This window comes from Psychrosphaera sp. B3R10, assembly GCF_018861025.1.
GTDB classification, from domain to species: Bacteria; Pseudomonadota; Gammaproteobacteria; order Enterobacterales; family Alteromonadaceae; genus Psychrosphaera; species Psychrosphaera algicola.
The window spans coordinates 1-172,469 of sequence record NZ_JAHKQH010000008.1 but is presented as its reverse complement, the minus strand read 5'-3'; the positions used below and the strand labels follow the sequence as shown (position 1 = coordinate 172,469).

Below are 172,469 nucleotides of genomic sequence, written 5' to 3'. Positions count from 1 at the left end.
CGCATAGTACAAACGAAAAGGTGGCTAAATAACAAACAAGTTTAGCAATCAATACTGACCGAACTTTTGATCATAAAGGGACTTATTCTACAGCCTCAACGCCTCATTAAGAGGCTAAAAATAGTTGGTTAAAATAAGCGACGAAGGAGCAAAAACCAACTGTTTTTTGTCCTGCTTTAATGACTTGTTAGGTATATTTTATATTTTTAGTAGTCGTTTAGTTTTTCTAGATATAACATCAAATTTTCGAGTTAAAACTAAATTATTGACTGAATTCAATATAAAAACATTAGATTCATCGACATATTTAATTGAATCTTCTCGCACTACTTTGTCATGTAAATCAAGCTCTTTGTAGAATATTATTTTTGATACTGGATCATAATTCGTTTCTATACGTCTACCAATTGCTGGGGGGCCAGCCAACATCGCACCAGTGCCGCTCTCCGTCAAATAAATAGCCACTCCTTTTACCAAAAACTGTCCCCTGAATTCCACATCTTCACTAGCCCAAATACCAACTAGGTAATTTGGCATGTTCTTTTGCGATATTGATGAGCAAGATGTTATAAATAAGATAAGGATAAAAAACACTGATTTCATAGATATACCTAACGCTCCGTTAAGGGGCGGATAATGCGTGGTTATAATCGTGAGGAACGAACGTCAACCACGCGTTAGACGTCCATGCCTTAAACGGCTTGTTAGGCATACCTAGCACTAGCACTCATCAAGTTCAATGTTTAAGCCCTTCATTAAGCCTTGGCCTTTTGAAACAGACTTAATACACCCTTGCTTAGGTACTTTATTAATAAATGTAACATTAGTACCTATCCAATCATCTTCATCAAGAAAATAATAAAACTCCAAGACTTCACCATTTTTCAATTGCTCATAGGTAATGTGACAGGCAACAGTATCGAATAAATCAGAGTCATGGCTCATGAAACAAGTAAAGTTTGTAATTTCTCCGTACGATTTTATTGAACTCTCAAGAACACTTGCACTGATTTTTTTATGCACGATTTTGTGAGCTAAAGCGACAGGCTTACTAGAGTTCAGGATGCTTTCCGTAAGTTTTATTGGAGTAGACGACATTGCTGTATACGAAACAAAGATCAAGACTGGTATAATGAAGCCAAATTTCATGAGTATGCCTAACGCTCCGTTAAGGGGCGGATAATGCATGGCTATAATCGTGAGGGACGAACGTCAGCCATGCGTTAGACGTCCACACCTTCAACGGCTTGTTATGTGCTGAAGTTCATGGTTTCACAGAACTTATGCTTGCCCATGACGGCCAACCAACCTGAGTAAACAAGTTCATAATTAACTGCTGATACATGCCAGCCATTTCTATAGCTCGTTCGATGGTAGGACAAACACAACTAAACTCATAATCACACTTTACGATAACCCTGAACCAATCCTCGTTTTGGAACTTCTCAGTGCCAATATTGAATTCGGTTATTGTTGAAATTCGCCACTCTTCGAACTCTTGCCAGTTCCCAGACTCAGCGATTGCTTGGAGTATCTCGCTCTTCGGTGTATTGAGATAACCTTTCTGGACTAAGTCCGCTAAAAATCTATCTTTGCTTCCGAACACTCAAATTCCTCTTGGCACATAACGCCTCAATCAGAGGCAAAAAATAGTTGGTTAAAATTAGCGACGCAGGAGCAAAACCAACTGTTTTTTGTCCTGCTGAATTGACTTGTTAGGAATACGACTCCACTAACCCTAAAAATTCATCTTCTAGTTTTTTAACTTTTAGCTCGCTACAAACTGTGCAAATCTGCCTTTTATTCTTAGCCATTGGTAGCACCATTTCTCCTTTCATGCACTTTACGCAAATTTCATTTGTTTTGCGGAAAGCGTAAATATCGTGATCACAATTGGGTAAAGCAGCATAAATCCTAGCGAACTCAGATAAAGGATAATAAATTGGAAGATCCAAGTATTTTAGATTTTTTAATTTAGAAATCGCAGAGACATCCTCACTTTCAACTTTGAGTCTATGTAGATCAAGGAACTCAAGATTTGTTAAATGAGAAATAGCTTCAATGCTTTTTAAAGATTGTTTACCAAACATTCCACCAGTGAATGTTAAGCCTAATAGATCATTGAGGTTTTTGATTGCTGAGATATCATTGATTTTTTTAAGTTCATGCAACTCTAACCACTTTAAGTTTTTTAGTTTCTTCAAGCTTTCTAGGGTTTCTAACTGTGTACAACTACCAATATATAGTCGTTCGAGTGATTTTAGATCTCCAACTTTCACCAAGTCAGTAATGCCGTTTCCACTCCACTTAATAAATAGCGACCTTAATTTAGGTAACCTAGAAACCGAATCAAGTAGCCTTTGAGGTACTCGACTATAAAACCAGATATGCTCAACATGAGTTAGTGTTGGTATTAATGCAGCCCATTCGTCTACTAATTTCTTTTGCTTAGATGCAGATAAGTTTAATTGAGTGCAGGCAATCCGCAGGTCAGATTGACCTTCGTATTCCGAAGGAAAATTAATAGTTTTAGGGCATTCTTTACGATGATCCCATGACAGAAATTGTTCAATGCTTAAATCTACGTATGAATTCAAATAGTATTCCTAACGCCTCACTAAGAAGCAAAACAGTTTGTTGGGCCGGTTGTTGCGTCGTTTGCAAGAACCGGTACAACTCTGTTTTGTCTTTCTTTAGTGACTTGTTAGCTGGCAACCTTCAGAGTGTGCAATTTACTGCTGCCACTGTAAGTTACCGACTAATCCAAGCCAAAACAGAATTCCGCTGTGAGACAATTTTTAATTAATAATTCATGGTTCAACTTTCTCAGATAAACCACACTTTTTCAAAACATAAAATGTGAGTAGCCAAACTACCACACTACTTAAATACTTTACGAAACGTTATCGGGATTTGGTGCAAACTAGGAAGTGATGAAATATTGCTTTGATTTGAGCAGAACACATTCCTTGTTTAAATAAAAACCCTAACCCTTCCTTTGACTTGCTAACGCCTCATTCAGAGGCTAAAAATTGTTGGCCAAAATGGCGAGGCACGAGCAACGGCCAACTGTTTTTAGTCCTTTGCAATGACTTGTTAGGTAAATTAGACACCTGTACATTCTGAATAACGCTTTAACATTTTATTTGCAGTATCATATCCGTCAACAATGATATCCATATCAGGAAAAATTCTTTCTGCACATATATCCTTAAATGAATTGAGCCTGTCATTGCATGCTTGCGTATTTGAACCTTTAATTTTTAACCATTCGTTATCATTACAACCATCAACAGCAAATTTATAAGCTGAGCTTAAAAGAACTGAAGTCTTAACATTATTAGTTTTTAAATGTTTAATTAGTTCAGTGTATTCCAAGTCATTAGTTGAAGGTTGAATTGATGCTTTGTTTGAATAAAAATAGTAAGCCCCTGCACAAATAACAACAATTAATAGATACTTCATAAAAATCCTTTTTAATATTTATTGGAGAGTAACTCTCCATATTTACCTAACGCCTCGATAAGAGGCAATAAAATTATTGGTTATACTTTAGCGAGGCACGAGCGCCAAGCCAATGATTTTATGTCCCTTTCTTTATCGACTTGTTATAAACCTTTAAACACTACAATCTTCTTTTTCATAGTCATCCTCAGAAATCGTATTATCCGGAATAGTGAACCCTAAATTTTCTGCTGTATTTTCATCCGCTATAGAAATAGAGAATACATGGAGGTTTCCTGTTTCACCACCGCAAACCTCGGCATAATTAATTTCAGTTAAATGACCACAACTCTCAGATTTAACTTCTATATTAGCGTCCAATAAATAACCTTTAGTTTCAGAGATAGATAAACCATTTTCTTGGCATTGGAGTTCACCAGTACTTATATAAACGTCGATATTATAATTGCTATCTGAATCATCGCAGCCTGTAAGAATTACTAGGGTAGATATTATTAGGTAATTAATTTTCATCATGTACTCCATTACTTGATTAAGGTTTATAACGCTTCAATAAGAGGCGAAGTTAAGCTTGGCTAAAATCCGTGAGGAACGAACGCGAGCCAAGCTTGACGCGTCCGACTTTATTGATTTGTTAACGTAGGCCTAGCACCACGCTCCGCAATTCAAATTACCCCGATTGTCCAAACAACACTGAACCCCATTTACGATATTTCAAATTTTTACCACTATTTCATTAATGGGTAATCAATCAGAATTGCAGTTTTAAACAGAACAAAACTTTTAAAACCACGGTAGCCTACAACCCACTAAAACGTCAATTAACACTAAACTTAGCTATCCGTTGGTTTGTTGTAAACGCTGCAACGAAAGTAAAATGTTGCTATGTGGAACCGGCAACACCCACATAAGTAAACCGAAATCGGCTAGGTTTAACCCAAAACAAAACACTAAAGGTTCAAATTTATAACCTTGATATTTTGGGCCTAGTTAACGCTTCAATAAGAGGCTGAGTTAAGCTTGGCTAAAATCCGTGAGGGACGAACGCGAGCCAAGCTTGACGCGTCCGACTTTATTGCTTTGTTAGCTATACTAGAACTCGGTTATAAGATAACGCCTTAAATCACGTTCTTGCCTTAATACATGTAATATATAAACGTTATCTTGTTCATATTTGTAAAATATACGACATGGGTTAATTACAATTTCACGATAATTTAGGTTTTGGATTTCTTGCGGCTTTTTGCCCGATTCCGGATAAAGTTCCAAGCGCTCTACTTTTTCAAAAATAAGTTGGACTAACTTTTTTGCTGCAATCAAATTTGAAATCGCTATATATTCTGCAATTTCATCTAAATCATATAATGCGGCGTCTGTCCAAATTATTTCAGCCATTTCGCCATCTTCACTTTAGCATCTGCATTAGTCGTGGTATTCCCATTCGCGATTGATTGCTCCCCTCTCGCTATACCTTCCAATATTGCCATCCGTTTTTGCATCAGTTCATAATCTTCTACATCGACTAGATAAGCAGACGGTTGACCATGCTCTGTTATTAAAACAGGTTCTTTAGAAACATGAAGATCTGCCAATATTTTCGTAGCTTGGCGCTTTAAAGTTGTAACCAATTCAACTCTCATAAAAAGTTACCTTAGTACTGATAAGTACCACTATAGTATCACTTGCCACTGAAAATTCAATTGTATAGCTAACGCCCGCATAAGCAGCGGACCAATTTGGGACGCATTTATGCGCCGTTTCTTTTTGCATTAATGAGGCCTAATTTGAGGCCGTCTGACTTAATGCGCTTGTTATTTAGCCGTTCTCTAATTCACAACTGAAATAACAAACAACACTACCAGAGTAATAAAGATGACGAAAAAAGTTCTTCCGGTTTTATTATTTTTATCTTGCTGTTCAGAGTGTGGAATATGCAATTTTTCAATTATTTCTCCGTTACTCATTCCTTTACAATGAGGACAAGTTGTAACTTCTAGTAGGTATTCAAGACCACAACGATTACAACGTATTGTCTCTCGTGGCTGTACATGTGTCCTACCACCGATGTTAAATATTCGCATGTGAACTCTAAGGCTATATAACAGTTTAATCAGGGGAAAGTTTCCTCATATCCTGAAAAAATATTTTCCCTGTGTTTATTTTATTTATTAGTAGCAAATTCTTTGGGGTGCTTGCAACGTTTATGTTTGGGAGATTGTGGTTTTTTGGTGGATTTGTGGAAATGCGGAAAGTTTCCTCATTTCTTGACTAGTGAGGAAAATGCGCAATACTGTATATAAAAACAGCATTCATAAGGATATAAAATGCAAACTCGGTCGCCATTTTTGAATAGTATTGCCGATTTTATGTATAGTCGACAATATGCAAAAAAATCAATTGAAACATACTTGTTTTGGATCGCAGAGTTCATTCATTTTCATGATAAACGGCATCCAGTGACGATGGGTAATACGGAAGTTGAAGCATTCTTGGATTATTTGGTGCTAACTAAAAATGTGGCGGCGAGGACGCAAATGACGGCACTAAATGCACTTTCCTTTTTATATAAACATGTTTTAAAAAATGAATTGTCGCTAAATTTGTGTTTTGTAAAAAGTAGTCGCCAGCAAAAGCTTCCAGTTGTTTTAACTCAGGAAGAAGTAAAAAAGTTAATGACCAAGTTGCATAAGCGTCATCTCCTGGTGGCAAGTTTGCTGTATGGCAGTGGTTTGCGTTTAATGGAGGCTATGAAACTTAGGGTTCAGGATATTGATTTTGACTACAAGTGTATTCGAATTTGGAATGGTAAAGGCAATAAACATCGTGTTGTTACACTTGCTCAGGAGTTAGTTCCAGCTTTGAGGAATCAAATTATTCAGGTCGATGAATATTTAAAACTCGATTTAGATAATGAACAATATGCTGGAGTTTGGTTACCACACAGGTTAAGTAAAAAATATCCTGGAGCGAATAAAACGTTGCATTGGCATTTTTTATTTCCATCCCATAAATTAAGTGCTGACCCGGAAACCGGTGAGATTAGGCGTCATCACATTGACCATTCGGGTATCCGTAAAGCCGTAAAAGCAGCGTCAATAAATGCGGGTATCACCAAGCCCGTGACACCCCATACTTTGCGTCACTCCTTTGCCACCCATTTATTACAATCCGGTGCAGATATTAGAACGGTGCAAAGTCAATTAGGTCATACTGATGTCCGAACGACACAAATCTATACACACGTTTTGCAACAAGGTGCGAATGGCGTTGTCAGTCCGTTAAGTAAGCTGTACTAATTTACCTTTCGTTGATGTAAAAGGTATTATTTTTTTGAGTTAAATTTGCAATACCAACTCTGAAATTTTTACTAACATTGGTTCTAAATTGATATCTTTTTACCGCTGTAAATAAATTTTGGAATAATTTAAACTTTTTGTTGTTCTCACTCGACTATGCACTTAATCGTGTCACGAGAGTTGTTCAACGTAATTCACATCTTTTTTGTGAAAACTGGATTATTATCATGGCGAATTTAACGGAATAACAATTTTCGGAGAACGAATGAAGTTTCTCGCTTTATTATTATCAACCAGCTTTATATTTTCAGGCTTGGTCGAATCTGCGCCAATAGGCCAAAAAAAATCATCAAAAAAGTCACATATTAGTATTCCTAAGTCTGACAAGATTGCACTTATCGACGGTGTACTCGATAGTTCAGAGTGGCAAGACGCACGTCTAATTGCAGTTAATAACGAAACTTACCCTCGCGAGAATATGTCTGCTCCAGTAAAAACCGAAGCGTTTGTTTACGAAAACGGGGATACCTTATTTATTGCGTTTAAAGCTTATGATCCAGATCCTTCTAAGATCATCGCAAACTTAACGGACCGAGATTCAAATTGGAATGATGACCGTGTTGCGGTAAAAATAGACAGTTACCACGACCATTCCCTAGCCTATCAATTTTTCATAAATCCATTAGGCACTCAAGCTGATGCGATAGAAAATGAACTAACTAAAAACGAAAGTCCGGCATGGGATGGTATTTGGGAAGCTGCGGGACAAATTACGGATTTTGGTTATCAAGTTGAAATCGCGATACCGCTTCGTATCTTAAATTTTGACGACAGTTTAGACATTCAACATTGGGGCATGGAGTTTGTTCGTTTCTATCCTCGAGACACCCAAATGCGAATCTCTAATGCACAGATGAGCCAAGACAATAACTGTTGGATATGTCAGATGCCAATTGAACGTGGCTTTTCAGGTGCTAAGCAAGGCAATAACCTTACTGCTATACCAACCTTTGTTACAGGTAAAACGAAAAGTCGAGATTTAAGTGAAACAAACGATTGGAGCGAAGAAAGCAATAGTGACGTTGGGTTAGACGTCAAGTGGGGGATCACGCCAGACATTACCCTTAATGCCACCTTAAACCCCGATTTTTCTCAAGTAGAAGCTGACTCTGGGCAGCTCAACGTTAATAATACTTTTGCGTTATATTTACAGGAAAAACGAAGTTTCTTTCTTGAAAACCAAGACTATTTCGACACCCCAGTTAACCTGATCTATACACGTAATATAAATGCGCCTGATTATGGCGCAAAGATCACGGGTAAATCCGGTGACCATTCATTTGCTGCCTTTATAGCAAACGACAAAACCGCAAACATTATTACTCCTGGCAACTTACGTTCTTCTGGCTATAGCATTGAACAAGATACCTTAAATAGTGCGTTTCGCTATCGTTATGCTGTCAATAAAGAACTTGCAGTTGGCGTAGTTTCTACCATTCGAGACAACGACGACTATCATAACGAAGTGCTCAGTTTTGATACCAAATACCAACCTAGCCCTCAGGATACGGTTAATTTTCAGATAATAAGAACCAATACTGAATTCTCTGAAGTGGGATTAAGCGATGTATTTGACTATTTTTCAGATACGAGCACAGACGAACACACCAATATAACCACCTTTAACTTTGGCGAACAATACCTGCGAGCTTTTAGTGTCAATAGCTCAGACCTTGCCTATCGTATTCAATATACTCACGAAAACAGAGATTGGTACTTTAATGTTCGCCACGAAGATATAGGTGAAAATTTTAGGGCCGACTTAGCATTTATCGATACAGTCGACCGCACAATGAGTGTCATTGGTGGCGGTTATGTTTGGCGTGGTGACGACGATGACTGGTGGTCGCGATTTCGAATAAATGGAGATATCGACATCACACATAACCAAGATGGCGAGTTGTTAGAGCAAGAAAACGAATTTAATATTAATTTTAATGGTCCAAAACAAAGCTATCTTCGCGTTGGGTTTTTAGGGCGTGATAGAGTTGGTGCCCGCACTAACAACGAACTTGTCTACAGCCACGACAATCCAGTAATAATTGATGCTCAAAGCGCTCAGGACTATTTGGCTATTGATGCGAATACCGACATGTTTTATGAAAAGAACATCAACATGTGGGGCGAATTTAAACCAACATCTAACCTTTGGTTGGGCAATTACTTTAAAAAAGGTAAAGCGATTGACTATGCAAATAATAGGATTTCTGATCAACTTGTTTTAGAACCTAATATTTCTTGGAATATAAATACTCACCTCAAATCGCAAATACGATTTGAATACACGCGATTAGATCATGAAGGCGACAATGTTTTTACTGCGAAATTACTCGACTTGAGAAATACCTATCAGTTTTCCATTAAGAGCTTTTTACGACTGTCGTTGGTTTATACAGAGATAGATAGAAATTTGTCAAAATATGTAGATCCAGGCGATCGTAATGAAAATTTCCGTAGACTTTCTGCACAGCTTTTATATAGCTATAAAATTAACCCTCAAACGCTATTTTTTGTTGGTTATTCAGAAGCAGGTAAAGACAACGACTCACTAACAAATATTAAGTCCGATAATCGCAGTGTATTTATGAAACTGAGTTACGCTTGGTTATTGTAAATTAATTACCTATATGAATTTTTTGTTAAACAAGGGGGCTTCGGCTCCCTTTTTTAATGTAAATATGATTAATAGTAACCGAATTACGACATAAACTTATTGTTTCTATCCTGTTTTATTGCGGACTAAAATCCCATGGTTAGTTGCATTACATATGCGGTCAACCAGTTTAAACAGTAAGAAAAACGCATAACAATATAAGTAATTCGAAATTTTTTAGTGATACAATCGAATGCATAGAGTAAAAACACTAAAAATATATTTCCATTTTTTCAAAATTGGCTATATTTACAGCATTAAATTTAATTTAACTAGGGAAGTACATTATGAGCCTGAATAAAAAATACTTAAAAAGTAAACCAATTTGTAAAGTGACATTCAAAATCAAAAAAGAAGAATGTGATGCGGCTGAAAAAGTTGCAATTGCTGGTGATTTTAATGGTTGGAAAGAAGCTCCAATGAAAAAATTAAAATCAGGTGATTTCTCTCTTACTTTAGATTTAGAAACAGAAAATAAATATCAATTTAAATATTTATTAGACGATTCAAAATGGGAAAATGATTGGAACGCAGATGCCTACTGCCCTTCGCCAGTCAGTTTTGACGATAACTCTGTCGTTGTTGTTTAACCCTTTATAGTCGATTGCAGTTTAAATAAATAAGTGCGTTGTTTATTGCAGTAATTAACGACAGTTACTAAATAATAACTGTCGTTAATTTGTGTTTTGACGCCCTAAACCTTAATCTTTTGGTGCTGTTTCTAATACACCAGGTTGGGTACTGTTGTCTTTGATAAAACGTTGAATGTTCGGATAACCAGTAAAATCAAATAAACTTCTAAAGTTTGCCCATTCTACCGTTGCCAATAACGCAATACTTGGGTAGCGCCAATTTGAAAACTCCCCCTGAGCAATTTGGTCCTCTAAATATTCAAAGCTTGATAGTTGGCGCTCTCGCTGAATATTAAAATACAATTTGTCTTTATTTACTTCCACGCCGCTGCGAGTCAATATCATCATATTTACTAACGAATCACAGCAGGCGTCGATGACTGACAAGTCATTTTGTTCTTTTACCGACAAAGGCTGAATTTCAAACTTTTGATACAAATAACGAAAGACATTTCCCGAATCGAATATTTGTTGTGTACGTCCATCAATTACGTCTTCAAAAATAGGCACTTTTAACGTTGGATTGGTCTTTTTGATTGTGTCGCGATCATTGCCAAAAATATTAAAAGGGACAAATTGATAATCACTTTGTACCAGTAACAGGCGAAGACGTCTAACGAAAGGAGAAGTAGTCGAACCATATAATTTCACGGGCAGTCCTAATTAGCTTTAAATATAAAATGTTTGTATCGTGCAATCGATGCAAACGGTTCTTTGGTGGAATAGGTTAATTCCATTTCAACAATCTTATTAATGTCTTTAGTCCACTGTTCACGATTTCTCATGTAATCGTGAAAACACCGAACGCCAGTGTCTAAACACAGCGATAATCCGGCCTGTTTAGCCCAATCTTTAACCGTATCCGGCATTAATGCATTTTGTGGATTTAACCTTACCGCTTTTTTAACGTTAAATCCCGCTTCAATATAATCAAAGTTACCGTAAACCAAATTACTCATTATCTGGCCATTGGCATTATAAAACATCAATGATAACTGCCCCTTGTCTGTTAAATAATCGGCAAGAATTTTGAATGCCGCTTGAGGGTCCGCAAGCCATTCAAAAACAGCGTGGCATAACACCACATCAAACTTAGTTTGCAATTTACTTGGCAACTCCTGCAAAGGACAGTGAATAAATGCCACTTTATCGCTTATATTCAACTCAATCGCTTTATTTTTGGCCACATCCAACATTTCTTCAGAAATGTCGCAAATTGTCACGTTATGCCCTTGTTGAGCTAATTTTAGCGCGATCTGTCCCTGCCCACCTCCCACATCAATAATATTGAGCTTTTGTTTACTGTGTATTATCGATTCTAAATCTCGTAATAAAACGGCCTCTCGAACTTGGCCTTTACTTGAGCCATAGATATTATTTTTAAATGTGTCGACGCTTTTACTAAAACTGGTATCTTGTTTTTTCATGTTAAGCAGGATTATTTATATCGATAAATTGAACATCAACATTAAATTCACGTTGAATATGTTCGCCCAACGCTTTGACGCCATACCGTTCCGTTGCATGATGCCCCGCCGCAAAAAAATGAATTTGATTCTCTCGGGCGTTATGTATCGTTTGCTCAGATACTTCACCTGATACAAACGCGTCAATACCCAACTCCACAACCGCGTCTAAGTATCCCTGACCGCCTCCGGTGCACCAGGCGACATGTGTTATTAGTTGCTCAGAAGTTTGCTCTACGAGCGGTGTACGAGCCAAAACACTGTTAATATGCGTAGCAAAGTCGTTCGCCGTCATTGGTGTCGGCAAAACACCTCGGTAAACAACGCCACTTGGGCTTATATGTGTAATTGGCTCGATTTGCGTTAACCCTAACAGTTCACCAAGTTGTTTGTTATTGCCTAAGCTACTGTGCACATCGAGTGGTAAATGATATCCCACTAAGTTTATGTCGTTTACCAACAAAGATTTAATTCTGTTTCGTTTGAGGCCAACAATCGGCTGTGCCTCACCTTTCCAAAAATAGCCATGGTGGACCAACAATAAATCGGCATCGACAGCAATGGCCGCATCTATTAATGCCTGACTTGCCGTTACGCCAGTCACAATTTTTTTAATTTCTTGAGTTCCTTCAACTTGTAATCCATTTGGACAGTAGTCATTGATGTTTTGGATATTTAAAAAGTCGTTGAGGTACTTCATTAATTCATTTCGCTGAATTGTCATGGTATTTCTCTATATTGTGTATTTTTAACGTAACTTATGGTTAATTTTCGCTTATTTCTATCTAAATTATCGCTTATTTGGTCTGTAAGTTGAATTCATAATAAAAACTTTGTATAAATAACGCTCGCGAAAAAAATAAATGAAATACAGGTAATTAAAATGAGTAAATTAGACAAAGATCAAGTCTTGTCTGCATTTACCGAAGCTTATACAAAAGCTAACGGTAAAGAACCACAAATTGAAGTTAAAAGTGGCTGGTATAGCATAGACGGCGGTAAAAACGTTCGTTTGGTGACTATTGAAGAAATGACCGCAGCATTAACTGGCGGTGAAATTGCGCCAGCTGAACCTGTAGCAGAAACTAAACCTGCAAAAGCGCCTAAAGCTAAAAAAGCAAGCGCCAAAGCAGCGACTACTGAAGTTAAATCTAAAGGTTACTCAGTAGTTAAAGTTGGCGAAGGATTCAACCCTGCTAACTTTTGGTTAGACTACTTGTCTAAACTTGGTTCTGACTGTCGCACACCGCACGGTTTTTACTAAGTTTTATCGATAATCGATAGATAACAAAAAACCAGCTAAATGCTGGTTTTTTTTATATTGTTCGCGCCTAATTATTGTAAACAACAATTAGGCTTTGTACTAACCAAAAACGCTTGAACTCGTTTTACTTCTCAACGAGATTAGCGGTTCCAACTTCGACCCGTGCTTTCAACTTTTGCCCAGGGCGAAAAGTGACGACACGTCGTGCTGAAATTGGAATGTCTTCACCCGTTTTAGGGTTTCGGCCAGGTCGAGACTTCTTCTCTCGAAGTTCAAAATTACCAAATCCACTTAACTTTACTTGTTCACCGTTTTCAAGAGTCGTTCTGACTTTCTCAAAAAACGCTTCAACGAGATCTTTAGAGTCTGCTTTATTCAAGCCAACTTTCTCAAATAAATGTTCCGCGATATCTGCTTTGGTTAGTGCCATAGGTCAATCCCTCAGAGTTGCGCCAAATTGCTCTGTTAACATGCTAATTACGTGATCAATCTTAGTATTAATCTCAAGTTCGTCCAATGTTTTTTCAACATCTTGTAAAATAAGAGATAAAGCTAAGCTTTTATAACCATCGTCTATACCGTCACCACGGTACACGTCAAATAAGTTTAGGTCAACTAACTGATTTTCGCCAATATTTTCTATAGATTTTAAAACATCACCGGCATTAACTTCTTCTTTTACCACAATAGCTAAATCACGGCGATTTGAAGGGAATTTAGAAACGGCTTTAGCTTGTGGTAATTTCCTATTTATCAAAGCGTTAAGCTCTAATTCAAATACAAATGTTTTACCGTTTAAGCCAAGTGACTTTTCAATACCTGGGTGCACTGCACCGATATGCCCGATCAATTTATCGTTACGATAAATTTCTGCAGACTGGCCAGGATGCAATGCATTAGCTAATTTACTGTCCGATGGAAGCGGTTTAAATGCAAATTCTTGGGCTGATACACATTTAGCTAATAACGCTTCTACATCCGCTTTTACGTCATAAAAATCAACTGGACGAGATTTTTCAGACCAACTTTCACCCATCACGCTACCAGTAACGACACCAGATAACATAGGTTCTTGCTTGATATTCATTTCTGACGCTTGATCAGGCACAAAACGCAGGCCAGTTTCAAATAGGCGAACACGCGACTGTTGACGATTTTGATTATGAACCACAGTCGGTAATAGACCAGACCATAGACTCAAACGCATTACCGACATATCTGCTGATATAGGATGAGGAAGAACGAGTGTTTCCGCATTTGGGAACAATTTTTCCTGAACTTTAGGGTCAACAAAGCTATAAGTTATCGCCTCTTGGTAACCTAAGTTAACAAGGGACTTAGCAAACGTTGTGCGATCGAGTTTAGATTCGTCACGCTTTGGCATACTTAATGTCGCAACTGGCGATATATTAGGAATGTTGTTGTAACCATATACTCGGGCAACTTCTTCAATCAAATCTTCTTCAATATTGATATCAAAGCGGAAACTTGGAGAAATCGCTTTCCAGCTATCGCCAGTAAACTCTACGCGTAAACCAAGACGAGATAAAATCGTTGTCACTTCTTCGTCAGAAACAACATGACCTAATACTCGGTCTAAGCGATTACGACGCAATACAATAGCCGTTTGCTCTGGTAAATTAGCTTCAGACACAGCTTCAACAATTGGTCCCACTTCGCCGCCGGCAATTTCAACTAATAACGCTGTAGCGCGTTCCATTGCAGCATGTTGAAGTTCGTAGTCAACACCGCGCTCATAACGATGCGATGCGTCGGTGTGCAAACCGTAAGAACGCGCTGTTCCAGCCATAACAACTGGATTAAAAAACGCACTTTCTAGCAAGATGTCAGTGGTATCGCTTTTGACACCTGAGTCTAATCCACCAAAGACGCCAGCGATGGCGAGTGGTTTTTGGTGATCGGCAATAACTAATGTGTCTTTAGTTAACTTAACTTTATTTTCGTCAAGTAATACCAACTCTTCATTTTCAGTCGCACGTCGTACTTTTATGCCACCTTCAATTTTAGCTAAATCAAACGCATGCATTGGGTGACCAAGCTCAATTAAAACGTAGTTGGTAATATCGACAACAGGGTCAATCGAACGAATACCGCTTCGACGTAGCTTTTCAGCCAACCATATTGGGGTTGTTGCATTTAGGTTAATACCTTTAATCACACGGCCTAAATACTTAGGGCAGGCATCAGGGTCAACTAATTCAATGCTAACTGAATCTGTGATTGTTGCGGCAACAGGCTGAACGTCCAACGTGTTTACGTCAATGTTATTTAATACACCGACTTCACGTGCGACACCTGCAATACCAAGGCAATCACTGCGATTTGGAGTCAAATCAATTTCAATGATCTTATCGTCTAGATTTAAATATTCGCGTACATTTTTACCAATTGGTGCATCTGTAGGCAATTCTAAAATGCCGTCAGAGTCATCAGCCATGCCCAACTCAGAGAATGAACACAACATACCAAACGACGGTTGGCCACGTAATTTTGCTTTTTTAATTTTAAAATTGCCCGGTAATACCGCGCCAACCATAGCAACAGCAACTTTAAGCCCTGCTCGGCAATTTTTAGCGCCACAAACGATATCGATTAATTCGCCATCGCCTGCTTCGCCAACATTAATTTTGGTTATTTGTAACTTGTCTGCTTCTGGGTGTTTACCGCACTCTACGACTTCGCCTACAACAACACCTGTAAACTCCGCTGCGGCATCTTCTACGCCGTCAACTTCAAGTCCAGCCATTGATAACTGTTCACTTAAATCATCCGTACCAATTGCCGGATTAACCCACTCTCTCAACCACTTTTCACTAAATTTCATCTATGGGTTCCTTAATTGAACTGCTTTAAGAATCGAAGATCGTTTTCAAAAAACGCTCGCAAATCATTTACACCGTAACGCAACATAGTTAAGCGCTCAACGCCCATACCAAATGCAAAACCTGTGTATTCTTCAGGGTCAATGTTTACTGAACGTAAAACATTAGGATGGACCATGCCACAACCTAATACTTCTAACCACTTACCATTTTTACCCATAACATCAACTTCTGCTGACGGTTCAGTAAACGGAAAGTAAGATGGTCTAAAACGTACCTGCAGATCTTCTTCGAAGAAATTGCGTAAGAAATCGTGGATTGTGCCCTTTAGCTCAGCAAAGCTGACATTTTTATCAACCATTAAACCTTCTACCTGATGAAACATCGGTGTGTGAGTTTGGTCATAGTCATTGCGATATACACGACCTGGAGAAATAATTCTTAATGGCGGTTGTTCTTGTTCCATCGTTCTAATTTGCACACCCGATGTTTGCGTACGCAAAACCGTATCGGCATTAAAATAAAACGTATCGTGATCCGCTCGCGCAGGATGATGTTCAGGAATATTCAACGCGTCAAAATTATGAAAGCCGTCTTCAACTTCAGGACCTTGTTTTACTTCAAAACCAAGATCGCCAAAAAACGACTGGATCCGCTCAATCGTGCGATTTACTGGATGAATACCGCCCTGCTCGATCCCGCGACCTGGCAAAGTAACGTCTATCGTCTCTTCGGCTAACTTGGCGTTTAACGCTTCAGTTTGTAATTGCTCGCGACGTACTGACAATAACTTTTGTACTGAACCTTTTGCTTGGTTAATGGTTTGACCCATTTCCTTACGTTGAGCAGGCTCCATTTGTCCAAGTGACTTAAGTAAATCGGTGATTCTACCTTTTTTACCAAGGTATTCGACGCGCACGTCTTCTAAACTTTGGATGTCATTTGCTTGGGCAATAGCTGCTTGTGCTAATCCAATAATTTCTTCTAAATTCATGTAACACTCTTGACTGAAACGTTGAGGTGGAAATTCACCTTTTTTTCGTATTTTTGCATTGTCTTTTCAAAGTAATAAACAAACTTTTGTAAGTTCATTTAAGCCTTAATGTATATGCAAAAACGGCATTATTCGTTATCGTAAATCTGTAAAAACTGAAAGCGGCAAATAGTAGCGCATATTGGATTAATTTTTTAGTCCTTATAGAGAATTTTTATGGTATTTCACTAATTTAAATTCATAATGGGGGATTAAAACCGAAATTCCCTGCAAATTAGATATCAGCCCGCTAACAAGCAATACAAATTAGTGTGTCTTTAGTACGAAAAAAACCGATTTGATCCTTAGACTGTAAGGTGCAGGTGGATTGGCATTTAGAATACAATTGGTGTTTAGAATACAATTGATACGGGCATTAACAATCGAGAAAATATTTATGGAACTTAAATTATCGGACTACGCCCCGGCGCAAATATACCACCTTATGACCCAAACCATTATTCCCCGTCCAATTGCTTGGGTGCTTACTGAAAACATGGCCTTAAATAAAGAGGAACGCAATTACAATTTAGCGCCTTTCTCCTATTTCAGTGCTGTTAGCAGTAACCCGCCGCTATTAATGATTTCCGTTGGATTAAAAGAGGGAAATACCGACAAAGACACAACTGTAAATTGCCAAAGCGGCTCTAAAGCCGTTGTACATATAGCTGCGGATAACCAATATCAACAAGTCACTCAGTCGGCAGCTACATTAGCTTATGGTGAATCTGAACTTGATACTGCAGATAAAGAAATGCAAAAACTCAACGACCAGTTAGTGGCTTTTGACGGTTTTCCATTACCGAGATTACAGCATTGCCCTGTTGCGTTTGGTTGTTCAGTGTTTGAAATACAAAAAATAGGGAACACACCGCAAACTTTAATCTTTTTTAAAATAGAAAGTGTTTATATCGATGATGCGGCTGTTACAAATGACAATAATAGATTAACTATCGATGCTAAAACGTTAAACCCGTTAAGTCGTTTAGGTGCAGCTCAATATGCGTCGCTAGGCGATGTTATCGAACAAAAGCGACCAAAATAATTTAAATTTCCAATACTTCTTTGGCAAATGGCACGGTGACTTTGCGTTTTTTTTCAATCGTTTGGCGGCTCAAAAGGTACAGGGCCTGCATTAAAAACGACATTTTACGTGGTAGTCGATTTAACATGAGTTTTGCAACGTCTTCGGGCAATTCAAAGCTCATGTCGTTTGCATGGGTTATTAACGCTTTTACTTTTTCGTCGTTATTTAAACCAGTAAGTTGAAACAAGGTTCCCCATTGCATTCTTGAGGCCAAATCCGGTAACGTAATTTCCATTTCTGCAGGTAATACATTTGATGAAATAATTAGAGTCGACTTATTTTGCTGCATTGAATTAAATAAGTTAAATATTGCGATCTGCCAGTCGTGATCTTTTAGTACTAAATTTAGGTCATCTATGCACAACACGTCGACTTTTTCTAACCCGTCAATTGTTTCAGTCGGCAAACCAATCACTTGTTCCATTGGCATTAACATACTTGTTTTGCCTTTTCGATTTGCATGGTGACAACAGGCGTTTAAAATATGGCTTTTGCCAACATCGTCACTGCCGACAATCAAATAGAAAGTAAACTCACTTTCGTCGATGCCTTCTTTTAATACACTTGTGATCAAACCAGAAGATTTCTCGGGTTCAACAAACGTATCAAATGACAATCGTGGATTAAGAGTGACCGGCAAAAGTAGTTGCATTTACGGTACCCAGCGGTAGCGTAAAGAGGTAACTTCCTGTGACGCCATTTTTTCAACAAGTTGCTCTTGCTGTAAATAAGATTCTCTTAATTGCTCTAGTTGCTCAGCCACAGACAGTGTTTCAGTTGTCTCAACAACTTTATCTTCTAGTTGTACAAATTCACCAAGCAGGTCTAATGCTTTAACCACATCTAAACCTTGCCCAGACAGATGTAAAACAAATTGAGCATTATTATTTTGAATACGTTCTAATTCGAGTCTAGAAACCGGTGGAAGGTTTTTCAAATAGCCTTCTATTGTCGTTAAATCAACAATATTGTTCACACCTTCGATGGTCATTTGAAGAGACTTTTGTCCTAATACTTCGCTTCGAATAGAATATTGTGAAGCAAAATAGTCAGCCAGTGCGTTAACCATGTCTCGGACAACATTAAATTGTTCGCCACGAAATTCTTGTTTGAGTAACATCTCTCGGCCATCCATGAGCTGAAAATCTAACACCCACGCTTCCTGTCCACCTATGGTTTCGTAATACATTCTTGCCATGACGTAATGTTCGACATCATGTCCGGCGGAAACATGACTCATAATGTGATCAAACTTAGCCCAAATGTCAGAGGAATGTACGCTCGATATCGCTGCTTTATCAGGCAAGGTCAATGGCAAACCTCGGTTATCAGAGGCCTGAAGTAACAACTCGGTAATTTGTGGCGCTGAGTCATTATCGACAATTTGTCGACTTAGGCCTTCTTCGATAACGAACCAAACAAGGGTTTGTGGGCGGCGTTGGCCCCAAATAGATGCGCCGACATCGCGCAATAGTTTGTCGATTTTTTGTTGGTCGAATTCATCCACCAAAAAGGTGCGGTTGTGTTCATCCGTTGTAAATGTAAATGATTTTATGTAATTAGCGGTCCGCAGCCTAACTTCTCGTTTGATATCATCATTTTCTAATATTTCACGATTGCCCGTTACTTTTGTGATCACCTGTTCAATCGCCCAGCGGTGGGCTTTCACACGCGTTTTTTGGGTGCGGTCATTAACTAATATTTTGCCAATGTATAGATTTTCCACTTCAACAGCTTTTGCTGTAAACGAAAAACATTGAACAATTAATAACGTGATGATTAGTAGGTTAAATTTCAAAAGTATCTTAGGGTCAAATTACAATGGAGCAATCATAACTAAATCACTTCATAAAAAAAACGTAAAAAGCGCAGATGCGACAAATTAAACTGTATTGCAGCTCAAAAGTTTACTATTTAGGCTCTTTTGCTCGCTAAATTAAGCGCACTAGTGTGAATTAAAGTTTCTTGTTTCGCTGTAACTTATTGCATAATCTAGCCATAACAAAATGCGAGTCTGATGGTAGTCGCTAAAGTAAGCAGTTTGTTTTTCTTTTACTCTTTTGTCACGGACCTAATTATGACCAACGAAACAATATTTGATAAAATCATCGACCGTACTATTCCTGCAGATATTTTATATGAAGACGATTATGTGTTGGCGTTTAAAGACATCAACCCACAAGCTCCTATTCATTTTCTTGTGATCCCCAAAATTCAAATCGTCACTGCAAACGACATTAACGACCAAAATGCCGAACTCGTTGGTAAGCTTTACGTCGCCGCTGCAAAAATAGCGAAACAAATGGGATTTGCCGACGATGGCTATCGTTGTGTCATGAATTGCAATAATGACGGTGGTCAAACAGTTTATCATATACATTTACATGTGTTAGCTGGCAAGCCACTTGGGTGGCCCCCGTATCAAGAAACGCTTAAAACCCACTAAGTTTCGACACTATGGAACCTGTTAAAGATCAAAAACTGGCGTTTAAAATCGCCATTTTTGTTGTTTTGCTGTGGTCAACGGTGGGCACAGCAGTCAAACTAGCTCTGCAATTCTCTAGTTATATAGAAGTTGTTATTTTAGCGTCATTTAGTTCCGCTGTTATTTTGGTAATGATTTATCTTTTTCAAATCTATAATCAGCCAACTAAAGCCGCAACCGACATTTTTGACGATACGTCGATCAAAATTAAAGACAACGATAAGACGCCGTCGCTCGTAACTATATTTAAACGGTCGCCTGCATTTTATTTACTTTGTGGTTTCTTAAATCCCATTTTGTATTATTTGGTGTTATTTGCCGCTTACGAAAGATTACCAGCCCAAATCGCTCAACCAATAAATTACACTTGGGCAATCGTACTATCATTATTGGCAGTGCCATTTTTAAAACACAAGTTGTCACTTGGCGATATTTTAGGGTTAGTCATTTGCTATTTTGGCGTAGTGATATTGGTCACCGGTTTAGATTTTAGAACCGGTTTAATGTTTGACTTAGCGGGTGTATTACTGGCGATTTTATCAACCTTAATTTGGGCCTTTTATTGGATTGTGAATGTCCGTAATAGCGCTTCTCCAACAACGTCCGTTATGCTTAATTTTCTCTGTTCTATCCCATGGTTGATTATTATGAGTGTCTATTATTGGCAGGATTTCACGTTTCATCCACAAACGATAGCTGCCAGTATTTATATCGGATTAGTTGAAATGAGTGTCGCATTTGTGCTTTGGTTAAAGGCTATGCAACTGGCAAAAAGTACCGCTCAGATCAGCGTATTAATTTATTTATCCCCCTTTTTATCTCTGGTTTTTTTCTACCTATTTCTTGGTGAAAAAATCTATTTTTCGACTGTCATTGCACTTATTGTCATTGTAACTGGTCTGTTGATTCAAAAGAAACTAAATCAAAATTCACCTAAATGACGGAGCATTAAACATGGCTAGAGAATGTTGCAAACGTTGTGATTTTCCAATCGTCACTTGCCTTTGTGAGGCAATAAAACCGGTTAACAACAGAACTAAACTGATAGTGCTACAGCACCCCGACGAAGTTAAAAATAAAAAGAACACCATAAAACTGGCGAAAATGGCGTGTTCGAACATCGAGGTGTTTATAGGCGAATCGGAACAAGACTTTGCGGACATAATGCAGACCCTTGTTAATAGCAAAACAGCGCTGTTGTTCCCGAGTGATTCAGCGACGCCTTTTGACCAACTTGCCTCAGACATAAGTTTTGACTATTTAGTTATCTTAGATGGCACATGGCGAAAGGCTAAGCGTATTTACTTTGTGAATCCATGGCTTAAAAAACTGCCACATTTGCAATTTGCATTGGCAAACGAAAGCCAGTATTCGATACGCTCTACAAGTCAGGAGTTTAGCCTTTCTTCTATTGAAGCAATTGCCTACAGCCTTGAAAAGCTCGAAAACTTACCACCAAATAATTTGCTCGATTTGTTAAACGCGTTTACAGTTCAATTTACCAAAAAAATGCCTGAACACGTTAAACAACGATATCAATAAGGATATTTCATGCACACCAAAACTCAAATTACAGTGAATAGTAATATCGAGGATGTTTGGCAAACAATTACCGACATTGAACATTCTAGTGAAGTGATTTCCAGCATTAATAGCATTGAGATACTAAAAAAAGGCGACTCCGACAAAGTTGGTTTAACGTGGCGAGAATCCCGCATTATGATGGGTAAAGAAGCCTTTGAAACCATGTGGATTAGCGAAATTAGCCCAAATCAGTATTACGTAGTATTGGCTGAAAGCCATAAAACTAAATATCGTTCAGTGGTTTCAGTCACCGCGATAAGTAATGATAAGACCGAGCTCACAATGGAATTTACGGGTGAGCCTCAAGGAGCCTTCACCAAAATACTCTCCACCATTATGATGCCATTTTTTAAAGGTTCATTGACCAAAATGTTGCATCAGGACCTTATTGATATCAAACAATATGTTGAAAATAAATAATGCGAAGCTTTGATTTTATTATTGTCGGTGGTGGTTCTGCTGGATGTGTATTGGCAAATCGGTTAAGCGAAGATCCTAATGTTAACGTACTGCTGATTGAAAGCGGCACAGATGATAAAACCCCTGCGGTGCAAATCCCCTCGGGGGCCGTTACCATAGTGCCAACAAAATACAAAAACTGGGCATACGACACTGTTCCACAACCGGGTTTAAATGGCCGATGTGGTTATCAACCCCGTGGCAAGGTGCTTGGAGGTTCAAGTTCCATTAATGCAATGATTTATATTCGTGGCCATCAACAAGATTATAACGATTGGCAGGACTTAGGATGGGGCTGGCAAGATGTTCTGCCCTATTTTATAAAGTCCGAAAATAATCAAAACGGTGAAAATGCGTTACACGGAGGGTCTGGACCTCTTTATGTCAGCAATACTCGTTCGAATAACCAAGTCGCCAGTGACTTTGTTCGCGCGGGTATGTCAATCGGCATAGCCCATAACTTAGACTTTAATGGCCCAGAACAAGAAGGGGTTGGACTTTATCAGGTCACTCAAAAGAATGGGCTTAGATGCAGCGCAGCAAAAGCCTATGTGGACCCCGTACGTTTCCGTTCAAACCTAACAATAGAAACCAGTTTGCATGTTACCCACCTTAGTTTTAAAGACAAAACATGTATTGGTGTCAGTGGTATTAAGCACGACCGCAATGTTCAATTTACTGCAAACGAAGAAGTTTTGTTATGTGCCGGTGCTTTTGGTAGCCCACAATTACTCATGCTTTCTGGCGTGGGCCCAAAACAACATCTGAAGGATAACAACATTAACCTTGTCCATGACTTACCCGGCGTAGGTGAAAACCTACAAGATCATCCAGATTATGTCAGTAGCTATTTGAGCAATAACCCGACCACCTTTGGTTTATCGTTCCGGGGTGTCTGGCATATGGGGAGACAACTGGTTAATTTAATTGTAAATCGGTCGGGACTACTGACATCAAACTTTGCTGAATCCGGCGGCTTTGTTAAAACCGACGACGCATTAGAGCGCCCAGATATTCAATTTCATTTGGTCGTCGCGTCTGTTCAAGACCATGCGCGTAATTGGCGTGCCAGTTTAAAACATGGTTATAGTTGCCACACTTGTGTCCTGCGGCCAGCAAGCAAAGGCTCGGTTAAATTAAGGTCCAATGATCCATTTGATGCGCCGTTAATTGATCCTAATTTTTTAGGTGAAAAGGCTGACCTCGAAATTCTCAGAAAAGGTGTCCGAGAAGCATCTAAGATTTTAGAGTCGGACATCATGCTAAAACACAAAATTCGGTCGGTTCATAACGAACATTTAATGACGGATGATGAATTAGACGAGCATTTAAAAAATCATACTGACAGCGTTTATCATCCGATTGGCACATGCAAAATGAGCCATGAACAAGATCCAATGGGGGTGGTAAATCCTCAGTTAGAAGTGCACGGTATCAATAACTTACGTGTTATAGACGCTTCAGTATTCCCAGCGCTAATTGGCGGCAATACTAATGCTCCCGTGATAATGCTGGCAGAACGCGCGAGCGACTTTATAAAACAAAAATGGCAAAGTAACCAATCATGACTCAACAAACAAACTCAGCATTGCAACAAGAATGGTGTTTACTGCAAAACCAATACGACAGCTACGAAAAAAATGCTTTGGTTATAAAACTAAGTCATCTAATTTTGGTCTGTTTGATTTTGTCATGGCACTCGCCAACCCTAACCCTAGTGTTTTTTAGCGGTTTGTTTTGGTTAACTGACGCGATTTGGAAAACCTTTCAATTTCGTATAGAAGATAGATTGCTGATGTTGGAAGATGCGCTGCGACCAACTGACATAGTCGCTGATGATAAAACAGCAAATAATGAATCATTAGGTGACAGCCAAATTACTAACGATACCCAAGCTTTCCAGTTTAATTCAGCGTTTTTACTGACTCGCCCAAGCACTTTGGGTCTTATATTAAGTTATGGCAAAAACGCTTTGCGCCCAACTGTTGCCCTACCGCATATAGCGGTCATGTTTTGGTATGTTGTGCTTTGGTTTTGTGGCTAATAGTTGCTAGTAAAACATGAGTACTAAAACCCATTAAAATGGGTTTAAATTAGTAACCTGACTCACGGTCAATACAGTTTAACATCGGTTGTTCAGCATTAACCCGGTGGTAGTTTTCGATAATTTGACTTACCGCAGTTTCAACATTGGTGACGGCCGAAACATGAGGGGTTATAAAAATCCCTTTTTGTTGCCAAAACTTGTGTTCTTTTGGCAAGGGTTCTTGTTTGAAGACATCTAAATACGCGGTGTCAATGTGGCCACTATTTAATAAAGTAATAAGCGCGTCATCATCAAGGTGTTCACCTCGGGCAACATTAATCACCGCCGCGCCCTGTGGCAATTGACTCAAATTATTGTAATTCAAAATATTTGTCGTTTGCGCCGTCAATGGTAACAAACAAACCAAATAATCACTTTGAGTCAGAAGCGTTGTTAACCCTTCCTCACCTGTATATGAAGAAACGTTAGGTAGGGCTTTTTTAGAAGCACTCCAGCCTGAAACTGTGAACCCCTGTTGCACTAACAGTCTCGCTGTGGCTTGACCAAGTTGACCAAGTCCCAATATTCCCACGTGCTTATTTCGGCGTGGGCTTTTAGGTTTCCAAGTTGCGCTTCTTTGCTGCTGACCAAACTGCGCCAAACGTAATTTGTGGTGTTGGATCATGGTATAAACAAAATTTGCCATATTGTCAGCAAGGTCGGGGTCAACAATACGGGCCAAAGGGACATTAGGGAGCTCCGAGTCCGCTAGAATTGAATCTACCCCCGCGCCAAACGACGAAATTCCAGCTAATGACGGAAGGTCATTTAGCGAACCGGCTTGATGTTTCCAAACTAAGGCAAAATTAATTGCGTTTTTATCAGGCACATTTGGCCACACATGAATATCGTCTGGGTTGATATACTCACTGAGCTTATTGATCAATTTGTCCAAAGGTCGCCCAGGAATATTAACTAACATTGCCATGATTACTCTCCCAGTTCCCTTGTCTTTTTACTGAGGTATTTTTGAATTGCCTTTGAGGCGGCAAAAAAGCCAAATGACCCCGTGACCATAGTAATCGCGCCAAAACCTGAATTACAATCTAAACGTGTACTGCCCTCTGCCGATGCTTTTGCTTGGCAAACTGAACCGTCAAGTTGCGGATAGCGTAACTGTTCAGTTGAATACACGCAGTCAACTGCAAATTTACGCTTGGTATTTTTTGAAAAATTAAAGTCCCGTCGCAATAAATTGCGCACTTTAGATAATAACGGATCGTGTGTTGTTTTTGCCAAGTCACCATATTCAATGGCACTTGGGTCGATTTGGCCTCCAGCGCCACCTGTGACAATGATAGGCAGTTTATTGCGTTTACAATGGGCAATCATGGCAGTTTTGGCATTGATGCTGTCTATAGCGTCGATGACGAGATCAAATTTTACATTGTCTTTTTGACCAAAAATTTCAGTTAAATTATCCGCAGTGACAAAATCTTCTATGCAGGTCACGTCACAATCTGGATTTATTGCCTTGATACGATCTGCCATAACGTCAACTTTGGCTTTGCCTATCGTATCTTGCATGGCATGAATTTGACGATTGGTATTGGTGGTACATATATCGTCTAAGTCAATGAGCGTAATTTTCCCTATGCCACTGCGGGCAAGCCCTTCTGCAACCCAAGTACCCACACCTCCGATACCCACAACACAAAAGTGAGCCTGTTGTATCCACTGAGCTTGTTGTATTCCATATAGACGCGCAATGCCGCCAAATCGGGTTTCGTAATTACTCATATTTTATTTTCAATTTGATTTTGTTTTAGAACAGATCCACCACTTCCAGTCGCCACATTTGTGGGTTTCTGAAACGATTTTGATTTGGGCCATTTGAGATCAAACCCTGAAGTTAAAGCAGCTAATACCGTTTGCGGCATCGTCAAAAAATACTCACCAGTAGAAGGCATTTGAGTTAGTTCTACCGGTGTACCTTGGTAGTCAAATCTAAGCGAAAAAGCGTGTAAATACCCTCTCTCAGCCTCTGCACCGCTATATAGAGTATCGCCTAAAACTGGCGCACCAATTGACTTTAATGCGACTCGTATCTGATGTGTTTTGCCTGATTCTGGTTTAATTAAAAACCAGCGAATAGCACGACTTTGGGTTTCATCCCCCCAGGAAAAAAATTTAGTAACCGCAGGGTTTAATGTCGTTTTCAGCAACTTCCAGGCACTATTTCGAGATTTAGCCATATCTCCGATGACAGAACCTTGCTTCTTTTTAGGTTTATGACCGGAACAGGCTAAATAGAGTTTTTCAATTTGGTTTTGCTCAAAGGCTTGCTGAAACCACTGGGCGGCCGTTTTAGTTCTCGCTACGATAACCAGCCCACTGGTGAGTTTATCGAGTCGGTGCACGGGAAATAATACTTCGTTGCATTGGGTTTTTAATCGATTAAAAAAGCCATTGCCGGTATCCCCTTCATCGTGAAAGTTAACGTTGTGAGGTTTTACCGCTACATAAAAATCGTCGTGGCTGTAAACCACGTCAATTGTATCGAGGTGTTCATTTGAAGTTTGCATTATAGTGCTTTTAAACTCGCAACTAAGCGGCGTACTTGTTCTAAATCTTCCGCTGTATCCACGCCCGCTGGCGGTGGCTCAACCGCTGGGGCGACATGAATTTTTTCACCGTGATATAAAACTCTAAGCTGTTCTAACGACTCAATTTGTTCTAATGCTGTTGGTTGCCAACTCACATATTGTTTTATAAAACCCGCGCGATAGGCATAAATACCAATATGACGTAAATAGGGGTAGTCACTGATTGCCATTGTATTGTCACGGTCAAATGGAATTGCAGAGCGAGAGAAATACATTGCAAGTCCCTGTTCGTCGGTAACCACCTTAACGACATTTGGGTTGTTAAGCTCAGCTACTGAACAAATCGGTTCCGCCAATGTTGCCATTTTTACTAACTCGGCATCAAGTGCTGCTAGGTTGTTGGCAAGTTGACTGATGTTCACAGATGGGATCATCGGCTCGTCACCCTGAACATTGATCACAATCGTTTGCTCATCAAAACCATATTTTTCGACAACTTCAGCTAACCGCTCGGTTCCTGAGTCGTGATCTTTGCGGGTTAAACACACTTCACCACCAAATTGCTCAACTACTGTTTTGACTCTTTCATCATCCGTCGCCACAATTATTCTATCGGCGCCACTTGCCACGGCACGCTCATGAACCCACTGCACCATAGGTTTACCCCCTATGTCAGCTAATGGCTTTCCGGGTAAACGAGACGAGTCGTATCGTGCTGGGATCACAACAACAAATTTTGCTTTGGTAGACATAGGTTTCCTTATCTAGCCGCAGTAATAAACCTTACGTATTGTGCAAACAAGACCGCGACAGAAATGAGATTGATTGGTTTATTTTAACGCTTCTATTTCTTCGATGGTGAGTTGACGCGCTTCGCCTTCTAACATCACCGGGATATCATCTTTAATTGGATAAGCAATTCTGTCGAGTTTACAGATCAATTCGTTTTGTTGCTTTTGGTAATTCAACGTTGATTTACAAATCGGGCAAGCCAAAATGTCTAATAATTTAATATCAAATGCCATTGTTATTTCCTGCTTGTATTGCGGTTGTCGTTTTTAACACTGCCGCATTTATTGACAATTATGTGTTTAATTTTTTGTTCTAATGTATCTGAAATTTTCGCGTCGATTGGTAGCACATACCAATTAGGTTGCGCAAATTCGCGACATTTAACAGCGTCTTTTTCCGTCATTAAAATGATGTCTTCTGAACCAAACTTAGCAAAATCAGCAATACTGAATGCATGATGGTCGTCAAACCAACTGGTACTCAATGTATTAATCCCTAATTCCTTGCACGTTTGTTCAAAACGTTGCGGATTGCCTATACCACTTACCAGATGCACTCCATTTGAGAAGTCTTCGATATCTACAGTGCCATCTTGAGTAATATGAACAATGCCACCAGCAATTTGTTGGTAGTCACCGTTTGAGCTAAATCCGCTGTTTTCAACGATAAGGTCTACTGAGTTTAGTCGAGTTTTGGGCTCTCGCAGTGGCCCTACTGGCAACATCCAGCCATTACCAAATTGACGTTGGCCGTCAACAATGACAATTTCAACGTCACGGGCCATTTGGTAATGCTGAAGTCCGTCGTCTGAGATCACAATGTCACAACTAAATTGCTGCGTTAAATAGGCAACGGCTTCAGAACGAACTGGGCTAATGACAACCGGCACCTTGGTTCGCAGTGCCATTAACTTTGGTTCATCACCTGAATAGTCAACTTGCATCTGAGGGTTAACACTACGGGGAAATGGCATTGTAGGATCGGATTTAGCACCGTACCCACGACTCACTATTCCGGGTGTGTAGCCCATACTGTGTAATAGTTTAACTAGGTAAATTACAAAAGGTGTTTTACCTGTACCACCAACGGATATATTACCAACGACAATAACCGGTATATCGGCTCGAACTTGTGCTAACACGCCAAGTTTAAATAACCCGAGTCGTATTTTATAAATGACGTAAAAGACCACCATAAATGGCAACAATACATAAACTTTTAATGACTTGTTGTACCAGCCTTGTTCTATCCAACGCACTACGCTGAGCCTTCACTGAACTGCAGTTGATACAACGCAGCATATGCCCCGTTTTGTGCTAATAATTCGGCATGTTTGCCCTGCTCTAATATACGACCTTGGTCCATTACCACAATTTTATCGGCGTTTTCGATGGTCGATAAACGGTGGGCAATTACAATATTGGTTCGGTCTTTCATTAGTGTATTTAACGCATCTTGAATGGCACGTTCTGACTCTGTATCTAACGCTGAGGTCGCTTCATCCATAATAAATATTGGTGCATTACGCAATAATGCGCGGGCAATCGCAATTCGTTGTCTCTGACCACCCGATAATGCACTGCCGTTTTCACCGATCATAAAATCTAAGCCTTCAGCTTTACTCGATGCAAATTCCATAACATGCGCCAATTTCGCTGCGTTTTCTATTTCAGCACGTGAGACTTCTTTTAAGCCATAGGCAATGTTATTGGCTATTGTGTCGTTAAATAACACTACGTGCTGTGACATTAATGCAATGTGGGAACGAAGGTTATTTAATTCCAAATCTTCAAGATCAACCCCATCAAGACTTATAACCCCAGCACCTGGAGAGTAATAGCGTGGAATAAAATTTGATATCGTCGTTTTGCCAGAGCCTGAACGACCTACAAATGCCACAGTGGAACCGGCTTCTATTTCTAAATTAAGGTTTTCTATGACATTAGTGTCGGTTCCTGAATATGCAAAACCAACATTGTTAAAAGTTATTTGGCCAGACACTTTTTCTAATACTTTTGTGCCGTTATTAGGTTCTGCGTTTAAATCAAGTATTTCAAAAACACTTTGCGCCGCTGTTAAGCCACGTTGAAACTCGGAATTCACATTGGTTAGTTGCTTTAACGGGCGAAGTAACGTCATCATCGATGTGATAACAACGGTAAAGGTACCAGGTGAAAGACTGCTTAACATGTCTGGCTGGGCGGCAAGATACAATACCGAGGCTAACGCAAACGAGGCAATGATTTGAATGCTCGACACGCTCAACGATTTAGTTGCAACCATTTTCATTCGTTGCTGACGATTATTGTTATTAACGTTTTTAAACTCTTCCGTCTCTTTTTCTTGACCACCAAACGCGAGAATTACCTTATGTCCAGATACCATTTGTTCTGATTGGCGCGTTACATTTCCCATGGCTTGTTGAATGCGTTTTGAAATGACCCTAAAGCGTTTTGTCACTAAACTGACGACCACAGCCACAATTGGCACCAATACAAAAATCGCTATGCTTAATTGCCACGAATGGTAAAACATGATCCCCAATAGCGCGATTACATAAGCCCCTTCGCGGACCAATACCATTAGAGCTTTACTTGCCGCATTTTCTATTTGTTCGGTGTCGTAAGTGATCTTTGAAATCAAGCTGCCTGTCGATGTTTGGTCATGATAACTCACCGGCAAGTTCATTATCTTTTCGTATAATTCTTGGCGTAGCGACATAACAACATTTGAGCCGACCCAGCCTAGACCGTAAGTCGCCATAAAATTGGTTAATCCACGGAGTATAAATACAATGATCACAAATAACGGGGCGTAGGCCAACACATCGCTGCTTTTGCCCGTGATCCCTTCGTCGATGAAAGTTTGTATCTGAGAAATAAATAACGCGTCGATGGCAGCATTGCCGACCATACCTATGATGGCAATACTAAAAACGAGTTTAAATGGTTTGACGTAGCTGAATAAACGCTTAAACGTACTGGTATACTTTTCTGCCAAAAGTTTGTCCGTTAACTAATTAATTTAAACTAAAAGTGGATTCTATCTTATTTGGTCGTGAATGCTAAAAGGATTTTGTCTTTTCCAGTATGGACTCCACATATTCAACTGAAAATTAACATGACCAAAGCTTAACGTTTGTTTTTGTAAAGTTATAACAATCTCCCCCAAATAACTTGTTGAATACTGCTCTATGCCAAGCTCTGCTATACGATTTAAGACGTCTGGGTGCGGAAAGTTAAATCGATTATTGGGTCCTGCACTATGAATAACAAGCTTAGGTGCGACTAATCGTAAAAATAATGTGCTAGAGCCAAACTTACTGCCATGGTGAGACGACATAATAATATCGCTATTTAAGTTTACCTTGTTAGCCAAATGCATCTCACTAAGGGCTTTCTCAACCTTTAAGTCGATATCACCTGTTAATAACAGCGACTTACCTGAACTTTGATCTTTTAATTTTATGACGCAGGACAAAGCATTGTCAGTATAGTTGGCTATCCCATTAGCTAACGTGTGGTCTTTTTCGATAGCGGCGCTGTTAGTTTCGGGTTCAATATGGGCAGCTTTTGTTAAAATCGCGCTGGTTGGCCACAACAAGGTCAGTTCGAATCCAGCCTGAGAATAGGTATGTTGTAAGGACGCTAATTGTTTACAGCCATTCAAATGCTGTTTAATGATTAGTGTATCAAGTACGGACAAGTCACCACGGTGATCGGTATCACTATGGGAGACAACAACAAGGTCCAAGGTATCAATTAACAGATTGTCTAACATTGGCTTAACCGCATGACGTGTCGCACTCGAACCTGACTGAAACACGGGACCGAGATCATAAAGCATGTTTGTTTGATTGTTGGAAATTAAAACACTAGTTCCCTGTCCGACATCAAAAATACGTATTGTTGTCGTTTTGTTAAAAACCTTCGTTGTAACAAAACTGTGCAATGGGATAAACACGCAAGCACATAGAACCCCAATTACATGAAACCAGCGCCGACGAAAAAAAACGGATATCGAATGACACCACACAAGTAAAATGAGTATGACCAATACAGGCCAGGCAAAATATTCCGGCAGAATAACCCAGATATCATTATAAGGAATAAAATCTAACACCATCCATAACCGGTCAAATATTGCATCGACAATTTGGTAGATCCAATTCCCCTTTGAGCCGCTAATTAACTCAACAATTGTCCCTACAAATATCGCAGGTACGATGACAAGACTAAATAAAGGAATGACTATAATGTTATTAACTAACCCAAGTAACGGTATCCCTTGCATCCAATAAATGACAACGGGCAACATACCTAGTGTTAACGCCACCTGTAAAATAAAAAGCCGCTGCAAATTTAGTATCACGTTATTTGCTATCGAAATTATTCTCTGTTTATTACGTGAAAATGACAAAACAAAAGGCATAACGACAATTTTCAAAGCGGTGTGTTTGTTAATTTTGTTTATCAAAGCTCCATTATTGCAAACAACATGACTGACCGCTTTGCCACCACAGCCACTTGTAATTTCTTCTCGTTTATCCTCTTGTTTATCCTCTTGTTTATCCTCTTGTTTATCCTCTTGTTTATCCTCTTGTTTAACTACCTCATCAAATGTCTGCTCGGATGAATTTGGCCACAGACGGATGATCAAAAATAAGCTGCATACGGCTGACACACTTAACCACCAAGCCGGTTTTACCATATTGGTTGGATCAATCACCAAACTCGCGACCATGACAATGCCTATAAGGTTAAATGTCTGCAGATACAAACGGCAGTGCAACAAACTTAACCCAAACGTTAATAGTAAAGTGGCTCTGGTGGCTGAAACTGGGAAGTCTAAAATGGCTAGATACCACCAAATAAGCAATACACTTACAAAATGGCAAAACTTCATCGAACAAAACATCGGTAAAACGCGTGACAGTTGTCTACAAATTATAATCATCAAGCCCATTAAAATACCGATATGCAGGCCAGATATTGCGAACAAATGGCTAATTCCCCAATTACGAAGTTGCTTAAAATCCTCTTGTTCAAATAAAGACTTATCCGCGACGACCAATGCCAGTATAAACTTGCCGTATTGATATTGACTTACCACCTGCTTCAACTTGCCTAACGCAGTTTGACTCGACTGGTCGCTAATGGCTGTTTGTGTAAAGTCTTGTTTGTAACTGCCCGTGGCCAATACCCTATGACCAAATAGCCATTGGGTATAATTAAAGCCAAACCGATTTTCATAGCCTGTAATTTGGCTCAGTTTAGCGGTTAATCGTAAAGTGTCGTTTAAATCAATCCTATCAATGGTTTTTAAATGACTTGTGGTAAACAGTACTTTTACTTTTTTATAACCCCAAAAAGAGGATATAGGCTTGTTATTAACTTTGGTTAACCCTAAATAAACCACATCGCCATAAGGTTTTGCCAAGCGATTTAGAACAACCCCTTCAATTTGATATGTCTGTTTACCTAAATGCGGTCGCCAGTCGTTATAGTAATAATTGCCATACAATTGCGGCACTGAAAACCCTAAAATTAGAAACACCAAATGCAAACATCGATGTCGTGATTGCGGTGACAATAAGGTGCTCAACCAACAGACAATTAGCATTGCAACAGCTAACAATAAAACAATAGCCAATACGATAAACGGCAAGACAATGGGACTGTTTATTCCCAGCCAATGACCAAACAGGTAATACACAATATTTGCTAACAAAATGCCCTTCCTTGGATTTTTGTCATAATTCGTTAATTACAATTAATAAAAATTGATGTACCTTACGCACACAAATTAAATATAGATTGTGTTTCCAACACTTAGGTACAGATCTCATCTGATTACAAAGTTATGCCTAGAAAATTTATAAAAAAATACTTACCAGATCCCCATTCGATCAAAAAGAATCGTGCCGTCAATATGTTTGGCTCCCTTTTGCACGATGCTAATTTGTGGCATTTAAACCGAAAATCAGCCCGCGGCGCATTTGCCGTTGGGTTATTTAACGCCTTTGTTCCTATTCCATTTCAAATGTGGTTATCCGCTGTTGGCGCAATTGTCTTTAAGGTAAATTTACCTTTGTCTGTAGCCCTTGTATGGATAAGTAACCCACTGACGATGCCGCCGATGTTTTATGGGTGTTATTTAGTGGGAGAAATGATCTTAGGCGATACAGGTTACGAATTTGCGTTTGAACCAAGTTGGGATTGGTTGATGCAGAGTTTATCCACCATTGGCCCCACCTTTATTTTTGGTTGTTTGGTTGTCTCTACTGTTAGTGCCATTATTGGTTATTTTGGGATCAACTGGTTATGGCGCTATTCCGTTGCCAAAGCATGGCGTTTACGCCAAGAAGAACGCGCAAATCGAACCAAATAATCTGGTTTAGAATCAATACGTCGGTTTGATTAACCACATTAAACCGACTTTGCTGTATAATTGAGAAATTCTGATCGCTCAATAAGTCAAAGTAACTTCGTTAGGACTCCCTATGACCACCATTACAATTCAAAAACCAGACGACTGGCACCTTCATTTTCGCGATGGCGACATCTTAAAAGAAACCGTAGCTGCAACAGCTCGTTGTTTCCAGCGTGCCATCGTAATGCCTAATTTGGTGCCACCTGTGACCAATGCCTCTGATATCAATGCGTACCGCGAACGTATTCTTGCTGCCCGTCCTGCTGGCAGTCAATTTGAACCGCTCATGGTGTTATATCTAACCAATCAAACAACTCAACAAGATATTGCCGATGCTAAGGCCGCTGGGGCCGTCGCGGCAAAACTGTATCCTGCTGGTGCAACAACAAATTCAGATGCCGCAGTAAGTGCTTTAGACGCATTATTTCCGATATTTGAAGAGATGCAAAAACAAGGTATGTTGTTGCTGATCCACGGTGAAGTTACCGACAACCACATTGATATTTTTGACCGTGAAAAAGAGTTTATCGACCAACATTTAACTCGTATTGTCGCGGCATTTCCTGAACTAAAAATTGTATTTGAACATATCACCACAAAAGACGCCGCAGAGTTTGTTATTGCCGCCGGTGACAATGTCGCCGCTACAATTACCCCGCAACATTTACTACTTAATAGAAACGATTTATTAGTGGGTGGTGTTAAACCGCATAACTATTGTTTACCTGTCTTAAAACGTAACATTCATCAACAGGCTTTACGTGCCGTCGTTGCCTCTGGTAACAGTAAGTTTTTCCTAGGGACAGATTCTGCGCCTCATGAAAAACGAGCAAAAGAAAATGCCTGTGGTTGTGCCGGTTGTTATAGCGCTTGGAGTGCGATTGAGCTGTATACTCACGTATTTGACGAACTTGGTGCACTGGACAAACTAGAAGGTTTTGCCTCGCACTACGGCGCCGATTTTTATGGTCTTCCACGTAATACCGATACGATAACGCTTGAAAAACAAGACTGGACTATTCCTGAGCAAATTATCCTACCAAATGGCGAGCCAATTGTTCCATTTTTTGCAGGCCAAACCTGTAGCTGGCAAATAAAGGGTTAGTGCGGAAATACAGCGTATAAGCAAGCTTAGTTTGAAAACTGCCAAGCTAGAAATCCAAAAAGCGCGATGAATAACTCATCGCGCTTTTTTGTATTGCAACCCGCTAAAAGCATAAACAAAGTAGAATTGTTTTCTACGTAGGAGCAAGTTTCATAACTATGATTGCAGCAGTTCAATGGTTTGTAATTTACCAGCTTGTTTAGACGGGTAAATCGTCGCAAGATAGGCAACGACTATTGCCGTTAGTGCAACAATAAGCACTTGGTTAATCATGATCTCGCTTGGGATATAGTTAATAAAATACACATCACCATCCAGCGCACTAAACCCAAATAAGTATTCAACTACGCTGAAGATCTCTGGTAGGTAGGCGGCAATGACGACACCAAACAACACCCCCCACAAAACTCCTTTCCCCGCCGTTAATAAGCCCATTAAAGTAAATATACGGATCACAACGACGTCGGTTAATCCCATCGTTTTTAAAATCCCAATATCGGAGTATTTTTCTTGAACCGCCATGGTCAACGACGACACAATATTAAAACATGCCACCGCCATCACTAAGACCATAACTAAGTACATAATGTCTTTGACCAAAACGATGTCATTGTAAACATGGCCATTGGCTCTAAACCAATCGAGAACGTAAACATAGTCAAATAATTTACTGCCAATTTCGTTTGCCACAACTCGGGCTTGAAACGGGTCGAGTAAAGCGACTTTAACGCCTTCCGCATGTTGCGGTTCCCATCCAAATAAATTCTGTAGTGTTGAGAGACTTACATATACTTGACCATAATCCAGTTGCCCTCCAACTTGGTAAATGCCTTCCACATTAAGTCTTAAATACTGCGGTGCACTAAAGCCGCCCTGTTCGTTAATACTAGGGATAAGCAACTCTATATTGTCATTTAACGAGATACCCAACCGTTCTGCTAAACCTTTGCCTAAAACCACGCCATCAGATGTTAGCCATTGGCCAGCCACGATCATTTGCGGTAATTTAGACACTTGTTGTTCCAACTCAGGGTCTACAGCGTGCAGGACAACCGCGTCTAATCGTTGCTGTTTTTGCAACATCGCGTTTACTTTTATATAAGGGCCGCCGGCTTTAAATTGAGCATGTTGGCTAGCTCGGTCTAACGTATCTTGCCAATTGTCGAGTTTCCCGGATACCGCTTCGAACTCAGCGTCTGGGATCACGGACAATAGGGTATTTTTTAATTCTCGTTCAAAACCATTCATTATCGACAACCCGATAATGAGTGCGGCGACACCTAATGCAATACCCACCCGCGACGCGCGATTAATAAACCGAATGTATCGATTCTCAAATGACGCATTATAAAAACGTTTGGCAAAGGTAAAGGCCAATACCCAATTTGACTGATAATTCTTCATCACACGATAACGCCGTCGTCGAGTTGGATAATTCGGTCAAACCGCTCGGCAAGTAACAAGTCGTGGGTTACCACAACTAAGGTAGTATTGCTTTGTTGATTAAGTTTTAAAAACAAATCAAAAACGTGCTCGGCATTTTTTTTATCCAAATTGCCCGTTGGCTCATCAGCTAAGACTAATGACGGATTGTTCACAAGTGCCCGCGCAATCGCGACACGTTGACGCTCACCACCGGACATTTGTGAGGGGTTATGACTTAACCTATGCCCTAAACCAACATCCTCTAATAAAACTTTAGCTTTCTCCAATGCCACTTTTCTCACAACCCCACTAATTAACAGTGGCATTGCAACATTTTCAAGTGCACTAAATTCTGTTAACAAGTGATGGAACTGGTAGATGAATCCCATATTTTGGTTTCTAAATTGGGCTTTTTTATCATCGGATAATTGAGTGACGTCAACGTTATTAATAAAGAGTTGACCTTCGGTTGGTTCATCTAACATACCCATTAAATGCAATAAGGTGCTTTTACCCGAGCCCGATTGTCCTAAGATGGCCACTTGTTCGCCCTGCGCTATAGTTAAGTCCACCCCTTTTAGTACTTCAGTTACCAACTTAGCCTGACGGCCAGTGCCTTCACTATAAGACTTTTTCAAATTGGTGCAGTTAACAATAGGTTGACTGGTTTGGTGTACTTTTTTGTGATCAGTCACCTGATCTATCGTAGTATCATTCATAACGCAAAACATCCGCTGGTTTTAAAGAGGCCGCCTTTTTGGCAGGGTAAATACTTGCCAATAAAGACAAGACAACAGCAAAAAGCAAAATAACGCAGACCTTAAAAGGATTTATTTCAATGGGCAGTCCCATGCCAGGGACCCCTAATAAATTGATGCCCGCGATGGACGTCAATGTATTTAAATTTGCAGTTAACAACGTGCCTAACACACCACCAATTGTTGCACCTAAGACGCCATTAAAAGCACCTTGTAAGGTAAATATCCGGGCTATTGTCGCGTTTTTCATGCCCTGGGTCTTTAAAATAGCTATCTCGCCCTGCTTCTTCGTCACCATCATCACTAATGACGAAACGATATTAAATGCGGCGACAGCAATGATCAGGCTCAACATAAACCACATCATGTTCTTTTCCATTTTCACCGCATCGAATAATTTGCCATGGGTCTTATGCCAATTCTCTACCGAATATTGTTTTGCGGGTAATTGAGAAGTTAATTGCTGACTTACATTCTGTGCAATAAATGGGTCATTGAGTACCAATCGAATAGCTTCGTAATCGGTTTTAGGCTTTCGCATTAAACGATTTAAATCTTCTGAACGCGATAATATCAATTGCTGGTCAATTTCGCTTTCTGTTTCAAATATCCCCACTACAGTGAATTTTCGCTGCGCAGGCATCCGGCCTAAAGGCGTATAATGACTTGCGCCACTGACAATAATCCGAACTTGATCACCAATTCCTAGTCCAAATTCCATTGCCAAATACCGGCCGATAACGATGCCAAATCTTTTATCTAATAAATTCTGCCAGTCGCCCTGAACAATAAAGTTTTTTATCGCCACTGGGATATGTTGTGTGTCTTGAATGCCCTGCACTATCATGCCTTTTAAATCGGCAGGCATTTGCACTATGGCTTGGCTTTGAACCAAAGGTAAGGTTTGAATAACATGGTCATTTAACCCCAACGAGTCAATAGTTTGGTTAATATGAGTAAGAAAATCGTTTTGATTATTAACTTGATTGGCCTCGTGCTGTTTGGCCGTAATGGTGATGTGTGGCACCGCACCAAGCATACGTTGTTTTAATAAACCTTCAAAACCATCCATAACCGACACCACAATGATCAGTGCCATTACGCCTAAGGCAATTCCTAAAGTGGAAAATAATGAGATAAAACCAATGAACTTTCCGCCTTGAGAGGCTTTAGCGTAACGGCTTGCTATGTATAAACTAATAGGTATTTGCATGTAAGATTTTGAAACTTTTAAAAGAAAGAGATGAAGCTTGAGTCAGTGTTCGATAATATGTGTTTCAAATTCAAAGTACAAGTTAGAAGATGGGCTATGACGGATCAAGATTTACAGCTATTTAACGAATATTTTCAGTTGGAACATCGAGTTAATGTCAATATTACACTGGGTGGCGATTGGTCCACACTCCCTTCTGATGAAGCATTTGACCGTTCAATCCCGGTGCCTTATAAAATTGCTTCTGAAATGAAAGGCATGGAACAAACCATGTTACGTCCGCTCCGTCAGTTAGGGGACGTTATCGAGCCCCTTGCAAACTATCTCAAGGCCCAATCTCGTAAAATCGACTTGATGATGAGTTACATATTGCAATCTGAGGATGAAACTGGTGATCAGTACACTACATTTAGCTATGGTGGCGGTGGTTTTACTTTTTACACCGACAAACCATGGCAGATTGATCAATGGTTTACCTGCAAATTATTTTTTGATGATGAAGCCACTGCGGTTTTTTGTTTATCTAAGTTAGTCAGCTGTGAAGACAAATCAGAAGAAGATGAAGTAAAATACCTCAATACAATGGTATTTCGGAAAATTCGAGAGGAAGACAGAGAAAGCATAGTACGAGCTTCTTTGCACCAACAGTCGAAACAATTATTGAAAAAAACTCAATCTAAGTCGTTAAATCAGGATACGTAAATGACCTATAAGCTACCCGCTGAGTGGCACGAACAATCAGCAATTCAACTCACTTGGCCTCATGCCAAAACCGATTGGCAACCTTGGTTAGCAGAAATCGAATCGACATATGTTGACATCGTAAACGCAATCACCCAATTTCAACCTGTGGTAATAGCTTGCCATGATATTTCAGTTGAACAAGCGGTTAACGATCGGTGTTCCAGCCTCTGTGCTTCCAAAATGGTCAAAACCTTTATTGCGCCGTGCAATGACACTTGGGCAAGGGATCATGGGCCTATTACCTTAGTAAATGAGGCAGGTGAAACTAAAGTCCTCGACTTTACCTTTAATGCTTGGGGTGCAAAGTACGACGCTAACCTAGATGACCAAATTAATCTGCATTTAATTCAGCAACCGTTTGTCAATTTGCAGCAATATCAAAATGTCGACTTTGTATTAGAAGGCGGCAGTATTGAGTCTGACGGCAGAGGGTCATTATTAACGACCGAAATTTGTTTATTAAATAAAAACCGCAATGATCAATTGTCAAAACAACAAATTGAAGATGCGCTAAAAGAAGTATTCCATTTAGAGAAAGTGATTTGGTTATCACAGGGACACTTACCAGGTGACGACACCGACGCTCATATAGACACGTTGGCAAGATTTACGCCCAAGGGCATCACTTATGTCACCTGCGATGATCCAACGGCTGACGCCTATTCGGCACTAAAAACGATGGAACAAGAACTCAAAGATGCTACCGATGCACAGGGAAAGTCGTATACTTTGTTTCCTCTGCCCTCACCTAAGCCAATCTATAACGATGAAGGTGAACCACTTCCAGCAACCTACGCCAACTTTTTAATCATTAACGGTGCTGTCCTTGTCCCGACTTATGGTGACAATCAAGATCAGGTTGCTATGGACATCATACAAAGTGCGTTTCCTGAACATAAAATCATTGCCATCAATTGCCGTACCGTCATCGAACAATATGGCAGCCTTCACTGTTTAACCATGCAATTGCCAAAGGGGTTAATTCATGTCTAATAAAACCAAACATTTGTCAGTTGCGGCTATTCAATTAAATAATACTGCAGATATTGACCACAATGTTGACGCGACCGTTAACGCTGTTAAACAAGCGGCCAAGCAAGGAGCGCAATTAGTCGTTTTACAAGAGTTACATAGGTCGCTGTATTTTTGCCAAGTAGAAGATACCGATCACTTTGACTTAGCTGAGTCTATTCCCGGCCCATCTACCACTCTGTATGGTAAGCTTGCGGCTGAGCTCGGTATTGTCATTGTCACATCGTTATTTGAAAAACGAGCCGCGGGTCTTTACCACAATACCGCAGTCGTCATCGAATCAGACGGTTCTATCGCGGGTAAATATCGTAAAATGCATATCCCTGACGATCCCGGTTTTTACGAAAAATTCTATTTCACCCCGGGTGATTTAGGATTTGAACCTATTCAAACGTCTGTGGGTAAACTCGGTGTTTTAGTTTGCTGGGATCAATGGTTTCCAGAAGCCGCTCGTTTAATGGCATTAGCCGGCGCTGATGTGTTAATTTATCCCACGGCCATCGGCTGGGATCCGCGTGACGATAACGCTGAACAACAACGCCAACTTGATGCTTGGATGATTTCCCAACGCGCCCATGCGGTTGCCAATGGTATTCCAGTGATATCCTGTAATCGAGTCGGCCATGAATCAGATCCAAGTGGCCAAAGTGAAGGAATCCAATTTTGGGGCAACAGCTTTATTACTGGGCCTCAAGGTGAGTTACTGGCCCACGCGCCAAGCGATGATACAAGTACGTTAGCGGTTGAATTAGATTTAAGCCACAGCGAACAAGTAAGGCGTATTTGGCCTTATTTAAGAGACCGCCGAATCGACCATTATCAAGATTTACTTAAGTTGTACCGAGATTAACACTCATTGGGTTTTGCTCGGTTAAGCACCTGCTTGGCAGAAATCTAAGTCCGTTTGTCTTATCAAGACTTGTTAAATAAGCGGGGTGTAAGCAACTTTGAGTTTGTTTAAATACGAACGTAAAAGGCACTTACATCCAAAACACAATCACGTTACAATAACTGTAATTATATCTAGTATTAGGATGCATGGTGACCAAACAAACTAGTGCCCCCGCTCAATTTCCGCGTCTGTTAAACCTGCCATTTCCAAAGAGCAAAGATCAATCGTCAAAAATTGATAGAGTATCCTGGAGTCGATTAGCAGGTTCAAGTAAGTCTATAGCCATCGTTGAAGCGGCGCTGCATAGCGAGCGCGTGACAATTGTTGTAACTGAAAATACCCCACAGGCCCACAAACTAGAAATTGAGATCCGGTCGTTAACTAAGTTATATCAGTTACCTGTATTTACGTTTCCCGATTGGGAGATCTTACCCTACGATACATTTTCGCCGCACCAAGACATTATTTCCCAACGTCTGTTAACACTGCACCAATTGCCAAGGTTGACCAAAGGCATTGTCATTGTGCCGGTGGCAACTATGTTGCACTTTATCGCCCCTAAACGTTACATAGAGCAAAATAGCTTTATTTACCATGTTGGTGATACCTACAACATTAACCAAATAAGCAAACAACTGCAGTTAAATGGCTACCGCAACGTTGAACAAGTCGTTGAGCACGGCGAGTATTCTCTGCGCGGTTCCATTTTAGATATTTTTCCGATGGGCAGTAAAAAGCCGTTTAGGTTAGATTTTTTTGATGATGAAATTGATACGATCCGCACGTTCGATCCCGATACGCAGCGTAGTGAAGACAAAATAAACAACATTAATTTATTGCCCGCTCACGAATTCCCACTCGATAAGTCCGGTATTGAGTTGTTCCGTCAAAACTATCGTGAGCAATTTCCGGTACGAAATGAAAAAGGCAGCTTGTATAAGTTAGTTACCGAAGGCAGTTTTCCAGCAGGAATCGAATACTACCTACCACTGTTTTTTGATCAGGTAGAAACCTTATTCCACTATTTTCCAGACAACAGTCAATTGGTGCTTGTTGGCGACATTGAAGCGCAAGCAAAGCTTTACTTAAGTGACAATGAACGTCGTTACACCAATTTGAATGTCGACCCACTTCGTCCTCTTTTACCTCTTAAATCTTTATTTTTAAACGTAAACGAGCTGTTTACACAGTTTAAACAGTGGCCACAAATAAAAATTATAAACGAGGTTAAAACCGCTGCTGGACATGTCAATGCCAATACCAGTGTCATTGACGACATAGCAATAAACAGTCAGATAAAGCAGCCCTTTACTAAGATCATTGCTCATATACTTGAGAAAAAAGAACAAAATGGTCGAGTATTATTTAGCGTAGAGACCGCGGGTAGACGTGAAACGCTTTTAGAATTGTTAAAACAAGCCAATATTAAGCCTACGGTTTGTCAGTCAATATCTGATTTTGTCGATAATAAAAGCGACATCGGTATTGTTATATCGTCACTCGAACACAGTTTTACGTTATTGAGTGAGTCCTACAATGCCATTTCAATCGTCACTGAAACGGAATTGCTCGGCGGTCGCGTCACTCAACGTCGACGCCATCGCAAAGGTAAATCGATATCGACAGACGCCTTAGTTCGTAATTTAGCGGAACTAAACATAGGTCAGCCTATTGTTCATATAGAGCATGGCGTTGGCCGCTATTTGGGACTTCAAACCATCGACGCTGGTGGCTTAAGCAGCGAATTTGTCTCCATAGAATATTCAAATGCAGCAAAGTTGTATGTACCAGTGGGTAACTTGCATCTATTAAGTCGTTATTCAGGAGGCGACTCAGATACCGCACCATTAAACAAGCTTGGCAGCGACGCATGGGAAAAAGCTCGGAAAAAAGCGGCTGAAAAAATTAAAGACGTTGCCGCAGAACTGCTAGATATTTATGCCCAGCGCGCGGCAAAACCGGGTTATAAATACGATTTGGATAAAGATTCTTATCGCCAATTTAGCGCCAGTTTTCCATTTGAAGAAACAGACGATCAACAACAAGCAATTAGTGCCGTTATTAGTGATATGCGTTCACCAAACGCGATGGACCGACTTGTCTGTGGTGACGTTGGGTTTGGTAAAACAGAAGTGGCCATGCGGGCAACCTTTGTCGCGGTCAATGATTCTAAACAGGTGGCAGTGTTAGTTCCTACCACGTTATTAGCGCAACAGCATTTTGAAAACTTTGTGGACCGATTTGCCGACTGGCCGATAAAAGTTGAAGTATTATCTCGTTTTAAAACAGGTAAACAACAAACAGAAATACTCAAACAACTGGAAAACGGCACAATAGATATTATTGTTGGTACCCATAAACTGATCCAAGAAAACATCAAGTTTAAAGACTTAGGCTTACTGGTAATCGATGAAGAGCACCGTTTTGGTGTTAAGCAAAAAGACGCCATTAAGAAACTTAGAGCGAACGTCGACATATTAACGCTGACAGCAACGCCAATTCCGCGAACGCTCAATATGGCGATGAGTGGCATGCGCGATTTATCCATCATCGCAACCCCGCCTAAAAAACGTTTAGCCGTCAAAACGTTTGTACGACCATTTGATATGGAGCTAATTAAAGAATCCATATTACGTGAAACGAGCCGCGGTGGTCAGGTGTACTTTTTACATAATAATGTTGAAACCATCGAACAACGTTGTCGAGAAATTGAAGCATTATTGCCAGATATTAGGATCACCTTTGCCCACGGACAAATGCGTGAACGCGAACTTGAACGGGTAATGAGTGATTTTTACCATCAACGCTACAATGTCATCGTCTGCACCACAATAATTGAAACTGGTATCGACGTACCTACTGCCAATACCATTATAATGGAACGTGCTGACCGACTTGGTTTAGCCCAACTACATCAGCTTAGAGGACGCGTTGGTCGTTCCCATCACCAAGCGTATGCGTATTTGCTCACTCCACCACCGAAGTCAATTTCAAAAGATGCGGTTAAACGTTTGGAAGCCATAGAGCAACTTGAAGATCTCGGCGCGGGCTTTGCCTTAGCAACACACGACTTAGAAATTCGTGGCGCTGGTGAGTTACTTGGCGACGACCAACACGGGCAAATTCAAACCATTGGATTCACCCTATATATGGACATGCTTGAACACGCGGTAGAAGCTTTAAAACAAGGGAAAGAGCTCAGCTTAGATGCACTAACATCTAAACAAACAGAAGTCGAACTGCGCCTTCCGTCACTGTTACCAGACAGCTATATCCCAGAAGTTAATCTACGGTTAAGTTTATATAAGCGAATTGCAACCTGTTCTGACGTACCTGAATTAGACGATATTAAAATTGAGCTCATCGACCGATTTGGTTTATTGCCCGATGCGACTAAAAACCTATTTAGGATAAGTGAGTTTAGACAGCGTGCACAAGCCATTGGCATAACGAAAATTGAAGCCGGCCCGAAAGGCGGTTCGATAGAGTTTGCGGAAAGTACGTCAGTTGATCCGATCTTTTTGATCTCACTCATTCAACAGCATCCAGACACGTATAAATTGGATGGTGGCAATAAATTAAAATTTGCTATTGAAAACAAAGATGCGGAAGATAGACTCAAATTTGTAAATTCACTTCTCAACGACTTTGAACACAAGGTAAAACCAACATGATGTTTAAGTTTCGCCGGCCGAATCTTTTACCCAAGCCCCTATTTTCAGTCGTCTGTTTAACATTCGCCTTTCAGTCTTTAGCAGTTAATGCTTTTGACATTAATAATGACGACGATGCTAAGACCGTAAATCAACGAGTGCCTACCGAAGAATTAGTCGAGGGCATAAAATCCAGTGATGGTCGTTGGTTTGAAGTTGAAATGATTGTATTTGCGCGCAAAGACGCGTCGTCGACGCGTGAACTTTTTGACAATACGATTAAAAATTTAAAACCCCGCAGAAAGTGGGATTTGTTATCGCCGATGTTTACCCCGGATTTAACTCGTTATTTGGCTAACTTAGATAATTGTTGGTCTGAACGCGACCCGTTTACTGATCCAAGCTATGTTAATCTATCTGAGTCACTGGATTTACCTGCCTATGCTGAACAAAATGAAACAGGTTTAAACGATGAAGCTATTTATGACGACATCGATGGCGAGCGCTTCGATAATGAGCCTGTAAATACCGCTGATGGCTCTTTATATAAAACAGCTGAAGGCTCTGATTTTGCTATGGTAAATGGCAACGATATTACCGAAGGTGAAGCCGACAAAGTTGAAATTATCACTTTATCGGATGATTTGGCTGAAATTCAACAAGCTAATCGGTTTTATCAGCAGTTTACGCAATATCAACAACTAATGGACTCCAATTGGCAATTTAGCGCCAATTTATGTTTGTTGCCTAATGAATCAAAGCCGCTTGTTTGGCAGTTAATATCTGGCAACCTAACTAGCACCAACACATACAATCAAGCCCTGCCAGTCACGGACATGAAAAAGCGACCTACCGGCCCAGATTTTGATGACTTACATAATGTCTATCTGTTGTCCCCTGACAACCTACAGTTAATGGCCCATTATAAAAAAATAGAAGCCCAACCAGACCTTACACCAATCATCCACATGGGGTGGCGTCAGCCTGGACTTTCAAAGCAACGCGCTGTACCCGTTTATATTGTAGCTGGTAAAAATTACACCGATGATTTCCGATACGACGGTACACCCAAATTTTCATTGCCAGAAGCGCAATCAACCGATCCAGTTTTAGACCGATTAACGTCGTTGCCTGACGACAAAAACAGTCAAAACACGCTTTACAATGAACCTGTTTTTGATTTACAAAAAGCAGAAAAAACTAATGTTCAATTGTTTATGGAAAAACTTCAAAACGGCGCTGTAGTTGATTTTAAAAACAATACGTTAAAAGCACCTAAATCAAAGCATCTGCCTGATTCTACATGGCAATTAGATGGCACGATTACCGTGCATTTAAATCATTACCTCTACCTCGACGCAAAATTTAATTATCGCGAACCGGTTACCCAACAGATAAATACTGATTTGTTTTTAAACGATATTGACCCACTTCTGGAGAAAAATGAAACGGATGAGGCGTCACTGTCAACTTCTGTTGTCATTTCGGCTATGAAAGAAGATCAGAACTTAATGACAAATAACATAGATGGCAGTAAATTGGATTTAACCGTGTTAAAACACTATCCATTTGAACAAACCAGACGAAGTTATTCAGGTGATCTACACTATTTAGACCACCCTAAATTTGGAGTAATTTTCCAAATTCGAAAATATCGTCATTAAGGAATTTTGTGAATAAACCATATTTAGCAAGCGCAGAGTATATTAAGCAACACATTGGCGACTTTAAACCTAAATACGCCATTATTTTAGGCAGTGGTCTCGCCGACATTGCTAATGATATTACCAATCCAATCGTGATCAAATATCAAGATATCCCAATGTTTCCGGTCAGTTCAGTCAGTGGCCACCCTGGCGAGCTAATCGCGGGATATCTCAATGATGTGCCTGTATTGTGTATGAAGGGCCGCTTTCATTATTACGAAGGTTTAAGCTTCGACCAAATTGCGATCCCAATTAGAACCCTTAAAGCTTTGGGCGCAGACGATCTCATTTTAACCAATGCCTCAGGTTCACTTAATTCGGAAATGACCCCAGGCAGTTTGATGATCATCGAAGATCACTTAAACTTCTCTGGTGTTAACCCCCTTGTTGGTATTAATGATCCTGATATAGGCCCTCGATTTGTAGACTTAACTGAAACCTATAAAAATGAACACATCAAAAATTTACGTTATGCCGGTGATAGCTTAGATATCGACTTGTTTAATGGCAATTATATTTGGGTATCAGGTCCAACATTTGAAACCCCCGCAGAAATTAACGCCTATCGTATTTTAGGGGCAGATGCCGTTGGGATGTCTACTGTGCCAGAATCAATCTTAGCGCGTCATTGCGGCATGAACGTTTGTGGAGTTGCTGCAATTACTAATTTAGCTGCAGGTTTAAGTGAACACCATTTGAGCCACGACGAAACGTTAAGCCAAGGCAAGATCGCAGGCCAGAATTTACGTCGTTTATTAACCACATTTGTCACACTATAAACTCAATAAAATGCCAAATATGCTTCCCCATGAACTTATCGCGTTTATTGATTTAACCAGTCTAAATGACAATGACCAATGGCACGACATTGAATCTTTGGCTCATCGGGCAACCACTGACTTTGGTCCGGTTGCCGCGTTGTGCATTTGGCCAAAATTTGTTGAACAATTAGCGCAACTTAATACACACCAAGAATTAGCCATCGCCACTGTCATTAATTTTCCATTGGGCTTAGATTCACCAGACGTCTGCTTAAAACAGGCCGAACGTGCAATTATCCAAGGTGCCAATGAAATTGATTTGGTGATCCCATATTCAGATTTAATTAAGGGTGATTCAAAACGAGTGGCTGATGTGGTGCGGGCGGGTAAAGAAGCCTGTAAAAATACCGCAAAGTTAAAAGTGATCATCGAATCTGGTGAATTAGTTACTGAGCGTAATATCAAAATCGCATCCGAGATCAGCATTGAAAACGGCTGTGACTTTATCAAAACCTCCACCGGTAAAGTGCCAATTAATGCCACTCTAGATGCGGCAAGATACATGTTGGAAACCATTAAAACTTCAAATCTCGATATTGGATTTAAAGCCTCCGGCGGCATAGGCAATTACGCTCAAGCCATTGAATACGTTAATTTAGCAAAAAATATGTTTGGTCATGACTGGCTAACAAACAAGCATTTTCGATTTGGTGCCAGTAGCCTTTTAAACAGTTTATTATCGCCAAATAAAGCGGGTCAAATTGCAAAAGAAGGAGATTATTAATGCAGGAACAATTACCGATTACGATAAACTCTGTTGGCGTTTTCGAACGTGATGAACAACAACAAGCACCGCTATTTGTTAAGTTAGAAGCATGGTTTAACTTTCAAGCATTAACGTTAAATTGGTATTCGGACGAATCAAAAATTCACAGCTTTGCGTTTGTATTTATCGCCGATAATCAAATAGACAAGTTGCAAGTTGATAGCCCAGAAGACTGGACTGTTAGCCAACTTGATCACACCCAAGTGTTAATAAAGCCATCTGGCTATCATACCGATGTGAAATTTATTCTGGCCAATGCCGATCTTAAACAAATGATGGATGGTGCGATGCCGGTAGAACGATTTTTTAGAGCTATTGCGCTTACCATCATCAATCAACAAGCGGTCATTAAACAACTAAAGTGCATTCCAAATCCCGACCTAAATTAACTCGACAAAACTCAACCTCATTAAAGTCTGATTTTTCAGTCTCATTTGGCAACCCATTTAATCGCGGATCCCACCCAGAGGTATTCACAGCTGGGGTTTACTTATTGATGTTTATTATTACCAATACAAAACCGATGTACTGCTAAGGCATTTTGTCATGCCTGTTATTCAGAAAAGTCACTATTTACAATATCCGCTATATGACGCAATCGTTGTGACGCTATACCGTTAACGGAGTCTCGCGGGTAACGTCCGCGTGAAGACAACACTCCAGCTTGTTTGCCGGTTAATATCGTCAAGGCATCATCAACATGGTCAACCGCATAAATATGAAAACGGCCTTTTTTAACCGCATCGATGACTGTTTTATTCAAAATTAAGTTTATGCAATTAGTGCGAGGAATAATAACGCCCTGCTCACCCGTTAGCCCGCGAGCGGTACATAAGTTGAAAAAGCCTTCTATCTTTTCATTCACGCCACCGATTGACTGAACTTGCCCATGTTGGTTAATACTGCCTGTGATTGCAATAGACTGGTTAAGTGGGATTTGAGTAATTGCTGATATCAGCGCGCATACTTCCCCTAAACTGGCACTATCTCCGTCAATTTGCCCATAACTCTGTTCTAAGGCAATATTTGCGGAAAACGATAAGCTAAAGTCTTGAGCATATTTATTACCAAGATAACCGGTGAGTAACATGACGCCTTTAGAATGTATTGATTTGCCTAAATCGACTTCGCGTTCAATATCAACAATGCCATTTGAGCCAGCATATACAGTAGCGGATATGCGAGCCGGAGTGCCAAATGTTGTATCACCGATATGCAATACTGTTAGTCCATTAAGCTTACCGACAGAAAAGCCCGAGGTATCGATTAAAATTTGGCCCTCTTGAATATCTTCTAAAAAGGATTCACTAATTTGACCAGTCCGATACTGCTTGCCTTCCAAAGCCTGCATGACATTTTCCCGCTGAATTACAACTGGGCCCGCTTCGGTACTAAAGGGTTCTGCTTTGTGCGATTTTTTTGCATAAAATTGTGATTCGCAGATCAATTCCAAAACGTCGGCAAATCGTGCCGATAACTTATGTTGATGCTCTGCCTGACGAAAGCTGAAATTCATCAACTGTGACACCGCATCGCTGGATAATTCAAAATTATGTGACTTCGCAAATTGTTTGGATTTTTGCACAAAACCATACATGGCTTTGTCGTTTAGTGAGATGTAATGCTCAAAATCGGCCAATACTCGAAACAATTCACTAAATTCGTTGTCATGTTCCTGCATCAAGTAATATAAGTCCCGACTTCCCATCATGATGATTTTTACATCAAGCGGGATCGGTTGCGGGGTTAAACTTGAAACGTTAACTATATTAGGTTCAAAAACCGGTGATTCCATTCTGATCTTTTGGCTTTTCAGGGCCAGTTTTAAAGATTCCCAAACAGCCGCTTGTTCTATTAATTTATCCGCTTCGATTAACAGATAACCGCCGTTTGATTGATGCAAGGCTCCCGGTCGTATCATCCGATAGCTGGTATAAACCGACCCTTGTACAGAACTGTATTCAATCTTGCCAAACATATTCTGAAACGTTGGATTAGGCTCGTATATGATAGGCGCGCCATCTGTGGCGTTTTTTGAAAATAAAATATTGGGTAACAACTGTTCTTCAAGGGCCTTTCTGACGTCTATTTCTTCGCCACTTTTTTCTTCGTCCGCTTCACCAGCCATTAACTCTTGAACTAGCTCAACTAGGGTAGATTTCATATCACGAATAAATTTTATGACGCCTAAGTCTGCTGCATAGCTGTGCTCTAAGTCTTTAATTAATGGCCGTAGTGCTGTTTCTATGGTTTCAATTGTGAGATTACGTTGTTGTTCCGATGTTTCTCTTTTCCACTGAGGTAATTCTAATAACGATTCATTTAGAAAAACTTCAAGTTCTGAAATGCGCTCGTAAAAATTCTGTCGGGTTGCTTCATCTAGTTGCGTAAAATCAGCATCATTTACAGGCTTACCGTCAACGACTGGGGCAAAGCTTACAGATCCCTTTTCTTCATATAGAATAATTTGGTTTTCGAGTGCTTTAGACTCAACAACTTCTAAAGCCGATTCGTACTTAAGATTAAACTCACGTTCAATAGCGCGTTTTTTTCTTTGGTACGCAGGGTTGTCAAATGCCGCAGGAAACGTATCCATAAGTTCGTCAATAAACGAATCAATATCATCAACCAGCTTTTTACTTTCCCCTGGCGCTAAGCGGATATAATTAGGGCACCTATTGTCGTCAAAATTGTTGACGTAGCACCATTCAAATGGCGTTTCTTTGGTTTTAGCGACTTCCTGCAATAGATTATCTATAAGGGTATGGCGACCCGTTGCAGGTTCCCCCATTACAAACAAGTTATAACCATTCATTTCCATATCTAAGCCAAATTCTAACGCACTTTGAGCACGTTCTTGGCCGATAAAATTAACAGGTGCGTCGATATTTGAATCCAATATATTGGCGATTTTTTCTTCGTCAATAATGGGTTCTAGAGTGTCAGGGGACAAAATAAACGGTTTAATTAATTCCATGATTTACAACAAAAACAATCCGGTAGAAACGCAATAGTCATAAGTCTATACGCAAAATTCCCCTAGTGCATGATTTGTTTTGAACAAGCGCTGAAAAAACCACCGGTTTGGGCTTTAAAACATGGCCTTTTTACTTGTTGCAAAGTGCCTAATTAGTTATGCTTACGCCCTATAATAACTGCCAAAAACGGTAGACACTTTCGCGACGAATACCAGCAAAATTAAATACCTTGTTCCGCGACAAAACCATATCTAAACATTGAGATCATTACATGCAAGCTGAATATAATCACCAGGAAATTGAACAACGTGTTCAACAACATTGGGCAAACAATAAATCGTTCAAAGTGACGGAAGATGCGTCTAAAGAAAAATTTTACTGCTTGTCGATGCTGCCTTACCCAAGTGGCCGTTTACATATGGGTCACGTAAGAAATTATACCATTGGTGACGTGGTCTCTCGTTTTCAGCGTTTAAATGGCAAAAACGTAATGCAGCCTATGGGTTGGGATGCGTTTGGTCTGCCAGCCGAAAACGCTGCAATAAATAATAATACGGCCCCTGCAAAGTGGACCTATGAAAATATTGACTACATGAAAAACCAACTTAATAGCTTAGGGTTTGGTTACGATTGGGACCGCGAAGTCGCAACGTGTACACCAGAGTATTATCGCTGGGAACAATGGTTCTTCACTAAGCTTTATGAAAAAGGGTTAGTTTATAAAAAAACAGCCACGGTAAATTGGGATCCAGTTGACCAAACCGTACTTGCAAACGAGCAAGTTATTGATGGCCGCGGATGGCGTTCAGGTGCCCTTGTTGAACAAAAAGAAATTCCACAATGGTTTATTAAAATTACAGATTATGCAGAAGAATTGTTAACGGATTTGGATCAATTGGAAGATTGGCCTGAGCAAGTTAAAACAATGCAAAAAAACTGGATTGGTCGCTCAGAAGGTGCAGACATTCAGTTTAAGCTTGAAGGTTCTGACGAGACATTAACGGTTTACACAACTCGCCCAGATACATTAATGGGAGTTACTTATGTGGCCGTTGCAGCGCAACATCCACTCGCTTTAGAAGCTGCCAAAACCAACCCAGAGCTAGTGCAATTTATCGAAGAATGCAAAAACCAATCAGTGGCAGAAGCTGATATGGCGACGATGGCTAAAAAAGGGTTTGACACAGGCTACCGTGTTTTACACCCTTTGACAGGTGAAAGCATTCCAGTTTGGTCTGCAAATTTTGTCCTTATGGGGTACGGTACAGGTGCGGTAATGTCAGTTCCTGGGCACGACCAACGTGACTGGGAATTTGCAACCCAATACCAATTATCAATTAAACAAGTTATTACCAGTTCTGACGATTCGACTGTTGATTTAAGCGTTGAAGCTTATACGGAAAAAGGCCCATTAATTAATTCTGGTCAATTTGATGGCCTTGAGTTTCAAGCTGCATTTGATGCAATCGTTACCGAATTAGAATCAAAACAATTAGGTCAACGTAAAGTAAATTACCGTTTACGTGACTGGGGCGTATCTCGTCAACGTTACTGGGGCGCACCAATTCCGATGGCGACATTAGAAGACGGCACTTCTGTTCCTATTCCAGAGCAAGACTTACCGGTTGTATTGCCAGAAGACGTAGTTATGGATGGTGCCGCGTCACCAATAAAAGCAGATCCTGAATGGGCGAAAACCACCATAAATGGTCAAGCGGCATTCAAAGAAACTGATACATTCGATACCTTTATGGAATCTTCATGGTACTACGCACGTTATTGTTCACCAGATAGCGATGACATGATGCTTGACCCGAGCAAAGCTAACTACTGGTTGCCGGTTGACCAATATATTGGTGGAATCGAACACGCGATTTTACATTTGTTGTATGCCCGCTTCTTCCACAAACTTATGCGTGATGTTGGTCTTGTAGACTCAGACGAACCGTTTAAACGGTTATTGTGCCAAGGCATGGTATTAGCGGAAACATTTTATCGTGAAGAAGACAATGGCGCCAAAACTTGGTTTGCTCCGCTTGATGTGGAAGTTGAACGTGATGAAAAAGGCCGAGTCTCTAAGTCTTGGTTAATTTCAGACGGCCAACCCGTGTTATCTGCTGGTATGTCAAAAATGTCAAAGTCGAAAAATAATGGCATCGACCCACAAAAAGTTATCGACCGATTAGGTGCCGATACCGTTCGCTTATTTATGATGTTTACCGCGCCTCCTGAACAAACGTTAGAATGGTCTGACTCGGCTGTTGAAGGTTCGCACCGCTTTATTAAACGTGTTTGGAAATTAGCTCAAGATACCATCGCAGCAGGTTTAATATCTGAGTTGGATGTAAGTGCATTAAACAGCGACCAGAAAGCTCTTCGCCGTGACTTACATAAAACCATCGACAAAGTGACAGACGATTTAGACCGTCGTAATACATTTAATACCGCTATTGCAGCGATTATGGAATTGATGAACAAACTGGTTAAATCGCCTCTGGAAACAGACGTAGATAAAGCTGTGATGTTCGAAGCTATAAAAGCTGTTGTAGTCATGCTCGCCCCTATTACTCCACATGTATGTCATGAGTTATGGGCACAGCTAGGTCAAACTGACGATATTTTGTCGACGCCTTGGCCAACTGTAGACCGCGATGCATTAGTTGAAGATGAAAAACTGATCGTAATTCAAGTTAACGGTAAAGTCCGTGGCAAGATAACCGTAGCGGCCGATGCAACTGAAGAGTTTATTAAAGAAGCCGGCGCCAATGAAAACAACGTAGCACGTTTCTTGTCTGATAAAACCGTTCGTAAAGTTATCTTTATCAAAGGTAAGTTGCTTAATATTGTTGCTAACTAATCCGTTAGATTAGCCGCAGTAGCTAAGTTTATGTGGTCAGCCTTTTCTAAGGCTGACCAAGTTTTAATGGTCAATAAAATCAACAAAGGCAGATAAAATGAAAGCGATATGGTTGTTAATAATTGTTGTCATTTGCAGCTCGCTTAATGGCTGTGGCTTTCGATTAAAGGGCCATTACTATCTCCCCGACTCATTAAAAAAGATCCATTTATCATCTGACAATAAATTTAGCCCTTTAGCTAAGCAGGTTGAACGACGATTAACGCAAAACCAAGTGGACTTAGTTAAGAAGAAAACAGCTAACATTGCTGAGTTACGAATATTGCCCGAGCAGTTTCAGCGTAAAACATTGTCGTTGTTCCCTAATGGTCAAGTCGCCGAGTATGAGCTAATTTATTTAGTTCGATACCAAGTGCAAAAACCAAATAAAGAACCGCTTAGTTTTAACTTTGAATTAAGTCGCGAGTTTCAGGACGATCCGAATAACGCATTAGCAAAAGAACGTGAACGTCAGCTTATATTGTCTGAGCTTCGTGTTTTAGCCAGTGACCGTATTTTGTCTCAGCTGATGATGATCCAATAACACGATGAAAATTTACGCCAATCAAATTCAGCAAAACCTATCTAAAGGCCTTTCAAATTGCTATCTATTGTTTGGTGATGAACCATTTCAAATTGATGATTGTCGTAAAAAGATCAAAGCCGCCGCCAAACAGCAAGGGTTTGACGAGTTTATTCGATTAGCTGACGACGACCAATTTGACTGGCTCGACGTAGCCCAACATTGTCAGGCGATGTCCCTATTTTCTGATAAAAAAATAGTCGAAGTTGAGCTTAACAGCAATAAAATTGGCAAAGCAGGTTCAGAGGTTTTAAAGCAAATCGCACCTGAGTTGGATGAAAATACCATTTTAGTGTTGTTCGGCCCTAAACTTGATGCCAACCAAACTAAAAGTGCTTGGTTTAAAGCCTTAGATAAAGTTGGTTTATACATTCCCGTTTATGAAATTGACGGGAATCACCTCACTCGTTGGTTACAACAGCAATTAGTCGAACATGGCTTGAGTATGGATACAAATGCCCAACAATATTTGCTTAATTTTACTTCGGGCAACTTATTGGCAACGGCGCAAGAATTACAAAAACTCAATATGGCTCTAGGGCAACAACAACACATTGATATTAGTATCATTGAACGGTTTGTGGCTGATCAGGCTAAATACAGCGTATTTCAGTTTATAGACAGCATATGGGCTGGCAATAGCCAACGCTGTATGACCATTTTGCAACGACTCAAGTTGGAAGATTTTGAACCGAATATAATTATGTGGTCACTGCAAAAAGATTTAATGTTGTTAACTCAGTTACAATCTGCCATTGTGAAAGGCCAACCACCGACCCCCGTATTTGATAAACACCGAGTTTGGAAAAACAAACAAAACGTATTTCTTAATGCTGCAAATAAACTGCCAGCGACCGCGGTTAACGAAGCTTTAAAATTGTTGTCAGAAGTCGATTTTGCGATTAAAACATTTTCGCCTCAATGTCCTTATTCAATGTTTGCTCATATTGCCTTGTTGTTAACGGGCAATGCCAACATTAGCGGATTAAAACTTCCGCTCATCCGTTAACTTGTTTAGCCAGTGAACTTCTGAAAATGACTCAACAACCTACGATATCAATCGATAGTAAAACCAAAGAAAAGGCGGAACCAAAAAAAGTCGCCATTTTTGGAGGCAGTTTCGACCCCATTCATTTTGGGCATTTAACGCCTGTTTTTGATGCTGTCACACAATTTGATATTGGAAAGTTAATCTATTTACCTTGCTATAAACAACCCTTGAAAAATAGCTGTGCAACTAAGAGTCATCATCGACTTAATATGTGTAAATTGGCATTAGCGTCTGTGCATAGCCCCATACCTACAGAAATAAGCGAATTCGAACTTGAACAAATGGGCAACAGCTACACAATAAATACGCTAAAAAATTTTAAACAGCTAGAACCCAATACGGAGTACTACTTTATTGTTGGTATGGATTCGTTATTAAGTTTCACCCAATGGGTTGAGTGGCAAAATATACTAGAAGTGTGTCATCTTATCGTCATGGCAAGGCCGCAATACAAGTTGCAACTAGACATACAAGAAAATACTACTACGCAACCGACGCTCGCACCGGTACTTATTCCGTTTTTAGGTAAACGGATCCATATTGTGGAAAATGCGTTAATTGATATTTCGTCCACCGAGATAAGACAAGCCTTTAAAAATGATGATGCCGATAGATTACAAGATTGGTTACCGCAACAAGTAGCCGCATATATACAAAACAATCAGCTTTATTGACACATGTTTGGTTAGATTACGGTACTTGCTGGAAGATTTAACACTAGGTTAACTAATAACGCTTGTATTGAAGATAAGGTACGAATGGTACCGTTGACTTTTCACTGCTAGGTTGACTAGCTCCAGTGTGAGATTTGATTGACTTTGCCGTTGATGATTTCAATTTCACCTTGCTTCGCGGTAATCCCCTCTGGACTATAATTTAAATCAAAAGTCACAACAATGTTAACCCCTTTTTTAATTCTTACTCGAATTGTTCCCATAGCGACCGACAGCAGTTGTAAACCATGCTTATTGCAATAGTCCTCGGCTGATACTCTGGCTAATTCGGCAAAACTCCGGATTTTCCAAAACACACCTATGATGATAAAAAACAGCATCAATATCCAGACAGAGGTTAAATCAAACATAGTAAACGCTTCTAATTTCCAGTAAACAGATTGTAAGCAGCAAAACCTTGCCACACTAATGCAGACACTCCAGCAATCATCACAAACCAATAAAACATGGTCATCAAACGTCTTGCTAAGCTAAACGGTTTTTCCTTTTTAACTGGTTTGTCACCTGATTTACCACCCGCTTTTTCGGCTTTTTTATCAGCTTTAGCTTGCGCTTTTGCCGCCTTTTTATCTTCTTTAGCGTCGTTATCAGCCATAATTTTTCTTATTTTTATGCTCAAAGTATAATCGGGGCAAACTTTGCCCCGATTCTAAACTGCAATTCGACCAATTTTAAATTAATCGATTAAAGTAATGCCGTTCATATAAGGGACTAAAACTTCTGGTACGTTTATCGTGCCGTTTTCATTTTGATAATTTTCCAATACTGCAACTAACGTACGACCTACTGCTAAACCTGAGCCATTCAGGGTGTGGACTAAGTCAGGTTTCTTCGCACCTTTCGCACGATAGCGTGCTTGCATCCTACGCGCCTGGAAGTCGCCCATATTTGAACATGATGAAATTTCACGATACGTATCTTGAGCTGGTAACCATACTTCGAGGTCATAGGTTTTAGTCGCAGAGAATCCCATGTCACCCGTACATAAAATGACTTTACGATATGGTAAACCAAGCAATTGTAAGATTGATTCGGCATGACCAGTTAATTGCTCTAATGCATCATCTGAGTTTTCTGGTTTAACTATTTGCACTAACTCAACTTTGTCGAATTGATGTTGACGAATTAACCCTCGAGTATCACGGCCATAAGAACCGGCTTCAGAACGAAAACACGGCGTGTGAGCCGTTAATTTAAGTGGTAATTCAGCTTCTTCAAAAATAACGTCGCGTGCGAAATTTGTTAATGGAACTTCCGCAGTCGGAATTAAGCTCAATTTGCGTGAGTCTTGTTCATCGGCATTGTCACTTTGACCTGTGATTGGCTGAGTATGAAACAAATCTTCCGCAAATTTAGGTAATTGACCTGTACCCTGCAAACTTTCAGGGTTGACAAGATAAGGCACATACGCTTCTGTATAACCGTTATTCTCTGTGTGTTGGTCTAACATAAATTGCGCTAACGCTCGATTTAGACGAGCAATTTTGCCTTTCATAACAGTAAAACGAGCACCGCTTAATTTGGTGCCCATTTCAAAATCTAGGCCTTTGTTTAATGCTTCACCTAGGTCAACATGATCTTTAGGTTCGAAATCAAATTGCTTTGGCTCGCCCCATTTCAAAATTTCAACATTGTCTTCTTCTTTTGCACCAACCGGTACGTCGTCATGCGGTAAGTTAGGCAACCCCATAGATAAAGTGTCTATGGTTTTTAGTAACTCTGACAATTCAACTTTGGCGGCATCTAACTTATCGCCGAGATCAGCAACACTTGCCAGCAAGGGTTGGATATCTTCGCCACGCGCTTTTGCTTGGCCAATCGATTTGGACTTAGTATTACGTTCGTTTTGTAGGTCTTGCGTCGAAGATTGTAGTTCTTTTCTGCGCTCTTCTAAATTGACTAACGTTTCTACATCTAATTGAAATCCACGAGTTGCCAGTTTTTCCTGCGCAGTATTAATCTCGCTTCGTAGAAATTTTGAATCTAACATGTTTCGTAACTACCCATTCTTAAAATTTACGTTCGATTCGGTACCAATTGCATCCCTAGCCAAGCGGCTAAAATACAGACCAAAACATTTAATAATATATTGATTAAGGCTTTTTGCCATTCACCGTTTTGCAACATCAACAACGTGTCGAGCGAAAATGTTGAAAAAGTCGTCAATGCGCCTAATATTCCTACACCTATCAAAGGTCGCCAAGGCAATTCAGCAACTATACCATGTTCAATTAAGCTAAATAAGAGGCCCATAATAAATGAACCCAAGATATTAACTAACAAGGTTGTATAGGGAAATCCTTTGCCTAACCATGCAGTTACGCCAATGGTTGCACTGTAACGTAAACTTGCACCTATAGCGCCGCCAATCGCGACAAAAACAATACTGCTCAAACTCAAAATTTAGTCCTTTCTACGAGTGATAGGGCTGTTGTCGTCTAGTGATTGTAGATATTCCAATTTCTCTTTAATTTTTCGTTCGAGTCCACGATCACTAGGTTCATATAATTTAGTATTGGCTAATTCCGCTGGAAAGTACTCTTCGCCCGCCGCATAGGCACCAGGTTCGTCGTGAGCATACCGGTAACCTTCACCATTACCTGTTTGTTTCATTAGTTCCGTAGGTGCATTTGTTAAATGCTTAGGCACATCAAAACTCGGTAAGTCGGATGCCATCCGTTTGGCCTGTTTAAAGGCGACATAAACAGCGTTACTTTTGGGTGCGGCAGCTAAATATAATGTGGCCTGAGCTATTGCGCGTTCACCTTCTGCAGGCCCGACACGGTGAAAAATATCCCATGCATTAAGGGCAACCTCCATGGCTCTAGGATCCGCATTGCCTATATCTTCAGTAGCGATGGCTAATAATCGCCGCGCGACATACAAAGGGTCACCACCACCCGCTAAAATACGGCAGAACCAATATAAAGCGGCATCAGGGGCTGAACCTCGCACCGACTTATGAAAGGCTGAAATCAAGTTATAAAAATGATCACCGCCTTTATCAAAGGTAGCCATCTGATTACCAGTGGCCTGCTCTATGATCTCTTTTGTGATCTGATTATCTTGTTCAACTAAGTCACAACATAGTTCTAGAAAATTCAGTAATTTTCTACCATCACCGTTCGATAGTTTTATTAGCAAATCTCGATTGTCGGCATTAATCTTTAAATTGTGCGCGCCTAGACCATCCACTTTATCGCAAAGTGCTCGGTCCAATAACAGAGCCAAATCTGAGTCTTCGATGGCTTTGAGGATATATACACGGGCGCGAGACAATATTGCATTATTGAGTTCAAACGACGGATTTTCGGTCGTTGCTCCAATAAAGCTCACCGTGCCATCTTCAATAAAGGGTAAAAACGCATCTTGTTGGCTTTTATTAAATCGATGAACTTCATCGACAAACAACACAGTTTTTTTACCTTGGTTTACTAGCCGTTCTTTGGCCCGTTCAATGGTTGCACGAATGTCTTTAACACCAGCGCTAATCGCAGAAAGCTTTTCAACATCCGCGTCTGCATAATGGGCAATCAAATCTGCAAGTGTTGTTTTACCGGTTCCCGGAGGTCCCCACAATATCATCGAATGGCATTTTTTCGCCTCGATCATACGTCGAATCGCCTTACCCTCGCCAACCAAATGCGTCTGCCCAACATAGTCATCTATGACACGGGGACGCATTCTAGACGCTAATGGGGCACTTTCAGTAGGGGTAAAGTCAAAACCTTGAGTAGCCAACAGTCAAAACCTTAATATTCAACATTGCCGTCAACAACTTTTGGCAATTGCCTTTGGTCGTCGATATCTGTTCCCAATGGTATTTCAAACTGAAACAAGCCATTGTCTACGTCGGCAAAAACTTGATTTGAAATTGCATACTGGCTCACTTGCATGGTACGACCGACCACCGCTATATTGGTCAACAAAGTGTCTTTAAACGTTACTTTAAGTTCTATAACTTGAGCTTGGTCAAGCAATTTAGGACTTACAACAAAGTGGTTTTGTTGTTTTTCGATCGTAAACTGTGACCACGTTTCATCGTCTTGGGAAACGAGCAAGGCAAATGGCGTTTGAGCGACAGCTTGGCTTGCATCAAACAACGAGACCTGTTCGATAAATGGATTAAACCACCATAATGTCTCGCCATTAGATACTAGTAACTCAGGTTCAGGTTCAGTGATTTCCCACAAAAACAATCCCGGTTGTTTAAACTTCAAACGCCCCTGTGCTTCGTGCAATACATTAAGTTCACTATCGACAACTCGTTGAGAAAAATCGGCTGAAAACCCATTGTATTGTTTTAAAATTGTACGTAATTCGACTTCGGCTGTTTTAGTTACATCAGCCGAGTTGGCGGCCATACTAACTAATACGACGCTTGCAACCATACATTGTTTTATTACTGCTAAATACTTAACCATAAACTAATCTAATTCCTCATCAATCGCCGCTTTAACCGGTGGCGGAGCCAACACTTCACGTGTGCCATTATTTGCCGCAGTGCTTACTATTCCCATTATTTCCATCTGTTCGACAATACGGGCAGAACGGTTGTAACCAATTCTTAATTTTCGTTGAATACTTGATATCGAAACTTTTCGCGTTTCAGTGACAAATGCCACTGCTTCGTCAAATACTGGGTCGACTTCTTCACCTTCTGCCATTTCTGCGGCTTCACCTGGAAGCATATTTTCGTCGGTCATTTCACCTTGCAAAATTTCACTAACGTAGTTAGGTTTTGCTTTTGATTTCCAATCATTTACGACAGCATGGACTTCATGATCGTCAACAAATGCCCCATGGACACGGGTTGGAACGCCTGAACCAGGCGGTAAATACAACATGTCCCCCATGCCCAGAAGGTTTTCTGCGCCTTGTTGGTCTAAAATAGTTCGCGAATCAATTTTTGATGAAACCTGAAACGCCATACGCGTTGGAATATTCGCTTTAATTAATCCAGTAATTACATCCACCGAAGGACGCTGAGTGGCTAAGACTAAATGAATCCCCGCTGCCCTCGCCTTCTGCGCAATTCGAGCTATCAGTTCTTCAACCTTTTTACCGACTATCATCATCATGTCGGCAAATTCATCAATAACCACAACAATCGCTGGCAGCTTTTCTAATTGCGGTGGAAATTCCAACATGTTGTCAGAGTCTTTCCATAACGGGTCAAATAGTGGTGAACCGCTATCAATCGCTTCTTGTACTTTAGTATTAAAGCCTTTTAGGTTTCTAACGCCCATAGCAGACATCAATTTATATCGACGTTCCATTTCCCCCACACACCAACGAAGTGCATTGGCCGCTTCCTTCATGTCGGTCACAACTTCAGACAACAAGTGTGGGATACCTTCATAGACAGAAAGTTCCAACATTTTTGGATCGATCATGATCAATCGCACATCTTCTGGTGTTGATTTATACAACAAACTCAAAATCATGGTGTTAACACCAACTGATTTACCCGAGCCCGTCGTACCCGCAACCAATAAATGTGGCATTTTTGCTAGATCAACTACAACCGCCTTACCGGCAATATCTTTACCTAAAACCATAGTTAATGGTGAAGCGGCGTTTTGGAATACTGTACTATCCATGACTTCTGACAGTCGTACAATTTGACGATGTTTGTTTGGTATTTCCAAACCAATAAACGACTTCCCTGGAATAACTTCAACGACACGAACACTCATAGCTGATAAAGAACGCGCCAAATCCTTTGATAAACTGGATATTTTACTGACTTTAATGCCTGGTGCTAAATCGAGTTCAAAACGCGTAATTACTGGGCCTGGGTAAACGCCAACGACAGTCGCCTGTATATTAAAGTCCATTAATTTCACTTCAACCAAACGAGAAACAACGTCCAACTCTTCTTGAGAAATTGGATTTTCTATTTTGTCAGCACGGTCAAGTAACTCAAGTGAAGGCAGTGTCAGTGGCATAGGTTCAGGTTTTTTAATCGATGCCGTTGCCACAGTATCGCGTTCGTGCACATTTTTGTCACCGGTTTGTAAACTCTCTAATGCGCCTGAAATATCATCATCTTTGATTTGTTCATCTAAGGTAGAATAAGAAGCAGGGCTGTCCATATCGTCTATTGAAAAAGGCATATCGTCGTCAAAAGAAACATCAACAGCCTTTGCTGGAGTCTCTTTAGTGTCTGGCCTAAGTGGTCTACTTGAGGTCGGCGTTACTTCAACGGCCTTTGGGGTCTCCGCAGGAGGTAGTTCACGTTGAGTATCAACATCTATGTCTGAAATAGACGGCGTGAGCTTTTGTTCGGTAATCGATGCTTCGGCGCTTCCGAAAAACTGGCTTAACAAACTTTTAGACGCTGCACTTTCGGTTTCAGTATGATCAGGTGCGGCAACTTTGTTTTGAGTTTGCTTAGTTTTAGCTGACTTCTCTTCATTTAGAGAATGTTCATCTACTTCGCTAGAGATATTTGCTTCACTATTTACATTATTATCTTGCGGTATGAGTTTACTTTTTGGTGAAGGTTCTCGATGAAAAAGGTTTGAAACTTGTTTTATTAACCAATAAACAGAATTCAAAGTCACTCGCCCTAACCCATCGACGACCTGCATCCATGAGATACCTGTCATCAAAGTAATGCCAATCATAATCGCGACTAAAAATAATAAGGTTGAGCCAGTAAAACCAAATAAAGGCATGAGCAGATAGGCAAAAACGTCACCTACAATACCGCCCGAAGAAAAATAATAGATGTCGTCAAAATTGACACTGCATATAGCTGAGCAACCTATGACAAACATTAAGAAACCAATGAGTCTAAGGCCTAGCGCTAGGTAATCAACTTCAATAAGATCATGGAACTTGCGAAACATTAACCAACCACAAAGGGCGATAAGCACAGGTACAAAAAACGCTAACCAACCAAATGTAAATAAAAGTACGTCGGCTATCCACGCACCAAATGCTCCACCAGCGTTTTTAATTAATTCGTAATTTCCTGTTTTACTCCAACTTGGGTCAGCAGGGTCGAAGGTAAACAAAGTGATTAGGATATAGATTGCCACAGCGCCGGCTACAAGCAATCCAACTTCTAGTAAGCGTTGAAATCCATTTAATACAGTTGGCTGATTGTCAGTCAAAACCTAATACTCCAAGATTTATTATTATTTTAAGTTCAAAAGTGACCAAAATCGCTTTTTATATTGTTCGCAACTCTACCAAAATTAACGATTGGGATCACTTATTTGTTACAGAGTTTTGGTCAGTCATTAACATCTTCAACAACGTGCCTATATATGGATTCGGATCGGTTGATTTGTCTTCACTTCTTCCATCACAACATAGGTCCGAGATGCGCTAACTGAGGGTAATTTTAGTAATGTATTGCCTAACAGTTTTCGATATGACGCCATATTTTTTACCCTAGTTTTTAGCAAATAATCAAAACTACCTGACACCAAATGACATTCTAAGATTTCATCGAAGAAAGTTACCGCTTTTGAGAACTCACTAAAAACATCCTGGGCTGTTTTCTCAAGTGTGATTTCGACAAAAACTAATAACGATGCACCAACCGCCTCAGCATTTACGATTGCCTGATAACCTTCGATCACACCTTGTTTCTCCAATCGTTTAACTCGCTCTAAGCAAGGCGTGGCGCTAAGCCCTACCAATTTAGCGAGTTCAACATTTGAAACCCGTCCATTTTTTTGTAATTCCATCAGAATTTTTTTATCAGTTCTGTCTAACGATTTATTCATCGTGTTTGAATGCATAACGCCACCTATAGTTTATTACTCTAAAATAAGCCAAATAAAAGTGAATAAAACTGCCATTCACACAATATAATCGCCGAAAATATCACACAACAAGAAATAACAGGTAGAAAAATATGATCGTCGGTGTCCCTAAAGAAATTAAAAACCATGAATACCGTGTTGGTTTAACACCAGCAGCAGCAAAAGAGTTTGTTGCTCACGGCCATCAGGTCATCATTGAAACCAATGCAGGTGAGTCTATTGGTTTTACGAATGAGCAATATGTTGACGCAGGCGCTTCAATTATTGCGACAGCTGAGGAAATTTTCGCTTCAGCAGATATGATTGTTAAAGTAAAAGAGCCGCAACCAAACGAATGTAAAATGTTGCGTGAAGGCCAAACCCTTTATACCTATCTGCACTTAGCCCCTGATCCAACCCAAACAAAACTATTGGTTGCATCCGGCGCCACATGTATTGCCTATGAAACTGTTACCGATCATACAGGTGGATTACCACTTTTAGCCCCAATGAGTGAAGTGGCAGGTCGTATGTCTATTCAAGCCGGTGCGCATCATTTAGAAAAAGCGCAGGGAGGCAGTGGCACATTACTAGGTGGTGTACCGGGCGTAGCGCCCGCCAAAGTACTTGTTGTTGGCGGCGGAGTCGTTGGCACAAATGCCGCTAAAATGGCAGTCGGCATGGGGGCAGATGTCACTATTGTCGACCGTTCACTACCGCGTTTACGCCAATTAGACGATATTTTCCGTGGCACGGTGAAAACGGTATATTCAACCGTAGATGCGCTTGATTATTATACATCTAAGGCAGACTTAGTTATCGGTGCTGTGTTAATTCCTGGTGCAGCTGCACCTAAATTAATTACGAAAGCACATATTGCTAGTATGAAACCTGGTTCAGTTTTAGTTGATGTCGCCATAGATCAAGGTGGTTGTTTTGAAACTTCTAAAGCAACTACTCATCAAGACCCGACATATGTCATAAGTGATGTTGTTCACTACTGTGTTGCAAACATGCCAGGCGGTGTTGCCAGAACGTCAACTATGGCCCTAAACAATGCAACATTACCGTTTGGCTTAGCCCTAGCAAATAAAGGTACGAAACGTGCAATGTTAGAAGACCAACATTTACTAAATGGCTTGAATGTTCATAAAGGTAAAGTCACTTATAAAGCCGTTGTAGATGCTTTAGGTGAAACACTTGAATTAGAATATATGGATGCAAAACAAGCGTTAGAACTATAAGTTATCGGTATCTTACTGGTAGAGTGCTGATTTCGATTTCAAGTAGATTTAGCCTCACTTTATTACCAAGTCCGACATTAGAAATAATGTCGGATTTTTTACATCCAGATATTCAAATCAAATTTTGAAAAACCAACTCGATATTTTTCGCCCAAGCCTCACTACTTAATTTAGCGCTTTTTATTTAAGACCCCCAATTGATTAACTCTCAAACATATAAATTCAAGTCCAATAAAATTTAACTGAGGCTTTTAGAAAGTGTAGTTGGAACATTTTTAAATCAAGCAACAACCAATACAAGTTTTTTTCAGTGCCAATCCAAATTTTAGAAAAAAAATAGTAAAAACCTCAACCGTAACAATCTGAAATATATAAATTATTTATTAACCTCTAAATAATTGTGCATTTAACAAACAAAAAACTATTGACGTTCCTCCCTCTCGGTGGGAGTATGACCACGAGGTGAGCTTTTGCCCATTAGTTATAAAATGCCAATACAATGAATATAAATCGGCATGTAACTAAATGTTCAATTAGCAATATAAAATTTTTCAAGAATTGCGTTTTACCAAACCGAAAGGGGGAAGTAAGGCAAACAATTCAACAATAAAAACGTAAATAAAACAGGGTTTACTATGTTAAATAACACACACAAAATAACTGCAATTACAGCAATCCTAGCAAGTACATTAAGCACTCAACTGCACGCTCAGAGTAGTGGTGAATGGAAGTTAGCCTTTGATCTTAAAACAAACCATTTATGGCACGGTTTTATTGTCACCGACGGCGTTATGACAGCTGGCTCTTTAGAGTACAAATCTGAAGACAAAAAAACGACTTACGGCCTTTGGGGCGGTGGTTCTTTCAATGGCGAGTTTAAAGAGTTTACATACTACGCCTCTCACAAGTTTACAGACGACTTTTTTGTTGAAATCGTAAATCACGGTAACCACTCCTCTATTTCAGACAGTGATGTGGATATTTTCAACTACTCAACTGATCCATCTAAAACCGGCAACTTTGTTGATATTGGTGCGGGATATACATTCCAAGGCGAAACGCCAATTTCTGTTTATTATTCTGTCATCGTGCAAGGTATTGATACGTACATAGATGAAGACTCAGGTGAAAAAGAACAATCTTTTACAAACTACATTGAAGTATCAGCACCTGTTTGGCATGGCAAAGATGGCGAACAAGTAAAAGCGTTTATTGGTGGCGCGTTCTCACCAGTTAACGACAAAAACTTCTATTCAGACAAAGCTAATATTAACAATGTTGGCTTTACCTATTCAAAAAACCTATATGCAATGGGCAAAACATTTCCAGTATCTGCTACCGCGATGTGGAACCCGGCCCTTGAACTTGGCGCACTGCAAGTAGCAGTAAACTTGTTCTAATAACAATACTCATCGTTTTAAAAACAGGTAGGTCGTAATCAACGCCCTACCTTTAAACTGATTATTACGGGAAATTATTATGTCGATTAAAAAATCAATTATTGCATGTTGTTCTTTATTTTTGAGCACCGCCGTCCTTGCTGAAACCATTACGATTGCAACAGTAAACAATGGTGACATGATCACTATGAAAGAACTCAGTAAGAGTTTCACCTCTGAAAACCCAGATATTAATTTAAAATGGGTGACCTTAGAAGAAAATATACTACGTCAACGAGTCACGACCGATGTTGCAACAAAAGGTGGACAGTATGATGTTATGACAATAGGTACATATGAAGTCCCTATTTGGGGAAAACAAGGCTGGCTCAGAGAGCTTGACAAGTTAGGTGAAAATTATGACGTAGACGATATTCTGCCTGCGATCAGAAACGGCCTAACTGTTAAAGATAAATTATACGCTGCGCCATTTTATGCAGAAAGTTCAATGGTTATGTACCGCACAGACTTAATGGCCAAAGCGGGTTTAACTATGCCTAAAGCACCATCGTGGGAGTTTATTCAAAAAGCCGCAAAAGCAATGACGGACAAACAATCTGGTGTCTATGGTTTATGTTTGCGAGGTAAAGCGGGTTGGGGAGAAAATATTGCCTTAATTACAGCAATGTCTAACTCATTTGGCGCAAGATGGTTTGATCAAAATTGGAAACCGCAATTTGACAGTCAAGAATGGCATGACACTTTACAATATTATGTTGATTCGATGACAAAGTATGGTCCTCCGGGATCTTCAGCTAATGGTTTTAATGAAAACCTAGCGCTCTTTCAAACCGGAAAGTGTGGTATTTGGATTGATGCAACAGTGGCTGGCGCATTTGTTACAAATAAAGAAAACTCTGAAGTTGCTGAACATGTTGGATTTGCTCTTGCGCCTGACAATGGCCTAGGCAAACGAGGCAATTGGTTATGGTCTTGGACGCTGGCAATTCCTGCAAGCAGTAAGAAATCAAATGCAGCACAACGTTTTATTAGTTGGGCAACATCTAAAGAGTACACTGAGTTAGTCGCGGCCAAAAAAGGCTGGGTTAACGTACCTCCAGGGACTCGAGCGTCACTTTATAATAATCCAGACTACATGGCAGCTGCGCCTTTTGCACAGATCACTTTGGATTCTATCCAATCTGCAGATCCTATAAACCCAACGGTTAAACCGGTTCCTTATGTTGGTGTTCAGTTTGTTGCTATACCAGAATTCCAAGGTATTGGTACAGCTGTTGGTCAACAATTTGCCGCCGCGTTAACTGGCCAAATGACTGTAAAACAAGCATTACAAAGTGCTCAACGTTTAGTCGAACGTGCCATGAGAAAAGCGCGTTACCCTAAGTAATTCATTCGTCTATTAATGGTTTGGGTAAGTTCAACTAGAGCTTGCCCAGCTATCACGATTAAAAGGTCTTAGTTATGGCTACCACAAATTCACGTGCGCTCGCTCGACTCATGCTGGTCCCTTCAGTTGTTTTACTGTTGGCTTGGATGTTAGTTCCGCTGTGCATGACGCTATATTTTTCATTTTTAGATTACAACCTGCTTAGTCCTGGAACCGAAGAGTTTATTGGTTTCATGAACTATGAGTTTTTCCTTACTGATCCGGCATTTTTTGAATCTTTTTTTAATACCCTGCTACTTGTTGGTGGTGTTTTACTAATCACACTTGGTGGTGGTATTGGTTTAGCTATCTTGCTTGATCAAGCAATTTGGGGCCGAAACTATGTTCGAATAATGGTTCTAGCCCCCTTTTTTGTTATGCCAACGGTTTCAGCGCTGGTTTGGAAAAATATGCTAATGAACCCCGTTAATGGCTTATTTGCCCATTTTGCCAATTGGCTGGGTATGACCCCTATCGATTTTTTTGCCCAAATCCCGCTGCTTTCAATCATTGTTATTGTGTCGTGGCAATGGCTACCGTTTGCCGCATTAATCCTACTTACAGCGATTCAATCTCTTGACCGAGAACAACTTGAGGCTGCTGACTTAGACGGAGCAGGACCATTTAGTAAATTTTACTACATCGTCCTACCGCATCTGTCACGCGCAATAACGGCAGTTATTTTAATAGAAACAATTTTTTTATTGTCAATTTTTGCCGAGATATTAGTAACAACAAGCGGTGGTCCAGGATACGCATCAACCAATATAACGTACTTAATTTATACCCAGTCGTTGTTGCAGTTTGATGTTGGTGGAGGTTCTGCCGGTGGCATAGTCGCCGTTATTATTGCCAATATTGTAGCAATATTTTTAATGCGCCTCATTGGCAAGAACTTGGAGGATTAAGACATGGCGAACAACAATAGTATCAAAACCAAGCTTATTTATACCTTTATTGCTTGGACCATTAGCGGTCTTATATTTTTTCCAATTTTATGGACATTAATAACGAGTTTTAAAACTGAAGCTGAGGCAATTTCGGCTTCACCTAGTTTATTCATGTTTGATTGGACTTTAGAAAACTACGAAGACGTTTTAGCGCGATCGCCCTATTTTAATCACTTTTGGAATTCAATAGTCATTTCAATTGGTTCGAGCATATTGGGCTTATTAATAGCAATTCCTGCAGCTTGGTCTATGGCATTTGTGCAAACAAAGCGCACAAAAAATCTTTTAATGTGGATGTTATCAACCAAAATGTTACCGCCTGTCGGTGTATTAATACCAATTTATCTTTTGTTTAGAGATTTTGGGTTGTTAGATACTAAGGTCGGTTTAGTCATTGTTATGACATTAATCAACTTACCCATTATGGTTTGGATGCTTTATACCTACTTTAGAGAGATCCCAAACGAAGTTCTAGAAGCCGCTCGAATGGACGGTGCGAGTATTGGTGAAGAAATACTTTACGTCCTGTTGCCTATTGCGCTACCTGGGATCGCTTCAACGTTATTACTCAATGTCATTTTAGCCTGGAATGAAGCATTCTGGACTCTCATCCTAACGGCCGCTAATGCAGCCCCCCTAACGGCTTTTATCGCCAGTTATTCTAGCCCTGAAGGACTATTTTACGCCAAGTTATCAGCAGCTTCTGCAATGGCCATAGTGCCAATTTTAATTCTTGGTTGGTTTAGTCAAAAACAATTAGTGCGCGGATTAAGTTTCGGCGCAGTTAAATAGGAGAATTTATAATGGGTAGTATTCATTTAAAACAAGTAACAAAAGATTTTGGCGATGTAAGCGTAATTAAACCAATTGATTTGGAAATTAAAGACGGCGAGTTCATTGTATTTGTTGGTCCATCAGGTTGTGGAAAATCAACATTATTACGAATGATTGCAGGATTAGAAGATACCACAAGCGGCACCATTGAAATTGATGGACAAGATGCGACGACAACCCCACCTGCGAAACGCGGTTTAGCTATGGTATTCCAATCATATGCTTTATATCCTCATATGTCGGTTAGAAACAATATCGCATTCCCGTTAAAGCGAGCCAAAATTAACGATGACATCATCGAAGAAAAAATCGCGAGTGTTGCAAAAACATTAAACCTAACGGATTACCTTGATCGGAAGCCCGGCCAATTATCCGGTGGTCAACGACAAAGAGTTGCGATTGGTCGAGCAATCGTCCGCCAACCTTCTGCTTTTTTGTTTGATGAACCGTTATCAAACTTAGATGCGTCGCTGCGCGTAAATATGCGGTTAGAAATATCGGAGCTTCATAAAAGTCTAAATACAACCATGGTTTATGTTACCCATGATCAGGTGGAAGCTATGACAATGGCAGATAGAATTGCCGTTTTTAATGGCGGTATCATTGAACAAGTTGGCAGCCCACTTGAGCTTTATAACAACCCAGCAAACCGCTTTGTTGCTGGGTTTATTGGCTCACCTAAAATTAACTTCATCGATATTGAGCCTTCTACTATAGATGGAACTTGTAGCTTAGGTATTCGCCCAGAGCATATTGAAATTTCGACAACCGGCGGACAATGGGCAGGTAAAATTGGTGTGATTGAACATTTGGGCTCAGAGACATTTTTGCATGTGCATGTAGACGGTCATGATACTTTTACGGTTAAAACGTCAGGTGATTGTCCATTTAAATATGGCGATGAAATTTATTTAAGCCCACAAAAGAACAAGCTACTTCATTTTGACGCGACGGGCAAAACACTGCCTAATATAGCCTAATTTTAGTGCGATATTAACCTGCCAATGCCCTTTAATTTATTGCCATTAGACTCTATTTTAAAGGGCTAGGACAAATAAGCAGTAGCCCATAGCTAATGTTTGATATGCTATTAGAATAAACAATAGTTTAATGCCATGGAATTTAGTTAAAGGTAACTTTTGATTAAATTGACAAATCATACATTAGCTAAGTTAACAGCTATGTGGTTGAATATATTTTAAAAATATAACAACTACGCTAAGTGTTAGTTCACTTTGCGAGATCTATAGGAATTCAGTAATGCTAAACACCTTAATTAACACCGACCTTAATTCGATTGAATTAATTATTTTTGATTGTGACGGTGTGTTAATCGATAGTGAAATACTGAGCCAACGAGTCCTACTTGGGTTACTAAAAGAATTAGGCGTCGATGTGTCTGAGGATTATTTCCACAAACATTTTTTGGGGTTTAATTTTGAGCACGTAACAGCAAAGGTGTTGACTGACTTTGATGTAATTCTGACAACGGAATTCAGACACAAATATCGTAAAGCGTTAATAGACGTTTTTGAAACTGAATTAAATCAAACAGAACAATTGGAATGGATGTTATCTCAGCTCAATATTAAGACCTGTGTAGCGACCAGTAGCAGTCCAGAAAAAGTATCAAATGCCCTTCGTATAACTAACTTAGCGTCTTACTTTGTTGAACGGGTATTCACCGCTTCAGAGGTTGAAAATGGTAAACCAGCCCCAGATCTGTTTTTGCACGCAGCAAACAAAATGGGTGTTTTACCGGAAAATTGTTTGGTAATTGAAGACTCAGTAGCTGGGTTACGGGGCGCATTAGCAGCAAAAATGCATGTTCTACGTTATGTTGGCGCAGGACACCTTAAAAATAGAGATAACGCTACTCAAACCTACAAAGGTATTAGTACAATATCCCATTGGAAGCAGTTATTTGAAAAAGTACCTTCGCTCAGTACATCATTAAAAGTTTAGAGGTAAATCGTGGTTAAGCGAACTAATTCAGAAATAAGAAAACTAGACGATGCCGCCCGTGCAGGATGGTTATATTACGTTGCGGGAAAAACGCAGGAAGAAATAGCGAAAAAACTCAACATCTCTCGTCAGTCTGCACAACGTATGGTTGCTTTAGCCGTCAGTGAAGGGTTAATAAAAGTTAGACTAGAACATCCAATAGCTAAATGCATGGATCTTAAAGTTAAATTACAAAATAGATTTGGTTTGAAGTCCTGTACCGTTGTGCCTAGTGATGAAGGTGATACCACCTCTACATTGGGGTTAGCGCAAGCAGGTGCAAGCGAAATTGAAATGCACTTAAAATCGCCCGAACCAAAAGTGATCGCGATGGGAACCGGCAGAGTTTTACGGGCGTGTGTCGAAGAATTAGCGTTGTTAAATTGCGAACAACATCAAATTGTAGCCCTTTTAGGTAACATGGCCTCCGACGGCTCAGCGTCTTCTTATGACGTCGTTATGAGAATGGCGGAACACATAAATGCTAAACATTACCCAATGCCCCTCCCTGTCTTACCGAACAGCAAGGAAGAAAAAGCACAATTACACGCCCAAAGTTATATCGCCAATAATCTAAAATTAGCCGCTCAAGCAGATGTAACTTTTGTTGGTGTTGGTAACTTAGGTATAAATTCACCACTTCATCTAGATGGATTTGTTGCCGAGGAAGAATTAGCCGAGTTACAAGATAAAGGTGCCGTTGGCGAAATAATCAGTTGGGTGTTCGATGTAAAAGGAAACTTAATTGACTGCGCGGTTAATGACCGAGTCGCAAGTACACCACTTACGGTCAATTCCGACAAATATGTATGTGCTATTGCTTCAGGCGAAGATAAAGTGTATTCCATTTTAGGCGCATTACGCTCTAAGTTAGTAAATGCCCTAATTACTAATGAGTATACGGCAGAGCGATTGCTGAGTATCGACTAAACAAGCTGAATATTGTCAAGCAGCCTTATGGCTAATTAGGGCTATTGCTTTTATATCGCTTTATTTCAAATAAGGTCGGTGATCAACGATTTCGAATTTACGCCGTAACTCGGCTAACAAGGGTTGGTTGTCTTTTAAAAATTGGTTAAATTCAATTATGATATCTTGATGTTTTATCGTTGAAAGATAAAAGTCATATACTTCATACGTTAAGTTTTTATTGACCACTAACGCACCAGGTTTTCCGAGTTTTTTAAGGTGGTATTGGACAACACTTGGCTCTAAATCAATGCCATCGACCTGCCCTCTCAAAACTTGCTGTAATAGCATCAGTGTCGAGCTATTTTCGTAAAGCTGTACTTGCTTAGATTTGATTTGTTCAATCCACTGTGTAGGATAAAACCCTAATAACGTACCTAATACTTTAAAGTCTTTTTCTGTTAAATTGCGGTCAACTGCAGTTAACGTACCTGCAACTAGCCTGATCGTCGAATCACTATAAATAAATGAATCAACTTGCTTTCCACTTGGGTTCCATCGCTCATTATCTGGGTACTTAAAGTCAATATTATCTTCGATTAACCATTTGTTAAACCGTTTAATCGGCAATGGTAAATAAGTAAATGTATGGCCAGACTGTTTGCCAAACTCAGTGAATAACGCCTTAGTATAAGAATCTCCGTCCTTCTGGAAGTCAAACAAAGGGTAATAAGCAATATCTTCAACGCCAATTACAAAATTTCTGCTGTCACATTGAAATGGTAGCGTCAATGCGAGAAACGCCAATAGTATTTTCAACATATAACTTCAACTGCTCATTTATTGACCACTAAAATTACGTCAGCTATCAATAAAACGCAAATTTAATAAAATTTATCTTTCGACACCTTAACAATAGTGGAAATTTGACAAAAATTTAGAACATTAGATTCTAATGCCCCTTGTTAAGCGTTAATATTCGCCCCATAAAATGCCTAATACAGATTTTCGGAGTAAATTTAATGAGTGAAGTACAGCACCACAAACTAATCATCTTGGGTTCAGGCCCAGCTGGGTATACTGCAGCCGTATATGCAGCGAGAGCTAACTTAAACCCAGTGTTGATAACGGGTCTACAACAAGGCGGACAACTTACGACAACAACCGAAGTTGAAAATTGGCCTGGTGATGCAAATGATCTAACCGGACCAGCCCTAATGGACCGTATGAAAGAACATGCCGAAAAGTTTGAGACTGAAATTATTTTTGATCACATTAACGAAGTTAATTTTGACCAAAAACCTTATACTTTAAAAGGCGACAGCCAACAATACACCTGTGATGCTTTGATCATCTGTACTGGTGCCTCTGCCCAATATTTAGGTTTGGAGTCGGAAACAGCGTTTATGGGTAAAGGCGTTTCAGCTTGTGCGACGTGTGACGGTTTCTTTTATCGTAATCAAAAAGTCGCAGTGATTGGTGGCGGAAACACCGCAGTAGAAGAAGCGTTATACTTATCAAATATTGCCTCTGAAGTGCACTTAGTACACCGTAGAGATACTTTCCGAGCGGAAAAGATCTTAATTAATCGTTTGATGGATAAAGTCGCTAACGGCAATATTATTCTGCATACAGACCGTACTTTGGATGAAGTACTCGGCGACAACATGGGTGTAACTGGTGTTCGATTAAAAGACACTAAGAGTGACTCAACAGAAGATGTTGATGTTATGGGCTGTTTTGTGGCAATTGGCCATAAACCAAATACCGCAATGTTTGAAGATAAATTAGCAATGAATAATGGTTACATTGTTATTAATAGTGGCCTTAATGGCAATGCGACAGGGACATCTGTTGAGGGTGTTTTTGCAGCTGGTGACGTATGTGACCACATTTACCGTCAAGCAATTACATCTGCCGGTACGGGTTGTATGGCTGCGCTAGACGCAGAACGCTACCTAGATGCACTTTAATCAATTAAGGGGCTTGTAGCCCCTTCTGGCCTTGTTGTGACGCAAACTATTCATTATCTTACGGATGAAACAAGTTGGTTTCCTGATCCCAACCAAGCGATGACTGATCCTCCGGGATTATTGGCGATTGGCGGTGATTTACAACCTGACCGTATCTACAGCGGTTATCAACAAGGCATCTTTCCTTGGTTTAATGACGGTGAGCCTGTGATGTGGTGGAGTCCAGATCCACGCAACATCATTAATGTTGACGCGATTAACATCAATAAATCATTAAAAAAGTTTCTACGTAAATGCGATTACCACGTAACGATAAATAACCAATTTGAGTCCGTGATCACGGCCTGTGCGAAACCTAGATCCAATGGCGATGGAACTTGGATATTGCCTAAAATGATTAAGGCATATAATGTTTTACATCAGCAAGGTAGAGCCCATTCAATTGAAATTTGGCAATGGCAAAATGACAAAAAGGTTTTGGTCGGTGGTTTATATGGGATCAACGTTGGCTCCTGTTTTTGCGGTGAATCGATGTTTTCCGCACAACCAAACGCATCAAAACTTGCCCTAATTGTGTTGGGTAAACTGCTTAGAAACGAAAAACATGCCTTTATCGATTGTCAATTACCCAATCCGTATCTGTCTCAAATGGGGGCCTTTTTAGTATCAAGGTCACTTTTTTTAGGCAAGTTGGCACTTTGCAAAAATGAAACAATATGCCAATCTGTTTTTAAGCCAAGAGCGATAGATTGGAGAACAGAGTTAATCTAAAATGCCAACAGTGAAGTTTGGTTTGTCTGCGCCATTTCAATGCGGATATTTGAGTGATAGAGAAGAGCAACTCCTTGTCTATCTAGACCAAGAGCCGCTGAGTGAAGCGCTTTACTCAAAGTTGCAAGCTCAAGGTTTTCGGCGTTCTGAAGATTATGTCTACCGCCCCCATTGTGAAGATTGTCAGGCGTGTCAATCTATACGCCTGCCCGTTTCACAATTTCAAATTAGCCGTTCGCAAAAACGAGTTTTAAAAAAGGCTCAGGGATTTTCGGTTAAAATACAAAAATCTGAACAACCTGAGTATTACCCTCTTTTTGAACGCTATGTTAATGAAAAGCATTTGGGAGGTGTAATGTATCCAGCGAATTATTCTCAACTCACCAGCTTCTCTCAATGTGATTGGTTAGAGCAGTTATTTATTGAGCTATATGATAAAGACAAGCTTATTGCTGTCGCGATATGCGATGTGACCTCAGATAGTTTGTCCGCCGTTTATACCTTCTACGATCCTGAATATGCAAATTTCTCTATTGGCACTTTGATGATCTTGCAACAAATTAATTTGACCGAAAAACTAGAGAAACCTTGGTTATACCTTGGATACTACATACGCTCATGTCAAAAAATGAATTACAAAGTTAATTACCGACCATACCAAATTAATCAAAATGGTCGATGGCTACAAATTCCCCATATTATCAAATAAGCCAGTGTGATTAATTGCCGAGCCGCTATAATAAACACCAATAAACGAGAATATCCGCACCAAAGTGGCACATCAGTTAAATTTATTGCCTAATTTAGCTTTATATGTAAAGTTTTTTGAGTATAACCTTTACATATCGCTAGTTTTTGGGCAAAATCTGCGCTTATTTTTTTACGCACTAATTAGTCCTAGAGGTTATACGCTTAATGGCGAAAGAAGACGTTATCGAAATGCAAGGGACAATCTTAGATACCTTGCCAAACACTATGTTCCGAGTTGAATTGGAAAATGGTCACGTAGTGACAGCACATATTTCGGGTAAAATGCGCAAGCATTACATCCGTATATTAACGGGTGACAAAGTGACTGTCGAAATGACGCCATACGATTTGTCAAAAGGTCGTATTACCTTCCGCGCGCGTTAATAATATATCAGGCAACAAGTTTGCATAAAAAAACCGAGATTTTTATCTCGGTTTTTTTATGCTCAGCTGTTTAGCTCAACAGCTGAGCATTCCTAACTAACACATTAAGCATTAACGGCTTCAGTCGACGAATAAGTAAATTTTAATTCATCTTTCTTCGTTTCGATCACCACTTTGCCGCCGTCAGCTAGCTTTCCAAACAAAACTTCATTTGCTAACGGTTTTCGCAGTTTATCTTGAATTAGTCGCGCCATTGGTCGCGCGCCCATTGATTTGTCGTAACCATGCTTTGCCAACCATTTAACAGCGCTAGATGAAATCTCAAGCTCAACTCGTTTTTTATCTAACTGTGTTTGCAGCTCAACAATAAACTTATCAACAACTTGTAAAATAATCTTCTCATCTAAATGGTTAAACCAAACGATGTTGTCCAACCGGTTTCTAAATTCAGGCGTGAACGTCCGATTTATTTCTACCATCGCGTCAGTGCTGTTGTCTTGATGAGCAAAACCAATGGATTTTCGTGTCGTTTGGCCAACACCTGCATTTGTTGTCATCACAACAATGACGTTTCTGAAATCGGCTTTACGGCCATTATTATCCGTTAATGTACCGTGATCCATAACTTGTAATAACAAATTAAAGACATCAGGGTGGGCTTTCTCAATTTCATCTAATAAAACAACACAATGTGGATGTTTTAAAACAGAGTCTGTTAGTAACCCACCTTGGTCATAACCTACGTAACCTGGAGGTGCACCAATTAAACGGCTCACCGCATGGGGTTCCATATACTCAGACATATCAAAGCGAACTAATTCAATTCCAAGTACTTTAGCGAGTTGCTTAGTGACTTCTGTTTTACCAACCCCCGTCGGACCTGCAAATAAGAAACTACCGACAGGCTTACTTTCATTACCAAGACCAGAACGTGATAAACGTATGGCTGAGGTTAACGCATCGATCGCTTCTTCTTGACCAAATACCGATAGTTTTAGGTTACGGTCAACATTTTTTAAAACGTCTTTGTCGGTTTGCGATACTGATTTTTCTGGAATACGTGCAATTTTTGCAATGATCTGCTCAATCGTCGCGACATTGATTTGTTTTTTACGTTTTGATTTAGGCAATACTTTTTGATTAGCACCGGCTTCATCAATAACATCGATCGCTTTATCAGGTAAGTGACGTTCGTTAATGTATTTATCAGAAAGCTCTGCGGCTGCGCGTAATGCCGCATGGGTATATTTCACACCGTGATGCTGTTCGTATTTATCTTTTAAGCCGATCAATATTTTGGTGGTGTCTTCAACACTAGGTTCTACCACATCAATTTTCTGAAAACGACGAACCAAGGCTTTGTCTTTTTCAAAAATATTGCGGAATTCAGTATAAGTTGTAGATCCAATACATCTTAGCTTGCCCGCAGACAACAAAGGTTTTAACAGGTTAGAAGCATCCATTACGCCGCCTGAGGCTGCCCCTGCACCAATAATAGTATGGATCTCATCTATGAACAGGATAGTATCTTCTTTCTCCTGTAGCTGTTTTAAGAGCGACTTTAAGCGTTTTTCAAAATCACCTCGATATTTAGTGCCAGCTAACAAACTGCCCATATCAAGTGAGTAAACCGTCGCGTTAGCTATTACTTCTGGCACATCATTGTTAACGATACGATAGGCAAGCCCTTCTGCGATTGCCGTTTTCCCGACTCCCGCTTCACCAATGAGCAGTGGATTGTTCTTTTTACGTCGACATAATATTTGAACACAACGCTCAAGTTCCGCGTCGCGGCCAATAATGGGGTCAATTCCGCCATTTTTTGCCACTTCGTTTAAGTTGGAACACAAGTTCCCTAATTGACTTTCAGTTTCAGTTTCGCTTTGTTCTGGTTCTTCATTGTTCAATGAAGAGGCATCTTCATCCTTATCTGCGCCATGGGAGATGAAGTTCACCACGTCGAGTCTGTGGATATCAAAGCTTTTTAATACATAAACTGCGTGTGACTCTTGTTCGCTAAATATTGCGACCAATACATTCGCCCCAGTAACTTCTTGCTGGCCTGAGGACTGAACATGGAAAACGGCACGTTGCAAAACACGTTGAAAACCTAATGTAGGTTGGGTGTCTTGTTCGGACTCATCAACGTCAACGGGTAAATATGGCGTTGTCTGAGCAATAAATTCGCTAAGCTCGAGCTTAATTTTATCAAAGTTTGCTGAACACGCCTCCAAAGCTTGTTTGGCGTCTTTGTTGTCTAGCAACGCCATTAGTAAGTGTTCAACAGTCATAAATTCATGACGATGAGATTTTGCATAACGAAATGCTTCGTTAAGTGTGACTTCTAATGCTTTATTTAACATATACACCTTCTCTCACTATTTTTATCATGCAATGTCCCTATTCTTGTTCCATTGTGCAAAGTAATGGATGTTCATTAACTCTTGCATATTGATTAACCTGGGCCACTTTTGTCTCTGCTATTTCTGCAGAATAAGTGCCAACTATGGCTTTACCTTCGCGATGAATCCTAAACATAATATGATTTGCTTTTTCTAAATCCATACCGAAAAATTTAAGTAACACCTCTACTACAAAGTCCATGGGGGTGTAATCATCGTTATTCAATACCACTTTATACATTGGTGGTCTTTTTAGTTTAGCCTTAGATGTCTCGTTTACTAAACTTGTTCCGTGATCATTTTCAGTTATTTTTGGCATAGCCTAACCATTCTTGCTGTTTCATTGGTATTTCCCATTACTATTTATAAAAAGAATTTTGTTATTTAACAATTCGTAGTTGTAAAAACTTGACTAATTGACCAATTTATCTACATTATTTTATTGTTCGGTGTATATTTAAGCACATTACATCAGTTTTCAAGTGACTAAAGGAAGTAGCGGTATGGCTCAAGGTAAAGTTAAGTGGTTTAACAATGCTAAAGGTTTTGGTTTTATTCGTGAGGAAGGCAAAGAAGAAGATATATTTGCGCATTTCTCTACAATAACTATGGATGGATATAAAACACTTAAGGCAGGACAAGATGTCGAATTCGACTTAAGTCAAGGCCCTAAGGGTCTACACGCCATCAATATTAAAATCGGCGAAAAATAAAAAGTAGCACTTTATTTATATTATCGATTTGAGTTGAGCTACTGAACTTTTTACATCTGTTCTAGTATTTCAACTCCGATAGTATAGTTACCACTGTCTTCTTTTGTGCAGCGTACAACTGTGGCTGATGCATGAAGCGCTGGTAATTCTGGGCTAGTGCCCTCCACTCTGCATGTCAATGCGGTGCCGACTTCAATGTATTCATCAGTTTCAACCGCAAGCCCCGTTGCACTTAAATCCCGACAAACGGCATTTAATTTTCTGCCTGCATCAGCATCTGCAATTTCAAGCTCGATATTGGTATTAACTAACATTCTAAAAAAATTACGGTGGTCGTTATATTTAATCACGCCAATTACCTTTTTTTACTTTTTCTTAACTGTATATCGTTCTATTTTTTCAATTAATTCTGTCATATCAAAAGGTTTAGTCACGTAGTCATCACAACCTGCTGCAAACCCTTCTTTTTTATCTGTTTCTGCCTCTAATCCCGATAACATTATAACGGGGATCTGAGATGTTTCAGGTGTATTTTTCAACAACCGACATGTATCATAGCCATCAATTCCTGGCATACATACGTCCAATAATAAAATGTCCGGTTTATTTACTATCGTTTTTTGAAGTGCTTTTTGACCCGAACTGACATAGCACAATTCAAATCGCTCTCCCAAAGACAGTGCCAACATTTCAAAATTAAATTCTTCATCGTCAACCAAAAGAATTTTGATCTTTTTCATTCCATAACCCTAAAATTGACGGCTCAACTATTAAGCTCCCTCGTATTAAGTAACATAGCTAATTGAAGAAATAAATGCCATTTCTTTATACCGCATGATTAATAAAATTAGGGAGAATTGTAAATAAATGACTAACAACAACCAAATTCTGGCAAAATGACTATAGTTACAAAAGAAAAATGCACATTAATTGCTGATTTACCTTCAAATGGTTTGACATTAGATCAATTAAGCTTTGAAATTAGCGATAACAACAACTTAGTAGTTATTTAGGAAGAAAACATGAAAAAGACTATAGCGACATTGGGATTAGTTTTAGCATCGGCGAATGTGTCAGCGTTACCACTTATTGATTTTTGGGCCGGCGCATACAGCTGGAATACAGCTTATGAAGGAACAATATCTGCTGGTGATTACAACATCGACTTACAAGATGACTTAAAATTAGAAGATTCAAATAATAATGTTATTTGGGCCGCATTCGAGCACCCAATTCCTCTTATTCCAAATCTTCAAGTTAAACAAACACAACTAGAAACAACGGGTAATGGCCGCAGTACTCAGTCATTCACTTACGGCGGTGAAACATACCAAGGTGACGTTGAACTAGACTCAGTTGTCGACTTAACTCATACCGATATTACGGCATATTGGGGTTTACCATTGCCACTTGTTACTATCAACTACGGTCTAAATATTCGTATGTTTGATGGTGCAATCGATATTAACGATGGCCGTGCAACAATCGATTACCCTGTTCCTATGTTATTTGCTCGTGTAGGCGCTTCGTTACCATTTACTGGTTTAGAAGTAATGGCTGAAGGTAATTACATTGGTATCGGCGAAACAAACCACATGGACTACCAAGTAGTACTACGTTACACCATTCCAATGATCCCAGTATTAGATGTTAACATTGAAGCGGGTTACCGTGCGTTTCAGTTAAACATCGATCCAAGCGATTTTGACGGCGACGAAGACGACTTAACAGCAGATATCGATATGTCTGGTGTATTTTTAGGTGTGTCTTTCCACCTGTAAGTTCAAGCCCAGAAAGTTTTGAACCCAATAAAAAGGAGCGAAAGCTCCTTTTTTAATTTCTAGCACTGTCCCATGATTAAAAGATCATTCAACGAATATTTAACGGCCTGTATAATAAAAATCACGTTAAATTTGTTGGCCTAACCCAAACGCCTTAAACCAATTTTTACAGAAAACAGACAAGAACACCGCTCATTTTACGACCAAAACTCTCTCAATTGACTTCTGCTCCCTTCGTTTACAACAAGTCTACCTTCGCTAAAAATCGATTTTTAGTCGATTTACCCCCCTTACCTCGATTTTTACTACATTGAAAATATTGATGTTTTTAAATTTAATCTATTTAAAATCAAAAAACAGCGTGTTTTTTAAACACTTTATATTGACATCCAACCCCAATAAAGGGATTATGCCCACAAAAGGGGCATTTGCCCACAAAAGGGTCGTTACAAAAAAAATATATAATGCATCTAATGAAAATTCATACGGTGTAATACTAATAAAACAGGAAACTACCATGACTGAAAATCAACAAGGTCAAACATTTGAGGATGTAAATGAGGAGCAACTCCCTGTTGCTGATAATAAACTTCACGGTTGGAAACATTTTGCTGGTATTTATGCCGGAGAGCATGTTGCCGCAACAGAATTTGTTATCGGTGCGACATTTGTTGCTCTTGGCGCTGCAACAAGCGATATATTACTCGGTTTATTAATCGGTAATTTACTTGCTATGTGTTCATGGTGGTTACTAACTGCACCAATTGCAGTAGAAACACGCCTAAGTCTTTATAATTACCTAAATAAAATTGCAGGTAATTCAATGACAAAGCTCTACAATTGGGCAAATGTCATTATATTCAGTGTAATTTCCGCTGCCATGATCACGGTTTCCTCAACTGCAGTACGGTTTTTATTTGATATCCCTGCTCAACTAAATTGGTACCCCAATAGTTTTGCATTTGTCCTCATCGTCCTTGCGGTTGGCTCAATTGTCGTCGCTGTTGCCATGTATGGGTTTTCAACCGTGGCGGACTTTTCTAAAATATGTGCACCTTGGTTATTCGCCATATTTATCGCAGGCTCATTTGCTTTATTTCCAGAACTATCAAACCACGTATTAGGTGTCACGTCACTTAGCGGTTGGCAGGACTTCATGACCATTGGAGATTCCTCAATTTGGACAGGGACCAATGCGGAAGGTGAAAAAGGCATTGGCCTATTAGAAGTCATCGGTTTTGCCTGGGCCGCTAATTCCATCACCCATTTTGGTCTAATTGATATGGCGATTTTTCGATTTGCTAAACGTAAAAGTTACGGCTTATTCTCTGGTGTAGGGATGTTTTTTGGCCACTATTTAGCATGGATTTCGGCAGGTATTATGGGCGCTGGCGCTGCGGTACTGCTTAAAACCACTATCTCATCACTTGATCCAGGCGATGTTGCCTATCATGCACTTGGTTGGACTGGTTTTGTTATTATAATAATCGCCGGTTGGACGACTGCAAATGCCAATTTATATCGTGCTGGTTTGGCCGCACAATCTATATTTGTGAACCATACTCGCGAGCGCACAACAGCAATCGTAGGCATAGTGACCGTTATTATAGCGTGTTTCCCGTTTGTTTTTTCTCAGATGTTGCCACTGTTAACGTACGCAGGGCTTATTGTTGTACCAGTTGGCGGTATCGTTTTTGCCGAACACGTATTATTTCCAAAAATTGGATTAACACGCTACTGGGCAAAATATAAAAATATTTCACGAAGTATTCCGGCCATAGCGTCATGGGCTTCTGCACTAATATTTGGTTTTGGTTTAAATGCCCTAGACGTTATGTCCTTCTACTACCTATTTATCCCAACGTGGATATTCACTATCATCCTTTACACTGTATTAGCCAAAAAATATGGCGCAGATGAAGACTACACTCAACAAATTATTGACGAAAAATCAAACCAAGTTGCTATCAAGAAGTTCCAGGCGGATCAATGTAAAAACCTGCCTGATTTTATCGTCGACAAATCCAAGTTAAGTAAAATACTTAATGCGGTTTCATTAACCTCGTTAGTAATAATACTTGTCTTTGCAACTCAAGTTATGTTTTTCAGTGACACTATGAGTGTCTATAAACTTAATAAATCACAATTTGAGATAGCCTGCTTTTTATGTACGTTGACTTATTTTGCCAGTGCCTACTGGTCATTAAAACGCCAAAAAGCATTAAATTCAGCAGCATAATTAAATTTTGATTTAGTAAGGTTTCACCATGACACAATTACAGAAAGTACAAGCACAGGTTAATGATTTAAACCAATTTAACGTCGCAACTCTGCCCGCTACTATTGACGTGCCAACCTACGACCGAAGTAAAGTAAAAGCAGGTATTGTTCATATCGGCGTTGGCGGGTTTCACCGCGCTCATCAAGCAGCATATATTAACGAATTATTAAAGCAGCCAGGTAATGAACAATGGGGAATATGTGGCGTTGGTTTGCTCGAAGCAAATCGAGGGTTACGCGACGTCCTGCAAAAACAAGACAACCTATACACAGTTACCATACGTCATCCAAATGGACAAATAGATAATACAGTTATTGGTTCGATGGTGGAGTTTTTATTTGCTCTCGATGACAAACAAGCCGTCATTGAAAAAATGGCGCATAGTGATACCAAAATAGTGTCGCTTACCATTACGGAAGGCGGATATAACTTTCACCCATCAACGGGTGAATTTGATTACACGAACCCAGATATTATGCACGATATTGCTAACCCAAATGATCCAATTACGGCTTTTGGTTATTTAACAGCTGCTCTCAAACAACGTAAAGAAGCAGGATTACCGGCGTTTACCGTACAATCATGCGATAACATTCAACATAATGGCCATGTGACACGAAAAATGTTGCTGGCATTTGCTGATAAACAAGATGTGGAATTAGCTAATTGGATCAAACAAAACGTGGCATTTCCAAATGCCATGGTTGACCGTATTACGCCAATATCTAAACAATCTGACATTGATTATGTAGTACAAGCCTATGGTGTCGCTGACGGCTGGCCAATCACGTGTGAGTCTTTTGCTCAATGGGTAATTGAGGATAACTTTAGTAACGGACGTCCCAATTTAGAAAACGTAGGCGCCCAGTTAGTAAAAGATGTTACCCCATACGAAAAAATGAAAATAAGACTTCTAAATGCCGGCCATTCTGTACTTGGCTTATTGGGATCCATTCATGGCTATTCGACAATTGACGAAACCGTTTCTGATCCTTTATTTGCAAAATACCTACGCTCTTTTATGGATTTAGAAGTAAGTCACCTTTTAGAGCAATTAGACGGTATCGATTTAGAACAGTACAAAGATACACTACTTGACCGTTTTTCAAATCCAAACATTAAAGATAGTTTGACCCGGATCTGTTCAGAAAGCTCGGCAAAATTACCAAAATTTTTAATCGCGAGTATCAACGAAAACCTCGCATTAAACCGCGACGTCTCATTGGCAACGTTAGTTGTAGCCGCCTGGTGTCTTTATAGTGACAAGGGGGTAGACGAACAAGGTCAAGCCCTAGAAATACAAGATGTTATGGCAAAAGAGTTAAAGCAATTTGCGCAAAAAACAGCAAATAATACATTGTCATTCATCGAACTAAATAGCATATTTGGCTATCTACCTCAAAGCCAACAATTTGTCGATGGTTATACAAAAGCAATCAAAGCACTATATGAACCAAACAGTAAGATTTCGCATTTAATGGCTGCAACTCTCGAAACAAAAGAGCATTAAATTATGAGTATATTAATAAACCATAAACCAACAAATGATATTCGTGTGAGTTGTTTTGGCGAGGTACTTTGGGATTGCTTCGACACCGGCAAACGGCTCGGTGGTGCACCGTTAAATATGTGTGTCAGGATCAATTCGTTAGGAATAAAAGCGGATATGATTAGTGCTGTCGGAAACGACGTTCTAGGTAATGAACTGCTTAGTGAAATAAAAGACAAAAATGTGAGTTGTGACTATATTGCCATAAATGACAATAAAAAAACCAGCACTGTCGAAGTCACGCTCGATAGCAGTGGCTCAGCAAGTTATAACATTGTTGCTGATGTTGCCTGGGACAATATTGAACTAACAACAAGTCTTCTGGACAAAGTTGCAGCGTCTGATGTATTTGTTTTTGGGAGTTTAATTGGGCGTAGTACTACATCATTATCAACTTTAAAATCACTAATAGATGTTGCTAATTTTAAAGTATTTGATGTTAATTTACGTGCACCTCATTACCAACTCGACACATTAATCGAGTTAATGACACAGGCGGATTTTATTAAGTTAAATGATGATGAGTTATATGAGATAGCCAAAGCAATGGGGTGTAAATATCATTCTCTGGAACAAAACCTCGCGTTTATTGCTCAACAAACAAATACCAACTACCTATGTGTTACAAAGGGCAGCCATGGCGCACTTCTAACCGTAAAAGGTGCTAATTATTACAATTCTGGGTATTTAATTAGCGTAGTTGACACGGTCGGCGCCGGAGACTCCTTTTTAGGTTCGCTTATTTACCAACTATGTAACACAGACAATGCGCAATATGCGGTTGACTTTGCCTGTGCAGTTGGCGCAATGGTTGCGCAAAACCATGGGGCAACACCAACACTTACCCATCAGCAGATTAGCGAATTTATGAACCCACTATAAGTTTGATTTTCTACGCATCTAAGTTGTGTTAACTCAGCAGCTTAGATGCATTTAACAAGTCTAACGCCTCAAGTTTGGTCACTAAACATAGACAATCTAATTGATATAATTCATCTGCCACTTCATCGGGTAAAGGTTTACTTATTTAAAACAAATAAATCAATAATTCTGCAAGAGAAATTGACAGCCCTAGATGATAATTTTAATTCGAAAATGAAGACGACAAAATTGACAATAGAAAGTCTAACGCCCATATTAAACTAAAAACATATGGGTTTATAAAATGAACAATAACAAGGTTGTTAGCTCCATTTTAGTTAGTTGTTTTCTGCTATTAACGGTTTCCTGCGAACAGCAATTAAGTGAAGATGAATACGTCCAGAAAATTCATGAAAACACCCAATCCAATGATTACCATACCGCATTAATTAATACTAAAAATGCCTTACAAAAATACCCTCATAGTGAAGAAGTAAGACTAGAAGCAGGACGATTCTATTACCAAATCGGCTACTTTATTCAGGCCGAAAGATTCTTAAAACCGGCTGTTTCAGCTACGCCGAGAAATATCGATGACCTTGATAAATATTTTGAATCTTTGTTATATCTAAATAAATTGAAACAGCTTAAGCTCGATTTAGCTAAAACCGAATTAACCGATATTGTTAAAAGTTATAAAGCACGACTAATGTTGCGGCAAGAACAACATGATACGGCAACTGAATTGCTGTCTGAAGTGAAGGACACGTCATTAATTAGTTTTCAATTGGCCTTATATGAATCTAAATTTAACTTTCTTAAGCAGCCAAGTCCGTTACAAAAACATCATCGACAATCACCATTTAAATTAAGGCAAAATGCCCTAATCTATTTACAAAACTTGGATACTAAAATTACACAGGAGCCACGTTTTCAGCTGATCACCGCCCTAATTTTATCGGACGTGGGGAAACATCAACAAGCATTAGACATTTTGACAAAACTAAATAAAAACCGCCCTGACCTGCCAAACATACATGTGTATATTGTTCAAACAAGCTTACAACTTGAAAACGTTGATCTGGCTAAACAGCATATTTCACTCGCAAGAAACGCAGGTGACAAGCGACCAATAATCGATCAATTCGAAGCGGTATTGGCTTATCAAAACAATGATTTCGAAAAATCTCAATTGCTCGCACTTAGGGCATTACAAAATGGTTTAACGTCAAAAGCAAATCGAATTGTCGCGGGTGTCAGTGCATTTAGAAATAAACGTTATGAAATTGCCTTCAACACACTATCACCTATTTCAGAACAGTTATCCCCTAAAGATCCCGTGCTAAGAATTCTCACGTTATTGGAGTTACGCGAGAGTAAGCTAGACAATGCACTTCAGTATTTTGAAAAAATGAGCTTGGACGATATTTCAGATATAAAAATAGCGAGTTATCTTATTAACAATATCGATCCCGAACGTGACCCTGATGTTATTCAAGAATTACAAAACCAACTTAAAGAAAAGATTGAATCCTCGATTACTCAAAAAAAAGCGACGTTGCTTTATACTCAGCTAGCTAAATCCTACCCTGATGAAAACAAAAGTACATATGCCAAAGCATTTCGTATTTTGGAAAAGCTGAACGACAACCAGTTACGGGCTGAAGCGATAAAAGAAGCGAAAGAATGGGATCAAACTACATCTAATAGTGGCATATCAGCTACCGTGTATGCGCTCTCTATTTGGATCAATAATCAGAATGAAAAAGCAAACCTGTTATTTGATGCACTACTAAGAACTAATAAAAAAAACCTCATCGCACTTAGTTTCAAATTACAATATGAGTTTGCAGCCAACAACTGGCTGAATGTAGTGACACTCGGCAAGGCTTTGTTAACATTAGATAAAAGCCAGTCATCGCCGTTACTCTTGATGTTACGTTCTGCTAACCAATTAGCTATTGAAGAAAAAAATGACCTCCTAATTTTTGTTAAAAATCTAGTTGAGAATTCACAAAACACTAATTTTGAACTGGTCTATATTGCGTATTTGCGATCCAATAACCAATGGCAAAACTTAGATACATTTTTAAGTGAAAAATCAAACCGTGCTAATTGGCAAATTTTTCATTGGCAGATATATATTGAAACAGCGACACGCTCACAAGATTGGTTGTTGGCAGAACAACGAATAAAAAGTGCACTGGAGTTATTTAACAACACTACAGAACTGAAACTACTTCAAGTGCAAAATTTAATTCGTCAACAAAAACTCAAGCATGCAAAAGAAAAATTAGCGTTAATTGACACGAAAAGCGCATTGCTACCACTATACTATGAGCTAAGTGGCAATATTGACGTTTTTGAAAAGCACTACGACTCGGCTAAACAACACTATTTACAGTCTTTCGAGCTTTCACCGCATCCAGAAATTTTATTTAAACTATTTAAATTGGCTACTATCACACAAGATTACGACGATGCCATTGATGCAACAACACGTTATTTTGCACAAGCACCTAATGAAGTCACCCTTCGAATCGATGCTTTTAATTGGTATGCATCAACCCACCCAAAGCAGGCTTTAACTTTTGTTGACCTCCCTTTATTGCAAAAATTGATCGAAGATAATTGGCAACTCAGTAACAATATCGCCTGGTATTACCACAAAATTGGTAACCAAACGAAAGCTAAATACTTTATTGAACTCGCCATCAAATCACAACCAAACAATAAAGGTGTGATAGATACGTATCAGAAAATCCATTTTAATAATGAAACTGGAAAACCATAATATGAAACATCTTGTATTTTGTTGGGAATATGGGGCGGGATACGGCCATATCGCAGGTTTTATACCCATCGCAAAATATCTTAAAAGTGCAGGCGTTAAGGTATCTTGGATTTTAAAACATTTAGATCATGCACATTTAATTAGGGAAAATGGTTTTGAAGACGAATGGATCCTACAAGCTCCTATCGCTAAAAATACCAACGCCACCAAACAACAAACAGTCAATTATTCACAAATAATGACATTTTTGGGCTTTTCTAACGAACAAGCCTGTTTAAATTTGGTGTCATCCTGGCGCGATTCACTGCAATTATTGAATGCTGATATGATTGTTGCAGACCACGCACCTGCAGCAATCATTGCTTCACAGACGCTAAATATAAAACGGTGTATGATAGGAACCGGATTTTTCTCACCGCCGCGTGTAGACAAAACCCCGGCTTTCAGTCTTTTTAATAATGTTCCCGAGAATAAAATAGCCGAACTTGATAATTATTTAGTCAAAGTCGCAAACTACACCCTAACCCATTTTAAACAACAACCGATTACAAAAGTTGCAGAGTTATTTAGCGTAGAAGAAGACTTTTTATGTACGTTTCCAGAACTCGATCATTATACCAACCGAAAGAACCAAGAGTATTGGGGAGCGCGTTTTTCTTCGAGCATGGGTAAAAAAATAGACTTCACTTCGGACAAGTTTAAGATATTTGTTTATATACACTCGAATATGAGAGATTTTGAACAACTGTTAACGGCATTAAATAATATAGAAGCCGAAACCATACTACATGTCCCGAAATTAAATGTAGAACGAGCATCACTTCAATTCACAAACCTTACGTTTAGTCCTGAACCAATTGAAATGGATCATGTTTTAAATCAAGTAGACCTTGCTATATGTAATGCAGGCCATGGTACTGTTGCTGCCGTTTTATTGGCTGGTAAACGGCTTCTTTTGGTGCCGAATCAGTTAGAGCAGCGGATCCTCACGCAAAGACTTATTCAGCAAGGATTAGCTGCTACTTTTTACTCAAGTAATAGGCAAGTTGATTTTGAGACGACTCTTAAACAAATGATGTTAGATTCAAAAATTCAAGCTAATGTTCAAAATTTTCAAAATTTGTACTGGGGTTATGACAGCAAAGATCAGGCTAAAGCAATCGCAGATTGTTGCTTAGACATTTTGGCTGAATAAAAAATGGAGCCTCATAGCTCCATTTTTTGTTTTACTTGTTTGATAACATTAATTTACTTTGTTTTTTTGTCTTTTCTACGGCGTATAAACGCTAGTCCTGCTAACCCTAAACCGAGTAAATACGGCGTATTAGGCTCTGATACAGCGTTACTGCCAATGTTGAACGAGTCTGGTGTCATAGTTGGTACGTTATTACCATTAAAATCAAACGGGTCACCAAACTGAGCGTAAGCAGATAGGTTTTGGGCAAAACAATCAATACCTCCACCGTAATCACCATACTCACCATACTCACTAACATCAATATCAACACCATTTTCGCCATAATCACCATAGCCATCACCGTAACCATATCCGTCATAGCAATCGTCAAGTAACGGTAAATTACTTACAGTATGCGTTTCAATCATATATTCGATGGTGAAAGAAGTGCCTGCGCCAATAACGCCCAGGCCTAACGTGTCTGTATGAGCACCCCAATAATAGTTGCTGTCACCTCCATAGGAGCCAAGTACTGTTCCGCCAGTCGTAAAATCAAGATCTACGTTATTTTTTGTTAAAGTAGCGGTACTTGACCAAATATCATCTCCGTTAAATTTAATTCCAGCATTATATTCTGCTGTTATAAACTCGCCTAGGCCAATTGTAACTTCCGAGAAGAAGTCTTCGTAAATAGATAAACTGCCTTGATTCACAGTAAAAGTAAAATCGATAAATTGATCAAAGGCAGTGTCATTAGTGACCGTAACGGTTTGAGTAACATTTGAGGTATTATCGAATGTTCCCCCAGTTCCGTAACTCGTAGAGTAGATCCAACCAGTATCATCCCCCTTTGCATTAGCGGAGCTTTGCGCATAATAACCACCTAAATTATTGCTTGCAGAAGCGTAATTAGGATCGGAATCAGTATCGACGTCTGTTGTTCCGTTAAGTTCTACGTTGGTATTTGCGTCAATTTGAAATGAAACGGGAAAAGCATAACTTGGAGCGATATTGGAACCTAGAGCAGCCGCCACTGCTATAGCCAGAATTTTTTTGTTGATTGTTTTCATAACTAAGTTTCCATCTTTTTTCAAGAAAGTTGTGTTTAGTTTTTAACCAAGCATTAAATGTTCCGTTTTTGTTATTCGACAAATAAACAACGACTTACAAAACTAAAATTATGACGCTATTGAAAAGTGTAAAAAATACTGACAGCTCATGAGGAAGGATTGTTAAAATTTTGAAAAATTACTGTTCGCAGGTACTTGGTATGAAACAGATTGGGCTTTAATAAAAAAAATGGCCGACACTATTTAGCATAACCTAAATGTTGTCAGCCATTCACAAGGCGATTGTTTGTTATAGTTCGGAAATGTACTCCGAAACGGCTTGTTTTATGCGCTTAGTCGATATCGGGAATTTTGTGCCAAGTTGTTGGGCAAACATTGATACTCGCAATTCTTCTATCATCCAATAAATTTCACGCAATTTCTCGGGCATCGGCATGCCCTTCTGAACCTTTTCGATTTGTTTATCATAAAGATCATAAACCTTGTCCAATTCAATTTGGTTGAACCTGTCTTTTGTCGCATCTACTTTCAACTTTTCCATCCGTTTTTCTAATGCTGCGACATAACGTTTAATATCGGGAAGCCGTTCAACCCCACATTCACTGACAAAACCTTTAAAAATCAGTGAATCTAAATGTGCTTTGATATACGACGTGGATTGGATCATATCAAACGACACTTTGCCTTTTAGTTGTTTAGACACTCGGTGCCCAATCAGCAAAATTTGTTCAACTTGCTGAGCTACGCTTAAAACTTTTTCGTTTAAATCACCGCGTAACATCTCCCTAAAATCATCAAACTGCGACTTAGTGCGCGGAACATTATCTTTTAGTTCAACATCTATTGTGGCCCGAATACAATCCTCAATTAACTGTTCAATTTTGCCAAATGGATTAAAATACAACACCAACTTAGATTTATTAGGCAGTTTCTGCTGTAGATGTTTAATTGGGGAAGGCAACGTTTTAATTAATAATTCTACAACACCTCGTCGATGTTCGGTTTGCGCAACCATTTCATTTTCTAATAATTCAATATTGATTCTTTTTCCCGCCTTAACCAGCGCTGGATAGGCTTTAACCTGATAGTTACCGGCTTTTTTGACAAAACTTTGAGGCAAATTATCAAATGTCCAATCTTCTACATTTTGTTGTTCTATACCCGTATCAACAGCTTGCTTGATTGTGTGTTTAATTTGCCCCTGTAAAGTGGATTTTAATTCGCCTAAATCAAACCCCTGTTCAATAACTTTGTCATTTTCATCAACCACTCGAAAATTAATTTTTAGATGACTCGGCAATCTGACATTTTGCCAATCATCCAAATTAATTCGAGTACCAGTCATTCTAAACAACGCCTCGGCAACAACGTCTAAAAATCGATTATCAGGCGTTATGTTTTTATCCGAAATACGCTGTAAAACTGCATCGGCAAAGTTTGGCGCGGGGACAAAATTACGTCTAGTTTGTTTAGGCAACGCTTTAATTAGCGCGATGATCAATTCGTGTCTATGTGGAGCAATATGCCAATCGAAGGCCAGATCGTCGATTTGATTTAACAATGGCAAAGGGATCCGGACTGAAATGCCATCCGCATAATCTTGACCCGGTTCAAAATCATAATCAATTGGCAATTGTAAATTGCCCTGGCGCCAAAAATCTGGATACGCAGCAAGACTCGGAGCAGTCTCTTCACTCAATAAAAAGTCTTTAACGGTCGCCTTAATTTTAGCCACGTCAGCCTTTTTCAACCATTTTAGTAAGGTTGCGCGGCTAACGACCTCTGCTCCTAAACTCTTATCATAAAAATGATGAATTTCACTCTCTTCAACTAACAAATCTCGTCGACGCGATTTGTTCTCTAATCGTTGGATTTCATCAATTATGTTTTGATTATGCTCAATAAAGTCAATTTTAGGACCGACCTTGCCGTAAACTAACGCCTCACGAATAAAAATTTGACGAGTTTCTACTGGGTCGATTTTGCTGTATTGCACTTTACGTTTTGGCACAATTACGAGGCCATAAAGTGTCACTTTTTCATAGGCAAGAACTGCGCCTTGCTTTTCATCCCAATGAGGCTCTGAATAGCTACGATTAACCACGTGCATCGCAAGGGGTTCAATCCATTGAGGTTCAATTTTTGCCACGTAACGTGCAAACAATCGACTTGTCTCTACCAACTCCGCTGCAATAATCCATCGTGCTGATGTCTTAAATAAATGACTCCCTGGAAAAACATGGAACTCGCTGTTTCTCGCGCCAATAAACCCGACTGGTCCTTGTTTTTTGCTGTCTTTATCTTTATGTTTATTTTGCTGATCTTTTGGTGGCTTATAGCCAATATGACTTAATAATCCCGATAGTAATGCCGTGTGGATCCCCTGATAATCGCGTTCAACCGCTGGAATATCATCCAACTCACTGTCGTGGCTAACCGCCTCTTCTAGTTCTGGTTTCGTTTTTACTTTAAAACCAATTTCAGCCACGCTTTGTTCAATTTGATAAACCAAATCTTGCCATTCTCGAATACGCATATAATTGAGAAACTCATCTTTACACATTTTTCTAAATTGGCTTCTTGAAAGACTTTGCTGACTCGTTATCAAATAATCCCAAAGATTCAAAAACGCGACGTAGTCAGAGTCTTTATCCTTAAATCGAGCATGGAATTCATCTGATTTTTGCTGTTTATCCGACGGACGTTCTCGCGGATCTTGGATACTTAATACCGCAACAATGACTATGATCTCGTGCAAAATATTGGATTTCCCTGCTGCCAAGACCATTTTTGCTAAACGTGGGTCAACCGGTATTCGACTCAACATTCTCCCCGATTCGGTGAGTTTCAATTTGCCTTTAGGTTGATTTCGTTTACGTTTAGCCTGTGTTGGCGCATTATTGGCGATTGCACCAAGCTCTTCGAGTAATCTCACCCCATCATTAATAAAACGTCCATCTGGTCGTTCAATTAATGGAAATTGCTCTAGGTCACCTAAATTTAATGACAACATCTGTAAAATAACGGAAGCCAAATTTGTCCGCAAAATTTCAGGAGTGGTAAATTCTGGACGACTAAGAAAGTCTTCCTCGCTATATAAACGGATACAGATACCGGCTTCTGTTCGACCACAACGACCTTTTCTTTGATTTGCACTGGCCTGCGAAATGGCTTCAATTGGCAATCGTTGTACTTTTGTTTTGTAGCTGTACCTCGATATACGAGCCGTTCCAGTATCAACAACATACTTGATGCCAGGAACCGTTAATGACGTTTCAGCGACGTTTGTCGCGAGGACAATACGGCGATTGCTATGGGAGGCAAAGATCCTATTCTGCTCAGCGGCTGACAATCGAGCATAAAGCGGTAATACTTCAGTATTCCGATAATTTTGGCGGGTCAACGCCTCAGCCGTGTCTCGAATTTCACGCTCACCATTCATAAATAGCAATATATCGCCGCGACTTTCGCGTTCAAGTTCTTCTACGGCAGCAAATATTGCCATTATTTGTTCGTTATCTTGATACGCTGAGTCACTGTCAGACTCAATTTCATCAATTGGTCGATAACGCACTTCTACCGGATAAGTGCGCCCTGACACTTCTATAATAGGGGCATCAAAAAAGTGTTTGGAAAAGCTCTCCGGGTCTATTGTCGCTGACGTAATAATGACCTTTAGATCAGGTCTTTTTGGCAACAACTCGCGTAAATAACCTAAAATAAAATCAATATTAAGTGAACGCTCATGGGCTTCATCAATAATTATTGTATCGTATTGATTTAAAAATCGGTCACTTTGCATCTCCGCAAGCATGACACCGTCAGTCATCAATTTTATAAAAGACTCATTACTGACTTGATCATTAAATCTAACTTTATAACCGACAGCTGAGCCAAGCTCGCAGGACAATTCATCACATAAACGATTTGCAACGCTCCTTGCCGCAAGGCGCCTCGGCTGGGTATGGCCTATTTTACCGTCAATACCGCGACCTAACTCTAAACACATTTTAGGTATTTGTGTTGTTTTACCAGAGCCTGTTTCACCGGCGATGATGATCACCTGGTTGTTACAGATGGCCTTTTTAATTTCTTCTTTCTTTTGACTTACCGGGAGTTGCTCTGGGTAGTCGATTTTTAATCGTGCTAAATTTTCTTTCTTTCGCTTCTTTAAATCCGCTGAACGATTAATGTCATTTTCTAACGTCATCAGTTGTTTTGACTGCACGTCAAGGTTGGCGTTCGCTTTGATCTTTTTTAAGCGCGCTTTAAAGCGAAAATAATCTTGTTTAAGTACATGGGATAAAGAGACGGGTTCAGACACGATTTACTGCATTTCCAAAGAAAGTGGTATTGGAAGGAATTCTATCATTTTTAAACTCAAACAAAAAAGCCTCGAAGTACCTCGAGGCTAAATATATTAGGTAATTAGCAAACATAAATGGAATATTCGCGTTGATTAATTAAAACTTTTCTTTTTAAATTAACAATTTAGCGTTAAACAAACCGAACACCGCGGGCGTAAATTGAATGTAAGTGCAAATCTAAAGCCTTGATAATATTTGTTCGATCTATCGAACCGACCAAATGATTGTCATCGTCAACGACAGGATAAACCCGTGGCTTACTTCCCGACATATTATCTGCAACTTCTAAGATACTGTCATAGGGTTTAACGGTTAATACGTTTAATTTCATCAATTCTGATACGTTAACCGATGCCTCACCGCTGTGATAGGTACTAGACAACATGGCCTTTAAACAATCTTGTTCCGATAAAAAACCAATAACTTCTTTTAAATCATTAAGTACCGGTCCACCAGAGCTTTTAGATTGCAATAATTTTTCCACCGCTTCAACAATCGTTTCTGTGCCTTTAAAGTAAACAGGTCGATGGTTCATATGGTCTTTAACTTTTACAGATTCCATCCAGTATCCTCTTTATAATTATTTTTCTACTCCTTTAAATTTAGCCAAAATAAAAATATTTGCGTTGTTTTAATTAAACTTTATTTAATTATTTATTAAATTATAACTTTGTCGTTACGACAAAAAATTGAAATCGGTAGATTTATTCCTCTCGATAAATCAAAACCTTGTCGACTCCGTTATTTGAACGGGCCGCTCGATACATGCCTGCGGTATTAAATGGCATATGAATGTTACCTTTCGTATCAATGATAATAACGCCGCCTGTGCCACCTACAGGTTCTAAAACGTCAAAAATAACCTCATCTCCAGCCTGTTTTATTGACTTACCTTGATAGGCCACCCGAGCACAAATATCTGAGGCAACATTAAATCGAATAAAAAATTCACCATGCCCTGTCGCTGAGACCGCACAGGACTTGTTGTCGGCAAATGTGCCAGCACCGATAATAGGAGAATCGCCAATTCTTCCCCATCTTTTAGCAGTCATGCCGCCAGTTGAGGTACCTGCAAACAAATTACCAAATTTATCCAATGCAACGGCCCCAACCGTTCCGTACCTAAAATCTTCATTTTTTAGCCAATTGGCCGACGCTTTCATTTTTGCCTTGGCACGCTGAAGAGACTCAAAGCGGCGCTTAGTATTAAAAATGGAATTGTCTATTTGTTCTAAGCCAACTGTTGTAGCAAAGTTTTCCGCCCCACTACCACTTAACATCACATGCACCGACTTATGCATAACAGCTGAGGCAAGTTCAATTGGGTGGCGTACCGTTTTAACTCCGGTTATCGCCCCCGCCATTCGTGATTTACCATCCATAACAGAGGCATCAAGTTCATGTTGACCTTCGTAGGTATAAACAGCGCCTATTCCCGCATTAAATAATGGTGAATCTTCTAATATCTTAATTACGCTTAAAACGGCTTGTTCACTGGTCCCACCGCTACTTAATATGGAATATCCAAGTTGTTTCGCATCGTCTAATTTTTTTCGATATTGAGCTTCAAGTTCAGGGGTCATCGAACTTTTTAAGATTGTCCCCGCCCCACCGTGTATAGCGATAGCAAATGGCTGCGCCGCTGAAACTATATGACTGACAATTGCCAGAAAAATGATAATGAACGTTTTGATTAACATATTTTAACTTCCATTTTTATATTGCGCTGAGAATTTGGTTGATTTTAACTCACCCTAATTTTTTTATACCACTTAATGACGATGATCATAATTTTATTTTTAATGTCATCCACTTCCGTGCGACAATTACCAACTGATTATCATGCGAGTATAGCAATGACATTTATTGAATGGTTGCCATTAGCCTTTGTTTGTTTGCTTGGCGCCGCGACACCCGGACCGAGTTTAGCCATTATTTTAAATCAAACCTTTAGCCAAGGGGCTAATGCAGGCCGATTAGCCAGTATTAGCCATGCAATTGCCGTTGGAATTTATGCAGTTGGCGCCATATTGGGTTTGTCTTCTTTGTTCCAAGCAGTACCTATGCTGGCTAATATTTTAATTACACTAGGGGCGTTGTACCTTATTTATCTGGGTGTAATGTTGATACGCTCAACGAATAAGCCAGAGCCGGTTATTAATAATCATTCAGTAATGGCAAACGACGGCGTCAAACAAGCTTTTATTATTGCCTTCCTTAATCCGAAACTTGCCGTTTTCTTTTTTGCATTATTTAGTCAATTTATTCCAACTAGTGGAACGTCGATTACCACTGCGACTATTTTAGTGGGTACAGTATTATTCATCGATATGTTGTGGTATTTAGCCATAGTACAAATTGCCACAACAATTAAAAAACGAACGCAAATTAGCAATAAAAATGTACGTCTACTGAAGTTACTTCAAGGCGGCCTCTTTATTTTAATTGCGGTAAACGCACTTATTTTTACGAACTAAAAACTGAATTTATGATGCAAGAAACATTTTATTGGTACGATTTCGAGTCATGGGGAACCAGCCCTAAAAAAGACAAACCTTCACAATTTGCAGGGATCCGCACAGACATGGATCTGAACATTATTGGCGAGCCTCTTGTCGAATACTGCCAGATACCAAACGATTATCTTCCGCACCCTGAAGCCGCATTAATTACCGGTATTACCCCGCAAACTACTTTGCAAAAAGGGTTAATTGAACCTGAATTTATAAAACGTATCCATCAAGAAATAAGCAGACCCAATACAATTAACATTGGTTATAACAATATTCGTTTTGACGACGAAATGATCCGCTACACACTCTATCGAAATTTTTATGACCCGTATGCCTATAGCTGGCAAAATGGCAATTCAAGATGGGACATTTTGGATATGGTACGTGCGTGTTACGCGCTTCGCCCAGAAGGCATAAATTGGCCAACAGATGATGAAGGTAAACCAAGTTTTCGATTAGAAAAGCTAACTGCGGCAAATGGTATCGACCACGGCAATGCCCATGATGCTTTAGCCGATGTCATCGCGACGATTGAACTAGCAAAGTTGATTAAGACCAAACAACCAAAGTTATTTCAGTTTTTGCTTGCGCATAGAAATAAACAACAATTGTCTGACATGATAGATGTTTACCGTTCAACACCTCTTGTTCATACCACAGGTATGTTCTCGGCGTGGCAAGGTTGCACCTCCTGGGTGGCACCAATTGCGTTCCATCATAAAAACAAAAATGCTGTTGTGGTATATAACCTTCAACAAAACCCAGAACCTTTAACTCATCTTAGTGTTGAACAAATTGCGGAAAAGCTATATACAAAAACCGAAGATTTAGGTGGCGAAGCGCGTATTGGGTTAAAACAAGTGATGCTTAATAAATGCCCTATTTTAGCGCCTGCCAAAACATTACTACCAGAAAACGCAGAGCGGCTGGGCATCGACCGGTCTGCATGTTTAAAGCATCTAGCATTTTTGCAGAAAAACCCAGAACTTAAACAAAAACTAGCCGCGGTATTTGAAATAGAGCGAGAGTTTGAAAAAGAAACAAATCCAGAATATCGATTGTATGACGGTTTTCTAAGTGAACCTGATAAGCAACAAATGGCGATGATCCACCAACATCCAATTATAGATCACTGGAAACTTACCCCCAATTTCACAGATGACCGGTTAACTGGATTATGGCGCTTATACAAAGCTCGGTACTTTACCAATATGTTAACACCGGAAGAACTTAACTGGTGGCAAAACTATCGAACGGACAAATTAATGAATGGTTATGACTCGCCAAATTTAACGGCCTCTGAATTCCAGCTGAGTTTGGAAAATAATTTAGAAAGTAATCAAGATAGTGACGCGGCTAAAGCGTTATTAAAAGAACTTTATTTATATGTGCAATCTATTTAAAAGTGGGTGACAAAATTGCGGTAATTTTGTTTATGTCAAAAGCACAAATATAGATACAGGTACAAAAATAGCGTTTAATTAAATGAGGTTCGTCACATCGAGCTGCGAACCTCCCCCATTAAAATAAACAATTAATTTGGCGCTGACTCTCATTTTCTAACGCTTTTATCTTTAAACACTTTTAGTTGTCACATAACTAATATTTTAGACAGTGGTGATTAGCGCACAAGTCGCATATCGACATTATTTAAACGATTATAATCAGTATAAAATTCACCGATTTCGACAAAACCAAACTTTTTATATAAGTTGCGGGCCAATAAATTTGGCTCTTGAGTTCCGCCCATTAGCACTAAACTCCTAATTTTTGACTTGTCAAAATAGCGCAACAATGCGTCCAACCCCAGACTTGCCAGGCCCTGTCCTTGATAGTTATCGTGGATACAAGGGGCAAATACTGGATCTAATGCAAAATCGAGCTCAATACCATAACTTGAATAACGACTGCCTTCGTTGGGGTATTCATTAAAATCAACAATAAAATAACCAACAACTTGGGTTTCAGTAACGATGATAAAACGTGAAACATTGTCCACATCGATGTTTTTACAGATCACGTATTTTGCATATTCTCTGTCTAGAGGATGTGGACCAAACTTTGATCGCGTTTGCGGAGAAAGCGATTCAAAAAATTCACCTAAAATTCCGGAATCATTTTTAACCAGTGAACGAAGTGTAAATGGGTAGCCATTTGGTGAATGAATTAATACGTGCATTTATCTTCCTAAACTCTCAATTAATGTCAAAAACCCTTGAACATCTGGTTTAAAGCAAATTATGCCTTCGTCACCGAAAAGCGTAATTTACAATCAATGTACTTGAGCATACGATTCACAATTTCTGGGGCCTCATGTTCCAAATTTTCAACGTTGGTCTGCGCCGACACTAAAATATCGCATTGCTCTAATTCGATCCTTTGTCTGACATAAAAGTCATTAATGTCATCTAAGCTCATACCTGTCAAAGGGACCAAACCTACAAATCGATTTTCAACGCCCTGTGTTTCATAACTTGCCCCAATTACCTCACGCGCCAAAGTAAATGCCTGTAGTTTATTCAAACTTAAAAACCTAAAATAGGCATTTGTTTTTGTACTTGTTTTGTCCACTAAAGCCAATCCTCTCTGCATTGAAATAATGTGCTTGCCAGTTAAAACTATTATCAAAGGTTGTTATTTTTTATCTCTTACAAAAAAACACAGTAAACGCATTTATTTACTGTGTTTTTATATTCTTATATTGATATTCGGTAATATGACTGACGGCCTATATTATCGACTAGAATTTTACTTACTCAGTTTGAATGGACCAAAATAACCGTTATCTTTGTCTTCTTTTACTTGCTCGACAATAATTTTATTGCGTGAAGTGTCCGAAGTGTAAATTTTATACGTTTGTTGCGACACTTGAGTTTCACACCAATTCGGGTAATGGGATTTGAATTCTACAAACGCTTTTTTCGAAATGGTATTTGATACTAACTTTTGGCCCATTACCAATTGATTCAAGGTTTTCATTTGGGCGGGACTGCAACGGCCTGAAATGTTTAGATTGTTGGTTTCAATACCAACTATTGCTAAAAACTTGGTCACTTCTAACTGGCTTGCATCTTGTACCCATGGACTGCCGTAATCACGACCAAAAAAATCATCACCAACGTAAAAATTTCCAACAAATCTTTCATCTCGGTACAAGGTTAAATATACATCGCCTTCAATTGTGTCTGAAAACGGCTGTTTCCAGCCTTTACTATGACTATTAATAAAACTAATAATCTGTTCAATTTGAGCCGGTGTAGAAATTAGCATGGGTTCATTTTGACTATTCCCTTCACCTGTTAACATCACTTTGATTAAATTAACGTCCTTTTGTTGTGGAGGCAGTTGTTCTTTACCTGCACAAGCGATAACCATTACGCTAATAAGTATGCATAGTAATATTCTCATCACGATATTTATCCTTTATTTAAAATTATTTTGATATATCCGTCCAAAATGACGTTCCGTAATCCAGCTGCGCTAAACCAAATTGTTTACTCAGTGTTTGTCCCAAATCAGCAAACGTACTTCGCTCACCTAAATTAACCGCGTTTATTGAAGGCCCATAGGCAATCACAGGGACATATTCGCGGGTATGGTCCGTACCTGGCCAAGTCGGATCGCAACCATGGTCAGCTGTTATGTACAAAACATCTTGTTTGGTTAAACAGGCCAATAACTCAGGGATCCGTGAGTCAAAATACTCCAGTGCTTTGGCATATCCTACAATATCTCGACGGTGACCATAATCTTGGTCAAAGTTAACTAAATTGGTGAATATGATTGTTTGTTCTGTTGCAGTCGACTTTATTTGTTCAATTGTTTTATCAATCAAAGCTTCCAAACCTGTCGCTTTGTATTTTGCAGTGATACCTTGGTCTGCATAAATATCTGCTATTTTTCCAATACTGATCACGTCTCCGCCAGCGTCAAACAACTTATCTAACACTGTCGGTGCCGGTGGTAACACTGAAAAATCTTTACGATTTCCGGTACGTTTAAACGTGTTAACGTCTTCACCTACAAATGGTCGAGCAATTACCCGCCCGATATTGTGTTCATCTAAAACCCGTCTAGCCACCAAACAAAAGTCATATAATCGCTCTAATCCAAAATGCTCTTCATGAGCAGCAACTTGGAAAACACTGTCGACAGAGGTATAACAGATGGGCTTTAGCGTGTTGATATGTTCTTCACCAAACCAAGTTAACACATCTGTCCCCGGCGCATGGCGATTAGCCAAAATGCCATCCACGCCCGCTTCATGGCAAATTTGGTCAATTATGTGCTGCGGAAAGCTATTTTGTTTTTCTTTGAAATACCCCCATTCAAACAACACAGGTACGCCTGCCATCTCCCAATGACCACTTGGCGTATCTTTGCCTGAAGAAATTTCAGCCATATAACCATAAGAAGCAATCAGGTCGACTTCAGGTAGATTTGGGTAGGTAACATTATTGGCTTCAGCGCAAATGTTAAACATGCCCATTTTTTGTAAATTTGGAAGCTTTATCGGATCGCCGATTTTATCCATATGCTGGACGATATGGTGGAACGTATTTGCCCCTGCGTCACCAAACGCTTCTGCATCCGGCGCTTGGCCTACGCCTAAACTATCAGCGACTAAAATAATTGCTCTTGTCATAATTGGTCACCCTGTAATTTGAAATCAACGGGAGTCAATCTATCGTTATGGACTTTAATAACATGACCACGCTTAATATCTTTTGTCTCATTTAAATTATGACGTTCACTAATCAACATCACATAAGAAGCATTGTCTTCAATCGTTAACACAATATAAACAGCACTGTCATAGGCACTTAGCTTGACCAACTGACGAGGTTTAATTGTTCTAGTTGGACTTTTGGCAAATCTAAAATACCAACTCTTAGCCGCCATTGGTTTGATATATAAGGTGCCGACAGTGGCAAAGATGGCAAGTTTAAAGCGCTGTTCCGCATTAAAGTCCATTTGAGAAAATAACTCACAAAAGCCACTGTAAACTTCTGCATCCGATGTCGAAAATGGCATGCCATCAGTGATTTTCTCTACCAAGCTGTCTAATTTGAAACCTGTCGGGAAGCCAATCTCTGACGACAAATGTAATATCAACTGACGATCGTTGGGAGACAAATGCCACCACCAATTAACACCGTTGTTCGCTACATTTTGCAAATGAATTTACCCTTATTAAACTCTCAATCACCAATTTAACTGACACAATTAATAAGGGCAAGTTTCTCAACAATTACAAACCCGTTACTATGTCCTTTATGAGTTTCGGACCTTGGTAAATAAAGTTGCTATAGACCTGAACCAAACTTGCGCCGGCATCCAGTTTTTCTTTAGCCGCTTCTAGTCCGTTTATGCCACCAACCCCTATAATAGGAATATCTCGATTAATTGCTCTGATCATTTTTATAACGTCGGTACTCACATCACGAACAGGGTCACCACTTAAACCACCGGCTTCGTCTGCATGTTCTAATCCAGCAACCGCTTCGCGCGACAATGTCGTATTGGTGGCAATTATGCCATCCATACCCTGTGTAACGATACAATCCACAACTTGTTCAACTGCTATCTTGTCCATATCTGGCGCAATCTTTACTAAGATAGGAACATATTTATGGTGCTCTGCTTGTAGCTCGAGTTGTCTATTTTTAACTGCCGCTAATAATACTTCGAGAGAATCACCAAACTGCAGATCTCTTAAACCTGGGGTATTCGGCGATGAAATATTTACCGTAATATAATCCGCGTATGGGTAGACTTTTTCGAGGCAAGCAACATAATCTTCATGCCCTTTCTCGTTCGGCGTATCTTTATTTTTACCGATATTAATGCCCAAAATACCTTTGTATTTTTTATTTCGAACATTTTTAATTAGGTTATCGACACCATGATTATTAAAACCCATTCGATTAATAATGGCATTTTTTTCAGTGATCCTGAACATCCGTGGTTTAGGATTACCGGGTTGGCCGACAGGTGTTACTGTACCGATTTCAATAAATCCAAATCCCATTTGTCCTAACGCATCGATACACTCACCGTTTTTATCTAACCCTGCTGCTAATCCAACAGGATTAGGGAAGGTTAAGCCTAACAACTTTACTGGTTTTTCTGGGAGATTTTGTTTCCAAACCAAAGATGCAGGTGTATTTGCAAATCGTTTCAAGTTTTTTAATGCAAATTCATGCGCCCATTCCGCGTCACGGCTGAACATAAATCTCTTGGCTAATTGGTAAAACATCAGATCCCCTTAAATATAAAAACGCCCCGAATTTCGGGGCGTAGTGTATGTTACTTAACGATAAATTTAAACCGCCGTTTCACAATGATGGCTGAGCAACATCAGTTCTCTTAATGCTACAGAGAACTTAGCAAACTCATGACTGTCCGAGGTTTTAAACTCAGCTATCATTTGCTGCCAACGGGCTAGAATCGAACTGTATTCGTCTTTCCATTTGTCATAAACTTCAAGTGTATTTTTATTTGACTCTTCGAAGTGTATAACAGCGCCAGTTAATGCACGTTGTTGCCAATCCAACTCTTCGCGGTAACTCGCTCTAGCTAAGGCTTGCCAGTGGTTGCCAACAGCTTGATTGGTGATTTGGTCTAAGAACCAATGTAATCCCATATCAGCACCTAAGGTGTAATACAAGGCTGCGACTTCTTCTACTTCTCGATCTGCTGTTCGTGCAACATCAGCAATATCCATAATAGAGAAGATTGAACTCAATTGCGCTACATAAGCCGCAATATGAGTTGGAACGCCTTCGCGTTCAAAGTCATTTTGTAAAGAGACCAACATGCCTTTCTCTTTTTCAACAAGGTAATCGCCCAACTTACCGTTCATTTTCTCAAATGTAGGTTTATAAAGGGAAATTGACTCTGCTATATTTTGCGACTTATTACGATGTCTCAAGAACCAGCGAGCTGCACGACGAATCGTACGGCGCATTTGATGCAACATTTCAGTTTGAACAATCGCAGGGATCTTATTATCTAATTTCTCAATTTCTGCCCAAACGTCTTGTAAACCAAATACTTCACGAGCGATAACATAACAGGTTAAGACTTCATCTACAGGCGCGCCCGTTTCTTCTTGCATACGAATAACAAAGTTTAAACCCATGTCATTTACGACTTCGTTTGCTAATTTTGTCGCGATAATTTCTTTACGAAGCGGATGAGATTGGATCTGCATCTCGTACTTAGTTTGCAATTGTTGCGGGAACGCATTAATTAAAAGATCTTTATAATATGGGTTGCTATCTATTTCATCGATTGCAAATTGTTCTTTTAATATCATTTTGCCGTAAGCAACTAAAACAGCAAGCTCAGGTCGCGTGAAACCGGCGCCTTTTGCTTGACGCTCAGCAACCTCTTCGTCATTTGGTAAAAATTCCAACTCGCGATCCAGTTTGCCAGCTTTCTCTAACGCATGGATAAAGCGAAGTTGTTCTTTAACTAAACTTTGCCCTTTTAGCTCAGTAATCGAAATTGTATGTGTTTGACGATAACAATCTTGAATTACAATTTTTGAAACATCATCAGTCATTTCATATAACGTTTGATCTCGATGTTTCTTTGTTAACTCGCCTTCGTTAACAAGCTGATTGAGTAAAATTTTGATATTTACTTCGTTATCAGAACAATCCACGCCACCAACATTATCTACAAAGTCTGTATTGATCCTACCGCCACTCGCTGCAAATTCGATTCGACCCAGCTGAGTCAAACCTAAGTTACCGCCTTCGCCAAATATCTTAGCGCGCAACTCAGAACCATTTACACGTAACGCGTCATTAGCTCTGTCGCCAACTTGAGCGTCATTTTCAGATTTTGCTTTGACGTATGTACCGATACCACCATTCCAAATTAAGTCCACTGGCATTAGTAAGGCCGCTTTCATTAATTCGGTTGGGGTCATTGATGCTTTTTTGGTGCCCAACATTTTTTTCATTTCAGGGCTAAGTGGAATTGACTTAGCGCTTCTTGAGAAAATCCCGCCACCTTGAGAAATTAGCGATTTATCATAGTCTTCCCATGATGAACGAGGTAATTTAAATAAACGGTCACGTTCGACATACGTGCTAGCCGAATCTGGATTCGGGTCGACAAAGATGTGCATATGGTTAAACGCAACTTGTAACCTGATATGTTTAGACAACAGCATACCATTACCAAATACGTCTCCAGCCATATCTCCAATTGCAACACAGGTAAAATCAGTTGTTTGACAATCGGTACCCATTTCGCGGAAATGGCGCTTAACGGATTCCCACGCACCACGTGCGGTGATCCCCATTTTCTTGTGGTCATAACCAACACTGCCGCCAGAAGCAAAAGCGTCGCCTAACCAGAAGTTATATTCATCAGAAATTGCATTGGCGATATCTGAGAATGTTGCGGTACCTTTATCGGCTGCAACAACTAAATAGGTATCATCTTCATCATGACGAACCACACTTTTAGGTGGGATAACTTCACCTTTAATTATGTTGTCTGTGACATCTAACAAACCTCTTATAAAGGTTTTATAACATTCTTGTCCTTCAGTGAAAAAGGCATCACGGCCTCCCGATGTCGGCAGTTGTTTACAAACAAACCCACCTTTGGAGCCATTCGGCACGATAACTGTATTTTTAACTTGTTGTGCTTTTACCAAGCCAAGCACTTCCGTTCGGAAATCTTCCATACGGTCCGACCAACGTAAACCGCCACGAGCGACTTTACCACCTCGAAGATGCACACCTTCAACACGAGGACTGTAAACAAATATCTCAAATTTCGGGCGTGGCAATGGCACTTCAGGAATTTGCTCAGGTAACAATTTAAACGAAATATAAGGTTTAATGTTGCCCTGCTCATCATTTTGATAAAAGTTAGTACGCAAAGTTGCGTCCATCAAAGTGATGTAAAGACGTATAATTCGATCGTCATCTAAGTTAGCGACATTGTCGAGGTCGACCAATATTTGATCTTTGGCCTTTTCATATTTTTTAACACTATGTTTAGTTGGATTAAATTTATGTTCAAATAGTTTAACCAATTTACCTGCAATTTTAGGGTAGCGGTCAAAGGTCGATTCAATATAGCTTTGTGAGAAGGTAACACCAATTTGACGCATATATTTTGCGTAGGCACGAATTACTGACGCTTCACGGCCACTTAATTTAGCCCCTAAAATGAGTCGATTGAAACCGTCATTTTCTAATCTATTTTCCCAAACCGCGGCAAATGCTTGTTGGAATAAATCACGAGTTAAATCAAAATCACTATTATCGGCATTAGTGAGTGTCATGGTGAAGTCCATGATCCAATTTACACCTGTTTCCATAGCAACAGCATATGGCGTCTCACCAATGACTCGCAGACCAAAGTTTTCTAAAATAGGCAGTACATCAGACAAATGAATTGGTTCGTCTTTATGGAAAAGACTTAATCGAACCGCATTTTTATCAACTGATTCCTGAGCACGATAAAATAACATTGCCAATTTATTGTTGTCGGTTAGCTTTTCTAAGAACGAAATATCGACGGTGGCGGTAGAAGGTAAAATTTCTTCTTTGTAGCCTTTTGGAAACGCTTTAGCGTAACGGGCTGCTAATTCACGACCTTTCGCACTACCGTGAGTTTTTGTTAGCGCAGTGGCGAGTTTGTCTTCCCACGTTTTTGCGGCTTCGATTAGGTTGTTTTCAATATCTTTCACGTTTAATTCAATGTCCTTTTCAGTGGCGTGAACAATGTAATGTGTTCGCGCTAAAGGTGACTCAGAGAAATATGTGGTAAATTCAACAGAGCCATCGCTACCTAGTGCATTATTTAAAATCTCTTGCGTATCTCGACGTAACGCGGTGTTGTAACGTTCCCGACGCACGAACACCATACAAGAATAAAAGCGACCATAGGTATCTTTTCGGATAAACAACTTGGTCATATCACGTTCTTGCATTTGTAAAACACCTAATGCAACTTCTCTTAAGTGCTCATCACTTGCTTGGATTAATTCGTCACGAGGATACGTTTCCAGAACATTAAGCAATGCTTTTTGCGCGTGGCTGCCCTCGGCAAAGCTGCTACCTTCCGTAATGCGTTGTAACTTAATATTTAACAACGGTATATCCTGCACTGAGGAATTATAAAAACTCGCAGCATATAAGCCGATAAAACGATGTTCACCGACAACATTACCCTCGTCGTCAAACTTTTTAATGCCGATATAATCCATATAGGCCGGACGATGCACGCGGGACTTGGAATCGGTTTTGGTTAATACTAAGACATTATCTGAAAATGCTTCTGCACGGGCAACATCTGAAAGCTCACTAAGCAGACGAACACTACTGGCTCGGTTTTTCATTAAGCCAAGAGATGTTTCGTCCACACCTTTAATTGAAAAGTCCCCTTTAACCGCTTTCACAGTGTATTCACGATACCCCATCAAGGTAAAATTGTGATCGGCTATCCAATCTAAAAACTCCAGGCTAGTTTGTTTGCCTGCTTCATTTTTGATTTTTGCATTCTTAGCTTCATCAATACATTGCGCCAATTTTTGTTCAATTGGTTTCCAATCTTCAACTGCAATACTGACATCAGATAATACAGAACTGAGTTCTTCAGCTAATGCATCTAGTTGTTTTTGTTCAGATTGACGATCGACCTCGATAAAGAAAACCGTTTGAGTATTCGTAGATTTAGTCGCATCTTTCAAATCGACTATTTCTACAACCGCACCCTTTTTATCTCGATTAACTTTAATCGGTGAGTGCAATAATAAATGAGAAGTGATATTTAATCGATTTAAGGTCATTCGAACTGAGTCGACTAAAAATGGTAAATCGTCTACGACAATTTGCACGATTGTATTTTCAGAACTCCAACCGGTATTGCCAAGTTCTGGATTAAATACTTTTATTGTTGATTCTGCTGACTTTGTATCGCTAAAATCGTTATAAAGGCTCAAAGCTGCGCCATACAGATCTTCGTCGATGCGTTTGTCTAAATCCTCATTGGACAGATTTTCGAATAAAATGGATGCAAATTTCTCGACTAACGTTTGACGTTCAGCAGCTACTTTTTCACTGATTAGCTTTGATACGTTTTTTAAAATTACAGACGAGGAATTACGTAACAAGGTCATTGCCGTATCCTTATTGAGTTGTAGGGATTATTTATATTATTATTTTTATCGTTTTCGACAATTAGTGTAGACCTATTTTGTCACTAAATGAAGTGTATTTTTAGTGGTCTAACCCGCGAAAATTCAAGTAGTTAAATTAAAATCGAAAGATATGCAGAGGCTTTAAATAAAAAAGCGGCTTTACGCCGCTTTTATAACTAATTATTCACATTTAGGTGCTAAATTATTTTTGATTTTTTTTGCGCCAAAGCAGAGATGCAAGCGCGGGAAGTATGATTATCGCACCTAGCATGTTCACCAAGAACATAAAGGTTAGCAAAATCCCCATATCTACTTGGAATTTTAACGCCGAGAATGCCCAGGTACTCACACCAATAGCAAGCGTCAAACCAGTAAACAAAACAGCGCTTCCACGTTCTTTTAACGCTAAGAAGTAAGATTCTGTTAAATTCCGCCCCGCACGTAATGACTCAACCATAGTCGATAAAATGTATATCCCATAGTCAACGCCAATACCAACCCCTAGCGCAATAACCGGCATGGTCGATACAGTTAGCCCTATTTGTAAATAGGTCATCAATGCTTGTGCTAAAGTTGACACGACAAATAACGGTAAGACCACAGAAATAGTTGCTTTAACCGACCTAAAGCTGATTAGACATAAAATGATTACAGCGCCGTATACATACCACATCATTGGTGTTTGGGCTGCTGCTACCGCTTCATTTGTCGCCGCCATTACACCTGCTGACCCGGATGCCAATTGGAATTTGATATCGTCTGTTTCTAGTTCTAACTTAGCTTCCTTAACGGCCTTAACTAAACCTTCAATTGTTTCCGCTTTATGATCTTCCAAAAACAGAATTATAGGCATAATACTGCAGTTGCGATTTAATAAGCCTGAACTCGTTTCTATTCTTGCACTTGACTGCGCTAATGACTGAGGATTTCTTGGCAAAGAACGCCATTTCAAATTACCTTCGTTTACACCTGTACTAACTATCTTTGCAACGGTAGAAAGACTAATGGCTGATTGTACGCCATCGACGTTGGCTAAACGCCATTGGAAACGGTCAACACGTTCCATCACATCATGATAAGTACAACCACTGTCACGGGTTTCTACGATAACTTTTAATACATCCGTCGAAATAGCATAGCGGTCAGTTATTAACATTGTGTCTTGGTTATAACGGCTTTCACTATGCAACGCTGGTGCGCCAGCCTGCATGTCGCCAATTTTCATTTCTAAACTTTTAAAATAACCAAACGCAAATAAACCTGCCGTTATCACGAGAATAATTGCCGCATTTTTAGGTTCCGTAAACTTAGCTAGCGCGCGCCACAAGTTATCGTGCGTCCCTTCTGGCTGGGCCTTAAACTGCTTATCAAAATCGATAAACGACGATAAGACAGGCAATAAAAATAAGTTAGTAAAGATAATAACTGCTACACCTAAACTCGCCGTTATTGCTAACTCTCGAATAATACCGATATCAATGGTTAATAACGTTAAGAAGCCGACAGTATCGGACAGCAATGCGATACCACCTGGAATGAGTAATTTACAGAAGCTTGTACAACATGCTTGATATGCCGTATTTCCCTCGTGAACTCGTTTTCCGATGGAGTTAATCATTTGAACACCATGGCTGACACCAATCGCAAACACCAAAAATGGCACTAAAATAGACATTGGGTCAAGACCAAATCCAAGTGTATTTAACATGCCGAGTTGCCAAACAACGGCCATAAAGGAACACAAAATCGGTAAAATAGTTAGCTGTATAGAGCGAATAAAGATCCAAACCATTATTGCCGTTATTGCAATGGCGATACCAAAAAACATGACAACGTCTTTCGCACCGTTCGCGACATCACCAATCATCTTGGCAAAACCGATTATATGGACACTAACTTTGTCAGTTTCAAACTTGCCACGGATCTCACGTTCCAAGCTTTCAGCCATTTCTATACTATCGAGCTTTTTACCTGTCTCTGGGTTTATTTCTAATAACTGACTTGAAACCATAGCACAGCTGTAATCATCAGAAACAACACGTCCCACGATCCCTGCTTTTTCTATGTTTTCTTTTACTACAGCTAAGTCCGCAGCATTTGCTTTAAAGTCTGCAGGGATAACTGGACCGCCTGAAAAACCATCTTCAACGACTTCAATATATCGCGTAGACGGTGAATACAATGACTTAACTAACGTACGATTTATGCCAGGAATAAAAAAGAGTTGGTCGTGAACACCTTTAAGGGCGTTCAAAAATTCTTTATTGAAAATATTACCGTCACGGTCACAAACCGAAATATATATGCCATTTGCGCCACCAAAATCGGCACTATGTTTCATATACGTTTTCATATATTCATGATTTAGCGGAATATTTTTAGTGAAAGATGCGTCTAGCTGAATTTTAGTTGCTTGATAACCTAAAACTAATGTAACAATTGAAAACAAAATGACGACTAAGCTACGTCGTTTAAATAAAAATTTCTCTAGTGTTTTGATTAACATCAATTATCCCCTACTGCTTAGGTAATTTGTTAATTGAAATAGACTTTATGCCTGCTTCGGTCGCCATGACCAATGTATCGCGCCATTGAGTGCCAGATAAAATCGCCTTGCCATCTGCAAACGCTTTATGAGTAACTACGCCGTTTTTATAAATAAATAGATTTCCAGAGTTTGCGAACATGTAAATTGTTTCGTCCTTAATCAGCAAACTGTTTATGGTTGCAGACACAGGTGTATCAATATTGTCAAAATCACCGGTCTCGATATTTAACGAAAAAACGTTACCTCGTAATCCAGCTAATATTATATTTGATTTTGCTAACTCCTGAACTGAAAAATACGAGCCATAATACTCTGTTTCAAGTCGTTCCCAGTTTTTTCCTTGATTGTAACTGACGGCAGCGAACCCACCTTCACCACTTAAATACCAACCATGCTGCGCTAACGTAACACCGTTAAAGTGAGGTAATAAAAATTGTTTTTCAGTTTCGTAAGCTTCTGGTTCGAATTCTTTTATTTCTTGTAAATATTGACGATCTTCTTCCAGTAATAGCGCTTCTTTATAAGTGCTATCCCAGGTTTTCCCACCGTCATTTGAACTCCAAAAAAGGCCATATGCACCAACAATAACAATGTTTTGTCCTTGAATGTCCAAATTTAAAAATGGCTTGTCTGAACTAGGCTGATAGTTAACTATTTCCCATGCTTTGCCGCCATTTTCGGTTTTTAATAAAGTTTGATCATGACCAATAGCAAAACCGACTTGACTATCGACAAATTTAATTGCAGTTAGCAATACATTAACAGGCACATCCGCCTGTAACCAAATATCACCGTCTGAAGAATAAATGATATGACCACGTTCGCCGACGGCAAACATGGTATCGCCGACCAATTCGATGTCAGTTAATAAACTTTTAGCACTCAATTTGCTTTTAAAAGCGGGAATTGCATCGTTAATTTCATTGCTAATTGTTGACGCTGCTGCAAATGATGAAGCGCTCAATAGGCAACACTGGAGTAAAAAAAGTGGTACTAATAGGGAATTTTTCATGGCGTTCTAATTATGTTAATTACTTAAGTATAGGCAGAAATAAAAACGGTTGGAGAATCCAACCGTTTTTTTGGGTAACTATCGGTTACGTTTCATTGAGGATGTTGAGAAGTCTCTAGAACTCATTTCTTTCTGGAAGTTATACATTGTCTCTTGGTTGTCTAAACCAATTGCAATATAACGACGAGAGTTTAAGTCGTAATAGACATCTAACGTGCTCCAATGAGTAGGAACTTCATAATAGTTTAAACCATAGGCAACCGCGACACGGTATAGCTCATCACGGTTGTCATACAAGTCCGCAATGTGTATTTGCCAGCTATCTTCATCGATATAAAACGTACGTTTTTTATAGACGTGGCTAATACCATCTTTTAGTGTCGCTTCGACAACCCAAACACGGTGTTTTTCCCAACGAACAATATCCGTTGCAATATGACCAGGCTTGATAATGTCTTCATATTGCAATTTATCACTATGAAGCTTATAGCTGTTATATGGAATTAAAAGTTCTTTTTTACCTTTTAGTTCCCAGTTGTAACGGTCAGGTGCGCCATTATACATATCGAAATCATCGGTAGTACGAAGGCCATCTGACGCTGAACCAGGTGCATCATATGCAACATTTGGTGCGCGACTCAAACGTTTACGAGCATTATCCCAAAGCCAAGCTTGACGTGGCTTTTTGATTTGGTCCATTGTTTCATGTACTAGTAATTTAGATCCTGCTAAACGTGCAGGTTCAGTAATTTTTTGTTTGAATTTGAACAAAATATTACTTTCTTCTAATGACTCTGGTGTTGCATCTGGAGATGAATAATCAAGTAATATTGCTTCATCAAAACCAATATACGTGAAATCACCTGAAGCTGTTGGGGCCGCTTGGCCACCAAATCGAGTCGCACTCGTGCCACGGAAACGTAAAATATGATTCCAAATGGCTTCTAAACCATTTTTTGGTATTGGGAAAGGAACACCGATTGCTGCACCTTTAATACCATTGCCACCTTCAACAAGTTCAGCATTAGCAGCATTTTTCAACGTCGCGTCATATACGTACTGTGGGTAAGACGAGCTACGACGCGTTTGATAAACTTCTAATTTATAAGTATCAGGGTAAGTTTCTAACATCTTAGAAATACCCGGCGTTAAGAAGTCTGCGTATTGAGCTTTGTTGGCATTTGTGACTGTGTATAAAACCTTGTCGTCAGCGAATGGGTCAATATGATGCATACCAACTTCGTATCCAGGAGGAGGTGTTGTAATACCACCCGCCCAACCTGGGATTGAACCGTCTGCATTTGGTCCACGAACCGCTCCCATTGGAGTGAGTTCATTTGTTAGTTTCGCTACATCAGAGCTAGAAACTTTGGCAGACGCCGCTACTGACACCAAAGACAGTGTAATAGCAGACGTTAATAAAGTGATTTTATTCATTTTATTTTATCCCTTACAGCGAATATTTAACGTTAAATGACACATAGTCTCGGTCAGACATTTGGTTGATATTACCTACACCACCAAAGAACGAATTATAACCAAAACCAAATGACAATGAACTTTGATAAATTACGTCAACCGTTAGGCCAACCGATTTTTTATCTTCGTGGAATAAAAACAGTGGATCTGGTGTTATCCCATCAACGTCATGTGAATATACTAATTTAGGTTTGACATTAAATGAGCCAAACACACCATTAATTTCACCAACTAAAATAGCTCGGTAACCCCAAGCCGTATCTGTTGGGAAATTTTGAGTAAGATCTGCGCCATCTTGTACTGCTTGCAATAAACCACCGGCAACTGTTGAAGAACCGCTGCGAGGAGTACCTGGGGCATTAAAACGCATTTCGTCAGGAGAAGGCATATCTTTAATTGTGATATGACCAATTTCACCAACTAAGGCAACATTGTTAAAGCCTAACATAGGACCGAACATATGAACTGCTGTCATTTGCGCTTGAATTGTATCAACTAAACAATAACCCGACGCTGTTTCACCAAGCTGGACGCCACCTAACGGTACGTTACAACCCGCAACATCATAATCGCCTAATTGAGAGATCCCTGTTATCTCTGGACGTAATCCAGCGTTAGCAAGTTGCTCAGGCATAGCTGCAAATAACAATTCGGTATCATCAATTTGGATTGGTTCGTCCTGACGGTATGAAATTTCTCCAGAGACGGCCGTTGCACCAATTGTTGTATTAAAACTGAAACCATAAAGTTTAATGTCTTCTGGGAATTCAATTACACCTTTGGTAAATGCATTTAAATTATTAAATTGGGTCGTTGTTAAACCGCCAGCACCTTGTGCTGAAGCAATAATACCAAGATCCTGACCAACCGCACCGGCGGAGAAGTCTGATGATTTACCTGATATTAAAGGTCTGCGGCTATGATAATTGATGTAATAAAAACCAAAATCTGTGTAGTTTAAGTCTTCAGAGAACCAACCTAGTTTCAAACCAAACTGACCTTCATCTTTAGCTTTGATGTCTTGGTCACTCGCTCGAATAGCGTATTTACTGGCATAACCAGAAATATACATCCCAGCAGCTGTTTCCGCATCTATCTGACCTGTTGCTAACAACTTACCAATTTCATTAACACCAGCCATTACGCCGGCACTGTTCATATCTGGATTTGATGCAAAGTTAAGTTGAATACCATTGTATTGACCGCCATTTCCGACAAAGTCATTTGTCGAAAAATAAGACCCAGGTACAGGTAAATATGTTTGTTGCCACTCATATTGATAAAACGCTTCTAACGATACGTTTTCAGTAATGCCTAAATTGGCCCAAACCATACCCACTGGAATGAATGCTTCTTTTAAATCAGAACCTGGCGCTTTTAAACGAGCGATATCCACAGGTGTTACATTGATACCATGCGGTATTACTGTACTTTCACCCCAAGATAAAACTTGTTCACCAATTTTAATTGAAAGTGGATTTAGTCCATCGTTAAAATCAAAGTCAGCATAAACGTAAGCGTCTAAAAACCTAAAGTCCTGACATACTAATTCTTTTGCTTTATCGTCTTTACATGGATCAAATACTTCTCCGGTGACAGGATCTTTATAGCCAATCCCTTCAGCGGCAAAGTCTTTATAATACATAAAGCTTACCACGGCACCGTATGTATCCGCATTTACTCTTAGCTCATGAAAGCCTTTAATAACTTGTGAAAACGCTTCACCTGGATCGTAATTAAGGTTGCCTAAGTCACCATTGGTGCTGTATGAACCAAAAGAGTCCCATACATCTGTATTTACATATTTTGGTTGATAGCCAACATAACCACTCCAATCAAAGGTTTGGTTATTTGATTTACCGACCAAGCTTTCCATATTACGGTCTTCTATACGGTACGATGTACCGGCAGAAAATGTAGAGTCGAAGGATATATCGAAGTCGCCTAACTCATACTTAGCAGCGTGTAGACTAGCACTTTGCATTGCAAGTAATGCTACGGCTACACCAGCTACTACTGGTTTAAGCTTGGACTTGTGTTCCCCATTATTCATATTTTTCTCCCCTGCCCTCTAAGGATTATATTTGTAATTATTTTTGAGGTATTTCAGCTCATCGGATGAGCAGAAGTGTCATCAATCATTACACCATTTCAAACCCTGCGCAAGGGCAAAATGTCATAAATAAACGCTATAGTTGAAATATTTAAATTACATAGATGAAATAATGCTAGTTAATTTGAGATTTTGTGCAAAGAAATAAACTTATTATTCTCATCTATTTGCAATTCAAAAATACCAGAAACGCCACCTACCGTCATAAAATGGCGTACATGTTGAGCTGAAAGTCTAAGGCTGAGGCCGCCTTCAGTTCGAACTTGGATTGTAGTAAACAATCCTTGGTAGAACTCTCTGCACTCGCGCGCAGAGAGTTCTATTCGGAATCGATGTATTTTATTCATATCTAAGAAAGTGCGGCTGTAACCTTTTCAAATAAATCTGCAGAAATAGAATTATCCGACAGTTTTTGCAAACTTTTCGTCATTAATTCACTACGTTTTGTGTCATAACGAGCAAAACTCATTAATGGAACAATCATTCTTGAGGCAACTTGAGGATTAAATTGGTCGATTTTTAGCAGTAAATCAACGAGGAACTGATAACCACTACCGGACACATCATGATAACGTTTTTGATTACCCATAATAAACGCGCCATATAAAGCACGAATTCTATTTGGATTTTTTTCATCAAAACCAGGATGTTGAGACCATTGTGTCATCAATTCAAATACCTGTTCAGAATCAACACGACCAATTAATGACAACATTTTGTCCAAAACTAAGGTATTACCTTGGTATGTCTCATCCATTTTAGCCAATAACCGTTGCAATAACGCTATATCAGAAACTCGAGCAGCCTCTAACGCATTCATCTTTTCAGTCATATTTTGTGCTGATTCAAACGCTTGTTCGATAAATTCCACCGCTTTAGCGGTTTTTAAACGAGCAAGATAGCCTAATAATATTTGTTTCAACCTACGTTGCGCTACATTTGAAGGTTCATATTCTGTTGCAATATTTTGCAATGAACCTAAATTTGTAAACAAGTCTGTTTCGATAAACTGCGCTATCGACATTGAGATATTTTCTAAACCAGCAACGATTTGTTCTACATCGATGACGTCATAATGCTGCGAAATACTATCAAAATTAGGAATATTTAATAACTCAGCTTTGATAGCAGTATCTAGTGTCTCATCTTGAATAACAGTGGCTGCAAAGCTGTTTAATGCATCTGAACTACTTCGGCCTGATTGCACTTCATTTGCCCAAACCCGTTGAATCGCATCCCATCGACAAAATGGATCAGCTGCGTGTTTTGCGATAAATAAGAGTTGCTCATTTGTTTGAAGATAATCAATAGCAACTGGCGCTGAAAAGTTCTCAAACAATACTAACTCAACCGGCTCGTTCACTAATTCGTTAAAGTCATTCTGGGTTTGAGTCAGTGTCCATGTACCACGTTTAACTGACGCACCGGTACGTTTACTTAACAATTCATACTGAATTGGGATCATTAACGGTAACGTTGTTTCAGTTGTAGGTCGACTTGGAATAGATTGAGAAATACGAATTTGTAAACTAGAGCCTTCCATCGCGGTGTCGATTTTAACTTTAGGTGTGCCTGCTTGGCTGTACCAATTCTTAAACAAAGTGAGATCGGTATTATTAGCATCGGCCATTGCCGCGATAAAATCGTCACAGGTAACGGCTTGGCCATCATGGCGTTTAAAATATAAATCCATCCCTTTACGGAAACCGCTCGCAGTCAACAAACTATGTAACATACGAATAACTTCTGCCCCTTTGTCATACACAGTAACCGTATAAAAATTATTCATTTCAATAACTTTATTTGGTCGAATCGAATGCGCCATTGGGCCTGCATCTTCGGCAAATTGATGGGTTCTCATAATACTTGCATGTTTAATTCGTTCTAACACTTCACTGCCCATATCAGCACTGAATTGTTGATCACGAAAAACAGTCAAACCTTCTTTAAGGCTGAGTTGAAACCAGTCGCGACAAGTAACACGGTTCCCGGTCCAGTTATGGAAATACTCATGTGCAATGACCGCTTCAACACCGTGGTAGTCTGTGTCGGTTGCTGTTAACTGATTCGCCAAAACATACTTACTATTAAATATATTGAGTCCTTTGTTTTCCATCGCTCCCATATTAAAAAAGTCAACTGCAACAATCATATAGGTATCTAGATCATACTCTAGACCATAGGTTGTTTCGTCCCAAGCCATCGACTTTTTTAAGGACGCCATAGCATGACCAGCTTGGTCTAAATTGCCTTTATCAACAAAAATTTCTAATTTTACATTTTTGCCCGAGCGGGTCTTAAATTGGTCGGTCAGTAAATCAAAGTCACCGGCAACAAGTGCAAATAAATAACACGGCTTTGGATGTGGGTCGTGCCAGGTGATCCAGTGAACCAATTCTCCGTCTTCTTCAAGTTCGCCACTTGCTATGTTATTGCCATTCGACAATAAGAAAGGATAAGACTTTTTGTCCGCAAAAATTGTCACAGTGTAGACAGACAACACATCAGGACGGTCTAAGAACGGTGATATTTTACGGAACCCCTCAGCTTCACACTGCGTACAATAAACCCCTGATGACTTATACAAGCCTTCTAACGCTTTATTATTAGCCGGATCCGCCATAGATACGATAGTGAGTTCGAATTTGTCTTTATCGACGTCTATGATCAGTTTGTGGTGTTCAATAGTCCAATGTTCTTGCTCTAACACTTCGTCGTCTATCGATATCTCAATAACGTCTTTAACTTGGCTATCTAACACTAATTGCGTCGCCATCCTGTTTTGGCGAGTCATCTGATAAGTCGCTTTAACTAATGTCGCATTATCGTCTAAGTTAAACGATAAGTTTACTGTTGGGATGAGAAAGTCGGAAGTTTTATAATCTGATAAGTATTTTGCTTGCGGTTTCGATGAGTTTAATTCAGTCATTGGCGCGATGCTCTATGTTGAAAGAGTCACATTGCATTAAACCTAATACAATGTGACTCTTTTAATTATTGTGGTGCTACTTTTGCCTTCAATACTTTTATGCCTAACAATGCAAATGCTATTGCAAAAATAGGGTTTAATAAATTGAAAAACGCGAAGTACCAATACTCTAGTGGGCTAATCAATAAAACCCCTGCCATGTAGGCGCCACAAGTATTCCAAGGGATAAGTGGGCTGGTTATAGTGCCACCATCTTCTAAAGCACGAGAAAGATTTACGTTTGCTAAACCTCGTCGTTCATATTCTTCACGATACATGCGTCCTGGCATCACTATCGACATATATTGATCTGCAGTTACTAAATTTACGCCAAAAGCAGTAAAGATAGTTGATGTGATTAATGAACCGCTCGTTTTAGCTGTTTTTAAAATGCCTTTTACAAACACCGCTAATAGACCAAGTTTTTCCATAACAGCACCAAACATTAAGGCTGTCATAATTAGCCAAGTGGTATTTAGCATGGACGACATGCCGCCCCCACTTAGCAAGCTGTCCATCGAATCACTGCCAGTTTTAATGCTAAAACCATCATACATAGCGACCCAAACGACTGAAAATTTGGCGATGAAACCTTCACCGCCAGACAAGTCGGTTAACAAATCAGCTTGGAAAACCATCGCCCATACAGCGCCAATTAACGCTCCGATAAATATTGCAGGGAACGCTGGAACTTTTTTCGCCGCCATCGCAATTAGAACAACAAGTGGCAATAAATGAATAATAGAAATGTCATAGATGGACAAAATCGTGTTTTGAACTTCATCAATTGCAATATTTTCAGCATCAACTACTGACGTAAAACCAATTATGGTAAAAATGATCATGGTCACAACAAATGCAGGCACTGTTGTCCATAACATATGTCTGATATGTTCAAATAATTCACTCCCTGCAACCGCTGGGGCTAAATTGGTTGTTTCAGACAATGGGCTAATTTTATCGCCAAAATAAGCGCCAGAAACAACAGCACCAGCTGCAATGGCTGGAGACATGCCAATCCCAGTCGCAATTCCCATTAGTGCTACACCAACTGTCGCCGCTGTCGTCCACGAACTACCAATACTCATCGCCACAATGGCACTGACTAAACAGGCGGCTGCATAGAACCAATCAGGGCTTAATACTTGTAATCCAAAATAAATTAAAGTTGGCACCGTGCCGGCTGCCAACCAAGTACCAATTAAAGACCCAACAGCCAATAAGATAAAAATAGCGCCCATAGATAATGAAATACCATTAATCATGGCTTTTTCTATTTCTTTCCAGCTATAGCCATTTTTCAACCCAACTAGCCCAGCGACAAATGTAGCGATAATTAAGACAATTTGATTCGGGCCATAAGAGCTATCACCACCAAATAAAACCACCGCTGACGCCAGCATCAATACCAACAAGGTAAGCGGTATCATTGCATCTAATAAACTTGCTTGTTTATGATTATGACTCATTTCTTAATACCTACTATTGGCCAATTTTGACGATGCCGATTAAATTCAAAAATACAAATAACACGGCAATTGGGGTAAACCATTTTAACGTAATAAACCAAACACTAAACAATTTGGCACTCATGTTCATTTCTTCAAAAACCGCCTCTTTTTTCATTATCCAAGCCACAAATATCGCGGTGGCTAATCCACCTAGAGGTAGCAATACGTCTGCGGTTAGATGATCAATTAGATCAAAATAGTTAGTGACATGTTTGCCAACAAAATTAAAGTCAAGTTTTGCCCACTCCGCGCCAGTAAACGAAAATACCGTTAACATACTGAAAAGCCATAGCGTTATTACAGCAAAAGCTGCAGCTTTTGCACGGGAGTACTCCATTTTTTCAACTAACCAAGCGACCGCAGATTCAACCATCGCAATTGCCGACGTAAATGCGGCAAACCCAAGCATAATGAAAAATAGTGTTCCAAAGACAGTACCGCCCCACATTTGACCAAAGGCGATTGGTAAACTTACAAATACTAAGCCAGGACCTTGGCTTGCTTCTAACCCATTACCAAACACTATTGGGTATATCGCAAGTCCGGCAATTAATGCAATTAGTGTATCTGCGATGGCAATAGCAACTACCGATTGTGCGATCGACGTTTTTTGAGGAAGATATGCGCCATAAATCATCATTGCACCAGACGCTAAACTTAACGTGAAGAATGCATGACCTAATGCGATCAAAACGCCAGAATAAGTCAACTTTGAAAAATCAGGGGTAAACATAAAGTCGATAGTACGAGTAAAGTCGCCATTAAATGCTGCATATCCGGCGATAATGAGCAACAACACTAACATTGCAGGCATCGCGATAGAAACAGCCTTTTCAAGACCCATTTTTAAGCCTTTACCAACAATAATGCCAGTAAGCACTAGAACAAACGTCGTCCAGATAATTAACTTTATTGGATCCTGTAACAGGTTATTGAAAATTGACTCAATCTGCGCAGGAGACGCGTCAACAAACGCGCCAGAACCAGCTTCAAAGATATAAGAGACAGCCCATCCTGCAATGACAGAATAGAAAGATAAAATAAGGAAACCGGCAATAACGCCAAGCCAGCCAACAATACTCCAATTAATATTTGCACCGGCTTCAATTGCCAATGCTTTAACTGAATTACCTGGACTCTGACGCCCGCGTCGACCAATTAATACCTCAGCCATCATGACTGGAATACCAATGCCCAAAATACATAACAAGTAAACGAGAACAAAGGCCCCGCCCCCGTTTTCGCCCATAATATAAGGAAACTTCCAAATATTACCTAAACCTACAGCAGAACCAGTTGCCGCTAAAATAAATGCCAAGCGGCTAGACCATTGACCGTGATCAACATGTACAGATGACATGCATCCCCCTTACAGACGTAATGTTATTATTATTGTTTTATTAAAATAAAAAGCAGCACTTGGCTGCTTTCTTTTTAACTTTTATAGTTATTTTGTTACTTTAGCAAATTGGCCCGACGCTATTAGATCCGCCAATATACGTGCGGTTTCTTCTAAAAACGGATCCAATTCATCTAATTTTTCTGGAGTGTCGTCATCTAGTGATAAAACTTTATCGAACCCTAAGCGAGTAAGTCGTTCGTTTAGTCGAACTAAATCTTTAGTTTTACCTTTCTCTTTTTCCGCTAAACGAACTGCTTCATTAAGTGACACATATTTTTTAGTTTTCAGTTCTTGATATTCGGCAATATCTTTATCTAAGTAGACAAACTCAGGTTCATGAGCAATTCGATTTAAATGTCTTTGCGATAGAACTTTAACTTGATTGCTTATTTCTCTAGACGTTTTATACGTCACTGGACGAATATTATCCCATGGCAACGCATTTTCAGCTTGGCTCTCACCCCACTCCGCGGGTTCAACTGCTGATGGGAATAAAATGTCAGGAATAACACCTTTATGCTGTGTACTGCCGCCATTTATACGATAAAACTTAGCGACGGTAAATTGTACAGAGCCTAATTTTTTCTCCAATAAATCAAAACGGCGTGTCAAGCCGCGATGTTCTTGAACAGTCCCTTTACCAAAGGTTTGTTCACCAACAACTAATGCTCGTCCATAGTCTTGTAAAGCTGCAGAGAATATCTCAGAAGCTGACGCACTGTATCTATCCACTAACACCGTAAGCGGACCGTCATAATACGTTATGCCATCATAATCACCGCGTACATCTACATTACCAACACCATTACGGATCTGAACAACAGGCCCTTTATCAATAAATAGGCCGGTTAACAATGACGCTTCCGTTAATGACCCACCACCGTTTCCGCGAAGGTCAACAACGATGCCATCAACATTTTGGTCTTTGAGCTTTTTAATTTCGTTTTTAACGTCATTTGACAAGTTGTTATAAAAACTTGGAATGGTGATCACGCCAACTTTAGAGTCTAGTTCACCAATTTGAGATTCAAACACACTCGAATCAGCAGCTCGGTCTTCCAACCTCACTTTATCGCGAATGATTTTAACCTCTTTGTTATTTGAGGCCGTATTTTCGCCACGAACGATTTGAAGTCTAACCTCAGTACCCTTTTTACCTTTGATAAGTTCAACAACTTCATCTAGCCGCCAACCCACAATATCAACATAATCATCATCACCTTGAGCGACACCTACGATTTTGTCTTCCGGTTTCAGTTGCTCGGTTTTATCAGCCGGGCCGCCTGGGACTAAACTCAGAATTACGGTAAATTCATCAACTGGTTTTAGAACGGCACCTATTCCCTCTAACTCAAGATTCATTTCCATTTGGAATCGATCTGCTCGTCGAGGTGATAAATAAGATGTATGAGCTTCAATGCTTCGAGCATAAGAGTTCATAATCAATTGAAATGCGTCTTCATTTTGCGTCTGTGAAAAACGACGCATGGTATTTACGTAACGCTTTGTCAAAGTTTCTTTGATTTGCTTTTCGTCTTTACCCGCTAACTTCAAATTTAACGCATCATACTTTACTTTCTGACGCCAAAATTCGTTAAGCTCTGCTTCTGTTTTTGCCCAAGGCGTATCTTCGCGGTCATAGTAAAAGTCGTCTTTAGATGTAAAATCCATTTTATTATCGAGTAATTTAATGGCTTTTTCTAAACGACTAATTCGTCGACGAATTGACTCTTCATAAAATTCAAATGCAAATGACAAATCTGCCATTTTCATTGCATCATCGAACTTAGTTATATGAGAGGCAAACGCATCTATATCTGACTGTAGAAAAACACTTTTGTTGTAATCGACAGTTTTAACAAACATTTCCCACATTTTTGCAGAAAGTTCATCATTTAGCTCAATCTTTTTATAGTGGTAACGAGAAAAACCGTTTACCACTCGTTGTATAGATTTTTTGTGCTGAGACTCTTGCTGCAAGTCTGGCGCTTCAAACTTAGTTACGTCAGACGATGCAAAAGTAAAACAAGAGGCAACTAAAGTTGCCGCTACAGAAATAGAAAATAGACGTTGGGCTAAATGCATAAAAACTCCTATGCTTGGAAAATATTTTCCTTGTTGACTTTCATCACAATTCCCGATGCCAATTGCACCGAAACTTCATCTTTAGATGTTTCAACAATTGTCGCAGAAAGTGGTGAAGCCCCTAATTTGACCAATACGGTTTTACCATCACTAAAATCATCGTTTGCTACCAATGGTTTAGCTTCGGCCTTAGGTTTCGAGGTCGCTTGATTTGATTTTGGTTTTCTTTTTGGAGGATTACCAACAGATTTTGCAGGTTTTTTGTAAGTATTCTTGTCTTTGGGTGCCGCAGCCTTGCGTTTTTCTTTGAATTTCGCTTTGCTTTCAGCTAGTTGCGCTTTCGCGTGTTCAACGTGTTCTTCAGTCAACGCTTCAAAGTCCGCACCGTCAACATCAACACGTTGGCCACCTTTAACAACCGCTTCTAGATAACGCCAGCTATTTGTGTAACGTCTTAGGGCATGTCTGATCTGTGTTTTAGAAACAGGATCGGCTTCTTCTAAGCGTTCAGCGATGTCACTAAAAATACCAATTTTAAGAGGTTTTGCTTCCCCTTTTAAACTAAAACTATTTGGAAATTTATTCGCCAAAAATTCGATAACTTTATTTAAATCTGTTTTTTCTTGAGATTGCATCAATCGTACTCTATTTCATCTAATGTTTGGCCTACAAAATCAGCTAACCAACTTTCTAGTTCGTCAATTTCGTTTTCAATTACAAAATCTTGTCCTGCAACTGCGGCCCATAATTCGTCAAACAGCTCAGTCGCTGCTTCAAAGCTAATGTCTTCAGGCAAAAGATTATAAGCCTGAAATATTAAGGAATTTATACGTTCAGTAACTTCTTCCTCTTCACCATCCCAATCACCGACTATTTCAATACCGATTAAAAAGTCGCGAACATCTATGAGTTCTTTCATCTAGCTTACGCCCAGATTTCTTCAATAAATGTAACTAATGATTCGAGTCCAAGCTGATCATCTTTATCAAACCGAGACTCAATGGGACTGTCTATATCTAAAACAGCAACTACTACATCATTAACAACAATTGGCACCACAACTTCTGAACGGCTTGCTGCATCACATGCGATATGTCCGTCAAAGTCATGCACATCTTCAACCAACATTGACTGTTGCGTTGAAACTGCCGTTCCACAAACGCCACGGCCAAACGGTATTCTTACACACGCTGCACGACCTTGAAATGGTCCTAAAACCAACTCTTGACGACTTTTGTCTACAGAATCGCCCACAACGTAGAATCCTGCCCAATTGATATCAGCTAATCGTTCAAATAGTACAGCACTTATGTTCGCTAAATTTGCAATTAAATTAGGCTCTGAGTCACACAAGGCTTTGATTTGACTATTTACCTCGCTGTAAAATTCCGCTTTGTTCAATTCACACCTATATTTTTATCGTTATCTTACTCTGTTTCAACCCGCTAAGTTACTCTGAAACGCGCAAAATTTAAAGAATAAGCTGAAAATAATGTCGCTTTAAAAGGCCAACTGAGTAAAAAAACCGCGGTTGTAACGTACAAATCAGTTCTAAGCTTGAAAAAAACACGTTAGTCGTCATTTTTGGCCAATTTTATAAAATCAGTCCGATATTCATCTATCACTTCTAGTAGTGTATCTTTTTGCCTTTTAGTCATACTTTCGAGCAAATCTAAAGACCAATCTTGATATAAGTTTTTATTATGCTCCTGAGCAGTAATTAGAGCCTCTGAACGATATGACGATAGCTCGGTAAAAAGTACGGTTAGTTGACTTTCACTTACGGTCAAGTTTTGAGGTTGAACGCCCAACCGGAATAACGACAACCAGCGTTTCTGTGATTCGATTCTCATCAACAACGTATCATTTAGTTCTTTTGTTAGTTGATCACGTCGTTGTTTCTGTGCGGGTGTTAATTTACCTAAAATGTCCTCGATTGCATCAAATCGATCACTATCATTTAGCTTTTCGGTTAATGTCTTTGCGTTTTCTAAACGTTCACTATGTGTTTCTTGCTGATACGCTTCAATATTAGTTAAAAGTTGCTGTTTTTGATCAGTTGAAAGTTGGTTCAGCAATACTATTACTTTTTCAGCCGCTACGCTTTTTATCCGTTCACCACTGGCCACTATTTTGTCGACAAGGCTCAACAAATCGTCGGTGTTATTTTCGGAAATAGCGATGGTTAAATCGTCTAGTATCACTACATATTTAGGTAATTCTTGTGTTCGGTGCCATTTAAAAAGGCTGGCTAATTCAGCTTTAAAGCTTTCTTCTTGGGGATCTGTTAGCTCAACAAAATCGTCAACCTTCCAAGCGATTAACCAATCCGCATAGTTATAAATGATTGTTGTACGACAACCCGATGTGAATAAAAGAACAAGAGTGACAACTAGAATTTGTCTGATCTGGTTTGGTTTAAATAAAGTTAGCCGCATTATTGTATGACCCAATGTTTAAAAGGCGAATCACCTAGTTGTAATCTCGTAATAGAGACGATGGTCAAAGCATCGTATGGAAAGCTTTAGATCCTCAATGATTACGTTATTGATGATGTGGATTGGGATTACAGACCAACTGAATTTAAATTTACGTGATTTAATTGATAATGCAATAATTATAAAATTGCAGAATAGGCCTGGTTAATACGTGGCAAACACTTGCCTGTTTATAGGCAAAATATGTTTATATTCCAATATATTACGGTTACATATTGGAAGCTTACTGCTCAATATGTAATCCATATTCTAGAATATTAAGTGGTAAATAATATGTAGTGCTACGCCGACACCGTAACAAAATAGCGATAGTAAAAACATCGTGAAGTAAACCTCGATAAAATTACCAAATAATTTAACTGAGCGAGTCGGATTTATTCTGGATTTAATTTCTTCTCGGTTGTATTGGGTAAACACTGTCAGTAATTTTTTCATTATTCGAAGTGAAGTAAACACACTAGCGGCAATAAAAATACTCGTTATGGCAGGCCATTCAAGGGCATCAGCAACGAACAAACATAAAAATGTCGTCGCACTTACTGTCAAGAAAATTAACAGTTGCAGAGGTGATCCGTTTTCGTAACGCGCTTCATCAAGATTATCTAGAGACACAGCAGTAACCTATTTTAAAATTTGTTTAATTATTTAAACCCAACGAAAATAATACCCAATTGATATTATTACTTTTTTCAAATTACAGCGACAACTAATTTTCATTTCGATTTAAATAAACTGCCATGTAATTATTAAATTCAGATTTAATTTATATCTTTGTTATTCTAATTAAACAAGTTTAATGCCACTATTTCTTTAACTTTAAAATAACAGCTTAATCGTCTAATTACCTTTGGTGCATTCTACTAATTTATAAGAACAAGGTTCTAACTTTTTCCCGATAACTTCGACTTACTCTAATTTCATGCCCATTCGAAATTTGGATTACGTATTCACCACTGCTCAACGTAAGTACTTTTTTCACAGATGTGTTATTGACGAGTACCGAACGATGAACACGAACAAATAATTTCGGGTCAAGCTCTTCTTCCAGCTGTTTCATTGTTTTTCGGAGAATGTGTGTTTCCCCATCAGTACAATGAACGCACATATAGTCGCCTGCTGCATCTACCCATATGACTTCAGAGACAGGTAACCGAGTGGTTTCACCAACATCTTTTACCGAAATATAATTATTATATTCTTTAACTTCAATCTCTTCACCGTCCGCCAAATTTTTAATAATTGTTTCTGTGTCTGTACCAGTAAGTTGCGACATCATATCAATTAATTTGTTTTGCTGGTGACTGAACATATCATTGTCTATTTGCGATCGGATCTTATTGATACATTCTAGAAGTCGAGCATCATCCACAGGCTTTAACAAGTAGTCAATTGCGTGGACTTCAAATGCTTTGAGGGCAAATTGATCGTAAGCGGTAACGAACACAATCATTGGCATTACAATGTTGCGTTGTTGTAATTGATGGATAACATCAAAACCAGTTAAACCAGGCATCTGAATATCTAAAAAAACCAATTTAGGTTTTAATTCAACAATGACTTCAATCGCTTCCGCACCATTGGAACATTGTGCTAAAAGCTCAATTTCTTCAAATTCTTTTAAGCGAATTGCTAACCCTTTTCTCGCCAAAGGCTCGTCATCTACAATGATTGTTTTAATTAGATTTTCCATTGATTATTTTGTCACGCTATTAAATTCTAACGGTAGCCTTATATTAACTTTTAGTCCATTTGGTTCATTATTAGAAATCGCAAATGAATAATCGTCATATAAAGTCTGAAGTCTTTCTTTAGTATTTGCCAATCCAACGCCCACACCTTTTGAACTTAATCCCGACTGTTCAGGGTTTAAACCTGGACCATCATCGCCAACTTCAAGGAGTAAATCGTGGCCAAACGTCTTGGCAACTATTTTGATTTTACCGCCATTTGTATTGGCAGCAATAGCATATTTTATGGCATTTTCAATTAATGGCTGCAATAACAAGCTAGGCACTAATGCTTTTTCAGCTTCTTCCGAAATGACCCATTCCACTTCTAGCCGTTCTTCAAAGCGGATCCGTTCGATTTCCAAATACAAGGAAAGCGCTTTAATCTCTTGTTTAAGCTCAACTTTCTTTATTGGATCTGTGTGTAGAGAATAACGTAAAAAATCACTTAGTTTTGTTACCATGCCGTTTGCTGTTTTATTTTCTTCACACAAAACGAGCGTTGATATGGCGTTTAATGTATTGAACAAAAAGTGTGGATTAAGCTGGTAACGTAACATTTTAAGCTGCGCTTCATTGGCCATGTTTGCCGCTTTTAAAGCTTTTTGTTTTTCTTTTTGTAACATTTGATAATACTTAATACCAAAATACAAACCACTCCAGCACAGTACGATATAGAAACTGCCTAGTGTGTTGGTAAAATAGTAAATCCAATCGTCAGGTTTCCAGCCAAATTTGTAAAATTGCCAGTATGAAAAGTTTTGGAAAACGCCCCATGCAGTACCAACTAGATAAGACGCTCCTATAATAGTCATTATCAACTTCCACGGTTGCATATCCCATACTTTTTGGTAAAGGTAACGTAGTGGTAAAGTTAACATCGCTCCAACATAGGCATTTGATAATATGATAAAGACATAACTATCACGCATATCATTCATAAATGAGCCAATGTAATGGACTAAGGCAAAACCAATCCAACCACCAATATGGAGCACCCAAAAGAATTGGCGTCTGTCTTCTACTAATCGATCAAAATTCAAAATACGGCTCGCTTCGAACAAAGGTTCGACTAAAACTACTTACTTTCATTATAAATGTATTATGTAATGGCACATCACCAATCGACTCGTAAGATATGCCATTTAACGCAGTTTTAAATGTATCGTTAGTATTTAATATGAAATTTTCTAAATATGTGGCATAAAATCCAGGCTGGTCCAATTAACAAAAATTGAAGGTCTTTGAAAAACGACGGTTTCTTTCCTTCAATCTCGTGTCCAACAAACTGTAAAATCCAAGCTATCACAAATATGCCAACGGAAAGCGTAAGTATCCCCATCTCAAAGCTTTGAGTCCACCAGCGTACAAACGCAAAACAAAAGATTATAAATAAACTCATGCCAATGCCGACAGAAATAGACAATCTAAAATAGAATGCAGCCACAAAAACTGAAATTAATGTTGCTACGTTGATCCAATCCGAACCTGTGTCAAACGGCAAAGGAACCGTCCATAACATACCAATTACCGACAAAAAGATTGCTGGCACACATAAGTAATGTATTAGCTTGTTGGTTTTATTCTGGTGGCTAACTCGGTATTCTTTTAGCCAATCTCTAATTGTCTTCATGGTTTGCCCTACCCTAAAATTTTTTAGTCACTTTATCTGGATCGTCTGACCAGTTCAACTAAGGAATTCCAACTTAGTCAATTAGCGCTACTACAACTCTACGCCACCTAACACCGGAGTCGGTTTACGGTCATCATCTAAAGCGACAAATTTAAACGAACCAGATATTGCACGATGCTTTTCATCTTCATACATTTTTTCAATTAGTACGTTAACTTCTACAACTAAACTTGTGCGACCAATATTAGCGATACTCGCAACCAGTTCAACAATACTCCCAGCTGGGATAGGTTCTTTGAAATCAACTCGATCCGAAGAAATAGTTACCAGAGGTTTACGGCAAAAACGTGTGGCACAAATAAACGCAACTTCATCCATCCAAGCCAATGCTTCACCACCAAATAGCGTATTGTGATGATTTGTTCGACCAGGAAAGACCGTTTTCGTTGTGAAGGTTGTGGCGTAGTTGATTCTTGCCTGTACTTTTTCTGATACTTCCATAAATAACTCACTTGTTTGCAATAATTATCTTATTATAAACTGATCTGATGCGGAAACCTGCCATTCTTTTCCCGCCTAGTTAACTAATTTGGACGTTATTTTATGACCGCAGTACATTATCACATCGCCATCGAAGACCCGAATCAACATCTATTTGCCATTAAAATTGATATCACACCACAGAACTCTGATGATATAAAAATTTCACTCCCGAATTGGATCCCGGGAAGCTACATGATCCGTGACTTTGCAAAACATATCCTTGATTTCGACGTCTCCGATGCGCATGGTAAGTTAACGCACTTAGCTGATTCGAAAAGCGGTTATGTTATTAAGCATAACAACCAGCCTTTTTCGATTAGCTATCATGTCTATGCTTTTGACTTAAGTGTGAGGAAAGCTTATTTAGATCAGGAGTTTGGGTTTATAAATCCAGCGAGTTCTTTATTTCAAATTGACCAAATGGCTGACCAGCCTTGTTTGGTGACATTATTGCCACCACCAATTGAATTAACTTTTTGCAAAGACTGGTTACCAGCAACAGGTTTGACATCTACATCTAATAAATCCCCTTTTAGTTATGGTGATTTTTCGGCCGACAGTTACTTACTATTAACAGACTATCCAATCATGTATGGCGACTTGGATATCGCAGAGTTTGCCATAGACAATGTGCCTCATTATCTTGTAACCGTAGGACGTCATTTTGGCGAACTGAACCGTGTTGTTAAAGATTTAAAACCACTTTGTGAATACCACGCAGAAACCTTTGGCGGATTGCCAAAAGATTTGGATCAATATCTGTTTATGACTATGGTCACCGATACTGGTTTTGGCGGTTTAGAGCATCTTAATTCAACTGCTTTGGTTTGCAGTCGTTTCGATATTCCAAACGCAGAACAACCGATTAATGAAGATTACACAACCTTTCTGAGCCTTTGTAGCCATGAATATTTGCACACCTGGAATGTGAAAAGATTAAAGCCTAAGGAGTTTACGCCATATAAATTAAACCAAGAGGTTTATACTGAGCAACTCTGGTTTTACGAAGGCATGACAAGTTACTTTGACGATTTGAGTTTGGTGCAAACGGGAACAATTCCGCAACAACAATATCTCGATTTATTGGCAAAAACGTTTACCCGTATTGAAAAAGGCCTTGGCCAATTGCGTCAATCTGTTACAGAGAGCAGTTACCATACTTGGACAAAGTTTTACCAGCAGGATCACACGGCACCGGATCAAATTGTCAGTTATTACCAAAAAGGCGCTGCTATCGCTTGTTTAGTTGACCTTGTGCTTATCCAGCAATCTCAAGGTAAACAGTCATTACGAACGCTAATGTTAGAAGCGTGGCAGTTGTTTGGAAAAAATGGGATAGGTACAACGCAACATGATTTAGAACACCTATTTTTAACTTTCTTAGGTGAGCAACATAAAGATTGGTTAACAGAATTGTTGTATGGAAAATCCAAAGTTGAGTTAGCTCCCTTATTCCTTCGTGCAGGTATTGAAGTCAATAAATTTACGCAAACAGATACTACACAACCCCATGGCAATGCAATAACAGAACACAAGGTACAAAATTGGTTAGGCGCTGTAACTTCAGATAAATCAGGAAACCTAGTTGTTAAGCAGCTATTCGCTAATTCACCCGCAGAAAAAGCGGGGGTCGCTGTAGGTGATGAACTGTTGGCTATTGATAACATCAGGCTAACGGCAAAAAACTTGCAAGTCGTGATTAACTCAGTAGTGACGCCAACCTCTACAATTCATTATTTTAGAAAGGACCAACTATTGAGCAGAGAACTGCAACTTGAGTCGTCTCCAGCATTTTTAGTACAACTTAAAGTAAAAGACCAAGCTAAACTCGACCTTTGGTTAAAACCATAGTTCATTTTAATCAGCCATAAAAAAACGTTACGGCATTAGATGCAGTAACGTTTTTTTGTGTATTCGATTGAGGCCGTTTACGCTATTTCAAAAGTAACTGTGGGTCGAGTCGCCGAGTAAACCAATTTAAACGCCAATCTAGGTGAGCACCGGTTACACGACCCGTAGCGCCAATTTCTGCAATTTTTTCACCCTGTTCAACAACAGTTCCAACCGCAACATCAATTTTGCTTAAATGAATATACGTTGATGTAATCCCCATGCCGTGATCTATTATTAACGTCCCACCTGAATAATATAAATCAGGTTCAGCTAAAACCACTGTTCCACTCCACGGCGCGACAACAGGACTCCCTGTAGGTGCAGCGATATCAAGTCCAAAATGTGGTCGTTTTGGCACCCCATTAAAAACTCGCTGAGAACCATACACACCACTTATTCGGCCTTTAGCCGGTTGAATGACATCTTCGATAAAATCCAGTCGGTATGTCATTTTAGCGCGAGCAGCTTTAACTAATCCGGCTTCCTGACTAATACGAGATAACACTTCTTTTGGAGGGCTTACATATTTACTCGCGACGCCATTCACCTTATCTATATCGTACTCTCTGGATTCGATGGACAAATTTTGATTAAACAAAGTGCCATCAGCAAATTCCAGCGACAAAATATCAACAGGTTCAGCGTCTCGACCAAACCCAAAAACCACTAAGCGTTTATCATTGTATAAAGGCAAATCAACAGAACCAAGTTTGGCCTTCACTAATTCTTTGTCAGTGATGGCATAAACTAAGCCGCCTTGGATCAGGTTGCCAGTGAGTTTTACCTGTGGTTCAACTGCATTAACATTTAAGTTAACCAGGCAGATAAGACTAAGTATCCATACAATTACACTACGCACTTGCAATCGCTCCTTTTGCGACACCTTCATAGGCGACGACACGATATTCATTGTTTGGGTTTTCAGATTTTAACTTTTCTGCTAAATATTGGGCTATAAGCTCAACAGTACTGTCAATTGGCATCACATAAATACGATTGCTTTCCAGTGCAATTTCAAATTTGCCCTGAGAAGATTCATATTTAAAGGCTCGTTGCGATGCCGTTGCCGTGATCAATTCAAGCTCATTTGCGTTAACTTCATCTTCGGATGTGGCAACATAAATGTCTTCCCAGCGTGAAGAATATAATTTCTCTAATCGTGGACTTTTCATGCCATTTTCAAAAATTTGTATTTTTGAACGGTGACCATGAGCGATACGTTGGCAGTTCCCGTCATGCTTCTTTAATCCATGGGTATAGTGATAATAAAATCCACTGATATCTTCAGGGCGCAGTGACAGTTCTACTTTTTTAACATTATCCGGCAATTGCGGTTTTATCACCGAGGCTAAATGCGTGATCACATCATCCATTGTTATATCACTGGAGTCGATAAAACAGTAAGCATCTTGGGGGCTAGAAATTGCTATACGTTGGCCAACGTCGTCGATAAATTCAACACGAATGTAATCAGTGTTTTCTACGTGTTCAATTTTTGACCCAGAAAATTCTGAAGGTATAACCAATTTATGGTCAACAGTATCGTCAATAATGCGCTTTACTTGTTTTTTTACCTTGCCAAAATCAAGCACCATATTTTGCTCGTCTAGTTCGCCATGTAGCGTAAGGTCTACTATCCAACTTTCACCCACCATGCCTCTTTTGGTACATAAGTAAGAAAAATCAATTACAGTTAGATCGTTTACAAACAGTTGCATTATTGTCTCTCGTCTTTCAAGTTGACGGTATTATACGGATTTCAGGCATTTCTCGCATTATTTGTTTTAAACCTTGGCAGATTTTTTTGTTTATTCCATAGTGTAGGTGCCATTTAAGGAAATTAATGAATGAAAAAAATATTCACTGCCAGCAATAATATTGAACTCGAGCCATATAAAGCGATGCTTTCAGAGGCTAATATAAAGTTTTTAGTTAAAAACGAATTTGCTATGGCTACCGTCGGGGAAATCCCAGTAAATGAAAGTTGGCCACAAATTTGGGCCATCGAAAATCAATTTGCTGATAATGCGCGACAATTATGTGTCGAACTAGAAAAAATGATTTTAGCCGATAAAGATGATTGGCTATGCCAGGAGTGTGGAGAAAACAATGGCGGCAATTTTGAATTTTGTTGGCAATGCGGTGACTAACATACGCCCAATCTAACGTCGATAAATTGTAAATTGGGATAAAGGGCACCGCTTCTTTTTGTTTGCTCAGTAAAGATTACCAGCTACCTGTATTTGCCATAGAAAGCCAAGGTTCCTTTGGAGGTAAAGACCCATCTTTTTGGATAAGTTCAATTGATATGCCATCGGGAGAACGAACAAATGCCATGTGTCCGCAACGTGGTGGACGGTTAATCGTGACGCCTAAATCCATTAAATGTTGACATAAAGCGTATATGTCATCGACACGAAATGCCAAATGCCCAAAGTTACGTCCACCAGTATACGCTTCTGGATCCCAATTATAGGTAAGCTCTATAGTTGGCTTTTTGGTGGCCATTGCCTCTTCGAGTTGATCCGGGGCGGCTAAAAATACAAGCGTGAAACGGCCTTTTTCATTGTCAGTTCTTGATACTTCTTTTAACCCCAGTCCGTCACAATAAAATTGCATTGATTGCTCTAAATTTTGGACTCTCACCATCGTATGTACGTATTCCATTCATTGAACCCTATTTTCAATTGTTAATTACTGCGTATAATGCGCGCCACTTTATCGAATGGCAAGTAAGGCGTTATGCGGATCATACTCGCACCAATGGAAGGTGTTATCGATCATATTATGCGGGACCTACTCACACAATTGGGTGGCATTGATTTGTGCATGACTGAATTTGTTCGCATCGTTGACCAAAAGTTGCCAGACCGCGTGTTTTACCGCCTCAGTCCAGAACTCTACGAGCAGGGTAAAACGCCAAGCGGCACGTCTGTACGTATCCAGTTATTAGGCCAGGATCCCGATTGGTTAGCTGAAAATGCCGCAGTAGCGACACGATTAGGAAGTCCGGGCATCGACCTTAATTTTGGTTGCCCTGCTAAACTTGTCAATAAAAATAAAGGCGGCGCTATTTTACTTCGAGAACCTGAAACACTTTACAAAATAATGAAGTCTGTACGCGAAGCCGTACCAGCCCATTTGCCTACTACTGCCAAAATGAGACTTGGATTTGAAGACAAAACGTTAGCCATCGAAAATGCTCAAGCATTAGCGGAAGGCGGGGCTACAGAAATTGCTGTACATGCCAGAACTAAAACAGAGGGCTATAAACCACCAGCCTATTGGCCTTGGATTGCAAAGATTAAACAATCTGTCGAATGCAATGTCATCGCTAATGGCGAGATTTGGGATCCAGTAAATGCGAAACAATGTTTAAAAGAGTCAACCTGTAACGACTTAATGTTAGGACGTGGTGCCCTTGCAACACCAAATTTGGCCAGTTGGATAAAAGGTACTCAAGAGAAAATGCCGTGGTCAGAATTAATGACCTTTCTCATTAGATACTCCAATTACCAGGTTGAAGGCGACAAAGGCTTATATTATTCAAATCGAATTAAACAATGGTTGGTTTATATTCGTCTACAATATCCTCAAGCGCAGAGCTTGTTTCAGTCGGTTCGAACCATTCGGAAAACTCCGGATATGATTAATGCGCTTAAAGCCGCGCAACTAGTCAGCCAAACGGCGAAATAACAACGGCTACACTCAATAACAACGCTTACAACCGGCCCTGATAAAACAACGCGCTAATGGGAAATAGGCAAGCCAGCAAACTCCCAATTAAGTAAGCCACCTTTTACATTTGCAACTTTCTCGAAACCATTTTGCTTTAACATATTTACCGCAAGCGCAGAACGCTTTCCAGACCGGCATAACGCCACTACAGGGGTGGATTTATCCAGTGTTTGATATTTATCCTTTAGCTCCGCCAATGGTATAACAATCGCCCCTTCAACCCTTTGCATAGTTACTTCGTCTAACTCTCTCACATCCACTAACTGTATGTTCTCCATCGAGCAAACAACCCATTGCGGCGACACTTCATAAATTCCCGCATACGTTAATGTCAAAGGCGCCCAAGTGGGCAAATTTAGATCCGTATCTGTTTTTCCACTTTTTAAATTGGCAGGTAGAGCAATATCAATATATTTAGGATGGGGCAGCGTCATATTTTGCATATAACCCACAAAGTCTGATTCACTCGCCAAACCACCGATCCGGGGGTTGTGATTTTTTTCTTCCAGAACAGAAGTCGATGTTCGACCGGAGTAATCATGTGCAGGGTATAACGTATAATCATCTGGCAAGGTAAAAATTTGTTTTTTGATCGATGCAAAGAGTCGGCTTGCACTGCCCTGTTGGAAATCACATCGACCACAACCACGAATTAACAAGGTATCGCCAGTAAAAGCTAATTTAGCACTATGGCACACATAAGTTAAGCAACCATCAGTATGCCCAGGTGTTGCCCTTACCTCCAATGTAATGTCTCCAACGGTAATGACATCACCTTGCGTAAAATGAAGATCGGTATTTTCGGCTTGAATCACCGCTGCCGAGCCAATTTGACAACCAAAACGTTGCTTTAACAGCCAACTCGCTGTGACATGGTCAGCATGACAATGGGTATCTATTGAATATTGCAGTGTTAACCCTAATTCTTCTATTAAGGCACTATCTCGATTAGTTTGTTCAAATACTGGATCAATAATAATGGCTTTTTTACTACTTAAGTCGCCTAACAAATATGTATAAGTACTTGATTGAACATCAAACAACTGTCTAAAAATCATCATATTACTCCGTTGTCATTTAGAAATAACACCTAAAATTGGCGAATCTACTCAATATTATGTCGCTATAATATACCGTAGCGTTACATAGTCCATAATGAACTAAATTATATCTTAATTGAAGTTTGTTGAATGATTGGATAACCTCAGCAACAAGTCTGAGTTAAAAACGTAATTCAGGTATAGATTAATCTCCAAAGGACACTTCCAGTATGTTTAAGTTAAAACCTTCATCGTTATTAATTTGTGGTGCTATGGCACTTTCATTAAGTGCCTGCACAGGTGCTAAAAACGATACATCAAATTCAACAGAACAAACTGTTACCGCCTCTGATGCTAAGTTGTATGTCGCAAATGCGGAAAAACGAATTAAAGAAAACAGCGAATACGTGGGTAAGGCATTATGGATTTCACAAACCTTCATTACAGAAGACAGCCAATACATTGCTTCAAAAGCAAATGAAGAATACAAATTGATGCAAATTGATTTGGCGAATGGCGCCGCAAAATTTAAAGATTTAGACTTAGATATCGATACCAAGCGCAAACTTGATTTATTGAGACTCGGTTTAACGCTCCCTGCGCCAGCCTCTAAACCTGAATTAGCCTCAGAACTTGCCGGTATCGAAAGTGAGCTTGGTGCCATGTATGGTTCGGGTCAAACACCTGACGGAGAGAAATTCAACTTGGTCGAGCTTAGTCAAATGTTAGCGACCTCTGATGATCCGCAACAAATGTTAGAAGCCTGGATTAACTGGCGCAAAGTATCTCCACAGATGAAACCTAAATATGAACGCCTCGTTGAAATCGCAAACTTAGGGGCAAAAGATTTGGGATTTGACGATGTTGGTTCTATGTGGCGCAGCAACTATGATATGTCACCAGAAGAGTTTGAGCAGGAAATGGACCGTGTTTGGTTGCAAGTAAAACCATTATACGATTCGCTGCATTGTCATGTTAGGGCAAAATTAAACGAAAAATACGGTGATGACGTCGTCCCGGCGCAGGGACCAATTCCAGCGCATATGATGGGCAATATGTGGGCGCAAACTTGGGGTAACTTATACGACGCTATAGGTCCTAAGAGCAACGCCAGCGTTGACGTGACTAAACAATTAAAAGAACATAATTACGACGCGATTAAAATGGTCGAACAAGCTGAAGGTTTTTTCACTTCTTTAGGGTTTGAGCCACTACCAGAATCATTCTGGGAAAAATCCATGTTCAACCAACCAACTGACCATGATGCCGTTTGTCATGCGAGTGCTTGGGACATAACCCCTACAGATTACCGCATAAAGATGTGTATCCAAACTACGGGTGAAGAATTTAATGTTATTCATCATGAATTGGGTCATAACTTTTATCAACGTGCCTACAACTTAAAACAACCGGTTTTATATCGAAACAGCGCTAATGACGGATTCCATGAAGCAATTGGTGATACCGTTGCTTTATCAATTACGCCAAAATATCTAAAAGAAATTGATTTAATCGACGAAGAGCCTGACGCATCTGGTGATTTACCATTTTTGATCCGTATGGCCATGGACAAAGTCGCTTTCTTACCATTTGGGTTAATGGTCGACAAATGGCGCTGGCAAGTATTTTCAGGTGAGTTATCTCCTGAGCAATACAATGATGGTTGGTGGAAACTGCGCGAACAATACCAAGGTATTGTCGCACCAGTAGCGCGCGCGGCGACCGATTTTGATCCGGGTTCTAAATACCATATTCCGGCCAATACGCCTTATTCACGCTATTTCTTAGCGCATATTTTACAATTCCAATTCCATCGTGAATTGTGTGAAATCGCAGGTGAAACAGGACCACTTCACCGTTGTTCAATTTACGGCAGCAAAGAAGCAGGTGCTAAGTTAAACGCAATGTTAGAAATGGGAACGAGTAAAACCTGGCAAGAAGCGCTAGAAGCCATGACTGGTAGCGGAAAAATGGATGCCACTGCGGTTCTTGATTACTTCAAACCGGTTCAAGAATGGTTAGATAAGCAAAACATGCACCGCCAATGTGGTTGGTAATGACAAACTAAAAATGACAAACTAAAAGTCAATCGTTAGAACCCAAAAACGCCCCATATGTTATCCATATACGGGGCGTTTTTATTAGTCTCTTCTGTAGCTAATGTGTCGCGACGTTAGTGTTTACTGAGCATTAACGCTTAATAAAAAAACGATTACTTGACGCCAAGTTCGCGTAAGCGCTCTTGTAAATATTCTCTAGCGGTATAACGCTCTGACAAGACAACATCTGGTCTCGGGTGCAAAAATAACGGTAATGAAATCCGAGAACGAGAACGGTCTTCGCCCTCTGGATTAATCACTCGGTGGATTGTACTTGGAAAATAGCCACCAGAAGCCTCTTGTAACATATCTCCGATATTAACAATAATACAGCCAAAATCACCTGGAACGTCAAACCAACTGCCATCTTTGAGTTGTACTTGCAATCCACCTGCATTGGCCGCCGGCAAGATAGTTAATAAATTAATGTCACCGTGAGCCGCCGCACGAATCGCTCCAACCTCTTCATCACCGGTAATTGGTGGATAATGCAATACACGCAACAAGGTCTGTTCACTTTTTTCAATCATTGACGACAAAGGCGCTGAATATTTGGCAGCAACATCAGTCGGAGAATGTTCCTGCACCCAATTTAATAGGGTTTCTGCAACGTCATTTGCTTGACTAAAGTAATCTTGAGCTTGTTGCTTTAACCCTTCAGGAGCTTGGCCCCATGGATAAAAATGAAAGTATTCTTTAATGTCTTTAACTTTAAAGCCTTTTGCCGTTTCAGAAACAGACGTTGGGAAAAAGCCATCTTGGGTCTCAACATTAAACTGAAACTTTATTTTTTCGTCAGAATTAAAAAAGCCAGCCCAATTATCGTATAACGATTGCAATAACTCTTTTTGGATTGGATGGTTTTTAAGAACCCCAAATCCGGTCTCGTGCAGAGATTTTACAAACGTTTCTGCGGCATCTTCCGCGTGGAAATCAACAATGGGTAACATGAGCGTTCCTATTTTTTAATTATTATAAGTTTTTAGAAATGGGTAACGGTGCAAACGATTTATTTCTTCTAAACCATTTATCACCAAATTGAAATAATCCGAGTCCAACAATAACAAACAGGCCCCCGATGACGAGCCCCATTGAGAAACGTTCATCGTTGAGCCAAACACCTAATCCGGTGCTCACAACTGGCGTTACCATAACGATTAAGGCGACTGAACTCGCAAGTAAATTTTTCAATACATAAAAGTAGGCTAAAAAACCAATCAATGAGGCAAATATACCTAGATAGATGACAGCCGCAATCGCCTTAGGTTGCCATTGCTCATAATTGATCTGACCGTCCATCACATACCAAAATAAGACAAACATCGGCATACTCAAAATTAACGACCCCATCGTGGTTGATAATGGATGTAAATCAATATCAACACTTTTAACCAGTACCCCACTTAAACTGAACATGATGACGCCGACACTAATGCAAGCAAAGCCAATAAGACTGCTCTCGCCCACAGATAAGTTATCCATGCAAACTAAGGTGAGGCCGCCTAATGCAATCGTCAGTGCGATCATTTTAATTGGGGTAAACCGGGCCTCATTTAAAATTTGCTGAGCAAATAGGCCCGACAAAATAGGTGCGATACCAAATGAGAGTGACATTAAGCCACTTGAAATGTGCCTTGCTGCGAGGTAACAAAACAACATACCAATAGCAAGACTTAGGCTAGAATACAGATAAACTCTGATGGCTTTTGGTCGCCAATCGAGTTTAATACCGAGTAATTTCATTAATGGTAAGCCTAATACCACTGCAATTGCCATACGCATAAACAGAGACAAGGTTGGTGGAATGCTTTCACTGCTCCAAACGATACCAAGGGGTGTCGTTGACCAAATGATGATCACCAAAACAAAAGCGGCTGAAACCGGCATAGGACTTAATTTTCCAAAAATATTAGAGTAGAAGCTTTAATTATATCACAACACACTAAATGTCCATTATTTACGCAACAATAAATAACTTAAATAATGGACTGCAGAGTGAACATTAATTTACATATTCAATAAGTGTTTTAACCGCCAAAAACCCTGTTAGCGTAACCCAATCTCAATATCGGTGATTAAAAAATTACCAATGAAAATATCATCTGGTCGGCCAATGGGGTCTATTTCAAGATATTGCCGGTCTTGATCAGGCAGCCCATGATACGCACCGATGACTTGGTAAATCCAAGCTTCGGGATCAAATTCCAAATCATTTTTTTGATAATACTCCAGCGCCGTCATATTTTGACCCGACTCGATAACATCACAAAAATAACCTTCCACGGCCATCTTAAGTTTGTCATCTGATAACGTAACTTCTGTTTCCTGCTCTATTCGCACTGCATCAGATTGTGTTTTTTCTTGGCTAAACCAATGGCGATTAATCGTCCTAATATGGCCAACAAGGCTTACCAATTCAAATTCGTGCTCGACATTATTAACATCAACTGCTGCTTGCTTGATAACCGGATTAGCCACATTAAACAACGCGGGAATATCACTTAGCGAACCGTAATTACTCGGTTGGAAGTCCGGTTGTTGCTCCATATGCAGCATAAAACCTTTTAACAATCGTGTTCGCCCTTGGAATTCTCTAAAGCGCCCAAGTAATTCGATTAACTTACTTTGCACTAAACTCAACTCCTGAGTGCTCGTTACAAAGCTCGACTGTAAAGTTATGACTAATAAGTGACGTAACTCACGCTGACTGCCCGCAAGCTGGCTCAATTCGTCAAAACGAAACATACTTAATTGGTTTAGCATGTCAGTTACTTGACCTTGCGCTAGCTCATTTTCGCGAATTTTTGCGTCAACAGAACCAACATAACCAAACTCATTTGAAATTCGTGACCATAATAAGCGCACGTTTGTGGATAAGGTTTCCGTCAACGTATAAACATGCTCAGTAAGATCAGCCAAATACGCTTTTGCGTCGTGATACCTTTGATTCGCAATTGACTCTTTGTAATGCTCTGCTTGAGTCGTAAGTGTTGCTAATAAATTACCAATATTTGCGTCTATTTGTCTGTTATGTTCATCCTGTAGACTCTCTTCTAACAAAGTACGCAGTGATGGTCTCAGTCTTAATTGTACTTCTGCATCTGGACGCCATAACACTTTTAAATCAATTAAGTTTTGAATAACCTTAGGTGAATATTCAGCTTCATTTACATTGCCTGTAAAATACGCCTGCATGATCAACTCTGAATGGTTGCTTAACGCATTCAATAACGTAGTGCCGGTTTTTAATAAATTAATATTCATCTGACACCACTAAATTAACTTAGTCTGTGAAATTGCATCTTCTGCACGTTCAGATAAAGACAAATTCTCGGTCTCGTCAATAAATTTTAATACGTCAAACAAGTAATCGATTTTACCTGTTGCTGTATAGATTTGTTTATCTTGATTTGGGCGAATGAGATAACCCACTTCTACCAAACGTTTAAAGATCAGCTTAAGTTGAGCGTCAAGTTCGGCAGCTTTTGAACCAAATAGCGCATAACGAGAAATTTTACCTAACTGCTCTGCATAAGCTGGGGTATCTTCAACAACTGACTGCAGTTCATTTAAACGAATAACCGTACCTTGAGTTAGTGGACGGTCTGTTCCCATTGCCTCTTGGACCATTAACAACCATTCAACAACCGGCATTAAATGACTGCTAATTTCTTGAAATTGAGACGATAAAAACTTGCGTTCATTTTCCTGCAACAGGATATATGACGCAAAAAAGACTTCGCCGTCAGCAGCGGTCGACAAGTTACGATTCAAAATCTGTAACTGTGATTCAATCGATAATCTATTGGCACTTGATTGTAAAAAACGAAACGCATCTTCATCCTTCGTCTGACAAATAAATTCGCCACTGAGCAACAGTTCTAACACTCGACCTTGTTCAGTAATCATGCGTTTTCCTCCTGCTGTTTACGAGCTTTAAGTTTTTCACTAATGGTATTAATTTGCGGCAGGACAACTTGCAGTTGTTTTTTCTGCTTATCAATGAGGTATCTATTTTTAAATAGGGTCAATACCTCTGATTCTGGGTTTGGAAACGCACCAACCACGTAAATATTGTTATTTTTACAGGCATCAAATATCTTTTTAATATTTGACTGGTGCAAGGTACCAAGTTCATCTATTGGCCAATGTATGATGGTTTGGTTTTTCCCCCTTAGCAATCGTGTAAACGCCAGTAAGAACTTACAAAGTATAAGATAAGCCATGCCATGACTTGATGATTCGTTTAACTGACGGTCTGTACGGATGATTAGGTCACTATTACCTTCGCGAATATGCAGTTCGATGTCGAGCAATTTACTGATGCCACCAGTGAGTGCGGAGCGTCCTAGAATTTCAATAACCCGTCGCATGCTAAAAGCATAGTCATCCCCTGGTAATTCGTGGGCACCTTGTTCAATCCATTCACGGTAATATTCGTTAAATTGTTGAAGCTCGGGCCAAAACTCCAATTCTGAAATTTTAGATCGAATTTTAACCGCTGAGTCGGACACGCCATCTAAAAACAGCTCTTCATCGACTTCTTTGCTAATTCGTTTACTTTGGTTACTGATCTGGCCTTCAACGTCTTTTAATATTTTGTAGTACTGAGATAAGGCTAAACCAAAAATACGCCCCTGTTCTCGTATCGCACTGACTTTTTGTGGAATTAGGACATTAATTAACTGATCTAAATGTTTAACCAGTCTGACGTGATCTAAACTACGAACACCTTGCTCATTGACAAACGAACATTCAGCACGGCTACGCTCCCAGGTATCGTAAAAACCGGTACCTGACTGCGCCGCAATTTTTTGGTCAAAATGTTCAACAAAAGCTTTAATGTCGGCTGATAGATCTTCGCGTTTAACCAATAACGTTTGCCCTTCGCTTATCCGTTGACCTATCGATCCCGTTTCTTGCACTATGGTGGCAACCGGTAAATTGAGTTTCGCCAATAATTTACTGAGTTGTTGTACGTCATACTCCTGGCGCTTGCCATCAGTTACACTTTGTTCAAAATGCAATTGTTTAGAGCGGCCAACATCCCCTTTAGTTTTAAACTCTTGTAGCTGTTTATCTAATTGACGTTTTGTATCGCTAAATAAGGTTTTCGCTACGGTCAATTGTTGTTGCCAATTAACCTTGTGCCCCATGTAGTAAGTGTTATACCAATGTTTGTAATCAGTAACCAATTGACTGTTTTTTTCAGTCGCTGAAATGTCTTTTGACAATTTAGAAATATCGCGTTTTAACTGCCCTATTTCGTCAACGTCAACACCACGGTTTGCCAATTCATCTTTTAACCAAGCGTCTAAGCTTTTAATTTCAGCAGCAACAGACAATTTACACTTTGAAATATGACCGTCAATTTGCATTAACTTATGTTCGATATCGGCGATAAGCAATTGCCAATGGGATGTCAGCTCCATTTTTGCTTCACGCTGTTGGTCATTTAATTCTTCTACAACTTCGTCTTGCTGTGCTTTAATTTGTTGAAGGTTGTTTTTGAACTGCGCTAACTTGTCAATATTTGACTGTTTACGAACCTGTAGCGCCTGCTGAAATTCAGCAATCACATCTTCTTTGTCTTGTTGAGAACGTTTACGTGAATGTTCGGCATTGCTTAATTCGGTCTGAATTTTTGCAAGCGTTAACTCAGCATTACGCACTTGCTTTGACGCTTCGGTCAGTTTGTCTTCATTATCGCCTTGGACCTCAATCAATTCGCCCAATTGGTTTTGCAGTGCTTCTAATTTGGCTTTTAGTTCAATTTCTGTTCCTGCATAGGCCGGTTGTGCCACCGACTCTAATTGCAATAACACGCCAAATAAAGCTGATTGCTCGTCGGTTAATGCTGGGTGCAAATCCGTACGCTGTAACATATCAGGGTGGATGAGCTTACCAATTGTTTGTTCCCATCCGTCTTTTTCCCGGCGTAAAAACTCCAATAAGGTATTTTGGCCCGGATACAACAGGGTTTCGACCTCGGAAATTTCTCGTTGTTTACTGCTGACTTGTTTGCGACTGAGTTCCAGTTTTGTATTTACTTGCTCTCGATTTTGTTTCGCTGCAAACAACTGTCCTTCTGCCTGCTTGGCCTTATCCCGAACTGCGTCTTCGATACTTGATGCTTCTTTGATCGTATGTTCTAAAATGTCAATTTGACTTTGTTCGTTTGCGGTAAAGCCAACATTGTTGATGAGTGTAGTCAATTCTGTAATTTGATTGTTCACATTATGGATGCGGACTTGAAAATCGGCATTCACATCAGCAATTTGCTGCTTAAATTTCTGTTCGTTTTGCGACAATTGCACCTGTTGCTCTGATTTTTTGGCAGACAAGTCTTCGCGTGCTTCTTCTTTTTGTTCATTATAACCGGTGAGTTCAAGACCATGTTGCTCATTTATTTCGCTTTTTCGACGATGATAAGTTGCTTCAATATCTTGGTGTTTTTCGGTTAATAACGTGTAACGAGCTTCGTGAGTGACTAATTGACTTTTCCATCGAGGAAGGTGGTCTAAGTTTTCTTTTAACGTTTCAATATCTTGGTCTTGCCAACGTTCAAAGTCGGATTCAATATTATCTAAATCAGTTTCTAACTTGCCAATGTCCCCTTTAGCTTCAGAGATAACAGATTGCAATTGTTCACGTTGCTCGTTCCAGTCACGTTCTAATACTTTGAGGTCCGCAATCGCCTGTTCAAGGGAGCTTTCATCTTCAACTAGTTTTTGGCCAATTTTGCTTAAATCGTTGTTGAGTTGCTGTTTTAATTGAGACAACCTTTGTTGCACTTCAGTAAACTCAATATTGGCTTTTTCAAGTTTATTAAACTCTGGACGAATGTCTTCAAACCCTTTAACCAACTTAACTTCGCGGATCCACTCTTCGACTTTGTTATGACTTATTTTATTTTCTGCGGCCTGAACACCATCTTCTTCTAAAATAGCGGCAACCATCGCTTTGATGGTTTCCATTTTGCCTTCTTTTGAATGTACAGCTTTAGCCAATTTTTCAATATGTCTAAGATTGTCACTGCCTTGGCACAAACTAAAGAGCCTAGCAAATCCTGGTAAATCTCGATTACTGCTCAACACGGCTCGGTCGTTTTGAATAATGGCTTTAAATTCTTTGGTATTAAGAATTCGAGAACAAATAACGCCGTCACGCTTCAAGTTTCTACTTAATTCTTTAGCGGTCAAGATATGACGTTCATCAGTTAAGCTTGGTGCCGCATAATCTTCGATATCAAACGCTTTTGATACCAATCGATAATCCACACCGGAACCCGAAGAAGACAACACCATTTGGCATGTTTCATCTTCACTACGGATGTATTCATAAATTATAAAACTTTGTTCAGTAGGCAGATACCAACGCTCAAAACTATCACGAGTGGCGGGCACAACTCGACTGGGGTACTCCCCATAAAATACTGGGATCAGGCGTTGTAAGGTGGTTTTTCCCGACGCATTTGTACCACAGATATTGGTGTGGCCATTTAGCTTAAGTTCAACAATTCCCGACATATGGGTATTGATAAGAATAATTCGGTTTAATGAGGGCAAAGTATTCATTGTCATCATGACTCGTTATTTTAGTTATTCGGTACAGTACCGTTTCATACAATTAATTGGGGCAGCAATGAAAAATTCAAACAGAGCAAATAGCCCATTTAAACTTATATTATCATCGACAAAATGCGCCTGTTAACTCATGCGTAGTTTAAAATTGGCAAATGATAGTAGTGCGACAACGGTCACAAGATCAACTGTTAATTTAAAACAAAAACGCCGCTAAAAAGCGGCGTTTGGCTTAGTTATATGGTCGCTATTTTATAACTCAAGTTCTTCATCGGTGATGACCATCATGAACAACTCATAAGCTTGTTTAACTTGTTCTTCACTAAACGGAAGGCCGTCAATTGAACTAAACTTAATATAAACACCGTTAATGCTCGTCGTCAGTTCAACTACATATTCGCCACTTGGAATATCAAGTTTATTAGCAACTTTAGAATTAAAGATAGAATCCCACGTTGATTGTTTACCTTTGTTATATTTCAATTTATAACTGTGCAACAATTTGTCTTCTTCTTCGATACTGAAACCAAGTTGTTCCAATATTTCTTCTGTCTGACTATAGACGTAGGCTATTTCTTGTTGTGAACTTAATACAGGTTGATTAGACGAGTTTTTAGCGACCGCGAGCGTAACATCAAGTTCAGATTTCTCTTTCTTAAGATAAACACGATATTGGTAATCAAGTTCCAACATAAAATCATTTAAGACATGAACCGCTGCGGCTTCTTTTCTAATAGATGCTTTTGGAATGGTGTCCGAAGGCTCTGATACTAATTCATACGAAACGGCATCAATATAAACCTGTCCACTTCGTCCATGTTTTTGCATCTCGACGTTCAATTGTAAATCAAACTTTTCGATGACTTTCTTTGATTTCCAAAACCAAAATCCCGTTTCTTCATAGGTTAGATATTCAATTTGATATTGGGTTTCAGAAATTGGCGTAATGGTAAGATTTAAATGGGTTTGAAATGCTTCAATACCGCTTTCGATAAATTGAGGGAAGTCATCAACCAAATCTGGTTTTTCAATCATAATTTTAGCTTTATGATTGTCGTCTTCATTTACCCAGCTTTTTTCTAAGATAACTAAAACTGTAGTTGGTGAAGTAACCGTTCCAGAATCAGGCACAGTTACAATATTTTTAGGAATGACAAATTCAGTACTTTTATGAGGGCTTTTTAATCCGTCTGGTACTTTTATACCGTTGTTACGATTAACAATTTTACTTTCTTGTTCAGGCGTAAGCGGCGCTTCGTTAAACCAACCTTTGATGGTTGTACAACCGACATTGGCAACCATTGCTACAGCAACAATCGCTAATTTAAATAACTTCACGTATTTCTCCACTTTATTATTGTGCGTGTTCTAAAGCTTGTTTGATTACAATGTGATTAATAGGTTCCATTGGAAGCAAAGGTAATCTAACCATATCCGAAGAAATTAATCCTTTTTCTTTTAATGCCCACTTAGCTGGAACCGGATTTGGTTCAATAAATAGGTCACGGTGTAACAAACGAAGTTTTTCATCGAGTAACTCCGCAGTTGAATGTTCGCCTGCTAACGACATTTTTACCATTTCAGCCATTAAATGTGGTTCAACATTAGCCGTTACAGAAATAACACCATTGCCGCCCTCATTAATGTAATGATGCGTTGTTAAATCGTCGCCACTAAACAAGATAAAAGACGGATTAGCTTGTTTCATTTCTTTAACCCGCGCGATATCCGCCGTCGCATCTTTAATCCCAATTATATTTGATACAGCCATAAGCTCAATCACTGCAGATGTATCTAAATCAACACCTGTGCGGCCTGGAACATTATAAAGGATGATCGGTTTTTTAGTTACCGCAGCGACCGCTTTAAAGTGTGCAACCATCCCTTTTTGAGTTGGTTTATTATAATAAGGCGTCACAGTCAAATAACCATCGATGGCTAAATCGTCAAGTTGCTGGGTTTTTTCAACGGTAGCAGAAGTGCTATTGGAGCCATTACCCACGATGATCGGAAGACGACCATTATTTTGTGCTATAACCGTTGTTAATACATCATATTGTTCTTTTTCAGATAACGTCGCAGTCTCTGCTGTGGTACCTAAAATAACCAAGCCATCAGTGCCTGATTCAATATGCCAGTCTACTAATTTTTTTAAACCATCAAAATCGACCTTAGTGTCGTTAAACATTGGTGTAATTAGGGCGACATAACTGCCGGAAAAATTAATACTACTAGACATTGACTATAGACTCTCCTGCTTATCTGGGCGGGCTATGTTACTTATCGTATCGACACAAAACAAGTGACTTTATGCTTCAAGATGCGTTTTTATTCGAATATGTTAAACTTCAACCCGAAATTTTAATTCATGTAGTTACACGGTATGTCATTAGCGTCAAAACAAATCGCAACACAACATTTAGTATTAACGGCAATAGGCAAGAATAAAACGGGGTTGGTTAGCGAACTCACCGGTTTAATTTCACAATGTAATTGTAATGTCCTAGATAGCAAGATGGCGATCTTTGGAAGTGAGTTTACAATGATAATGTTATTAGCGGGTGAAAACAGTGCCTTGCTTGAACTGGAAGTTAAACTGCCACAACTCGCTGTACAGTTAAATTTATTAACTATGATGAAACGCACGGCCAAACATGAAGAACTTGCAAGGCCACAATACTTAGTACAAATAGAAGGTCCTGACCAAACAGGAACGATAAAGAAACTCACATCGTATTTAGCGAAAAATCAAATTGATATTGCGAGTTTAAAATCAAATACCTTATTTAAAGATGGTCTGGAGTGGCAATCTGCGGACATCAATATTGATTTACCAGAATCGGTGTCGCCTGAAGACCTCAAATCTGGGCTCGAAACTGAATGTGCCCTTCTGAATATGAATTGCATAATAAGCCCGATTACCATAAACCAAAAGCAATAAGAGTTGATTATGAATACATTACAAGCCGGTGATAATGCACCGATGTTTACCCTTGAAGATCAAAATGGTGAAATATTTGATTTGGCTAAGGCGCTCAAAGAGCACCAAGTTTTAGTTTACTTTTATCCGAAAGCAATGACACCAGGTTGTACCGTTCAAGCTCAAAACCTACGAGATGCAAAACAACAACTTGCAGACTTAAATACCATTGCCGTTGGGATAAGCCCAGATGCAGTTAAACGTCTAACTAAGTTTACTGAACGTGACGAACTAAACTTTCCTTTATTGTCAGACGAAGATCACAAAGTTGCTGACGAGTTTGGTGTTTGGGGGCTCAAGAAATTTATGGGTCGTGAATATGACGGCATCCACAGACTAACATTTTTGATTGGTCAAGATGGCACGATTAAACACTTCTTTAATAAGTTTAAAACTAAAGATCATCATGAAGTGGTAATCGAGAAAATTAAAGAATTACAAAGTTAATTCTACGGTAATAAAAAAGGAAGCCTAGCTTCCTTTTTTTATATGCTACGCATGGGTTTGTTTTTAACAGCAAATGATAGGTTACTGCTCCGCGCACTCTGTAGTCTCAGGCAATTTTTTAACACTCCATGCATTAATTAGGGCCTTGACCAAAGATGCCAATGGTATTGCGAAAAACACGCCCCAAAACCCCCATAATCCGCCAAAGAACAGCACGGCTATAATGATATAAACGGGATTCAAATCTACAGCTTCTGAAAATAATAATGGTACTAATAGATTCCCATCTAATGTTTGAATAATACCGTAGGCAATCATGACGTAATAAAAGTCAGGTGTTAAACCAAACTGAAATAGCGCAACGCCGACAACTGGTATGGTTACTACAGCTGCACCAATATATGGTATGAGTACCGAGAGTCCCACCAACAAACCGAGAACCGCTGCGTACCTTAATTCCATAATCGCAAAAGCAATAAAAGTACTTCCACCGACAATAAACAATTCAATCATCTTACCTCGGATGTAATTGATTATTTGTTGATTCATTTCACTGGTGACTTGGGTAATGAGTGTCCGTTCCGCTGGGATCAAGCTATCTATGCCTGCAATTAGCGATGTTTTGTCTTTAAGCATAAAAAACACCATTAATGGCACCAGAATTAAATAAATTAGTATCGCGACTATGTCATTTAAACTCGACATCGCTGTGGTCAGTGACGATTCGAGAAAACTAATAAACTTTCCGTCAACATTGGCCATGACATTATTTACTAAGTCTTTATCAAGGTTTGGGTATTGCGCTGGAAGTGAATGAATATAGCCTTTTACTTCAGACATCATCTCCGGCAATTCTTTTATTAACCCGATGCTTTGTTTCCAAATAACTGGGATTGCCATAAAAAACATCGTAGCCATAAATCCGACAAATCCGGCAATGACAATTGTCGTACTGATATTACGATTAACCCCTAACATACTGACTTTTTTAACCGGCCACTCAAGTAAAAACGCAAAAACGGCGGCGACAAGTACCGGTGTTAACAATTTGCCAAACCATGCAAATAGAAATCCGATTAAGGCGACGGCTATTGCTAATGTAACGGCATTTGGATCGGAAAAATTCTTTCTATACCACTGCTTGAAAACTTGAAACACGATATTTCCTTTTCTATTTAACATTGTTTATAAATTCACTTTAACTAAGGTGCTGTTATCTTCCGAATGCAAGACAAATGTAATGTTTTGTTTTTCAAGGTAACGAATAAAATTATACAGAGTAGTCTTGTCATCTAACAAATATTCTTTTGTTTTATCGCGTAATAAACTTTGTTTTGCTTTAACAAAACCCAAGGGGCAATTTAAACCTCGGCCGTCAAATCTTGAACACATCAAAAATCCATAAAAAATAATTTCAATTCAGACTTCAATAATTTATCACAATCATTGATACTTGAGTGAATAATCCATAAAAAAACGGAATGCAATGGGCCTTTATCCACATAAATACGGTTTAGCAGATGATTGCACTATCAAAGAAGTTAATGCGTTTAAAAAACAAAGTAATTGGGGAGAAATGCCCGCTTTTTTTAGCCTAGTCTCAAATTCCATCGCTGAAGTTGAAGGATATATGTCATACGGCTTCGATAATGCCTATAAAACAATAATTGACCGTAAAAACTGGAATTACGATAAACTCGGTCGATTACCTAACGTGAACCCACATTCGTTAGAATTGCATGCGCCATTAACTAAACCTAAATTATGTATATTGCATGTATTTTCTGAAATTGGTTATGAACTTTTAGCGTTTCCATACGTCAATGGTAAGGTCGTTGACGAATATATTAGTGGTGATCCAAATATGGACTTTCACGTATGGAATCCTACAACTATGAAATATTTAGTTCGGATAAATCAATTGCACAAATTCATCGCCTTTACGATTAAAAATGGTGACGATGCGGATATGGCGTTAATAATTCATGCGCATATTGTCGTTACTCGTATAATTGAAAAGTTACATCGCGATTTTGAAATTGTTGGCGAAAAAGGCACAGACATTAAAGCCGCATTTGCCAGCCAAAACATCAACCCTAACTTGCCTCCTGAAGAAGCAATTATTGCAGCACAAATGGAAAATGAATCATCATCAAAATAACCAGCAAACCAAAGAGCGCAATTAATTTATGAGTTCTCTAAAATCCTGTTTTTACAGTATTATTTTCACCTTCGGTTTGGTTTTTACCGCCCAGTCATTTGCCACAAGCAATGAACTTCCGGATCTTGGACAATCAGCGCTTACCGTACTTAGTATTGAAAAAGAAATACGTTTGGGAGAACTCATCTACAATGAGTTACGGGGCCAGTCTGGAGTCATTAGCGATCCACTAATTAGTGAGTATATAAATTCACTTGGGAATCGACTTGTTGCACACTCACAGGACGTCAAATTTCCCTTTACTTTTTTTACAATTAACAGTTCAGATATAAATGCATTTGCATTTTATGGTGGCCATATAGGCGTACATTCGGGGCTTATTACTGCAGCCGATTCTGAAAGTGAGCTAGCCTCCGTTTTGGCGCACGAAATTGCTCACGTGACACAACGTCATTTAGCTCGTCGGCAACAAGCCGCTGCGGCTCAATCACCTCTAACATTAGCTGGTATACTCGGCTCGTTACTAATGGCAATGGTCAGCCCAGAAGCCATGATTGCTTCTATGATGGCGACCACAGCAGGTAGTCAACAATCCATGATTAATTACACGCGAGGTAATGAACAAGAAGCGGATAACATTGGAATGAATGTACTAGCCACTGCCGGTTACGACCCCTATGCTGCAAGTGATTTTTTTGCAAAACTTCAGGATAAAGTTCGCTTCAAAACCGCACTGCCTGCGTTTTTAGTGACCCATCCACTACCCGACTCTCGCGTTACCGATGCTCGCCTTCGAGCCCATCAATATGAGAAGAAGTTTTATCCCGATTCACTTGAATTTTTAATGGTAAAACATAGATTATTGGCACGTTTTAGTGGCAACAATCCCGATCTTATTGCCATACTCGAAGATAAAGTTAAAAAATCCCAAGGAAACCGCTTATTTGCAGCGAGTTATGGCTTGGCGTTAGCTTATTTAGACAACAAACAATACGCCGAAGCAGAAAAGTTACTAAATAAATTAGAGCAACAAGCTCCAGGAAACCTATATTTATTGGATAGTTTCTCAGACTTACATAATGCCAAGGGGACCTCTGAAGAATATATACCGGCACTGGCTGAGGCTTTTAAATTTCGCCCTAACAATTCGGTAGTCACACTAAATTATGCAAGTGTCCTTATCGAAAGTAAAAAGTATGATGAGGCTATTCAATTACTCGAATATTATTTGTTAGCCAAGCCAAATGACTTTCTTGCAACACAAATATTAAGAACGGCATACAAAAAAATTAATAATATGGCAAAATACCACGCCACAAGCGCAGAATATTTTGCATTAATGTCAAATTATACGGCAGCGATACAAGCTACTGACCGAGCACTCACTTTTTTACCTGAGGTGAACCGCTCTGAAATTAGTCGGTTAGAGGCATTAAAACGAAGTTATCGTGAGCGCTCTAAATACATAATGGAAATTAAAGGAAAAAAACGATGAGTTTGGTCATTTATCATAACCCTCGATGTTCAAAGAGCCGACAAACACTTGAACTTGTTCAACAAAAGTCAAACGACATCGAAGTCATCGAATACTTAAAAACACCACCTAGTGCCGAAGAGTTAACGGCAATCATTGCTATGTTGGGTATTTCAGCTCGAACGCTAATCCGCACAAAAGAAACTGAATATAAGACGTCAGGGCTTGAAGACAAATCACTCACTGACCAACAAGTTATTGAACTTATGGTAAACAATCCAAAAGTCATCGAACGACCTATCGTTGTTGCCAACGGCAAAGCAGCAATAGGCAGACCTCCTGAAAACGTTTTGGATATTTTATAATAGTGACAACCCCCTACCTGCTCGTCTTATATTATTCCAGACACGGTTCTGTATTGAATATGGCAAAAGCAATTGCCAAGGGTTCTGAATCTATGGGATTAGAAGCTCGAATACGTACTGTAAATGACAGTAATGAACAGCCATCTGTTTTTCCCGATGTGACATTAGATGACTTAAAACATTGCTCTGCGTTAGCCTTGGGCAGTCCCTGTCGATTTGGTCAGATGGCTGTGCCATTACAAGCATTTCTTCAGCAAACGTCAACACAATGGCTCTCTGGTGATTTAATCGATAAACCAGCAAGCGTGTTTACGAGTAGCTCTAGTATGCACGGCGGTAACGAGTCAACTCTATTATCAATGTCTTTACCTTTATTGCATCATGGTATGTTATTGCTCGGAGTTCCGTATTCTGAACCCGCATTACATAACACTGACGCAGGGGGCAGTCCATATGGTCCAAGTCATGTTTCAGGGCTAAAATCTGATACCACATTAACAGCAGACGAAAAGGCCATTTGTTTTACATTAGGAAAACGATTAGCCACCACAGCATTAAAACTCAACTCATAAGAATCTGATATGCAAAAATTTGACAATAGTGAACACGCGTTCAAAACAGCGCCAATGGCGAGTTTTGTGCGAAAACTAAAATTAATGGGAGTTACGGGATACCTAGGCTTAGTCGCCTACTACCCTATGTTATTTTTTGTGCTCGACCCGAACGCCAACAATTTGGCCTATATCACCCTCGTTTTATTTTGGTTACCTATGTTAACGGCTATTCCAGGTTTACTTAAAGGCAACCCATATACCTATGCCTGGAGCAACTTTGTCATCATGTGGTGTTATATCCATGGCTTGACGGCAATATGGACATTTGAAGGGCCAAAGATTTTTATAGCGATTGAATTATTGCTTTTGACTCTCGGATTTATAGGTAATACATATTTTGCACGTTACCGAGGTAGAGAACTGGGAATGGCATTGCCTAAAATCAAAGAGCTTAAAGAAGCTGAAAAACAGGCTTTTGAAAAGAAAATATAATGATTTGATATTTAAACATTTAAATATCAATAAAAAAATGCGCTATACCTTGAGGTTTAGCGCATTTTTTATAAAACAGTATTCTTAGTTTAATGCAGATAAAAGATTTGAATCTAATCCATTTTCAACGATACCAATAACCGCTTTACAATGTTCAACTGAAAACTCACCTTCCGCAATTTGTGCATTAAGCTTTGCACGACTGCGCTCAATTGTATTTGAAATAGCGTCTTTGTCGCTTTTATCAATCTTCAAGCTACTAATTTTTTTATCCAGTTTTTCATAATGAGGATATAATTTGCTTTCTGATTGGTACGCAGCTGCGCGAACTGACGGGTGGTAATCTTCACAACCATTTAAGTTAACTAAAAAGAAGTTTAAGTAACTTGAAACTGAAATCAATTTCAAACTTTGACTATCAGCAGCTTGTGCGCCAAACGCTAAACTCGCAGCCAAAAGACAAGCAGTCAATTTTTTCATAATTATTCTCTACGCTATTATTATTATATCTATGCACAGACTTTAATCACAAACGTATTGTAATTCAATGAACATTCGATATATTTTCGTAAATAATTGAAAAAAAAAGCCGGAACCTAAGTTCCAGCTTTTCTAAATCGAATATTTTGTTAATTCAAAGAACTAAGCAATTAAATCCATTGCAGAATTAAACGTCGCACTTGGACGCATTGCCGCAAAGCCTTTTTCATCAGACGGTTTATAATAACCACCGATGTCCATGCTTGAACCTTGTACTTTATTCAACTCATCAACAATTTTAGCTTCATTATCAGTCAAGAATTTTGCCACTGCACTAAACTTACTTTGCAACTCTGCATCAGCTGTTTGTGCTGCAAGTTCTTGAGCCCAGTATGTCGCTAGATAAAAATGTGAACCACGGTTATCAAGCTCATTCACTTTACGTGAAGGCGACTTGTTATTATCTAAAAACGTCGCAGTTGCTTTATCTAATGTATCCGCTAAAACTTGCGCTTTAGGATTATCATTAGTATTTGCTAAATGCTCATACGATGCAGCCAGTGCTAAAAACTCACCAAGAGAATCCCAACGTAAGTGGTTTTCTTTTTCGAACTGTTGAACGTGTTTTGGTGCAGAACCACCAGCGCCTGTTTCAAACAAACCACCGCCATTCATTAGTGGAACAATTGAAAGCATTTTAGCAGACGTACCTAATTCTAAGATTGGGAATAAATCGGTTAGGTAGTCACGCAAAACGTTACCAGTTACAGAAATAGTATCTTCACCTTTCTTCACACGGTCTAATGTAAAACGAGTCGCGTCTTCTGGAGATAAAATACGTAAATCTAAGCCGTCAGTATCGTGATCTTTTAAGTACAAATTAACTTTATTAATGATTTGCGCGTCATGTGCACGAGCTTCGTTTAACCAAAATACGGCTGGCATTCCAGATAAACGAGAGCGGTTAACCGCTAATTTTACCCAGTCTTGGATAGGTGCGTCTTTAACTTGACACATGCGGTAAATATCACCCGCTTCAACATTGTGTTCAAATACAAGATTACCGTCTTGGTCAGTTACTTTAACTGTACCCGTTGAACCAACTTCAAACGTTTTATCGTGAGAACCGTATTCTTCAGCTTTTTGAGCCATAAGACCAACGTTAGGAACAGTACCCATAGTTGATGGATCAAAAGCACCATTTTCAATACAGAATGAAATCGTTTCTTGGTAAACACCCGCATAACAACGGTCAGGAATTACCGCTTTCATGTCTTGTAATTTACCTTCTGCATTCCACATTTGACCTGAAGAACGAATTGCAGCAGGCATAGAAGCGTCAATGATAACGTCTGAAGGTACGTGTAAGTTAGTGATACCTTTATCTGAATCAACCATTGCGATTGCTGGGTTATTTTCATAAACCGCAGCAATGTCCGCTTTGATTTGAGCTTGAGTTGCCTCGTCCAATGACGCAAGTTTTGCTTCAACATCACCAAAACCGTTATTTACGTCAACGCCTAATTTTGCAAATGTTTCACCGTGTTTCGCAAAAACGTCTTTATAAAATGCTTTAACGATATGACCAAAAATAATTGGATCAGACACTTTCATCATTGTCGCTTTTAGATGAGCGGAGAACAAAACACCAGACGCTTTAGCATCTGCAATTTCTGCAGTTAAAAATTCTTGCAGTTTTTTAACACTTAAAAACGTGCCGTCGACAATCTCTTTCGCTAATACAGGAATAGACTCTTTTAAAACAGTGACGGAACCGTCTGTTGCGACAAGCTCGACTTTCAATGAACCGTCATTAGCAATTGTTGCTGATTTTTCATTTTCGAAAAAATCGCCATCTTTCATATGTGCAACATGTGATTTTGAATCTTTCGACCAAGCCCCCATCGAGTGTGGGTTTTTCTTAGCATATTGCTTAACAGCACCTGGTGCTCTGCGGTCCGAGTTACCTTCACGTAAAACCGGATTTACCGCTGAACCTAATACTTTAGAATAGCGAGCACGGACATCTTGCTCTTGCTCTGTTTTTGGCTCTTCTGGAAATTCAGGTAATTTATAACCTTGCGCTTGAAGTTCTTTAATTACCGCTTTCAACTGAGGAATAGATGCTGAAATATTTGGCAATTTGATAATGTTTGCTTCAGGCGTTTTTGCAACTTGACCTAAATAGGCAAGTTCGTCTTCAATTCGTTGGTCTTCTGGCAAATATTCTGCAAAATTAGCGATGATACGGCCCGCAAGTGAAATGTCGCGAGTTTCTACGTCTATACCAGCAGTCGCACTAAATGCTTCTACAACTGGTAAGAAAGAGTAAGTCGCCAAAGCCGGCGCTTCATCTGTTTTTGTATAGATGATTTTAGATGTCATTGATTTTCCCTACATTTTTTGCAGTCGAGTGTCGGTCGCAAAATTTCGGACGACTAATCCGTTTTGTTGTGTTTAAACTACAAAACAACTGAGACCGACAAGTTTAACAGTATGAAAATCGTTCAATATTTGTTCAATACTCAACGAAATCAATTTTAGTCTGAAATTTGGGTGTGAATACTATAAAATACTGGCCATTAATGAAAGAGTTTTATCAGATTAGGTGTTATGTATTTTTCTAATAAGTCCGACACAAGAAATATAAAGAAACCTGCCAAGGGTGTTATCCGTAAAGCATCTTCGGGAAATAAAAGTAAAAAACCAAACCAATTTGGTGCAACTTTGGCTCGGCGGAAAACAACCAAACCTAGTAATGCATCAACCAAGGTTGAGCCGACAACAACTAAAATAATATTGTTTAACAAACCTTTTAATGTGCTAACCCAATTTACCGATGCTGATGGCCGTGAAACCCTAAAAAATTATATCGATATACCCGCGGTATATCCGGCGGGAAGATTAGATAGAGACAGTGAAGGCTTGCTTGTTTTAACCAATAACGGAAAATTGCAAAATAAAATCTCCAGTCCTAAATTTAAAACAACCAAATGCTATTGGGTACAGGTCGAAAACATTCCAAATGATGAAAAATTACAACAATTGCGTGATGGCGTAGAGCTTAAAGATGGCTTAACTAAACCCGCCGAAATTAGGATAATTGCGCAACCTGAACTAGTAGGGCCAAGAAATCCACCAATCAGAGAGCGGCAATCAATACCAACATGTTGGTTAGAAATCACCATTAGTGAAGGTAGAAATCGTCAAGTCAGGCGAATGACCGCTCATATTGGACACCCTACACTAAGGTTAATTCGATATCGTGTTGGAAACTGGACGTTGGACGGTATTGAAACAGGTACATTCAATGTTATTGAACAAAAGTAATACCGTTTTCGGTTTGGTAGTCCACTTTATTTTATGCGGTTTTAAAAATATGTTGTAAATACGATCAACGGCTCCAAAAAAGAGAACGTACAAAAATATTGAGACTAGAAATATTGAGGCTAAATAAAACTTATTAAAAGCATGATTAGCAACGACATTTAGAATGTCCATGCCCAAGGCACTCTCATCCAAATAATATGATGCCTCCGCTCTTTAAATATCGTTAACTAAATCAGGATAGCACCAACACAAGTCCCACCTTCGTAAAAAAATTTAGGTTGGTAATTGCGGCAATGCGCTGTAAATTCGGCAACAACAAGATTGTTGGGTAAAAGTGCAATTACAAAAGCCATTCAGTGGCCAATTTGTCACTATTGCTGTATTGATAACGTGTTGGATACGTTCCAATGCAAATCATTTTTTCAGAACTAAACACGGAATTAATATGCGATTTTTTAAGGCTACTTGTTTATTCATTTTGAGCTTAACTAACATTTTTGCGGTTCATGCTAATGAAGAATCGGTACATTATGAAGTTTTCTTTTCGAAACAACTAAACGAAGAGCGCAGAATACTAGTTAAGTTACCCAAAGACTATTTTTCTAATACTGAAAAAACATACCCAGTTATTTATCTGCCGGGGTCAAAAGATGACTTGTCATTGTTGACAGGTTTGCTAAGCAGGCTTGTCGAACAAAAAGCGGCGCCTGAAGTCATAATTGCCGTCATTGAAAACACTGACAGGACTAGAGACTTAACGCCAACGGTAAACCAAGATCCTAGAGGCCCCGTCGGACAAGGGGGTGGTGGCGACAAATACCTCAATTTTGTTGAAATGGAATTGATCCCGCGCATGGATAAAACTTACCGAACACATGATTATCGAATTTTCTCTGGTTCGTCTATTGGTGGGCTTTTGGTCATACACGCTTTGCACAGCAGACCTCACCTATTCCAAGCGCATTTAGCGTTTAGCCCAGCGGTTTGGTGGGGCGCGAGAACAACCGTACAAGAGGCTAAAAAATTCATATCCAAAACAAAACATTTTGATAACTATTTATATATGAACATCGGCGAAGAAGGTGGGGAAATGCGCGAAGTTTACGATGACTTTCATTCATTTTTGCAAAATAACAAACCCTCTGATTTAAAATTGGTTACCGATGTTTTTCCAAATGTGGCACATGCTTTAACCACCCCAGCAGGGTTATTTAATGCTTATCACAGCTTGTTTTTACCTATGCAGATGCCAATGAGCGCATATATCGGAAATCCAACTTCTATTGACCTATATTACAAGCGCCTATCGTCACAGTGGGGCATCGTCACGATACCACCAGAGGCAAATGTCAGGCAAATTGGCTATAACCTCATTAACCAGCAAAAATTTGAATCCGCTATTGAAGTATTTAAACACAATATTAAACTTCACCCTGATTCCGCAGATGCACAATACGGGTTAGCCTATGGTTATGAAATGAATGGCAACCTACAAGCAGCCCTGAAACAAGCCAATATCGCTTTAGAGGTGGTTGATAAAGAACATCCATATTTCAGTTTTTTTGTAAATGCGCAAGCAAGACTCAGCTCAGAAGTTGCTAAACCTAAATAAATAACACAATAAAAGTACAGTAAACTTAACTACAGTGGTTGAATTTGTTCTACAAATGCGTGTTTTTTGAAAAACGTCATAGATGCTTTAAACACAGATTTTGCTTGTTTGGGACGAGAATGACTTAAGCTATGTTCACCCCCCTCGACTTCGATGTATTCAAATTCATGACCGCTGTTTTTTAATTCAAGTGCAAAATCTCGTGTCATTTGTACAGGTACAACATTGTCTGCCGTACCATGGACGAGGAAAAAAGGTGGGTCTAGTTTATCTAGATACGTTATTGGTGAAATGGCTGCGAGTGCAACCTGTTTATCTATTTGTTCGTTATTGGCAAAGCGCTCAACTAATACAAAATCTTGGTACTCCTTGCGCCTAAAGTCGGCAAGACTTCCTGAATACGCAATAACAGCTCGTACCGAAGCATCATAGTTTGGGTAAATGCCATGATCATCAAATCCTTCTGCATTCCCTGTTACCCCAACCATAGTTGCTAAATAGCCACCCGCTGATATTCCGCTGACAATGATCCGGTTTGGATCTAGGTTGAGCGCTTCTGAGTGTGCTTTTAAAAAACGAATTGCAGACTTTACATCTTCAATAGCCGCAGGAAAACGATACTCAGGTGCAAGTCGATACATTACGCTTGCTGCAACAACGCCACGTTTTGCCATCTTTTCTAGATGTTTGTTAAATTTACTTTTATCCCCCTTGATTAACCCGCCGCCATGAATAAACACCATTACCGGAGATAGCGTCTTATTTTGCCGCGCTGGCAAAGCAATATTTATACGCAGTATTAGGCCATCGACCTTGCCGATGGGGATATCCGTTGTAAGGCCCGCAGGCAAATTTTCAAGTGGAAGACTAAATGAACTTGAACTTATAAAAATCAATGAAATCATGAATAAACGCATGGGACTCCTACAAATTTAACGGGTTTAATTTTTTAGCTGAAAACAGAACACCTGCGAGTCAATTTACCTTAAGGGTGATTTAAGTTAAATCCTAGTTAAAAGAGAGATTAGCACTTAATACCGCACGATTTTATCTTTACAAAGTTAAATATTTTGTTGATTTAGATTAATAAACAATTTAAGGTTTCAGAAATTACTGAACACTCTAAAACTACAAAACAAAAATAGGCACATTGACATGAGAATGACATCTAAAATCGAAGCATTTGTAATGCATTGTGGTGAAATGGGCAGTCGTTGGGGCTTTAATCGTACTATTGGTCAAATGGTCGGGTTGCTTGTCATAAACGAATCACCACTCACAGCAAATGACATTTCCGAAACCCTGAACATTTCTCGAGGCAATGTCTCTATGGGGATAAAAGAGTTGCAGTCGTGGCGATTAATTAAAACCCATCATATTCCCGGTGATCGAAAAGACTATTATGCTCCGGACGGATCTATTTGGGACCTTGCTACTCGCGTATTTGAAGAGAGACGAAAACGTGAAATGGACCCGACATTATCGTTACTAAGAACCGTAATGTTAGAAGAACCAGCCAACCAGCAAGAACAATTCGCACAGGAAAAGATGTTTGAAATCCACGAATTGCTGGAAACCGTGACTGTTTGGGCAAACGAACTTCAAACAATGAAACCGGATAATCTAAAAACGTTAATGAAACTCGGAGCCGGAGTCGGCAAAGTTTTAGATATGAAAGACAAAATTCTTAATAACAAAGTCGCAAAATAACTAAACAAGTCAATTCTTCTACCTAGGAGTATACGCCATGATTGATGTCGAGATTTTGTCGCGCATTCAATTTGCAATAAACATTAGTTTTCATATTTTATTTCCAACGATCACTATTGCGATGTGTTGGTTTTTAGTGTTTTTTAAAATACGATTTGATCAAACCGGCGATCCAGTCTGGATGAGAGCTTACCGATTTTGGGTCAAAATATTTGCCTTAACGTTTGCATTAGGTGTGGTTAGTGGCATTACCATGTCGTTTCAGTTTGGAACCAATTGGCCCGGATTTATGGAGCGGGTTGGTAATGTTGCCGGACCTTTATTAGGTTATGAAGTATTAACGGCATTTTTCCTCGAAGCGACGTTTTTAGGCATTATGTTATTTGGCATAAAGCGGGTGTCTGCTCGTGTACATACGCTCGCCACCTGTATTGTTGCCTTTGGCACCACAATGTCAGCATTTTGGATCTTGTCGCTTAATTCTTGGATGCAGACTCCTCAAGGACACAAAATTGTCGATGGTATTGTCTATCCAGTTAATTGGATGGAAATCATCTTTAACCCTTCATTTCCATTTCGATTTTTTCATGTGTTATTGGCTTCCGCTATCACAGCGTCATTTTTAATTGCAGGGATCAGCGCCTATAGGATCAAACGCGGTGATACCAAAAGAGCGCCGTTACTCACGTTTAAAATAGCGGTTATTGCAGCGATGTTACTAACACCCATTCAAGCATTTGTTGGGGATTTACATGGCTTAAATACGTTGGAGAATCAGCCACAAAAAGTTGCTGCAATGGAAGGCGTTTGGGAAACGACAGAAGGGGCGCCTCTTTTGTTGTTTGCTATACCTGACGAAAAAAATAGAACAAATAAATTTGAAATAGGGATCCCAAACTTAGCCAGTCTTATCTTAACCCACGATAAAAATGGCGAAATAAAGGGTCTTAACGAATTTGGAGAAAACCACCCTCCTGTTTTACCTGTATTTTTCAGTTTTCGTGTCATGGTTGGCATGGGTCTACTCATGATATTGGTTTCTTGGTTAGCCGGAAGTTATATCCTTCGCAAAAAAGCAGTCCCCAACTGGTTAACAACGACCTTTGTATGTATGAGTTTTAGCGGTTGGATAGCGACACTTGCTGGCTGGTATGTGACTGAAATAGGCCGTCAACCTTATATCGTTTCAGGCATTCTAAAAGTAAGTGAAGCTGTGACTGACTTGCCTACTGCACATGTTACAACAAGTTTGACTTTATATATTTTAACTTATGTGGGACTACTCGCGGCTTATCTACATACCATTTTTGTTATGGCTCGACGTGCGGTCGAAATAGAAGAAATAGACATTAGTGAGACTATTGTTTTAAAACAGCCGGCGTCAAATACATTGGAGAATCAGCATGTTTGATCAACATACCCTTGCCATAATTTACGTATGCTTAATGGGCCTCTCCGTAATCTTGTATGCAATTTTGGATGGTTACGACTTAGGAGTTGGCATGTTATTACCGTTAGATAACCAGTCAGAATCTGACATTATGGTCGCGAGTATTGGCCCATTTTGGGATGCTAACGAAACCTGGTTAGTTTTAGCGATTGGCTTACTATTAATCGCCTTTCCACAGGCACATAGCTTGATATTAAAGGAATTGTATATACCCGCTTCTGTTATGTTAATTGGGCTCATACTCAGAGGCGTGGCATTCGATTTTAGAGCTAAGGCTTCGTTTGGCCACAAACCTTCATGGGACAAAGCGTTCAAATTTGGTTCTTTTATCGCCGCGCTGTCACAGGGATTTATGTTAGGACTATTTGTTACGGGTTTCGACAAAAGTTTAGTCGGATACAGTTTTGCTATATTAAGTGCTTTAGGGGTTTGTGCGGCCTATTGCTTTATCGGTGCTATGTGGCTAACCATGAAGGCTGAAGGCGAGCTACAAATACGATCCATTAAAAACGGCAAAAAGATGCTTATCGTAACCTTTATCGGTGTAATTGCAGTATCGTTAACCAACTTAGCTTTAAATCCACAAATCTATTTAAAGTGGTTTACTTGGCCAAACTCAATATTTTTGGTCCCTATCCCGGTAATTTGTACCATTTTATTTGTTTTAACTTATATGTATCTGAAACACCTACAAAAATTTAAAGACCAGTTCCCAGGTCTGCCGTTTATCATGACAGCGCTCATATTTGTATTTAGCTTTGCGGGTTTAGGTTACAGTTTTTTCCCATATATCGTACCTCAACACCTCACTATATGGGAAACAGTGGCGGCGCCAGAATCTTTGAACTTCTTATTATATGGTGCAATCGTTGTTGTACCAACGATATTAGCGTACACAGCTTATTCTTATCGAGTATTTTGGGGGAAAGTGCAAGAACTTAGGTATTATTAAGCTATAACGTAAATTCCCCTTAATATCAGGCTGGCTGAGTTCTCTCCAGCCTTTTATGATCGCTTTTCCACTAAATAAATATTGCTAATCAATAACAAAATTAACACCCCAAGCGATACATTTTTAATGTCAGCTGTGGTAAAATCCGCGCCAATTTTAAGCGTATAGGTTTTTTGTCCCAATTCATGTCTGAAAGTTTCTCTGAGAATTCGACTAAAAAAGTCATCGTAGGTATGTCTGGCGGCGTAGATTCGTCGGTTTCTGCGTATTTATTGCAAAAGCAAGGTTATCAAGTTGAAGGCCTTTTCATGAAAAATTGGGAAGAAGACGACGACTCAGAATATTGTTCTGCTGCTGAAGATCTTAAAGATGCGCAGGCAGTATGCGACAAACTTGGCATTGAACTGCATACCGTTAACTTTGCGTCAGAATACTGGGATAATGTTTTTGAGCATTTCTTAGAAGAATACAAGTCGGGTCGAACACCAAACCCTGACATTATGTGCAATAAAGAAATTAAGTTTAAAGCGTTTTTGCAATTTTCCGCAGAAATTTTATCTGCTGACTATATTGCAACTGGCCATTACGTCAGACGGACAGCGGATGACAACAATGCACAAATGTTACGTGGACTTGATTCTAACAAAGATCAAAGTTACTTCTTATACGCCGTAAATCAGGCACAAATAGGACAAACCTTATTCCCTGTTGGCGAGCTAGAAAAACCAGAAGTTAGACGTATTGCTGAAGAACAAGGTTTAATAACAGCAGATAAGAAAGACTCGACTGGCATTTGTTTTATCGGTGAACGCAAGTTTAAAGACTTCTTACAACAATACTTACCAGCGCAACCAGGTGACATTGAAACACCTGAGGGCGAAGTCATCGGTCAACACGAAGGGTTAATGTATCATACGTTAGGTCAACGAAAAGGCCTGCTAATTGGCGGTTTGAAGGAATTTAAAGATCAACCTTGGTTTGTTGTCGATAAAGACGTCGAGAGAAACGTGCTTATCGTTGGTCAAGGTAAAAACCACCCTTTGCTGTTTTCTAATGGACTACACGCATCACAATTAAATTGGGTCGATAGCAAAGGTCCACAGGTCGAATCTAGGTTAACCGTTAAAACAAGATACCGCCAAGATGATATCGAATGTACCGTTTTCCCTGATTTGGAAAATGGCACGATTAAAGTGATATTTGATTCACCTCAACGAGCGGTAACGCCGGGGCAATCAGCAGTATTTTACGATGGTGAAGTGTGTTTAGGTGGCGGGATCATTGAGAGTTATATTCGATAAATGATGGAACAATCGCAGCGCGCCCAAACAATCGCATTATCGGCCGTTTGCCTGTCGGCTCAGTTAATTCAACTATTGGCCAAAGGCAAACCTTACGATAAAACTAACTTTAATGCGCTTTTAAGCGGCATTATGATCACCTCACCTAAGACTGTATTTGATGTATATCCGTCTATTGTTGAGCTAAGTGATGGTTGCGACCTGCTCGTCCATCAATTGTCAGGACAAACAACAACACGCGACGTAGAAGTTACGCGCTATGTTGCAGGTATAATGTCTTTGGCAAAAAAATTATTAAAATCAAATTCAGCACTAAATCAATTGACAACATCACTTGAAAACGTTGAACGCCGTTTAGAACATTTTGAATTAACCTCGCCTTCTGTTGTGCAAAACTTTGCAGACAGTTATCGCGAAATTATCAGTCCAATCGGGCAAAAAATTCAAATCATTGGCAACCCAGACATATTAAAACAACCGGACATTCAAAATAAAGTCCGAGCCTTGTTATTAGCAGGCGTACGCGCCGCTGTTTTATGGCGTCAACTAGGCGGCCAAAGAAGACACTTTTTATTGAATCGCAAACGCATATTGCAAGACGCACTATCGTTTAAAAATGAATTAACATCCATTAGTTAGGAATAGAGGAAAGCAACGTCATGCAACTATCTGCACTTACTGCAATCTCACCAGTTGACGGCCGTTACGGCAATAAAACTGAAGAATTACGTCCAATTTTCAGTGAATTTGGTCTGGTAAAATACCGTGTTATCGTTGAAGTACGTTGGTTACAAAAGTTAGCGAAAACGGCTGCAATCCAGGAAGTACCTGAATTTTCTGCAGAAGCTAATGCTCTTTTAGATGCAATCGTTGATAACTTTTCAGAGGCCGATGCGCAGCGTGTTAAAGATATTGAAGCTACAACAAATCACGATGTAAAAGCCGTTGAATACTTTTTAAAAGAAAAGGTTGCTGACAATGCAGAATTAACTGCAGTTAACGAGTTTATTCATTTTGCTTGTACCTCTGAAGACATAAACAACCTTTCACATGGTTTAATGTTATCTGCTGCTCGCAAAGACGTTGTTTTGCCATACTGTGACAAAATTTTGTCTGAGTTAAAACGCTTAGCAAACGAATACAAATCTATGCCGATGATGTGTCGTACACATGGTCAACCGGCAACACCATCTACTATGGGTAAAGAGATGGCAAACGTTTATGTTCGACTACAACGTCAACGTGAACAAATTGCTAACGTTGAGATGTTAGGAAAAATTAATGGTGCTGTTGGTAACTACAATGCACACATTTCTGCTTACCCAGAACATGACTGGCATCAACACGCTGAAGAGTTTGTAACCTCACTTGGTTTAACCTTTAATGCGTTTACTACCCAAATTGAACCACATGACTACATCGCTGAAATCTTTGACGCAATGGCGCGCTTTAACACGATATTAATCGATTTTGATCGTGATATCTGGGGTTACATTGCAATGGGTCACTTTAAGCAAAAAACCATAGCAGGCGAAATCGGCTCTTCAACAATGCCTCACAAAGTTAACCCAATAGACTTTGAAAACTCTGAAGGTAACTTAGGAATTGCTAATGCTATTTACGGTCACCTAGCAACAAAATTGCCAATCTCGCGCTGGCAACGTGATTTGACTGACTCTACAGTACTACGTACTTTAGGTGTTGGTGTTGCACATTCAATTATTGCTTATCAAGCCACGTTAAAAGGCATTAGCAAATTAGAAGTTAATGCCCAAAGTTTGCTTGATGAATTAGACAATAACTGGGAATTGTTAGCAGAGCCAATTCAAACCGTTATGCGTCGTTACGGTATTGAAAAACCTTACGAAAAATTAAAAGACCTAACTCGTGGTAAAAAAGTTAACCAACAAGTTATGGCTGAATTTATCGATGGTTTAGACCTTTCAGATAGTGTTAAAGCTGAACTGAAGTTATTAACACCGGCAAACTACATCGGCCGTGCTGTCGCATTTATCGACGAATTAAACTAAGTTTATATTCGTAAAAAGAGCCAGTCTATTGACTGGCTTTTTTATTGCCCATCATCCTACAAATTAAGAAGTCACTTTATGAATATCAATTGGCAAACCATTTCAAAAGAAACATTTTTGAAAGACTATTGGCAAAAAAAACCAATATTACTAAAAAATGCATTACCAAATTTTCCATCACCAATTGCACCCGATGAAGTGGCTGGCTTAGCGATGGAATCCTTTATTGACTCTAGAGTAATAACCAACTCAGATAACAACTGGAAAGTTGCACAGGGGCCTTTTGAGGACTTTAGTCAATTTGGTGAACGTTGCTGGAGCTTGTTGGTACAAGGCGTCGACAATTGGTTTGACTCTGTTGATGAACTTAAATCTATGGTTAATTTCATTCCAAAATGGCGAATTGACGATGTTATGATCTCGTTCTCTACACCAGGCGGAGGGGTTGGTCCCCACTTTGATCAATATGATGTTTTTATCGTTCAGGGTATAGGGAAACGACAATGGCAAGTTGGAGCGGTAAATAAAGAAATAGAACACATTGAAGCGGCAACCGACCTGCTCCACGTACCGGCTTTTGAACCGATAATTGACGCAACCGTTACCAATGGTGACATTTTATATATTCCCCCTTTCTCACCTCATCAAGGCGAAACAATAGAAAGCGCTCTTGCTTACAGCATTGGATTTAGAGCGCCTTCGAGTCAAGAATTGCTAAGTGGTATTGCCGATCATATCATTGATCAAAACCTAGGGTTAGACCGATTTACTGACACGGTTATTAACAACGACACCTCTGGTTTTGGATTATCTCCTGCAAACATTACCCAATTGCAAAAACAGGTACTAGACCTAGTCGGTGACAAGGCTCAATTTGAACATTATTTATTAACTCGACTTACCGCAGCGACGCGAGAGTTGAATGTAGAACCCCTCGCGGAACGAATCCCAGCAGATTATGGTAACGAATTATTTAATAGCGAAATTGAAATTCAAAAAGTGCTTGGTGTTAAACTCGCAATTTCCAGCGACGAGGAAAATTTGACTTTATTCTGTGATGGTGAAAATTACCCGCTGAGTTCTCAACAAGTTGAATTTGCGAATAAATTAATTTCCTGCTCATCAAGCGAGACATTAATATTAAAAAAACATGATTTTTGTATAGAAAATAGCCAACTTATTACTACACTTATTAATTACGGCTATTTTTTTATATTGGATGAACATGAGTTACAAGGTTAATAACGTTAATTGGCGTAGAGAAACCGATTATATCGAGGAGATAAAAGAAGTACGAAATAAGGTTTTTATTTGCGAACACAGAATTCCTGAAACGGAAGAGTTTGATAACAACGACATAAATTGTGAACACGTATTAGTTAGAAACGAAGACGATAAAGCGGTAGCAACTGGACGTATTTGTGAAAATGGGAAAATTAGTCGTATTGCTGTTTTGATGAAATATAGGAACACCAACGCTGCACAAAAGGTAATCCAACAATTGTTGTCTATTGCGCATAGGAAAGGGATCAATCAAGTTACCATAGATGCAGAACTTGATAACGTAAGTTATTTTACTAATCAAGGATTCAAACCTGTTGGAGCTGTTTATATGGAATCAGGGATACCCAAGCAAACGTTAAGCTGTTCGGTAAATAGCTTTGTTTGCCCGCATGGAATATTGCACTAAAAACCTAAGGCTTCTAGTGCAAAAACGGCCTAAACCCAAAGGCTTTCTATTTCAAAAATTTGATAAAGTCTATCTGCACAAAAGTTAATATCAGCAGCTTCCTGTTTTAGCTGTTCGATTACCGCTTCATCAGTTTCAACCTGTTGTTTTGTCACAAGTTGTTCGACTTCAATTTGCCAACGTAATGCAAAAGACCGCGCAGCTTCACGTGCCGAATTTGCTGCAGACACAGGGAGAAAGTCATGTTTAATTTCTCCACATACAACCCAAAATTGGTTGCCGTCAGTTGATTTTAGTTTCCAGAATGCAATGACAGGCGGTAAATAACGACTGTCTTTAGTATCAACAGACTCGGTAATGATCCCGTTTTGCGCTAATATTTTAGTCGCTTCTTGATATGATGCTTTGCACCACAGATTAATTTCTTCTTCAGTTAAGGTATTTGTTTTATTTTCAGACATTATTTTTAATTGTTCGCTATTTTTTCAAGACTGTACTAATTAATGAGTAAGGCTACAAGCGCTATTTTATTTACACATCAAACTGGTCGCACCAGATCTGTCTTTTTCTAAATACTGGTAGAGAAAAAGCAGCTTTGGTAGAGTCCTGCTGATCATATCTATTTACTGGAGCAGTTGTGTCTGTATTTTCTCAAGTCGAATTTGACAACCATGAACAGGTTGTTTTCTGTTCAGATCAAGAAACGGGATTAAAAGCAATTATCGCCGTTCACAATACTAATTGTGGGCCGGCAGTAGGTGGCTGTCGTTTTTGGAATTACGCCTCAGACGAAGACGCGTTAATTGACGTACTTCGTTTATCAAAAGGCATGACCTACAAAAATGCGTTAGCTGGATTAAACTTTGGTGGCGGTAAAGCTGTTATTATAGGTGATCCTAAAAAGTTAAAGTCTGAAGCCTTATTTAAAGCGTTCGGCCATAAACTTAATAACATGAATGGTACCTACTATTCTGCTGAAGACGTAAATATTACGACAGCCGATATTATGCAAGCCCATAGTGTGACAGATTATGTTGTTGGATTAGAGGGCCAAAGTGGAAACCCTGCGCCGTTTACAGCGCTTGGAACCTATCTCGGCATCAAAGCCGCTGCAAAACATAAGTTTGGTTCTGATAACCTTGAAGGATTAACGTTATCTGTTCAAGGTTTAGGTTCAGTAGGTATGTATTTGTGTGAACGTTTACACAATGATGGTGCCAAGCTTATTGTAACTGACATAAACAATGACTCCATTGATTACGCTGTTACGCATTACGCTGCAACTGCTGTTGGTTTAAATGACATTTATGCTGTGGATGCAGACATCTATGTTCCGTGTGCACTCGGTGCGACCGTTAACGACGACACGATACCGCAATTTAAAGTAAAAATTATTGCTGGTTGTGCAAACAATCAGTTAGCAAAACCACATCATGGCGATGCGCTGAAAGATAAGGGAATTTTATATGCCCCTGATTATGCAATTAATGCTGGCGGCATAATTAATATCTTTTTTGAGCAAGATGAAGATGGTTATAGTGCAGAAAAAGCGACAGCCAAGGTTCACGAAATTTACGATACCTTGTTAGAAATTTTTCAACGTGCTGACAATGAAAACCGCCCTACACATGAAATAGCAGATATTATGGCGCAGGAAATTATCGCCAAAGGCGGAAAGTACAAATAATATTTGTTTAAACGCCTCAATTTAAAAGCCGCTTTTTAGAGGGCGTTCAGAATTCTGTGTCAGCCAAATTGTTTTAGATATCTAAGACATTATCCAAGCGCCCATCGAAGTGAATCGCCAGTTGAGACAATGTCATATTCCAGTTCTGGATGGGCATTGTCCATTTCTTAGAAGCATTTAATATCCCAGCATACAGCAGCTTTAGCAAGCTGTTTTCATTCGGGAACCCACCTTTTGTTTTCGTCAATTT

The 172,469-nt window shown here is 39.5% G+C and carries 154 protein-coding genes and 1 pseudogene; 68 read left to right on the top strand and 87 right to left on the bottom strand.

Annotated features, from left to right (window positions below; translation table 11 throughout):
- Nucleotides 1–198: 198 nt before the first annotated feature.
- The 8 genes from KO525_RS03720 to KO525_RS03685 form a co-directional block, all read right to left on the bottom strand.
- The gene (locus KO525_RS03720) at nucleotides 199–603 is read right to left on the bottom strand and encodes a hypothetical protein (RefSeq protein WP_215962443.1); all 405 of its coding nucleotides are present in this window, start codon (nucleotides 601–603) and stop codon (nucleotides 199–201) included.
- A 117-nt stretch (nucleotides 604–720) separates the two neighbouring features.
- Nucleotides 721–1,149, bottom strand: a complete 429-nt coding sequence (locus KO525_RS03715; RefSeq protein ID WP_215962442.1) for a hypothetical protein — start codon at nucleotides 1,147–1,149, stop codon at nucleotides 721–723.
- Between the two features lie 115 nt (nucleotides 1,150–1,264).
- Nucleotides 1,265–1,606, bottom strand: a complete 342-nt coding sequence (locus KO525_RS03710; protein ID WP_215962441.1) for a hypothetical protein — start codon at nucleotides 1,604–1,606, stop codon at nucleotides 1,265–1,267.
- Between the two features lie 109 nt (nucleotides 1,607–1,715).
- Entirely contained in the window at nucleotides 1,716–2,597 is an 882-nt protein-coding gene (locus tag KO525_RS03705) for a hypothetical protein (protein WP_215962440.1), read from the bottom strand.
- A gap of 508 nt (nucleotides 2,598–3,105) precedes the next feature.
- Nucleotides 3,106–3,465 (bottom strand): hypothetical protein, encoded by a 360-nt coding sequence (locus KO525_RS03700; RefSeq protein ID WP_215962439.1) that lies wholly within the window; start codon nucleotides 3,463–3,465, stop codon nucleotides 3,106–3,108.
- Nucleotides 3,466–3,618: 153 nt separating this feature from the next.
- Nucleotides 3,619–3,990, bottom strand: coding sequence for a hypothetical protein (locus tag KO525_RS03695; protein ID WP_215962438.1), 372 nt, complete (start codon nucleotides 3,988–3,990; stop codon nucleotides 3,619–3,621).
- A 567-nt stretch (nucleotides 3,991–4,557) separates the two neighbouring features.
- Nucleotides 4,558–4,860, bottom strand: a complete 303-nt coding sequence (locus tag KO525_RS03690) for a type II toxin-antitoxin system RelE/ParE family toxin (RefSeq protein WP_215962437.1) — start codon at nucleotides 4,858–4,860, stop codon at nucleotides 4,558–4,560.
- Complete coding sequence (locus KO525_RS03685; RefSeq protein WP_215962436.1) at nucleotides 4,848–5,105, bottom strand: type II toxin-antitoxin system Phd/YefM family antitoxin; 258 nt, start codon at nucleotides 5,103–5,105, stop codon at nucleotides 4,848–4,850. Before KO525_RS03685 ends, KO525_RS03690 begins: the two co-directional genes overlap by 13 nt.
- Before the next feature lie 684 nt (nucleotides 5,106–5,789).
- On the opposite strand from KO525_RS03685, the gene KO525_RS03680 reads away from it, so the two are divergent.
- From KO525_RS03680 to KO525_RS03670, 3 genes are all read left to right on the top strand, one after another.
- Nucleotides 5,790–6,761, top strand: coding sequence for an integron integrase (locus tag KO525_RS03680; protein WP_215962435.1), 972 nt, complete (start codon nucleotides 5,790–5,792; stop codon nucleotides 6,759–6,761).
- A 265-nt stretch (nucleotides 6,762–7,026) separates the two neighbouring features.
- Nucleotides 7,027–9,435, top strand: a complete 2,409-nt coding sequence (locus KO525_RS03675; protein ID WP_215962434.1) for a carbohydrate binding family 9 domain-containing protein — start codon at nucleotides 7,027–7,029, stop codon at nucleotides 9,433–9,435.
- 326 nt (nucleotides 9,436–9,761) lie between these two features.
- Nucleotides 9,762–10,064 (top strand): isoamylase early set domain-containing protein, encoded by a 303-nt coding sequence (locus KO525_RS03670; protein WP_215962433.1) that lies wholly within the window; start codon nucleotides 9,762–9,764, stop codon nucleotides 10,062–10,064.
- 111 nt (nucleotides 10,065–10,175) lie between these two features.
- Here KO525_RS03670 and KO525_RS03665 read toward each other — a convergent pair whose 3' ends face one another.
- The 3 genes from KO525_RS03665 to KO525_RS03655 are packed head-to-tail and all read right to left on the bottom strand — an operon-like array spanning nucleotide 10,176 to nucleotide 12,296.
- Nucleotides 10,176–10,757 (bottom strand): glutathione S-transferase family protein, encoded by a 582-nt coding sequence (locus tag KO525_RS03665; RefSeq protein WP_215962432.1) that lies wholly within the window; start codon nucleotides 10,755–10,757, stop codon nucleotides 10,176–10,178.
- An 8-nt stretch (nucleotides 10,758–10,765) separates the two neighbouring features.
- The gene (locus KO525_RS03660; protein WP_215962431.1) at nucleotides 10,766–11,533 is read right to left on the bottom strand and encodes a methyltransferase domain-containing protein; all 768 of its coding nucleotides are present in this window, start codon (nucleotides 11,531–11,533) and stop codon (nucleotides 10,766–10,768) included.
- 1 nt (nucleotide 11,534) lies between these two features.
- Complete coding sequence (locus KO525_RS03655) at nucleotides 11,535–12,296, bottom strand: Nif3-like dinuclear metal center hexameric protein (RefSeq protein WP_252736611.1); 762 nt, start codon at nucleotides 12,294–12,296, stop codon at nucleotides 11,535–11,537.
- 159 nt (nucleotides 12,297–12,455) lie between these two features.
- Here KO525_RS03655 and KO525_RS03650 point away from each other — a divergent pair, with 159 nt between their 5' ends.
- Nucleotides 12,456–12,836 (top strand): hypothetical protein, encoded by a 381-nt coding sequence (locus tag KO525_RS03650; RefSeq protein WP_215962430.1) that lies wholly within the window; start codon nucleotides 12,456–12,458, stop codon nucleotides 12,834–12,836.
- Between the two features lie 124 nt (nucleotides 12,837–12,960).
- On the opposite strand, the gene KO525_RS03645 is transcribed toward KO525_RS03650, so the two are convergent.
- The 3 genes from KO525_RS03645 to pheS are packed head-to-tail and all read right to left on the bottom strand — an operon-like array spanning nucleotide 12,961 to nucleotide 16,673.
- The gene (locus KO525_RS03645; protein ID WP_215962429.1) at nucleotides 12,961–13,266 is read right to left on the bottom strand and encodes an integration host factor subunit alpha; all 306 of its coding nucleotides are present in this window, start codon (nucleotides 13,264–13,266) and stop codon (nucleotides 12,961–12,963) included.
- A 3-nt stretch (nucleotides 13,267–13,269) separates the two neighbouring features.
- Nucleotides 13,270–15,681 (bottom strand): phenylalanine--tRNA ligase subunit beta, encoded by a 2,412-nt coding sequence (gene pheT, locus KO525_RS03640; protein ID WP_215962428.1) that lies wholly within the window; start codon nucleotides 15,679–15,681, stop codon nucleotides 13,270–13,272.
- 11 nt (nucleotides 15,682–15,692) lie between these two features.
- Complete coding sequence (pheS, locus tag KO525_RS03635; RefSeq protein ID WP_215962427.1) at nucleotides 15,693–16,673, bottom strand: phenylalanine--tRNA ligase subunit alpha; 981 nt, start codon at nucleotides 16,671–16,673, stop codon at nucleotides 15,693–15,695.
- A gap of 436 nt (nucleotides 16,674–17,109) precedes the next feature.
- Here pheS and KO525_RS03630 point away from each other — a divergent pair, with 436 nt between their 5' ends.
- On the top strand, nucleotides 17,110–17,757 hold the full coding sequence (locus KO525_RS03630; RefSeq protein ID WP_215962426.1) for a flavin reductase family protein: 648 nt from the start codon (nucleotides 17,110–17,112) through the stop codon (nucleotides 17,755–17,757).
- A 1-nt stretch (nucleotide 17,758) separates the two neighbouring features.
- On the opposite strand, the gene hda is transcribed toward KO525_RS03630, so the two are convergent.
- Nucleotides 17,759–18,451, bottom strand: a complete 693-nt coding sequence (hda, locus tag KO525_RS03625) for a DnaA regulatory inactivator Hda (RefSeq protein ID WP_215962425.1) — start codon at nucleotides 18,449–18,451, stop codon at nucleotides 17,759–17,761.
- The gene (locus tag KO525_RS03620; RefSeq protein WP_215962424.1) at nucleotides 18,452–19,597 is read right to left on the bottom strand and encodes a DUF2066 domain-containing protein; all 1,146 of its coding nucleotides are present in this window, start codon (nucleotides 19,595–19,597) and stop codon (nucleotides 18,452–18,454) included.
- Nucleotides 19,598–19,876: 279 nt separating this feature from the next.
- On the opposite strand from KO525_RS03620, the gene KO525_RS03615 reads away from it, so the two are divergent.
- Genes KO525_RS03615 through KO525_RS03590 form a run of 6 tightly spaced genes read left to right on the top strand, consistent with a single transcriptional unit; the run spans nucleotide 19,877 to nucleotide 24,371 of the window.
- Complete coding sequence (locus KO525_RS03615; protein WP_215962423.1) at nucleotides 19,877–20,245, top strand: histidine triad nucleotide-binding protein; 369 nt, start codon at nucleotides 19,877–19,879, stop codon at nucleotides 20,243–20,245.
- An 11-nt stretch (nucleotides 20,246–20,256) separates the two neighbouring features.
- Complete coding sequence (locus tag KO525_RS03610; RefSeq protein WP_215962422.1) at nucleotides 20,257–21,225, top strand: DMT family transporter; 969 nt, start codon at nucleotides 20,257–20,259, stop codon at nucleotides 21,223–21,225.
- Nucleotides 21,226–21,238: 13 nt separating this feature from the next.
- Nucleotides 21,239–21,826 carry a tRNA-uridine aminocarboxypropyltransferase gene (locus KO525_RS03605; protein WP_215962421.1) on the top strand — a complete coding sequence of 196 codons (588 nt, stop codon included), beginning with the start codon at nucleotides 21,239–21,241 and terminating at the stop codon, nucleotides 21,824–21,826.
- 9 nt (nucleotides 21,827–21,835) lie between these two features.
- Nucleotides 21,836–22,288, top strand: a complete 453-nt coding sequence (locus KO525_RS03600; protein WP_215962420.1) for an SRPBCC family protein — start codon at nucleotides 21,836–21,838, stop codon at nucleotides 22,286–22,288.
- Nucleotides 22,288–23,895 carry a GMC family oxidoreductase gene (locus tag KO525_RS03595; protein WP_215962419.1) on the top strand — a complete coding sequence of 536 codons (1,608 nt, stop codon included), beginning with the start codon at nucleotides 22,288–22,290 and terminating at the stop codon, nucleotides 23,893–23,895. Before KO525_RS03600 ends, KO525_RS03595 begins: the two co-directional genes overlap by 1 nt.
- The gene (locus KO525_RS03590) at nucleotides 23,892–24,371 is read left to right on the top strand and encodes a hypothetical protein (protein WP_215962418.1); all 480 of its coding nucleotides are present in this window, start codon (nucleotides 23,892–23,894) and stop codon (nucleotides 24,369–24,371) included. The genes KO525_RS03595 and KO525_RS03590 overlap by 4 nt, the downstream gene beginning before the upstream one ends.
- 49 nt (nucleotides 24,372–24,420) lie before the next feature.
- Here the strand turns inward: KO525_RS03590 and KO525_RS03585 are convergent, their stop codons facing one another.
- From KO525_RS03585 to KO525_RS03550, 8 genes are all read right to left on the bottom strand, one after another.
- Nucleotides 24,421–25,341, bottom strand: coding sequence for a glyoxylate/hydroxypyruvate reductase A (locus KO525_RS03585; RefSeq protein WP_215962417.1), 921 nt, complete (start codon nucleotides 25,339–25,341; stop codon nucleotides 24,421–24,423).
- 2 nt (nucleotides 25,342–25,343) lie between these two features.
- Nucleotides 25,344–26,153 carry a tRNA cyclic N6-threonylcarbamoyladenosine(37) synthase TcdA gene (gene tcdA, locus KO525_RS03580; RefSeq protein WP_215962416.1) on the bottom strand — a complete coding sequence of 270 codons (810 nt, stop codon included), beginning with the start codon at nucleotides 26,151–26,153 and terminating at the stop codon, nucleotides 25,344–25,346.
- Nucleotides 26,150–26,938, bottom strand: coding sequence for a TIGR01621 family pseudouridine synthase (locus KO525_RS03575; RefSeq protein ID WP_215962415.1), 789 nt, complete (start codon nucleotides 26,936–26,938; stop codon nucleotides 26,150–26,152). The genes tcdA and KO525_RS03575 overlap by 4 nt, the downstream gene beginning before the upstream one ends.
- Entirely contained in the window at nucleotides 26,938–27,711 is a 774-nt protein-coding gene (gene kdsB, locus KO525_RS03570; protein ID WP_215962414.1) for a 3-deoxy-manno-octulosonate cytidylyltransferase, read from the bottom strand. Before kdsB ends, KO525_RS03575 begins: the two co-directional genes overlap by 1 nt.
- A gap of 78 nt (nucleotides 27,712–27,789) precedes the next feature.
- On the bottom strand, nucleotides 27,790–27,984 hold the full coding sequence (locus KO525_RS03565; RefSeq protein WP_215962413.1) for a Trm112 family protein: 195 nt from the start codon (nucleotides 27,982–27,984) through the stop codon (nucleotides 27,790–27,792).
- A gap of 2 nt (nucleotides 27,985–27,986) precedes the next feature.
- On the bottom strand, nucleotides 27,987–29,009 hold the full coding sequence (lpxK, locus tag KO525_RS03560) for a tetraacyldisaccharide 4'-kinase (protein ID WP_215962412.1): 1,023 nt from the start codon (nucleotides 29,007–29,009) through the stop codon (nucleotides 27,987–27,989).
- Nucleotides 29,009–30,751, bottom strand: coding sequence for a lipid A export permease/ATP-binding protein MsbA (gene msbA / locus KO525_RS03555; RefSeq protein ID WP_215962411.1), 1,743 nt, complete (start codon nucleotides 30,749–30,751; stop codon nucleotides 29,009–29,011). The genes lpxK and msbA overlap by 1 nt, the downstream gene beginning before the upstream one ends.
- 42 nt (nucleotides 30,752–30,793) lie before the next feature.
- On the bottom strand, nucleotides 30,794–33,481 hold the full coding sequence (locus KO525_RS03550) for a ComEC/Rec2 family competence protein (protein WP_215962410.1): 2,688 nt from the start codon (nucleotides 33,479–33,481) through the stop codon (nucleotides 30,794–30,796).
- A gap of 132 nt (nucleotides 33,482–33,613) precedes the next feature.
- On the opposite strand from KO525_RS03550, the gene KO525_RS03545 reads away from it, so the two are divergent.
- Entirely contained in the window at nucleotides 33,614–34,141 is a 528-nt protein-coding gene (locus tag KO525_RS03545) for a DUF2062 domain-containing protein (protein ID WP_215962409.1), read from the top strand.
- 112 nt (nucleotides 34,142–34,253) lie between these two features.
- A complete protein-coding gene (gene pyrC, locus KO525_RS03540; RefSeq protein WP_215962408.1) occupies nucleotides 34,254–35,288 on the top strand; it encodes a dihydroorotase in 1,035 nt (344 codons plus the stop codon).
- A gap of 156 nt (nucleotides 35,289–35,444) precedes the next feature.
- On the opposite strand, the gene KO525_RS03535 is transcribed toward pyrC, so the two are convergent.
- From KO525_RS03535 to KO525_RS03525, 3 genes are read right to left on the bottom strand one after another with little or no spacing between them, the layout of a single operon-like run.
- Entirely contained in the window at nucleotides 35,445–36,692 is a 1,248-nt protein-coding gene (locus tag KO525_RS03535) for a lipoprotein-releasing ABC transporter permease subunit (protein ID WP_252736615.1), read from the bottom strand.
- Entirely contained in the window at nucleotides 36,692–37,432 is a 741-nt protein-coding gene (gene lolD, locus KO525_RS03530; protein ID WP_215962406.1) for a lipoprotein-releasing ABC transporter ATP-binding protein LolD, read from the bottom strand. Before lolD ends, KO525_RS03535 begins: the two co-directional genes overlap by 1 nt.
- Complete coding sequence (locus KO525_RS03525; protein ID WP_215962405.1) at nucleotides 37,425–38,684, bottom strand: lipoprotein-releasing ABC transporter permease subunit; 1,260 nt, start codon at nucleotides 38,682–38,684, stop codon at nucleotides 37,425–37,427. Before KO525_RS03525 ends, lolD begins: the two co-directional genes overlap by 8 nt.
- A 96-nt stretch (nucleotides 38,685–38,780) precedes the next feature.
- Here KO525_RS03525 and KO525_RS03520 point away from each other — a divergent pair, with 96 nt between their 5' ends.
- The 8 genes from KO525_RS03520 (at nucleotide 38,781) to KO525_RS03485 (ending at nucleotide 48,687) form a co-directional block, all read left to right on the top strand.
- Nucleotides 38,781–39,386, top strand: coding sequence for a PilZ domain-containing protein (locus KO525_RS03520; protein WP_215962404.1), 606 nt, complete (start codon nucleotides 38,781–38,783; stop codon nucleotides 39,384–39,386).
- Complete coding sequence (locus KO525_RS03515; protein WP_215962403.1) at nucleotides 39,387–40,421, top strand: agmatine deiminase family protein; 1,035 nt, start codon at nucleotides 39,387–39,389, stop codon at nucleotides 40,419–40,421.
- The gene (locus tag KO525_RS03510) at nucleotides 40,414–41,310 is read left to right on the top strand and encodes a carbon-nitrogen hydrolase (protein ID WP_215962402.1); all 897 of its coding nucleotides are present in this window, start codon (nucleotides 40,414–40,416) and stop codon (nucleotides 41,308–41,310) included. The genes KO525_RS03515 and KO525_RS03510 overlap by 8 nt, the downstream gene beginning before the upstream one ends.
- A gap of 188 nt (nucleotides 41,311–41,498) precedes the next feature.
- Nucleotides 41,499–45,026 carry a transcription-repair coupling factor gene (gene mfd / locus KO525_RS03505; protein ID WP_215962401.1) on the top strand — a complete coding sequence of 1,176 codons (3,528 nt, stop codon included), beginning with the start codon at nucleotides 41,499–41,501 and terminating at the stop codon, nucleotides 45,024–45,026.
- Nucleotides 45,023–46,669 (top strand): CsiV family protein, encoded by a 1,647-nt coding sequence (locus KO525_RS03500; RefSeq protein WP_215962400.1) that lies wholly within the window; start codon nucleotides 45,023–45,025, stop codon nucleotides 46,667–46,669. Before mfd ends, KO525_RS03500 begins: the two co-directional genes overlap by 4 nt.
- An 8-nt stretch (nucleotides 46,670–46,677) precedes the next feature.
- Complete coding sequence (locus tag KO525_RS03495) at nucleotides 46,678–47,490, top strand: purine-nucleoside phosphorylase (protein WP_215962399.1); 813 nt, start codon at nucleotides 46,678–46,680, stop codon at nucleotides 47,488–47,490.
- A 10-nt stretch (nucleotides 47,491–47,500) separates the two neighbouring features.
- Entirely contained in the window at nucleotides 47,501–48,256 is a 756-nt protein-coding gene (deoC, locus tag KO525_RS03490; protein WP_215962398.1) for a deoxyribose-phosphate aldolase, read from the top strand.
- Complete coding sequence (locus KO525_RS03485; RefSeq protein ID WP_215962397.1) at nucleotides 48,256–48,687, top strand: hypothetical protein; 432 nt, start codon at nucleotides 48,256–48,258, stop codon at nucleotides 48,685–48,687. The genes deoC and KO525_RS03485 overlap by 1 nt, the downstream gene beginning before the upstream one ends.
- Before the next feature lie 164 nt (nucleotides 48,688–48,851).
- On the opposite strand, the gene KO525_RS03480 is transcribed toward KO525_RS03485, so the two are convergent.
- Entirely contained in the window at nucleotides 48,852–51,275 is a 2,424-nt protein-coding gene (locus KO525_RS03480; RefSeq protein WP_215962396.1) for a Lon protease family protein, read from the bottom strand.
- A 272-nt stretch (nucleotides 51,276–51,547) separates the two neighbouring features.
- Here KO525_RS03480 and leuS point away from each other — a divergent pair, with 272 nt between their 5' ends.
- From leuS to nadD, 4 genes are all read left to right on the top strand, one after another.
- Nucleotides 51,548–54,133 (top strand): leucine--tRNA ligase, encoded by a 2,586-nt coding sequence (leuS, locus tag KO525_RS03475; protein WP_215962395.1) that lies wholly within the window; start codon nucleotides 51,548–51,550, stop codon nucleotides 54,131–54,133.
- A gap of 97 nt (nucleotides 54,134–54,230) precedes the next feature.
- A complete protein-coding gene (lptE, locus tag KO525_RS03470; protein ID WP_215962394.1) occupies nucleotides 54,231–54,716 on the top strand; it encodes an LPS assembly lipoprotein LptE in 486 nt (161 codons plus the stop codon).
- Between the two features lie 4 nt (nucleotides 54,717–54,720).
- Nucleotides 54,721–55,764, top strand: a complete 1,044-nt coding sequence (gene holA, locus KO525_RS03465; RefSeq protein ID WP_215962393.1) for a DNA polymerase III subunit delta — start codon at nucleotides 54,721–54,723, stop codon at nucleotides 55,762–55,764.
- 26 nt (nucleotides 55,765–55,790) lie between these two features.
- Entirely contained in the window at nucleotides 55,791–56,480 is a 690-nt protein-coding gene (gene nadD, locus KO525_RS03460) for a nicotinate (nicotinamide) nucleotide adenylyltransferase (protein ID WP_215962392.1), read from the top strand.
- 116 nt (nucleotides 56,481–56,596) lie between these two features.
- On the opposite strand, the gene KO525_RS03455 is transcribed toward nadD, so the two are convergent.
- The 8 genes from KO525_RS03455 to lrp form a co-directional block, all read right to left on the bottom strand.
- Entirely contained in the window at nucleotides 56,597–56,890 is a 294-nt protein-coding gene (locus KO525_RS03455) for a DUF3301 domain-containing protein (protein ID WP_215962391.1), read from the bottom strand.
- A gap of 11 nt (nucleotides 56,891–56,901) precedes the next feature.
- The gene (locus tag KO525_RS03450; RefSeq protein ID WP_215962390.1) at nucleotides 56,902–57,135 is read right to left on the bottom strand and encodes a hypothetical protein; all 234 of its coding nucleotides are present in this window, start codon (nucleotides 57,133–57,135) and stop codon (nucleotides 56,902–56,904) included.
- An 81-nt stretch (nucleotides 57,136–57,216) separates the two neighbouring features.
- Nucleotides 57,217–58,530: a serine--tRNA ligase gene (gene serS, locus KO525_RS03445; protein ID WP_215962389.1), complete on the bottom strand. Its 1,314-nt coding sequence runs from the start codon at nucleotides 58,528–58,530 to the stop codon at nucleotides 57,217–57,219.
- Between the two features lie 26 nt (nucleotides 58,531–58,556).
- On the bottom strand, nucleotides 58,557–58,943 hold the full coding sequence (gene crcB / locus KO525_RS03440; protein ID WP_215962451.1) for a fluoride efflux transporter CrcB: 387 nt from the start codon (nucleotides 58,941–58,943) through the stop codon (nucleotides 58,557–58,559).
- Nucleotides 58,944–60,281 (bottom strand): replication-associated recombination protein A, encoded by a 1,338-nt coding sequence (locus tag KO525_RS03435; RefSeq protein ID WP_303523052.1) that lies wholly within the window; start codon nucleotides 60,279–60,281, stop codon nucleotides 58,944–58,946. It lies immediately after the preceding gene.
- Nucleotides 60,282–60,292: 11 nt separating this feature from the next.
- Nucleotides 60,293–60,964, bottom strand: coding sequence for an outer membrane lipoprotein chaperone LolA (gene lolA / locus KO525_RS03430; protein ID WP_215962388.1), 672 nt, complete (start codon nucleotides 60,962–60,964; stop codon nucleotides 60,293–60,295).
- Between the two features lie 3 nt (nucleotides 60,965–60,967).
- On the bottom strand, nucleotides 60,968–63,664 hold the full coding sequence (locus tag KO525_RS03425; protein ID WP_215962387.1) for a DNA translocase FtsK: 2,697 nt from the start codon (nucleotides 63,662–63,664) through the stop codon (nucleotides 60,968–60,970).
- A gap of 150 nt (nucleotides 63,665–63,814) precedes the next feature.
- Nucleotides 63,815–64,300 (bottom strand): leucine-responsive transcriptional regulator Lrp, encoded by a 486-nt coding sequence (lrp, locus tag KO525_RS03420; protein WP_215962386.1) that lies wholly within the window; start codon nucleotides 64,298–64,300, stop codon nucleotides 63,815–63,817.
- 116 nt (nucleotides 64,301–64,416) lie between these two features.
- On the opposite strand from lrp, the gene ald reads away from it, so the two are divergent.
- From ald to KO525_RS03380, 8 genes are all read left to right on the top strand, one after another.
- Nucleotides 64,417–65,547 carry an alanine dehydrogenase gene (gene ald, locus KO525_RS03415; protein WP_215962385.1) on the top strand — a complete coding sequence of 377 codons (1,131 nt, stop codon included), beginning with the start codon at nucleotides 64,417–64,419 and terminating at the stop codon, nucleotides 65,545–65,547.
- Nucleotides 65,548–66,182: 635 nt separating this feature from the next.
- Nucleotides 66,183–66,947 carry a hypothetical protein gene (locus KO525_RS03410; protein WP_215962384.1) on the top strand — a complete coding sequence of 255 codons (765 nt, stop codon included), beginning with the start codon at nucleotides 66,183–66,185 and terminating at the stop codon, nucleotides 66,945–66,947.
- Between the two features lie 79 nt (nucleotides 66,948–67,026).
- Entirely contained in the window at nucleotides 67,027–68,334 is a 1,308-nt protein-coding gene (locus tag KO525_RS03405; protein WP_215962383.1) for a sugar ABC transporter substrate-binding protein, read from the top strand.
- 74 nt (nucleotides 68,335–68,408) lie between these two features.
- Entirely contained in the window at nucleotides 68,409–69,281 is an 873-nt protein-coding gene (locus KO525_RS03400) for a carbohydrate ABC transporter permease (protein ID WP_215962382.1), read from the top strand.
- A gap of 3 nt (nucleotides 69,282–69,284) precedes the next feature.
- A complete protein-coding gene (locus tag KO525_RS03395) occupies nucleotides 69,285–70,115 on the top strand; it encodes a carbohydrate ABC transporter permease (protein WP_215962381.1) in 831 nt (276 codons plus the stop codon).
- Nucleotides 70,116–70,126: 11 nt separating this feature from the next.
- Nucleotides 70,127–71,137, top strand: a complete 1,011-nt coding sequence (locus KO525_RS03390; protein WP_215962380.1) for an ABC transporter ATP-binding protein — start codon at nucleotides 70,127–70,129, stop codon at nucleotides 71,135–71,137.
- Between the two features lie 280 nt (nucleotides 71,138–71,417).
- Nucleotides 71,418–72,122, top strand: a complete 705-nt coding sequence (locus tag KO525_RS03385; protein WP_215962379.1) for an HAD family phosphatase — start codon at nucleotides 71,418–71,420, stop codon at nucleotides 72,120–72,122.
- Between the two features lie 9 nt (nucleotides 72,123–72,131).
- Nucleotides 72,132–73,091: a sugar-binding transcriptional regulator gene (locus tag KO525_RS03380; protein WP_215962378.1), complete on the top strand. Its 960-nt coding sequence runs from the start codon at nucleotides 72,132–72,134 to the stop codon at nucleotides 73,089–73,091.
- A 60-nt stretch (nucleotides 73,092–73,151) separates the two neighbouring features.
- Here the strand turns inward: KO525_RS03380 and KO525_RS03375 are convergent, their stop codons facing one another.
- Nucleotides 73,152–73,892 (bottom strand): hypothetical protein, encoded by a 741-nt coding sequence (locus KO525_RS03375; protein WP_215962377.1) that lies wholly within the window; start codon nucleotides 73,890–73,892, stop codon nucleotides 73,152–73,154.
- A 200-nt stretch (nucleotides 73,893–74,092) separates the two neighbouring features.
- Here KO525_RS03375 and trxB point away from each other — a divergent pair, with 200 nt between their 5' ends.
- The 4 genes from trxB to infA all read left to right on the top strand — a co-directional run bounded on the left by trxB (nucleotide 74,093) and on the right by infA (nucleotide 76,948).
- Nucleotides 74,093–75,043 carry a thioredoxin-disulfide reductase gene (trxB, locus tag KO525_RS03370; RefSeq protein WP_215962376.1) on the top strand — a complete coding sequence of 317 codons (951 nt, stop codon included), beginning with the start codon at nucleotides 74,093–74,095 and terminating at the stop codon, nucleotides 75,041–75,043.
- A gap of 36 nt (nucleotides 75,044–75,079) precedes the next feature.
- Nucleotides 75,080–75,814, top strand: a complete 735-nt coding sequence (gene aat / locus KO525_RS03365; protein WP_303523053.1) for a leucyl/phenylalanyl-tRNA--protein transferase — start codon at nucleotides 75,080–75,082, stop codon at nucleotides 75,812–75,814.
- 1 nt (nucleotide 75,815) lies between these two features.
- Nucleotides 75,816–76,523 (top strand): arginyltransferase, encoded by a 708-nt coding sequence (locus KO525_RS03360; protein ID WP_215962375.1) that lies wholly within the window; start codon nucleotides 75,816–75,818, stop codon nucleotides 76,521–76,523.
- 206 nt (nucleotides 76,524–76,729) lie between these two features.
- Nucleotides 76,730–76,948 carry a translation initiation factor IF-1 gene (gene infA, locus KO525_RS03355; RefSeq protein ID WP_105053115.1) on the top strand — a complete coding sequence of 73 codons (219 nt, stop codon included), beginning with the start codon at nucleotides 76,730–76,732 and terminating at the stop codon, nucleotides 76,946–76,948.
- A 104-nt stretch (nucleotides 76,949–77,052) separates the two neighbouring features.
- Here the strand turns inward: infA and clpA are convergent, their stop codons facing one another.
- On the bottom strand, nucleotides 77,053–79,311 hold the full coding sequence (clpA, locus tag KO525_RS03350) for an ATP-dependent Clp protease ATP-binding subunit ClpA (RefSeq protein ID WP_215962374.1): 2,259 nt from the start codon (nucleotides 79,309–79,311) through the stop codon (nucleotides 77,053–77,055).
- A 37-nt stretch (nucleotides 79,312–79,348) separates the two neighbouring features.
- On the bottom strand, nucleotides 79,349–79,660 hold the full coding sequence (gene clpS / locus KO525_RS03345) for an ATP-dependent Clp protease adapter ClpS (RefSeq protein WP_371744370.1): 312 nt from the start codon (nucleotides 79,658–79,660) through the stop codon (nucleotides 79,349–79,351).
- Nucleotides 79,661–79,853: 193 nt separating this feature from the next.
- Between clpS and cspD the strand changes: the two genes are divergently transcribed.
- Complete coding sequence (cspD, locus tag KO525_RS03340; protein ID WP_215962372.1) at nucleotides 79,854–80,063, top strand: cold shock domain-containing protein CspD; 210 nt, start codon at nucleotides 79,854–79,856, stop codon at nucleotides 80,061–80,063.
- 50 nt (nucleotides 80,064–80,113) lie between these two features.
- Here cspD and KO525_RS03335 read toward each other — a convergent pair whose 3' ends face one another.
- Entirely contained in the window at nucleotides 80,114–80,413 is a 300-nt protein-coding gene (locus tag KO525_RS03335) for a PilZ domain-containing protein (RefSeq protein WP_303523054.1), read from the bottom strand.
- 15 nt (nucleotides 80,414–80,428) lie between these two features.
- Nucleotides 80,429–80,803, bottom strand: coding sequence for a PleD family two-component system response regulator (locus KO525_RS03330; protein ID WP_215962371.1), 375 nt, complete (start codon nucleotides 80,801–80,803; stop codon nucleotides 80,429–80,431).
- A gap of 282 nt (nucleotides 80,804–81,085) precedes the next feature.
- On the opposite strand from KO525_RS03330, the gene KO525_RS03325 reads away from it, so the two are divergent.
- The 6 genes from KO525_RS03325 (at nucleotide 81,086) to KO525_RS03300 (ending at nucleotide 90,524) form a co-directional block, all read left to right on the top strand.
- On the top strand, nucleotides 81,086–81,844 hold the full coding sequence (locus tag KO525_RS03325) for a TIGR04219 family outer membrane beta-barrel protein (protein ID WP_215962370.1): 759 nt from the start codon (nucleotides 81,086–81,088) through the stop codon (nucleotides 81,842–81,844).
- A 517-nt stretch (nucleotides 81,845–82,361) separates the two neighbouring features.
- Complete coding sequence (locus KO525_RS03320; RefSeq protein ID WP_215962369.1) at nucleotides 82,362–84,083, top strand: cytosine permease; 1,722 nt, start codon at nucleotides 82,362–82,364, stop codon at nucleotides 84,081–84,083.
- A 28-nt stretch (nucleotides 84,084–84,111) separates the two neighbouring features.
- On the top strand, nucleotides 84,112–85,635 hold the full coding sequence (locus KO525_RS03315) for a mannitol dehydrogenase family protein (protein WP_215962368.1): 1,524 nt from the start codon (nucleotides 84,112–84,114) through the stop codon (nucleotides 85,633–85,635).
- Between the two features lie 3 nt (nucleotides 85,636–85,638).
- Complete coding sequence (locus tag KO525_RS03310) at nucleotides 85,639–86,556, top strand: carbohydrate kinase (RefSeq protein WP_215962367.1); 918 nt, start codon at nucleotides 85,639–85,641, stop codon at nucleotides 86,554–86,556.
- Between the two features lie 283 nt (nucleotides 86,557–86,839).
- Complete coding sequence (locus KO525_RS03305) at nucleotides 86,840–89,329, top strand: hypothetical protein (protein ID WP_215962366.1); 2,490 nt, start codon at nucleotides 86,840–86,842, stop codon at nucleotides 89,327–89,329.
- Nucleotide 89,330: 1 nt separating this feature from the next.
- The gene (locus KO525_RS03300) at nucleotides 89,331–90,524 is read left to right on the top strand and encodes a glycosyltransferase (protein WP_215962365.1); all 1,194 of its coding nucleotides are present in this window, start codon (nucleotides 89,331–89,333) and stop codon (nucleotides 90,522–90,524) included.
- Nucleotides 90,525–90,577: 53 nt separating this feature from the next.
- Here the strand turns inward: KO525_RS03300 and KO525_RS03295 are convergent, their stop codons facing one another.
- The 4 genes from KO525_RS03295 to KO525_RS03280 form a co-directional block, all read right to left on the bottom strand.
- Complete coding sequence (locus tag KO525_RS03295; protein ID WP_215962364.1) at nucleotides 90,578–91,576, bottom strand: PEP-CTERM sorting domain-containing protein; 999 nt, start codon at nucleotides 91,574–91,576, stop codon at nucleotides 90,578–90,580.
- Between the two features lie 289 nt (nucleotides 91,577–91,865).
- The gene (gene hrpA / locus KO525_RS03290) at nucleotides 91,866–95,900 is read right to left on the bottom strand and encodes an ATP-dependent RNA helicase HrpA (RefSeq protein ID WP_371744367.1); all 4,035 of its coding nucleotides are present in this window, start codon (nucleotides 95,898–95,900) and stop codon (nucleotides 91,866–91,868) included.
- A gap of 173 nt (nucleotides 95,901–96,073) precedes the next feature.
- Nucleotides 96,074–96,505 carry a CBS domain-containing protein gene (locus KO525_RS03285; protein ID WP_215962363.1) on the bottom strand — a complete coding sequence of 144 codons (432 nt, stop codon included), beginning with the start codon at nucleotides 96,503–96,505 and terminating at the stop codon, nucleotides 96,074–96,076.
- Between the two features lie 142 nt (nucleotides 96,506–96,647).
- Nucleotides 96,648–97,643 (bottom strand): isoaspartyl peptidase/L-asparaginase family protein, encoded by a 996-nt coding sequence (locus tag KO525_RS03280; RefSeq protein WP_215962362.1) that lies wholly within the window; start codon nucleotides 97,641–97,643, stop codon nucleotides 96,648–96,650.
- Between the two features lie 156 nt (nucleotides 97,644–97,799).
- On the opposite strand from KO525_RS03280, the gene KO525_RS03275 reads away from it, so the two are divergent.
- Both KO525_RS03275 and sbcB read left to right on the top strand, forming a co-directional pair.
- The gene (locus KO525_RS03275) at nucleotides 97,800–98,420 is read left to right on the top strand and encodes a LysE family translocator (RefSeq protein ID WP_215962361.1); all 621 of its coding nucleotides are present in this window, start codon (nucleotides 97,800–97,802) and stop codon (nucleotides 98,418–98,420) included.
- An 11-nt stretch (nucleotides 98,421–98,431) separates the two neighbouring features.
- Complete coding sequence (gene sbcB, locus KO525_RS03270; RefSeq protein WP_215962360.1) at nucleotides 98,432–99,859, top strand: exodeoxyribonuclease I; 1,428 nt, start codon at nucleotides 98,432–98,434, stop codon at nucleotides 99,857–99,859.
- Between the two features lie 218 nt (nucleotides 99,860–100,077).
- Here sbcB and KO525_RS03265 read toward each other — a convergent pair whose 3' ends face one another.
- The 25 genes from KO525_RS03265 to KO525_RS03145 form a co-directional block, all read right to left on the bottom strand.
- Nucleotides 100,078–100,635, bottom strand: coding sequence for a GNAT family N-acetyltransferase (locus tag KO525_RS03265; RefSeq protein WP_215962359.1), 558 nt, complete (start codon nucleotides 100,633–100,635; stop codon nucleotides 100,078–100,080).
- A 59-nt stretch (nucleotides 100,636–100,694) separates the two neighbouring features.
- A complete protein-coding gene (locus tag KO525_RS03260) occupies nucleotides 100,695–100,979 on the bottom strand; it encodes a hypothetical protein (protein WP_252736609.1) in 285 nt (94 codons plus the stop codon).
- Nucleotides 100,980–101,204: 225 nt separating this feature from the next.
- Nucleotides 101,205–101,867 carry a hypothetical protein gene (locus KO525_RS03255; RefSeq protein ID WP_215962357.1) on the bottom strand — a complete coding sequence of 221 codons (663 nt, stop codon included), beginning with the start codon at nucleotides 101,865–101,867 and terminating at the stop codon, nucleotides 101,205–101,207.
- Nucleotides 101,868–101,889: 22 nt separating this feature from the next.
- Nucleotides 101,890–103,101, bottom strand: a complete 1,212-nt coding sequence (locus KO525_RS03250) for a phosphopentomutase (protein ID WP_215962356.1) — start codon at nucleotides 103,099–103,101, stop codon at nucleotides 101,890–101,892.
- On the bottom strand, nucleotides 103,098–103,634 hold the full coding sequence (locus KO525_RS03245; protein WP_215962355.1) for a cell division protein ZapC domain-containing protein: 537 nt from the start codon (nucleotides 103,632–103,634) through the stop codon (nucleotides 103,098–103,100). Before KO525_RS03245 ends, KO525_RS03250 begins: the two co-directional genes overlap by 4 nt.
- Before the next feature lie 73 nt (nucleotides 103,635–103,707).
- Nucleotides 103,708–104,715 carry a quinone-dependent dihydroorotate dehydrogenase gene (gene pyrD, locus KO525_RS03240; RefSeq protein WP_215962354.1) on the bottom strand — a complete coding sequence of 336 codons (1,008 nt, stop codon included), beginning with the start codon at nucleotides 104,713–104,715 and terminating at the stop codon, nucleotides 103,708–103,710.
- A gap of 66 nt (nucleotides 104,716–104,781) precedes the next feature.
- Complete coding sequence (locus KO525_RS03235) at nucleotides 104,782–109,611, bottom strand: NAD-glutamate dehydrogenase (RefSeq protein ID WP_215962353.1); 4,830 nt, start codon at nucleotides 109,609–109,611, stop codon at nucleotides 104,782–104,784.
- Nucleotides 109,612–109,834: 223 nt separating this feature from the next.
- The gene (locus KO525_RS03230) at nucleotides 109,835–112,138 is read right to left on the bottom strand and encodes an RND family transporter (RefSeq protein WP_215962352.1); all 2,304 of its coding nucleotides are present in this window, start codon (nucleotides 112,136–112,138) and stop codon (nucleotides 109,835–109,837) included.
- A 10-nt stretch (nucleotides 112,139–112,148) separates the two neighbouring features.
- On the bottom strand, nucleotides 112,149–113,144 hold the full coding sequence (locus KO525_RS03225) for a YCF48-related protein (protein WP_215962351.1): 996 nt from the start codon (nucleotides 113,142–113,144) through the stop codon (nucleotides 112,149–112,151).
- Between the two features lie 126 nt (nucleotides 113,145–113,270).
- Complete coding sequence (locus tag KO525_RS03220; RefSeq protein ID WP_215962350.1) at nucleotides 113,271–114,629, bottom strand: DUF1329 domain-containing protein; 1,359 nt, start codon at nucleotides 114,627–114,629, stop codon at nucleotides 113,271–113,273.
- Nucleotides 114,630–114,642: 13 nt separating this feature from the next.
- Entirely contained in the window at nucleotides 114,643–116,724 is a 2,082-nt protein-coding gene (locus KO525_RS03215; protein WP_215962349.1) for a DUF1302 domain-containing protein, read from the bottom strand.
- Nucleotides 116,725–116,903: 179 nt separating this feature from the next.
- Nucleotides 116,904–117,131: a DUF2835 family protein gene (locus tag KO525_RS03210; protein ID WP_215962348.1), complete on the bottom strand. Its 228-nt coding sequence runs from the start codon at nucleotides 117,129–117,131 to the stop codon at nucleotides 116,904–116,906.
- Nucleotides 117,132–117,133: 2 nt separating this feature from the next.
- The gene (gene pepN / locus KO525_RS03205; protein WP_215962347.1) at nucleotides 117,134–119,713 is read right to left on the bottom strand and encodes an aminopeptidase N; all 2,580 of its coding nucleotides are present in this window, start codon (nucleotides 119,711–119,713) and stop codon (nucleotides 117,134–117,136) included.
- Nucleotides 119,714–119,778: 65 nt separating this feature from the next.
- A complete protein-coding gene (gene nhaC, locus KO525_RS03200) occupies nucleotides 119,779–121,221 on the bottom strand; it encodes a Na+/H+ antiporter NhaC (protein ID WP_215962346.1) in 1,443 nt (480 codons plus the stop codon).
- A gap of 13 nt (nucleotides 121,222–121,234) precedes the next feature.
- Nucleotides 121,235–122,623 (bottom strand): sodium-dependent transporter, encoded by a 1,389-nt coding sequence (locus KO525_RS03195; RefSeq protein ID WP_215962345.1) that lies wholly within the window; start codon nucleotides 122,621–122,623, stop codon nucleotides 121,235–121,237.
- Between the two features lie 87 nt (nucleotides 122,624–122,710).
- A complete protein-coding gene (gene prc, locus KO525_RS03190) occupies nucleotides 122,711–124,750 on the bottom strand; it encodes a carboxy terminal-processing peptidase (RefSeq protein WP_215962344.1) in 2,040 nt (679 codons plus the stop codon).
- Nucleotides 124,751–124,758: 8 nt separating this feature from the next.
- Nucleotides 124,759–125,385 carry an RNA chaperone ProQ gene (proQ, locus tag KO525_RS03185; RefSeq protein ID WP_215962343.1) on the bottom strand — a complete coding sequence of 209 codons (627 nt, stop codon included), beginning with the start codon at nucleotides 125,383–125,385 and terminating at the stop codon, nucleotides 124,759–124,761.
- Entirely contained in the window at nucleotides 125,385–125,669 is a 285-nt protein-coding gene (locus KO525_RS03180) for a hypothetical protein (protein WP_215962342.1), read from the bottom strand. The genes proQ and KO525_RS03180 overlap by 1 nt, the downstream gene beginning before the upstream one ends.
- A gap of 5 nt (nucleotides 125,670–125,674) precedes the next feature.
- On the bottom strand, nucleotides 125,675–126,151 hold the full coding sequence (locus KO525_RS03175) for a GAF domain-containing protein (RefSeq protein ID WP_215962341.1): 477 nt from the start codon (nucleotides 126,149–126,151) through the stop codon (nucleotides 125,675–125,677).
- A 170-nt stretch (nucleotides 126,152–126,321) separates the two neighbouring features.
- Nucleotides 126,322–127,188 carry a DUF6279 family lipoprotein gene (locus tag KO525_RS03170; RefSeq protein WP_215962340.1) on the bottom strand — a complete coding sequence of 289 codons (867 nt, stop codon included), beginning with the start codon at nucleotides 127,186–127,188 and terminating at the stop codon, nucleotides 126,322–126,324.
- A gap of 309 nt (nucleotides 127,189–127,497) precedes the next feature.
- Nucleotides 127,498–127,860 (bottom strand): hypothetical protein, encoded by a 363-nt coding sequence (locus KO525_RS03165; RefSeq protein ID WP_215962339.1) that lies wholly within the window; start codon nucleotides 127,858–127,860, stop codon nucleotides 127,498–127,500.
- A 253-nt stretch (nucleotides 127,861–128,113) separates the two neighbouring features.
- Nucleotides 128,114–128,938 (bottom strand): LytTR family DNA-binding domain-containing protein, encoded by an 825-nt coding sequence (locus KO525_RS03160; protein WP_215962338.1) that lies wholly within the window; start codon nucleotides 128,936–128,938, stop codon nucleotides 128,114–128,116.
- A 3-nt stretch (nucleotides 128,939–128,941) separates the two neighbouring features.
- Nucleotides 128,942–130,018: a sensor histidine kinase gene (locus tag KO525_RS03155; protein ID WP_215962337.1), complete on the bottom strand. Its 1,077-nt coding sequence runs from the start codon at nucleotides 130,016–130,018 to the stop codon at nucleotides 128,942–128,944.
- Between the two features lie 125 nt (nucleotides 130,019–130,143).
- Nucleotides 130,144–130,608, bottom strand: coding sequence for a DUF962 domain-containing protein (locus tag KO525_RS03150; protein WP_215962336.1), 465 nt, complete (start codon nucleotides 130,606–130,608; stop codon nucleotides 130,144–130,146).
- Between the two features lie 90 nt (nucleotides 130,609–130,698).
- Nucleotides 130,699–131,109 (bottom strand): acyl-CoA thioesterase, encoded by a 411-nt coding sequence (locus tag KO525_RS03145; RefSeq protein ID WP_215962335.1) that lies wholly within the window; start codon nucleotides 131,107–131,109, stop codon nucleotides 130,699–130,701.
- 102 nt (nucleotides 131,110–131,211) lie between these two features.
- Between KO525_RS03145 and KO525_RS03140 the strand changes: the two genes are divergently transcribed.
- Complete coding sequence (locus KO525_RS03140; RefSeq protein ID WP_215962334.1) at nucleotides 131,212–133,002, top strand: M61 family metallopeptidase; 1,791 nt, start codon at nucleotides 131,212–131,214, stop codon at nucleotides 133,000–133,002.
- 82 nt (nucleotides 133,003–133,084) lie between these two features.
- Here KO525_RS03140 and KO525_RS03135 read toward each other — a convergent pair whose 3' ends face one another.
- On the bottom strand, nucleotides 133,085–133,882 hold the full coding sequence (locus KO525_RS03135) for a peptidoglycan DD-metalloendopeptidase family protein (protein ID WP_371744369.1): 798 nt from the start codon (nucleotides 133,880–133,882) through the stop codon (nucleotides 133,085–133,087).
- A 13-nt stretch (nucleotides 133,883–133,895) separates the two neighbouring features.
- Complete coding sequence (locus KO525_RS03130) at nucleotides 133,896–134,762, bottom strand: 6-carboxytetrahydropterin synthase (RefSeq protein WP_215962333.1); 867 nt, start codon at nucleotides 134,760–134,762, stop codon at nucleotides 133,896–133,898.
- Between the two features lie 129 nt (nucleotides 134,763–134,891).
- On the opposite strand from KO525_RS03130, the gene KO525_RS03125 reads away from it, so the two are divergent.
- Nucleotides 134,892–135,194, top strand: a complete 303-nt coding sequence (locus tag KO525_RS03125; protein WP_215962332.1) for a DUF2007 domain-containing protein — start codon at nucleotides 134,892–134,894, stop codon at nucleotides 135,192–135,194.
- Nucleotides 135,195–135,270: 76 nt separating this feature from the next.
- On the opposite strand, the gene KO525_RS03120 is transcribed toward KO525_RS03125, so the two are convergent.
- The gene (locus tag KO525_RS03120) at nucleotides 135,271–135,711 is read right to left on the bottom strand and encodes a VOC family protein (RefSeq protein ID WP_215962331.1); all 441 of its coding nucleotides are present in this window, start codon (nucleotides 135,709–135,711) and stop codon (nucleotides 135,271–135,273) included.
- A gap of 75 nt (nucleotides 135,712–135,786) precedes the next feature.
- Here KO525_RS03120 and KO525_RS03115 point away from each other — a divergent pair, with 75 nt between their 5' ends.
- On the top strand, nucleotides 135,787–136,740 hold the full coding sequence (locus tag KO525_RS03115; protein WP_215962330.1) for a tRNA-dihydrouridine synthase: 954 nt from the start codon (nucleotides 135,787–135,789) through the stop codon (nucleotides 136,738–136,740).
- A gap of 53 nt (nucleotides 136,741–136,793) precedes the next feature.
- Here the strand turns inward: KO525_RS03115 and KO525_RS03110 are convergent, their stop codons facing one another.
- Entirely contained in the window at nucleotides 136,794–137,843 is a 1,050-nt protein-coding gene (locus KO525_RS03110) for an MBL fold metallo-hydrolase (RefSeq protein ID WP_215962329.1), read from the bottom strand.
- Nucleotides 137,844–138,052: 209 nt separating this feature from the next.
- Here KO525_RS03110 and KO525_RS03105 point away from each other — a divergent pair, with 209 nt between their 5' ends.
- Nucleotides 138,053–139,879, top strand: coding sequence for a M2 family metallopeptidase (locus KO525_RS03105; RefSeq protein ID WP_215962328.1), 1,827 nt, complete (start codon nucleotides 138,053–138,055; stop codon nucleotides 139,877–139,879).
- A gap of 155 nt (nucleotides 139,880–140,034) precedes the next feature.
- Here KO525_RS03105 and KO525_RS03100 read toward each other — a convergent pair whose 3' ends face one another.
- The 7 genes from KO525_RS03100 to dapA form a co-directional block, all read right to left on the bottom strand.
- The gene (locus KO525_RS03100; protein WP_215962327.1) at nucleotides 140,035–140,871 is read right to left on the bottom strand and encodes an isopenicillin N synthase family oxygenase; all 837 of its coding nucleotides are present in this window, start codon (nucleotides 140,869–140,871) and stop codon (nucleotides 140,035–140,037) included.
- Between the two features lie 22 nt (nucleotides 140,872–140,893).
- Complete coding sequence (locus KO525_RS03095) at nucleotides 140,894–141,808, bottom strand: DMT family transporter (RefSeq protein ID WP_215962326.1); 915 nt, start codon at nucleotides 141,806–141,808, stop codon at nucleotides 140,894–140,896.
- Nucleotides 141,809–141,967: 159 nt separating this feature from the next.
- Nucleotides 141,968–143,185, bottom strand: coding sequence for a phosphoenolpyruvate carboxylase (locus KO525_RS03090; RefSeq protein WP_215962325.1), 1,218 nt, complete (start codon nucleotides 143,183–143,185; stop codon nucleotides 141,968–141,970).
- Nucleotides 143,186–143,194: 9 nt separating this feature from the next.
- Nucleotides 143,195–143,830, bottom strand: coding sequence for a hypothetical protein (locus KO525_RS03085; protein WP_215962324.1), 636 nt, complete (start codon nucleotides 143,828–143,830; stop codon nucleotides 143,195–143,197).
- Complete coding sequence (locus KO525_RS03080) at nucleotides 143,827–147,498, bottom strand: ATP-binding protein (RefSeq protein WP_252736608.1); 3,672 nt, start codon at nucleotides 147,496–147,498, stop codon at nucleotides 143,827–143,829. The genes KO525_RS03085 and KO525_RS03080 overlap by 4 nt, the downstream gene beginning before the upstream one ends.
- 258 nt (nucleotides 147,499–147,756) lie before the next feature.
- The gene (gene bamC / locus KO525_RS03075; protein ID WP_215962323.1) at nucleotides 147,757–148,842 is read right to left on the bottom strand and encodes an outer membrane protein assembly factor BamC; all 1,086 of its coding nucleotides are present in this window, start codon (nucleotides 148,840–148,842) and stop codon (nucleotides 147,757–147,759) included.
- A gap of 16 nt (nucleotides 148,843–148,858) precedes the next feature.
- The gene (gene dapA / locus KO525_RS03070; RefSeq protein ID WP_215962322.1) at nucleotides 148,859–149,743 is read right to left on the bottom strand and encodes a 4-hydroxy-tetrahydrodipicolinate synthase; all 885 of its coding nucleotides are present in this window, start codon (nucleotides 149,741–149,743) and stop codon (nucleotides 148,859–148,861) included.
- 144 nt (nucleotides 149,744–149,887) lie between these two features.
- On the opposite strand from dapA, the gene KO525_RS03065 reads away from it, so the two are divergent.
- Nucleotides 149,888–150,445 (top strand): glycine cleavage system protein R, encoded by a 558-nt coding sequence (locus KO525_RS03065; RefSeq protein ID WP_215962321.1) that lies wholly within the window; start codon nucleotides 149,888–149,890, stop codon nucleotides 150,443–150,445.
- 9 nt (nucleotides 150,446–150,454) lie between these two features.
- On the top strand, nucleotides 150,455–150,931 hold the full coding sequence (gene bcp / locus KO525_RS03060; protein WP_215962320.1) for a thioredoxin-dependent thiol peroxidase: 477 nt from the start codon (nucleotides 150,455–150,457) through the stop codon (nucleotides 150,929–150,931).
- A gap of 81 nt (nucleotides 150,932–151,012) precedes the next feature.
- Here the strand turns inward: bcp and KO525_RS03055 are convergent, their stop codons facing one another.
- Nucleotides 151,013–152,089 (bottom strand): AI-2E family transporter, encoded by a 1,077-nt coding sequence (locus KO525_RS03055; protein WP_215962319.1) that lies wholly within the window; start codon nucleotides 152,087–152,089, stop codon nucleotides 151,013–151,015.
- 328 nt (nucleotides 152,090–152,417) lie between these two features.
- On the opposite strand from KO525_RS03055, the gene KO525_RS03050 reads away from it, so the two are divergent.
- Genes KO525_RS03050 through KO525_RS03030 form a run of 5 tightly spaced genes read left to right on the top strand, consistent with a single transcriptional unit; the run spans nucleotide 152,418 to nucleotide 155,977 of the window.
- Nucleotides 152,418–153,092 carry a hypothetical protein gene (locus KO525_RS03050; protein WP_215962318.1) on the top strand — a complete coding sequence of 225 codons (675 nt, stop codon included), beginning with the start codon at nucleotides 152,418–152,420 and terminating at the stop codon, nucleotides 153,090–153,092.
- A 28-nt stretch (nucleotides 153,093–153,120) separates the two neighbouring features.
- A complete protein-coding gene (locus KO525_RS03045; protein WP_215962317.1) occupies nucleotides 153,121–154,587 on the top strand; it encodes a M48 family metalloprotease in 1,467 nt (488 codons plus the stop codon).
- Nucleotides 154,584–154,931: an arsenate reductase (glutaredoxin) gene (gene arsC, locus KO525_RS03040; protein WP_215962316.1), complete on the top strand. Its 348-nt coding sequence runs from the start codon at nucleotides 154,584–154,586 to the stop codon at nucleotides 154,929–154,931. Before KO525_RS03045 ends, arsC begins: the two co-directional genes overlap by 4 nt.
- Before the next feature lie 2 nt (nucleotides 154,932–154,933).
- The gene (locus KO525_RS03035) at nucleotides 154,934–155,503 is read left to right on the top strand and encodes a hypothetical protein (RefSeq protein WP_368393188.1); all 570 of its coding nucleotides are present in this window, start codon (nucleotides 154,934–154,936) and stop codon (nucleotides 155,501–155,503) included.
- Between the two features lie 9 nt (nucleotides 155,504–155,512).
- Entirely contained in the window at nucleotides 155,513–155,977 is a 465-nt protein-coding gene (locus tag KO525_RS03030) for a DUF2069 domain-containing protein (protein WP_215962315.1), read from the top strand.
- An 84-nt stretch (nucleotides 155,978–156,061) separates the two neighbouring features.
- Here the strand turns inward: KO525_RS03030 and KO525_RS03025 are convergent, their stop codons facing one another.
- Nucleotides 156,062–156,457: a hypothetical protein gene (locus KO525_RS03025; RefSeq protein ID WP_215962314.1), complete on the bottom strand. Its 396-nt coding sequence runs from the start codon at nucleotides 156,455–156,457 to the stop codon at nucleotides 156,062–156,064.
- Between the two features lie 162 nt (nucleotides 156,458–156,619).
- Nucleotides 156,620–158,842, bottom strand: a complete 2,223-nt coding sequence (locus KO525_RS03020) for an NADP-dependent isocitrate dehydrogenase (RefSeq protein WP_215962313.1) — start codon at nucleotides 158,840–158,842, stop codon at nucleotides 156,620–156,622.
- Between the two features lie 228 nt (nucleotides 158,843–159,070).
- On the opposite strand from KO525_RS03020, the gene KO525_RS03015 reads away from it, so the two are divergent.
- Nucleotides 159,071–159,787 (top strand): pseudouridine synthase, encoded by a 717-nt coding sequence (locus tag KO525_RS03015; protein WP_215962312.1) that lies wholly within the window; start codon nucleotides 159,071–159,073, stop codon nucleotides 159,785–159,787.
- 445 nt (nucleotides 159,788–160,232) lie between these two features.
- Nucleotides 160,233–161,399 carry an alpha/beta hydrolase-fold protein gene (locus KO525_RS03010; protein WP_215962311.1) on the top strand — a complete coding sequence of 389 codons (1,167 nt, stop codon included), beginning with the start codon at nucleotides 160,233–160,235 and terminating at the stop codon, nucleotides 161,397–161,399.
- Nucleotides 161,400–161,428: 29 nt separating this feature from the next.
- Here KO525_RS03010 and KO525_RS03005 read toward each other — a convergent pair whose 3' ends face one another.
- Nucleotides 161,429–162,316 (bottom strand): alpha/beta hydrolase, encoded by an 888-nt coding sequence (locus KO525_RS03005; RefSeq protein WP_215962310.1) that lies wholly within the window; start codon nucleotides 162,314–162,316, stop codon nucleotides 161,429–161,431.
- 238 nt (nucleotides 162,317–162,554) lie between these two features.
- Here KO525_RS03005 and KO525_RS03000 point away from each other — a divergent pair, with 238 nt between their 5' ends.
- The 8 genes from KO525_RS03000 to KO525_RS02965 all read left to right on the top strand — a co-directional run bounded on the left by KO525_RS03000 (nucleotide 162,555) and on the right by KO525_RS02965 (nucleotide 170,532).
- Nucleotides 162,555–163,109 (top strand): GbsR/MarR family transcriptional regulator, encoded by a 555-nt coding sequence (locus KO525_RS03000; RefSeq protein WP_215962309.1) that lies wholly within the window; start codon nucleotides 162,555–162,557, stop codon nucleotides 163,107–163,109.
- A gap of 37 nt (nucleotides 163,110–163,146) precedes the next feature.
- Nucleotides 163,147–164,520 (top strand): cytochrome ubiquinol oxidase subunit I, encoded by a 1,374-nt coding sequence (locus tag KO525_RS02995; RefSeq protein WP_215962308.1) that lies wholly within the window; start codon nucleotides 163,147–163,149, stop codon nucleotides 164,518–164,520.
- Nucleotides 164,513–165,511 carry a cytochrome d ubiquinol oxidase subunit II gene (gene cydB, locus KO525_RS02990; RefSeq protein WP_215962307.1) on the top strand — a complete coding sequence of 333 codons (999 nt, stop codon included), beginning with the start codon at nucleotides 164,513–164,515 and terminating at the stop codon, nucleotides 165,509–165,511. Before KO525_RS02995 ends, cydB begins: the two co-directional genes overlap by 8 nt.
- 185 nt (nucleotides 165,512–165,696) lie before the next feature.
- Complete coding sequence (mnmA, locus tag KO525_RS02985) at nucleotides 165,697–166,812, top strand: tRNA 2-thiouridine(34) synthase MnmA (RefSeq protein WP_215962306.1); 1,116 nt, start codon at nucleotides 165,697–165,699, stop codon at nucleotides 166,810–166,812.
- Nucleotides 166,813–167,451 (top strand): high frequency lysogenization protein HflD, encoded by a 639-nt coding sequence (gene hflD / locus KO525_RS02980; protein ID WP_215962305.1) that lies wholly within the window; start codon nucleotides 166,813–166,815, stop codon nucleotides 167,449–167,451. It abuts the gene before it with no gap.
- A gap of 20 nt (nucleotides 167,452–167,471) precedes the next feature.
- On the top strand, nucleotides 167,472–168,842 hold the full coding sequence (purB, locus tag KO525_RS02975) for an adenylosuccinate lyase (protein ID WP_215962304.1): 1,371 nt from the start codon (nucleotides 167,472–167,474) through the stop codon (nucleotides 168,840–168,842).
- A 78-nt stretch (nucleotides 168,843–168,920) separates the two neighbouring features.
- On the top strand, nucleotides 168,921–170,084 hold the full coding sequence (locus KO525_RS02970) for a cupin domain-containing protein (RefSeq protein WP_215962303.1): 1,164 nt from the start codon (nucleotides 168,921–168,923) through the stop codon (nucleotides 170,082–170,084).
- Nucleotides 170,068–170,532, top strand: coding sequence for a GNAT family N-acetyltransferase (locus tag KO525_RS02965; RefSeq protein WP_215962302.1), 465 nt, complete (start codon nucleotides 170,068–170,070; stop codon nucleotides 170,530–170,532). The genes KO525_RS02970 and KO525_RS02965 overlap by 17 nt, the downstream gene beginning before the upstream one ends.
- 29 nt (nucleotides 170,533–170,561) lie before the next feature.
- Here the strand turns inward: KO525_RS02965 and KO525_RS02960 are convergent, their stop codons facing one another.
- Nucleotides 170,562–170,993 (bottom strand): DUF4826 family protein, encoded by a 432-nt coding sequence (locus KO525_RS02960; RefSeq protein WP_215962301.1) that lies wholly within the window; start codon nucleotides 170,991–170,993, stop codon nucleotides 170,562–170,564.
- A 176-nt stretch (nucleotides 170,994–171,169) separates the two neighbouring features.
- Between KO525_RS02960 and KO525_RS02955 the strand changes: the two genes are divergently transcribed.
- Nucleotides 171,170–172,219, top strand: coding sequence for an amino acid dehydrogenase (locus KO525_RS02955; protein ID WP_215962300.1), 1,050 nt, complete (start codon nucleotides 171,170–171,172; stop codon nucleotides 172,217–172,219).
- A gap of 73 nt (nucleotides 172,220–172,292) precedes the next feature.
- Here KO525_RS02955 and KO525_RS02950 read toward each other — a convergent pair.
- Nucleotides 172,293–172,469: pseudogene (locus KO525_RS02950) on the bottom strand (IS256 family transposase); the annotation flags it as partial.

Coding starts and splice junctions, on each gene's coding strand:
- KO525_RS03720 (WP_215962443.1), bottom strand. CDS start 603: ATGAAATCAGTGTTTTTTATCCTTATCTTATTTATAACATCTTGCTCA.
- KO525_RS03715 (WP_215962442.1), bottom strand. CDS start 1,149: ATGAAATTTGGCTTCATTATACCAGTCTTGATCTTTGTTTCGTATACA.
- KO525_RS03700 (WP_215962439.1), bottom strand. CDS start 3,465: ATGAAGTATCTATTAATTGTTGTTATTTGTGCAGGGGCTTACTATTTT.
- KO525_RS03695 (WP_215962438.1), bottom strand. CDS start 3,990: ATGGAGTACATGATGAAAATTAATTACCTAATAATATCTACCCTAGTA.
- KO525_RS03690 (WP_215962437.1), bottom strand. CDS start 4,860: ATGGCTGAAATAATTTGGACAGACGCCGCATTATATGATTTAGATGAA.
- KO525_RS03685 (WP_215962436.1), bottom strand. CDS start 5,105: ATGAGAGTTGAATTGGTTACAACTTTAAAGCGCCAAGCTACGAAAATA.
- KO525_RS03680 (WP_215962435.1), top strand. CDS start 5,790: ATGCAAACTCGGTCGCCATTTTTGAATAGTATTGCCGATTTTATGTAT.
- KO525_RS03675 (WP_215962434.1), top strand. CDS start 7,027: ATGAAGTTTCTCGCTTTATTATTATCAACCAGCTTTATATTTTCAGGC.
- KO525_RS03670 (WP_215962433.1), top strand. CDS start 9,762: ATGAGCCTGAATAAAAAATACTTAAAAAGTAAACCAATTTGTAAAGTG.
- KO525_RS03660 (WP_215962431.1), bottom strand. CDS start 11,533: ATGAAAAAACAAGATACCAGTTTTAGTAAAAGCGTCGACACATTTAAA.
- KO525_RS03655 (WP_252736611.1), bottom strand. CDS start 12,296: ATGACAATTCAGCGAAATGAATTAATGAAGTACCTCAACGACTTTTTA.
- KO525_RS03650 (WP_215962430.1), top strand. CDS start 12,456: ATGAGTAAATTAGACAAAGATCAAGTCTTGTCTGCATTTACCGAAGCT.
- KO525_RS03645 (WP_215962429.1), bottom strand. CDS start 13,266: ATGGCACTAACCAAAGCAGATATCGCGGAACATTTATTTGAGAAAGTT.
- pheT (WP_215962428.1), bottom strand. CDS start 15,681: ATGAAATTTAGTGAAAAGTGGTTGAGAGAGTGGGTTAATCCGGCAATT.
- pheS (WP_215962427.1), bottom strand. CDS start 16,673: ATGAATTTAGAAGAAATTATTGGATTAGCACAAGCAGCTATTGCCCAA.
- KO525_RS03630 (WP_215962426.1), top strand. CDS start 17,110: ATGGAACTTAAATTATCGGACTACGCCCCGGCGCAAATATACCACCTT.
- hda (WP_215962425.1), bottom strand. CDS start 18,451: ATGCAACTACTTTTGCCGGTCACTCTTAATCCACGATTGTCATTTGAT.
- KO525_RS03615 (WP_215962423.1), top strand. CDS start 19,877: ATGACCAACGAAACAATATTTGATAAAATCATCGACCGTACTATTCCT.
- KO525_RS03610 (WP_215962422.1), top strand. CDS start 20,257: ATGGAACCTGTTAAAGATCAAAAACTGGCGTTTAAAATCGCCATTTTT.
- KO525_RS03605 (WP_215962421.1), top strand. CDS start 21,239: ATGGCTAGAGAATGTTGCAAACGTTGTGATTTTCCAATCGTCACTTGC.
- KO525_RS03600 (WP_215962420.1), top strand. CDS start 21,836: ATGCACACCAAAACTCAAATTACAGTGAATAGTAATATCGAGGATGTT.
- KO525_RS03595 (WP_215962419.1), top strand. CDS start 22,288: ATGCGAAGCTTTGATTTTATTATTGTCGGTGGTGGTTCTGCTGGATGT.
- KO525_RS03590 (WP_215962418.1), top strand. CDS start 23,892: ATGACTCAACAAACAAACTCAGCATTGCAACAAGAATGGTGTTTACTG.
- KO525_RS03585 (WP_215962417.1), bottom strand. CDS start 25,341: ATGGCAATGTTAGTTAATATTCCTGGGCGACCTTTGGACAAATTGATC.
- tcdA (WP_215962416.1), bottom strand. CDS start 26,153: ATGAGTAATTACGAAACCCGATTTGGCGGCATTGCGCGTCTATATGGA.
- KO525_RS03575 (WP_215962415.1), bottom strand. CDS start 26,938: ATGCAAACTTCAAATGAACACCTCGATACAATTGACGTGGTTTACAGC.
- kdsB (WP_215962414.1), bottom strand. CDS start 27,711: ATGTCTACCAAAGCAAAATTTGTTGTTGTGATCCCAGCACGATACGAC.
- KO525_RS03565 (WP_215962413.1), bottom strand. CDS start 27,984: ATGGCATTTGATATTAAATTATTAGACATTTTGGCTTGCCCGATTTGT.
- KO525_RS03545 (WP_215962409.1), top strand. CDS start 33,614: ATGCCTAGAAAATTTATAAAAAAATACTTACCAGATCCCCATTCGATC.
- pyrC (WP_215962408.1), top strand. CDS start 34,254: ATGACCACCATTACAATTCAAAAACCAGACGACTGGCACCTTCATTTT.
- KO525_RS03535 (WP_252736615.1), bottom strand. CDS start 36,692: ATGAAGAATTATCAGTCAAATTGGGTATTGGCCTTTACCTTTGCCAAA.
- lolD (WP_215962406.1), bottom strand. CDS start 37,432: ATGAATGATACTACGATAGATCAGGTGACTGATCACAAAAAAGTACAC.
- KO525_RS03525 (WP_215962405.1), bottom strand. CDS start 38,684: ATGCAAATACCTATTAGTTTATACATAGCAAGCCGTTACGCTAAAGCC.
- KO525_RS03520 (WP_215962404.1), top strand. CDS start 38,781: ATGACGGATCAAGATTTACAGCTATTTAACGAATATTTTCAGTTGGAA.
- KO525_RS03515 (WP_215962403.1), top strand. CDS start 39,387: ATGACCTATAAGCTACCCGCTGAGTGGCACGAACAATCAGCAATTCAA.
- KO525_RS03510 (WP_215962402.1), top strand. CDS start 40,414: ATGTCTAATAAAACCAAACATTTGTCAGTTGCGGCTATTCAATTAAAT.
- mfd (WP_215962401.1), top strand. CDS start 41,499: ATGGTGACCAAACAAACTAGTGCCCCCGCTCAATTTCCGCGTCTGTTA.
- KO525_RS03500 (WP_215962400.1), top strand. CDS start 45,023: ATGATGTTTAAGTTTCGCCGGCCGAATCTTTTACCCAAGCCCCTATTT.
- deoC (WP_215962398.1), top strand. CDS start 47,501: ATGCCAAATATGCTTCCCCATGAACTTATCGCGTTTATTGATTTAACC.
- KO525_RS03485 (WP_215962397.1), top strand. CDS start 48,256: ATGCAGGAACAATTACCGATTACGATAAACTCTGTTGGCGTTTTCGAA.
- KO525_RS03480 (WP_215962396.1), bottom strand. CDS start 51,275: ATGGAATTAATTAAACCGTTTATTTTGTCCCCTGACACTCTAGAACCC.
- leuS (WP_215962395.1), top strand. CDS start 51,548: ATGCAAGCTGAATATAATCACCAGGAAATTGAACAACGTGTTCAACAA.
- lptE (WP_215962394.1), top strand. CDS start 54,231: ATGAAAGCGATATGGTTGTTAATAATTGTTGTCATTTGCAGCTCGCTT.
- holA (WP_215962393.1), top strand. CDS start 54,721: ATGAAAATTTACGCCAATCAAATTCAGCAAAACCTATCTAAAGGCCTT.
- nadD (WP_215962392.1), top strand. CDS start 55,791: ATGACTCAACAACCTACGATATCAATCGATAGTAAAACCAAAGAAAAG.
- KO525_RS03455 (WP_215962391.1), bottom strand. CDS start 56,890: ATGTTTGATTTAACCTCTGTCTGGATATTGATGCTGTTTTTTATCATC.
- KO525_RS03450 (WP_215962390.1), bottom strand. CDS start 57,135: ATGGCTGATAACGACGCTAAAGAAGATAAAAAGGCGGCAAAAGCGCAA.
- serS (WP_215962389.1), bottom strand. CDS start 58,530: ATGTTAGATTCAAAATTTCTACGAAGCGAGATTAATACTGCGCAGGAA.
- lolA (WP_215962388.1), bottom strand. CDS start 60,964: ATGGTTAAGTATTTAGCAGTAATAAAACAATGTATGGTTGCAAGCGTC.
- lrp (WP_215962386.1), bottom strand. CDS start 64,300: ATGCATTCAAACACGATGAATAAATCGTTAGACAGAACTGATAAAAAA.
- ald (WP_215962385.1), top strand. CDS start 64,417: ATGATCGTCGGTGTCCCTAAAGAAATTAAAAACCATGAATACCGTGTT.
- KO525_RS03410 (WP_215962384.1), top strand. CDS start 66,183: ATGTTAAATAACACACACAAAATAACTGCAATTACAGCAATCCTAGCA.
- KO525_RS03405 (WP_215962383.1), top strand. CDS start 67,027: ATGTCGATTAAAAAATCAATTATTGCATGTTGTTCTTTATTTTTGAGC.
- KO525_RS03400 (WP_215962382.1), top strand. CDS start 68,409: ATGGCTACCACAAATTCACGTGCGCTCGCTCGACTCATGCTGGTCCCT.
- KO525_RS03395 (WP_215962381.1), top strand. CDS start 69,285: ATGGCGAACAACAATAGTATCAAAACCAAGCTTATTTATACCTTTATT.
- KO525_RS03390 (WP_215962380.1), top strand. CDS start 70,127: ATGGGTAGTATTCATTTAAAACAAGTAACAAAAGATTTTGGCGATGTA.
- KO525_RS03385 (WP_215962379.1), top strand. CDS start 71,418: ATGCTAAACACCTTAATTAACACCGACCTTAATTCGATTGAATTAATT.
- KO525_RS03375 (WP_215962377.1), bottom strand. CDS start 73,892: ATGTTGAAAATACTATTGGCGTTTCTCGCATTGACGCTACCATTTCAA.
- trxB (WP_215962376.1), top strand. CDS start 74,093: ATGAGTGAAGTACAGCACCACAAACTAATCATCTTGGGTTCAGGCCCA.
- KO525_RS03360 (WP_215962375.1), top strand. CDS start 75,816: ATGCCAACAGTGAAGTTTGGTTTGTCTGCGCCATTTCAATGCGGATAT.
- infA (WP_105053115.1), top strand. CDS start 76,730: ATGGCGAAAGAAGACGTTATCGAAATGCAAGGGACAATCTTAGATACC.
- clpA (WP_215962374.1), bottom strand. CDS start 79,311: ATGTTAAATAAAGCATTAGAAGTCACACTTAACGAAGCATTTCGTTAT.
- cspD (WP_215962372.1), top strand. CDS start 79,854: ATGGCTCAAGGTAAAGTTAAGTGGTTTAACAATGCTAAAGGTTTTGGT.
- KO525_RS03330 (WP_215962371.1), bottom strand. CDS start 80,803: ATGAAAAAGATCAAAATTCTTTTGGTTGACGATGAAGAATTTAATTTT.
- KO525_RS03325 (WP_215962370.1), top strand. CDS start 81,086: ATGAAAAAGACTATAGCGACATTGGGATTAGTTTTAGCATCGGCGAAT.
- KO525_RS03320 (WP_215962369.1), top strand. CDS start 82,362: ATGACTGAAAATCAACAAGGTCAAACATTTGAGGATGTAAATGAGGAG.
- KO525_RS03315 (WP_215962368.1), top strand. CDS start 84,112: ATGACACAATTACAGAAAGTACAAGCACAGGTTAATGATTTAAACCAA.
- KO525_RS03310 (WP_215962367.1), top strand. CDS start 85,639: ATGAGTATATTAATAAACCATAAACCAACAAATGATATTCGTGTGAGT.
- KO525_RS03305 (WP_215962366.1), top strand. CDS start 86,840: ATGAACAATAACAAGGTTGTTAGCTCCATTTTAGTTAGTTGTTTTCTG.
- KO525_RS03300 (WP_215962365.1), top strand. CDS start 89,331: ATGAAACATCTTGTATTTTGTTGGGAATATGGGGCGGGATACGGCCAT.
- KO525_RS03295 (WP_215962364.1), bottom strand. CDS start 91,576: ATGAAAACAATCAACAAAAAAATTCTGGCTATAGCAGTGGCGGCTGCT.
- KO525_RS03285 (WP_215962363.1), bottom strand. CDS start 96,505: ATGGAATCTGTAAAAGTTAAAGACCATATGAACCATCGACCTGTTTAC.
- KO525_RS03280 (WP_215962362.1), bottom strand. CDS start 97,643: ATGTTAATCAAAACGTTCATTATCATTTTTCTGGCAATTGTCAGTCAT.
- KO525_RS03275 (WP_215962361.1), top strand. CDS start 97,800: ATGACATTTATTGAATGGTTGCCATTAGCCTTTGTTTGTTTGCTTGGC.
- sbcB (WP_215962360.1), top strand. CDS start 98,432: ATGATGCAAGAAACATTTTATTGGTACGATTTCGAGTCATGGGGAACC.
- KO525_RS03265 (WP_215962359.1), bottom strand. CDS start 100,635: ATGCACGTATTAATTCATTCACCAAATGGCTACCCATTTACACTTCGT.
- KO525_RS03250 (WP_215962356.1), bottom strand. CDS start 103,101: ATGACAAGAGCAATTATTTTAGTCGCTGATAGTTTAGGCGTAGGCCAA.
- pyrD (WP_215962354.1), bottom strand. CDS start 104,715: ATGTTTTACCAATTAGCCAAGAGATTTATGTTCAGCCGTGACGCGGAA.
- KO525_RS03235 (WP_215962353.1), bottom strand. CDS start 109,611: ATGACCTTGTTACGTAATTCCTCGTCTGTAATTTTAAAAAACGTATCA.
- KO525_RS03230 (WP_215962352.1), bottom strand. CDS start 112,138: ATGTTAATCAAAACACTAGAGAAATTTTTATTTAAACGACGTAGCTTA.
- KO525_RS03220 (WP_215962350.1), bottom strand. CDS start 114,629: ATGAATAAAATCACTTTATTAACGTCTGCTATTACACTGTCTTTGGTG.
- KO525_RS03215 (WP_215962349.1), bottom strand. CDS start 116,724: ATGAATAATGGGGAACACAAGTCCAAGCTTAAACCAGTAGTAGCTGGT.
- KO525_RS03210 (WP_215962348.1), bottom strand. CDS start 117,131: ATGAATAAAATACATCGATTCCGAATAGAACTCTCTGCGCGCGAGTGC.
- pepN (WP_215962347.1), bottom strand. CDS start 119,713: ATGACTGAATTAAACTCATCGAAACCGCAAGCAAAATACTTATCAGAT.
- nhaC (WP_215962346.1), bottom strand. CDS start 121,221: ATGAGTCATAATCATAAACAAGCAAGTTTATTAGATGCAATGATACCG.
- KO525_RS03195 (WP_215962345.1), bottom strand. CDS start 122,623: ATGTCATCTGTACATGTTGATCACGGTCAATGGTCTAGCCGCTTGGCA.
- prc (WP_215962344.1), bottom strand. CDS start 124,750: ATGCATTTAGCCCAACGTCTATTTTCTATTTCTGTAGCGGCAACTTTA.
- proQ (WP_215962343.1), bottom strand. CDS start 125,385: ATGCAATCTCAAGAAAAAACAGATTTAAATAAAGTTATCGAATTTTTG.
- KO525_RS03180 (WP_215962342.1), bottom strand. CDS start 125,669: ATGAAAGAACTCATAGATGTTCGCGACTTTTTAATCGGTATTGAAATA.
- KO525_RS03170 (WP_215962340.1), bottom strand. CDS start 127,188: ATGCGGCTAACTTTATTTAAACCAAACCAGATCAGACAAATTCTAGTT.
- KO525_RS03160 (WP_215962338.1), bottom strand. CDS start 128,938: ATGGAAAATCTAATTAAAACAATCATTGTAGATGACGAGCCTTTGGCG.
- KO525_RS03150 (WP_215962336.1), bottom strand. CDS start 130,608: ATGAAGACAATTAGAGATTGGCTAAAAGAATACCGAGTTAGCCACCAG.
- KO525_RS03145 (WP_215962335.1), bottom strand. CDS start 131,109: ATGGAAGTATCAGAAAAAGTACAGGCAAGAATCAACTACGCCACAACC.
- KO525_RS03140 (WP_215962334.1), top strand. CDS start 131,212: ATGACCGCAGTACATTATCACATCGCCATCGAAGACCCGAATCAACAT.
- KO525_RS03130 (WP_215962333.1), bottom strand. CDS start 134,762: ATGCAACTGTTTGTAAACGATCTAACTGTAATTGATTTTTCTTACTTA.
- KO525_RS03125 (WP_215962332.1), top strand. CDS start 134,892: ATGAAAAAAATATTCACTGCCAGCAATAATATTGAACTCGAGCCATAT.
- KO525_RS03120 (WP_215962331.1), bottom strand. CDS start 135,711: ATGGAATACGTACATACGATGGTGAGAGTCCAAAATTTAGAGCAATCA.
- KO525_RS03115 (WP_215962330.1), top strand. CDS start 135,787: ATGCGGATCATACTCGCACCAATGGAAGGTGTTATCGATCATATTATG.
- KO525_RS03110 (WP_215962329.1), bottom strand. CDS start 137,843: ATGATGATTTTTAGACAGTTGTTTGATGTTCAATCAAGTACTTATACA.
- KO525_RS03105 (WP_215962328.1), top strand. CDS start 138,053: ATGTTTAAGTTAAAACCTTCATCGTTATTAATTTGTGGTGCTATGGCA.
- KO525_RS03100 (WP_215962327.1), bottom strand. CDS start 140,871: ATGTTACCCATTGTTGATTTCCACGCGGAAGATGCCGCAGAAACGTTT.
- KO525_RS03095 (WP_215962326.1), bottom strand. CDS start 141,808: ATGCCGGTTTCAGCCGCTTTTGTTTTGGTGATCATCATTTGGTCAACG.
- KO525_RS03090 (WP_215962325.1), bottom strand. CDS start 143,185: ATGAATATTAATTTATTAAAAACCGGCACTACGTTATTGAATGCGTTA.
- KO525_RS03085 (WP_215962324.1), bottom strand. CDS start 143,830: ATGATTACTGAACAAGGTCGAGTGTTAGAACTGTTGCTCAGTGGCGAA.
- KO525_RS03080 (WP_252736608.1), bottom strand. CDS start 147,498: ATGAATACTTTGCCCTCATTAAACCGAATTATTCTTATCAATACCCAT.
- dapA (WP_215962322.1), bottom strand. CDS start 149,743: ATGTCTAGTAGTATTAATTTTTCCGGCAGTTATGTCGCCCTAATTACA.
- KO525_RS03065 (WP_215962321.1), top strand. CDS start 149,888: ATGTCATTAGCGTCAAAACAAATCGCAACACAACATTTAGTATTAACG.
- bcp (WP_215962320.1), top strand. CDS start 150,455: ATGAATACATTACAAGCCGGTGATAATGCACCGATGTTTACCCTTGAA.
- KO525_RS03050 (WP_215962318.1), top strand. CDS start 152,418: ATGGGCCTTTATCCACATAAATACGGTTTAGCAGATGATTGCACTATC.
- KO525_RS03045 (WP_215962317.1), top strand. CDS start 153,121: ATGAGTTCTCTAAAATCCTGTTTTTACAGTATTATTTTCACCTTCGGT.
- arsC (WP_215962316.1), top strand. CDS start 154,584: ATGAGTTTGGTCATTTATCATAACCCTCGATGTTCAAAGAGCCGACAA.
- KO525_RS03030 (WP_215962315.1), top strand. CDS start 155,513: ATGCAAAAATTTGACAATAGTGAACACGCGTTCAAAACAGCGCCAATG.
- KO525_RS03025 (WP_215962314.1), bottom strand. CDS start 156,457: ATGAAAAAATTGACTGCTTGTCTTTTGGCTGCGAGTTTAGCGTTTGGC.
- KO525_RS03020 (WP_215962313.1), bottom strand. CDS start 158,842: ATGACATCTAAAATCATCTATACAAAAACAGATGAAGCGCCGGCTTTG.
- KO525_RS03015 (WP_215962312.1), top strand. CDS start 159,071: ATGTATTTTTCTAATAAGTCCGACACAAGAAATATAAAGAAACCTGCC.
- KO525_RS03010 (WP_215962311.1), top strand. CDS start 160,233: ATGCGATTTTTTAAGGCTACTTGTTTATTCATTTTGAGCTTAACTAAC.
- KO525_RS03005 (WP_215962310.1), bottom strand. CDS start 162,316: ATGCGTTTATTCATGATTTCATTGATTTTTATAAGTTCAAGTTCATTT.
- KO525_RS03000 (WP_215962309.1), top strand. CDS start 162,555: ATGAGAATGACATCTAAAATCGAAGCATTTGTAATGCATTGTGGTGAA.
- KO525_RS02995 (WP_215962308.1), top strand. CDS start 163,147: ATGATTGATGTCGAGATTTTGTCGCGCATTCAATTTGCAATAAACATT.
- cydB (WP_215962307.1), top strand. CDS start 164,513: ATGTTTGATCAACATACCCTTGCCATAATTTACGTATGCTTAATGGGC.
- mnmA (WP_215962306.1), top strand. CDS start 165,697: ATGTCTGAAAGTTTCTCTGAGAATTCGACTAAAAAAGTCATCGTAGGT.
- hflD (WP_215962305.1), top strand. CDS start 166,813: ATGATGGAACAATCGCAGCGCGCCCAAACAATCGCATTATCGGCCGTT.
- purB (WP_215962304.1), top strand. CDS start 167,472: ATGCAACTATCTGCACTTACTGCAATCTCACCAGTTGACGGCCGTTAC.
- KO525_RS02970 (WP_215962303.1), top strand. CDS start 168,921: ATGAATATCAATTGGCAAACCATTTCAAAAGAAACATTTTTGAAAGAC.
- KO525_RS02965 (WP_215962302.1), top strand. CDS start 170,068: ATGAGTTACAAGGTTAATAACGTTAATTGGCGTAGAGAAACCGATTAT.
- KO525_RS02960 (WP_215962301.1), bottom strand. CDS start 170,993: ATGTCTGAAAATAAAACAAATACCTTAACTGAAGAAGAAATTAATCTG.